Genomic DNA, 230686 nt, shown 5'->3' with positions numbered 1-230686 from the left:
TTTTTCACCTTTTACACTTTTTGTTTTTCTAACACTTACTTTATCCCAAAAAGCTGCAATTTTTCCTTCAGGATTTATAATAAAAGTGCTTCTTACTACACCCATAAACTCTTTACCCATAAATTTTTTCAGTTGCCAAACACCAAAATCTTGACATATTTTTTTCGTTTCATCAGATAATAAAGTTATTGTTAAGTCATATTTATCAATAAATTTTCTGTGTTTTTCTGTATCATCAGGACTTACTCCTATAACAACAGCATCTAAATCATCAAAAAATGAGTGTTTATCTGTAAAATCGCAAGCTTCAGTTGTACAACCAGGAGTTAAATCTTTTGGATAAAAGTATAAAACTATCCATTTTCCTGCTAAATCTCTTGAACAAATCTCTACATCATCTTGATTTGGAGCACAAAAACTTGGTGCATTATCTCCAATTTTTAACATAACTTTTTTCCTTTATTTTATTGCTATAAATGTTGCAAAATTTACCCATTTAAAAATAGTTTCACAATGGCTAAATCCAGCATCTTTTATCATTTTTTTATTTTCATCTTCAGTATAAGGTATTAGTACATTTTCTAAAGCTTCTCGTTTTTGTGATATTTCAAATTCACTATAACCTTGAGTTTTTTTAAACTCATAATATTCATCAATGCACTGTTTATTTAGGTTAGAATTTGTTGAAATAACTTTTTCACTAAAGATAAAAATACCTTTTTCATCTAATGAATCATATATTTTTTTTACTAATTTTTCTCTTTGTAATGGTCTGATAAATTGTAAAGTATAGTTTGAAAGAATAAGTTTTGCATCATTGTATGTTACATCATGTAAATCAGCATTTATTAACTCGATTTCAACCCCAAAAGCTTTAGCTTTGTTTGAAGCTCGTTTTAGCATTGCATCAGAGTTATCAATACCTATTAATTTTAAATTATGTTTACAATGTTTGCTTAATTCAATTAAAGTTGAAGCAGTAGAACATCCTAAATCATAAACTTTGTCATTTTCACTTAGAAAATTGCAAGCAAAATTTATTGATAATCTTTGCATCTCTTTATAAAAAGGAACTGATCTATTTAGCATATCATCAAATACGCTAGCTACTTCTTCATCAAATTCAAACTGTTTTGTAATTGATTTATTAAATACTTTATCTATCATACTTATATTTTATCTAAAAGAGTTAAAATTTTTATTTAATCAAAGAAAAATAGTTTTTTGAGACTTCAATATCATCAAGAATCTGTTTTTTTAGTTCTTCAAAACTATCAAATTTTTGATTGTCTCTAACTCTTTTTATAAATTTTATTTGAATATTATGATTATTTACTTCTATATTTTTATCTAAAATATGAGTCTCAACTGCATAATTTCCATCAGTTGTAGCTCTATGTCCTAAAAAACTAACAGAAGAGTATTCAATTTCATCAACAACAGTTTTTGATATATAAATTCCTTCTTTTGGAAGTAAAAATTCATCAATTGTTAGATTTATTGTTGGAACAAAGTTTGTAGTTCCTAAACCTTGACCTTTTTGTAAAAAGCCATAGATTTTGTACTCTTTTCCTAAAAGTTTGTTTGCAAGTTCTATATTTCCATCTTTTATAAATTCTCTAATAGTTCTTGAATGTACAGCGATATTATCAACTTTTATTTCAGGAATAATAATAACTTCTCCATCAAAAAGCTCTTCCAAATCTTGCGTTGAACAACTTCTATTTTTTCCAAAACAAAAGTCATAACCAACAACTATTTTTTCTAATTTTGGAAACTCTTCTTTGAGTAACTTTATAAATTCAATTCCTTCAAGTTTTTTTATATTATCAAGAACATAATAATAAATTGGATATTTGCTATATTCTTGTCTATAACTTTTTGGAGTTAAGTTTGCAAAACCTGATTCTATTGAAACAATGGCACCATTTTCACCTAAATTTTTAAAAAGTTCTTGATGTGCTATATGCATACCATCAAATCCACCAATTGCAATAGCTGTAATTGTATTTTTATTTACTAAAATAGAAGAACTCTTCAACATTTCCATCTTTTCCTTGTAGTTTACTAATATTTGAATATTTTAAAGTCCAATTTAAAATATTTGTTTTATTTAAAAAGTTGTCTCTTGCTTTTTGTATTGCATTATTATCTTTTACAATACCTTTTTTATCTCTTTTTACATTAGAACCTACTTCAAATTGTGGTTTAAAAAGGATAATTATATCTTTTGATGCAAGAGTATTTATAGCATCAATTATGTTTAATATAGAGATAAATGATACATCACAAGTAACTATATCAAAAATTTCATCACTTTCAAAATTTCTAATATCAGTATTTTCAAAAAAGTTTATTTTATCGTTATATTTTATTCGTTCGTGGAGTTGATTTGTTCCAACATCAACGCAAGTTACTTTTTTTATCTCATTTTCTAATAAAATTTGTGTAAATCCACCAGTGCTACTTCCTATATCTAAAGCATTTTTATCTTTTAAATCAAAGTTTTTTAACTCTTGTAAGAAAAATTTTAATTTATAAGCAGCTCTTGAAACATAAAAGTCATCTTCTAAGAGTTCAATTTTATGAAAATCCAAAACATTAAAAGATGGTTTTGTTATAATCTCACCATCACATTTAACTTTATTTGATTTTATAAGTTCAGTCGCTTTGTTTCGACTTTGTATATTAAAATTAGTAGTTAAGTACATATCTAGTCTCATAGGCGGAATTATATTTGAAATTTGTTCAAAAAGAGTTTAGTTACACCATTGAAGAGAAAAAATCAAAATTTATATCATATTTATTTCCTTATTCAAATTTTGATGAGGTTATGAAAAGATTAAGAGAAGAACATCCAAAAGCAGTTCATTTTGTATATGCTTATAGGTATTTAAATGAATTTGAGCAAATAGTGGAAAATAGTAGCGATGATGGAGAACCAAAAGGTACTAGTGGAAAACCAACTTTAGCTGTTTTAAGTGGTGCAGATATTGTAAATAGTGCAGTTGTTATTGTACGATATTTTGGTGGAACAAAATTAGGAACTGGTGGATTAGTTAGAGCATATTCAAATAGTGCCAATGAAGTCATAAAAATAAGTGAGTTTAAAGAGTATAAAAAATTAATAACAAAACTATTAGAAATTGATTATAATGAGCTTTCTCAATTAGAATACATATTAAATCAAGAGAATATAAAGATTGTTTCAAAAGATTTTGATATGAATGTAAAATTAGAAATTGAACTTACAAATGAAGAGTTTGAGAACTTAAAGCCTTTACTTTCGAGAAATATTAAGATAATATAAATAATTCAAGATAATATCTGGAGTTATTTATGAAAAAAATATTTATAGTTTTACTACTTTTTTTTTATGCTCTTAATCTATACTCAAATGATGAAATAAATATCAATTTTAAAGATATAAAAGTTGATGATTTAATAAAAATAACCTCAAAAATAACCAAAAGAAATATTCTAGTAACACAAATCATAAATGAAAAAGTTGATTATATTCCAACACAAAAAATTACAAAAGAGAATTTATTTGATATTTTAGAAACAATACTAAAAGAAAAAGGATATTTTTTAGTTGAAGAGAATGGTGTATTAAAAGTAAAAAAAGTAGAAATAATTAAAGAAGAAGAACAGTTTACAGAAGTTATAGGTTTAAAAAATGTTGATGGTGTAAATATTATAAAAATTTTAGATGATGTTGTAAATAAAAAATATATTAATAAAACAATAAAACCTTTTGTTTCTTTGGATTTAGAATCAAACTCTTTGGTAGTTATGGCATCAAAAGATGAATTAAAACAGATAAAAGACTTAATACAAGAACTTGATAAAGAGAAAGCTCAAGTTTATGTTCAGGCTAAAATTATAGAAGTAAATAATGAACTTGTTAATAAAATAGGAATTTCTTATGGAATTATAAATGCAAGTGCAAGAAGTGATGGAATAAATGCAATTTCTTCAAATTTAAATGGTGGCTCAAATGCTATAAAAGAAGCAGTTGATACTTTGGGAATAAGAATGAGTGATGTAAATATTAAATCAGGACTTGCTTTGGGCGCTAGTTTAAACTTACTTCAACAAAATGGTGCTTTAGATATAGTTTCTGAACCATCAATTTTGGCAATAGATAATAAAGAGAGTTCTATATATGTAGGAGAAAAAATTTCAGTTGAAATTTCTAGTACTTTAACTGACGGTGGATTACAAAGAACAAATTATGAAAGAGAAGATATCGGACTAACTCTTAAAGTGAAACCAAGAATTTCAAGTGATACAAAGTTGACTTTAGAAATTAATACTTTATTAGAAGGTATAAAATCAACTTCTGTTTCAGCTGGACAAAATCCTGATACATTAAAAAAAGAGATAAAAACAGCAGCTATTTTAAATAATGGTGAAAGTGTAATAATAGGAGGACTAATAGAAAATAAAAATGAAACTATAGAACAAAAAGTTCCAGTTTTAGGCGATATTCCACTTTTTGGAGAATTATTTAAAAATGATTCAAAAATGAATAAAAAAAATAATTTAGTCATAATTGTAACACCATATATGATTCCTAAATCAAAAGACATTACATATATAAGAGAACAATTAAGTGAACTAAAAAAACTTGAAGATAAATATTTGCAAGACTCTTTATCTATTATAAAAGATAATAGTAAAAAAGGCAAAGAAAATATTTTCGTTGAAAATAATGAAAATGATAATAAAAGTGAGCATGAGAAAAGAGTAAAGGAAATTTTAGGGTATTAAATAGAATTATTATTTATTCTAAAACCCTAAATAACTATCAAAAATCAATTATTTCTAAAATATAACTATTTCAAATAAATATAAATTATAAAAATTTATATTTATTCTTCTAAAAAAGCAAAAAATAATTCTGGCAAATTAATAGAAAAATAAGATAAGATAAGATACTAAATTATTTAAGGAATATCGATTATTACTGTATTGTTTCTATGTTTTTACCAATAATAAAAATGAAAAAAATATATTGGCTAATTAATAGAAAGATAAGATAAGATAAGATAATAACTTATTGAAATAATAAAAATAATTTTATTACTTTGTAGGCATTTTATATTATTTGAGGAAATAAAATGAATAAAATTTACGACTTACTAATTAAAAGTATAAAACATATTGAAACTGAATCTAACAAATATAAAAAAAAAGAAGAAGATATTTCCTCAAAAAGACTCTTAAAAGATATTCTATTTGATTTGCATGAAATAAGAAGAGCCATCGAAAATTCAAAAAAACACAAATAAAAAGGACGCCGAATGTTAAAGAATATGAATATGAGAAAAAAATTGTTTTTATTTCCTATACTATTTATCTTAATAGTAATAGGTTCTGGTTTAGTGTATAAACACTTTAGTAATATTGCTCATCAAAGAAACAATGCAGCTATTTCAACTGAAGAATTTATTCAGCAAAATTTAAAAGGAAGAATTTCTGTTTATCAATTTTTAAGAAATTTAACAGAAGAGAGCAGTCAAAAAGTTCAAAATGACTTTAAAAAATTGATGGAAGATGTTTTTGCTGCAAAATCAACTTTTTCTTTAAAAGAAAATAGAGATTTGTGTGATGATATTTTGAATTATTCAAAAGAGTATTTGAAAGAATTTGATGCTTTGGCAAAAGAGAATATTAGTAATTTTAAAAATGGAATTACTACTGAGTCAGAAGATATGAAAAACAGAATATCAAAAATGAGTAATATTGGTTTAGAAATAGAACACAAAATTCAAGAAATAAATAAAAATGCAATAATGCTAAGAGAAGATGCTTATAAATCATTGGATATTGATTTAGTGATTTTAGCAATTGTAGCAACTTCAATATTTATTTTAATCTCAATAGTTATTTCAAATAATATAGTAAATTCATTGGAGAATTTTAAAGATGGACTATTTAGCTTTTTTGCATACTTAAATAGAGAATCTTCAACTGTAGAGTTAATAAATTTAGACACAAAAGATGAATTTGGACAAATGTCAAAAATAGTAAATGAAAATATCATAAAAACACAAAAGGGAATAGAAGAAGATAGAAAACTAATAGATGAAACAATATCAGTTTTAGGAGAGTTTGAACAAGGTGACTTATGCCAAAGGTTAAACCTAAATGTATCTAATCCAGCATTAACTCAACTAAAAAATGTATTAAATAAGATGGCAGATAATTTAGAGAATAATATAGAAAATGTATTAAATATTTTAGAACAATATAGTAATTATAACTATCTAAATAAAATATCAACTAAAAATCTAAAAGAACATCTTTTAAAACTAGCAAGTGGTGTAAATAATTTAGGTGATTCAATAACACAAATGTTAGTAGAGAATAAAACAAATGGATTAACTTTGGATAAAAGCTCAAATATGCTTTTGGTAAATGTTGATAAATTAAACCTAAGTTCAAATGAAGCAGCAGCATCTTTAGAAGAAACGGCGGCAGCTTTAGAAGAGATAACAAGTAATATAAGAAATAATACAGAAAGTATTGCTCAAATGTCTAAATTATCATCTAATGTTACAACTTCTGCAAATCAAGGTGAAAAGTTAGCAAATGAAACAACAGTTGCTATGGATGAGATAAATAATCAAGTAAGATTAATAAATGAAGCAATAGGTGTTATTGATAATATAGCATTTCAAACAAATATCTTGAGTTTAAATGCAGCTGTTGAAGCTGCAACAGCTGGAGAAGCTGGAAAAGGATTTGCCGTTGTTGCACAAGAAGTGCGAAATCTAGCAAGTAGAAGTGCAGAAGCAGCAAGAGAGATAAAAACAATAGTAGAAAATGCAACAATTAAAGCAAATGAAGGTAAAGAGATAGCTTCTAATATGATAGAAGGATATAAACACCTAAATCAAAACATCTCTCAAACAATAAATTTAATTTCAGATATACAAAATGCTTCAAAAGAGCAGCTTTTAGGAATTGAGCAAATAAATGATGCGGTAAATCAGTTAGATCAACAAACACAACAAAATGCAATGGTAGCAAGTCAAACGCATGACATAGCAATAGTAACAGATGAAATATCAAAACTAATTGTAAGTGATGCAGATGAAAAAGAGTTTCTAGGAAAAGAGAAAGTAAAAGCTAAAGAAATAGAAAAAAAAGCTACAAAAAGTGTAAAGCAACCAGAAACAAAAACTGAAAAAACTGCTAAAAATGCACCTATTAAATCTAAAGAATCAGCTAATGATGATTGGGAAAGCTTTTAAGCTTTCCTTTTGATATAAAAAATAATTTTTTTCAATAAATAAATATCTTAATATCTTTAATCAAAATATAATATTAATTATCATAAATATTCGTATTAACAACTCTTTCATAAACTTTTTTGAGATAATTTTACTGATTTAAAATTCTAAAAAATAATTTAACTATATAATTATGATAATTTATATTATATTTATTTAGTACCTAAATATAGGAAAATATAAACCAAATAATTAAAATTATCTTTCGAATAGTTTTATTTAGTAATAAAAAATAATCTTAAAATAAAAACATATAAATTCAAATAATATAAAGAAATAAAAATCATTTTATGTACAAATAAAAAACATGTGGCTAATTAATAGAAAGATAAGATAAGATAAGATAATGAATTATTAAAGGAAAATAATTTTTTAGGAGTAAAAATGAAAGTATTACTACTCGAAATGATTGAAAAAGTAGAAAGTGAACTGGAGTTTAGTGTAAAAAATAACGAAGATTTACAAAAAAAAAGATTTCTAAAAGATATATTGTTTGGACTGCATGAACTTAGAAGGAGTATTGAAAGTCTAATAAAAAATATTTAATTATAAAAATCAAAAAAAAGGGGATAAAATGAAAAATTTAAACTTTGGAACAAAACTTTTACTTATTTTAGTTTCAATTACGGTACTTTCTTTAAGTATAATGTCTTATATCATATCATCAAATGCTTTTAGTGCTTTAGAAAAAGAGTCACAAAAGTACGTTAATGAAGTGTCAAAAAGTAGTACTTTAGAGTTAAGTAGTATATTAGATAAAGCATTTACAGTTACTAATGATATAGCAAATAAATATAAAATAGCTTTAGAATATGATGAAAAATTATCTGAAGAAGGAACTATAAACTATTTTAAATCCTTATTAAGTCAGAATTTTTTTATAAAAGGAGCATTTTTTACTTTTGAAAATGGTGAACTTTTGTATAAAAAATATGATGGAACAATCAATAAAGAATTTTATACTCAAAAAAATGGTTATTTTCAACCTTATGTATCAAGAAAAGATGAAAATACTTTTAACATCAATATATTAGATGAATGGAATGTAAATAATTCTTGGGTAAAAATAGCTCTTGACAAAAAAGACATAGCAATAACAAAACCTTATATATATGAAGATGTTTTGATGATTACAATTTCTAAACCTATCTTTTATAAAGAAAAAATAGTTGGAGTTGTTGGAATAGATATTTCTTTAGACTTTTTGATAAAACAGATGAAACAAATAAAAATATTTGAAACAGGATATGCTACATTAATTGATAGTTATGGAGTAATTATTAGTCATCCAGAGATTAAAAATATAAATAAAAACATAAAAGATGTAACAAGTAATGAAAGTATTTTAGACGCAATAGAAAAAGGTAAAAAAGGAGAAGTATTTTCATATTTTTCTAAAAATTTACGAACAAATAGTGATTCTTATAATTTTGTTTATCCTGTACAATTTGGTGATACAAAATATTATTGGAGTTTCGTGGTTTCAGCTCCCCAAGATGAATATCTAAAAGAAGCCTATTTTATTAGAAATTTCTCTTTTATTTCTGGATTATGTAGTTTATTAGTTATGATTGCTACGATACTATTTAATGTAAAAATATTAAATAAAAATTTATTAGTTATAAGAGATGGAATTTTATCTTTTTTCTCATATCTAAACCGAGAGTCTTCAAAAGCAGAATTAATAAACCTAGATTCAAAAGATGAATTTGGACAAATGGCAAAAGTGGTAAATGAGAATATAGTAAAAACACAAAAAGGAATAGAAGAAGATAGAAAACTAATAGATGAAACAATAGCAGTATTAGGAGAATTTGAACAAGGTGACCTTTGCCAAAGATTAAACCTAAGTGTTTCAAACCCAGCATTGATGCAGTTAAAAGAAGTTCTGAATAATATGGCTTCTAATTTAGAAAATAATATAGATAATGTTCTAAAAGTATTAGAACAATACTCAAATTATAATTATTTAAATAAAATAGACCAAAAAGGTTTAAAAGAACACCTTTTAAAACTAGCAAGTGGTGTAAATAACCTAGGTGATTCAATAACACAAATGTTAATCGATAATAAAACAAATGGATTGACTTTAGGTAAAAGTTCAAGTGAACTACTTCTAAATGTAGATAAATTAAACCTAAGCTCAAATGAAGCAGCAGCATCTTTAGAAGAAACAGCAGCAGCCTTAGAAGAGATAACTTCAAATGTAAGAAATAATACTCAAAATATAGCACAAATGGCAAAATTGTCAAGTGAAGTAACAAAATTGGCAAATGATGGAGAAAACTTTGCAAATCAAACAACAGTTGCAATGGATGAAATAAATAATCAAGTAAACTTAGTAAATGAAGCAATAAGTATAATAGATAATATAGCATTCCAAACAAATATCCTTTCTTTAAACGCAGCAGTTGAAGCAGCAACAGCAGGTGAAGCAGGAAAAGGATTTGCAGTTGTTGCACAAGAAGTGCGAAACCTAGCATCAAGAAGCGCAGAAGCTGCACAAGATATAAAAACAATAGTTGAAAACGCAACAATAAAAGCAAATCAAGGTAAAAGTATTGCAACAAATATGATAGGAGGATATAAAGAGTTAAATCATAGTATATCTCAAACAATAAACTTAATAAATGATATACAAAACGCAAGTAAAGAACAACTGTCAGGAATAGAACAAATAAATGATGCAGTAACACAATTAGATAGACAAACACAACAAAATGCAAGTATCGCAACACAAACACAAGATATAGCAATAGTAGCAGATGAGATAGCAAAATTAGTAGTAAGTGATGTTGATGCAAAAGAGTTTGTAGGGAAAGATAAAGTAAAAGGTAAAGATATTAATAAAAATAAAGAGTTGAATAATAATCAAAAAGAGAAATCGTTAGATTCACCATTTATAAATAAAAAGAGTTCAAAAAGATCAGAGCAATCTGATGAATGGGAGAACTTCTAGGAAGAAAGAAGAGATAACCTCTTTCTTCTTCTATCTTTTTAAATACAAATTATATTTTCAATAAATCTTCGATACAATCTTATAAAAAATGAAGGATAAGTTATAAAAAGATTTAGAAAAGTACATATAGAAATTACAAATATTTGTAACTTAAAATGTACATTTTGTCCTCCTAAAATATTGCCAAATAAAACTATGACTTTAGATAAGTTTGATAAACTAAATTTGCAATTAAAAGAGTTTACAACTGAACTTGCATATCACATAGTTGGAGATCCTTTAGTTTTATCAAATTTAGATGAATATTTAAATATTAGTTCAAAACATAATTTAAAAGTAAATATAACAACAACAGCAAATAACATAAATAAAAAGCATTATGAAACTTTGTTAAATCCAACAATTAAGCAGATAAATTTTTCGATTAATTCATACAATGCAAATTCTCATAAAAAATCTTTAGATGAATATTTAGAACCAATTATAGAGTTTGTAAAATTTGCTCAAAAGCAAAAGCATGAATATTTTATAAACTTTAGAATTTGGAATTTAGATGAAAAAAATAGTGCAAAAGAGTTTAATTTAAAAGTGTTTAATAAAATGAATGAAGCTTTTGATACAAATATTGATATTGAAGATGTTTATAAAAATAGACCTAAAAATATAAGAATAGATAGAAAAATATTTTTCAATTTTGATGAATATTTTAATTGGCCAAATTTAGAAAATAAAGAAGTTTCAAAAACTGGATTTTGTTATGGTTTGGATTCACATTTTGGGGTTTTATCAAATGGAGATGTTGTACCTTGTTGTTTGGATAAAGATGCAATCATAAATTTAGGAAATATTGAAGATAATAGTTTGAAAAATATTTTGACTTCAAAAAGAGTAAAAGATATACAAAATGGTTTTAAGAAAGATATTTTGGTAGAAGAATTATGTCAAAAATGCGAATATAGAACTAGATTTAATAAAGGTTAGAAGATGAATGAAGTAGAAGTTATTTTTAAGAGTATAAAAGATTTTTTTTCAAGCCCAATGTTAAAAATTGCAATTGTGCCTTTAATTGTAACAATGATTATTTTGTATGCACTTTTTTTTATGGCAGCTGATTTTGGTTTTAGTGCCTTAAAAGAGGTTGCAGTTGCTTCACAAAATGGACAAGAAGTTGTTATTGATGAAAATGCACCTTTTTATTTTGTTTGGTTAACTTATGCAATAGTATTTTTGTTCAAATATTCATTTGTATCTTGGATAGCTGGCTTTTTATTTTATACAGTTGGAACGATTTTGATTTTACAAATTTCAGTTATTTTAACTTTAATTGTAATTGGTTTTTTAACACCAATGATTTTGCAAAATTTACATCAAAAATATTATTCTCATTTACAACTTGATAGTTATGGAACATTGAGTTTATCGTTATGGGTTTTATTTAAAAATCTATTTATAATGTTTCTTTTGTTTATACTTTTAATTCCAGTTTATTTTGTTCCAGTTTTAAATGTTATAGCTTTTGCTTTACCACTTTACTATTTTTTTCATAAACTTTTGAATTTTGATGTAAGTTCTACAATTTTAAATAAAACTCAATATAAAATTATTTATGAAAAAGAGGCTAATAAGTTTAGATTAAGAACACTTTTTTTATATTTTATTTCTATGATTCCTTTTGCTACGCTATTTAGTGCAGTATTTTTTGTGATATATTTAGGACACTCTTATTTTATAGAACTTGAAAAAATGAATAAAAATTCAGTAAATAAAATAGAAGCATAAATAGTAAATTTGTTTATAAATAATGTAAGCTGTATATATTTTATACAGTATGTATGAAATCAATCCATTTTTTTTTTGTATAATATCGATACTGTAAAGGTTTGATAGGGAAAAGTTTAACATATTTTAAACTTTTTTATAGTATATTTTTCGGCTTTACTAGGGAATAGACGAGATTAAAATAAAGGAAAATGATGGGAAGCAATTTAGACTTACTAACTTCTTTTAAAGATAACTGTGGGTTTGGTTTAGTTGCTGATTTAAAAAGTAGACCAAGTCATAAAAATTTAGAAGATGCAATAACTTCACTTGAAAGAATGATGCACAGAGGTGCAGTTGCAGCTGATGGTAAAACAGGAGATGGTTCTGGATTATTATTATCTATGCCAGACTCTTTTATGAGAAAAATAGCAACACAAAAAGGTGTTGATTTACCAGAAATTTACGCTGTTGCAATGATATTTACTCAAGATTTTGAAGAAGATATAAACACATTTAAAGACTTCTGTGAAATAAATGATTTAAAACCAGTTTTAATAAGAGAAGTACCAGTTGATAAAGATGCTTTAGGACAACAAGCATTGGAAAGTTTACCTCAAATTGTTCAAGTATTTGTAGTTCCAAATACTTTAATGTCATCAAAAAGATTTGATGCAATGTTATATTTAACAAGAAAAGAGTGTGAACATAAATTAATTAATAAAAAAGATTTCTATATCCCTACATTTTCATCTAAGGTAATAGCCTACAAAGGGCTAATTATGCCTACACATATTAAACATTTTTATATAGATTTAAGAGATGAAGATTTTAAAATTTCTTTTGCATTATTTCATCAAAGATTTTCAACAAATACTTTACCTTTATGGAGATTAGCTCAACCATTTAGAGCAATAGCACACAATGGTGAGATAAATTCAGTTGAAGCAAATAGATTCAATGTTGAAGTGAAATCAGAACAATTAAAATCAGAAATTTTTTCAGAAAGTGAAATGAAAAGATTGCTTCCTATTTTACAAAATATAGGTTCAGATTCTACATCTTTAGATAATATGTTTGAATTTTTATTGGCAAATGGAGTAGATTTCTTCAAAGCAGCACGTTCTTTAATTCCTGCTCCTTGGCAAAATGCACCATATATGGATCCAAATTTGAGAGCTTTTTATGAATATACATCAACAACAATGGAAGCTTGGGATGGACCAGCAGCTGTAAGTTTAACTGATGGAAGACATATTGGCTGTTTAATTGACAGAAATGGTTTAAGACCTTCAAAATATATAATTACAAAAGATGATAAATTATACATTACTTCTGAGTATGGAACACTAGAAATAGAAGATGATAATGTTCTAGAAAGAGGAAGATTACAATCAGGACAAATGATTGCACTTGACCTTAAACATGGAAAAATTTTAAAAGAAAATGATATAAATGATTATTTAAAATCATCTCAACACTATTCAAAATGGTTAAATGATGATATGGATTATATTCAAGAGTATATTGAAGATACATTTTTAAATTTAAAAGATTATAAATTAGAAAATATAGAGAAAAAACAAAAATATTTTAATATTACTTATGAAGTGTTAGATCAAGTAATAGAACCTATGGCAAAAGATGGGAAAGAACCAGTTGGTTCAATGGGTGATGATACACCATTAGCATGTTTTTCTCAAGTAAATAGAAATTTTACAGACTTTTTTAGACAAAAGTTTGCTCAAGTTACAAATCCACCAATTGACCCTTATAGAGAAAAAGTGGTTATGTCACTTGAAACTGGATTTGGAAAAGTTCATAATGTTTTAGCAGAAAAACCAGAATTTGCAAGAAGATTAAAAGTTTCTAGTCCTATTTTAATGAAAGAAAAATATGATGTTTTATACTCTTTTGGAGATGAAAAATCACCAAGATATGATGAATATTATAAAAATAAAGTTTTTCATACAACATTTAAATCTGATCTGAAAAAATCTTTAGAAAAATTAGCTTCTAACATAATAAAAGCAGTTAAAGAAAATGATATTTCAGTTGTAATTTTAGATGATAGAACAATAAACGAAAATGAAAAAGTAATTCCTTGTGCAATGGCAGTTGGTTATGTAAACCAAAAATTATTAAAAGAGGAAATCAGACATCAAGTATCTATAGTTGCAGTAACAGCAGAAGTTTATGACCCGCATATGGCGGCTGTTTTAATAGCTTTTGGTTGTACAGCAATTTATCCATATATGATGTATGCTTCAACAGTTTCGTTTTTCCAAAAACAAAAACCAACAAAATATGAGATGCAAAAATATCTTAAAAATACTCAAAAATCAGTAAATGCAGGTTTACTAAAAATTATGTCAAAAATGGGTATTTGTACAGTAGCATCTTATAGAAATTCTGGACTTTTTGATATTGTTGGATTAAGTGATGAAATTATTAATGATTGTTTTACAGGTGCTCATAGTGAATTAGCTGGACTAACTTATGATGATATTGAACAAAGAATTGATAAATCTCATTTTAATGCATTTAAAGAAGAAAATTCAATATTCCCATTAGATTTAGGAGGATTTTATAAATACTCAAATGGTGGTGAATATCACGATTATGGACCAGCAACAACAAAAGCTATGCATAATAAAATAGCTACAAAAAAAGAAGATATTACTGATTTTGAAGGATTAAGAGAATTAGTAAAAAATAGAGATAAAAAATTTATTAGAGATTTTTTAGAATTTAATTCAGATAGAAAACCAATAGATATTAGTGAAGTTGAATCAAAAGAAGACATTTTCAAAAGATTTGCAACTGCTGCTATGAGTTTAGGTTCTATTTCTCCTGAAGCTCACGAAGCTATGGCAACTGCTATGAATACAATTGGTGGTATGAGTAACTCTGGTGAAGGTGGAGAAGATGCTGCAAGATTTGGAACAATTAAAAATTCTAAAATCAAACAAGTTGCTTCAGGAAGATTTGGTGTAACACCTGCATATTTAAGAAGTGCAGAAGAGTTACAAATCAAAGTTGCTCAAGGTGCAAAACCAGGTGAAGGTGGACAGTTACCAGGACATAAAGTAACAGGACTTATTGCAACACTTAGACATACAGTTCCAGGTGTTACATTGATTTCTCCTCCACCACACCATGATATTTATTCTATTGAAGATTTAGCGCAATTAATTTTTGACTTAAAACAGATAAATCCATTAGCAAAAATTACAGTTAAACTTGTTTCTTCTATTGGAGTTGGAACAATAGCTGCTGGTGTTGCAAAAGCTTATGCAGATAAAATTATTATCTCTGGTGGAGATGGAGGAACAGGAGCTGCTCCTTTAACTTCAATCAAACATGCAGGAAATCCTTGGGAAATGGGACTTAGTGAAGCTCATAATGCTTTGAAAGCAAACCATTTAAGAGAGTTTGTTCATGTTCAAACAGATGGTGGATTAAAAACTGGACTTGATGTTGTAAAAGCTGCGATGTTAGGAGCTGAATCTTATGCATTTGGAACAGCTTCTTTAACTTTACTTGGATGTAAAATTTTAAGAATTTGCCATACAAATAAGTGTTCAGTTGGAGTTGCAACTCAAGATGAAAATTTAAGAGATTTCTTTACTGGAACAGTTGAAAGATTGATTTCTTACTTTACATTTATTGCTGAAGATGTAAGAGCAATTCTTGCAAGTTTAGGATATAAATCAATTGAAGAAGTAGTTGGAAGAAGTGATTTATTAAAAGTAATTGATGATGAATTTGCACAAAAATTTGACTTCCAAAATATTTTAAGAAGAATTGATGGAATTGATACTTGTCAAAAAGATACAAATGCACCATTTGATAATAATAAATTCGAAAAAGAGTTATTAAAAAAAGTTCATAGAACTATTGAAAATCCAAGTTCTCCTGTAAAAGTTAGCTCAGAAATTTCTAACTTAAACAGATCTTTTGGAGCTTTAATATCTGGTGAAATTGCAAGATATTATGGAGATAAAGGACTTCCTGAAAACTCTATTACTCTTAATTTAAAAGGAGTTGCTGGACAATCATTTGGAGCATTTTTATCAAAAGGTATGAATTTATATCTTGATGGTGTAGCAAATGATTATGTTGGAAAAGGTATGAATGGTGGAAAAATCATAATAAACCCTGCTCAACAAGGTCCAAATTTTGCAGGTGCTGGAAATACTTGTTTATATGGTGCAACTGGTGGAAAACTTTATGTAAAAGCAGCAGTTGGTGAAAGATTTGCTGTTAGAAATTCAGGAGCTATTGCAGTTGTTGAAGGAACAGGAGATAATCCTTGTGAATATATGACTGGTGGAATAGCTGTAATTTTAGGAAATACTGGTATTAACTTTGGTGCAGGTATGACTGGTGGTTTAGCATTTGTTTATGACCCAGAAAAACATTTTATAGATAATATGAATCAAGAGTTAATTGAATCAGTAAGAATTGATACAGATGATACAGAAAGAGAAAGATTATATTTAAAAAGATTATTGTTAGATTATTTACATGAAACACAAAGTGAAATAGCTGAACGTATCTTACAAAACTTTAGAGCAGAAATTAGAAACTTCTGGATGGTAAAACCAAAAAATATGACAGTATTACCACTTGATCCAGATAAGGGAGATTAATAAAAATGTTAAATTTTACAAAATTTGAAAGAGTGAATCCTGAAAAAAGAGATGTACTTCAAAGATTAAAAGATTATAAAGAAGTTTATCAAGTATTTACAAAACATAGAGCAATAGAGCAAGCAGATAGATGTATGCAATGTGGAGATCCATATTGTCATACAGGATGTCCTTTAGGAAATTATATTCCAGCTTGGTTAAAACAAACAGCAACAAAAAATCCAGAACTTGCTTTTGCTTTATCAAATCAAACATCTCCTTTCCCTGAGATTTTAGGAAGAATTTGTCCCCAAGATGTATTATGCGAGGGAGCATGTTCTTTAAATACTGGACATGGTGCTATTTCTATTGGAGCAATTGAAACTTATATTAGTGAAAATGCTTTTGAAAAAGGTATAAAACCTGAGTTTAAAGCAGAAAAAAATGGTAAAAAAGTTGCAATTATTGGTTCTGGACCTTCTGGAATTTCAGCAGCAACTTTTTTATTAAGAAAAGGTTTTGAAGTTGAAATGTTCGAAAGAGCAAATAGAGCTGGAGGACTACTTATGTATGGAATCCCAGGATTTAAACTAAATAAAGAAACAGTAACAAGAAGAATAAATTGGTTAATAGAAGCTGGAATGAAACTTCATTTAAACTGTGAAATTGGAAAAGATAAAAAAGTTTCAGATTTAGAAGAAGAGTTTGATGCAATTTATTTAGGAATTGGGGCAACTTCTAGTAATAAAGTTAATATTGAAGGTGAAAGTGCTTCAAATGTACATTTCGCAATAGATTTTTTAACAGGTATTCAAAAAAGAAATCTTGGTGATAAAAATGTTGAATGCATAAATGTTGAAGACAAAAGAGTTGTTGTAATTGGTGGTGGAGATACTGCTATGGATTGTGTTAGAACTTCTGTTAGAGAAGGTGCTCAAACTGTAAAATGTCTTTACAGAAGAGATGAAGTAAATATGCCAGGAAGTAAAAAAGAAGTTGTAAATGCAAAAGAAGAGGGTGTTGAATTTGTATTTAATGTAAGCCCAAAATCTATAAAAGTAAAAGATAACAGTGCTTTTGCAGTTGAATTACTTGAAACTTCTATGAGTGAACCTGATGGTAGTGGAAGACAAAAAGTAGTTGTAAATCAAGGAAGTGAGTATTTAGAAGAAGCTGATGTTGTAATCTTAGCATTAGGTTTTTCTCCAGAAGTTCCAACTTTCTTAAAAGAACTAAATGTTGAAACAAACTCTTGGGGTGCTGTTGTTGTAAATAGTGAATTTAAAACTTCAAATAAAAAAGTTTATGCTGGCGGAGATTGCCAAAGAGGCGCTCATTTAGCAGTAACTGCAGCGGCTGATGGAAGAGAAGCTGCAAAAGCTATAATAAAAGATTTATTGTAAAAATGGAAATTACAGCCAATTATAAAAAGTCTTTTATAAAGGCTGTAATTTTAGCAAACAAAGAAATTTGTACATACATAGATGAAAAAATAACTTTAAATGACTATGAATATACAAATATTAATGGTTTTGGTGGAGACAACTCTTTAAAAATTGATTTAATCTTTGAAGAAATTTTTATAAAACATCTTTTAGAATTTGGAAATATATACTCAGAAGAGTGTGGTTTTATAGATAATAGCAAAAAAACTACGATAATAATTGATCCCCTTGATGGAAGCAATAATTTCTACTCACAAATACCTTATTATGGAACATCTGTTGCCTTAAAAATTGATGAAAAAATCGTTGCTGGATTTGTGACAAATTTAATTACAAAAACTATTATATATAAAGCTTTCGAAGATGATGTTAAATATTATTCTTTGATAAATATGAAAGAGTTTACACCACTAAAAACAAATAAGAGCAAAATAGCAATTTTTGAAAGAGCTTATAAATATCCAAAAATTTGTGAAAAACTATATCAAAATAATATTAAGTTTAGAACTTTAGGTGCAGTCGCTTTATCTTTGAGTAATACAAGAGATTACGAATTTGTATTATTTGCAGGAAATATCAGAGAATTTGATGTTGAAGCAGCTTTATATATTTGCTCAAATCTATATATTTATAGAACAAAAGATTACTTGTTTATAACAAAATATAAAGAAAAATATGATTTATTTAAAGAAATAATTAATCATTTTTAGGTTATAACTCCAACAATATATATTAAAAATAGGAAGAAATTGTATGTCTTTAATGATTACTGATGAATGTATTGCATGTGATGCATGTAGAGAAGAGTGCCCAAATTATGCTATTGAAGAGGGTGACCCAATTTATATGATTGATCCTGATCGCTGTACAGAGTGTGTGGGACATTATGAAGAACCACAATGTGTTGAAGTTTGTCCTGTTGACTGTATTATTATTGATCCAGATAATGAAGAGACTATGGAAGAATTAAAATTCAAATATGAACAATTAATAGAAGAAGAAAATTAATGTCTAAAGTAACAACAATCATTGACATTGGCTCAAATTCAATGAGGATGGTTGTCTTACAAAAGAGTAGTAGATTTGCATTTAGTTTAATAAATGAAACTAAAAGTAGGGTTAAGATTTCTGAAGGTTGTTATGAAAATGATGGCAATCTTCAGGAAATTCCTATGCAAAGAGCCTATGAATCTTTAAAATCTTTTTTAAATATATCTAATGCTTTAAAATCAAGAAAAATTATTTGTGTTGCAACATCAGCTTTAAGAGATGCTCCAAATTCAAAAGCTTTTATAAATAAAGTTAGGAATGATTTGGGATTAAATATAAAAGTAATAGATGGTGAAAAAGAAGCGTACTTTGGTGGAGTTGCTGCTTCTAATTTATTACATGATGATACTTTTGTAACAGTTGATATTGGTGGTGGTTCAACAGAATTTTGTTTTGTAAAAAATGGAAAGATAGAAAAATCAATATCATTAAATATTGGAACTGTTAGAATAAAAGAGTTATATTTTAATAAAAACAATATTGAAGGTGCAAAAAAATATATTTTAGATAATTTAGAAAAGATTTTTAAATTAGATGTTGAAATTCCTAAAAAAGTTGTTGGTATTGGTGGAAGTATTAGAGCTTTATCAAAACTTATTATGGCTAAAAATCAATATCCATTAGATATCCTACATGGATATACTTATGAAGTAAAAAATGAAATTGCTTTATTAAATAGAATTTCAAAAGCAAAAAATTGTGAAGATTTAAAATCATTTGGAATAAAAAAAGATAGATTTGATACAATAAAAGAAGGTTCATTTATTTTTAAAACGATTTTAGAAGAGTTAAAAACTCAAACGGTTGTAACTTCAGGAGTAGGTGTTAGAGAAGGTGTTTATCTAACAGATTTACTTAGAAATTCTAATCATAAATTTCCACATAATTTTAATGTAAGTGTAAAAAGTCTTCTTGATAGGTTTCAAATCGATGAAAAACAAAGTGCATACTTTGGAAATAATGCTAAAAAAATATTTGATAGTTTAAAACCTTTTCATAAGTTAGATAATAAATATAAAGAACTTTTGGTAGTTGCTTCTAAATTGAACTCTATTGGGTCAGTTTTAAATTTTTATAAATCAAATGATAATGCTTTTGATTTTATTTTAAATGGTTTAAATTATGATTTTTTACATACTTCAAGAGTAATTGTTGCTTATACAATCAAATTTTCAAAAAAATCTTTACCTTCGCAAGAAGATATTTTAAAACACAAAGATCTTCTACCTTCACTTGAAGTAGTACAGTGGATGTCTTTTATGATTTCTTTGAATATTGCAATAAATCAAGATTTTTCAAGACCTAAAGTAGAATATGTTTTAGAAAACAAAACTTTAAAAATAAATTTACCAAATAAATCATTTTTAATTGAATCAAATATTGATAAAATAGAAACACCGCAAGATTTAATTTTAGAGATTTTATGATGAAACGAATAGCTATAATTAAGCTATCGGCAATGGGTGATATAATCCATGCCATGGTAGCTTTACAATATATAAAAAGAAAATATCCAAATTTACAAATTGATTGGTTTGTTGAAACTGCTTTTGCTGGAGTTTTAGAAAATAATCCAGATATAAATCAAATTATTAAATTAGATTTAAAAAGTATAAAAAAAGATAAAAAAGAGATAATAAATCAAATAAAACTTATAAAAAAATATGAAAAAAACTCTTATGATTTAGTAATTGATGCACAAGGGCTTATAAAATCTGCAATAGTTTCATTTTTTTTAGGAAAGAATAGAGTAGGATTTAGTAAAAATTCAACTAGAGAAAAATTAGCTTCATTTTTTTATACAAAAAGAGTTGATATTGCTTATGATAAGAATGCAATAGAAAGAAATGTAAAAGTTCTAAGTCAAGCTTTGAATTTTGAGATTACAAAAGATGATATTCTAAATAAGAAACCATTTTTATTTTATAAAAATGAAAATGAAGTTATATATGAGTATTTAAGTAAAGATAAAAAAAATGTACTATTTGTAATAGGTGCAAGCTGGCCAAGTAAAATGTACTCTAAAGAAAAGTTTGCTAAAATAATTAATAATTTAGATGAAAATTGTTTGATTACTTGGGGAAATGAAGCTGAAAAAGATATAGCTAATTTTGTAGCAAATATTTCTAAAGCAAAAGTTTTACCAAAGTTAGATTTAAATAGTTTAAAAGCAATTATGAGTAAAGTTGATTTAGTAATAGGAAATGACACTGGACCCACGCATATGGCTTGGGCTTTAAATATTCCTTCAATTACTCTTTTTGGAAATACTCCAGGATACAGAAATACTTATATAACAAATACAAATAAAATAATTGAATCAAAAAGTATTGTTAATCCTTTTAAACTTGATAGAAACGATTTCTCAATCAAAGAAATAGATGAAAATGAAATTATAAATACGGCAAAAGGGCTTTTATATGTATAGAAAAATAAAAGATTATTTTAGACTTTTTTTATATAAAACTTTTATATTTTTATTTCTTATAACTCCTAGATTTTTAATGAAAAAATTTTTAGAGCTTTTGGCATTTTTAGCATATAAATTTAATAAAAAACATAAAAGCATTGCAAAAGCAAATCTTGATTTAGTTTATAAAAATACAATTAGCGAAGAAAGAAAAGAAGAAATAATTTATAATTCTTATAAGTCTTTGGTTTTTAATATGTATGAATTTATTGAAAACCAAAAACTTACAAAAGATGAAATACTAGGAAAAGCAAATATAATAAATGGTGAAATTATAGAAAAAGCTCTAAAAGAGAATAGAAAAATTATTTATATCTCTGCTCATTATGGAGGTTGGGAATTAACTGTTCCATATATTGCTCTGAAATTTGGGAAAGTTGCTATTGTAAATAGAAAAATGGATAATCCTCATATTCAAAAGCTTTATGAAGAAGCTAGAACTAAAAATAATGTTACCATGCTTGAGAAACAAAGTGCTGCAAAAGGAATGATAAAAGCTTTCAAAGAAAATAAAACAGTTTGTGTTGTAATAGACCAATACTTAAGAAGTGGAGTAGATATAAATTTTCTTGATCAAAAGACAAGAGCTACAGATTCTACTTCAAGATTAGCTTTGAAATTTGATGCAATCATTATTCCTATTTTTACTCTTTGTAATGGTTTTCGAAGTTGGACTATTGAAGTTAAAGAACCAATTGACGTTAAAACAATTGAATTTAAGAGTGATAATGAAATTGAGGAATTAACTCAAATACAAAATGATGTTTTAACTAAACAAATATTCGAAAAGCCAGATTTTTGGTTATGGCAACATAAAAGATTTAAAAAATATCATAATGAGATGTATAAAAAGGAAAAGAATTGAATTTAGAAGAGTTTATAAAAAAAGAAGCACTTCTAAATAAAAGTGATATTTTTAGTTTTGATTTTGAAGGTAAGAAGTACTGGATAAAAAAAGCAAGAGCTACAAAAACAAACAAAATTCAAAAATTCTTTTATAAAATATTTTCTTTTGAGTTATTAATTCCCTCTTTAGAAAAAACTCCAAAAGATGCTTTAGCATTTGAAACTACAAAAATAGAAAAATTTAAAAAGTTAGGAATAAATGTTCCAAATATCATTTATAAGAGTGAAGATTTTTTTGTTTTAGAAGATTGTGGACGAAGTGTGAATAGATATTTTAAAAACAGAAATTTAAAAGAAGATGAATTTTTTATTTTTGTAGATAAATTATTAGTAGAATTAGCAAAAATTCATAATTCTGAAGAGTTTCATGGAGGAGCGCAAATACGAAATTTTATATACAAAGATGAAAAAGTTTTTGCTATAGATTTTGAAGAGAGTTTTGAGCCAAATACCACTTTAGAAACTTTACAATTTAGAGATTTTTTACTTTTTCTTCTTTCTTTTACAAAATTAAAAAAATTAAGTTTTGAAGTAAATTATAATTATATAATTGATAAATATATTGAACTTACAAATAATAAAAATATAATATACAAATTAAAGAATATTGGAAAAAGATTAAAATTTTTTATATATCTTTCTCAGAATTCTTTTCTAAAAAAGTTTTTAGGTAGTGATGTTATAAACTTTTTTAAACTTCTTAAAATTTTAAATTCTTTGGAAAAATAAAATGAATAATAAACCAAAATATCATATATTTAAAAATACTAAATATGCAGTTGAAGGCCTATTTCATGCTTTAAGAACTGAAAGTTCATTTAGATTGGAACTTTTATGCGCAATATTTATTGTTGCTGGAATTTTTTATATTGATACAAGTATAACAAATAAATTAATATTATTAGTTACAGGAATTTTAGTCTTAATTATTGAATTAGTAAATTCAGCAATTGAAAATGTAGTTGATCTTGTTACAAAAGAGATTCATCCGCTTGCAAAAAATGCAAAAGATATAGGTTCTACAGCCGTTATGTTTTCTATTCTCTTACATTGTAGCTGTTGGATAGTAATTATTTTATTTTAAAAGAAGGGTTTATATGAATTTAATATCTTTATCTCAGACATTAAATCTATTGAAAAAATTATTTTTTATTCATGTTATATTTTTGTGTTTTATGTCAATTTTTAGATTGGTTTTTTTCTTATATTATTCAGAATTAGATAGTTTTAATCCTTTTTTCTTTGATATTATCAAAGCATTCTTTTTAGGATTTAGAGTTGATTTAACTGTTATTGGATTTATTCAAGTTATTCCAACTTTAGCCTTAATTCCTCTTTATTATTTAAAAAAAGAGACTTTTTTCAAGTTCTTTAATAGTTTTCTAATCTATTATATTTTTATTTGTTATTCGATTGTAACAATTTTGCTTTGTGCTGATTTTGGATTTTATTCTTATTTTAAAGACCATATAAATGTTTTATTTTTTGGTTTATTTGAAGATGATACAGTTGCATTATTGCAGACTTTTTGGGAAAATTATAATGTATTTTCTATTTTGGGAATATTTTTTATATATTTAATAATATTGTTTTTTCTAATTAAAAATATTTTTTCAAAAAAAAGCAAAGAAATTTCATCTTTTTTTGGTTTAAAAAATCCTTGGCTGATTTTTTTGATACTTGTTATATTTAATTTTTTAATCATAAGAGGAACTTTAGGAATGTATCCTTTAGGAAAAATGATTCCTAATGTTTCAACAAATGAATATATAAATAAAATAAGTCAAAACGGAGTTAGAGCATTTATAACTGCGTATGGAATTAGAAAGGATTATAAAGCTAAAAAAGTTGATTATATAAAAGAAACTGGTTTTGAAAATAAAATAGAAGAAGCTTTTGAAATTCATAAAAAGAATCAAAATATTGATAAAACAAATCTTTTAAATAATATTACATATAACACTAAAAAAGTTGATAATGAAGATTACAATGTTGTTGTTATTATGGTAGAAAGCTTTGGAATGCCGATATTAAAATATCAAAATGAAGAGTTTAATATTTTAGGGGAACTTAAAAAACATTTTGATGAAGATATCTTATTTACAAATATTATAAGTGAAGGTGATGGTACAATTTCTAGTTTAGAATCATTATTATTAAATATTCCATATAGACCAAATAGTTTTCCATTTTCTCAGTCAGAGTATGCACAAACTAATTTCACTTTTTCACCTGCTTTTTTATATAAAGATAGTGGATATGAAACAACATTTATTTATGGTGGAGATTTAACATGGAGAGATTTAGGAAATTTTGTTAAATTTCAAGGATATAAAAATGTTGAAGGAAAACAAGATATATTTAATTCTTTAGAAATTACAAAATCAAAAGATGAATATTTCCATCCTTGGGGAATTTTTGATGAATATTTATATAAACATATTTTAGAAAAACTTGAAAATAGTAAACAAAAAGAGTTTATAGTAGCTCTTAGCACAAATAATCATCCCCCTTATAATGTACCAAATGATTATATTTCAAAAAGTTTGATCTATAGTGAAAATTTAAAAAATCATATTACTGGTGATTTTAATTTAGCTCAACAACGTTTTAAATCTTATGCATATGCTTTGGATAGTCTAGGGAAATTTTTAGATGAGTTTAAACAAAGTAGATTTAAAGATAATACGATTATTGTGATTACAGCAGACAATAATACAGTTGAAGGGATTATGAAATATGATGATAATCCAACTTTTACTTCAAAAAACATTCCAATATATTTTTACTTACCAAAAAAATTAAAAGATAAAATGAAAACTGTAGATACAACTGTTGCTGGTAGTCAAAAAGATATTTTTCCTACTTTATATAATTTAACTTTAGACAGTAAAAACTACATATCAATAGGTAGCAATTTATTTGATATAATGCTACCACATTATGGATTTAATGGTTCAATGATTGTAAATAATAATTCAAATGCTAAAAAGTTAGATAAATTAAATCAAAAAACAGATGATGAAATGTTAAATTATTATAAAGCAACTTTAGCTATAACACAATATTTAATAGACAATTCAAGTAGAAAGGATAAATAGTGAAAGGGATAATATTAGCAGGAGGAAGTGGAACAAGATTATATCCAGTAACAAGAAGTATAAGTAAACAATTACTTCCAATATATGATAAACCAATGATTTATTATCCTCTTTCTGTTCTAATGTTAGCTGGAATTAAAGAAATTCTTATTATCTCAACACCTGAAGATTTACCAAGATTTGAAGAACTCTTAGGAAATGGGAGTGATTGGGGAATACAATTAGAATATAAGATTCAACCAAGTCCTGATGGTTTAGCACAAGCCTTTATTTTAGGAGAAGAGTTTATTGGAAATGATAGTGTTTGTTTAATACTTGGTGATAATATTTTTTTTGGACATGGTTTTTCAGATACTTTAAAAGAAGCTTCTAAATTAGAAAATGGAGCATTGATTTTTGGTTATGGAGTGAAAGATCCTCAAAGATTTGGTGTAGTTGAATTTGATAAAAATTATAATGCTATAAGTATAGAAGAAAAACCAGCTAATCCAAAATCAAACTTTGCAGTAACAGGACTGTATTTTTATGATAATGATGTAGTAAGAATAGCTAAGAATGTAAAGCCAAGCCAACGAGGTGAACTTGAAATAACTTCGGTAAATCAAGAATATCTTAAAAAAGGGAAACTTAAAGTTGAACTTCTTGGTCGAGGTTTTGCATGGTTAGATACTGGTACTCATGATAGTTTAATTGATGCTGGGCAATTTGTACAAACAATAGAACATAGACAAGGATATAAAATTGCTTGTTTAGAAGAAATAGCTTATAGAAATGGTTGGATAACAAAAGAAAAAATTTTAGAAATTGCAAAACCATTATCTAAAAATGGTTATGGAGAATATTTATATAGTCTTGTAGGAGAGATAAATAGTGTTCAATAACTCAAAAATAATATTAGTAACAGGATGTGCAGGATTTATTGGTTCAAATTTTGTTCCATATTTTTTAGAAAAATATCCTAACTATAATCTTGTAAATTTAGACCTTTTAACTTATGCAGGAAATTTAGAAAATCTAAAAGAGTGTGAAAATAATCCAAGATATAAATTTATAAAAGGTGATATCTGTAATAGAGAATTAGTTGAATTTATTTTTAGTGAATATGATATAAAAGGTGTAATTCATTTTGCAGCAGAATCTCATGTGGATAACTCTATTAAAAATCCGGGAGTATTTGTACAAACAAATGTAAATGGAACATACACTTTGGTTGATGTAGCAAAAAAATATTGGATGGAAAAACCATTTACTTATAAAGAAGAATATAAAGATTGTAGATTTCATCATATTTCAACAGATGAAGTATATGGAACGCTTAGTCTTGACCCAAATGATTTGTTTACTGAAAAAACTTCTTATGCTCCAAATTCTCCATATAGCGCTAGTAAAGCATCATCAGATATGATAGTTCGAGCATATGTAGAAACATTTGGACTAAATGCAGTTATCACAAACTGTTCAAATAACTATGGACCAAAACAACATGATGAAAAACTAATTCCTACAATTATCAGAAATGCTCTTTTAGGAAATCCAATACCAATATATGGAGATGGTAAAAATATAAGAGATTGGTTATATGTATTAGATCATTGTAAAGGAATAGACCTTGTTTATCATAAAGGTAAAAAAGGTGAGACATATAATATTGGTGGAAGAAATGAAAGAACAAATCTGCAAATAGTAAATAGAATTTGTACTATTTTAGACCAAGAAGTTCCAAAAGAGAGTTCATATAAAGAGTTAATCACATTTGTAGAAGATAGAGCAGGGCATGATAGAAGATATGCAATAGATGCAACAAAGCTTGAAAATGAACTTGGATGGAAAGCAGATGAGAACTTTGATACAGGAATAGTGAAAACTATTAATTGGTACTTAAATAAATATGGAAAATAAAATGATAAATGTAACAAAAACATACTTACCAAACAAAGAAAAATATAAAAAGTATATTGATGAAATATATGAAAATTGTTGGCTTACAAATAATGGACCACTAGTACAAAAGCTTGAAAAAAGATTAGCAGAATATTTAGGTGTGAAAAATATAGTTCTAGTTTCAAATGGAACAGTAGCTCTTGATATTGCGTATAAAGCATTAAATTTAAAAGGTGAGGTTATTACTACTCCATTTTCATTTGTAGCAACTACAAGTTCTCTTATGACAGGTGGTTTAACACCTGTATTTGCAGACATAGATGAAAAATCTCTAAATGTAAATCCTGAAAATATTGAAAAACTTATAAATAAAAATACATCAGCTATATTACCTGTTCATGTTTTTGGTAATGCATGTGAAGTAGAAGAAATAGAAAAAATAGCAAATAAAAATAATCTAAAGGTAATTTATGATGCTGCACATGCTTTTGACGTAAATTATAAAAATAAATCAGTTTTAAACTATGGAGATATTTCAACTATTAGTTTTCATGCAACTAAACTTTTTCATACTATTGAAGGTGGTGCTATCATTATAAATGATGATAATCTTTTAGAGAAAGTAAGATGTTTGATAAATTTTGGAATTAAAACTCCTACAGAAATACCATACCTTGGAACGAATGCCAAAATGAATGAATTTGAAGCAGCTATGGGACTTTGTGTTCTTGATGATATAAAAGATATTAAAGAAAAAAGAAAATTTTTAATAGAAAATTATAGAAAAGAGTTAAAAAATCTAGTCCAATTTCAAAAACAAAATGAAAATGCAACAGAAAATTTTAGCTATTTTCCAGTAGTTTTTAAAAGTGAAGAAGAACTTTTAAAAGTTCAAAAAGCTTTAAATAATAAACAAATTTTTCCAAGAAGATATTTTTATCCATCTCTTGATACTCTTGATTACATTGAAATAAAACATAAGTGTGAAATATCTCAGAATATAAGTAAGAAAATACTTTGTTTACCTATATATGCTGAATTAACTGAAGATGAACAAAATATTATATTAGATACAATCAAAAATAGTTTATAAAAAGAAGAAATATGAATCTTATTAATAAAATTTGTTATATTTCAAAAGAGGATCAAAGTAAAATTACTCTTTTGATGAATCATCTTTTGGTAGTATATGCTTTTTTAATTCCTATCAGTAATAAGGCAAAAACATCGGTATTCTTTTGTATACTTTTACTATTTTTATATAGAAGAAACTTTATAGATTATTTTAAAATTGCATTTAAAAATGAGCTTTTAAAGTATTTTATATTACTGTATTTAGTTTTTCTATTTGGAATGTTTTATACAATTGATATGGATAGTGCATATGCTTTTATGAATAAAGCAAAATTTTTAATATATCCTTTAATATTTTTATCTTTTTTAGATATGAGATTTTCTTTTAGAATTTTAAATGCTTTTATATTTGGAGTTTTATTTTCTGAGGTAGTTTCTTATTTTATACATTTCCAAATTATTCCACCCGAACTTTTCATTGGAGAATATAAAGTTTATCAAACTGTTTATACAGATCCAGCTCCATTTTTAAATCATATAAAGCACAATATCGCTTTGGCAATAGTAATATCTGTTTTAATATATAGATTATTAGTTAATGATATAAAAAATATTTATCTAAAAATATTGTCTTTTATTTTTATAACAACTGCTTTTATAAACATGAGTTTAATTGGTGGAAGAACTGGTTATATTGTACTATTTCTTTTAATATTTTTAGTAGTTTTTTTGGTTTATAGGCAAAAAATAAAAAAAGTATTTTTTATTTCTTTATCAATTATACTAATTATGTTTATGTATATGTATAACTTTTCTGAACAATTTGATAAAAGAGTAGAAGATGCAAAGAACGACATAAAAAGTATGATTAATGAAAAAAATTATGATAGTTCTATTGGACTTAGAATTATTGCTTCTTATTATACAATTGAAGTAATAAAAGATAATTATTTAGTTGGTGTTGGAACTGGTGATGTTATGCAAGAGATTGAAAAATTATCAAAAGATAAAGAATCTTATATTGTAGAAAGAGTCAAAAGTCCACACAATGTTTATCTACAAGTCTTAGCTCAAGTTGGAATAATAGGTTTTTTTATAATGATGTTAATGTTTTATAAAATATTAACTTATAAAACTTTGGATAAAAAAAGAGACGATATAATTAAGATACTAACTATTGCTACTTTAATATTCATGATACCTGGAAACTTTTTTGAATTTTTTGAATTAGCAATGTTTGTTACAATTATAAGTGCTATGATAAGTAATTATAAATTTGATGTATTTGTTAAAGAAGTAGATTATAAATCTATATTAAAATATATTTTAGTTATTATAATTTTCTTAATAATAGGAATTACAAAATGAAATCATTAAAAATTGTGTATATTACTCGTTCTATAATACCTTCAAAAACAGCAAATAGTGTAAATGTAATTAGAATGTGTTCTGCTTTTGCTTCTTTGGGATATCAAGTGACGCTCCTTGCACCTATTACAAAAAAGCTTGAAGAAAAAGGTGTTGAAGACATTTTTAAATTTTATGGTGTTGAAAATAATTTTGAAATAAAAAAATTATTTTCACCAAATATAAGATTTTTGAAAAGAAAAATATATTCGTATAGATGTCTTAATCAAGTAAAAAAAATAGATCCTGATTTAGTGTATGGAAGAGGTGTTATGTCAGCTTTTTATTTAACTCAAAAAGCTGGATATAAGACGTTATTTGAAAGACATAGTAATTATGGTGAAGATAAAAAAACAGAAGAAAAAATATTTAAAAAATTTATTTTAGAAAATAAAAATAAAGGTAAATTAGTTACTATTGCTCAAAAATTAAAAGAATTATATTGTAGAGAATATAATATTGAAGAAAGTGCAGTGCATGTTGCACCTAGTGCTACTCTTGTAAATAAAGATTTTGATACTATACCAGTTAATTGTGAACAATTTAAGGATAGTTTTAATATTGGATATATAGGTAAAGTTGCTAAAAATAGGGGATTGGAAATAATTATAAAATTGGCAGAAAACTTTCCTAAAATTATTTTTCACATTATTGGAGGAGATGAAAAAGAGATAAAATATTGGAAAAATGAATCTAAAAATTTAGAAAATATAATTTTTCATGGTTTTATAAATCCTAAAGATACTTATAAATATAGAAATTTATGCGATATTTTATTAGCCCCATATATGAATGCAGATAAAAATTTTGAATATATGTCTCCAATAAAAATTTTTGAATATATGGCTTCTAAAACACCAATGATTTGTTCTGATTCAAAAATTATAAGAGAAAGTTTAAATGAAAAATATACAATGTTAGTTGATAATGAAGATATAAATGCTTGGATAAAAGCAGTTGAAAAACTTTATAGTGATAAAGAATTTAGAGAGAATATGGCTAAAAATGCTTATGAATATTGTGTACAAAATTTCACTTATGAAGCTAGATGTAAAAAAATATTGGATTTTATAGAAAAATGATTGAATTAAGAGAGGAATTGTTATTAGGTGATGGAGGAGAGAGACTTGTTTTTATACATCCAAATGATAGTAAAAAAGTTATAAAAGTTCTTCAACCCCAGATAAAAAAACATAATTTTCAAAATGAATTAGAATTTAAATATTATAATTTTTTGACAAAAAAGAATGTTGATTTTTCGCATATAACGAAATGTTTCGGTTATGTGGATACAAATTTTGGTAAAGGTTTGGTATTTGAAAGAGTTGTTGATTTTGATGGAGAAGATTCAAAATTTTTAAGAAATTGTTTACAAGAAAATATTTTTACTAAAGATCAAGAAAAAAGATTGTTAGATGATTTAAAAAAGTATTTAGAAGATAATGAAATTTTATTCATTGATTGTAGCTCTCATAATGTTTTTTGTAAAAAAGTAAGTGCTGATAAATATACTTTGATAATTTATGATGGATTAGGTGCTAGAAGAGATAATATAAAGCTTACTTTATATATGAAAAGTAGATTTTATACAAGATATAAGATAAAAAAGCAGTGGAAACTTTTCATGAAAAATTGTGAAAAAGCAAAGCATTTAGGATTAAAAAAATAGTAAAAGATATTAATTTTTTAAATATCTTTTTCTAAATCTTCTAATTAAATAGTTTGGGTTTAGTTTTTTTGCAAGTTTAGACTTTGAGTTTTTATATTTATTTAGATAGTTCTCTTCATTTTCAATAAAAAATATTTCTATTTTATTTAAATATTTTGTTTTATATGATTCATAATCATCTATATATTTATTTATAAAGTCATTTTTTTCAAATATAAGTTCATAATAAGACAATAATCTATTAAAAATTAAGCTTTTTAAAAATCTTCTAATTCCTTTGTCTTTTTCTAAATCATAAAACTTTGTGTAAGTTTCTAATATTTTTTTTGTACTTATTATATATTTCTCTGTTTTTTCACCAGTCATAACAGAATTTGGTCTTATTCTATATACATAAGCAAAATTATCTACAAAAGATACTTTTTTTGCATCATAAAATAGAGGTAATAAAGCTTCCGCATCGTCTGAAATAACTCCTGAGGTGTATGCAAAATTTATCTCTTTTAAGTAACTTCTTTTTAATATTTTATCCCAAGGAGTATTAGTAATATTACCTTTTTGTGCTGTTGAAAGATACTCTTTACCAGTATAAATTTTGTTATTTTCTCTTTTTATAGAAAACTTATTTAACGAATTATTTTTTAAAATTAAATGGTTAAAGTTTAAAATATCTAAAGATTCTTTTTTTGCAACACTATATAATTCACTTAAGCAGTTTTCATTTGCTAGATAATCATCATTATCTACAAAATATATATATTCACCTTTTGCTATTTGTAAACCATTATTTCTTGCCATTGCTGAACCAGCATTTTTTTGATCAATGATTAGCATATTTGGAAATTTTGTTTTATAAAGATTTAAAATTTCCAAAGAGTTATCACTACTACCATCATTTACACAAATTAATTCTATATTTTCAATGATAGTTTGTTTTAAAATACTTTGTAAACATTCATCAAGATATTCTTCTGCATTGTAAACAGGAACAATTATACTTATAAAAACTTCTTTATTTGACATATTTTAATTCTCTCTTTTTTATTTATATTAATAAATTTAAATATTCAATTTTTTCTCTTTGTGGAGCAAAAATATTTAAAGCTTTTTGATGATTATCTTTTGCTTTAGCTTTTTCTTCCTCAAAGTTATTTACAACGTTTAATAAAATTTCTTGCAAATTTTTAATATTATTTTCTTTTGTTAAGTGAATATGAAATCCTAAATCTTTAAATTCACTTGAAGATGTGTCATCATAAATAATTGGAATAAGTCCAAATCCCAAGCTTTCAATTATTGCATTACTCATTCCTTCTCCTAGACTTGGAAAAATGAAAATATCGCTTTTTTGTAAATACTCTTTTACATTTGAAGTGTAACCTACGAATTCGACATTATTTTTTAAAGAAGAGTTTTTTAAATAGTTTTTCATAGTTTCAAGATAGTCTTTATCTTGAATATCTCCTAAAAACTTTATTGTAAAATTAATGTTATTATTTTTTAGAATTTCACAAGCTTTTATAGCTTCAAATTGTCCTTTACCTTTATGTACTCGTCCAACATGAACCAAATCTACATGGTTATTTAAAGGTTTAAAATCTATATTTTCTTCTAGTTTTAAAGATGAATAAATTCTTTTAACACTTGCTTTTTGGGGAATTGGTAAAATTTCAATTATATTTTTTTTCATATATTCACAATTTCCTACAAAGTAATTTACATTGCTATAAAATAGTTTATGAAAAATATCTTTTTTTGAAGTTGTTTTTTTTGAACCTTGTCTGATTATAAAATTAATATCTAATCCTAAAGTTGCAAAATATAAAGATTTTATCTCAGAAGCACCTAAAAAAATTATATTTTTTATATTACTGTTTTTTAAAATTTCTCGTACAGTGAAAATAAGTTTAAAACTAAAATTAGATGAAAAATTTACTATATGCAGATTTATATCATAGTTTTCAAAATGTTCTTTTCTATTTGCTATATAACTATTATCTCTAGCGATAAATTCTACTTCAACATCTTGGCTTAAAAGTCTTGCAAGTTTTACTGATGCAAGTTCCATTCCTCCATTTACTCTTGATAGACAAATAATAGCTGTTTTTTGTTTCATAATCACCTCTAAAATAGGGATTGTATCTTAATTAAATTAAATTTTCTATATAATATAAGTTATATTAATAGAATAAAGGTTGTCTTTGAAAATTACAGCAAATATTATTACACTAAATGAAGAAAAGAATATAGAAGAAGTTATAAAATCTGTTAAAAGTGTATGTGATGAAGTTTTAGTTGTGGATTCTTTAAGTAGTGATAGAACTTGTGAAATTGCAGAAAGTTTGGGTGCAAAAGTTATAAAACAGACATATTTAGGAGATGGACCACAAAAGGCATTTGGTGCTCCATATGCAAAAAATGATTGGGTTTTGAGTATTGATGCAGATGAAAGACTTGATTTAAATGCAATAGAAGAGATAAAAAAATTGAATCTAGAAAATAGTTCTTATGATGCTTATTCTTTTGCTAGAAAGACATTTGTTGGAAAGAATTATATTAAACTTTGGTATCCAGATAGAGTAACAAGACTTTACAATCGTAAAAAATGTGGATTCTCAACTGCAAAAGGGCATGCAAAAGTTGAAACAAAAAATGTGTGTGATTTAGAAGCTGATATGTTGCATTATTCATATGATGATTATATCCATATGATAAGAACAACTGAAAAATTTATAAAAAGAGGTGCAATTTTAGCACACGAAGAAGGTAAAAAAGCAACAGTTTTTGATCCAATTATTCATGGTTTGGGAGCTTTATTTAAAGCTTTAATATTAAAAGGCGGAGCATTTCATGGAATTAATGGATGGAATGTAGCAGTAATTTCAGCATATAGTTCATATATGAAGTATGCTATTATGTTGGATATGCAAAGAAATGCAAAATAAAAATATTTTAGAAGTTTGTTTATCCCCTGATTTAGGTGGATTAGAACTTTATATGTGTAATTGCTCAAAAGAATTAGCAAAAGATTTTAATGTAACTTGTGTAATTTCAAATAATTCAAAATTAGAATCTTTTTTAGAAGATTTAAAAGTTATAAAAATAGAAAGAAAAAGTAGTTTTTCTTTAATCTCTTCAATAAAAATAGCAAAAATTATTGACAAAAATAAAATTGACACAATACATATTCATTGGACAAAAGATATTCCAATAATAATTTTTGCAAAATTATTATCAAAAAGAAAACCAAAAATTATTCAAACTAGACATATGACAATGACAAGATTTAAAAATGATTTTTATCATAAGTTTTTGTATAAAAACGTAGATACAATTATTTGTGTGACAAAAGCTTTACAAAATCAAATAGAAAAATTTATTCCTCAAAATATTAGACCAAAAGTAAAAACTTTATATTTAGGGGCAAAAAATCCTAAAGTTTTTACAAAAGAAGAGTTAAATATTTATAAAGAAGAGAAATTAAATTCAAAAAATTCTTTTATTATAGGTTTTGTTGGAAGAATTAATGAATTTAAAGGTCAATATCTTTTGATTGAAGCTATGAAAAAATTAAAGATTAAAGAATTAGACGTAAAAGCTTATTTTGTTGGACATCCTATGAATGAAGAATATTTGAACTCTTTAAAAGAAAAAGTAAAAAATTATAATCTTGAAAATGAAATACATTTTTTAGGTTTTTCAAAAGAACCAGACAAGTTTATGCAAGCCTGTGATGTGATTGTAGCAGCTTCCAAGAATGAAACATTTGGTTTAGTTGTTATTGAAGCTATGAAAAATCAAACAGCTATTATTGCTTCAAACAGCGGAGGATTTTTAGAAATTATTGATGATAGAATTAATGGATTATTGTTTGAAAACGAAAATATAGAAGATTTAGCATTAAAAATTGAAGAACTTTATAATGATAAAGATTTAAAAGATAATTTAGTTTTAGAAGCAAAGAAAAAAGTTGATTTAGAATTTGATAGTGAAATACAATTTAAAAAATTAAAAGAATTTATGAAAGGAAATTAAAGATAATGCTCTTTAATAGTTATGAATTTATATTTATATTTTTGCCAGTAATTTTTGTGGTTTACTTTTATTTGAATAGTAAACGATTAATATTAGGAGCAAAGATATGGTTAGTAGTAGGGAGTTTGTTTTTCTATAGTTACTGGAATGTAATATATCTTCCTCTAATTTTACTTTCAATATTTGTAAATTATGGTGTAGGATTAAGTTTAGTAAATCATGAGAAGATAAGAATTTCTTCAAAAACAATACTGAGTTTTGGAATAGTGTTTAATCTAGGATTATTAGGATATTTTAAATATACAGATTTTTTTCTAGATAACTTTAATGGAATATTTGGAACAAATATACCATTGCCACATATAATATTGCCTCTAGGGATTAGCTTCTTTACCTTTACACAAATAGCATTCTTAGTAGATGCATATAAACAAGAAGCAAAAGAGTATAGCTTAATAAATTATATGCTGTTTGTAACATATTTTCCACACTTACTAGCAGGACCAATTTTGCATCATAAAGAGATGATGCCACAATTTGCGAGTAAATATAATTGGGTAAAGAATTATAGAAATATAGCATTAGGACTGTTTATTTTTTCAATAGGATTGTTTAAAAAAGTAGTAATAGCAGATACCTTTGCAGTATGGGCAAATGCAGGATTTGATACAGCAACAACTTTAAATCTAATAGAAGCATGGGCAACATCTTTGTCTTATACTTTCCAATTGTACTTTGATTTTTCAGGATATACAGATATGGCAATAGGTATAAGTTTGATGTTTAATATAAAATTACCTATTAACTTTAACTCTCCATATAAAGCATTGTCAATTCAAGACTTCTGGAGAAGATGGCATATGACACTCTCAAGATTTTTAAGAGATTATTTGTATATACCACTAGGAGGGAATAGAAAAGGTAATATTAGAACTTATGTAAATCTAATAACAACATTTCTATTAGGTGGATTATGGCATGGAGCAGGATGGACATTTATAATCTGGGGATTGCTACATGGAATAGCATTAGCAATACATAGGCTTTGGCAAAGCTTAGGATTTAGAATGAATAAAATCTTAGCATGGTTTATAACATTTAACTTTATAAATATAACATGGATATTTTTTAGAGCAAAAGATTTTGAAAGTGCAATGAAAGTATTTGGTTGTATGTTTTCTTTTGATAATGTTGTTTTACCAAGCATATTTTTTAAGAAGTTAGCATTTTTAGAAAATTATGGAATTAAGTTTGATGAAGTAACTCGCTCAATAAGTGGAGGAAGTGATCTTTTAAATCTTACTTTAGCTAGTATGATTATTGTTTTTTTCTTTAAAAATTCTATGCAATTAAAAGATAAATTTAAATCAAATATTTTTATATTAGTTTTTACGGTTTTTTTATTTGTTTATTCTATGTTTTCTTTGAACAAATTTAGTGAATTTTTATATTTTAATTTTTAAGGGTAATAATGAACAATAAATTATTTATAAAATTATTTTTTTGTCTTTCATTAATTAGTTCAATTGTATTATTTTATTTGTCTTTCTTAGGGTATTCAAATGATAGGTTAGCAAAATATAGTGAAGAGCGAGTAGAACAGTCTAAAAATGAAAAAAGTGAAATTGTATTTGTTGGAGATAGTTCTTTAAAGTATGGTTTGGATGAAAAATATTTTTCAACATTATTAAATAATAAAAGTGTTTCAAACTTAGCTTTAACTGCTGGTGCACACAATATTTCTGCAACATTTAATATGATTAGAAATATTATTAAAAATAACGACAAAATTAAATACATTGTAATAATGCAGAATCCATCTATTTGGCAATATCCTTTTTCTGATGGTGGATATTGTTCAACATTAGATAATTTATCAAATGAGGAAGTAACAGCATATAAATTTTTAGATAATATTAGTTGTTTTAAGTATAAATATATGAATCTCAAATCAATAAAAAAAGCTTTTAAAAAAGAGAAAAAAAGTAGAGATGAAGAAGAAACTTATAAAAATGGTTTACTTAATATTAATGAAGAATTAAATAACAATAAATATATCGATTATGAATTAATAAATTCTTCAAAAAATAAAGAATTTAAAATGCTAGATGATTATTTACAAGATAAAAATGTAAAAGTTTTTTATATTCAAGGTACATTGCATTATGATTTATATCAAAAATATTCAAATGTTATTGATGAACAGCATAAGATATTAAGAGAATTTAAAAATATAACTTTTATAGAAAAATACTTATATCCTATAAATGAAAATATGGGAAATGCTGAAAACCATGTTCATAGTTCTTATAAATTAGAATCTACAAAGTTCTTTTATGAAATATTAAAAGATTATTTAAAATAGGAGATAAAATGATAATATTAAAAGATGAAGATTTTGTTGGAAAAGGAAATGAAAGAGCTTGTTATATTCATCCTGAAGATAAAAATAAAGCAATAAAAATTACATATGAAAATAATAATAGAAAAGAGAGCAAACAAACTAAGTTAGAAGTAAATTATTATAAAGAATTAGAAAAAAGAAGAATGATAAATTTTAAACATCTTCCAAAATATTTTGGTGAAGTTAAAACAGACAAAGGAGCTGGATTTGTTGTTGAACTTATAAGAGATTTTGATGGTGAAGTTTCTAAAACATTTGAATATTATTTAAAAAAGGATGGTGTTTTAAAATATAAAAAAGAGTTAGAAGAATATAAGCAATATTTTTTAGATAATTGTATAATTTTTAATTATGGAATGATGCCTAAAAATATACTTCTTAGAAAAAATAGTGAAACAGATTTTGATTTAGTATTAATTGATGGATTAGGTGATGTTAGTTATTTTACTCTTCCAAATAAAATACCATATTTTGCAAGAAAAAGAATAAATAGAAGATGGGATAAATTTATTAAAAAATATTTATAAAAGTAGCAAAGAATTTGCTACTTTATAAAATCAAAATCTTTTGTTAGATCGTTTTTTTCATCAAAAGAGATTCTTAGAATTCCATCAAATCCAGAAATATCGGCCCCACAAACATAATAATCTTCTTTAGTATTAAAGTAATCATAGTGTTTTTGATATCCTAAAAGATAACTTACTAAATCTCCAACTTGATAATGTGAAATATATGGAAAATCTTGAAAATTGTTATTTAAATCTTTTGGATTATTTATTCCATAGACAAAAAAAGGAATCTGCCAAACAGAATCAAAATCAAGTCTTCCATGTCCATTTCTATTTTTTTCTATACTTGTACTATGATCAGAAGTAAATATAAAATATGTTGGACGATCTGTTTTTTCACTTATTTTTTTGATAATATTTTCTATAACATGATCAGTGTATCGAACTGAATTTAGATAGTCAATAAGAGTTTGACTTAAAGTTTTATCTTCAATATTTTCTTTATTGTATATTTCAAATTCTTTAGGATATGTATCATAAAATGGACTATGAGAGGCTCTTTGATGAAGTGCTATGAAACTTGGTTTTGAAAAATCAATATCATCTATCTTTGTAATTAAATATTCATCAAGTGCAGGTGTGCTTGCCTCTTTAGTTAAATTTGTACCATCAAAATAATCGTCAATAAAATTAGTACAAAGATAGCTTTTTAGCTGAGCTAACTGATTTCGTGCTTGTGCTGAGTAAAAATATGTTTGGAAACCATTTTCTTTTGCCATTTTAAATAAACAAGTATTTTGTGAAATTGCTTGAGGAACACCATCTGGTTGTTTTATCATATTAAAAAAATTAGGAATTCCAACATCTGTTACAACTCCTGATGATATAGCACTTTTGTAAATAAAATTTTTATCATTTTTCAAAGTATCCAAGTAAGGAGTTGATTTTATATGATAACCATATAAAGACATAAAATTTCTATTTGCACTCTCTCCCATAATTACAATAATATTGATGTTAGGATTTTTTAAAATAAGATTTGGAGTTGAGACAATTGGTTGTTCTAATCCACTATAATGTGATATAAACTTTTTGGGTAAAATAATCGCAAAAAGATGACTAATAGATAAATATGAATTTTTAATTGGATAATATTCGACTGAAGGACGATGACCTTTTCTAGTATTGTCTTTTACATATAAGCTAATAGGATTTATAAAAATTGCAATAATTAAAAAATAAGATAAATAAGGAACTTTTAATCTTTTATTTTCACTTATTTTTAATAAATAATAAATACAAACTAATAATATAAAAAACATGATTGTTGGAATAATAATTATGCTCGTAACAGATTTAAATGTATCAAATACTTCTTTAAATTTTGTAAAGAACAACATATATTCTAAAGGAAAAATCCAAGTTCCAAAATATGAAAAGTGTAAAAGTTGAAACCATGCAAATATTGCTAAAATAATATATATTACAAATATAGCTCTACTTTTTATGATAGAGATTATAGCTAAGTTTAAAATTAGTTGTTCAATAAAAGATTTAATATCTAAATTAAAAACTAAAATGTTATTATAAATTCTAAAGATTTGTTCAAAACATATAAAAAGTATTGTTATTATAAAAGATAACAAAAGGTTATAAGCAAATTTAGAAAAATTATTTTTCATTTATATTATCCTCCAATTAAAATAAAAGTAGAAATTATATAAATATATTTGTAATATTCGCTTAAACAGTATTGATTAAATTTAAAAATATGTAATTTTTGCTAAAATATCCCCTTTATTACAAGGGGAATAAATTGAATATAAAATATCAATTAAATAAAAATTATGAAAATATTAAAGATTTTTTGTTAAATATTAAAAATTTTTTTAAACAAAATTCAAATACTATTCACAAAGCTAGAAATGAATTAAAAGTTATAGAATATAAAAATATTCAAACAGTTGTTAAAGCTTTTAAAATTCCAAATATTATAAATCAAGTTGTTTATGCATATTTTAGAGATTCAAAAGCAAAGAAATCTTATGAAAATGCTGTAAAACTTATTAATTTAAATATAAACACTCCAACTCCGATAGGTTATATAGAGTTTTATCAAAACTTTTTATTTAAAGAAAGTTTTTTTATTAGTGAAAAATTGGATTATTTATTTACTATTCGTGAGCCATTAAGAAATACGATGTTAAATGATAGAGAATTAATTATAAAAAGATTTGTTGCATTTACTTATAATTTACATAAAAATAGTGTTTATCACAAAGATTATTCAGCTGGTAATATATTAGTTTTTAAAAATAAAAATGATGAATATGATTTTAGTGTGGTTGATATAAATAGAATGGAATTTAAAAATATTGATTTAGAAACTGGTTTAGATAATTTTGCAAAATTATGGTTAGATGAAGATAGTTTAAAATTAATTGCAACTGAGTATGCAAGATTATCACAAAATGATGAAAAAATAGCTATTGATATTTTGAAAAAATGTGATAAAAAACTAAAAGATTTTGTAGAATTTAAAAGAAAAATTAGAGGTAAAAAATAGTGAATTTGCTAATAACAAGACACGATAAAATAGGTGATTTTGTCGTAACTTTACCTCTTTTTAAAGCTATTAAAGAGCAATATCCTAATACAAAATTGACAGCACTTGTATCAAAAGTAAATTTTGATTTTGCAAAAAATATCGATTTTATAGATGATGTTATTTTATTTGATAAAAATAATTTATCAAAAACATTAAAAGAGATAAAAGAAAAAAAATTTGATGCCAGTATTAGTGCGTATATTGATATAACACTAGGAAAACTTCTTTTTAAAAGTGGTATAAAAAAAAGAGTAGCGCCAGCTACTAAAATAGCACAACTTTTTTTTAATAAAAGAGTAAAACAAAGAAGAAGTCAAGTTGCAAAAACAGAGTGGAGATATAATCTTGATTTGGCAAAAAAAATATATCCAGATATAAAACTTGATTTTACTAAACCACTTTTAGATATTAAAGTAGAAAGAGAAAAAAGGGTAATTTTTCATGTTGGATTTGGTGGAAGTAGTGATGGAAATCTAAGATTAGATGATTATATAAATTTAGCAAGAAGTATTAAAGATAGTAATTATGAAATAGTTTTTAGTTTTGGACCAGATGATGGTGTTTCTAAAGAATATATAAAAAATAAACTTGATTTTAAAGCAACAATTTTTGATTCAAAAGTTTCTTTGTATGAATTTACTAAATATTTGGCTTCAAGTTATCTATTTATTAGCACTTCAACGGGACCTATGCACCTTGCAGGAGCAACAAATACAAAAACTTTATCGTTTTTTGGAGATTCTTTATTTGCAAGTAGTAAAAGATGGGCAACTATAAGTAATGAAGAAAATCAAAACAATTTTATGATTAATTTTGATTATACAAAAGAAGATTATGAAAAAATAGAAAACAGATTAAAAGAGTTAATTAGTGAATAAAAATTTTTTTGTTTGGGATAATTACTCTGATCAACCTCAAGTTATTAAAGATAAAGCTTACAAGAAAGCTATGCGAAAAAAGCATTTAAAAGATTTTATAAAGCTTTTTATCAGTTCTTTTTTTATTCTACCTATGGCAATACTTTTTATGAAATTTTTTAAAGGAAAAGTTAAATTCTCAAATGACGATTTTTATGGCTTAGGAGTGAATCTTGATAAAGGCAATTGTCAAGTTGAATTAGTAGAAGAACTTCAAGTAAAAAACTTAATAATTAGATTGCCATTATGCGATATAAAAAATATTGATTCTTATGTTGATTTTGCCCAAAGTTTTAATAAAATATCAAAAAAGAATATTTTATTAAATATCATGCAAGATAGAGAAAATATAGAAAATCACAAACTTTTAAAAGAAAATTTGGAACTAATTTTTATAAAATTTGGCAGTTTTGTAAGCGAATTTCAAATAGCAACTACAATAAATCGTGCAAAATGGGGGTTTTTTAGCGTAAAAGAGTATGTAAATTTCTATAAAGTAGCTCAAAATTTAAAAGATGAAAAATTTCCAAATATAAAACTTTTAGGACCTAGTGTTATTGACTTTGAATACTACTATAATGTTAGAGCTATGTTTAATTTTGAAGATATAAAATATGATATAGTTAGCTCTTTACTTTATGTAGATAGACGAGGAAGTGCAAAAAACAAACAATATCTTTTTTTTGATTTTAAAAATAAAATTGACTTACTTTTTTCTTTAGTAAAATTAAGTCCAAAATGTAAAAATGAAATATATATAACTGAAGTTAACTGGCCTATAAAAAACAGAGTGCCTTATGCTCCTACAAGTGAAAAAGAGTGTGTTTCAAATGAAGAATATACAAAATATATGTTAGAGTATTTTGAAATAGCAAAAAAAAGTAAAAAAATAAAAAGAGTTTATTGGCATCAACTAATTGCTCCAGGATATGGATTGGTTGATAATAGAGGAGGAGAAATTATAAAATATCCTCAATTTTATGCTTTTAAAGAGATGATTAAAAAAAATGATTAAAGAAATATTTATAGAAATACCTTCTTGGTTGGGAGATGCTATTATGGCAACACCAGCAATAGAAAATTTGATAAAAACATATCCCGATGCTCAAATTACACTTTTGGGATCTTTTGTTTCAACTCAAGCTTTTCAAGGTTATCCGAATATAAAAAGAGTAATAGTTGATGATACAAAAAAAAGTGGAAATAGATATAAAAATCTTATTTCTTTAGCAAAAAGTATCGGAAGAGTTGATTTAGCAATTTCATTTAGAAGAAGTATCTCTTCTAAATTTATGATGTTTTTTATAAAAGCAAAGAAAAAGTTTAATTATAGACGTCTTACAAAAAAAGAGATACATTTATGTATTAGATATAATGATTTTGTAAATAAAGTTTTAAATTTGCAAAATGAAGTAGGGGATTTAAAACTTTATTTTAAACCTTTTAATTATGGTAAACCAACTTTAGGAATAAATCCAGGTGCCACTTATGGAAGTGCAAAAAGATGGTACCCAGAAGAGTTTGCAAAAATTGCAATTGAGATGTCAAAAAAATATGATATCGTAATTTTTGGAGGACCAGCAGAAACTAATATTGCAAAAGATATAGAAACTGAATTAGTTTCAAAAGGAATAACAAATTACCAAAATTTAGCTGGTAAAACTACAATTCCTGAACTTATTGAAAAAATTGCTGGACTTGATTTATTTGTTACAAATGATAGTGGTCCGATGCATATTGCAGCTGCTTATAAGGTGAAGACAATAGCAATTTTTGGTCCTACAAAATTTACTGAAACAAATCAATGGAATAATCCAAATGGAGAAATTGTGACAAAGAATTTGGATTGTGCACCTTGTATGAAAAGAGTTTGTCCATTAAAACATCATAACTGTATGAAAGATATTACAGCTGTTGATGTTTTAAATGTAATTGTAAAACTATAAAAATAAATTTTCTAAGTTTTATTTATAACTTTTATTTTTGTACATATCATCCAAAACATAAATTAAAGCTAAAGCTTCTTTTTCTAAAACTAAATCATTTTCTATTTCTATTAATTTTTTATCTTTATATAAATAAGTTTTTATTGGCATATTAGGTACTAAAATTGCAACTTTATCTTCTTTTCTATAAGCATAAATTTCATCAAAAATCATTAAATTGATATTTTTTTTATTATCTTTAAATATTGAGTTTCCAAGAATTGGATAAGATAAGTCAATACCTATTAAATCCAATGCTGTTGCTAAAACATCTGCTTGTGAAGTCAAATTAGTAAATATTTGATGAGGAATATCACTACTTACAATTACAGCTGGAATTTGGAACATATCAATTGGAACTATTTGATCTCCATATACTCTTACATTATGGTCAGCGATAACTACAAAAACAGTATCTTTGAAATAATCTTCTTTTTTTGCGAGTTCAAAGAACTTTCCTATAGCAAAATCAGCATATTTTATTGCATTCTCTACACTAGTTTTTGGAATATTTTTTTCAAATTCTATTTTTCCATCAGGAAGTTCAAAAGGCATATGATTTGAAGAACTAAACATAACACTTACAAATTTTTCATTATTTTCATAATAAGATTTGAATTTTTCATTTGCTTTTATGACTAAATCTTCATCACTAACACCCCAAGTACTAGTGAAAATTGGATTTGTAAAATCTTTTTGTTCAATTACTTCATCGAAACCATTTCCTAAATACCAACCTTTCATATTGTCAAACCTTGCTTCTCCACCATAAATAAAACTTGATTTATAACCATAAGGCTTTAATAAACTAGCAACAGTAAAATAATCTTCTTGAGACTTATTTCTTTTTATTACTTCAATTCCATTAATTGGCAAAGTCCCACTAGTAAGTGCGGCTAGACCTCTAACACTTCTTGTACCATTCGAGTATAAATTTGTAAATGATAGATAGTCTTGAGCTAAGTTATCTAAGTTTGGAGTGAAGTTTTGTTTACCTATAAATCCAGTAAATTGTGCACCCATGCTTTCTTGTATAAAAATTACGAGATTTTTTTGTTTTTTTGAAGCTAATTTTGATTTAACTTCTCTATAAAAAGGTTTTTTTTCATCTTTGTAATTAATACCAATAGCCAAAGAAGCAACTTTATATGCTTCTTTTATATCAATTTTCCCATATTTTGATATATTGTTTTCAGCTTTTTTATTTGAATAATAAGCATAACCAAGAGAATGCAAAGAGTTTTTTGTAATCTCATTTATAACTCTATTTTTACTATATAATGCATCGGAAATATTTACAGGTCTGTGCCCTAAAGATGAACGAATACCTAAAAACAAAACTAATAAAATTGGTGCAAGAATTAAAATTCTTGATATATAATTTTGTTTAAATACTTGTTCAAAATTTATAAATTTTGATTTAGAATATATTCTAATTGTTGCAATGATTAATATAAAAACAGCAATAAATTGAAATTTATAATCTTTAAAAAGTAAAGAAGTTACTTCTTGTGGATACTCCAAATATTCAATAAAAAGATAATTTGGTCTTAAATCATATTGTACAAAAAATGGAAAAGATGCACATTCAATAAATAATGCAATTAGTAAAAAAAACAGAATATAAATATTTAAAAATTTTGAGATGAAATTTGAAAATATTTTTGGAGTAATAGCTAAAAAAATTGTTGGAATAATAAGAATTATACAAATAACTATTGTATCCATCCTTAATCCATAAATAAATGTTAATAAAGATTCAGAAAATGATATATCATTAAATCTTTCAAAATATAACAGATAGAAAAAAAATCTTCCAATTAAAAAAAGAGCAACAAAAAGCAGATAAACTTTAAAAAGTTCTTTTATAAGTTTCATAAAACCTCAAATTTTTGGTTTAAAGAAGGAAGAAATAATCTACCTTCTTATTTAAAATTTAATTTTATTTTAATTTAGTTTATCAATAGTTAATGGCTTAATTCATTATCAATAATTTGACAAATTGTGTGTTCAAAAAGTATATGCATCTCTTGTATTCTTGGAGTATCATTTGAAGGAACAACTAAATTTATATCACAAAGTTCGTTCATTTTTCCTCCGTCACGTCCTGTTAAACCAATAGTTTTACAACCCAAATCCCTTGCTACTTTTAATGCATTTATTACATTAGTACTATTTCCTGAAGTAGAAATACCAATAAGTAAATCACCTTTAGAAGCTAAAGCTTCAACTTGTCTATCAAAAACTCTATCATATCCATAGTCATTTCCAATAGCTGTTAGTGCGCTTGTATCAGTTGTAAGAGCAATTCCTGGTAATCCTCGTCTTTCTGTTTTATATCTCCCTGTTAGTTCTGCTGCAAAGTGTTGTGCATCTGCTGCGCTTCCTCCATTACCACAAAGTAAGATTTTATTTCCATTTTTTAAAGTTTCAACTGCAATTTTTGAAGCTTTTTCTAAAGGCTCTTGCATAGTTTCTATAACTTTTGCTATTGTTTCTTGATGTGCTAAAAACTCTTTAATTATTGCACTTTTCATTTTCTTGTATCCTTTTTATCGTATTTGTTGTACTTTTTCCATCTACAAATTTTACTAATTTTAATTCATCTGCTATATCTTGACCAACAACATCCTTACCTTCATAATCTCCACCTTTTACTAAAACATGTGGTTTAATTAATTTAATTAACTCATAAGGAGTTTCTTCTTCAAAAATAACTACATAATCTACACTTTCAAGTGAAGCTAAAATATATGCTCTATCATCTTGATTATTTATAGGTCTTGATTCACCTTTTAGTTTTTTTACACTGCTATCAGCGTTTAAACCTAGTATCAAAACATCACCATAACTTCTTGCTTCTTCTAGGTATTTTACATGCCCTACATGAAGTATGTCAAAACAACCATTTGTGAAAACTATTTTTTTACCAAGATTATGAAGTTTTGCTGCTAATTTTTCAATCTCTTCAAAAGTTTTTATATGAGAGTTTGAATTTGATTTGTGTAAACTTGATTCGTATTCGTAAATTTCATCTAAAGTCGTTGTTGCACTTCCAAGTTTCCCTACAACAACACCAGCTGCTAAATTTGCAAAACTTACAGCTTCATTTATATTTAAATCATTTCCTAAAGCAAAAGCAATTGAAGCAATTACCGTATCACCAGCTCCTGTTACATCATAAACTTCTCTAGCAACAGTTGGTTTTATAGTAAGATTTTCATCAAAAATAGCAATTCCTTGTTCACTTAAAGTTATAAGAGATACTTCTAAATCACATTTTTCTTTTAAATCTTTTAAAGCATTTATTAAAGAATTTTCATCTTTTATATCTATATTTGTAGCTTCTTGAGCCTCTTTTTTATTTGGAGTAAGAGTATATGAACCTTTATATTTACTATAATCTTTTCCTTTTGGATCAACTAAAACTTTTACACTATTTTTATTTGCAATATTTATAATATCTTGTGTTAATTTTGTAGTTAATACACCTTTTCCATAATCAGAAAGTATAATTGAACTATATTTTTTAATATTTTTTTCAAGATTTGAGATGATTTTTTTATGACTTTCTTCATTTATATCATCAATACTTTCCATATCATATCTTAAAACTTGTTGCTGTGAAGCTATAAGTCGGCTTTTTTTAGATGTTTTTCTATTATTCTCAACTATTAAATTTGAAGTTGATATTTTGATTTTTTCTAATAAACTTTTTAGTTCATTTGCAACATTATCATCTCCAATTACACTTATTACATCAACAGTTGTACCAAGAGTAAAAAGATTATTTATAACATTTCCTGCTCCACCTAAAACAGAACTCTCTTTTTTTACATTTACAACTTGAACTGGCGCTTCAGGAGAAATCCTATCACAACTTCCCCATAAATAGTGATCTATCATCAAATCACCAATTACTAAAATATTTGGTTTTTTACTCAACATTTTCATCTATTTTACTTCTTCTTTAAATAGTTTTAAAATTTCAGGAATATATGCTTTTATTCCATCTTCTAAACTAAATTTTGGTTCATATCCTAAATACTTCGTTGTAGTTTCTATATTTGCTTGTGTGAAAAATTGGTAAGAACCAACATAAGGATTTGGAATATACTCTTTACCATTATTTATTTGTAACTCTTTTTGCAAGATATTTACTATATCTTCGAAACTTCTAGCATTTGCTGTTCCAACATTATAAACACCAGATTTTTTAGGAGTACAAGCTTTTATATTTGCTTGAATAATATCTTCAATATAGATAAAGTCTCTTAATATTTTGTCACTTCCTTCAAAAAGTTTTGGAGTAAGTCCTTTTAGTATTTGATGTCCAAATTGAACTACCATTGATGCAGTTTTATTTTTGAAAAACTCTCTTGGTCCATAAACATTAAAATATTTTAATCCAACTATTGAAATATCTAAATCTTTTTTTAAGTACTCATAAGTCACATTATCCATCATAACTTTACTAAAACCGTAAGCATTATTTGGCTGTTCATACCCAACTTCAAATCTATCACTATCTCCATAAGTTGCTGCACTACTTGCATAAATCATATTTGCTTTATGCTTTATTGCAATTTTTAATAAATCTTCATAAGCATTTACATTTGTTTTTATCATTAAATCTTGCTCTTGTACAGTTGTATCTGAAATAGCAGCTTGATGAAAAATATAGTCAAATTTATAATTTTTTTCTAAAGATTTTAAAACACTTTTATCGTTTATATCACCACTTATAACAATGCCTTTAAAACCTAAAAGATTTTTAAAGTGACCAAAACTTTTTAAATTTCCATTACTAAAAGTTTCACCACTTCTAAAACTATCTAAAACTACAATTTTTGATTTTGGGTAATTATTTTGAAAATAAAAAGCCAAACTAGAGCCTATAAAACCAGCTCCACCAGTAATTAGTATCGTTTTTTTATTAAAATTTATATCTGTATATTTCATGTTAGACCTTACTGTTTTATTATGTTTATTGTATCAAATAAAGTTTCAACTACATGTAAAACTTTATCATCTTTCTCTTTTGAAATTAATATTTTATTTGGAATATTTGCACTAATTGCAGTTTGAATATCACTCATTTTATCTCCAATTAGCCAAGATTTTTGTAAATCTATATCAAAATCGTTTAATGATTGTGTAATCATACCAATTTGTGGTTTTCTACAATTACAATTTTCTTCAGGAGCATGAGGACAAAAATAGACATTTAAAATATTAATGCCATTTTTTTTAAACTCATTTTTCATCCAATTTGTAAGTTTTATAAAATCCTCTTTCGTGTAGTAATTTCTTCCAATTCCAGATTGATTTGTAATCACGATAATTTCATATCCTAGATTTATAAAATATTTACAAGCTTCAAAAACTCCATTTATAAACTCAAATTTATCAATTTCATAAACATATCCAAAATCTTTATTTATAACTCCATCTCTGTCAAGATAAATTATTTTCTTTTTATTTGTTTGAATAAAAAATCCTTTTTCTATATATTATTTATTAAATATTATCATAAAGCAGTTTTAACTATAATAAGAGTTATTTTAAGTCAAGAAAGTATTTAGATGAAAACTACAATCTCATATAAAACAACAAATATTCTAATAGAAAAGCTAAAAAAACAAGAAAATATTGAAGTTATAAATAATAAAGGTTTTTTTAAAAAATTATTTAACAATAAAAAATATGCAGATGTATATTTTCATAGTGGTTCTTTAGATGAAAAATCAATCAAAAATATAAAAAATTCAAAAATCACAATAGTAAATTCATTTTCTATAAAAAATAAGATATTAGAAGAATTAAAAATTTCATCAGAAAAAATTGAAGTTATCTATCCTTCAATAAATATAAATATTGAAAATGAAGATAAAATAAAAATAGATTTTTATAAAAAATTCAATATTAATTTTGATACAAAACTTATATTTTTTACAGCAAAAAATTTTAAAACATCAGGAATTAAAGAGTTTTTAGATATTTGTTCAAATCTAAATTATTCAAATTTTAAAATAATAATTGCGGGTGATAAAAGACAAATAGGAAGTTTACAATTTTCACTTCCAAAATATAAAAAACTTGAAGAAAAAATTATACTTATTGATGATTATAAAAATTTTGATGAGTTGTTTTTAGTAAGTGATATATTTTTACTTCCAACTCATAATAAATCTTTTGCTACAAATATATTAAAAGCTATGTTTTGTAAATGTGTAGTTTTTTTAAGTATTAAAAATGATGCAAAAGAGGTGATTGATGTTTTTGCTTCAATGAGTAGTCCAACAGATGCAACTATTGCATTTAAGATTGATGCTATATTATTGGATGAAAAAGAGTTAGAAAATATTAAAGAACAAAATAACAAGCTAGCTAAAGAGTGTAGTATAGAAAATAATTTGAAAAGATTTAATGAAGAAATATCAAATATTTAAATTTAACTTAAGAAAATTAAGATAAAATACGCAAATATTTTTCACTATAAAAAAAAGGAAAACAAATGTCAAGAAAATGCGCAATTTCTGGAAAAGGACCAATGGTTGGTAACAACGTAAGTCATGCAAAGAACAGAACTAGAAGAAGATTTTTACCAAATATTAGAACAGTTAGAGTTACACTTGAAGATGGAACTACTACAAAACTAAGAATTTCTGCTAAAGAGTTAAGAACGCTTAAAAAACACTCATAAGAAGCACTAGATAAAGTGCTTTCATGAGTATCTTCACTAAATTTAAAAAAACGATTGGCTGGGAAATAAAAGCAGCTAAACCCTTATATGATTTAAATCCAATTATTTATTCAAAGCTAAAACCTTTACGATTTCCTTTAATAATTATTCAATTATTGATGATAATTGGAACACTAGCTTACGTTTATTTTGAGAATTATACAGTTATGCAAGCTATTTTTCAGACTGCATATACTCTTACAAATACTGGATTTGGTGCTTTAAATGAATCAAATTTTAAAAATGAAACAATAGTATTTACCACATTTTTAATGTATGCTGGTTTTGCAAGTACAATGTTTGCAGTCGGTATTGTAATAGATGTTTTTATGAATGGTAATTTAAGAGAGCTATTAAAGGAGAGAAAAATGCTTTACAAAATAGCAAGATTAAGAAGACACTTTGTGATTTGTTATCACAATGAATACACAGCACAATTAGCAAGACAATTTAGAGAAAATCATATTCCTTTTGTTGTAGTTGATCCAAGTGATAATATTGAAGACATTGCTAGAGAAAATGGTTACCCTTATTTTGTAAAAGAAGAACCATATAAAGAGACAGCATTTTTAAAAGCTCACTTAAGTTCTGCAAAAGGTGCCATATCTTTATCAAAAAATATTTCGGATAATATTACGCTTATTGCTTCTGTTAGATTATATGAAAAAGAGTTAGGAAGATTACCTTTTTTAATAATTTCAAATGCAGAAACATTAAATGAAAAAATAAGATTAAAAAAACTTGGTGCTGATAAAGTTGTTGCAACTCCATCACTTATGGCAAAAAGAGTAAGTGCAATGGCAATTCGTCCAGATATGGAAAACATTCTTGATGAATTTTTATATAAAATTGATACTCCAATAGCAATGGAAGAGGTTTTTGTTAAAGAGACATCTTGGGTTGTTGGAAGAGAACTTAAAGATTTACGTTTAAGAGACACATTAAAGGTTTCAGTAATTGGAATAACAGAAAATAATGGACGATTTATTCAAATGCCAAAAGCTGAAACAATGATAAATGCAAATAGCAAACTTTTACTAGTTGGCTCACAAAGTGGAATAGTAAGAGCAAAAAGAATTTTAACTTTAAATAAACAACCAGAGGATATATAAAATGTTTACTATTTTACCAATTAAAGGGTTTTTTGATCAAATTGATGGGTTTTATTGTGATGGAATTCATGCAGGTCTTAAACCAAATGGAAATAATGATTTAGGATTTATTTATACAAAAGAGACTTGTACTGTTGCAGCGGTTTTTACTGAAAATAAGTTTCAAGCAGCACCTTTAAAACATTTTTTACAATATGGTGAAAATTTCAAAACAAATTTTGTTTTAATAAACTCAAAAAATGCAAATGCGCTTACTGGAAGAAAAGGAATAGAATCAATCAATACTTTGTTTTCTCAACTTGATTTTGATTTGATTAATCCAGTTATGAGTAGTACTGGAGTTATTGGAAATCCATTACCAATTGAAAAATTAGTAACTGGTGCTAAAAAGTTTGATTTAACAGCTAAAAATGGTGAAAACTTATCAAAAGCAATTATGACAACAGATGCATATCCTAAAACTTGTATGTATGAAGTGAAACTTGAAGATGGAACTTCATTTAAAATTGGAGCTGTTGCAAAAGGTGCAGGAATGATAAATCCAAACTTAGCAACAATGTTATGTTTTATTTGTACAGATGCAGCCGCTCCTTATGAAGATATAAAAGAGGCTTTAAATATAAATAAAGAGACAACTTTTAATGCTATTTCAGTTGATGGTGATACTTCTACAAATGATACAGTTATGGTTTTAGCAAATGGAAAATCAAATGCTTATGATAAAGAGGCTTTCAAAGAAGTTTTAAGACTTGTTATGTATGATATGGCAATGTTAATGGTTGCAGATGGTGAAGGCGCTAAAAAAGTGGCTGCATTTGAAGTTATAAATGCAAAAGATGATAAACAAGCTGAAATTGCTGCTAAAGCTTTATCAAATTCGCTTTTAGTAAAAACTGCACTTTTTGGAGAAGATCCAAATTTTGGAAGAATTGCATCAACTATTGGAGCTTCAAAAATTGATTGTGATGAAGAAAAACTTGTAATTTCATATAATGATGTTATTGTTTTTAATAAAGGTGAAATTTGTTTTGATGCAGCAACAGAAGCAAAAGCTTTTGAAGTTTTAAAAAAAGACAAATACAAAATTATTTGTGATATTGGTTTAGGTGATGGTAAATTCACAGCTTATGGATGTGATTTAGGTTATAAATATGTAGAAATAAATGCTGACTATAGAAGTTAAGTTATAGTAAATAATACTTTTACAAAATTTTAAGAACATAGTTTGTATAATAAAGAATCAAAATTTAAATAATAGGACACAAAATGTTTCACGAGTATAGAGATATCATTGCTGAATTAAAACAAAAAGACTCTCACTTTAATAGAGTTTTTGAAAAACATAATGATTTAGATCATGAAATTGTAAATTTAGAAAATTCTCACGCTGATCAATTTGAAATTGAATCTAAGAAAAAAGAGAAGTTAAAACTAAAAGATGAAATTTACAACATGATTGTAAAACATAAAAGTGAAAACTAATTTGTAACTTTAATAATTTAAAAAGGGGATGAAAGTTTAGGCTTTTATCCCCTTTTTTTGTTTAGTTCTTTAATACAAGAATTACTAAAGTACAATTTAGATATAATCTATTAATTTTATATACTAAAGGCCTTTTTTATGGAAAACCTTTTCGAAAATCAAGATATTATAAATGTAAATATAGAAGATTCTGTTAAAGCTTCATATTTAGATTATTCTATGAGTGTTATTATTGGACGTGCATTACCAGATGCAAAAGATGGATTAAAGCCAGTTCATAGAAGAATTTTATATGCAATGCACGATTTAAGTATTACTTCAAAATCTGCCTATAAAAAATCTGCAAGAATTGTTGGAGATGTTATTGGTAAATATCACCCTCATGGAGATACTTCAGTTTATGATGCACTTGTAAGAATGGCACAAAGTTTCTCTTTAAGAGCTCCACTTGTTGATGGACAAGGAAACTTTGGTTCTATCGATGGTGATAATGCAGCGGCTATGAGATATACAGAAGCTAGAATGACAAGAATTGCTGAAGAAGTTCTAAGAGATTTAGATAAAGATACAGTAAACTTTGTTCCAAATTATGATGATACGATGAAAGAGCCTTCGGTTCTTCCTACAAGAGTTCCAACACTACTTTTAAATGGAAGTGAAGGAATTGCTGTTGGTATGGCTACAAAGATTCCACCACATAATCTTGGAGAGTTATTAGAAGCAATTTTATACTTAATTGATATTCCTGAAGCAACTGCTGATGAATTAATGCAATTTGTTCAAGGTCCAGATTTTCCAACTGGTGGAACTATTTTTGGTAGAAGAGGGATTATTGATGCTTATAATACAGGAAGAGGAAGAGTAAGAATTAGAGCAAAACATCATATTGAAACAAAAGCTAAAAAAGAGATTATTGTTATTGATGAATTGCCATATCAAGTAAATAAAGCAAGACTTATTGAACTTATTGCAAACTTAGCAAAAGATAAACAAATTGATGGAATTTCTGAAGTTAGAGATGAGTCTGATAGAGAAGGTATTAGAGTTGTAATTGAACTTAAAAAAGATGCTATGAGTGAGATTGTTTTAAATAATTTATATAAATCAACTCCAATGGAAACAACTTTTGGAATTATCTTACTTGCAGTTTACAATAAAGAGCCGAAAGTATTTAATTTACCTCAAATATTAAATATTTTCTTATCTCATAGAAAAACAGTAATTATCAGAAGAACAATATTTGATTTAGAAAAAGCAAAAGCAAGAGCACATATTTTAGAAGGTTTAAAAATTGCTGTTGATAATATCGATGAAGTTGTAAAAATTATTAGATCTAGCTCAAATGATGCAGAAGCTAAAGAGAGTTTAGAAAATAGATTTGATTTAAGTGCTATTCAATCACAAGCTATTTTAGATATGAGACTTGGAAGATTAACAGGACTTCAAAGAGATAAACTTGAAGCTGAATATCAAGAGCTTATGATATTAATTGCAGAACTAGAAGCAATTTTAAGAAGTGAAGAAAAATTAAATGAAATTATTAGAGAAGAATTAACAGAAATTAAAGAAAAATTCTCTAATGATAGAAAAACAGAAATTGAAGATTCTTATGATGAAATTGATATTGAAGATTTAATTCCAAATGAGCCAATGGTTGTTACAATCACTCATAATGGATATGTAAAAAGAGTTCCTATAAAAGCTTATGAAAAACAAAAAAGAGGTGGAAAAGGAAAAGTTGCAGTTACTACTCACGATGATGATTTTATTGAAAGATTCTTTGTAAGTAATACTCATGACACACTGATGTTTGTTACAAATATGGGACAATTATATTGGTTAAAAGTTTATAAAATTCCAGAAGGAAGTAGAATTGCAAAAGGAAAAGCAGTTGTAAACTTAATCAATTTAAGACCTGATGAAAAAATTATGGAAATAATTCCAACACCAGATTTTGACGAATCTAAATCTTTAGTATTCTTTACAAGAAATGGAATTATAAAAAGAACATCATTAAATGAATTCTCAAATATTAGAAGTAATGGTGTAAGAGCTATTGTTTTAGATGATGCAGATGAGATTGTAACAGCAAAAATTGCTGATGTAGAAACACAATACATTATGATATTTACAAGTCTTGGTCAATGTATTAGATTTGAACTTGAAAAAACAAGAGATCAAGGAAGAAGTACAAGAGGTGTAAGAGGTATTAAATTTAAAATTGATACAGACTTCGTTGTAGATGCTGATGTTATTAGTAGTGAAGATCAAGAAATATTAACAGTTTCAGAAAAAGGAATTGGAAAACGAACAACAGTTGAAGAGTATAGACTTACAAATAGAGCAGGTTCTGGTGTTATTTCTATGAAATTATCTACAAAAACAGGAAATGTTATTGGTGAAGTTTTAGTTGATGATACTCAAGATTTAATGTTACTAACATCAATTGGAAAAATGATTAGAGTTGACATGAATACAATTAGAAAAGCAGGAAGAAATACAAGTGGAGTAATAATTGTAAATGTTGATAGTAATGATAAAGTTGTATCTATTGCAAAATGTCCAAAAGAAGATGAAGAAATAGAACTTGATGAAAATGGAAATGTAATTAGATATAACGAAGATGGTGAAGTTATTGAAACAAATAGTTCAAATGAAGAAAAAAATTTAATAGATATATTAGATTCAAATGACAATTTAGAAAAAGGTGAGGAAGAGTAAAAATGAGAAAATTCAATGTAGCAGTAGTAGGAGCTACTGGAGCAGTTGGTGAAGAGTTATTTAGAGTTTTAGAAGAAGTAAATTTCCCTATTAACAAATTAATACCACTTGCAAGTGCAAGAAGTGCTGGTTCTAAAATTGAATATATGAATAAAGAAATTACTGTTTTAGAATTAACTGAGACAGTTTTTGAAGAAAATGATGTTGAAATTGCATTTTTTAGTGCAGGTGGTTCAGTTTCAGAAAAATTTGCAAAATTTGCAGTAGAAGCAGGGGCTGTAGTAATTGATAATACAAGTCATTTTAGAATGGATCCAAAAGTTCCATTAGTTGTGCCTGAAGTTAATCCAGAAGATATTAAATTATGGAAAGAAACTGGAATTATCGCAAATCCAAATTGTTCAACAATTCAAATGGTTCAAAGTTTAAAACCTTTAGATGAATTATATGGAATTAAAAGAGTTGATGTATCAACTTATCAAGCAGTTTCTGGTGCTGGAAAAACTGGTATGGAAGAGCTTGTAAAACAGATGCAAGACTTTTTTGCATTTAGATTAGATGAAACAGAAATAAAAGCATTTCCTTATCAAATTGCTTTAAATGTAATTCCACAAATTGATGTAGCAAAAGAGAATGGTTTTACTAAAGAAGAGATGAAAATGGTTTTAGAAACTCAAAAAATTATGCATAAAGAGATTCAAGTAGCTGCAACTTGTGTGAGAGTGCCAGTTTTAAGAAGCCATAGTGAATCGATAACTGTAACTTTTGAAGATAATATCGATGTTGATGTTGAAGAAGTAAGAAATGCGTTAATCAATTTTGAAAATGTTAAAGTAATTGATGATTTACCAAACAAAAAATATCCAATGCCAATAATTTCAACAGATACTGACTTTACATATGTTGGAAGAATTAGAAAAGATGTTTATGCACAAAATATAGTTCATTATTTTAATGTTGCTGATCAAGTAAGAGTTGGAGCTGCTACAAATGCAGTTAGAATCGGTCTTAAATGGATAGAGTTAGAAAGCGATATTTAATGCTTGAAAAGTTGTTTGAGAATGCTCTTTGGAATAGTAGATTTATAGTTATTCTTGCTGTAATCTTCGGTTTCTTAGGGGCTGTAATTTTATTTATTGTTGCAAGTATTGATATTATTGGTGTTGCAAAATTTATCATTACAACATTCATTGAAGGAAACCATCCTGAGCATTTTCATGAAGATGTTGTTGCTGGGATTATTGGAGCAGTTGATTTATATTTAATAGCGGTTGTTTTATTGATTTTTTCTTTTGGAATATATGAACTATTTATATCAAAAATAAATGCAGCATGTACACCTGAAGAATGCAATTCGATTTTAAATATTAGTTCACTAGATCAATTAAAAGATAAAATTGCAAAAGTAATTATCATGGTTTTAGTAGTAAACTATTTTCAAAGAGTTCTACATACAAGTTATCAAACACCATTAGAGTTATTATATTTTGCATTAGCAATTGTGGCATTAGCAGTTGGGCTTTACTTTACAGGTAAAGTTGGAAAACATTAAAAAAGGTAAAAAATGTCAAAAATTTTTGTAGATGCATGTTTTAGAAAAGAGACTCCTTATACTCCTGTTTGGATGATGAGACAAGCAGGTCGATACTTACCAGAATATATGGAAGTAAGAGCAAAAGCTGGAAATTTTTTAAATTTATGTCATAACCCAGAATTAGCAGCGGAAGTTACAATTCAGCCACTTGATATTGTTGGTGTTGATGCAGCTATTTTATTCAGTGATATTTTAGTCGTTCCAAATGAAATGGGAATGAAATTAGATTTTTTAAAAGGTGAAGGTCCAGTTTTTGATAAACCAATTAAAACTGAAGCTGATTTAGATGCTTTAATTGGTGGCGAAGAAGCTGCAAATAAATTAACTTATGTTTATGAAACAATTAAAATTTTAAAACAAAGATTACCACAAGATAAAGCTTTGATTGGATTTACAGGTGCTCCTTGGACACTTGCAACTTATATGATTGAAGGTCAAGGAACAAAAACATACAATCTTTGTAAAAAAATGATGTATTCAAATCCAGAATTTCTACATAAAATTCTTAGACGTGTAACTGATGTAGTTAAGTTTTATATGGAAAAACAAATTGAAGCTGGAGTTGATGTAGTTCAAATCTTTGATTCTTGGGCTGCTGCAATTGAACCTTCTAAATATGATGAGTTTTCGTGGAAATATATGGTAGAAATAGCTGAGTATTTAAAAGAAAAATATCCTCATATTCCAGTTATTATGTTTCCAAAAGGAATAGCTGCATTTATTGAAAGAGGTTTAGTTTATGGAAACTTTGATGTATTTGGAGTAGATTGGGGAACACCAATGGCTCTTGCAAAAGAAAAATTAGGTGAAAAATATGTTTTACAAGGGAATATGGAACCTTGTAGATTGTATTCAAAAGAAGCAACAACAATGTGTGTTGAAGGAATTCAAAATATTATGGGTGGAAATGGACACATCTTTAATTTAGGTCATGGGATTTTACCTGATGTGCCGGTTGAAAACGCTATTCACTTTGTAAAAGAGTGTCAACGAGTATCAAAAAAAGCATAAAACAAATTTGTTTTAGAAAATTATTATAAAAGAGAAGCTATTTAGCTTCTCTTTTTTTATTTAAAAGGATTTTTATTTTGTCATATTCAAATTCTATTATTTTTGGACCAATACCTTCAAGAAGATTTGGAATATCATTAGGTATTGATTTATCACCATCAAAAAAACAGTGTAATTTTGATTGTTTATATTGTGAATTAGAAGGTGCTAAAACTGTTTATAAAATGGATACATTTCCGAGTGTTGATGAAATTATAAAAGCAATCAAAGAAAGTTTTAAAAATCATCCAAAAATTGATGTAATTACAATCACATGCAATGGTGAACCAACTTTATATCCTAAATTAAGTGAATTAATTGATGAGATTAATAAAATAAAAGGTGAAACAAAAACTTTAATTTTATCAAATGGAAGTACTATTTATAAAAAAGAGATTTTTGAAGCTCTATTAAAAATAGATATTGTTAAATTATCTTTAGATTGTGTAAGTGAAAAGTGTTTTAAAAAACTTGATAGACAAAATAAGAGTGTAGAAATTGATAAAATCGTTTCTTCTATGATTGAATTCTCGCAAAAAACAAAAAAAGATTTTGTTTTGGAAGTTTTATTTATAAAAGATATAAATGATAAAGATGAAGAAATAGAGTTATTGTTTAATGCTGTAAAACAAATCAATCCTAAAAGAGTTGATATTGGAACTATTGATAGACCACCTGCATATAAAGTAAATCCTGTTAGTTATAAATTTTTAGAAAAAGTTGCAAATAAATTTGAAGAATTAAGTGTAAATATAGTTTTTAAAAATAGACCAAAACAAATTATCTCATATAATAAAGAAGAGATACTTTCTATGATAAATAGACGGCCTTTAACTATTGAAGATATAGAAAATATGTTTGATAACCAATCTAAAATTTTTTTAGAAGAACTGATAAGAAACGAAGAAATAGGCTTAGTTGATAATGCAGGAATTAAATTTTATAAAAAAATAGTAAAAATATAAAAAATCTCTTGACAAAAAGAGAAAAAGGTATTATAATTCCCGTCCAATTTAAGATGATAAGTTAAAAAAAGATTCCGGCATAGCTCAGCGGTAGAGTAGATGACTGTTAATCATTTGGTCCCTGGTTCGAACCCAGGTGCCGGAGCCACTTAAAATTTTAAATATGATCTTTAAAAGAAGAAGTTTAAGAAGAAGTAATCTTTGTAAACTAAATATGTTAATCAAACAAACAAAGAGAAAAAAAAACAAGAAGTAAAACTCTTGTCTATTCAAAAAAACATGAGTGATAATTTTGTAATTTAAGTAATTATAAAATATGTCAGTTTCAAAACTACATAAAGATTAAAGAGATTTAATCAAAAAATTTATGGAGAGTTTGATCCTGGCTCAGAGTGAACGCTGGCGGCGTGCTTAACACATGCAAGTCGAACGAGAACGGATTATAGCTTGCTATAATTGTCAGCTAAGTGGCGCACGGGTGAGTAATGTATAGGTAATATGCCTCTTACTAAGGGATAACAATTGGAAACGATTGCTAATACCTTATATTCCTTTTTATCAAAAGATAAAAAGGGAAAGATTTATTGGTAAGAGATTAGCCTGTATTGTATCAGTTAGTTGGTGGGGTAATGGCCTACCAAGACGATGACGCATAACTGGTTTGAGAGGATGATCAGTCACACTGGAACTGAGACACGGTCCAGACTCCTACGGGAGGCAGCAGTGGGGAATATTGCACAATGGACGAAAGTCTGATGCAGCAACGCCGCGTGGAGGATGACACATTTCGGTGCGTAAACTCCTTTTATATAAGAAGATAATGACGGTATTATATGAATAAGCACCGGCTAACTCCGTGCCAGCAGCCGCGGTAATACGGAGGGTGCAAGCGTTACTCGGAATCACTGGGCGTAAAGAGCGTGTAGGCGGATTGATAAGTTTGAAGTGAAATCCTATAGCTTAACTATAGAACTGCTTTGAAAACTGTTAATCTAGAATGTGGGAGAGGTAGATGGAATTTCTGGTGTAGGGGTAAAATCCGTAGAGATCAGAAGGAATACCGATTGCGAAGGCGATCTACTGGAACAATATTGACGCTGAGACGCGAAAGCGTGGGGAGCAAACAGGATTAGATACCCTGGTAGTCCACGCCCTAAACGATGTACACTAGTTGTTGTGAGGCTCGACCTTGCAGTAATGCAGTTAACACATTAAGTGTACCGCCTGGGGAGTACGGTCGCAAGATTAAAACTCAAAGGAATAGACGGGGACCCGCACAAGCGGTGGAGCATGTGGTTTAATTCGACGATACACGAAGAACCTTACCTGGACTTGACATAGTAAGAATGATTTAGAGATAGATTAGTGTCTGCTTGCAGAAACTTGCATACAGGTGCTGCACGGCTGTCGTCAGCTCGTGTCGTGAGATGTTGGGTTAAGTCCCGCAACGAGCGCAACCCTCGTCCTTAGTTGCTAACAGTTCGGCTGAGAACTCTAAGGAGACTGCCTACGCAAGTAGGAGGAAGGTGAGGATGACGTCAAGTCATCATGGCCCTTACGTCCAGGGCTACACACGTGCTACAATGGGGTATACAAAGAGCAGCAATACGGTGACGTGGAGCAAATCTCAAAAATGCCTCCCAGTTCGGATTGTAGTCTGCAACTCGACTACATGAAGTTGGAATCGCTAGTAATCGTAGATCAGCTATGCTACGGTGAATACGTTCCCGGGTCTTGTACTCACCGCCCGTCACACCATGGGAGTTGAACTCATTCGAAGCGGGGATGCTAAAGTAGCTACCTTCCACAGTGGATTCAGCGACTGGGGTGAAGTCGTAACAAGGTAACCGTAGGAGAACCTGCGGTTGGATCACCTCCTTTCAGAGAAATACTTTAAGATTTGTTTCTTAAAGTATGAAAAAAAAAGATTGATTACATATTTAGTTTATAAAGATTATTTAGAACTAATAAGAAATGAATAGGTGAAGGGGCCTATAGCTCAGCTGGCTAGAGCGCTCGACTGATAATCGTGAGGTCTCAGGTTCAAGTCCTGATAGGCCCACCATGAATAATCTTAGAATCGGGTCCTAAAAGAATGAATATTTTTTTGGGTGATTTTGGGGAATTAGCTCAGCTGGGAGAGCGCCTGCTTTGCACGCAGGAGGTCAGCGGTTCGATCCCGCTATTCTCCACCATCTTATTAATAGATAAACTATAGAAGAAGAATAAATTCTAATATAAGTTTTATATAGAGATATATAAGATTTATATTAGAACTTATAAAAAGTAAGTTTCTAATGATATTTAAAAACATAATGTTAAAGTCTTTAATTTTTTCGTAAAGATTAAATAATAGATATAAAGAAGAGATTTTTTATAAATATTAAATAATTAAAACAAAAAAAATTTCATATCTTAAAAATGTTTATTATGAAAATAATAGATATAACATAGATAGAACACAACTAAATTATTAGATATATTGAAAAATGTACTTAATAAGATAGTAGCCAAAGAATATTATCAAACTAAAAGTATTAATTTACTTTTAAAAGGCAAATAACTCTTTCGAGTTATTTATTAATAAGCTATTAAGGGCTAATGGTGGATGCCTAGACTGTAAGAGGCGATGAAAGACGTATTAGGCTGCGATAAGCCTCGGGGAGCTGCCAAAGAGCTTTGATCCGGGGATTTCTGAATGGGGCAACCCAATATAATGAGAATTATATTACCCTACGGGGAGCGAACCTAGTGAAGTGAAACATCTCAGTAGCTAGAGGAAGAGAAATCAAACGAGATTCCCAAAGTAGCGGCGAGCGAAATGGGATTAGGACAAACCCAATGCTTGCATTGGGGGTTGTAGGACCATGATATGAGACTAAAGAGGATAGATGAAATACTTGGAAAAGTGTAGCATAGAAGGTGAAACTCCTGTAATTAAAATTCTCAATAGCTCTAATGGTATCCTGAGTAGGTCGGAACACGTGATATTTTGACTGAAGCCGGGGGGACCACCCTCCAATCCTAAATACTACTTACAGATCGATAGTGAACAAGTACCGTGAGGGAAAGGTGAAAAGTACTCCAGCGAGGAGAGTGAAATAGAACCTGAAACCATTAGCTTACAATCATTCAGAGCCCTATGATTTATCAGGGTGATGGACTGCCTTTTGCATAATGAGCCTGCGAGTTGTGGTATCTGGCAAGGTTAAGTCAAGTACGAAGCCGTAGCGAAAGCGAGTCTTAATAGGGCGAATTAGTCAGATGCTGCAGACCCGAAACGAAGTGATCTATCCATGAGCAGGTTGAAGCTGGTGTAAGAGCCAGTGGAGGACCGAACCCGCAGGCGTTGAAAAGTCTTGGGATGACTTGTGGATAGGGGTGAAAGGCCAATCAAACTTCGTGATAGCTGGTTCTCTCCGAAATATATTTAGGTATAGCCTTGTGTTGTAGCATATGGGGGTAGAGCACTGAATGGGCTAGGGCTGCTTACCGCGGTACCAAACCCTATCAAACTATGAATACTATATGTGGAATCACAGGAGTCAGGCGGTGGGTGATAAAATCAATCGTCGAGAGGGGAACAACCCAGACTAACAGCTAAGGTCCCTAAGTTACATCTAAGTGGAAAACGATGTGGAGTTACTGTGACAACCAGGAGGTTGGCTTAGAAGCAGCCATCCTTTAAAGAAAGCGTAACAGCTCACTGGTCTAGTGATTCTGCGCGGAAAATATAACGGGGCTAAGATGTACACCGAAGCTTTAGATTCAATTTTTAATTGAGTGGTAGGAGAGCGTTCTATTCAGCGTAGAAGATGTACCGGTAAGGAGCGTTGGAGCGGATAGAAGTGAGCATGCAGGCATGAGTAGCGATAATTGAGGTGAGAATCCTCAACGCCGAAAACCCAAGGTTTCCTACGCGATGCTCGTCATCGTAGGGTTAGTCGGGACCTAAGTCGAGTCCGAAAGGGGTAGACGATGGCAAATTGATTAATATTTCAATACCAACATATAAGCGCGATGTGGGGACGCATAGAGTTAATCGAGGTCACTGATGGAATAGTGGCTCGAAGGACGTAGGCTGTTAAGTAGGCAAATCCGCTTAACATTAGGCCGAGATCTTACAGGCTCTTGACACTCTTCGGAGGAGATGGAGAATCGATGATACTGTCGTGCCAAGAAAAGCCACTAAGTTTATTATATGTTGCCCGTACCGTAAACCGACACAGGTGGGTGGGATGAGTATTCTAAGGCGCGTGGAAGAACCCTGGTTAAGGAACTCTGCAAACTAGCACCGTATCTTCGGTATAAGGTGTGCCTACTTTTGTATATGAACTTGCTTCAAAAAGCGAAAGAGGTTGCAACAAAGAGTCCCTCCCGACTGTTTACCAAAAACACAGCACTTTGCTAACACGTAAGTGGATGTATAAGGTGTGACGCCTGCCCGGTGCTCGAAGGTTAACTGATGATGTCAGCGCAAGCGAAGCATTTGATTGAAGCCCGAGTAAACGGCGGCCGTAACTATAACGGTCCTAAGGTAGCGAAATTCCTTGTCGGTTAAATACCGACCTGCATGAATGGCGTAACGAGATGGGAGCTGTCTCAACCAGGGATCCAGTGAAATTGTAGTGGAGGTGAAAATTCCTCCTACCCGCGGAAAGACGGAAAGACCCCGTGCACCTTTACTACAGCTTGACACTGTAGCTTGGATATTCATGTGCAGGATAGGTGGGAGGCTATGATGACTAGACGCCAGTAGAGTCGGAGCCATCCTTGAGATACCACCCTTGAATATTTGAGTTACTAACTGCGTACAATTATCTTGTATCAGGACAATGTCTGGTGGGTAGTTTGACTGGGGCGGTCGCCTCCTAAAAAGTAACGGAGGCTTACAAAGGTTAGTTCAAAGCGGATGGAAATCGCTTGTTGAGTATAATGGCATAAACTAGCTTGACTGTGAGACATACAAGTCGAACAGAGACGAAAGTCGGTCATAGTGATCCGGTGGTTCTGTGTGGAAGGGCCATCGCTCAAAGGATAAAAGGTACGCCGGGGATAACAGGCTGATCTCCCCCAAGAGCTCACATCGACGGGGAGGTTTGGCACCTCGATGTCGGCTCATCGCATCCTGGGGCTGTAGTCGGTCCCAAGGGTATGGCTGTTCGCCATTTAAAGCGGTACGCGAGCTGGGTTCAGAACGTCGTGAGACAGTTCGGTCCCTATCTTCCGTGGGCGTAGGAAAGTTGAAGAGATTTGTCCCTAGTACGAGAGGACCGGGATGAACGTACCACTGGTGTACCAATTGTTCTGCCAAGAGCATCGTTGGGTAGCTACGTACGGATGTGATAAGAGCTGAAAGCATCTAAGCTCGAAGCCAACTCTAAGATTAACTTTCCCTGAAGTTCCCAGCAAGACTAGCTGGTTGATAGGCTGGATGTGTAAGCGTTGTAAGACGTTTAGCTGACCAGTACTAATAGAACGTTTGGCTTATTTTATACATTTCTTTGGTTTACTATCTTATTAAGTATTTTTACTTAATATGTGTTTGAAATTTTTTAGACTTTAACATTATCTTTTATTCACACTTAATCTTCGAGTTAAGTAATAAGATCAATTACTTCTTTATTTGCTTTTATTACTTAACTTGCTGGTGGTACTAGAGAAGAGGAAATACCCAGCTCCATTCCGAACCTGGAAGTCAAGCTCTTCATCGCCGATAATACTGCAGGGTCCCCTTGTGGAAACGTAGGTCATCGCCAGCTCTTTAAGTTTTTTCTCAAAGCCTTTCCTAAGTTAGTACTTCCTTACTACCTTTGGTGAGGCTTTTTTTTAGCACTTCCTTCCTTTATTTACTCTCTTTGTATTTACAACCCCTTTATTTATTTTTCTTTATTTATAATTATTTTACTATAATACAAAGTTATACAAAAATGATAAAGGTTAAATATAAAATGATAAAAAAAATTGATATTAATAGCAATGAATTTAAAGAAGAGTTAGAAAAAACAAAAGAGTTTACAGATGGTGTTTTAAAGTTATATGAATTGGTTTATAATCCAGATAAAGAAGTAAATGAATCAATACAAATGGGGCTAACAAGAAATAGTTTAATTTATGGAAAGAGATATTGTCCCTGTTTTATGGTAATAGAAGAGACAGAAACTGAAAAAAATAGACTATGTCCTTGTATGCCAGCTTTAACAAAAGAAATACCTTTAAATGGTTCATGTCATTGTGGTATTTTTTGTACAAAAGAGAGAGCTAAAGAAATAGCAAAAGAGAATAATCTTGAAGAAGTTATAATTTCTAATTCAAAAATATTATCTAAAGAAGACTGTGAGCTATTACTTGGACAAGATGAAGTTAATTCTTTAGAATTGGAGGCTCTATTAGAAGCTAGAAAGTTAGGAATTATTGAATTTAATCTTGTTGATACTAGAGAATGGATGGAATGGGTTAGTGCAAGAATAGTTGGAACAGATTATTTAGTACCAACAACATCTTTTTATCATGCAATTAATAAATTGGAAGATAAAAAAGATATTCCTGTTGTTGTTTATTGTCATAGTGGAAGTAGAAGTGCTTATTGCCAACGAATAATGTTTAATTTAGGGTTTAAAAGTGTAACTAACTTGGATTATGGTATTTCATATTATACAGGAGAAAAGGAAAGTGGAGATAATTAATCTTCACTCTCTTTAAAATCATCAGAATATTTTTTTAATAGATTCATAATAGAAATAAATAAACTTACCATTGCTGGTCCAATAATCATTCCCCAAAAGCCAAAAGTTGAAAGTCCTGCTACTATTGAGAAAAATATTAGAAGTGCATTTACATTTGTAGGAGTTTTTATAATCTTCTTGTTTATGTAGTTGATAATCATAGGTTTTATAAAAGTATCTGCAATAATTGAAATTACAACAATAGAGTAAATAGCAATTATTAAAGCATTAGTAAAAGAGTTTATTGAAGCTTCATATATTGCAATTGGAAGCCACATTATTACTCCTCCAACTACTGGAATTAAAGATGCAAAACCATATAAAACTCCAAAAAGTAGTCCATCATAACCAAAAAATGTTAAGAAAAATCCAAATAAAAATCCTTCAAAAATAGCAGTAACTAAAGTTGAATAAAGAACAACTGTCATAACACTTGATGATTCATGAAATAATATTATTGAATCTTCTTTTTTTATAGGTAAAAGGTCTCTTATAAAAGTTGCAATTTGTGTAGTATAAAGAGTAAAAAAGAAGAAAAATACTAAAATAAGTATGATATCAAACATAAATTTTACAGAATTTTTTCCAAGGTTTGCACTTATTGACACTATATCTTGAACAGTTTTCCCAACATCAATTTTAGAAGTAATGTTATTTAAAAAGTCATTTAAAAATGTAAAATCCATCGATAAATTATGAACTAAAAGTTTTATTTCATCTAAATTCTTTACTAAAACTTGCTGATCAACTTGATTGAAAAAAGTTGCAAAAGATAAAATACAATATAAAATTGGAAGAAAAAACAGAGCAGCTAAAGCAATAGTCATAACAGATGTTGCTACTATTCTTTTTTTCAATTTATGTTCTAAATGTAATGTTAGTGAGCTTGTAGCAATTGTCAATAAAACTGATACAAAAATTGCTTTTAAAAATGGATTGAAAAGTTCAACCATAAAAAAAAGTAAAAGTATAGCTATTGAAACTAAAAAATATGAGGCTTTCAAAATAATTTTCCTTGTGTTAAATCATCTTCAAGTTTTAAACTTGTTGGATAAGATAGTCTAAACATTTCATAAGTTTTTACACTTGCAACTCTTCCACGTGCAGTTCTTTCTATATATCCATTTGCTAGTAAATATGGCTCAATAGCATCTTCTATTGTTCCTTCATCTTCACTTAAAGCTGCTGCAATAGTTGATAATCCCATAGGTTTTCCTCTATTTGAAATAAGTAGTTCAAGTAAGTTTATATCCATTTCATCAAAACCACTTTCATTTACTCCTAGTTCATCCAAAGCATATTTACATCTTTGTAGATGAATTGATTTTTCGTTTTCAACTTCAGAAAAATCTCTTACTCGTCTAAGTAATCTTAATGCAACCCTTGGTGTTCCTCTACTTCTTTTTGAAATTTCTAAAGAAGCATCATCTTCACAATTTTTTCCAAGTTTAAGAGAAGCTTTTTGAATAATCTTTGCTAATTCAATTTCTGTATAAAATTGCATTCTAAAGTGCATACCAAATCTTTCTCTTAAAGGATTTGATAACATACCAGCTCTTGTTGTTGCGCCAATTAAAGTAAATCTTGGTAAATCAATTTTTACTGTTTGTGCAGCTGGTCCTGAGCCAATAATAATGTCTAATCTATAATCTTCCATAGCAGGATAAAGTATCTCTTCAACAGCAGGTGAAAGTCTGTGAATCTCATCAATAAATAAAATATCACCTTCTTCAAGATTTGTTAAAATTGCTGCTAAATCTCCACTTTTCTCTATCATAGGACCAGCAGTTACTTTTATATTCGTATTCATTTCATTTGAAATTAAATAAGACAAAGTAGTTTTTCCCAATCCTGGAGGTCCATAAAATAAAATATGATCTAATGCTTCTTTTCTTTTTTTAGAAGCATCAATAAAAACTCTTAAATTTTTTTTGATTTTTTCTTGTCCTATATAATCATCCCAGTTTGAAGGTCTTAAACTTATTTCATTGTTATCTTCTTCAAAAGATACTGATTCAACTTCAACTAATCTTTGCATAAATTAATACTCTTCTTCTTTTGATGGAAATGATTTATCTTGAACATCATTTCTATATTGATTTACAGCTTCTTTTACAAGTTCTGCACCATCTAAATAGTGTCTTACGAACTTTGGCTTAAACTCTTCAAAGAAACCTAACATATCAGACCAAACTAAAACTTGACCATCAGTATCTACACCAGCCCCAATACCAATTATTGGTATATTTACAGCTTGTGTTATTTTTTTTGCAACATCACTTTTTACACCTTCAACAACTATACTAAAAGCACCAGCTTTTTCAACTGCAATAGCATCGCGAATTAGTTGTTCTTCGTCTTCTTTTGTTTTTCCTCTTACTTTGTAACCACCTTCACTTCTTACATATTGAGGCATAAGACCAATATGTCCCATAACAGCAACTGCATTTGATGTTAGATGTTTTATAATATCTGCTTTATCTTCTCCACCTTCAATTTTTACTGCATTTGCATTTGTTTGTCTATAAACTTCAACGCAATTTTTTAATGCTTCATCTTTATTTATATAAGTTCCAAAAGGCATATCTATTATGACAAAAGCATTTTTTGCTCCATTACAAACAGCATTTGTGTGATAAATCATTTGTTCTAATGTTGCTGAAAGAGTATCTGGACGACCTGCAAAACTCATATTTAAACTATCACCTACAAGTATCATATCTGCAATTTCTTCAAAAAGTTTTGCGAAAAGTGCATCATAAGCAGTTATTACTGTAAGTTTTTTGTTATTTTTAGAATTTTTTATTTTAGTAATATTCATTTTTTCAAAATTATTTTTTATTATGCTCATTTCAATTTTCCCTATATATAAAATTAGTAGTTTAAGAAGATTATATCTAAAACAAACTTTTTTAAATTAAATTTAAAAATTTTAAAATAAATAGAAGAATTTAAAGAAATTGTAAATAACTCTTCTGTTAGAATGAAACATATCAAATTAAATTAACTTAAAAGTATTTCTTATGAATAATGAATCAAATATTCAAAAACATTTAGCAGAACAAACAATAATGTTCGCAAGTATCACGAAATGGATATTCTTATCATCTTTAATTGGTGCACTGGTTGGTGTCGTTGTCTCACTATTTTTAAAACTTTTAACTTATTGTGAAAATTCTAGATCAGTACTTCCTTTTGACTACTATTATACTTTGCCTTTTGCTTTAGTTATAACAGTTTTTATTGTAAAAAAATTTGCTCCAAGCGCTCAAGGTCATGGCACAGAAAAAGTAATAGAAGCAATACATAAAAATTCAGGAAGAATAAACTTTAGCGTAGTTCCTGTAAAACTTTTTGCAACAGTACTTACTATTTTTTCAGGTGGTTCTGTTGGAAAAGAAGGTCCTAGTGCACAAATTGGAGCAAGTTTAGCTTCTTTTTTAGCTATGAAATTAAGATTTTCAAATAGAGATAGAAAAAAAATTGTAATTTGTGGAATAAGTGCTGGATTTGCGTCTGTTTTTGGAACTCCACTTGCTGGGGCAATTTTTGGAATAGAGATATTGACAGTTGGAGTTTTAATGTATGATATTTTGCTTCCATCTATTGTTTCTGGTTTTTCAGCATTTTTTGTTGCAAAATTATTAGGAATCAATTATACATATTTCAATATTGCTTTTTATACAAACTTTGATTTTAATTATATATTAATCTCTAAAGTAATTATTGGAGGAATATTTTTTGGTTTAGTTGCAGATTTTATAATTACAATGTTAAGTGTCACACATAAATACATAAGTGCAATAAAACTAAATTATTTGTTAAAAGCTTTTGTCGGAGGAATAATCTTAGTTTTATTAACAATTTTTGTTGGAGAACATTATTTAGGTATAGGATTTCAAACAATAAAAGATTCTTTATCTACAAATGGTGTCATAAATGAAAGTGTTCCTTGGTACACTTTTATCTTAAAAACAATTTTTACTTCATTAACTTTAGCTTTTGGTGGAAGTGGAGGAGTAATAACTCCAATTTTTTATGTTGGTGCAACAAGTGGAAATTTGTTTGGTTATTTAGTTGATGGATATATACCTTTATTTGCAGCACTTGGATTTGTAAGTGTTTTGGCAGGTGCAACAAGTGCACCAATTGCAGCTATGATTATGTCAGTTGAACTTTTTGGAATGAATGTAGGACATTATGCGGCTATTTCAATAATAATAGCATTTTTAATGACAGGACATAGAAGTGTATTTCCTTCACAAGTTTTATCAATGAAAAAATCAGAAGCAATTAATATAAAATTAGGTGATGAAATTGAAAATGCTGAGATGACATATACAACAAGATTTTTTGTAAATATTAGAAGAATTTTTAGTCTGATAATGATTAAAATAAAAAATATAAAAAAAAATAATTGATGGTTTAAAAGAAGATTTTAGATAAAATAGAAGAAAAATATAGGATTTAGATTTTGAAAAAATTAGTAGGTTATATTACGGCATCTCTTCCAAATAATAGTTTTACAGTTGATTTGGCCTTTGCTTTAAAAGAATCTGGAGTTGATATTTTAGAATTAGGAGTTCCATTTTCAGATCCCGTTGCTGATGGACCAGTTATTGAAAAAGCAAATTTAAAAGCTTTAAATAATGGTTTTAAATTAAAAGATTTATTTGAAATATCTTCAAAAATTGGACACGATATTGATACTTTATGGATGGGATATATGAATCCTTTCTTTCATTATGGTGTTGAAAACTTTTTAAAAAAAGCACAAGAACATGGAGTTAATGGAACAATAATTCCAGACTTACCATATGAAATGGCTCAAAGATTTGAGCCATTATTTGAAAAATATGAAAAAGCAAATATTACTTTTATTGCACCAACAGATAGTGAAGATAGAGTAAAACTTTTAGTAGAAAACTCAAAAAAATTTATTTATATGGTAGCATATACTGGAATTACAGGAAGTGGGCAAAAAGAAGATTTGTCTTTGCTTATAAATAATGTTAGAAAATATACAAACACACCTTTATATATTGGCTTTGGTGTTGATGAAAAAAGTTGTAAAGAAAAAGCTGTTGGTGTAGATGGTGTAATTGTTGGAAGTGCATTTGTTAAACATTTAATTGATGATAGTTTATCAAATAGTGAAAAAATTAAAAAAATTTCTCTTGTTGCAAAAGAGATAAAAGAAAAAATTAACGAATAAATATGCAAATTTTAAATCAAGATATTGAACTTTTTGAAGAAAATAGGGAGTGTTCCTATTTTGATGAAAAATTGTCAGATATTAGATATAAATATATTTATTCTTGCACAATAGATAAATATCAACCAATGTTAGAAAGAGGTTGGAGAAGATTTGGAAGAATGCATTTTGTACCAGAATGTAGAAGTTGTACAAAGTGTGTTTCTATGAGAATAGATGTGAATAATTATAAATTTTCTAAATCAGAAAAAAGAGTAATTTCAAAAAATAAAGATACAAAATTATATATTAGACCACCATCAGTTACAATGGAACACTTAAGTTTGTATGACAAATATCATAAATTTATGAATGATAAAAAAGATTGGCCATATTCTCCAATTGATGTTGATGATTATGTAAGGTCATATGTTGAATCAAGCGAAAATTTTGCAAAAGAATTTTTGTATATGAGAGATGATAAATTAATAGGTGTAGCTTTAGTAGATATTTTACCTGAAGCGATTTCTGCTATATATTGCTATTATGACCATGACTATTCAGAATTTTCAATAGGAAAGTTTTCTATTTTGGCTCAAATTAAAATAGCAAAGGAGTTAAATATTCCTTACATATATTTGGGTTATTGGATAAAAGATCATTTTTCAATGGGATATAAAGAAAAATATTCTCCATTTGAAATTTTGAAAAATAGACCTAGTTTAGAGGAAATACCTATTTGGGAAAAAGCAGAATTTTAAGTTTATAAATAATTTTTGGTAAATTTTATAATAATTTTATATAATATGAATTCTAAAAAATATGAGGAAAAAAAATGATTAAATTTTTAATACCATTTTTATTGTGTATGACTATAGTTTTTGCTGAATCTTCAGCAGATAATAATAAAAAAATAGAAGATACTATTCAAAAATCTTATAATCCAAATGTTGATTGTTTGATTTTAGAAGATGAAAATTCAATTATATGTAAATTTGAAGTAATAAAAGATTCTCAAAATGAACAAAAAATAGTTATAAATTGGGTTAATCCAAATGGCGAAATTTCAAGAACTAGAGAGATGTTAATTCCAGCAGGAGATAGCTCAGCTTATGATTTCAGATATTTAGATGGTAGAGAAAGTGGTAAGTGGGATTTTAAAATAATTTATGATGAAAAAGAGTATTCAACTTCATTTGAGTTGAAATAATATTTACAAAATAAGTATAGTTTAGTTTGTATTTTTTGGAAACTTTAGATATACTAGGATACATAAAATATTTAAAGGTGAGTTTATGCTAAACGAAAATAGTTATGAAGAAATAATAGATGAATTAAGAAAAATAGTTAAACAAAAAGGACTTAAATATACTGAGCAAAGAGAGATAGTTCTAAGTATATTATTACATGCAAAAGAGCACTTAACTGCTGAAGAGATTTATAATCAAATAAAAAAAGATTATCCAACATCAAACGTTGGAATTGCAACAGTTTATAGAGCTCTTAGTTTTCTTGAAGAAGTAGATTTAATAACTTCTATTACATTTGGAACAGAGGGTAAAAAATACGAAAGTAATTCAAAATCTCATCATGATCACTTAATTTGTACTCAATGTGCTAGAATCATAGAATTTATTGATGAAGAAATTGAAAAAAGACAAGAAAAAATTGCAAAAAATAATAAATTTAAAATTACAAGTCATACAATGCAACTATATGGAGTTTGTGAAAATTGTCAAAAGTAGTATATAAAAATATACTACCTTTTTTATAAAATTTCTGATTTTATATTATTAACCCAGCTTTCAATTCTTTCATCAGTTAAATCACTTTGATTATCTTCATCGATCACTAACCCAACAAATTTATCATCAATTTGAGCTTTTGAACCATCATGGTAATATCCTTCTGTTGACGTGAATCCAATGATTTTTGCATTAGTTGTTTTTATATGCTCATAAATAATTCCCATAGCACTTGCAAATTCATCACTATAACTTTCTTGATCACCTAATCCAAAAAGAGCTATTGTTTTATTTGATAAATCTAGTTTTGAAAAATCACTCCAAGCATCTTCCCAGTCGTCATTTAGTTCTCCATCTCCCCAAGTTGAAGAGCCAAGAATTATTTTGTCATAATCATTCATTTTTTCAATTTTTGTTCCTGATAAATCAAAAACTTCAATCTTTCCTAGTTTTGAAGATATTTTTTTAGCTATTTCTTCACAGTTCCCTGTGCTACTTCCAAAAAATATTGCTGTTGCCATTTTTATCCTTTATTAATTTTTTATTATTGATCTAAAAGAGTATGGTATTGCTTTTATTTGATACTCTTTGTTTTTTAATTCTTTTACATAAACAGGAATTTGTTTTGTAAATTGGTTGTTTTTAGGGTATGCTAAATATATTTGATAAAATTCACCCTTTTTTATTGATTTTATAGCATCTTCAAGCTCATTTTGTATGTTTGGTTTTTTAACTTCTATATCTTTCCAGGAAGTATAAATCTTAACTCCAACAAAATCTTTAGATTTTATACAAATTGAATCACCTAAATCAATAACTATTTTATCACCATGAAGTTTTTTTATTTTTTTTAAAACAAATTCATGAAATAAAAGATGCTTATCAATAAGTAATTGTAAACTATTTTCAATGAAACAAACTGAAATTAGTTTTGCAACAGGTAAAAGTTTATTATTTGAAATAAAAATTTCATTTTTATTATTTGAATATAAATAGTTGTTTATAATTTTTGTAGAATTAATACAGAACTTAAATTTTGTATTAACATTTTTTTTATTTTTTATAAAACTAATTGGAAGCATATTTTTTATTTTATAAGAAAATGCTTGCTCTAAAGACAGATTTGACAGCATTTTTTGTTCATATTTTGAGAAGTAACAATATGATTCTAAAATATTGTTACTCAAATTTAAAAATAGCTGTCTTAATCTATTTTTAGAGTTAAATTCATCAAAATCTTTAGGTAAATATTCTTTATCCTTTGAAAAACCGATGAAATTGTTTTCTAGCATTCTAATTCCTTACCACAGTAGTTTGCATAACATTGACTACAATCTTTTATTCCCATAATTTTTACATATTCATCATAAACGCAAGAGATAGATCTTTTTGCACAAATAAATGGAATATTTTTCTTTTTTGCTTCATTTTTATATTTTAGCATCGTATTATGATTCAAAAAAGATGTAAGCATTACAATGCAATCTGTATCTTGAGGAACTTTCTTCTTAGGAGCTGAAGATTTTTTTCTTGCGTCCCAATGATTTATAGTTTTTGCACCTAAGTTTGTAAGCATAGATGAAATTTGTGTTATTTGATCTCCACCAATAATTAAAACGCTCATTTTAAATCCTTTATTAACAAGTACAACCAGTTGGCTTTACTAAATCTTTTTTATTTTTCGCTTCTAAACCTTTACTCATTGCTTATCCTTATATATTGATAATCATTATTGAAGTTTAGGAAAAGTAAGCTTAAAGTAAGATTAATATCAAGAATAATTATCAAAAAATGAAATTTTTTTTGAATTTGTGTATTTGAAAGATAATTAACTAGGATTATTCCCAGTTAATTTAGAAAATTATACATCGATTTTTTTAAGTTCTCTAATAATTGCAGCTATATCTTGTGAGTATTCTTTTGCTTCTCTACTATTGTATTTGAATCCAGCATTGTAACTTCCCCAAACTTTTGTCCAGTCATTTTTATGAATTTTTTGCCAATATGTCAATTCAGCAATTGCATTTTTTGTAGCAAATTGGAAATCTGAAACAAGTTTTGAAGCAAGAACATCTCTATTCCAAGCAGTATCAGTGATATTATGTCTACTTATAACAGTTTTTATGTTTGCTTGGTATAAGCCAAAATCTTTTGTTTTTTCATTTACCATGAATTGACCAAGTTTTGATTCTTTTATAGCAATAGCCATTAAAGAATAACTAAGGTCATGTTCTTCACCTTTTTCTTTAATCTTTTTTAATGTTTCAAGTTGTTCTGATGTTAAATTTTGTATGTCGATAGCTGACGCAAATACATTAGAAATGAATAATAAAATAAATAAAATGGTCTTCAATTTCAATGTTTTACTCCTTTTAATTTTTTATATAATCAATAAGAGTATATTTTATAATTGTGTAATAATTGTAGATAAGTTTTTAAAGAGCCGTATTTAAGCCTATATCAATGTATTTTCTAGTTTTTATTAGTTCTTGTTTATCAAAAGTTGCTTTTATAATATTTTCTTGGTCATTTTTTATTATATTTCCAAATGGAGTGATAATTGCACTTCCTTTTGCCATATTATCATCTGCACTATTGCTTGCAATTACAAAACATTGATTTACTAAAGCTAAAGCTTTAGAAATAGATTCATAGTGATCTTTTCTTTTTATTCCCCACATTGCAGGATTTAAAATAATATCAGCACCTTTTACTTTTAACCAAAGTTCTGGGAATCTAAGTTCAAAGCATATTAAAGTTGCAATTTTTAAACCATTTATATTTATGATTTTAATATCTTCTAAATTTCCAGGTTTGAAATGAGTTAATTCATCACCTAATGGAAAAAGTTTAAATTTTGATTGAGTATGAATGATTTTTTGATTATGAAAGATATTTAGGGTATTGTAAAAGTTTTCATCTTCTTTTGTAATAAATGTTAATGCAATAATTTTATTTGTAGATAATTCTTTTATCTCTTCTATGGCTTTTATTGAAAAAGTAGAAGCTTCATCCATTCTATTATAAGAAAATCCGCTTAAGGCTAATTCTGGAGCTAAAATAATAGAATTTTCTTCACATGAGTTTATCAAATTTTTTAACTCTTCTAAATTCTTTTGAAAATCGTTTGTTGTTTTAACTTGTAAAGCTATTAAGTTCATTTATTACCTCATTTAAAATATTTTCAACAGCAACCTTGTAACTCATAGCTGTTGCATAGCTTGTAGCTTCATATTTTGTAACTATTACAGAATTTGTGTTTGAAGCACGAATCAAAGCAAAACCATACTCAAAATTTATTCTAAGACCATCTATTTTAACTATATCTTTGATTATTGGAAAACCTCTTTGAGTAGTTTTTAGTTTTTCATCTATTTTTTTTATGATTTCAAATTTATCTTTTTCATTTACATTTATTTCAATATTTGAACTTGTATAAACTTTTGGAAGTTTATCTAACTCTTCATCTAGATTTATTTGTTTATATAAAAGTTCTAATACTCTAAATGTTGCATAAATTGCATCATCATAACCATAATATCTATCATTAAAAAATATATGTCCTGAAACTTCAGCTGCTAAATCAGCATTTAACTCTTTAAGTTTTAGTCTTAAATTTGAATAACCAGTTTTATTCATGATTGTTTTTGTTTCATGATTTAACTCTTCGAAAACATTTTGAGAGTAAGAAACTTCACCAATAATAATTGGATTTTTCATAGTTTTTGAAAAAAGTAGGGCTAACATATCGCCTTTTATATTATATTTTTGAGTTAAAACTGCAATTCTATCTGCATCACCATCATAGGCAAAACCAAGATTATAATCATCTTTTAACAAAGCTTTTAAATCTTCAAGATTTTTTTCATTTGTTGGGTCTGGATGATGATTTGGAAACTCTCCATCAGGATTTAGATGTATTCCTTTATAATTTAGATTTAATTTATCTAAAATATCACATAAAACAGTATTTGCAACGCCATTTCCACAATCAACAATAAAAGGAGTTTTAAAATCTTTTAGGTGAGAAAATTGATTAACCATAAAATCTATATATAAATTTTTAGCATCAAGTTCAAAAAAATCAAAATTATCTGGAATTTGTATATTTGGATTTTTTGTTATTCTTTCATATAAAGCTAAAAGTTCATCACCAAAAAAAGGTTCGTTATTTATAGTGATTTTAAATCCATTATATTTTTTAGCATTATGGCTTCCTGTTATCATAATTGAAGCTGCTGGTTTTATTTTTTCATTGTTTATAAAAAATTCTTGAAAAGAAGCAAAATAGTTTACTCCAGTTGCAACTAGTCCAATATTTAGAACTTTGCAATTTGAAAGATTAATTCCTGAAATTAATCCATCAAAAAGCATTTGAGAGTGAGTTCTTACATCATAACCAACAACTATATATGGAGTTAAAGAAGTTTTTTCTTTTATATGAAGACCAAGATAATAACCAATTAGTTTGGCATTTTCATAGGTTAAATCATCATTTACTATTCCACGAATATCATATTGTCTAAAAATTGTTTTATTTATCATTTTGTTCTAACTTTAATAAAAACTCTTTTTTTTCAACTCCACCAGTATAACCACCAATTTCACCATTATTTGAAATGACTCTATGACAAGGAACAATTATGCTTAAGTTATTTTTACCATTTGCATTTGCAACAGCTCTAAATGCTTTTTCATTTTCAATCATTTTGGCTTCTTCTTTGTAACTAATAGTTTTTCCATAAGGTATTTTTAAAAGTGCTTCCCAAACTTTTATTTGAAAAGGTGTTCCTATTAGTTTTAATGGAATTGTAAAGTTTGTTCTTTTTTCAAAAAAGTATTCATTTATCTCTTTTTCTAAAAGTTTAAAAATGTTTTTATCTTCTATAACTTTATCCGCTTTTAAAATTTTTTTTAAGTTTTCAATTCTTTTTTCACAAAACTCTTTTTCAAAAGGAGTAAACATAATAAGTTCATCTTTAAAATAAGCAGCAAACATTTCGCTTAAAGGTGTAGAAAACTTTGTTGTAAAAATAATATTTTCATTTTTCATGGTCGAAATTCTAGCATAATCATATATAAGATATAATACAAAATGTTAAAAAATATAAATAAAAATATAAAAGTTTTATATGTTGAAGATGATGATATAGCAAGAGAAAATGGTATTGAATATTTAGAAAACTTTTTTGATACTATTTATGAAGCTTCAAATGCAATAACAGCATTACAACTTTATGAAAAATACAAACCACAAATTATTATAACAGATATTCAGATGCCAAAATTAAATGGTTTGGAGTTTGTAAAAAGAGTACGCCAAATTGATAAAAAATGCCAAATAATAGTTATTACTGCATTTTGCGATAAAGATTATTTACTTCAAGCAATAGAGTTACAACTTGTTAAATATTTAGTAAAACCAGTAAATGAAAAAGATTTTGAAGAAGCTTTACTTTTATGTATAAAATCATTGGAAGAGGATATTTCAAATATCGTAAAATTTGATGAAACTTCATATTTTGATACTTTTAATAAAACTTTAGTTATTGAAAATGAGCTTATAAAACTAAGAGCAAAAGAGATTTTATTTTTAGAACTGCTTATAAAAAATAAAAATAGATATGTTACATACGAGGAAATTGAGTCTTATGTTTGGTTTGATAGTGTGATGACAAAAGATGCTTTAAAAACTTTAGTTAAAAATGTTAAAACAAAACTTCAAAAAGATATGATAGAAAATCTTACAAATAGTGGGTATAAAATTGGAATTTGATATAAACCAGATTATATTTTATGGTATAACTTTTGGTATTTTAATAATGACAATAGCATATACCTTAATAAGATATATATATTCAAAAGAGATATTTTATATAAGTTATTGTTTTATGCAAATTTTTTCTTTGGTTTATATAGTTGCATATAGTAAGTTATATCAAATTAGTTATTTTGTTCAAGAATTTTCTTTAGTTTTAGCTTCTGTTTTTGCAGTAATTTTTGCAGTAAATTATTATGAAGGAAAATTTTTACCAAAAGTTTCAAACTATAAAGAGTTGATTTTAAATACATTTTTATTAAATGTTGTGATTCTAACAGCTTTTTATCACTATATTTTATTTGAATATTTACCTTATACTATCATTTATGCAATTTTATTTATTTCAATAATTTTTAATTTAAAACAAGGTTTTAAGCCAACGCTTATTTATGTAATAGGTTGGTCAATATTTTGTATAATTCTTTTTATCTTTGATTTTAAAAATAGATATATTGGCTTGGGATATTTTGATTTAGTTTTAGTTGTATTTACTCTTGAAGCGATGCTTTTTACAATCTCAATAGCATATAAATATAATGATTTGAAAAAACAAAATAAAGAGTTTGAAAAGATGATTTTGCAACAATCAAAGTTTGTAAAATCAGGTGAAATGATAGCAAATATAACTCACCAATTTAGGCAACCACTAAATAATATTTCATATATCTTGATAAATTTGAAAAAGAGATTTGAAAGTGAAAAATTAGACAAGATTTTTTTTGATAAAAAGGTAAATCAAGCAAATGAACAGGTGAGTTTTTTATCAAAAACAATAGATGATTTTAAAGAGTTTTATTTACAAGAGAAAGAAAAAGATGATTTTTTTGTAAAAGACTCAATCCAAAATGCTCTTACAATCTTAAATCCTGACCTACAAAAAGATAATATAAATTTGAATTTAAAATTTGAGACTTTCGAAGATATAAAAATCTTTGGAGTTAAAAATGAGTTGTCTCAAGTTATTTTATCTTTGGTTTCAAATTCAATAGATGCTTTAAAAAATAGACATAATCCAAAAATATCTATAAATGTAGTATCTTCAAGTGCTGAGGTTATAATAGAAATTTTAGATAATGCAGGTGGAATAAAAGCAAAAAATCTAAAAAAAATATTTGAACCATATTTCTCTACAAAAGAAGAAGGAACTGGAATAGGGCTTTATTTATCAAAAATTATAATTGAAGAGAGTTTTGGTGGAAAGTTACAAGTTCAAAATATAAAAGATGGAGCTAAATTCTCCATCTTTATTGAAAAGGCTATTTAGTTTAAGGTTTTGAAAAAATCAGTTTTTTTACAACTTTATAATTTTTTTCTTGAGAATAAACCTCTATGAAAATAGGTATATTTTTTGTTTTTATATTGTTTAAATCATTAACACTTTCTATAATTAATACTTTTTTAGCTCTTTTTCCAGCTTCAAGTGAAAACTTCTCAAATCTTTTTATTTTGAAGTTATCATCATTTAATTTTATGTCAAAAGTCAAAGTTTCATCTTGAGTATTATGAACACCTAATATATAGTTATTTACTATTTTTTTATCTTCAGTTACTTTATAAAGTTCAGTTGTTTTATTTATATTTACTAAGAAATTTTCTTTTTCAAGAGAAAAATAAAATGCTAAAAAAATACATAGAAATAGTGAAACAAAATATGTAGTATTTCTTTTTGTAAAAATAGATACTTTTTGTTTGTTTATAACTTTATTTGTACTTCCCCAGTTAATTAAGCTTGTTTTTCCTAATTTTCCCATAACAGTTGAACAAGCATCACTACATTCAAGACAATTTATACATTCAACTTGTAAACCTTTTCTTATATCAATATGTGTTGGACATATTTTTACACAAGCTTCACAAGTTGTACACTCTTCGTTATTTGACCACTCTTTTTCTTTGAATATAGATTTAATACTGCCTTGATAAACTTTTCCACCACGATTAAAATCGTAAGTTACTTGTTTTGTATTATCATCATATAAAACAGATTGAATTCTTGAATAAGGACAAACATAAACACAGAAATTTTCTTTCATAAAAACGATATCATAAACTAAAAATAGTGCAACACTTATAATAAATAATATCATAAAACTATGTTCAGCAGGCTCTTTTAGATAAAGAAAGAAATCTTCTGGTGGAACAAAATAAAGCATAAAGTTTGATGATATAACTAAAGTAATAATCAACCACAAAAATAAAGAAATATATTTTTTAAATTGATTTGATTTTTTTGAATAATCTATATCTTTTTGTTTATTTTTGATTCTTCTTAAGTCTAAAATTGTACTTTCGATTAAATCTCTATAAATTACTCTAAAAATAGTTTGAGGACATGCCCATCCACACCAAATTCTTCCTAATATTGAAGTCATTGCAAATATACCAATGAATAAAAACATTAGTAAAAATGGCATAACATAAAGTTCGCTTACATTAAAAACAATTCCTAGAAAGTGAAATTGCAACCTTTCAAATGATAGTAATAGAAGATGATTTTCATTTATTGTAATAAATGGTGAAATTAGTACAAAAATTGTAATCAAAGTATATACTAAATATCTTCTTTTTGAATAAGCCATAAAAACTCCTTTTATTTTTTTGTATTCTAAATAAAAAAAGTGTTCATTTGGTGGTATGAAAAAATATAAAAATTATATTGCTTATTTTGATTATTATTTGTATAATTTTGCAAGTTTATTTAAGGAAAAAAAGTGAGAAAAATTAACTTTGTTTTTTTATTTTTGTTGTTTGGTTTTGTTGAGCTATTTGCAGGAAATAGATACGATATGAAATCAGGAATTGTTGAATATGAAATAGTTGGAGATAATGGAAAAGCTAATGGTAGTATAAATGGTACTAGTAAATTAGTCTTTAAAGACTTTGGAGCAATCGAATTAGTAGATGAAAAAACTACTCAAATTATTGCAGGAGAACAAGAAACTGAAAGAACAGTTTCAAAAATAGTAAAAGATACTTTATATACAGCAGATTTTGATGATGAAATTATTTATTCTCAAAAGTTAGTATTAGATGAAGATAGTTCAATACAAAATATAAAAAATCGTGAGAGTTTTACTCAAATGGGTGCAAAATATTTAGGAACTGAAACTATTTTGGGATATAAATGTGATGTTTGGCAACTTGGTGAAGATAAAATCTGGGTTTACAATAGTGTTCCTCTAAAACAAATAAGTAAATCTTTAGGTGTTGTACAAATGCAAATAGCAAAAACTGCAACTTTTAATATTGATATAAAAGATGATAAATTTAAACTTCCAAATTTCCCAGTTAAAAAGATTGAAGCGATAATTGGTGGTGGAGAAGATGAAGCAGAATATGCAAATCCTGTAAAAAGATAATAGCTTGAGAAAAACTCAAGCTATTTATTAAACTAGTTTTTTATTTTCTTTTGTAAGAATGTAGGCAACTATTATAAACGAAACAGCACCTAAGAATGTATTAGAAAGAATAGTTGAAGCTACTGCGAAGAATAGAGCAACTAAACTTGCTTTTTTAGTATTTACAACTAATGCTATTATTGAAATAATCAGTGATACAAATCCAACATAACCAAAATATATAGAGTGTCCCATAAAGTCTTTTATTCCACAAGCTATTCCTTTTGAATCAATGTTGCAAGCATTTGCTAAAGCTTTATTTGAAACAAATCCTATTTTAAACAGATAAACAGCAATTGCAAAAACTAAAGTATAAACTACAATCTCTTTTAAATCTGTAATTTTAATCTCTTTTGTTGTACCTTTGTATAGGATAAACGCAAAAATTAAAGATAAAATAACCCAAATATTTGAGAAAATATTTAAAGAAGTTTCGTTATAGAAAACTATAATTGTATTTATAACTAAAATTAAAGATAAAAGTTTTTCAAATTTACCAAATTGAAGTTGATTGAATCTTGGAATATATAACCATAAAAATGAAATAGCTAAGATTATAAATCCATAGATTTCAAAGTTTTCATATCTTCCATTAAATGCTAAATTTGTAGTCATAATAAATGTAAAGAATGCAGATGCATAAAAGAACATTGAAGGAATTACATCACTTTGTTTTTTTCTTAAGATGTAAGCTAACATAAAATAATATACAAAGATTTGAGTTCCAAGAACTAAAATTGCCCAAATAAACTCAAAGAAGTTTCTAGTTATTACATGATATTGTTCAACTTGAAGCATAAATAAAATAGCAAAAATAGTATTTATAATAGTAAAAGTAGCTATTTTTGTCATTGAAAATACTTTTTTTCTTAACATTGCATAAGAGAAACCTAATACTAAAAATAGTGAACCAAATGCTAAATATGTATAATTTGGGAAGTTTGAAACATCACCTTTAAATACACTTTTATCACCTCTATCTTTATCAAATAATCCCCAGAATCCACCAACAGCTCCTTCATTTACTCTTTTCCAAGGTTGATCAACTGCTTCGATGATATTATAGTTCCAGTTTTTTTCATTTGCTAATTTTACAAAATCTCTTACAAACATAGCTTGGTTTATTTTGCTAGGCATAGCATCTTCTCTTGCTCTTCCTTCACTTGGCCAACCTGTTTCACCAATTAGAATATTTGAAGTTCCTAACTCTTTTTCAACTTCCATTCTTACATTTGCTAAGTGTTCTATTGAATCATGTATATTTTGAGGATCATCTTCCCAATAAGGTAAAATATGAATAGTTACAAAATCTGTAACTTCTTTGATTTTTGGATATTTAAGCCAATATTCCCAAACATCAGCATAAGTTACAGGAGTATCAGGAAGAGCAGTTTTTACTTCAACTATAAAATCGTGAAGTCTTTGCTCAGAAGAATCACCTCTTAATAAAACCTCGTTTCCTACAATTACTGCTTTTACAATGTCTTTGTATTCAGTTGCAAGTTGGATTAAAGTATCTACTTCTTTTCTTGCATCTTTATCACTTTTTCCTATCCATGCCCCCATTAACATTTGCATATTTAACTCTTTTGCAACTTTAGGAATAAGTTCTAATCCAACAGTAGAATAAGTTCTAATACAATTTGTATACTTAGAAAAAAGTTCTAAATCTTTTCTAATATTTTCTTCTTTTAGAACTAAACCTTTCTCAAAAGAGTATGGTGATTCATCTTTTGTAAATGGAGCATAAGAGACACATTGAAGTTTAGAAAAAGATTTTGAAGAGTCATCTTTTAATATAACTTTTGTACCTACATAATGCCAAAAAAACAGCACTGATAGTGCACTTAAAAATGTTAAAAAAACCTTGTTTCTCATTATTATCCTTTTCTTATTTGACCTTGTCCATAAATTTTGTATTTGAATGTCGTTAAATCTTCTATTCCCATAGGACCTCTTGAATGAAGTTTATTTGTAGAAATACCAACTTCAGCTCCAAGTCCAAACTCTCCACCATCTGTAAATCTTGTACTTGCATTTGCATAAACACAAGCAGCATCAACTTCACTTAAAAATTTATTTATTGTCGTGTAGTTTTCACTTAAGATTGATTCAGAGTGTCCAGAACCGTGTCTTTGAATATGTGTGATCGCTTCATCAACATTTGCTACAATTTTTATGTTTAAAACATTTGCTAAATATTCTGTATCAAAATCTTCTAATGTTGCAGGAATTGCGTTTATGTGTTGTAAAGTTTCAGGGCAACCTTTTAAGATTGTTCCATGAAGACTAAGAGTTTCAACTAAACCACTTAAGATTAATGCAGCAATATTTGTATGAATTAATAAAGTTTCTATTGAGTTACAAGCACTTGGTTTTTGGCATTTTGCATTTACAACAATGTCAAATATTTTTGTAATATTGGCATCTTGGTCTATAAAAATATGACAAATTCCTTTATCGTGTTTAATTACTGGAATTGATGAGTTTTCACTCACAAATCTAATAAGTGCTTCTCCACCTCTTGGAACAATTAAATCTACATATTTGTCTTGTTTTATTAGTTTTGCAACACCTTCTCTACTTGAATCAGGAAGTAATGAAATAGCATATTCAGGAAGATTGTTTTTTCTTAATACTTCTCTTAAAATTGTAGCTATTGCTTTGTTTGAGTTTTCAGCTTCTTTTCCACCTTTTAAAACACAAACATTTCCACTTTTAAAACAAAGTGCAGCAGTATCACTTGTAACATTTGGACGGCTTTCATAAATGATTCCAATTACTCCAATAGGAATAGAAACTTTTTGAATATTTAAACCATCTTTAGTAACCCAACCATTTAAAATTTTACCTAAAGGATCTTGTTGTGATGCAATTTGTCTAATTGCAATTGCCATATCTTGAATTCGTTTTTCTGTCAGAAGAAGTCTATCTTGTAAAGCATCATTTAAATTATTTAATTTTGCATCATTCATATCTTTTTGATTGTGAGAAAGAATGAAAGAAGAGTGTTCTATTAAAGCATCTGCCATTTCATTTAGAACTCTATTTTTCTGTGCAGAGCCTAAGTTTGCAATAATTCGACTGCTATTTTTAGCCTCTTGTAAAAACTCTTGCATAAGCTTTTCCTATTTTAAAATAAATTATTTTCGCGTAATATACTAAAATAAGGCTTTGTTACGGCTTTTATAATTTAATTTAAAATATGATTTATTGGACCATTACCATTACCTAAATTTGGTGCGTGTTTTATTGCTTCATAGATATATTTTTTTGCTATTTTTATAGAGTCCTCCAAAGTTTCACCTTTTGCAACAAGTGAAGCAATACTTGCACTAAAACTACAACCAGTTCCATGCGTATTTGATTCATCAGCTCTTTTAGATTCAAAGTTTATAATTGTTCCATCTTTTTTTAATAAAACATCTACTGTTTTATTTTTATCTTCAACCATATTTTTAAATAAAATATTTGTTGGTATATGTTTTATATTTTTTATATCATCAATTGAGTTTACATCAAAAAATAGTTTTGCTTCATATTTATTTGGAGTTATTACAAAAGCATATTTAAAAAGTGTTTTTAATGTTTCAATTGCTTCATCATCAATAAGTTTAGAACCAGCTCTTGAAATAGCAACAGGATCTAAAATAATAGGAATATATAAAGGTTTTATACAATCAAGAACTTTTAAAATAAGCTCTTTTGAACCTAACATCCCGATTTTTATAGCATTTACTTTAAAATCTTCTAAAACGCTAGATATTTGTTCTTGTACAAAACTAGGTTTTAAAACTTCTACATTTGTAACTCCAAGAGTATTTTGTACAGTTATTGCTGTTATTGCTGTTGTCATAAAAATTCCATGATAAAATCCACTTTTTATGTCAGCTTGAATACCAGCACCTCCACCACTATCGCTTCCTGCTATTGTTAAAACAACTTTCATTTTTTAAACCTTTATTTACAAATACCACTATCTTTTAGCATTTCTTGGATTTTTTTACATCGATTATTATCAATGTAGAGATTTAACCATGATTCTACCCAATAAGGAATATTTCTTCCATTATTCCCCCAAGAGTTTACGCTTTGATATTTTAAGCCCAAATATTGCGAAAAAGTGCGTTTATTAAAATTCGCTTTTTTTAGTAACAATTTAAAATTTTCTTTATCCATTTACATTCCAAAAATAAATATTCATAAGTATATCTTAAAAATATAAAAAATATATAAAAGTATATAAAATTAAGAAAAATATTAGTTGAATTTTTGTAAAATATTTATATATTAAAATAAGGATTTAAAATGAAAATAAAAGCAATTTTAAGTAGTGGAAGATTTAGAATTTTTAATGTTTTCAAATTTGAAGATTTAAAAGCTATAACAGCTCTTTATCCAAGATGGGAATATATGTCATAAATTTTTTTATGTTAGAATAAATAAAATTTAACTGGAAAAAATATGGGAATAAAAGATAAATTAAAAGAGAATTCAAATAAATTAATAAATATTGCGAGTGAAAATGCAACAAAAGCTTTTGATTATCCTAAAATAAAAAGCCAGCAGTTAAAAGATGCAATAAATTTGAAAATAAGAGAAAAAGCAATTCTTTCAACAAAAGCTAGATTAATAGAAAATCATAAAACTTTTGATGATTTTAGTGATGAAGATTTAGAAATAATTATTGCAGATGAAGAGAGAAAAATTATAGATGACTTGAAAACAAAATCTTTAGTTGTTGCTCTTGCAGCTCTTGGTTTAAACTTTTTTGTTTAGGTTTTTGTGATGTTTAAACAAGTAAAATCTGCTGTTTTTTGGTACTATTTGTATAAGTTTAGAAAAAGAGTTACTTTAATATTCTTGCTTTTAATTATCGCACTTTTTGCAAATGTGATTTATGCTGACATTGTAGAATACTTAAAATTAAAAGAAAAACTTGAATACCTAGAAATAGCTTTAATTTCAAAATGGTTAATCATAATATTTAATATTGGTATTTCTATATATCTTATTTTGACTTTGTTTAAAAAAGAGGAAAGTGGAAATGGAAAAAAAGAAAAAATAGTAGAAAAAGAAAATATCAAAAAAGAAAAATTCACTCAAAGAGAAAAAGAGTTTTTAAATAAAAAAAATATTCGTTCAAAGGCTGATATTTTATTGGATAAATAATTTGTATTTTAAAGCTATTTTTTGGTTATTATTACAAAAAAATTTTTAAAGGGAGAATTATGTATCTTAGAATTACAAATATTGTAGAAAGTAGCTTTTTCACAAAGTTTATAATTTATTTAATTGTATTAAATGGAATTACAATGGGACTTGAGACTTCAAAAACTTTTATGCAAAGTTTTGGAGTTTATACAACGCTATTTAATCAAATTGTTATTACTATTTTTACTATAGAGATTATTTTAAGAATTTATGTTCATAGAATCTCTTTTTTCAAAGACCCATGGAGTCTATTTGATTTTTTCGTTGTTGCTATCTCTTTAGTTCCTACAAGTTCAGGATTTGAAATATTAAGAGTTTTAAGAGTTCTTAGACTATTTAGGTTAGTTACTGCTGTTCCTCAAATGAGAAAAATAGTTTCAGCACTTATTAGTGTGATTCCAGGAATGTTATCTGTAATTGCTTTAATGACACTGTTTTTTTATATTTTTGCAATTATGGCAACACAACTTTTTGGAGAAAGATTTCCTGAATGGTTTGGAACATTAGGTGAATCTTTTTATACACTATTTCAAGTTATGACTTTAGAATCTTGGTCAATGGGTATTGTCAGACCTCTGATGGAAGTTTATCCTTATGCTTGGGTTTTCTTTATACCTTTTATATTTGTAGTAACTTTTGTAATGATAAATTTAGTGGTTGCTATTATAGTTGATGCAATGGCTATTTTAAATCAAAAAGAGGAACAACATATAATTGATGAAGTTCAATCTCATGAAGATAATATAAATAATGAGATAATAAAATTAAGAGAAGAGATTGTAGAACTTAAAGAATTAATAAAAACTAGTTTAAAAAACTAATCTTTATTTTTTCATTTAAGTTAGCTATTTAGATTTAAAAAATGTATAATCACAAAATTTTATAAAGTATTTTAAGAAGGAAATAGATGGATGCGACAAATTTAAAAAACTATTTTTTTTATTTTGCAAGTTTTGTAGTTATAATAGCAGGTATGAAAATGGCGAGTGAAATAGTTGTTATACTATTTTTGGCAATATTTATCTCTTCTATTTTTTCATCTGTTTTAAATCTATTACAAAGGAAACATTTTCCCAAAATAGTCTCTTATTTTCTTTTGTTACTTATAGTTATAATTCTTGGTTTTATGTTTGCTTATGTAATAAATATTTCTTTAAAAGATTTTTTAGCAAATCTTCCTAGTTACGAAGTTAAGTTAAAAAATTTAGTTTTAAATAGCATTCATTTTGCACAAAGTTATGGTTTAAATATTGATAAAGCAAAAATAATGGAAACACTAAATTTTAGCTCTTTCTTTGGCTTAACTACAAATATAATTGGGAGTATTAGTACCTTTTTATCAAAGTTTTTGCTTGTGATTATAGGTGTTGCATTTATTCTTGCTGAATCAAAATCTTTTCAAACAAAATTAAAAGTAATTTTTAGAAATAATGCAAAAAAACTACAACACTTCAATCTTTTTTCATTTAATATTCAAAAGTATTTTGTAGTTAAAACTTTCACAAGCTTTTTGACAGGGTTTATAGTAACAATTATGCTAGCTTTTTTCAATGTTGATTATCCTATTTTATGGGGTGTTATTGCAATGCTATTTAATTTTGTACCAGTTGTGGGGTCAATAATTGCTTCAATTCCTGCGATACTTTTAGCATTAATGAATCTTGATATTTTTTCTGCTATTTGGGTTATTATTTTATATATGGTTATAAATATTTCAATAAGTAATATTTTAGAACCAAAATTAATGGGAAGAGAACTAGGACTATCTCCTTTAATAATATTTTTCTCTTTAATATTTTGGGGTTATATTTTGGGAATTGTAGGAATGTTTCTAGCTGTTCCAATTACTATGACATTAAAAATAGCATTCGATTCAAATACAAGTACTCATTGGATTGGTATTTTAATGTCTGATTTATCAAGGAAAAAACTTAAAAAAACTGAAGATTAAAATTTGTTTACTTTCTAATACTTGTTTTTAAAAACAAAAAGACTATGACATGAATAAGTATGATTTTTATTTATAAGCATAAAGTCCATTGACTTAATAATGGTGCGGATGGCGGGACTTGAACCCGCACAAGCTTAGCTCACCACCACCTCAAGATGGCGTGTCTACCATTCCACCACATCCGCATTTCTGGAGAAATTAGGGTAGAATGTTACTATCAATTTACTTAAAAATATATCAAATATTTCATTATTAAGGTTATTCCTCTTTAAAGGTTTTTTCATGTACTGTTTCTAATATTTTTTTAGCTATTTTTGATGTATTTATTGCAATATCATGTGTTTGATTTGCAATTGAAGCATTATTTTGTGTTTGTCTATCTAATTTTGTGATTACATCATTAATTTGTTCTATACTTGTTTTTTGCTCTTTTGAAGAAATTGAAATATCGTGTATTACTTCTGTTGTTTTTGATATGTTCTCTTTTAATTTTACATATCCATTTATCATATCATCTGCAATTTTTTTACCATTATTTGTTTTTTCAGTTGCATTTTCAACTAAAGATTTAATCTCACGTGCTGCTTCGGCACTTCTACTTGCTAGATTTCTTACTTCAGCTGCAACAACAGCAAATCCACGTCCCGCTTCTCCAGCAGTTGCAGCTTCAACAGCTGCATTTAAAGATAAAATATTTGTTTGAAATGCTATTTGGTCAATAATTGTAATTGCCTCTGCAATTGATTGCGTTTGTTCATTTATTGAATCCATTGATTCAACTGTAATATTTGCAAGTTTTTGTCCCTCTTCAATTGAATTTGATAACTCTTTTGAATGATTTTCCATTATTGAGATTCTTTCTGTATTATTTATTACAGTACTTGTAATTTCTTCCAAAGCAGCAGCTGTTTCTTCTAAAGATACGGCAGTTTCATTTGAAGATTTATTTAAAATATCTACATTTTCTAATAAAATTTTTGAACTATCATCAAGAATAAAACCATTTGCTTTGTTTTGTTGAAGCATTTGGTTTATTATATTTGATAGATTATTTAAACCTTTTGCAACATTTCCAGTAGGATTTTTTATATCATCTACAAAGTTTAATTTTGAGTATTTTTCAAGAGATGATAAAATAACATTTATATCTTCATTTACATTCATATTTATTGTTTGAATCATTTCATTTAACATATTTTTTAATTCATTTAATGATTCATTTGTAGTTGTTTGTGTTAGTTGTAAATTAAGATTTCCCTCTTTTACTCTATTTACAATCATTTTAACTTCATTTATTAAAGCTTTATCTTTCTCAAGATTTTTGGCAATTATTTCCATTTGTTTGTCTATTTCTGCTGCCATATTACCAAACTCATCATTTGTATTTATATTTAGTTTAATAATATTTTTTTCTTCACCTTTTAAATATTTAAAGAAAAAGTTTAACCCCTCTTCAAAAGTTTTTAAAGGAGATAAAATTTTAACTAATGCATAAAATAAAATTCCAAGAATAATTATCAGTAAAAAAACATATAAAAATATCTCTTTGATTAGATTTTCATTGATTTTTTTAGAAATAGCATTTTTATCAAGTTGAATCACTAATTTCCAATTTGTAATAGGAATATTACTATATGCAATTAATTGGGGATTGTTATTAAGTAAAGCTTCACCAAAATGTAAACTATTATTTGATTTTACTTGTGCATAAATTTCATTTTGTTTTTCAAGCTCTTTTTCATCTTTATGAATTATAGTTTTTCCTTCAAAATCTGTTAAATATGCAAAACCATCTTCATTGAGATTTATATTTAAAACAGTATTTACAACAGTATCAAGAGCAATATCCGAACCAATTACTCCTATGATTTTTCCATCTTTTTTTATAGGTGCAGATACTGAGATAACTAGTTTTTTTGTAGTAAAATCAATGTAAGGTTCGCTAATTCCTGCTTTATTTGTTTCAACAGCTTTTTTATACCATGGTCTTTTTCTTGAATCATAATCATGTGTTTGAGGTGTTCTAAAAGTGGCATCATATTGTAAGAAATTTCCATTCTCTTCAATTCCAAGATATAATCCTGAAAACTTTCCTGATAAATTACCTAGTCTTAATTTATCAATAATCTCTTTGTTTTTTACATCCAAATTTAATGATGATACTTCTTGTGCAACAGCTTCAACAATATCAATTTTTGATTGTAAATAACTGTTGATTGATTTTGAAGTTTCTTTTGCTAAATCCAACTCTTTTTGTTTAATTAAATTATATTCCGAACTATAATTATTGTACGTATTATAAAATCCTAATATAAAAAATGAGACAGAAACACTAAAAAGCGTCAAAACAAGAAGTTTGTTTTTAATAGTTGTACTTTTCAATTTTTTTCCTTTTTACATTTATAAAAGAAATTTTACTTTTAAATGGTGTCAAAAAGGTAGCATAAATTTAGATAAAAAAAAAGGTCAAGAAGAAAACTTCTTGACCTTTGGAGTTTTATTAAATCTGTTGATTTAAAATTACCCTAAAAATGGATTTGCATATAATGCAATCATAGCTACAACAAGTGCATAAATAACTTGTGCTTCGATCATCGCTAAAGCAATGAACATTGTAGTCATTAATTTTCCACCTAAACCTGGGTTTCTAGCAGTACCAGCAATAGTTGCAGCAGCAGTATTACCCATACCAATAGCACCACCAAGTGCAGCAAGACCTAATCCAATTCCAGCAGCAACAACAGAGTATGCTTTTAAAGTTTCATTTACAACAGCTTCGTCAGCAGCGAAAGCGATACCAGCAATAGCTAGCATTAAAAGAACGATTTTTTTCATTCTATATTCCTTTATATAATTTAAACAAAGTCTGTTCGGCTTGCGTATCCCTACTAAATACTTTGATGGGCAATATTATAAAGAAGTAAAACTAAAAATAAGCTAAAATTTATAATCTAAGACTTTTTAAAAACTTTTTGTTATAATCAAAATTCTAAAGAAGGGTTTATTATGAAAAAAATAATTATAAGTACGACTTTTTTAATTACACTTATTGTTGTCTCTATCTATGGGATTTTGTTTACAAAAAAAGGAAATGGATTTATTTCCTCTTACTTAGAAAATAGAGTAAATGAAGAACAAAAAGATTTGAAATTCAAAATAAATAATTTTACTTTAACAACAAAAGATGTTGATTTTGAAGCAACACTCAATGAAAACTCTTACATAAATATCTCTGGTGCTTTATCGCTTTTCAAAAAAAATGTAGATTTAAAATATGATATAAAAATAGAAGATTTATCTATTTTCAAAAATTTAATTAGTGAAGATTTAAAAGGAACTTTTTTTACAAATGGAATTTTCAAAGGAAGTGAATCTGAATCAATAATTCAAGGTTTTTCAAATATTGCAAGTAGTCAAACAAAATATTATATGAACTTAGTTGATTTTAAACTAAAAGATATTTATTTAGATTTAAAAGATGCAAAGATTGATGAATTGTTAGCAATATTTAATAAACCATTATATGCAAATGGAAATTTAAATTTAAATGCAAATATTAAAAATATAGATAAAAATAGTTTAGATGGTTTATTGATTGCAAATATTTCTAAAGGATTAATAAATAATGATATTTTTAATAAAGAATTTAATCAAAAAATAAATACAAAAATTAGTTTCAATGGTGATATAAATGCTTCTTTATTAGGAAATATTATTGAAGTTAAATCTGATATGACAAGTTCTGTTGCTGATATATTTTTTGATAAAACTTTAATTGATATCGAAAAAAATACAATACAAAGTGATTACAAAATTGATGTAAAAAATTTGGCAAAATTAGAAGGGTTAATTGGTAAAAAATTGCAAGGTGAGTTTCTAACGACAGGAAATATTTTAAAGGATAATAAAAATATTTCAGTTGATGGAAATAGTGATATTTTTGATGGATTTTTCACATATAAATTTGAACTTAAAGATTATGAAATTCAAAACTTAAATTTGAATATAGAAAAAGCAAAATTAGAAAAAATATTTTTTATGTTAAATGAACCAATTTATGCTGTTGGAAATCTAGAATTACACAGTGATATAAAAAATTCTAATATAGAAAATCTTGATGGAAGTTCTAGTATAAAGATATCTGATGCAAAAATTATAAATGAGGTTGTAAATACTGTTTTTAAAAAGAATTTGAAAGATTTAATTACTTTTAAAAGTGAAATCAAAACTTCTTATGTACCAAACCAAGCTATTTCGCAAATAGATGTAAATTCAAATATTGCACAATTAAATATGAATAAAGCAATTTATGATTTTTCAAAGAATACTTTTAACAGTGATTATAATTTGAATGTATTTGAGTTGGAAGCTTTAGAAAGTTTTACAAAAGTAAAAATGCGTGGCGCAATTGATGTAGTTGGAACAATAGAAAATAGTGAAAACTTTTTTAAAATTAATGGAAATTCAAATATTGCAAGTGGACAAATGAATTTTAATCTAATAAATCATGATTTAGTTTTAAATTTAAATAATGCAAATTTAAAAGATATAACTTATATGATGTTTCAACCTGAAATTTTTGATTCAAAAACTAATTTGGACTTAAAATATAACTTGCTTGATGAAAAAGGTACTTTGAATGCAAATTTATTGGGTGGAAGATTTTTAGAAAATAACTTCTCAAATATTGTTAATCAATTGGCAAAATACGATTTAACAAAAGATGTTTATGAAACAGCAGTTTTAAGTAGTAAAATCGATAATAAGAAATTTATAACAGACTTGACAATGAAAAATAAAAATAATCAAATAGAAATTAAAGATTCTTTAGTAGATTTTGATAAAAATATTATAGATGCAAAAATCGATACAAAAATTAAAAATAATAGTTTTTTTGTGTTAGTAAAAGGTGATATGAATAAACCTACTATATCTTTAGATGCAAAAAATTTTTTGAAAAATAAGATTGATAAAAAGATAGAAGATAATAAAGATAAAATAGAAGAAAAGCTAAATAAAGTTTTGAAAGATAAAGATAGTGAAAAAACAAAAGAACTAATCAAAAACATAAAATCTCTTTTTTAGTTTAATATGATAATTATTATCGGTTTTAAGAGAAATTGAAGTTTTTTTGGCTTTAATTTTAAATGAAAATGATTGATATTATTAAAGGAAAAGTTTATGATTAAAAGTACAAAAAAAGTTTTATTATCTGTTTCTGTAGTAGCATCTCTTGCTCTTACTTCTTATGCGGCAACAAATAATAACGAAGTAAAAAAAGTTGAAGTTGCAAAACAAGCTTCAATTTTAGAAGCTTATGCAAATATTGCTTTAGATAATTATACAAATGCTTTAAAAGATGCAAAAAATTTGAAAGTTGCTATTGATAAATTTGCAAAAGCTCCAACACAAGAAAATTTTGATGCTGCAAAAAAAGCTTGGTTAGACTCAAGAGAATCTTATGGTTCAACTGAAATTTTTAGATTATCAAATGGACCAATTGATGCAGAAGAAGGATGGATAGCTGATGCTTATGGTGCATTAGAAGGACAAATTAATGCTTGGCCTTTAGATGAAAATATGATTGATTATACGGTAGATGCTGAAGGAAAATTAACTTCTGGAAATATTATTGATACTGTTGGAAAATTTAATCCAGGTGGTGAAGATTCAAAAGAAGTTGATGTAACAAAAATTACAGTTGATGCTTTAACAGATTTAAATGAAAATGGTGGAGAAGCAAATGTTTCAACTGGTTACCATGCAATAGAATTTTTATTATGGGGACAAGATCAAGATTATGCAAATTTTATGGATGATAATGTTACAAAAGGTCCAATGACAGCTGGTCAAAGACCATTAACTGATTTTACTACAGACAAAAATTCACAAAGAAGATTAGCTTATTTAAAAGCAAGTTCTGAAAAACTAGTTAAAGATTTAGAAACAGTTACAAGTGCTTGGAAAAAAGAAGTAAAAGGAAATCAAGGACTTTATCAAGCAGCACTTTTAGGTAAATTAAAAGGAAAAGATAAAGACAAAAATATTGACCAAAAAGAAGCTTTAAAACAAATCATTGCAGGAATGGGTGTATTTATCAAATCTGAGCTTGCAAATGAGAGAATTGCTGTTGCAGTTTTAACTCCAAGTGAAGAAGATGAACACTCTTGCTTCTCTGACAATACTCATAGAGATTTAGTTAAAAATTATGAAGGTTTCAAAAATGTTTTAACTGCAACTTATAATGGTAAAAAATATGGAAAATCTCTATTTGATGCTGTTGATAAAGAGACAAAAGAAAGAATAGAGAAATTAATGTCATCTATTGAAGAAAAAATAGAAAGTGTTGATAAAATTGCAAAAACAGAAGCTCATTTTGATTATCAAATTAGACCTGACCATGAACAATCTAAAGTTATTACAAAACTGAAAAATGAGTTAAGAAAACTTGGTGATGAAATGGTAAATGTTGCTTCAGCAAATGGAATTAGTTTAAGTACAGATGATGTTACAGATCCTGAAGAAACAAAAATTTAATAACTCATTTAAAAGAGTTATTTTTATAAAAAGCCTTGTAGCAATATTTGCTACAGGGCTTTTTGCAGTTAATAGTACTAGTAATTTTTTATCAACAAATAAAAATAGTTCTTTGCTTATAACTCCTAAAAAAGGGTTAAATAATGAGGAACATGATAAATTTATGTTGGGAAGAAGTTTTTTTTCTATTCCTTGGGTTGAAGCACCAAGTGTTACAACTGCAAGAGATGGATTAGGACCTCTTTTTAATGCAAATAGTTGTATTAGCTGTCATCCAAAAAATGGAAGAGGAACTTTATTTACAAAAAATAATTTGCCTTCTAGGGCTTTAATTGCAAGATTATCTATAAAATCTGATGATAGTTTGAAACATAAAGAGTTATTAAAATATCAAGGGTTTGTTCCAGAACCAGTTTATGGAAATCAATTAGCGATTAATGGTATATTTGGAGTTGATTTTGAAGGAAAAATTAAAATTGATTTTGAAGAAAAAGAAGTTGTTTTCCCTGATGGAGAAAAACAAATTTTACTTAAACCAAAGTATAGTTTGACTGATTTAAATTATGGTGATTTACATAAAGATATAAATATATCATATAGAATTGCACAAACTTTAAATGGGATGGGTTTAATCGCTTTAATTTCAGATGAAGATATTTTAGCAAATGAAGATGTAGATGATAAAGATGGTGATGGAATTTCAGGACGAGCTAACTGGGTTTATTCAAAAATAACTAAAAAAACAGAGTTAGGAAAATATACTTGGAAAGCAAGTGTCGCATTTTTAAAAGAGCAAATAGCAAATGCAGCTTCAAATGATATTGGATTGACAACTTCAGTTAATCCTAGTGAAAATTGTACAGATTTTCAAGAAGCATGTAAAAATGCTCCAAAAGCAAAAGATAGTATTGATTTACCAGATGAAAGGTTAGATGCAATTGCTTTTTATTTAAAAAATATAAAAAGTTATACTCCTAAAAATACAAAAGAGTATAATGAGGGTCTAGCACTTTTTGAAGCTATTTCATGTTCAAAATGTCATATCACAAGTTTTAATACAAAAGATGGGTTTAAAATTTCACCGTTTTCTGATTTTTTACTTCATGATATGGGTGAAGATTTATCTGATGGAAGAGTTGAATTTTTAGCTTCGCAAAATGAATGGAGAACAGCTCCTTTATGGGGATTAGCTTTACATAAAAAAATAAATAAAGAAGAGCCAAAACTTTTACATGATGGCAGAGCTAGAAGCTATCAAGAAGCAATTTTATGGCATGGTGGTGAAGCTCAAAATAGTAAAGAAAGCTATATGAACTTACCAAAAGAGAAAAGAGAAAAATTGATTAAATTTTTGGAGGAATTATGATAAAAAAATTTTTATTTTTGATGATTTTTAGTATTTCTTTATTTGCACAAGATAGTGCACTTTTTAATATTGTTAAAAATGTGTCTATTCCAGATGTACAAACAGCAATTAAAGATGCAAAAGCTTTAAAAGCAAATTATAGTGATGAGAATTTTACAAATTTTATAAGAGCTTGGAAAAAAGTTGAAGCTTTATATTTTGCAGGTGAGATAGATGATGATTATTTAGATACACCTAGATATATGGATGTTTTTAATAACTTAAAAGAGGATTTAAATTCTCAAATGCAAAGAGTGATTGATTCAAATGATGATCCTAAAAAAGCACTATTTAAAAATTCATTTAAAACTATAAATGCTTTAGAATATGTTTTATATAGTGATAAAACTATTACTGATAGAAAAAAAGCAATTGCCGGTGTTATTATTGATTCACTAGTTTCAAAATTAGAAGATATAAAAGGTGCTTATGAGGAGTTTTTAACTTCTAAACCAAAAGATGAAAAATTTGATACTGCAATAGTTATTAATACTTTAATAGCAAGTACTTATAGATTAAAAGAGTGGAGAATTGGAAATGCAAGTGGTTCTTCTTCTAAATTTAAAAATGATCCAAATAACAATCGAGCAGAATATTTTTTAAGCCAAAATTCATTTGCAGCAATTGATGCTATTTTAGATGCTCAAAAAGAGATTTTAGAAGATAAGAATTATTACAATTTTGCTTCTTTATCAAAAAAACTTAATGCACAAAAAGAGTTAAAAGTGGCTCTTGATAAGATAATTGAAACAAAAGAAAAATTATCAAAATTAAAAAAAGATGATTTTTCAAAAGCTCAAGATTTATTTGAAAGTGCAAGAGCTTTACATAATGCTTATTATTTATCTTTAATTGATAAATTAGGTTTAAAAGCAAATGTTTTAGATGCAGATGGAGATTGATTAAAAAATGAATGATTTTTTTGCACTTGAATATTTAGTTAATCCAAGTAAAAGATTGTTTTGGATTTATTTATTAAGTTCAATATTTTTAGCAATTGTATATTTTTATGTTACTAAAAAAAATAGTAGATTAATCACTTCATCAAAGTTGTGGTTACATCCAAGTGCAAAATTAGATTACTATTACTTTTTTTTATCATATTTTATAAATATACTTTTGTTGGTACCTTTTATTGTAAGTGCAAAAACTGTTGCACTATTTGTAAATAAAGAGTTATATTTTTATTTTGATTATTATGACAATAGCTTTTTTAGTTATAAACAAATAGTTTTAATGTACACAATTAGTATATTTGTTGTAAGTGACTTTACAAGATATTGGCTTCATAGATTTTTACATACAATACCATTTTTATGGGAATTTCATAAAATCCATCATAGTGCAAAAGTTTTAACACCAATTACTTTTTATAGAGTTCATCCTGTTGAAAACTTCCTTTTTGGACTTAGATATTCATTAAGTGTTGGTTTTGTAACAGGTGTTTTTATATATTTTTTTGGTGCAAAAGTTGATATTTATATGGTTTTTGGAGTAAATATTATTTTATTTGTCTTTTCCTTATTTGGATCTAATCTTAGACATTCTCATATTCCATTTTCTTATGGGGAATTTATAGAAAAGTGGCTACTTTCTCCAAAACAGCATCAAATTCATCATGATAAAAAGCATTTTAATAAAAATTTTGGTGGATATATAGCTATTTGGGATAGATTGTTTGGAAGTTTAACTTTATCAAAAGATGTCAAAGTTTTAAAATTTGGTTTAAGACGTGAACAGATGAAGGACTATTTATCTTTGAAATATTTGATAATTAGACCTTTTATAAATTTATTAAAAAGAAGGGGAATTTAATGAAAAATTTAAGACTATTTTTTATAGTTGGTTTAATGTTTTCTGCTTTAATGGCAGAAGATATGAAAAAAGAAGATTTAGGACGAATTTTATTTTTTGATGTAAATTTATCTAAAAATAGAACTCAAAGTTGTGCTACATGTCATAATCCTAATGCTGGATTTGTAGATGATAGAGATAATGGTGTGAAAAAAATGGCTTCACTTGGAGATGATGGAAAATCATTAGGTGATAGACAAGCTCCAACAGCATCTTATGCAAAATTTTCTCCAACATTTCATTTTGATGAAAAAGCTAAAAAATATGTTGGTGGACAGTTTTGGGATGGAAGAGAAGCAACTTTAGAAGGACAAGCAGGTGGACCACCACTTAATCCAATAGAAATGGGAATGAGTGATAAAAAAGCAGTTGTAGATAGACTAAAAGAGAATAGTTTATATGTTGATTCATTTAAAAAAATCTTTGGAGCTGATATTTTTAAAAATGATGATAAAGCTTATGAAGCTATGACTATTGCTATTGCTTCTTTTGAAAGAACTGATGAATTTTCACCATTTGATTCAAAATATGATAGATATTTAAAAGGTGAATATGATTTAACTCCACTTGAGGATTTAGGTAAATCTATATTTTTCTCAAATAACAATAACTCTTGTGCAAATTGTCACGTTTTAAAAGGTGAAGATAAAGAGGGTGAAACTTTCACAAATTACCAATATCATAATATTGGAACTCCTGCAAACAATGAATTAAGAGCAAAAAATGGTGTAAAAGCAATAGATGAAGGTCTTTTAGCAAATTCAAATGTGTCAGATGTTGCTCAAAAAGGAAAACATAAAGTTCCAACTTTAAGAAATGTTGCAGTTACAGCTCCATACATGCATAATGGAGTGTTTAAAGATTTAAAAACTGTTGTAGAGTTTTATGATAAATATAACAATAAAGACAGAAATATAGATCCAGAAATTAATAAACCTTGGGATGAACCAGAAGTTAAAGATAATATATCTTTACAAGAGTTAAAAGCGAATAAATTAACAGATAGAAAAGTAGAAGCGCTTGTAGCATTTATGAAACTTCTAACAGATAAAAAATATGAACATCTTTTAGAAGAACAAGAGAAAAAAGAGAAGTAAAACTCTCTTTTTTTAAGGTTCAACTTTTTTTGCTTTTAAAATAAGAAGAACTGAACCAATAATCGCAGCTATAACAGAACTTGCAAAAATTCCAAGTTTTACGGCTCCTACAATAGTTTGATCACTAAAAGCAAGGTGAGAAATAAAAATAGACATTGTGAATCCAATACCACCTAAAAATCCAACTGCAAATATATCATTCCAAGTTACATTTTCTGGTTTTACACTAATTTTCAGTTTTGTAGCTAAATATGTGAAACTAAAAATACCAATTGGTTTTCCTATTATTAATCCTAATGCAACACCTAAAACTATTAGTTGATGTTCAATAACATTTGAGAAATCAATTATTACTCCTGCATTTGCAAAAGCAAATAAAGGCATTATAATAAAAGCTGAAAAGTTATGTAAAGCATGTTCTAATTTTACTAAAGGGTTATCTACGCTTAAATTTTCAACTGATTCTTCTAAATCTGCTTTTTTATTTAAAGGAATTGCAAAAGCTAATAAAACACCAGCAATTGTAGAGTGAATACCTGTTTTATGAATAAATATCCATAAAAAAACTCCTAAAATTATATATGGAGTTAATTTTTGTACATTTTTATAGTTTAAAAACCAAATTATAGAATAAACAGCAAAAGCATATAAAAAATATTCAAAGTGAAGTTCATTTGTGTAAAAAATAGCAACAACTACAATTGCTCCTAAATCATCAACAACGGCAAGAGTTACTAAAAATAGTTTAATTGCAGGATTAACTTTATTTCCTAAAAGCATCAAAATACCTAAAGCAAAAGCAATATCTGTTGCCATTGGTACACCAAAACCTGTGATATGATCAGGATTTAAACTTATATAAAGTATTGCAGGAACTATCATTCCTCCAATAGCTGCAATTATAGGGAAAGACGCTTTTTTTACACTAGATAATTCTCCTATTAGCATCTCTCTTTTTATTTCAAGTCCAACAACAAGAAAAAATATTGCCATTAAAACATCATTTATCCAATGAAGTAAGCTCATAGAAGCATTTAATTGCCCGAAATTAATTCCAAGTTGTGTAGAAAATAGTTCAAAGTAATATGAACCAAAATCTGAATTTGCAATAGTTACAGCAAGTACAGTTACTACAAAAAGTATCAATCCACTTAAAGTCTCTTTTGATATAAAGTCTTTAATTAAAAATAGGCTATTTTTCATTTTTTTCCTTTTTTAAACACTCTTTACAAATACCTTTAATAATAATATTTTCGATTTTGTATTCTGGAAGTGTTAAGTTTAATTTTTCATGAATACACTCAATTTTTGAACAATTAGTGCATATAAAGTGAGAATGTTGGTTTTTTTTGATTTCAAAATATCTTTTTTTATCATTTGATTCAAATGAATTTATAAGATTTTCCTCTTCAAAGATAGCTACGTTTCTATAAAAAGTTGCTTTGTCCATAGATATAAAATCTTTTATATCTTCGTAAGATAAAGGTTTATTTGAGTCTATTAATACCTCTAAAATTGCTTTTCTTGCGTTTGTAAGTTTTATGTGAGTAAAGTCTGTTATATTCATAACAAAGATTGTATCAAAATTTTTTTTAAAATCATTTTACAACTAAGTTGCATTAAAGATTAAAAAGATTAAACTTTCAACTTAATTGCAACTAGGTTGCATAAAATAAAGAAAGGAAAAAAATGAAAAAATTTTTAGTTTTATTTTTGGTTTTTGCTTCATTTTTATATGCAAATAAACCACAATTAACAGTAAATATTTTGCCACAAAAATATTTTGTAGAAAAAATAGTAAAAGATAAATTTGATATAAATGTTATGGTAAAACCAGGAAGTTCTCCTCATAATTTTGAGCCAAAACCTTCTCAAATGAAATCTTTAGCTTCTTCAAAAGCTTATTTTTTAGTTGGTGATCCAAGTGAACAAGCATGGATAGGAAAATTTAAACAAAATGCAAAAGATACTTTATTTGTTGACACTACTGTTGGAATAGAAAGAATTCCTATGGTTGCACATAAACACCATGATGAAGAGGATGAAAATGAACATGAACACGAAGGTCATGCACATCACGAACATGAGCACGAGCATGAAAAACATGCTGAACATGATCATGACGAATCAGGTTTAGACCCACATACTTGGTTAGATCCAATTTCTGTAAAAGTTCAAGCAAAAAATATTTATGAAGCTATGTTAAAAATTGATCAAAAAAATAGTGATTTTTATAAAGCAAATTATGAAGAGTTTGTAAAAGAACTTGATAGTTTAGATACGGAGATAAAAAATATTTTAGCACCTTATAAAGATAAAGCTTTTATGGTATTTCATCCATCTTGGGGATACTTTGCTAAAAGATATGACTTAGAGCAAATATCTATTGAAATGGAAGGAAAAGAGCCAAAACCAAATGAGTTAGTAAAACTTGTTGAAGAGGCAAAAAAACATGATATAAAAATAGTGTTTGTTGCTCCTCAATTTTCGCAAAAAAGTGCAAAAACTATTTCTCAAAGTATTGGTGCAAATGTAGTTTCTATTGACCCTTTAAGTGGTGATTGGAAAAATGACCTTTTAAAAACAGCAAAAGAGATTGCAAATAGTTATAAATGATACGATTTTTTTTAACAATTATTCTTTTTAAGAGTATCCTTTTTGGATGCTCTTTATGTTCAGTTTATACTCCAAGAACACATGTTTCTACACATATAAAAACAGATAATCAAAATATTAAAACATTAAGCATAAATTGGACTTTTGCAAAACAATTTTCTGATGAATTATTACAAATATATGACTTAAATTTAGATGGAACTTTTGACAAAAAAGAGTTGAAATTTATTGAAGATGCTTTATTAAACTATTTAGAACCAAGGAATTTCCTAACAACTATATCTTATGATAATAAAACTGATGGACAAAGTATTCCTTTTGAAGTTCAAGATTATAAAATGAGTTTTAAAAATGGAATTTTGAATTTTGATTATAATATTACTTTAAACTACAAACTTTATGATAAAAATATTTTAAATATTAGAGTATTTGATAAAGAAGGCTATTTTTTTATAATCTTTCAAGATGAAAAACAAAAATTTGATACTCCTTATGAAGTTAAAAAAAGTACAAATATAAGTGAAGTAACTTATACTATAAATGCACCATCTTTAACAGTTCAACAGATACAAAATGAAGTTATTGTTCAAAAAATAGAAAAAGTTGAAGAGAAAGAGAAAATCTATGAAGAACCTAAAAAAGAGAACTTTTTAGATATTTTTACAAATAATATAAAAAAGTATTTAGTGGATATTGAAAATGGAGATAAAATTGCTTTAGTTTTTTTACTTATGGCATCTTTTATTTATGGAGTTGTTCACGCTCTTGGTCCTGGTCATGGAAAAGCTTTGGCATTTTCATATTTTTCTTCACAAAAAAGTTCTTATTTTGAAGCTTTTATTATCTCTTTATTTACCGCTTTTGTTCATATAATTGGGGCTTTAATTATAGTGCTTATTTCAGTTTTAATACTTCAAAGTGTCTTGAATAATTTTATAGAAAATAGTGTTACTTATATTACAGCTTTAAGTGCAGTTATTATTATGTTTTTAGCTTTATACATTTTATATAAAAAAGTAAAGAAAAAGTCTTGTTCTTGTGTCTCTTGTAGTGTAGAGTTAAAAAGTACAAAATTTGATATAAAACCACAAAATCAGAATTTTGTGAAATTGACTCAAAATAAACCTATTTTACTTCAAAAAAGAAGTAAAAAACAAGATTTGATTTTTGTTTTAACAGCCGGAATAGTTCCTTGTCCAGGAACAGTTTTACTTTTTGTTTATGCTTTTTTACTAAAAACTTATTTTGCAGTATTTTTAGCAAGTATTAGTATAAGTCTTGGAATGGCTGTTGTGATTTTCGCTTCATCATTTTTAGGAGTAAGTATTCATAAAATGTCTTCAAAATCTTCAAAAATTATAAATATTTTAGAGATACTTGCACCTATTTTTATGTTTATTTTGGCTTTATTATTACTTTTGAGTTCGAAGATTTTTTAAATCTCTTTTATCATATGATAAAAGTTGCTTCCTGAAACTTTTAGGATTTCATTATCTTGAAATCCTAATCTTTCATATAAAGCTTTTGCTTTTGGATTTTCAAAATCAACTAAAAGTGAAAGTTTTCCAAAATCTAACTCTTTTGCTTTTTGTTCGGCAAAACTAAACAGCTCTTTTGCTATTCCTCTTCCTTGAAAGCTAGGACTTACACTAACTGTATCTATATAAAATTCATCTTCAAAACACTCTTTTTCAAATGAATCTAAAAAAATATTTTTTCTTTTTAAATGTTCAATCATAGGAGAGTCTAGTTTTTCTACATCATTTGAATTGTATGCTAATAAAAGACCAACTATTTGGTTATTTGTTTCATAAGTATAAATATTGTTATAACTAAGCCTACAAACATCCATTTTTATATAATAATCCAAAGTTTCTAAAATTTTTTTATCTTCATTTTCACCAGTTAAAGTGTTTGCAATATCATGAATTGCATCATAAATAAGAGTTGAAATATTTGTAATACTATTTTTATTTGCTTGTTTTATCATAATTTTTCCAAAATGCATTTTTTGAGGATTTTACTAAACCTTAACTAACAGATAATTAATAGATTTATTTTAAAATGCTAGTGGTTATGTAAAATTTTGGAGAAAATTATTGAAAGCAATAAGAATTTTAGTTTTAGAAAGTAATGATAAATCCATTTCTCAAATTATAGAGATTTTAAAAAATAATGACTTTTTGGTAGATATTTGTAGTAATAATGATGAATTTTTAGAATCTATTTATTATAACTTATATGATTTATATTTATTGAATATAAATGAAGAGAAAGCAATTCCACGATTTCAATTAATAAAATTATTAAATGAGTGCCATGATATGACTATGAAAATGGTAATAGCCTCAATTTCAAGTATGATAAAACCATCTTTTATATCAGGTTGCGATGAGTGTGTTATAAGAAATGTAGATGAAGATGAAATAATTTTAAGGATAAAAGCACTTATTAGAAGACAGTTTAAAGTTCATTCTGATTTCATAACTTTAAAGAAAAATATAAAATATGGGATATTTAATAAAAAAATTTTAGTAGATAATGATGAGATTATTTTAGGAGAAAAACCTTTATTGATTTTAGATTATTTACTTAAATTTAGAGATATTTTTGTCTCTTCTGAAGATTTAGAAAAAGAGGTATATCCAGCTTGTAGCGATAGTAAAAATGGAGTAATTCGTTTTCATATTCATAAAATTAGACAGCTTTTAGGAAATGATATTATTTTATCAAACCGAGTAAGTGGCTACAAAATCAACATATAACTTATCAAATACTACAAACGAATAATTAACACTGCATATCTAAAATACCGTTTGCATTAAGCAAATAAATAAACAGGAGGATTGGGTATGTTCGATTACCCCATATTTGAAATGCCTTTTATAGGGCAAAGAATGTTGATGGCAATAAATGCAATTATCCATGTCTTTGTATCTCATGGAGGTGCAGTTGGAGGTTCAGTTGTTCTTGCTGCTTTAGCTTGGTGGGCAAATAAGAAAAACGATATGCAAGCTTATAATTTAATTTATAAAGTTGTTATGGTATTTTTTATTATTTCTACTTCAGTTGGTGCATTAACAGGTGTTGGTATGTGGATACATGCAAATATTTTAAGTCCAAATGCAATTGGTGGATTAATTAGAGTATTTTTTTGGAAATGGTTTATTGAGTGGATAGTATTTAACTTTGAAGTTGTTCTTCTTTTACTATTGTTTATGACTTGGAAGAAAAATCAACAAACGCCAGAGGGAAGAGCGAAAACTGTTAGATTTGGTGTTTATTATGCTATTTCTTCATGGTTAACAATGGTTATTATCACTGCAATTTTAGCATTTATGTTAACTCCAAATTTTGATGGACAACCTTGGGTAGATCCTGAAGTTTATCCTGGAAATGTAGATTATAATAATGCTTTATTTAATCCAACTTGGTGGCCTTCTTTAGCATTTAGAACATTTACATCTATTGCATTTGCAGCTGCACTTGCAATTATGTGGACTTGGATAATTGCAACTTTTTCAAAAAATGAAGAAGATAAAGAAGCAAAAGCTAGACTTATTAAGTTTTTAGCGGCAATTATGTTAATAACTGTTCCAATAAGTGCTATTTTTGGTTATTGGTATTATACAGAAATTCCTGCTGCTGCACTTTCTATGATTCCAACTGCTGTTATGACAAGAGCTTTTGAAGATAGATTTGATTTAATGTATCTAATGGCTATTGGCGTTGGTGGTTCAATTATTGTTACAACAATAATCGCTTATTTTTCACCAAAAAGAATGCCATATTTAGCAGCAAGTTTAATGGTTGCTGGATTTTTAGTTCTTTGGGGATATGAAGAAAGAGTAAGAGAGTTTATACGAAAACCTTTTTTAATTTATAACTATATGTATTCAAATGGTATTAGAACAACAGATGTTCCATATTTAAATAAAGTGGGAATTTTAAAACACGCTGTTTTCTTAGATGAAAGCAAAAAAGTTGTAAATGAAGATAAATCAAATATTTTAGAAGTTGGTAAATCAATTTATCAAATAGAGTGTCGTATCTGTCACACTGAAAATGGTATTAATGGATTAAAAGGTTTAACAACTGGTTGGTCACATGATGCTATTAGAAATAGATTAAATAATCTTCCAGGTGGTGGAACTCCATATATGCCTCCATTTGTAGGAACTGAAGCTGAAAAAGATGCGTTAGCAGCTTATGTTAAATCTTTAAACACTAAAGGAGTTATAAAATGAATTGGAAATTACCATTTGATATTCCATTAATTACACCAACTTTAGGTTTACCTTTAGAGTTTTTTAGTATTTTAGGAATTATAGTTTTTGTTGTACATATTTGTTTTATTTATATGTTAATTGGAGCTTCAACTGCTTCTGTTATTTATAATATTATGGGTGTATTTAAAAAAGATTCAAACTATGATAAGTTTGCTTATAGAATGACAAACTATACAACAGTTTCAGAAAATATGGGTGCTTTATGGGGAGTTGCTCCATTACTTGTAATCTCTGTACTTTTTACTGGATTTTTTTATACAGCAATTTTAAAAATTAGTCCGCATATTTTACATATAATTTATGGAAATATTATTGCGTTCTTATTATCTTATGCTTATAAATTTTCTTGGCATGCTTTACAAAATCATAAAGGTTTTCATATAGCAATTGGATTATCAGCTGTATTAGCATTTTTCACACTGCCATTTATATTTATGTCAATGTCAAATCTTTATATGCAACCAGAACTTTTTGCAAGTATAAATAATATTTGGGAAATTATGTTTACTCCAGTTACTGGATTTAGACTTTTAAACTTCTTTTTAACAGCATTTATGGCAACTGGTATTGTTATGATATTTATTGGAGCTAGATGGGTAAAAAGAGGTGATACTGAAATAGGGAAAATTTCAATCAGCCAAGGTAAAAAATGGTTTTTATTAGCAACTCCTTTAAATATAGTTGTAATGCCACTATTGCCTTTTGTATTTACTGCAAGAATTAGTGAAGCTTTAATGCATACAGGATTTATTTATTTACCTTTTATTGCTTCATTATTATTGATTGTTGCATTTTTATATGTATTAAGTAAATTTAAAGATGAGGTTGTAACTTCTCAATCAGCATTTAGAGTAGTAGCACTTGTATTGTTATCGATTTTTTTAATGGCAACAACAAGAGAAGGTGTTAGGGTTGTTTCTTTTGCTGAACCACTTGCTCTTCAAGCTCAAGCAACTGAAGATTTTATGAATGCTTCTTTAACTGAATACAAAAAATATAAAGAAGAAATGGCAAATAAACCAGCACTTGACTTAAATGATCCAGCTGTTTTAGCCGAATCTAAAGGGTGTTTTTCTTGTCATAATGTAGATGTTAAATTAGTAGGTCCTTCATTTAAAGAGGTATCAACTAAAAATAGTGAAGTAGCTGTTTTAGTAAAAAGTATGATGAATGGAAGTGAGAATAAATATGATGTTATTCCTATGCCACCTCAAGATGTAAGTGAAGATGAAGCTAAAAAATTAGCAACTTGGATTTTAGAATTAAAAGAGGCTAAATAATGAAAGTCTTTAGGCTTTTATTTTTAGTAATAGTTTTAAAAGGAGTGGCATTTGCTGCTCCTTTTTTAGAAGATATTCTAAAAAAAGATAAAATAAATATAGTTGCGTTTGTAACTTCTTGGTGTCCTGTTTGTCAAAAAACAAATGATTATTTAGAGTCTTTTTCAAAAAAGAATAGTGATGTTTTTGTTACTTTATTTTTTGTTGATGAAGAAGTGCCAAAAATATTATCTCAAACTTCAAATTTCAAAACAAATTCTATTTCTTTTGAAGATTCTAAAAAATTTGGTGTAGATAAAAGCGTTCCTTATATTTTAGTTTTTGATAAAGAGTTAAAAGTAATAAAAAAATATAACTCTTTTAATGAATTACTTTTGACAAAACTTGTTAAAAATTTACAACAAGGTTTATATGAAAATGGTACTTTACCACCAGAACAAAGGATAGATTTATGGCAAAAAAACAGGTTTTAGCACCAACTTTATTTATAACATTTTGTTTATATATTTTAACTCCTTGGCTTAGTTTTAATAATATTCATTTTTTGATGTTTAATTTTGAATTTCATAGATTTGAGTTTTTATTTATGGCTTTTGAGGCTTCAACTCATCAACTTATTTATATTGTTATCTCTTTATTTATTGGATTGTTAGTAGGATTGAATTTTACTATTTCTAGGTTTTTTTGTGGATATTTTTGTCCTTCTTCTATTGCTACATTTATAACTACATCTATAAAAAATCCTTTTATTCTTTTTTTTACAATTTTGTTATTTGCTTTTGTTTTAGCATTTTCAACTATTTCATATTTTACATCAGCTTCTAATTTAGTTTTAAATTTTACAAAATTTGATACAGCTTCAATTTTTGTAGGAATTTTAACAACTCTATTTACAAGTATCTTTTTAGTATTTCGTGGTTGGTATTGTTCTATTTTGTGTCCTTACTTTTTTGTAAGTGCGATTCTTCCTCAAAAAGATAAACAAACTTTTGAGTTTTTTGATAAAGAAAGTTGTATAGACTGTAATAAATGTGTAAAAGTTTGTCCTATTGATGAACTTGATATAAAAGCTGGTTTTGATATAAGATGTGTTCAATGTGGACTTTGTGAAGTTGCTTGTGAAAAAGTGATGTTAAAATTTAATAAATTATCTCTAATAAAGAAAAAATTTGAAGATAGAAATATTTTTAGAAGTTTTTCAAAAAATGGTTATATTTTTGGAATAATAGCTTTTTTATTGATGATATTTGTGATTTTTTATATTTTAGATAGCTCTTTTTTAGATAATTGCTATTTTACAAATAAAGAGTTGTATAAATAAAAAATGGTCTAGACTTTTTTAACTTGTAATTTACATTCAGAAAATTAGTAGGAGAAGACTGTTTGTAAAAGTTATTTAATCTAGATTAACCATTTGTGTAATTTTATATGTAAAGTGTTAATTTATTGTTTGAACAGTTTTATAATTTGACATTATGTTATAAATTGTTTATAGTTATAAAAACTATAAAGGATTTTATTTGATAGAACTGCTGTTTAATAAACTTATGCCAATTGTAATACTAATAATTATTGGTTACTATTGGAAGAAAAAAGAGTTACCTTTTGATAAAGATATGATTAGTTCTTTAATTATGAATCTAGGAACACCAGCTCTTTTAATAGCTTCAATAAATAATAAAGATTTAACTAGCGAAAATATAATAACAATTTTAATTTATGGAACGATAATTATTGCTATTTGTACTATTCTAACAATAGCTTATTTGAAATTTGAAAATAAACCAATAAGACCATTTTTACAAAGTTTTATTTTCCCAAATACTGGTGGTTTAGGAATTCCTATTGTTTATGTATTGTTGGGACAAACTGCATTTGTTTATGCAATTACTTTTTCAGTTTTAATAAATATTTATCATTTTACTATTGGGTTATGGCTTTCAAATAGTTCTTTAAATCTAAAAAAAGCTTTACAAACACCTGTTTTATATGCTTTAGTTCTTGCACTTGCTTTTAAAGGAACAAATACTCAAGTTCCTTTTATAATAGAAGATGTATGTAAAATGTTAGGAGGAATAGTAATTCCTTTATTACTTATAGCTTTTGGTTCATCGCTTGTTGGTATAAAAATAGGGCAGAATATAAAAGCAGTTAGAATGGGAGTAGTGCGAGTAATTTTAGGATTTTTAGTTGTTTATACTATTTTTTATTTTGGAAATTTTGAACCAGTTTTAATTTATACTTTATTAATTCAATACTCTATGCCAATTGCAACTACAAGTTATCTTTTTGCTTTAAGATTTAATGGACCTTCAGATGAAATTGCGGTTATGACAGCTTCAAGTACAATAGCAATTTTATTTTTACTTCCTGTAATAATCTATGTAATAGGATAAATTACATAGATTATAAAGTTTTAAATGTTAGTTTTCGGAAGGCTTATAGTTATTTCAAGTCCATTATCTACATTTGAAGCTTTTATTTCACCTTTAAAATGTCGATTTATAATAGTTTTACTTATATAAAGTCCTAATCCTGTACCATTCTTTTTCGTTTTTGTTGAAAAATATAAATCAAATATTTTTCCTAAAATTTCTTCTTTTACTCCACCTGCATTATCTTTTATTTTAATTATTAAAGTTTTTTCATGCTCTTCTAATATAACATCAACTGTTTTATTTGAAGAGTCATTTTCTTTAAATGCATCAACTGAATTATTAAAAATAGTTAATATAACTTGATTTAGTTCACTTTTATAACCATAATAATCAATAGGTTTATTTGAATTCAAATTAAATTTGATTTGATTTGATTTAAATATAGGTTCAATCAGATTATGAGTAGAAAGGATAGCTTCTTTTAAAGAAAAAACCTCTTTGTCTTTTTTTGGTTTAAAGAAGTTTTGAAAGTCATCTATTGTATTTGATAAATAATCTATTTGTTGTTTAAAATTTGTTTTTAGATTATCTAAAGTTTCAGTTGTTAAATTATCCTTTTTTTGTTTTATGATGATAGTATTTACTATTAGTGAAATATTATTTAAAGGTTGTCTCCATTGATGTGCAATCATATTCATCATTGAGCCCATTTCAGCAAGTTTTGCTTGTTGGAACATAATTGCTCTTTGTTCATGATTTTTTTGTAATTCCTCTTTTATTCGCTCTTCTAAATGTAAATTTAACTCAGCTAATTTTCTTTGAGTATTTTTTAATTCACTAATATCAATAATTGTACTAATTCTTTTGTTTGAACCTTTTATATTATGACCTTTTACTAAGCCATCAACTATTGAACCATCTTTTTTTAAAAAACTTAATTCATAAGGTTCTTGATCATTTTTTAATCTTTCTTTTAATATATGATAATCTTTTTGTGGAATAAAATCAAAATAGGTTTTATTTTCTATTTCTTTAAAATTTTGATAACCTAAAATCTCTAAAAATTGTTTATTTGCTTTTAGAAGTTTTCCATTTTCAAATAAACTAATTCCTTCAATTGCTGAATCAAGCCATTCATTTAACTCATCATTTTTTACTTTTAAAAAAATAACAAAAAATAAAATAACGATTAAGATAAACAAAAATATATAAAATATTTCCCAAATTAAATGTTCATTGATAACTTCAGTATATCTTGTAACTTTGTATTTTTCTTCAATTAATTTTATATCTTCTTGTGAAAAATCCTCTAAACCAAGATTTATAATCTCTTTTAACTCAGGTTTAGTTTTTTTAACAGCAAAAGCACCTTTTATTGGTTTTATATGATTTAAAAGACCTGATATTTTAAATTCACCATATCCAAACTTTTGAATCAACCTATCAACTGTTATATTATCTGTTATAAAACCATCTACTTGATCATTTTTTAGCATATAAATAATTTTATTTAAGTCATTTTCGACAGATACATTTGTTCCTAAAAAGTTAGAATCTAAATAGTTTTTAAATACACTATATCTTGTAACAAATTTTTTATTTTCAAGAATATTATTTTCAATAAAAGGTTTGTTTATTTTTGTAATAATTGCTAAATTTGATTTTAAATAAAAATTGCTTCTATCCATTGTTTTATAATAATCATAAGAATCTTCAGCGATTATAGTTACAATATCACATTTGTCATCTAAAACATTTTGAATATTCTCTTTGTAATTGTCATTTTTTATTGGTTTTAGAGTAAATTCAAATTTTTGTGCAATACTATTTAAGATTTCTCCTGATATTCCTATTAGTTGATTGTTTTTATCTATTCCATCTATTGGAAAAGCACTATCTTGAACACAAACTGTAAACTCATTATTTTCTTTTAGGTAATTATTTTTATAAAAATCAGTTAATGCTTCTTGTTCATTCCAAATAAAATCATCTAAATTTATATTTTTGAATTTTTGTGGATAAATTAATGATATAGTGTTTGCTATTTCTTTAATCTTTGATTTATCAAAGCTTCCAAAATCTTTTTTAGAATAACTACTAAAAGATTTTAAACTATTTGCTTCATAATTTAGGGCTTCTTTTGATTTTTTTTGAGAGTTATATTTTTTATAAATTAAATCAATACTAAACGGAATATTATTAAAAGCATAAATCCAACCCTCTTTTGTTGCTTCAATAAAATCTTTTATAATCTTAGGGTTTTGTTTAGCAAACTCAGATGAAGTATAAAGCATATCACCATAAAAATCAAATCCATAATCTTTTGGAATGAAAATATTATATTTAACATTTTCTTTTTCTAGAATATAGTATTCATTAGATAAATATCCAATAATTGCATCTGATTTTTTCTTTATAAAACTATCTGAATAAAAACTATGCTCTTTTGAGTTTACATGAATATTCTGACTTCTCAATATAGCATTTATTGAAATATTTGAAATGTCATTTGTTGAAAATTCTATATTTTTATTTTTTAAAGAAGTTAAAGTATCTAACTCTTTTTGACTGAATAAAGCAATAGGAGAAGATTTAAAAATAGAAAAAACTGCTACTACATCTGCTCCATTTAATTTTTGATAGATTAAAGAAGAGTCATCTATTCCAAAATTATTTTCATTATTTAATACTGTGTTTAGTGGATTGTTTTTTCCATCAAACTCTTTGAAACTTACATCTAAACCGTATTTTTCATATATTCCTAACTCTTTTGCTACATAAAATCCAGCAAATTGAAATTGATGTTTCCATTTTAACTGGACTGAAATAGGAGTTAGTTCATTCGAATATAAAAAAGAAATTAGTAATAATAACAGAGATATTTTTTTCAAGAAATTCCTTTATACTCTTTTTAATTTTCTATTCTATCTAAAAATTTATAGTTATTTTTTATTGATATAAACTATTTATATATTTTAACTTTATAAATTTAGAATCATTTTTTTGAATCTTTTTTTAAAGATTTCGCTTTTACATCATGTTTACCAACAAACTCTTTTGCATCTGCATCACTTACTATTAGTTTTGATATCTCATCTGTTATCAATGCTACATCATGTGTTTGACTTGCTATCATCGCATTTTGTTGTGTTTGTCTATCTAATTGTGTTACTGCATCATTTATTTGTTCAATTCCTAGTAATTGTTCTTTACTTGCGTTTTGTATATCACTTATCAAGCTTATTGTTTGAGAAATATTTTGATTTAACTCTTTATATCCTTCTATCATATTTGTTGCGATACTTTTACCTTGATTTGCTTTACTTGTTGCATTTTCAACTATTGTTTTTATTTCTCTTGCTGCTTCTGCGCTCCTAGATGCTAGATTTCTTACTTCTCCTGCAACAACTGCAAATCCTTTTCCTGCTTCTCCAGCAGTTGCTGCTTCTACAGCTGCATTTAAAGAAAGGATATTTGTTTGGAATGCTATATTATCGATTACACCTATTGCTTCATTAATCAAATTAACTTGATTATTTATTTCATCCATAGCAACTGTTGTTTCATTTGCCAATTTCTCACCTTGACTTGCTGAAGCTGTTACTTCTGTTGATAGTTTTGCCATTTGTGCTATATTTTGTGTATTATTTCTTACATTTGAAGTTACTTCTTCTAATGCTGCTGCTGTCTCTTCTAAAGATGCTGCTGCTTCATTCGAGCTTAGGTTTAATTTATCTACATTTGCTAATAATACATTTGAGCTTTTATCCAAAGTCAATCCATTTGTTTTATTCTCTACTAGCATTTGTGTTATTGAATCACCCAAAGTATTTACACCATTTGATAATTTTAGAAGATGTTCTTTTAAACCTTTTTGGTCTATTTTATTTAAGTAATTATAATTAGAGTATTGTTCTAATACTTTTAGTACACCAGCTATATTATTTTCTAAATTAGAAGCCATTTTATTTAGAACTTCTTTTAATTGAGTTAAAGCTGGATTATTAACACTAATATTTAATCTTTGAGATAAATCTCCTTGTTCAAATTCTCCTAATACTGATATTGCTTCATCTATTAGTTTTCTATCTTCTTCTATCCCTTTTTGTGTTCTTTCTATATTGTGGTTTACTACTTTTGCCATCTCTCCAAACTCATCTTTTGAATCCAGATTTATTAATTCTACTTTTGTTGATTCTCGATTTAGGTATGCAAAGAATTTTAACAATCCTTCTTTGAAGTTCATAAGAGAATTATTAATTTGTTTAGAAGTAAAATAAATAATAAAGATCATAATAATTGCAAAAATACAAAGTATTACATAGATTAACTTATTAAAAAAAGATATTTTCTCTTCTATTAATAAAGCTAATTTTTCTCCTAAAGAATTATTTGAATTACTAACTTTTTCTACAATTTGTCTAATTTCTAGTTGTAAACCATCATTATGAGTTAGACCTTTTTCCATTTCTGCGCTTACTAACTTAAGGAATTTATCTTTATAATTTTCTAAATCTTTTTTGTTTGAACTGTATTTAGAATCATTAATTAATGATTCTACTACTGATTTAAAATTATCTACATATTTTAAATTTCTTCTTAACATAAAATCTTTTTCTTGTTTTCTTAAATTATAAATAGTAGATAAAAGTTCATAATTTCCTGATTTTTCTGCAAAATTTTCTATATTATGTACACTTTTTCTCAGTTCACCATATAAGCCACTTTCTGGAGTTAAACCTATTTCATTTTGTTTTGCACTAAATTTATTGAAAGTATCTTTATATAAAGTGATTAAATTATTGTATTCTTGTAGTTGCGCAATATCCAAATTATAATTTTTTAGTAAAGAATCTAACTCTTCAATATAAACTTGATTTTCTGTAACTAATTTATTGAAACTATCAATATATTTTAAGTCTAATCTGATAAAAAAGTCTTTTTCATCTTTTCTTAACTCTAATAGATGTGAATCTAATTCTTTATGCAAGATTTCCATTTTATTATAATCATTTAGATTATTGCTAACTATATTCAATAATATTATAAAAAGTATAATTGAAGCAATCACCAAAGATAAAATTAAATTTAATTTAATTTTTACTCTCATTTAAATATCCTTATTTTAAGTTTTGATTTATACATTTAATTTGAATTCCAATATAAATAATGGAATTTATAAATATCTTAGTGAAATTATAATATTAAAATGTAAGCAAAGTAATAGCAAAATCTGAGGAATCCGAGTTTTAATCTTTATATTTGTTTTTTATTTCTATGAATTTATCTATATTATCAAAGAATAAATCTACAAGTTTTGGATCAAAATGTTTGCCTTTTTCATTTCTAAATAATTCAAATATTTTTTCATCTTCCCATGCTTCTTTATAACATCTATGGCTTCCTAGAGCATCAAATACATCTGCTACTGCTGTGATTCTTCCATAAATATGTATTTCTTCTTCTTTTAAACCTCTAGGATATCCACTTCCATCCCATTTTTCATGATGTTGCATTGCTACTATTGCTGCTGCTTTTAAAATCTCTCTTTTTGAGTTTTTTAGTATGTTATATCCTATAACACAATGCTTTTTCATCATTTTGTATTCATTTTCATCTAATTTCCCAGCTTTATTTAAAATAGAGTCAGGAACACCAACTTTTCCTATATCATGCATTGGACTTGCTGTAAATAAAGTATCAGATTCTTTTTCATCTAAACCATACAACAGTGCTAAAAGTTTTGAATATTCTGCAACTCTTTTTACATGATTTCCTGTTTCATTACTTCTACTTTCTGCTATTTCTCCCATTTTATAAATAATTTCTTTTTGGGTTTCTTCTATTTCTTTATGAAGTTCAATTACATCCGTAATATCTTTTCTAATACCCATATATTCTAAAACTTGACCATTCAAATTTACTATTGGAACTATTGTTGCTAAAAAGTGATAAGTTTTATTGTCTTTAAAAATATTACTTATTTGACCTTCCCAAATTTCTCCATTTGATATTGTTTGCCACATGTTTTCTATGTTTGAATTGATATTTGAATCTGAGATTTTCAAAGAATCATAATGAGTACCTATTAACTCTTCTTTTGTAAAACCACTTATTTTGTAAAATTGTTCATTTGCATAAGTAATGATTTTATTTGCATTTACTCTAAGAATAATATTACTTCTTTCAATTGCATTTCTATATAGTTTTGAAAGGTTCATTACTTCTTGAAAATTATTTTGTGAAATATCAAATTGATTTTTTAAATACTCTTTTGTTTTTTCAATTTCAGTTATATCAGTTCTTATTCCTATAAATTCTAAAATATTTCCATTCTCATCTAAAATAGGATTTATTATTGTTTGAACCCAATAAGGATTTCCATCTTTTTTTTTGTTTTTTACAATACCACTCCAAGATTGTTTTAAAATTTTAATTGTATGCCACATCTCTTTAAATATTAAAGAATCCATATCTTCATGTCTTACAATATTATGTGATTTTCCTAATAACTCATTTTGTGAATAACCTGAAATATTACAAAAGGCTTCATTTACATAAGTTATTATTCCTTTTTCATTTGTTTTTGAAACAATTGCACTTCTATCTACTGTATTTTTATATTGATTTAGTAAATGAGTTTTATAAACGATTTCATCTTCAACATCTTTATTATTCATCAAAATGTCAGTTTTTAATACCAATTCTTCAATCATAAAGGGTTTTTTTATAATTTCTTTTACACCTAATCTAAAAGAATCTCTAATAATAGTTGGTGAAATATTTCCTGTAATGATTACAACTTTGATATTTAATTGTTCTAAAATTAATTTTTTATTTTTTATCAAAAAATCATAACCATTTGATTTCTCAAGCTCTAAATCTAATAATATTAAGTCTATTTTATTTAAAGTTACTATCTTTAAGGCATCATTTTCATCTTTTGCTTCTAAGACTTTATAGTTTCTATTAGTTAATATATCTTTTAATTGTTCTCTAACAATAAAAGAATCTTCTACAATTAAAATAGTTTTTGTTCTATTTTTTTCTAATTGTTTTATTAAGTTTGGTATTTCTGAAATTTTATATAAAAAGTTTTTATCTTTATTTATAAAATCAATCACTCCTTTTTGATAAGAGGCTTCTCTTAACTGTGAATCTGTTTGTGAAGTTAAAACTATAATTTTTATAGAGCTAGATAGTTCTTTTATTATCTCATATCCATTTCCATCAGGAAGATTTATATCTAAAATTATATAATCAATATGATTTGAAGTTATTATTTTTCTTGCATTTTCTAGTGTAAGGCTCAAAAAAGTATTAAATCCATTTTTTTGAAAAATATTATCTATAATTTTAATCATTGATGTTGAATCTTCAATGATTAAGATATTATAACTATTCGCTATAAAATTGAATTTGTCAAAACAATCAGAATTATTCATTAATGAACCTTGATTTTTATTTTTTTCTTACTTTGAATTTTGTATTTTTAAGTTTTTCAACTAAACTTGAAGAGATTTTATACATATTAAGTACAATTTCTCTTTTGTCTTTATCTAATCCTATTTTTGCATTATCATATCTACTAATCAAATCAATATAATCTAAATCTTTTAAAAATGGATAGAAAAAAGTTGATTTTTCTTCTTCTATTATCCATTCACTCAAAAGTGCAATTACTATTAATTCTGGTATCCATGAACTTCCATTTGTGAGTAATCTTTCGATTGTTTTTACTAAAGAGTTATAATAAACAATCAAAGGTTCTTCCTTTTTTGCAAGAAGTTTTAAAGAAGGATGTCTTGAAGCAGTTTCCATTAAACTTCTTAAATAAGAAGAGTTTATTACTGTATCTTGTAATTTTTCTAATAGTTTTTTTAATTCATTGAAAACAAATTCGCTATCTTCTTTTGAACCTAATTCAAAATGAGAATTAGATTCTTCAATTTGTCTAAAATAATCTTCCAAAGTTGTTCTTATAAAAACAAGCAATGCTTCTGTTTTTATGTCTCTTAACAAAAGAGGTTTGATTCTATTTTTACAAGTTTTCATATGTTTAACCACCTAAAGCCTAAAAGCTTTCCCATTCATTGTCGTTAGTTTTAGATGATACTACTTTTGTATCTTTTTTTGTTGGTGTTACAGTTCTTTTCTCTACTTCATGTATTTGTTTATTATTAGTTCCAACATTTACATTTTTAGCTTTAACATCATGTTTACCAACAAACTCTTTTGAATCTGCATCACTTACTATTAGTTTTGATATCTCATCTGTTATCAATGCTACATCATGTGTTTGACTTGCTATCATTGCATTTTGTTGTGTTTGTCTATCTAATTGTGTTACTGCATCATTTATTTGTTCAATTCCAAGCAATTGTTCTTTACTTGCGTTTTGTATATCACTTATCAAGCTTATTGTTTGAGAAATATTTTGATTTAACTCTTTATATCCTTCTATCATATTTGTTGCGATACTTTTACCTTGATTTGCTTTACTTGTTGCATTTTCAACTATTGTTTTTATTTCTCTTGCTGCTTCAGCGCTCCTAGATGCTAGATTTCTTACTTCTCCTGCAACAACTGCAAATCCTTTTCCTGCTTCACCTGCTGTTGCTGCTTCAACAGCTGCGTTTAAAGAAAGGATATTTGTTTGGAATGCTATATTATCAATAACACCTATTGCTTCATTAATCAAATTAACTTGATTATTTATTTCATCCATAGCAACTGTTGTTTCATTTGCTAATTTCTCACCTTGACTTGCAGAAGCTGTTACTTCTGTTGATAGTTTTGCCATTTGTGCTATATTTTGTGTATTATTTCTTACATTTGAAGTTACTTCTTCTAATGCTGCTGCTGTCTCTTCTAAACTTGCTGCTGCTTCATTTGAGCTTAGGTTTAATTTATCTACATTTGCTAATAATACATTTGAGCTTTTATCCAATGTTAATCCATTTGTTTTATTCTCTACTAGCATTTGTGTCAATGTTTGTTGTAAAGTATTTAATCCATTTACTAAAGTTTCAAATACTCCACCTCTTTCATCATTTGCTTCCATTTTTAAAACTGGTATAAAATTATTTTTAGAATAACTAGTTAATACTTCATTTACATGTACAAATCTATTTTTTGTATTATCTATCATTTTATTTACATTATTTTTAAACTCTTCTAATGAAGCATTTGAAGTTGATTTCTCTATAAACTGTCCATACCATCCATTATTTACTCTACTCATTACTACTTTTGCATCTTCTATTAATGCTACATCTTCTTCTATTAATTTTTTAGTTTTTGCAATATTCTCATTTATAACTATTGCCATCTCTCCAAACTCATCTTTTGAGTTTATATCTAGTAAAGTTACATCATTTTTCTCTTTATTTAAGAATGAGAAGAAGTTAAGTAATTCTGTTTTTACTTTATCTAATTTTTTAATAATATCTGAGATAATTGAATATGATAAAAGAGTAAGAACTACAAATGAAATGACAATTGTTAAGATTATAGTTGTTTTACTTGAAGAGTAAATCTCTGCTGCAACATCAGTTTCATTTTTTGCAACATCTAGTTGAAGTTTTATTAATTCTGATACTTTTTCACTAATTGGATCAATATTTGGATAAAGTTCTTCTATTGTTATTTTTGTGATACTATCTATATCTTTATTTTTACATGATTGTTTTATTTTATTTGTTACTTCATCACCTTTTGCTACAAATGATTTTAAGCTATCAACTAAAACTTTCTCCTCTTTTGTTAACTCTGTTGATAAGTATTTTTCTAAATTTAATTTAATTTTAGTTTGAGCTTCATCAATATTTGAAACACATTTATCAAAATTAAAATTTCCATTTCTTGTTTGGTGTGTTGTATCAACTATATTAACTGCATATTCATCTGCAATAATTTTTAATTGTTCTAATGGAAGAACTCTATCATTATATACTCTTACTAATCCATTATTTACTTGTTTTAATTGAACTGTACCTAATATTCCTAATATTAATATTGCTAATAAGGCTATAAAAGAAAGTATTGATAACTTCGCTTTTGTTTTTAGATTTTGTAACATCTCTTATCTCCTAAATTGATTACGTAATTGTAATATTAGAATGTAAGCAAAGTAATAGTAAAATCTGAGGAATCAGAGGGAAATAAAAATGGAATACAAAATTTTATTAGTAGAAGATGACGATAATAGTGCTTTGTTAATCAGTAATTTTTTAGAAGAATTTGACTTTATAGTCGATATTGTGAACACAGTTACTGATGCTATTTCTAACATAAATTTTAATAAATACTCTATTATTTTATTAGATATAAACTTACCAGATTTTAATGGTTTTGAAGTATTAAAATTTGTAAATAAAAATAAAAAAAATATTCCTATTTTAGTTTTAAGTGCCTATTCAGATAAAAATACAAAACTTCAAGCTTTTAAATTGGGTGCAAATGATTATATGGTTAAACCAATTGATCCTGAAGAGTTAGAAGCTAGAATTTGGGTTCAACTAAAAAATAGTTCCAATTTTATATCAAATGCTACAAAGAAATCATCGTTTGAAATAAATGATAATGTAATTTCATTTAATGAAGAACCTTTAAAATTGACAAAAACAGAGTTTGAGATTTTGTCTTTTTTAATAAAACATAAAAATCAAATAGTAAAAAGAGAAAAATTATTAGATTTTTTATCTTCGATTATTCAAAGTGATAGAAGTTTAGACTATCACATTAAAAATATTAGAATAAAACTAGGAGATAATGGAGCAAATCCAAAATATCTTCTAACAGAGTATGGAGTAGGGTATAAGTTAGTTTTTTAGAAGATAAATAAATTAGATTTGATTTATCTTTTCAAACTCTTTTATTATCTCTTCTATTGGTTCTATTCCTACTGAAATTCTTAAAAGTTCTATTGGAAGATTTATCTGTTTTAAAAACTCTTTGCCATTTTCACTTGAGATTAAATCATAATGTGCAAGATAAGTATATGGCATCAAAAGTGTAAATTCAGTTCCCAAACTTGGACCTTTTGGAAAGTTTAAACTATCATAAACTTTTTGAAAATCTTTTTTAAATGTTATTGAGATTATTCCACATAAACTATTATCATCAATCATAAGTTTTTCGTAATTTTCTTTATAATTTGGACTTAAACAATAAAAAACTTTGTCTATAAATGGTGCATTTTCTAAATAAGAAGCTAATTGTTTTGTATTTTGACTTATTTTTTTCACTCTTTTTTCATAATTTTTTATTTGAAAAGCAATTCTTTGAATATCTTTTATATATGGTTCATCAGCATGTTTGAAAAACTCATAAGAGATATGTGAAATTTTTGAATTTTGATTTAAAATGACTGCTCCCATCAGAACATCAGCATTTCCACAGGCAAATTTTGTCAAAGATTCTACATAAATATCAGCATAAGGATTTAAATCCAAGTTATATGGAGTTGCAAAAGTAGAATCAATAACTAAAGGAATATTATAAGTATCACAAAGAGTTTTCAGTTTTTCTAAATCAACAGTTTGTACTAGTGGATTTGTAGGAATTTCAGTAACTATTGCAGATACACTCAATCCATCTTTTTTTAAAAACTCTTCAAGCAAATCTAATTTTGTAATATCATAGAAAATTTTACTCTCTTCAAAATAGTGATTTACTATATTCATAGTATCAAGATATAACCAACCTAGTTGTACCAAAATAGTTCTTCCATTTCTAGCTTGGATATTTTTGATTCCTTTTAAAACGCAATACATTGCATTCATTCCAGATGGATTTAAACAGATATTTTTTTCTGGTTGTTTATATGCTTTTGATAGACTTGAAACTAGAATTTCTTTCGCTTTTGATTCATTTTCTAGTTCTTCCTCGTGAAGTTTTGAAATAACTCCAATTTTATATAAATAATCTTGTGCCAATCTCGAAGATAAGTTATATCCAAGATGTTGAATAAACTTTAAAACTTTTTGATATTGTCTTCCTTTTAAAACTTTTATAACTCCAAAAGGTTCATCGAATTCAAATTTATTATGTATAAAATATCTGCAACTTACAGCTTTTACTGCTTTTTGTGAACTTAAAAGGATTATTTCATAGTTGTCACAAACTTCGTACTTTTCTTTTAAATAATTAGCCAAAAGTTTTAAATAAGGATGAATGATAAATCTAGGATATGCCGTTGTGATTTTTTCTAAAATTTCAGGCGTTTGTTCTTCATAATCAATCACATCTTGTAAGTTTGGCATACTAACCGAAACTGCGTGAATATTGTTTAAAGGTAAAGTTTGCCCACAAGGAATGGGATTAAAAATTGTTTTATTCATCTTATCTTACTGCTTGTTCTATATCTTTTATTAAATCTTGTACATTTTCTAAACCAATAGAAAATCTAACTGTACTATCACTTATTCCAATAGCTTTTAACTCTTCTTTTGAAAAACTTGCATGAGAAATTTTTGCAGGAATTTCAACTCTACTATCAGGACTTCCAAAAGAGCATTTTTCACCAAAAAGTTTTGTTTTTTCTATGAACTTTTCTGCTAATTCAACACTTTTAAAATCTACACAAAAAACTCCAGGAATAAATGCCATTTGTTTTTTTGCTAACTCATATTGTGGATGAGATGGAAGTGCAGGGTGCGTAACTTTTATTATATATTCTTGTTTTTCTAAAAATTTTGCAATTTCTATAGAGTTTTCTTGATGTTCTTTCATTCTAACTTTTAGTGTTGGAATACCAAGACTTATTAAAAATACATCAAATGGATTTTGACTTCTTCCTAAAGCATTTGCATAATAATGAATTTGTTGACTTAACTCTTTTGTTTTAGCAACTATTGCACCTGCAACTACGCTACCGTGACCACTTATATATTTTGTAGTAGAAAATAGTGAAAAATCAGCTCCAAGTTCAAGTGGTTTTTGGCTTATAAAAGTTGCAAGTGAATTATCAACAGCAAATAAAGAGTTATATTTATGTGATATTGTTGCTATTTTTTCTAAATCAATGATTTTTAATCCAGGATTTGTAGGACTTTCACATAAAACTAAGTCAATATTATGAGTTTTTAAAATATGTTCAACCATATCTTCATCACAAAAATTTGCAAAATGAACTTGAATATTATACTTTTCTTTAAAAACTTTAAGAAGTCTAAATGTTCCACCGTAACAATCAGCTTCGACTAAAACAGAAGCATTTGCTTTTAGAACAGTTTCAAATAGAAGTGAAACAGCTGCAATTCCTGTATGTGTACAAACGCAACCAGCGCCTTTTTCAACATAAGTAAAAAGATTTTCTAAAGTTTCTCTTGTAGGATTGTCACTTCTTGTATAATCATAGATTTTTTCACCTTTTTGCTTTTTTAAATCAAAAGTTCCCGTATTATATATAGGAAAATGTGATGCTCCATAAATATCCTCAAAAGGTGCAAATTTTGAAATATGGCTTAATGTTGTTTCTATTTGTTCACTCATAATAATCCTAATTTTTTTGGCAATTGTACCAAAATCCAATTAATGAAATGCCTAAAATCCTTAATTTCTTTCTATTTTAAAAAATGTTATAAATACAAGTATAATTTCATTTAAAAAGAGAGTTAAGCAATGATAAAATTTATGTTATTAACTATTCTTATAGTTTTTTTTCAAGGTTGTGCAACTTGGACTGGAATAAAACAAGATAGCAATAGAGCTTGGGAAGCTACAAAAGATACTTCAAGTGATGTTTATCATTCTGTAAAAAAATCAATTCACGAAGCAACAGAATGATAAAAAATATTTTTCTATTTTTTATTATTTTTTCTAGTTATTTATATGCAAATAATGAAAAAGATTCAGTTTTTGTAGTAAAAGAGTTTTTAATAAAAACTTCAAATTATCTAAAAGAACAGATAAATTTAAAAAAAATCTCTTTTGATGAAGAAAAATTCTTTGAAGATTTTTCAGTTATTGGAACAAAAGATATAACTAGATATACTCCAAAACTTTCTACTTTTAAAAAAGTGGATAATTTATTATCACCTATGGGAGCTTATGATAGTTTAATAATCGAAGTTGATTCTTCAAAAAATTTGATGAAAGTAAATGCAAAATATGATAAAAAAATTGAAAATCTAAAAACATATAAAGTTTCAACAGCAAAAAAAGATATTAAAAAACCTTTAGGTGTTGGACAGATAACTTCAATCACACTAAATCCTGTTTGGTATCCAACTGTTGATACAATAGAAAGTTTCAAAAAAAGAGGTATTGATTTACCAAAAATTGTAAAAGCAGGTGATAAACTAAACTATATGGGAAGTGCAAAAATAAATTTAACTCATAAAGTTGATGGAAAAGAGACTTTTAGAATACATGGAACAATCAATGAAAAAACAATCGGAAGTTATGAATCAAGCGGTTGTATAAGAATGAAAAATAGTGAAGTTGTCGAACTTGTAGGGTTATTAAATGAATTTATAGATTTTAAAAGTATGGATGATATAAAAGTCGTATTAAAATAAGTAAGGAATGATTATGAAAAAAATTGAATTAAATGCAGAAAATTTAGGTGGAAGATTTGCCCTTTTTTGTCCTTTTACAAATGAAAAATTGGATAATGATGATAGTTCATTTGAAATTTATGAAGGTGCAGGAAATTATCTATTTTCTATGTGTGAAGATTGTATGTTTTTTGATGCAGGAAACAATGCAGAAATCGAAAAATATTGGAAAAATGAAGCAATAAATACAATAGAAAAATTTGCAGAAAATCATAAAGAAGATAATATTTTGATAATTGAAGTTTTATATAAAAATGAAAAATATTTTTTTGGTTTCTTAGATGAAAATAATGCAAATTTAAGTGATATAGAAATAGAAAGAAGATTTATTAAAAAGTTGTAATTTCATTGGTGGAGATGTGCGGGATTTATTAGTTAAAATCTTATAAATATCTATTATATAGGCTTTATATGTTACTTTAAGGTTTGTTTTTTGATGCCTATTATACCTTATTTATACCCTATGAGAAATTTAATTCGGTTCTAAAAAGCGGGATTGAATTAATTATTATTAATTATTCATTTACCATTATTTTTTATAATTATTTTAGTCTAAATTTTGAAATATAAGTTTAGCTAGAAGTATAACAAAAAGACTCAATAATATACTTATACAATTATAGCTAGTATTTTGCCTCAGTATATTTTGAGATAAATGGAAAAAATTTTCTTAGGCATACTTATATATTAAGCAAAGAAGAAAATATTAATAATAAAGTATTTAGTAATAACTAAATAAATGGAACAATTAAATATTATGTTTAATTATAAATAAAAATAGCTAACTAAAAGTTAGTTTATACGATAGAAACTGAACTATGTAAATTTAATTTTATATAGTTCTAATGAAATGAAAAATGAGAATTTAAAGATTATATCAAGTAAATTCAGGAGTAAGCTATAAACTTTAAAATTTTTTATAAACAACAAATCTAGTTTAGACCCAAAACTATATCTTAAATTGTATTATGGAAAAATATCCTAATATGATTGAATTGATTCTTGAAATTCAAGTATCAATTAAAGGATTAGAAAAAAAGGTAGATTTACTTCTATCAAAAAAAGACAAAAGTACCTTGTCAGACGATTTTAATATTAAAGGTATCGAAGCGGCTGCAAAAGCGTTAAAAATATGTGAAAGTACTTTGTCTAAGAAAATAAAAATGGAGGGTAGTAAATTGAAAAAAGAACAACATTATCGAATTTCAGATTCTGGTTTTTATACATTCAGTAAAAGTGCCCTTAAATCCATTGAAGGGCTAATATAGAGATAGTTTATTATTTGAACTAGATAAAAAATAAATGAATAGGAAGCTTCATCATATTTGATAAAGTTTATTTATTTTTATATTGAAATGTGCACGATTTTAATATAAATTATAAGTTTAATTCCGATATAACATAAACAATTACAACAAAAGAAATACTTCATTTAAAAAGGTTAGAATTAGCTACTCTAGCTTTTTTATGCTAGCAAGTTTCTAACTTGCTATCTCTTTTTTCTCCTTAGTTTTCAAAGTTTCACTTCCGTATTTAGCCTTAATTTCATCTATTGATTTTGGAGTTGGATTTTTAGATTTCATTTCTCCAAAATACCACATTCTTTTTTTAGATGCCCATTTAAAACCAATCTCTTTAAGTTTTTCTTTGATTTCTCTTGTATCACCACTAACCCAAACCCAAGAACCAACAAGCTCAATAGTTATATTTTCAAAATGTAAAATTAAACTAATGATTTTTTCTAATTCAATATCAATTTTAATATCATTTGAAAAATAGATTTTATGTTCAATTAAATCAGTATAGATTGCATTTAATAATTTAAAACTTTCTTCATCACCACCAACATCAGGATGTAATTTTTTAGCTAATGTTTTATAAATCTTTTTAGCTTCATTGATTCCCTCTACACCTTTAAACTCATTCATAATTTGTTCTCTTGTCATTGTTTCTTTCCTTAAAAAAAATAGTTTTCATTTTTGAAGATTTGAGGGTTTGTCTTAATCTTCTTTTTTTAATTTTTAAGAAGATTAAAAAAACTTATCTCTTTTCTTTAATCAAAAATTTTTCACTTTCGTTAGTTGTCGGGCTTTTTATAGATTGTAAGGATTAGATTTTTACTTAGAATAAAATTCAAATTTGTAAGAATTTAATTTTAGTATCAGTAAATAATATAGTAGAGTGAAATGAGAGAAAAAGCACAACTAACAAAGTGTTTTTAGATTTTTAAATGAAAGGGAATAAATAAGTTTTTCTTCTGGTGTGTAGCAAAAAATTAAAATGTAAAGAAGAGTTATTGAAATGTTATTTTAAATAACATTCTTTATTTTGTTTTAGTTATAATCAAATCCTTAAAATAAACAGAAAAGATTGAATCCATGGAATATAAAGATAAGTTTGATATTGAAGAAATAATAGTAGAAGATAGAAAAACAGGTAAAGAAAAATCAGTAACTATTTATAAACCTAAATATGAAAAAGGCAAAATATTTGCACCACTTCAAAATAAATATCTTGAAGCAAAACCAGAAGAAAAAGTTAGACAAGAGTTTATTTGTAGGCTTATAAATGATTATGGATATACATTAGAGCAAATGGCTCAAGAAGTACAATTAACATCTTCAAATAGAGGAACGGGACGAGCAAGTGCAGATATAGTTGTATGGAGAACAAAAGAAGAGAAAGAACAAAATAAAACAGCTTTTTTAGTTGTTGAACTAAAAGCAGAAGCAATAACTCTAAAACCAGAAGATTTTTATCAAGGTTATAATTATGCAACTTGGAGCAGAGCAAAACTTTTTGTAATAAGTAATGGGAAAATAGTAAAAATTTATAAAACGATAGAAGAAGAACTTCCTTTAAGCTTACAACCTGTTGGTGAAATTCCTCAAGCAAAAGATATAGTTGATAATGAAAAGTTAGAAGACATATTATCTAAGACAAAAGAGTTTACAGGTGATGAGTTTGCAAAGTTACTTCACAAATGCCACAATATTATTAGAAATAATGACAAACTTTCTCCAGAAGCTTCATTTGATGAAATCAGTAAAATTTTATTTCTAAAAATTATGTATGAAAAAAGTCCAGATGATGACACATTAATTTTTTCTAAACAAAAAGTTAAAAAAGAAATGGAAGTTCATGAAAAAAGAGTTCAAAGAAAAGAGACTTCAAAAACTTATCTTGAAGAAAAATTTGATGGTGTAAAAAATGCTTTTAAAGATGATGGAATATTTGAAGAAAATGAAAAAATCAAAATAAAAGAAAATAGTTTTCTTGAAATCGTGCAAGAACTAGAAATTTATAATTTAACTGCTACAAGTGAAGATGTAAAAGGTATTGCTTTTGAAACTTTTTTAGGTAGAACATTTAGAGGAGAATTAGGACAGTTTTTTACTCCAAGAGTAATCGTGAATTTTATGGTTGATTTATTAAACCCTCAAGCAAATGAACTTATATGTGACCCTTGTGCAGGAAGTGGTGGATTTTTGATAAAAGCTTTTGAAAGTGTAAAAGAAACTATTGATAATAAATATATAGAAATAAAAAAGAAAAAATATAATGAACTATTTCCAAAAGATATTGAGCTAACAGAAAAGGAACAAGATAAAAAAACAAAACTTTATGATAGTTATTTAGCTGAAATAAACAAAGAACAAGAAAAAGAAATAGAACAACTATCAAAACGAGCTATTTTTGGAACAGATGCAAACCCTAGAATGGCAAGGGTATCTAAAATGAATATGATAATGCACGGAGATGGACATAATGGAATACATCATAATGATGGTCTATTAAATGTAAATGGAATTTTTCATAATAGATTTGATGTTATTTTGACTAATCCGCCATTTGGAACAACCCTTTCTCAAAATTCTCCTATTGTAGAAGAAGATAGTAAATACAGAAATGACCAATTAATAGAAACATATATTAAAAAATATGGTGAAGAACTTTATTATAAAGCTGGATTTACTGAAACTTTCAATTATGCAAATATTGAACATAGATTAAAAGCTAAAGAACTTTATCTTGAAAAAATGAATCAAGTTACACATAATTTCGGAAAACCAATAAGAGGACTTTTTGAAGTTGGTAAAAGTGCAGGACAAACAGAAGTTTTATTTATAGAAAGATGTTTAGATTTACTCAGAGATGGTGGAAGAATGGGAATTGTTCTTCCAGAAGGTGTATTAAATAGCTCAAATCTTCAAAATGCAAGAGAGTATTTTGAAAGTCGAGCAAAAATACTTCTTATAGTTTCTCTTCCTCAAGAGATATTTATAAGTTCAGGTGCAACAGTAAAAACAAGTTTGGTATTTTTGAAAAAATTTACAGCTGATGAAAAAGTACAATATGAGAGTATCAAAGAAAAAGCTATAAAAGAAATCACAGCTAAATATCAAAAAGAGTTAGATGATATAGAAGAAAAACTTTCACTTAAAGGGAAAGAAGCTCTAAACAAAGATGAAAAAAAAGAATTAAAACAAAGACAAACAGAGTTAAATAATCTAATCAATACAGAATTAAAAGAGCAAATTAAACAAAAATTTGATTATCAAATACCTATTGCCGATATTAAAAAAGCAGGTATAAACTCAACAGGTGGGAAAGATGAAAATCAGCTACCAGAACTTAAAAAAGCTTTTTCAGAATATAGAACTACTAACAATCTTTGGGAAGTTGTAAAATGATTGCATTACTTGATTTTGTAAAGTTTAATGAACTCTCAAATTGGAGTGTTGCTCATCTACTTCAAAATCATTTTAACTATAACAAAGATTTTGAACTTGTAAAAATTGGTACATTTTTAAAAAGAAATAAAACTCAAATTATTGTTGATGATAACACAACTTATAAAAGAGTAACTATCAAACTTTATAACAATGGAGTTTTTTTAAGAGACACAGAAATAGGCAAAAACATAGGTACGAAAAAACAGTTTTCTATAAAGGAAGGACAATTTTTACTTTCAAAAATTGATGCACGAAATGGAGCTTTTGGAATAGCTACAAATGAAGTAGACGGAGCTATTATAACTGCAGATTTTTTAGCTTTTGATATAGATACATCAAAAATAAATCCAGATTTTTTAGTACTTATAACAACAACTAAAAAGTTTATGCAATTTGCTCAAAGTGCAAGTAGTGGAACAACAGGAAGGCAAAGAATTGATGAATCGAAATTCTTAAATACAAAAATTCCTTTACCAAAACTTGATATTCAAAAACAAATTGTTGAAAATTATCAAAATAAAATAAATCTTGCAAGTGAACAAGGACAAAAAGCAGAAAATTTAGAAAAAAATATTGAAGAGTACTTATATACTGAGTTGGGAATTATTAAATTAGAAATTTTAACTAAAGATGAATCTTCTGTTTTAAAATTTGTAACTTTTAAAGATATGATAAATTGTTGGGGATATGAGAATAATAATCAAATCAAAATAGAAAGTACTAAGTATAAAGTTCTAAAGTTAATCAATATTTGTAATATAGGTAGTGGAGGAACTCCTAGCAGAAATTATCCTAATTATTATATTAATGGAACTATTCCATGGATAAAAACAGGAGAGGTAAGAGATGCGTTAATATTAAATACAGAAGAATCAATTACAGAAGAAGCTTTACAAAATAGTAATGCTAAAATATATCCTAAAGATAGTTTAATTGTTGCTATGTATGGTGCAACAGCAGGAAGAACTGCAAAATTAGGAATTGAAGCATCAACTAATCAAGCATGTGCAATTCTTCACAATTTTGATTTGAATAAAATAAATATTAACTTTATTTGGTTTTATTTAATGACACAATTAGAAAATTTTAAATTACTCACTTCTGGTAGTGCACAGCCAAATTTAAATGCTGATAAAATAAAGAATTATCAGATTCCTATTCCTCCTATAGAAATGCAAAATAAAATTGCTAATAATATTGAAATACTAAAAAACGAAATTAAAATATTAAATGAACAATCAGAAAAAAATAAAAAATTAGCTTTAGAAGAATTTGAAAGAGAGGTATTTAATGAAGCTTAAAAGACTATGGGTCAACGGATTTAAAAATCTTAAAGATTTTGAAATAAATTTTGAATCAAATGAGGGAATAACTCTTTTAATTGGGAATAACGGTAGTGGTAAAAGTAACATATTAGAGGCAATAAGTGCAATATTTGTTAGTTTAATTGAAAAGAAAAAGGTAGACTTTGAATACGAAATAGAATATATTTTGGATGTTAATGAAGTTGATAAAAATTTTTATATTGAGCTTAAAATAATTACTTTACAAAATGGCAATAGTGAGTATACATATAGTTTTAAGATTGACGATTTAGCAAAACAGAAAAATCAATTTTTAGGAAATTATAATTATTTACCTTCTCATATAATAACTTCTTATAGTGGTGAAGAGACTAGATTATGGGATTTGTATTATGAAAAATTTTATAAAGATTATATAAAAAAAGCTATTACACCAACAGACAGAGCAAATCACTTAAAAATGATTTATGTTAATAAATATCATTGGAAAATAGCCTTTTTATTACTTGCAGTTTATGATAGAGGAGATAATAGTTTCATTAAAAATATATTAAAAATTGATTCCGTTGAAAGTATTGGTTTTAAGTTTAATATTGCAAAATTCCCAAGTTTTAGAAATCAAGCTGGAGAACTCTTAAGATTAGCAAGAAGTTTAACTCCTAATAATTTACCAAATGTTAATTATACAAATTTAGATGACATAAAAACAATTTTTCAAAATTTTGGACATGAAAGAGATTTATTTTTATTGCTTGTAGGAGCCTTTTTACCAGCTAGAGATACTAATAAATTAATCCTTGATATCGATATAAAATTCAAAAAATTAAATGTATTACTTGATGTGAATTGTCTCAGTGAGGGTGAAAAAAAACTTATCTTAGTAAAAATGATTTTAGAATATTTGAGTTTTGAAAAAGCACTTGTATTATTAGATGAACCAGATTCGCATATACATATACAAAATAAAAAAGTTTTTAAAGAACTTGTATCTTCTTATGAAAACAGATTTAGTATTTTAACAACACATTCTCCAACACTTACACATTCATTTGATGATAAACATATTAGTATGTTAAATAATGGAAAAATTGAGGATAAACAAAAACAAGAAATATTTTCACATATTACTGATGGGATTTGGAATTATCAAGAACAATCAGTTTTTTTGTCTTCGACTAAGAATATTATTTTACTTGTTGAAGGGAAACATGACAAAATTCATATTGAAGAAGCCTTTAAAAGATTAAAAAGTAATTATCAAACTCTGAATTTTGAGATTTTTTCTACAGATGGAGCAACTAATCTTAAACAACTTGTTGTGGGTTTTGCTACAAGCGATTATGATTTTGAACATAAAAAAGTTATTGCAATATTTGATGATGATCAAGAAGGTAAGAAAGGCTTGTCTCGCGAAAATTTTGAACCAATTGCACAAAATAATTTAATTAATAAATTGAAGTCAAATAATAAATTTTATGGATTTTTATTACCTAAACAAAGTGGTTTTACTTCTGAATGTACTATTGAAAATATGTATACATCAGATAAATATCAAATGGCATTAAATCAAGTACTTGAACGAAGAATGCAGACACCGACTTTTTTTAATAATAAATCCATTGATAATATTTCAAAAGCTATAAAAGATGATGCAAAAAATCAATTAGCTAATAATTGTAAAGAATTTGTTCCTGAAGATTTTGAGCATTTTAAAGAATTATTTAATTTGATAAAAGAGATTGAAGATTTACCATTATGATAGTAACAACCAAACAAATAGTTAAAAAACTACCCACAAACTTAAAATTATTAAGTGTTCTTAATGAAGCAATAACAAATAGTATTCAAGCAAATGCAACAGAAATTGAAATTTATTTTTACACTTTACCTATTGACTTATTTGGAGATACAAGAAAAGTTAAAAATATATCAATAATTGATAATGGAGATGGATTCACAGATAAAAATATAGATTCATTTAACCATTATATGAGTGAATATAAACAAGCTTTAGGATGCAAAGGTATAGGAAGATTTACATATTTAACTATTTGTGAAAAAGTAGAATTTGAAAGCTATAACAACAATAAAAATATCAAATTCAATTTTAATTTAGATACAGAATTAATAAAACCAACAGTAATCGAAAATGAAGAATTTATTAAACAAACAAAATTAAAATATATAAATATTGAAAATAGAGAAGTATCATCAGATTTAAGTGTTGAAGCAAAAGAGATAATTAATCATTTTTTATCAATATTTAAATTTATGGTTGATGAAAATAAAAATGTTTTGATTAAATTGTATATTGATGATGTTTTAAAAGAAAGTATTGAAGCAAAAGAACATGGTTCGAATTTCATTGATGAAGAATTTACAATAAAAGTAAGAGATATAGAAGAAACTTTTAAAGTATCTTATAAACAAAAAGGTTCTTCAATAAAAGGTTTTTATTGTGCTGATAAAAGAAGTGTAAAACAAGATGGACTGGATGTAAATTTTAGAACATCAAAAGATAAAGGGTTGCTATTTTTTGTTACTTCAACTTTTTTTGATAGAACAGTAAATGATGAAAGAACAGATTTTAATATAAAAGATAATGATAAAAACTTATTTTCATTGGATTGGGATACTCTTAATAGAAAATTATTTTCAAAAATTAATAGCATTTGTAAAACATTAGGTATTGATATTGAAGAGATAAATAATAAGAATAAAAAAGAGAGTTTAAATTCAGCTCCATATTTAGCTCCATATATTCAAAAAAGTCAAAATATGGCAACTAGTGCAGAGATAATCAAAGAAGCAAAAGAGCTATTTAATGCAGATAAAGAGTATATAAGAAATCTAAGAAATAAAAGAAATCCTGATTATGAAGAAAGATTATATACAAGTAATCAGGCAGAATTAGCAGAATATATTTTTGATAGAGAAAAGATCATACTTGATATAAAAAGAGATTTAGAGGATGTTAGTAATAAAACAAATGAAACTATCATTCATAATAAAATTATGAAAACAAAAACATCCAATGAAAATTATGCTTCATATAAAGATAATAACCTTTGGTTATTTGATGAAAGATTTATGATATACAACTATGCTTATAGTGATAAAACAATTAATGAAATCTTAGATTTAAAAGATACTGACAAAAAGGTAAGACCAGATATTTGTATTTTTACAAAAAGTAAAAATGATACAAAAGAGATAATTTTAATAGAGTTAAAAGGTAGTGATGCAACAGGTGAAAAAAATGCTGGTGGACTCAATGAACTTAATAAATATACAAGAAAGATAAAAAACTATTTTGAAAAAAATGGAGAAGAAGTTTTAATTTGGTCATACTTAATAACAGCTTTAAATCCAGAAACAAAACAAGAAATAGAAGATTTCCCAAGTATGAAAAAAACATATACTACAAAAGGTCAAATGTATTATTTATATAATGAAAATTTAAATGCAATAACTCATATTTTGACTTTAGAAACAATGATTGAAGATGCGATGAGTAGAAATCAATTATTTTTGGATATTTTAAGAGGAAATTACAAAGAGGAAGCTTGATTCCCCCGTCAGGATGCCAAAGATTCACCACAATTCCATTGGCGACTTGTTCGCGTGGTGAGTCTGCGGAGTGAAGTAAATATAAAAGAAAGTTGACTAAATGTCAAGTTTTTTTAGATTTATGCAACGGAGTGGGTGCGTCTGGTGCCTAAAAATAGTGTCAGATTTTGCAAAAATCTAAACGTAAATTTTTAGTGTCTACCGACCCCAATAATTTCAATTATTCAGTTTAGATAGCTAGTTGCCTGAGGGGCAAGTCGTAGATAAACTTGATAATGTCTAAGTATGTTTAAAATAAAATGTTAACACTTTTGGTGTGTTAATTTTTTAGTTTAAATAAGCACGCAGGGAATTATTGGGGTCGGGAGTTTACTCCTGACGCACCCATAAGGTAAAAAAGGCGATGAATAGAGCTTTTATTTACCGCTATTATTATTTAAAAGTGTGTTTACTAGTTAAATACACCTTTTAAATAGGGTATTAAATAGGAGAATCAAACAATGACTGTTCTTGTGGAATTGGTTTGATTTGTCCTATTTCTGAAATGTTTTTTATAAGTTCATCAATACTTATAAAATACAATTTCTGCCATTTGGGCATAATAGATGCAAATGATTTTATTTTAGATGAACTATCTAAAATATAAATTATTGCATCTGGATTGTCTTTTGCTACATCTTGCATAAGCTTAGTATATCTAGGTGCAGATTTTTTACTAAGCTCTATTTCTATATTGATTTTATTTCCATTACTATTGGTAAAAATAAAATCAGGAATATGATTTAATTTATCTTGGTGTGTTGATACAGTTGTTCTTTCAACACTACCAATCAAAGATAAATGATAATCTGTTATTTGCTCTAAAATATTATGTTGAATAGTGGTTCTATTTAACTTAACATTTTTTGCTTTTATTTCAAATTCATCTTCAAGTAAGGCTTTTGTATCAGCTGTTAAAACTATTGCTCGTCTTGGTTTCATAAGGTTTGTATTCCAATATGAAATAAGGTTTTGTTTTGCTAAGGAATTGATTCTATTTCTTGCTACTTGCTCATTTGTAAAAAATGTTTTTGCTAATACTTCTATATATGTTTTACCATATTTATTTATAAATTTAAATATTTCTATATCTCTATTTGTAATCATATTTAAGCCTTTTAAAGAACAAGTTCTTTTTCATCTTGATTTTGTGTATCAAGTGAAATTTCTTGTTTTAATTCAACTTTAAATGCTTTTAAGAGGAAAAGTTTTTTAATAGCTACATCTTTACTGTTTAGGTTATCCCAATTAAATTTATTTTTTACTGGAATTGGTGAAGTTTGAAATATTTTTATCTCATTTAAATTTTCTTCAATTAAAACTGCAACTTTTGCTCTTGGTAATGCTCTAAGCCTTGTGATATTCATGTGAGCTTCTTGCTGTTGTCTAATTGTAGTTTCGTTGCTTTTTTTGCTCTTTTGAGTTACAAGCTCTAATCCTGATAAAAGCTCAATATATTTTAGAGTTTTATCATCACTAGATTTATAATAAATCTTTGTTTGACAATTATCTTTTATAGAGACTCTTAAATTCTCATCTTTCATTTGTGCTTCACTTTGATATGCTAATATAAAATTAACTCCAAATCCTGCAACGGTTGAAAGTCCTGCACTTAAAATCTGTGTTGGATAAAAACTAAGTTCATCTAAGATTGCTAAACAGTTCGTATCTTTTTTATATTTTTTAGAAAATTGAATAATATCAGTTATAACAAGCTTTAAAAATTTTAATGCTGTTTCATCCAACATATCAGATTTTATATATAAAACTTTTCCTTTTGTAAGAGAATCTAAAATATGATATTTATTATATATGCTTACATTTTCAAACTCAGAGATTGAAAACTGTAACGATTCTAGTATTGATAAATTAGAATAATTTATTTCAATAGTTGCAAATAAATCAGGATTAAAATATCTTTTTGATAGTGAAGCTAACTTATCAAAGTTTGGTTTATTTTTTTCTAACTCCTTTTGAAACTCATAGTTTGATATTAAATCAGAGATTATATATTTCAAAAATATAGATAAATTTTGCAAAGTTAAATCAAATTCTACTTCTAATAAAGTTTTAGAGTTAAAAAAAAGATGCATTACTTTTGCTAGTAATATTCTTTCACTCTTTTTATAATAACTAGCTCCCAATTCGGCATCATTTTCAATTAGATTTAACATTACAGTCATTTTTTTTGTAGCTTCTTCTACTGTGTCAAGTTCAGAAAAAACTGTATAGCAAAAGTCATTAGACCAGTTTACTATTTGCAAATCTTGAGTTCTATTTTGTCTTTGTAATTCTTCTAAAATCACTTGAGCTAAAAAATCATCCTCTTTGGGGTCAATAATAATTACACCTTTATTTTTTCGTAGAGCCTCAACAACTTTTACAGCTATAAAAATACCTTTTCCAGACCTAGTTGGTGCAACAATTTGAGTGTGAATTGATTCATCATTATAAAGTGGTTGTTGAGTTTGGTGGTCTAATCCTAAAAAGTATTTATCATCTTTTATATAGTCAAGTGGATTAAAAATATTTGGTTGATGAAATAATTCATCTTTTGCAGATGATATTGATGTTATTCCACGACCTAATGCACTAGATAGTGCACTTTGGTCTTGAGATAATAGAGTCTCTTTTTCTTGTTTTTTAAATAGCATATTATCTCCATTTCTCTATAACTTTTAAAAGAATTAAGATAAATATTGAGAATATATTTGTATATGCAAATAGTTCATTATCTGGAATAAATGGGTACCATTTTGATAATAGATTTGATAAAAATGGAATTTTTTCAACATCTATATATATTCCAATAGTGTAAAAACTCATTGTAAAACTTATCATTGTTAAAACAACTGTAATCATAAAAGTTGTTAAAACATTTAACTGTTTTCCAAATATTTTATTTTTTAGATATACCATATCTTCTTTTTCTATTTGATGGTCATTCAAAAAATATTTCATGAAAATATTTTGAGAAAGAGTGAGTTTTAAAACAAATACAGCAACTATTCCACCAACTGCAAAAGTTGTATAGAATGATGTTATAAAAGTGATTATTGCAATAATCACAGCATAGATAAAAAAGTTGTTATCCCAATATCGTTTAAAGTATCTTGTAATTTGTGCTTTATCTTTTGAAGATGGATTCCAATCGACTACTTGATTAATTTTTGCCTGATTGTATTCTGAAATCATATTATCAAGACCATCTTCTGCCTTTGACTTATAGCCTTGTTTTATTTTTTGATTTTGAAGTCTTTTTTGTTGACTTGCTTGGTTTTGATTGCCCCAGTTTTGGAATGGGTCAAAGTGATTTGAGTTATTATTGTTCATTATTTTTCCTCATATTTTAATACTTCTGAAATTATCCAGTCTTGATAATTTTCATCTTCTATATAAGATTTAACATTTGTTAAACCACCATTATTTAATATAAATGAGTTGATTTCTTTTGAAAATAAATCTTTGTAATCTTCATCTTTTGCTATTTGTAAAATAGCATTTGCAGATTTATCAGCTAGAAAATCTTTTAGCTTTTTTATCTCTTTTATAATCTCTTCTTTTTTACTCTTATCTACTCGTTCAACTTGTGTTGAACATTTGTTTAACTTATGTTCAATAGCTTTTATTTTTCTACTTTCTCCACTTTTTAGTCCTGCAATTCTTCGTTGTTCTTTTACTTTTTCAAGATTTTCCATTCTTCTATTGAAAGAGTGAGAAAAGAAAAAACTATCAATATCAATTTCAAAGAGTCCATATTCTTTCACAACTGTTTCAACTTTTGCTTGAGTAGTGTTATATTTTCTTGCTAATGCACTAAGTAGATAAAAAGGGTATCTATAATCTTTTTGCTCTCTTAATGTTTCCACAAGAATCCAAAAAATACCATAGCCCTCACATCCTAGCTGTTCAATCAAAATCATACATTTGAAATCATCTTTTGCATTACTATCATGTCTAAACCAGTAGGTATCTTTTTCTCTTAAATCTTTCATTTTTAGCTCAAAAAGTTTTAATCGTTTGTGCAAGAAAATCAGAAACATCAACAATTGCAAATACAACTTTGGCATTTTTTGCATTACCCAATTTTTTATAATTGGGTAATCCACTTCCTTTTGCAATATATAAATCAATTGTTGAGTTACTTACACCTAATTCATTAGCCATTTCACTTTTGCTAATTACTGCTCTTTTGTATTTCTTTTGAAGATATTCATAAATCTTTTCTCTTTGAATATCAAGGTTACTTTGCATTACTTAACTCCTTATTTTGTAAGTTAAAGTAAGTATAAAAAAGATTGAGGAATTACGCAAAAATAGTAAAGCGTAAATAGAGTGTTTCTCCCGTATGTAGCCGTAAATTTTTAAAATTTTTTTTAAAAATTTAGAATATTTAAATGTATTTGAATTTATAGAGAAGTAAAAATACTATATATTTTGAAAATCAAATGATGAAAAATTATAGTGTAACTTTATTACTCAAATTACATTTTTATAAATAGATTAATTAAACTTTATGCTTATAGTATATATAATTCTTTAATTGGATTGCAGATTGGCGATCGGCAATAGACCCCTGAGGATTCTCGGGGGTTTTTTGCTTTATGGAAATATTTTTAATCCAATGCCTTGATAAGTATTATTTGATTTATGAAATTTTTTTTCTAAAATGTCATAGGCTCTATTACTTTGATTTGGTTTTAATACTTTTATTCCAATTGGTCTAGCTACTAAATCAGCAAGTTGTAACCCCGCAGAATTTGTCATTTTATTTGCCATAATAATTTCAAAAGGGAAATATATTCCTTGATAATTATTACCATCGCAAATTCTTCTAAATTCTAATTCTAACTCTTCATCTTCTTTTTTACCTCTTTGTTCAACAATAATATGAGTTGTTTTTTCATGCTCATTTTTAGATGCTAAAAATTTATAAGCTCTTTCCATACAATATTTTAAAGCTATATCATAAGGATTATTTACATGGCTAACTAATTTATCTTTTCTAATAACAGTTGATATTAAAGTAAAATCCTCTTCTTCTATAATATTTGTCAGTTCATTTAAAAAATTTTCTTTTATATCTTTTGAGTTTAATTTTTTAAACCAGCCTTTATCTCTTCGGATTTCATTTTCATGTAAAATTACCATATCATGTCCAAAGTGTTTAAACTTAAATTCTTTTACTTTTGATACAGCACTTTCAGAATATTTTTTCTTTTCAAAAATGCAAAATGCTAAGACAAATAAGGGATAATCATTGTTTATTGAACTAAGAGAATGGTCTCCACTTTCATCAACATAAATTATATAATTACTGAAATTTCTCAATTTAAATCCTTAAATATTTTATTATTTATATAAACTAGTTACAAATATTTTACCACTATCAGGGGCTAACTTTGCATATCTCATTGTTTGTTCAATATCTTTGTGATTCATTAGTTCTTTGATAGTGAATATTGGTGTTCCATTTATTGCTAAATGGGATGCAAATGTATGTCTAAGAGAATGAATTACAAATCTATTTTTAGTATCTCTTGCATCTAAATCTTTATTAAATAATTTATCTAATATAGGTTTTAATCTTGTTTGAATTTGCCTTGAATTAGTTTTCTCAATATGATTTTCAAAAGATATCAAGTAGTAATTAGGTTTTAGATTTTGTAAAAAGTCTTCTAAAAAATCTGAAATATCTGGTTGTAAAAAACCTTTATATGTCTCATCAGTTTTCAAATTCTTTAAAGTGATAGTTGAGTTTGTAAGATTAATATCTTTTTTTTGAATATTTAATATAGTTTCTAATCTTCCACCCGTTGATAAGGATAATTTAACAAACAGCCACAAAGTTTTATTTGATTCTATTTGTTCTATTAATAAATTTATTTCTTCTGTTGTTAAAAATTTTTCTCTTGCATTGTCAGTTTTTAATTTTGAAATTCCAAAACATGGATTGGCAATTTTTAGATTATATTCTTTTATATAATGGTTATAAATGGCTTTAAATAATTCTATTATACCATTTACAGTTTGTGGAGATTTTGCTTCAGTAATTAAATTTCTTTTTTCTTGTATGTTTATTGGATATTTTAGTGTTCCATCAATTAGATTTTGTCTAAAATCTAAGATGTCTTTTTTTGTAATTGAATCAATATTTTTATTTCCAAAAAAAGGGTTTATATGATTCTCAAATTTTGATATTTGTTTTTCAGAAGTTTTTTTATCTTTGAAATAAAGATTAGCTATATTTTCTAAATTAATGAATTCTTTTTTTTTCTTTTTAGCAACAATGGAAATATCTTCTCCATGCTTCATTTTATTAATTTGTTCATTTCTAAGATTTACAGCATTTATTTCTCTTATACCCTCTGAATATTTTCCAACATTTACCCATTTCTTTTTAGGATTACCATTCTTATCTAAATCATTAATATCTTTATATGTAAAATAGAAAACTTTATCTCCATTTTCTAATTCATTATAATAGATACCTAATTTTTTTGTCTTATTCATTTCTACCCTTTTTCTACCCTGAGAATAAAAAACTATGAATAATCATACAAAAGTTAAGGAAATAAGAAACTTAAGGAAGAGGCTTTTGATGGGTATTTTAGGGAACTCTGAATAACTTTAAGGAAGTATAAAAAAGTATTGGTGGAGATGTGCGGGATCGAACCGCAGTCTTAAAACAGCTTATAAAAGCGTCTACATGCTTAGCAAAGTTGAAAAATTTCACTCTATGACAACTCAACTTCCAAAAGCAATCATAAAGCTAAGATTTAGAATTTCTTTTTGAAGTTCAATCAATCCCTCAAAAATAATCTATCTAGGGTGAACCAGCAATTATCTACATAGATAGAATCTGTAGTGCCAGCCTCCGAAGACTCAAGGCCAGAAAGGCCGAGTCAGTAAGTTGTTAAACTTACGCAGCTTTTGCGTAAGCTGGAGCGTAATTTGTATTGTTTGCGTCTAAAAAAAATGAACCGCGTAACGGCATGTTCAGGCCGACATGCAACTAATACTCACTGCTCTAATCGATACCAAGTCATCCCCAATTAAAATCGAATTTTACATAAATAATATTAAAACTATGTTAATCTTGTAATCAAATGGTTATCAAACAATAAATTGCTCTCGTATTCATCGATTCTTTTAATATAAACATAGTATAATCTTTACTATAAAAACAATTTGGAGTAAATAAAATGAGTAAAAAAGGTATTTTAATTATCGGTGCAGGCGGTGTTAGTAGAGTAGCCACTGTTAAATGTGCAATGAATATTGACACTTTTGAAAAAATAACATTAGCTTCTAGAACAGTTTCAAAATGTGAAGCAATTGCCGCTGATATTTTAAAAAATCAAGGTGTACAAATTGATGTAGCTAGTGTTAATGCTGATAGTGTTGATGAATTAGTGAAATTAATTGAAAAAGTAAATCCAAAATTAGTATTAAACGTAGCATTACCTTATCAAGATTTAACAATTATGGATGCTTGTACAAAATGTAAAGTTGATTATGTAGATACTGCAAATTATGAACATCCAGATGAAGCAAAATTTGAATACAAACTTCAGTGGGCAAGAGATAATCAATTTAAAGAAGCTGGAATCATGGGACTTTTAGGTTCTGGTTTTGACCCAGGTGTTACAGGAGTATTTTGTGCATATGCTCAACAAAATTTATTTGATGAGATTCACTATATAGATATTATGGATTGTAATGCAGGTGACCATGGTTATAAATTTGCAACAAACTTTAACCCAGAAATTAACTTAAGAGAAGTATCTGCAAATGGTAGATATTGGGAAAATGGTCAATGGATTGAAACAACTCCTTTAGAAATTAGAGTTGACCATGATTATCCAGAAGTTGGTGTTAAACCATCTTATTTACTATATCATGAAGAGTTAGAATCTTTATCAAAAAATATTAAAGGTTTAAAAAGAATTAGATTTTTTATGACTTTTGGAGATAGTTATATTCAACACATGAATTGTTTACAAAATGTTGGAATGTTAGGAATTGAGCCAGTTGAACACAAAGGTATGATGATTACTCCTATTGAATTTTTAACTACTCTTTTACCAGATCCTGCAAGCTTGGGACCAAGAACAGTTGGTAAAACAAATATTGGTTGTATCATTGAAGGTATTAAAGATGGAAAACCAAGAAAAGTTTATATTTATAATGTTTGTGACCACCAAGAGTGTTATAAAGAAACTGGAGCACAAGCTGTAAGTTATACAACTGGAGTTCCAGCAATGATTGGTTCTAAATTACTTTACAAAGGTATTTGGAAAAATACAGGAGTATTTAATATAGAAGAATTTGATGCAAAACCATTTATGGATGAGTTAATGACACAAGGCTTACCTTGGAAAATTTTAGAGTTAGATGCGAAATAAATTATGAATAAAAATTATGAAGTAGTTGATACTTTTGAAAAACTTCCAAGTCCAGCATATGTATGCGAAGAAGAGTTACTTGAAAAGAATTTAAAACTTTTAAAAAGAGTTCAAGATGAAGCTGATATTAGTATTCTTTTAGCTTTAAAAGGTTTTGCTATGCATTCAACTTTTGATTTATGTAAAAAATATCTTAAAGGTTGTTGTGCATCTGGACTTCATGAAGCTATTTTAGCAAAAGAGGAGTTTGGTAAAGAAGTTCACACTTATAGCCCAGCTTTTAAAGATGAAGAGATAGATGAAATAGTTGCTATTTCAAATCATCTTGTTTTTAACTCTTTTAGTCAACTAAAAAGATTTAAAGATAAAGCTTATGGAAAAGTATCATTAGGTATTAGATTAAATCCTGAATACTCATCAGTTGAAGTAGATTTATATAATCCTTGTGCACCATATTCAAGAATGGGAACTACAAAAGCAAATTTTGACGAATCTTTGCTTGAATTTTTAGATGGTTTTCATTTTCATGCACTTTGTGAACAAAATGTTGATGCACTTGAAGGTGCGTTAGAAGCTTTTGAAAAAAACTTTAGTCAATATTTTGATAGATTAAAATGGGTAAATTTTGGTGGTGGACATCACATAACAAGAGCTGATTATGATGTTGAAGGATTAATCAAACTTTTAAAAGATTTTAAATCAAGATATCCACATCTAAAAGTTTATATGGAACCAGGTGAGGCTATTGGTTGGCAGACGGGTTATTTAGTAGCAACTGTTTTAGATATTGTTTACAATGGTATGGATTTAGCAATTTTAGATACAAGTGCAGAAGCACATATGCCTGACACTTTAGCTATGCCATATCGAGCAATGATTAGAAATAGCGGACTTGCTAATGAAAAACCATATACATATAGATTTGGTGGAAATACTTGTTTATCAGGTGATATCATAGGAGATTACTCTTTTGATGAGCCATTAAAAGTTGGTGATAAAATTATTTTAGAAGATATGATTCACTATACAATGGTAAAAACTACAACATTCAATGGTATAAAATTACCATCAATAGTTATAAAAAATAAAGAAAATTCTTATAAAATAGTAAAAAACTTTGGATATAATGATTACAAAATGAGGTTATAGTAGAAAAAATTTGGGAGTTTTAGATGGAAAAAGAGAGAGTTGAAGATTTAGAGATTGAAATAGGTGAAACGAAAGAGTCTATAAAAGAAAATTACAAAGATAAAAAAGTAATTAGAAAAGAGTCAAAAGCTAAATTTAAAGAAAAACTTGACGATGAAGGAACAGAAAAGAAAGTTCAGATTTGGGTGAAAAAAGAGACTTTAGAATATGAAGAACAACTTACAAAACTTCAAATTGAGCTTTTAAAACTTCAAAACCATGTAAAAGCCCAAGGTTTAAAAATTTTGATGATTTTTGAAGGAAGAGATGCTGCTGGAAAAGGTGGAACTATAAAAAGAATAACTGAGCATTTAAATCCAAGAGGTGCAAGAATTGTTGCTTTAGAAAAACCAACAGAACAAGAAAGAACGCAATGGTATTTTCAACGATATACAAAACATTTACCAAGTGCAGGAGAAATTGTACTTTTTGATAGAAGTTGGTATAACCGAGCTGGAGTTGAGCCTGTTATGGGATTTTGTACTCACGAAGAACATCACGAATTTTTAAGAGAAGTTCCTGAATTTGAACAGATGTTAGTAAAATCGGGGATTATTTTATTTAAATTCTATTTTTCAGTTTCTAAAAAAGAACAACTAAGAAGATTTAAAAAAAGAGAAATTGATCCACTAAAACAATATAAACTATCACCTGTTGATAAAGAATCACAAAATTTATGGGAAAAATATACGATTGCAAAATTTTCTATGTTAATGGCATCAAATACTGAAATTGCTCCATGGATGGTAATAAGAAGCGATAATAAGAAAAAAGCAAGATTGAATTGTATAAGACATATTCTTTCTAATCTTGAGTATGAGAATAAATCAAAAGATAAAGATATTTTTAAAACTGATAAAGATATTTTAATTCATGGAAAAAATGAAATTACAAATATGGAACAAGATAATAAATTTTCAAAGAAAAAAGAGGATAATTAGATGAATTTAAATGAATTTGAAAGAACAGATTATAGTGGTTTGTATATTTCAAAGGAAGAACATCCAGAATTTGGTAAAAAATATATTGCACGATTTCAATATGATAAAAAAAGATATGTTAAAGTTCTTGGTTTCTCAAAAAAGGATAAATTAACTTTAAAAGTTGCTTCTTCTTTACTTGAAGATTTTAAAAATTCAGTTATAAAAAATGTTCAAGAAAAGTCAATTGTAAAAATAAAAGATGAAAATATCACTCCTAAAAAAGATCTTAAAGAAAATGAAACTATAAAAAAGTTACAAGAAGAAAATAAATATTTGAAATCAATTTTAGGTGATTATAAAAATTTAGATACTCATACTTTAAGTGAAGGTATTCAAAAAATTTATGATTTACAAGCTTTAAAACCATATCAAATCGAATTAATCAAACTTCAAGATTGGCTTGAAAAAGTGAATAAAAGAATGATTATTATCTTTGAAGGAAGAGATGCTTCTGGAAAAGGTGGAGCAATAAGAAGAATTACAAGATATATGAATAACAAACACTATCGTGTAGTTGCTCTTGGTAAACCAACAGAAACTCAAAAAAATCAATGGTTTTTGCAAAGATACATTACTCATTTTCCAACAGGTGGAGAAATAGTTTTATTTGATAGAAGTTGGTATAACCGTGCTATGGTTGAACCAATTTTTGGATTTTGTACTCCTGAAGAGCATGAAATTTTTATGGAAGATATTGTAAATTTTGAACAAGATTTAGTAAGACAAGGAATGATTTTAATAAAACTTTATTTTTCAGTTTCAAAAGAAGAACAAAAAAGAAGATTTGATAGAAGAATTCATGATCCATTAAGACATTGGAAATTTTCAGAAGTTGATATGCAAGCTCAAGATTTATGGGATGAATTTTCTGAAAAAAAATATGAAATGCTTAGACGAACTACTTCAAGAAGTGCACCTTGGCATATTGTAAGAAGTGACGATAAACATTTAGCAAGACTTGAAGCTATGAAAATTATTTTAAACTCTGTTGATTATGATGGAAGAAACTATTCTTTAAATTTTGAAGCGAATGAAGATATAAATATTTCTGTGCAAAGAGAACTTTTACAAATGAGAAAAACTAAAGATTACTAATTTTTTAAATATAGTAAATGTTTAAAATGGAACTTTTAAAAGTTCCATTTTTTTTTGCCAAAAAATTGCTTAGTTTTGTCTTTAGTTAAGCCTTAGCAAATTTTAGCTATCATATTGGCTAAAATTATTATAATCGGAGTAAATTTAATGGAATTTAACGCAAACAGAGTTGATGAAGCAAATGCAGTTATAACAGCTACGCTTACAAAAGACAGTATTGAAAATAATTTAGAAAAAGTAGCAAAACAAGCTGCTAAAACTATGAATGTTCAAGGATTTAGAAAAGGTAAGGTTCCTGTTGCAGTTGTTAAACAAAGATATGCTGATAAATTAAGAGAAGATGCTGAAGCTGATGGAATTAGAAAAATTTTAGCTGATGGTCTAAAACTATTAGATATTAAAAATTCAGACTTAATTGGTGAACCAAGTGTTACTAAATTTGATAAAAAAGACAACGGAGATATCGAAGTTGAATTATCAGTTGCTTGCAAACCAAATATTGATTTAGGAGATTATAAATCATTAGTTCCTGCAGTTAAAGCTATTGAAATTGATATTAAAAAAATTGATGACAGATTAACTGAAATTGCTCAATCATCTGCACCATTAGAAAAAATTGCTAGAAAAAGAGCTGTAAAAGATGGTGATTTTGCTGTGATTGATTTTGAAGGTTTTGTTGATGGTGTTGCATTTGACGGTGGAAAAGCTGAAAAATATCCATTACAAATTGGTTCAGGTTCATTCATCCCAGGATTTGAAGAGCAAGTTATTGGAATGAAATATGAAGAGCAAAAAGATATTACTGTTAAATTCCCAGAGAGCTATCAAGCAAAAGATTTAGCTGGAAAAGAAGCGGTATTTAAAGTAACTTTACATGAAATTCAAGAAAGAGCAAAACCTGAGTTAAATGATGAATTTGCACAAAAAATGTTACCAGGTCAAAAAGATGTAACAATTGACACTTTAAGAGATAGAGTAAAAGAACAAATGTTAGCTGAAGATAAAGCTAAATATTATAGAGATGAACTAAAACCTGTATTTTTAGAAACATTAGTTGAAAAAATTAACTTTGCATTACCAACATCAGTAATTGAGCAAGAAATTAATTATGCTTTAAATAACAAAATTAGAACAATGACTGAAGAAGAAATCAATGAATTAAAAGAGAATGCTAACAAAGTTGAAGATATCAGAAATGAATTAAAAGAAGATGCAGTAAATTCTGTAAAAGCTACATTTATTATTGATGCTTTAGCTAAAGCTGAAAATGTACAAGTAAGTGATCAAGAAGTTACTCAAGTATTATATTTTGAAGCAATGCAAATGGGACAAAATCCACAAGATGTTATAAAACAATATCAACAAGCTGGATATTTACCTGCAATTAAAATGTCTATGATTGAAGAGAAAGTTATCTCTAAATTATTAGATGAAAAATTAGGAAAATAATTATAGGATTTTTTATGAGTTATATACCATATGTAGTTGAAAAAACGGGTCGAGGTGAAAGAAGTTACGATATTTATTCAAGACTTCTTAAAGATAGAATTATTATGTTAAGTGGAGAGATAAATGATGCTGTTGCTTCAACAGTTGTGGCTCAGTTACTTTTCCTTGAAGCTGAAGATCCAGATAAAGATATCTATTTATATATCAACTCTCCAGGTGGTGTGGTTACTAGTGGTATGTCTATATTTGATACTATGAATTATATAAAACCAGATGTTTGTACTATTTGTATTGGACAAGCTGCATCTATGGGAGCATTTTTATTAAGTAGTGGGGCTAAAGGTAAAAGATACTCTTTACCAAATTCTAGAATTATGATTCACCAACCATTAGGTGGAGCTAGAGGACAAGCTACTGATATTCAAATTCAAGCAAAAGAGATTCAAAGATTAAAAGATACATTAAATGGTATTTTAGCTTCACAAACTGGTCAAGATTTTGCAACAATTGAAAAAGATACAGATAGAGATAACTTTATGAGTGCAGAAGAAGCTTGCTCTTATGGGTTGATTGATGAAGTTATAACAAAACATAAATAAGAAATATTATGGTTAGAGAAGTTATAACTTATCCAAATAAATTACTTCGATTAAAATCAAAAGATGTGGAAAAGTTCGATAATGAACTTCACACTCTTTTAGATGATATGTATGAAACTATGATAGCTCAAAATGGTGTTGGTTTAGCAGCTATTCAAGTAGCAGTTCCTTTAAATGTTTTAGTAATAAATCTTCCAAATGAAGAAGATATTCAAGATAAAAATGATTTAATAGAAGCTATAAATCCAGTTATTACACATAAAGATGGAACTCAAGTATTTACAGAAGGTTGTTTGAGTGTACCAGGGTTTAGTGAAGATGTTACACGAGCAGAACATATTATAGTTGAATATTTTAATAGATTTGGTGAAAAACAAACTATGGAAAGTGAAGGTTTTTTAGCTGTTGCTTGGCAACATGAAATGGAACATTTATCTGGACATTTATTTATTGAAAATCTATCTATCATAAAAAGAAAAAAATTTGAAAAAGAGTGGAAAAAGAGATTAAAAGATAAAAATTAATCTCTTAAAACCCTTTTCTTAAAATATTTATAATCGTAATTAGAATAAGACTATTTAATACAGTCCAAACAATCCAAAAAAATATCTTTTCAAACTTTGTAAAAAAAATACTTTTAAATAAAAAAGGTGAAGATTTTATAGCTAAGTAGAAAAATACTGCAATTCCAACTATCATAGTATATTTATTTAATTGAGCAAAAAGAATAGTAATAAAAGATATAAATGGTATAAAAACAGTTAAAGCGAAAAATTTACCATATTCTTTTCTTTTTGAAGTACCATTAAAATATCCAACAGTGTAACCACAGTTTGGGCAAATCGTTCCCAATCTTGATAAAATTTTATGATTACATTCTGGGCAATTCATAAGTGATGACATAAAATATTTCCTAAAATTTTTGAGTATTATATCTTTTAAAGATTAAAAATTGATAGAAATATTACAATCTATTTATTAAATAAAATATTTAAAAAGTTTTTAATTCTTGCTTTTTTATTTTAAATATAAAATAAATAAATATAATAAGAATCAGATTTATTATAAAAAATATTAGTAACTATTTATGAAAGAAGAATAAAATGAAAATTATAAAATCTGCTTCTATGGATACAATTGATGCTGTTAGTATCGATGTTGAGTCAACTTTTACAAGAGGACTTCCAAGCTTTACAATTGTAGGTATGATAAGTACAAGCATTAGTGAATCAAGGGATAGAGTTAAATCAGCATTATTGGTAAATGATTTTAAATTTCCACCACTAAAAATTACTATAAATTTATCACCAACTGAGTTAAATAAAAAAGGTTCACATTTTGATTTAGCTATTGCTTTGCAAATAGCTTTTTATGATGATAAAAAAGTAAACTTTGATGATTTTTATTTCTTTGGAGAGTTATCTCTTGATGGAAAGATAAAAGATACAAATCTTATTTTTCCAATGGTACTATCTTTAGCAAAACAAAAACTAATTAATAAAGTTGTAGTTTGTGAAAATAGTGCAAAAAAACTTGCCAATATTCCAAATATTGATATATATGTTGTAAAAGATTTAAATGGTGCAATAGAATTTCTAAAATCAAATTTAAAAGATGAATATTTATGTAAAAAAGAGTTTCCTTTATATAAAACTTTAGAAATAAATGGTGAAAAGTATTTTTATGACACAAAGTATGTAGAAGATTTTAGTGATGTTTTAGGACAAGATATGGCTAAATATGCAGCTATGATTTGTGCAGCTGGAAACCATAATTTTATCATGGAAGGAAGCCCTGGTTGTGGGAAGTCTATGATATCAAAAAGATTACAATATATTTTATCTCCTATGAGTCTTGAAGAGATTTTAGAAAAAGCAAAGCTTCAAGCACTTGATTTTAAAGATATAGATTTTTCACCAATAAGAGCTTTTAGAAATCCGCATCATACGGCAACAAAATCATCAATATTGGGTGGAACAAACTCAAAAATGGGAGAAGTTGCACTTAGTAACAATGGCGTTTTATTTTTCGATGAGTTGCCACATTTTCCAAATAATATTTTAGAAGCACTTAGAGAACCACTTGAAGATAATAAAATATTAATCTCAAGAGTAAATAGTAAAGTGCTTTATGAAACAAAATTTATTTTTGTTGCAGCTTTAAATCCTTGCCCTTGTGGTAACCTTCTTTCTAGTGTAAAAGAGTGCAGATGTAGTGAAGTAGAGATACAAAGATATAAAAATCGTCTTAGTGAACCATTTTTAGATAGAATTGACTTGTATTTAGTAATGAATGATAGTTTTAATGATAATAAAAATATTGTAAGTTCGACTGAACTTCATCAAAATGTAATAAAAGCTTTTATCAAACAAAAAAGTAGGGGACAAAAAGAGTTAAATGGAAAACTAAGTGATGAAGATATAAAAAAATATTGTCTTTTAGATGATGATAGTAGTGAAGTTTTAGAAAAAGCAAGGCTAAATTATAGTTTGTCATTTAGAAGTATAAATAAAGTTTTAAAAGTAGCACGAACTATTGCTGATTTAAATGATAATGAGATTATCACTAAAAGTGATTTATTAAAGAGTTTGAATTTTAGAAGAAGGTAAAAAATAATGATAGAAAATCAAAAAATAGATTATGATAAAAATCCAATTGAAATTAAGGATTATAATACTTTATTCGAATTTTTAATTACAATTTCTATGATACCAATAGCAATATATGCTTATATACATAATTTAAATACTCCAGGTGGAATGAGCGAATCTTCACTTAACAGGCATATTTTTATTATTATTCCATTCTTAATGATGCCATATATAAGAGCCTATTTAAGAGCAAGAAATAAAAGAAAAATAATTTTAATGAATGATAGTATTAAATTTATGCACGAAAATAATATTATAGAAGAGATTAAAATTTCTGAAATAACTGATATAAAAAGAACATATAGTGATCTTTATCATAAAACACAAGTTATAGGGGAAATTAGTTATATAGCATTTATTTTTGTATTTATATTTTTATTTATTTTAGATATGTTATATATTTTGTTATTTATATATCCAATTTTACATATTTGTTTAATAATAATTAAATATTTTTTTCATAAGATAAAAGATAAAAATTATAAATTTAAATTATTTGATGCAATTATTATATATAGTAAAGATAGATTTATAAATATTTTACCTATTACAAATAAAGAGTATGAAGAAGTTAGAAACTATTTTTTAGATAAAGATTTGGGAAATATTAAAGATAAAAAGATATTTATGGAAATTGGACATTTATATGAAAAAATAGATTTAGATAAACATTGATAAATAGAGCAAGAAGATAAAGCCTTATAAAAATTATGTTACTATTACGGTTATTTATTATATAAAAGGCAAATAATGACAAAATGCGGATATGTTTCAGTTGTAGGACGACCAAATGCAGGTAAAAGTTCTCTTCTAAATTGGCTTGTTGGTGAAAAAATAGCGATGGTTTCACACAAGGCAAATGCTACAAGAAAAAGATCAAATATCATAGTTATGCATGAAGATGACCAAGTTATCTTTATAGACACACCAGGAATTCATGAAACAGAAAAACTTTTAAATCAGTATATGTTAGATGAAGCATTAAAAGCTATGGGTGATTGTGATTTGATTTTATATCTTGCACCAGTTACTGATAAAATAAGTTATTATGAAGACTTTTTAGAAAAAAATAAAAAAAATGTAAAACATATCTTACTTCTTACAAAAATAGATTTTGTAAGTGCAGATGAACTTATGTTGAAGTTAAAAGAGTATGAAAAATACAATGATAAATATGAGGCTATTATTCCTGTATCTATTAAAAAAGCTACAAAAAAAGCTGATATTTTAGGTGAAGTTGTAAAATATTTACCAGAACATCCATATTTATATGACCCAGAGATTATGACAACTGAGCATTTAAGAGATATTTTCAAAGAGTTTATAAGGGAATCAATTTTTGAAAATATTAGTGATGAAATTCCTTATGAAGCAGATGTTATTGTAAATAAAGTAGAAGAAAAACCAAATGTAGATGTTATAAAAGCTACGATAATTGTACAAAAAGATACTCAAAAAGGTATGATTATAGGAAAAGGTGCAACTGCAATCAAGCGAATTGGAAGAGATGCTAGAATGAAAATAGAGAAACTTACTGGTAAAAAATGCTTTTTAGAACTTTTTGTTTCAATCAAAAAAGGTTGGACAAAAGATAAAGAGGGATTAAAAGCTCTAGGATATGACGTAAGCTTATAATAAAACTTCAAAATTAAGCCGCATTTTTATATACTTTGATAATAATTATTAAAGTTAAAAATGAGGCTTTAAATGAAGAATATTCTCCCACAAGAAAAATTAACTTTACTTGAGATTGAAGTCTCTGAGAAAATTGATAACAAAAACCTAAAAAACTTTATTTTTACAAATTTTAAACTAAAAAATATAACTACAAATAAAAATGATAAAATCTTTATAATTTATATAAAAGAACTAAAAAAATATCAAATTTTTATCTTAAATGAAAAGTATGATTTTTTTGAATTTCAAGTTTTTGAGCAATTTTATGAAAATAAAGAAGAGTTTGGAAAAGTTGATTTATATTTAAATGAAGATTTTTTTTGTTTATATAAAAATTCTAAAATCTACTATTATCAAAAGCTAAATCAAATTATACAAAAAGATGAACTTATCGAGTTTTTAAATAAAAAATTTCAAATAAATATAGATAATTTTAAACAAATTGATAAAAATGAAATTGAAAAACTAAAAAATAGTTATTTAGAAAAAAATATAAAACAAAATTTATCTTTTTTAAATTTGAATCAAGATTATGGTTTTGTCTTTTTTGTTTTATATCTATTTGTCGTATTGATTTTTTCATTTTTTATCTTTTCAAATGAAGAAAAGATTGAACAAATAGAAAATAAAGAAGAGATAAATATTGATATTTTAAAACATAAATATGAATTTCAAAGTTTTCAAGAAAAACTTGATTTGATTTTTCAAGATATAAATATAAATAGTTTAGATTTACAATCTTTGGAGTTTAAACAAAATAGATTGAAGCTTATTTTAACTTCAAGCAAAAAAGAGGATTTATATCAATTTTTAGAAAAAAACAATAAAAATATAACTTTTTCATCTATAAATCTTTTGGAAAATTCAAATCTTTATGAGGCTGTTATTGATGCTAAAATCTTTGAATGATAAATTTATAAATAGCCAAACAAAAACAAAAATCGAGCTTTATTTACTTCCTTTATTACTATTGTTACTTATTTCTTTTTATACTTTTGAAGAGAAACAAGAAGAGATGATTTCTACAAAAAATAGTTTTGATGAAATTTCAAATAAAAAATTTGAAGGTTCATATCTTGAAGTTTTAAGTACTTTAGAAAACTTAGCAAATAAAAATCATATAACAATTTTAACAAATGAAAAAGATAAAGAATCAATTTTTTTAAAAGGAAAATCAAAAATAATTGTTTTAGAAAACTTTTTAAAACAAATAGAAAATTTAAATAATTTTTCTAAAGTGCAAAGTCTGGTTTTATATAAAAAAGATGAAAATGGTTACTATTTTTTTGATTTAAAAATTAGTTTTGAGAAGTTCTATTTTAAGCAATTGAAAAATGAAAATGAACTGGAGTTAAAAATTGAAGATGATGCTTTTGTGGGGGAGTAATAGAAAAGTAAGTAATATTAAAAAGGCTTTTTTTGCCTTCTACTACTATTTATAGGGCTTTATAGTCCTTTTTTTATGGCGGTTGTAAAAATGTAAGTAAGGTGGAATCTTCCCTATATCTTCTTATCTTCCTTTTAATAGAAAAAATCGAAGAAAAATCAACAATATAAATATAAAGATAGAGCCTAAACTATCGGCTACAAGAGCAATAATTTTTTAGAGAAACTTTTGGTATTGAAATGAATAAAGTTTTATAATATGAGCGGTTGTAAAAGTATAGTAAGTAAACCTAGCAAGTAAACTAAGTAAACTTTGAGCAAGTAAACCTAATTTTTTGAGATTTTAAAAGTGCTAATAAAATGTTAATAAAGAATACTAACATTTTAAAAGCAAATATTTTTTAACTATTCGTAAGATATATCATAAATATTTTTTGTTTTATCATCTACTTTTGCTGATATTGATTGTTTTACAATTGCACCAAAAGAGTTTGTCCCTCTATATATACATCTAATAAACATATATGGTTTTTCTGAATTTGATACAAAATTAGATATTGTATCTACATGCTCAAAAGAAGCAGGATTTTTCATCTCAGATTTTATAAATTCTACAAAAGGTGAATAGCTACCATCTAATTTATTAAAATATATCATAAAAGAAGCTATATCAATATAGTTGATATTATTATAGTCTTCTCTTTTTGTATCATTATAGCACCATTCTGAAATCTTTCCTAATAGTAAATCTGGATCCTTATTCCATAAGTGATCACTGATACAAGTATAGAATTTATTGTAATATTCTGAATTTACTTCTTTAGCTTTTGCATAAGAATTAGAATATTCTTTTAATTCATCCAATGATAATCTAGTAGCTTCTCGTAAAGTTTTATTTTCAAGTGGTTCACTTGGTGAGAATATTTTCCAGCCAATTATTACAAGGAAAAGAACTATCAATATTTTTACAAATAGTCCACCACTTTGTTTTATATTTGCTTCATCTATCTCAAAGGTTGCAAATGATTTTGTAACTCCATTATCTGTATAATCAACAAAAGTATAACCTTTCTTTGTATATTTTTCTTTTGCTCTTTCTAACTCTTCTAATCTTTGTTTTTGTGTGAAACCTACAATATCTATATTTTTTTTCATGTTTACTCCATACTTGTTATAGTTTATTAAAGTGTCCTATAACTCTACCTATTATAGTACATGCTTTGAAGTCATCCCCTTCTAATGTAATATCTTCATCTTGTGGATTGTCTGATACTAATATATAAATAGGTTTTATTGGGTGTATTTTTATTCTTTTTACTAGTACCCCATTTGGAGTATTGATAACATATATATCTTTATCTCTTATCTTAAATTCTTCATTTTCAAATGGATTTACAAACAACATCTCTCCTGTTTGTATAGTAGGATACATACTATTTCCTATTGCATGGATAATATGAAGATGTTTAAAAACAGTTATTCCTAATTGAACTTTTAGAAAATCTTTATCAAAAGCCATAACCATAGGAGCTTTATCAAAGTTTATTGCACCTGCTCCAGCTGCTGCATAAGTGTCTTTAAAATAAGAAATATTTACTAAATTTGAGTTAGTTTCATTTTGTAACTTACTATCTTTATTTAAAAGCATATCTCCTTTACCAGTTAATAACCACCAACCACTAATAGAATATTTTTGTTCTATCATTTCTGCAAAATCAGGATTTAATTTGTGTGTTTCAGTCTCTATATTTTTAATTTTATCCCATTTTAAAGAAAATTGTTCTGCAAATTCGCTTTGTGTTAATCCTACGTAATCACGGGCTTTTTTAAGTCTTTTTCCTGCTGTCATATTACCTCATTAGAATATTTATATGCTATTTAGAACAAAAATACTTGACAAATAGAATAATTTTGTGCTAAAGTTTCAACATATTAACCAGTTCGTTAATAAACATTATAACAAAAAGAGATAAAAAATACTTTTTTTGAGTTCTTTAAAAACTTAAGCCACACTCAGAACTGATTGGCTGAACTGTTAAAAGCTATCTTATATATTTGGTTAAGAGTAAATATAAAGATTGAGGTGCAAGTGTAGATACCAAGAAAAGAAAAGTCTACAACATAATAGAAATATTTATTATTAAGTCTTAGTAGAAATGAGCACTCAACTAAGGCTTAACCGTGAATATTGACTTAAGATAAATATTTGAAGTGAGTATTTATTACTTAGAAAGAGAGGTTAATTTGATTAATAAAAGTTTAAAGGATATGACTCTCAAGGAGAGGTTTGATAGTAGAGGATTTGCAGTTAAGAAATATGCAACTGCTTATGGTGTCAGCCATACTATTTTAAGTATGGTTTTAAGTGGAGATAGAAATGGAAGAAATAATATAAATGGTGATACAAGAAAGATAATGGCACAACTTAAAAAAGATAAGGTTTGGATAGGAAAGCTTCCTTGGGAGGTATAAAATGGAATTTATAGCTAAAGATTTAATGGAAAAATTAAATCTAACAAAAATGGCAATTTCTAAAGCTCTAAAAGATATTCCTTATGAACTAAAATCTATTGATGGAAGTTTTAAGCCTGTAAAACACTATAAATATGATGATTTACCACTTCGCTATAAAGAAAAGTTAAAAGAGCTTGGAGTTGTAAAAGAGGAAGAAAGAGAAGATGTAAAGGTTTCTAACATTTCAAAAGCAAATTTTACAAAAAAATATCTTTTGGCACATCCTTTAAAACAAAAACAAGCTATTGCAAAATGTAAATTGGTTGAATTTTATAGAAAAAAATCAATGACATTAAATCAAAAAGAGTGGTTAGAACAAACTTTGAAAAATGATATTAGCTTTGATATTTTAGGAAGTGTTAGTTTAAAACAACTCAATGATTGGATTAGGAAATATAAAGAGGCTGAGGATAAACAGATAAATATAGTTGAAGCCTTTATTGATAGTAGAGGAGCCGAAAAAGGAGTAAAAGCTTTAGATAAAACTCAACAAGATACTGCAATTCGATATTTTTTAAGGGCAAGTCGACCAAGAATAAGTGAAATATATAGAAATATGTGTCATACCTTTGGTGATTTGATGCCTAGTTATGATGCTTTGAATAACTTTTATAAAGAGTGGAAAAGAAAAAATCCCTTACTTGAGGAGTTTGCAAGAAATCCTGATAGTGCAAAAAATAAATATTTAGCAGCTTATGGAAAAGCCGATGCAAAAGCAAGTTATAAAAATCAGTTTTGGGAACTTGATAGTACACCAGCTGATGTAATTTGTGCTGATGGAAAAAGATATACAGTTTTAGCTGCTATTGATGTATTTAGTAGAAGAGTTGTATTTCATGTAGCTTCCACTTCTAGTTCTTATAGTATTTCACAACTACTTAGAAAAGCTATTTTAAAACTTGGTATTCCTGAAAATGTAGTAGTTGATAATGGTAAAGATTATACTTCAAATCATTTTGAATCTATATGTACCAATTTAAAAATCAATATGAATATTGTTCCACCATTTAGTGGTGATTGTAAACCTCATGTTGAGAGAGTTTTTGGAACTATGGCTAGAGAGTTATTTGAACAAATACCAGGATATATAGGTCATAGTGTTGCTGAAAAGCAAGAGTTACAAGCTAGAAAATCTTTTGAACATAAGATAATAGCTCAAGAAAAATGGAGAAAAGAACATTCATTAAAAACAGATGAAGAAAAAAAGGCTTTTAGAGATGCTTGGAAAATAAGCAAAGAAAATATAGGACTTGATTTAACTGTACTTTTAAATCCTGAAGAGTTACAAAGTTGGATTGATAACTGGGTTGATAAACTTTATGAACAAAGAGAACATAAAGGAATAAATACTAAGCCAATTACAAAATGGAATAGTGATCCAACGGCTGTGCAATCAATACCTGATATACGAATGCTTGATTTACTTCTTGGTGAAAGTGTAATTAGAAAAGTTGGTAAAAAAGGTATTTCTTATGATGGATGTAACTATGTTCATCTTAATTTAGTTGAGTTTACAGGGCATCAAGTTTATATCATGTCAGGACATGATATGGGATATATCTTAGTTTATGATGAAAATATGAATTTTATCTGTATAGCTGAAGATGTAGAACATATGGGTAAAGATAGATATGCAGCAAGAGGAGCTAAGAAAAAATCTAAACAACTATTAAGACAGATGGATAAGATAATTAAAGAAGCTCAAGCTATCAAAGATATAACTATCCTTGATAGGATTGAAGCAGTAGGGCAGGTAATAGATACAAATACGATAACTGTTGCAAAGCATACTGAGACAATAGATAGACTCTTAAAAGACTCTATAAAAATAGAACAAATAGATAAAAAAGAGCTAGAAAAATCAAACAGATACGATTTTAAAAATAAAGATGAAGAGGGAAAACCTACAAAAATACTTCCAAGTGGAAGACCAGTTTTTGAAAGTTACTTTGACAGATTTGTTTGGGACTTAAAAAATAATATGGTTGATAATACAACTAAAAAATTAGCAGAAAAATATCCAAGTATTTGGGAAATGGCAGAAAAAGAAGCAAAGGTTGGATAGGGAAGTGCTTTTGCACTTCCTGTTCGAGTCTTTCGCACAGACTTAAATTAAATCAAACAGGAGATTACAAAATGCAAGAAAAATTCTTACATACGCAAAATTATATCAAATTGGAAGAGGCTTTTCAAGGATTGAAAGAACTTCCTATATCTGCTCCAAAAATGGGCTTAGGTTATGGTAATTATGGACTTGGTAAAACAATAAGTTTAGAAAAAATTACTGCAAAAGAAGATGCACTTCTTTTTAGAGCAGTTCAAACTTGGACTAAAACTTCTGTATTAAGAGAGATATGTACAGAGCTTAATTTAGATACTCAAGGACAAGCATCTTATCTTTATAAAAGAGTTATAGAATCGCTTATAAGTGAGCCTAGAATTCTTATAGTTGATGAAGTAGATGCAATACTAAAAAGTACAAAGAATGAAGTTTTAGAGCTATTTAGAGATATACATGATGAAACAGGGATAATCGTCTTTTTTATAGGTATGGAAGAGTCAAATGCTAAATTTAAAAAGCATAGACACTATTACTCAAGAATAGTTGCTTTAGTTGAATTTAAACCTATCATAAAAGAGGATATTAAAAAGTTTTGTGAACTAAGTGATGTAAAAATAGAAGATGATTTAATTGACTTTTTCTATGCAAAATATCCAAATCTTAGAAATATTAGAGTTTTACTCATAAGGCTTGAAAAATATTGTGAACTAAATAATTATGAAAGTGTAGATTTAAAAATATTTAGAGAAAGTGGGGTGGAACATGGAAAATAAAATATTTTATGCAAAGAAAACCAAAAAAAATCAAATGATGTGGAATTATATTCGAAGAAACAAAATTTTTAGAGCAGCAGAGATTCTTATTGTATGTGATATTGGAGTGAGCTATTTATCTAAATATTTAAGATTTCTTGAAAAGTCAGGTTATATAAAATGCATAAGTAAAAAGAGAAATATTTTATTAGATAGGGAGTATAGGTTTATCAATAATACTGGTCAAAAAGCACCATTAGTAAGTAATAACTCTTTATTTGATTATAACATCAATAAGAGTTTTGATTTTAGTCCAGATAAACCAAGAAAGATTGAAATTCCCGAAACTTTAATGAAAGTATTGAGTTCAATAAATCAAGAAGAAATTACTATATCTGATATAGAAAAACAAGCAAATATTACAAGTATTGCATTAGAAAAGTGGTGGTCTAGATTAAAAAAAATGGGTGTAATTTGTGGATTAATTGAAGTTAATGAAAAGCATCCCACTCGTTTTTATAATAGAAAATATAAAAAAGAAGGAAGTAAATTTTTATATAAATATAATATTTCAAGAGCAAAAGAAATAAAACAAGCTTTAGAAAATGGAGCTTATAACTATTTTAATACAGATTTGAAGACATTATGGATACAGCAAGAATCCACGAACTCTTAAAACAAGAGATAAAAGATAAATCCATAGGCAAAGTGGCTCGTGAACTTGGATTATCAAAAGCAACAGTTAGTTTAGTTGCTAGAAAAAAATACCCAAATCCCCAAAAAATATATAAAAAAATCAAAGAAAAATATTGTGTTACACAAATTATAGGTGTTCAAACAACAACTAATGATTTAGTACAACTTTTAAAGGAGATAGAAGAGTGATAGAAATAATTTTAAGCCTTTGTGGTGGCTTTGTGAGTGGTTATATGGTTTGCTCTATATTTAGAGATAAAAAAGATAAGAAAATACCTTTTAAGGATGGAATATGAATGTGGTACCTATTGTTAAAAAATTTTCAATTGAAAATGATAAATATAGATTTTTGGTTGGAAAAGGTGGAGTTGGAGTACAACTTAGTCAAGATGAAGCTATGTATGTAGCTAGAAGTTTAGCTTTACATTTAGGGCTTTGTATAATTGAAAAAGGAGTAAATATACCATTTACTGCTCTAAATGCAAATGAAAATAGTACAAGAGAAAATCCTCTTGGTGGTGATGATAAAGAAGAACATTCATAGAGCTATCTTTAAAAAAAGATAGCTTTATTGAGTGCTCGAAAATTAAATAAAAAAGGAGATTTATGCCAACAATAAATGAAAAAGGAATGTGGCGAAATAAAGAAGGTGATTTTATTCACCCTGATATGATAACACCTGATAAGCAGCTTGAAGATGAAACGGTTGAAAGTATTGTAAAAGGTGCTTTAGTCTTACAAAAGCAAATGATAGAGTTTAAAGCAAAAGCTTTTGAAGAGTGTTATGGTTTTGTGGATTTACTTCGACAAAAGTATAACATGGAGAGAATCACTTCAAAAAGTGGAACTGTTACATTAAAAAACTTTGATGGTACAAAAATAGTTGAGATACAAGTTTCTAAACTTATCTCTTTTGACCAAAAACTTAGTCTTGCAAAAGAAAAGATTGATGAGTATTTGACTTTAAAAACAAATGGAGCTGATGCTGAAATTCAAACATTAATTACAAGAGTATTTGATGTGAAAAATGGAAAAGTTGATGCAAAACAAATCTTAAGTTTAAAATCATATCCAATTGAACATGAACTATGGAAAGAAGCTATGAGTATGATAGATGATGCAACAGAGATTGCAGGAACTAAATCATATATTAGATTTAAACATAGAAAAAATGGTGAAGTTGATGGAAGTTTAGAGCATATAGTATTAGATTTAGCAGGTCTTGAAATGCCAATAAAAGAGCTAGAAAATGGCAAAGATTGATGAATCTATGAAGATATTATCATGGTTAGAACATAACAATGATAATACAAGGGTTTTACACAAAAATAAAGGTGAGTTAGGGCTTACCTTTTTTGGAATTTATCAATCAGCTCATCCAACTTTGAGTATTTGGAATACGATAAATCAAGTTCTTAAAAGTGAATCTGATACTAAAAAAGCTGGATCAATTTTAATGAAAGATAGTGAACTTTTAAAGCAAGTCAATATCTTTTATAAAAAAGAGTTTTGGGACAAAATGCGACTAGATGAAATAAGTAGTCAGCATATAGCAAATGAGATATTTATTTTTGGAGTAAATGTAAACTGGAAAATAGCTATCAAAGAAGCTCAAAAGCTAATAGGTGTTACAGCAGATGGAATAATAGGAACTCAAACACTAAAGGCTTTAAATAATTATGATGAAAAAGTATTTGACAAGAAGTTTGATGATGTAGAAATTGCTTACTATGAGCAAATAGTTAAGAATAAACCTCACTTAGCTCATAACTTAAAAGGATGGATAAGTAGAGCTTTATATGTTGTAAATGAAATATCACAAGATGTGAGGATTGCTTGATGAGTTATGGCAAATATTGTTGGGAAGATACACAAGAAAGAGAGGAAATACGAATAAATAAAGAGATAAATAATACTTTCGTATTTCCTAATACTTATAGGAAGTTAAAAGATGCTTCAAGTACCAAAGTTCGAGAAAGCAATATTCCTATTGATTTTAAAGCTTTTGGTTATGAGTCGGATGGTAGAGAATGATACCTCAATTTGACGAGAATAAAAGTTATGAAGAAAAAGAGCAAGAAGCCCTACAAGAACTGAAAGATAATGGTTTTACAGTTGTAAAAGATTACTCGTCAAGATTAGGGGAATAAAAGTAGTTTCATAGAGCACTCTTTGAGTGTTCTATTGAGATTATTAGTAGGAGTGAAATATGGGTGAGATTATGAAAGATGAAGATTTTTTAAAAACAGTTACAAAAGAGGAACTTTTGGAAAGCTGGGGAAAAGAGCAAGAAAGAAGAAAAAAAGCAGATGATAGAGTTCGACATCTTGAGAGCATAGTAAAAGATTTACAAAAAGAGAGTGATAAGTTTAGAAAATGGTATTACAAGGAGAAAAAGAAAAATGAACATACTAACAGTTAATACAGGCAATGAAAAGCTAGATGAAGCTTATAAAAGGATGCAAATACATATTTGTACCTATGATAAAGTTGATGAGTTTATAAACTATTTTAACTCTATTACAAAAAATGTAAAAGAAGATGAACTTTTAAAATGGCTTTTAAAAGTCTTATTTTGGGAGTTTAAATATGGAAGAGTTGATAAAAAACACGATTTTGATTTACTGCTTGAGAAAGTAGAACCTAAAGATAAAGTAGTACTTGAAAAATGGTTAAAAGAAAAATTAGAAAAGGTTAAAAATGTTTAGTTTTGAAGAAATGGCTCTTACAGTAAATGATTTGGATAATCAAAAAACTATTTATTATATAGATAATTTTTTAGTAAGTGAAGCTATAACTATGATTTATGGAGCACCTTCTCAGGGTAAGACATGGTTTATGTTAGCTGTTAGTAAACTTTTAGCAAAAAAAGTTAAAAAAATTTATTATATAGATTTCGATAATCCTAAAAGACAACTAAAAGAGAGAGGTGTTGATTGGCTTATTTCAAACTATTCTAATATTAAATATTTTAGTAAAGGTGGTTTGAATGTAACTGCTGATGGTTTTTTATGTGAAATTAAAAAAAATGCTTTTGGGCAAAACTATAAGGATTGTATTTTTATTATTGATAGTACAAGAGATTTTGTTGATAACATTCACAATGATACTCAAGCAAAAGCTTTTATGCAAAATATGAAAGATATAAGAGATTCAGGAGGAACTGTACTATTAATACATCATGCGACGAAAAATGGAAAAGTTATAGATGGAAGTAGTGAATTTGCAAAAAGTGCTGATAATGTATATGAATTTAAACAAAAAGCTAGAATAGGGAATGAACTACAATGGAGTTTAAGAGTAGAAAATGATAGAGATGCTATATCTGATTGTGGTTTTGCAGTTGATACTACTACTTTAGATTTAAAAGATATAGATCCAGTTTTCTCAAATATGAGTGAATATGAAGAAAGTTTTGTAAATAAAGCAATTGAAGTATTAAAGAAAAATCCTGATGGATTAAATAAAAAAGAGTTATTAGAAACTCTTGGTTTTGAAAAAGATGACAAAACTGCAAACGATACAATCAATAAGTTTAATGCGAAATTTTGGGAATGTAAGCAAGAAAAAAAAGGGAAACCTTACAACATCACTTTAATTGCTTGAAACTGCTACAACCGCTACAACCGCCTAAATATAAGCCCTATAAATGGCAGTTGTAACGGTGGTATCAGTTGTAAAGAAAAAATAAAGAAAGGATATAATAATGACACAATCACAATATACTTATAAAAAAGCCTTATTCAAAAAATACAAATAGTTAAACATAATGTTTTTATAGATGATGAGCAAAGAAAAGAGTTTATGCTTTCAAGGTTTGGAGTTGATAGCACTACAAAGTTAATAAAACTACTTCTAGATTTTTGTAATAGAAATGTAAGTGATATTCCTATGTTAAATAGAATATAAGAATAAAAGATATTATAACTGATAAACAAATTGAAAAGATAAGAGTTGTTTGGAAAGAAAAAGCTAGAGATAAAAGGGAAGAGGCTTTAATGAAATTTACTTGTAAAATAGCAAAATATAAAGCCTCTAGAATAGACGATTTTAAACTAAGAGAAGCTTAAAAGATTATTGTTTCTCATTAAAGTATTCTTTTATTTGATTTGTATAATAATCTATAGAAGAAATGTTTTCTTTTGTCTTCTTCTTTGTTTCTTCTGAAATATTAAAGTTTTCTAATATTTCATTTGATTTTATTTTTAATTCATCAAATTTTTTTAATATTAAATCATATTTTTCAAGAAAGAATAAATATGTGCAATATTTTATAAAATCTTTAAAATAATTATCTGAATTAATATTTAATTTAGTTGTTTCTAAATATTTATTTATTGTTTTTTTTATTTCAACATTTTCATTATCTTTAAAAGCTTTGTCATTATAAATATTTTTATTTATAATAAATAAAAAGTTTTTATTTTCTTTTTCAAAAATTAAAAATTCAAAAAATTTAAAATTTTCAATATATTTTTTCAACATTACTGAACCTATAGAACTTATACAATGGTAAAATAAAAGTTTTAATTCATCTTGTGAGAATTGTACTCTAAATATATCTGAATACTTTTTCTTTTCTTCATCATTAAAATTAGAATCTGATATAAACTTAAAAATTTGATTGATATTCTCAAAATATTTATTTAGAACACGTTGTTTTTCAATATAATATAAATCATAAAATTCATTAAATTTCATAAAATATAATTTTTGTTCTTTTGATATAAAATCAATATCTTTACAAATTTCATTGAAAGCTTCTTCTTTATAAAAAAGAGCACTTTTATTTGAGTTGAATTCTAGTTTTCCTTTATATAATGAAAAAAAATTATATCTTTCAAAACTAAAATTATCAACTATTTTATTATGTAAGTTGATTAGATTAAAAAAAGTGGTTTCAAAGTTTTGAATTTTTAAAGATTTTGATTGTTCTATTAATGCTTTAGATGATTTAGCTAATTCCTCTGTTGAATTTTTTAATTCTTTACTTTGTAGCTTAATAGTGATTAATAGTAAGCAAAAACTCAAAAAAGCTAAAATAGGGTTAAGAGTTCCACCAAAAAAATCACCCATTTGTCCTAGCTCTTCAACTTCTCCAGATAACCAGCTTAAGCTATGTTTTGAAAAATAGAAATAACCAAAAATAAAAATAATTAGCATTGCAATAAAAGCAATGAATATAATTCCCCACCATTCTTTAAAAGAATTATTAATTTTTTCTTTAAAACTTTTATTTTTTTTCATAGTATTTATTCCCTAAAATAAAATTATACGCTTTATATTAATAGTGATAAAAGCGCGATAAAGCTTTGCTTCAATTTGCTTATAAAATAGCAAAATACAAAGCTTTAAGACTAGATGATTTCACAGTCAATGAAGCACAAAAGATTATTGTGGCTCTTGAGAGGATGGATTAGATTTATTAATTTCATCTTCTATTTCCTTAATGATTACTTCAATATTTCCATCATGTATAACTGTTGAAATATTTTGTATATTTTCTTTTGCTAAAATATAATCATTACTTTCATAATATTTTCTTATAAGTATATATTTATCACAATATTGTCCATTCTTAATACCTTCGAAGCATTCTTTATTTTCATATAATATATTTTGTGCAAAATTATTAAACTTATTTTTTTCATCTCCAAAAGCATAATCAGAATAAAGATAATTAGATATGATAAATTTAAAAATATGTTCTTCTTTTTCTATTATTAAATGTTCAAAGAAATTAAATTCTTCAATATAGTTTTTAAATTCTTCAGAACCAATTTTTCCTGCACAGTGATAAAAAAGTAGTTTTAATTCATTTGAAGAAAATTGTGCTCTAAATAAATTAGAATATTTTTTTTTATCTGATATAGTCTCATCTGTTGAAATAAATTTAAGTATTTGGAATATATTTACAAAATAATGACCAATATAAGGTTGAATAGTATCATGAATTAAATTATATAAATTAAAAAATATTCTAGGAGGGTAAATATTAGTACTTGAAATTCTTTCTATTCCTTTTACAATTTCTTTTATTGCAATTTTTCCTGATATGTCATTGTTAGAAGGTTTCTCCTCGAATTTAATACTATTGAATTCATTTTTTGCATTAACTCTACGATATTTAAAAGATGGATTGTCTTTTATCACAATATTTTTAAGAATTTCATTATGTAAACTTAACATATTGAAAAAAGTAGTTTCAAAGTTTTGAATTTTTATAGACTCTATTTGTTTTTCTTGAGCATTAGCTGACCTATGTAATTCTTCTCTTGTAAGTTTTAATTCTTCTTGAGAATTTTTTAAAGCCTTATTTTGTATCTTTACTGTCATTAAAAGAAGAATAAAACTAAATAAAGCAAATAAAGGGTTTAATGCACCACCTATAAAGTCACCTACTTGACCAAGTTTTTCAATTTTATCAATTTGATGGTTTTCTTTGACTATAGTTGACCAAGAATTTTCATCATTTGCAAAAAATATATAGCTGAACTGATTCATATATAACATTAATATTCCAAAAGCAAATAGCATTACAATAAGCATAATAGGTATTGAAAGCCATTCGTCAGAGCTTGTGGTTTTTTTATAAATATTTATTCCAAATTTTTTTAAAATAATATAAATACTTTTGCTTTGATTTGTATTATCTAAATTTTCCTTTTTCTCCCCCAAACTATCCCCCTAAATTAAAATCACACATTCTACTTCAATAACAATAAAAATTATATATATTACAGTTTGTAATGCTATTGCAAAATGTAATATATTTGGTTATAATGAGCCTTATTACAACTTATTAGTATAAAAATTTAGGAGAGGATATGGCAGCAGTTACAAATTATGATTTATTTGAAGAATTATTTAACTTTATTAAAAATCCTGATGTTGAAATAACTGATGTTATCAAAGAGCATGGTGGTTCAAGCTTATATATCCCATCTTATAAAACAACATTTAGAAATGATGAGATTTGTGAAGAGTATAAAAGAAGATTAGGTGAAAAAAGACTATCTAAAAAACTTGCAAAACAGTATGGACTCAGTGAAGCTCAAATACTTCTTATCACAAAACCTCTTCGTGAACCATCTTTATTTTAAACCACTTTCTATAAACTCAACTGTTATTTCTTCTATTCTATCCTTTACATCACTATACAACTCGCCATTAATTGTTATAGGCATAAAACTTCTTTGGGGTATTTTAGTTTTTTTATTTCTTCCAGCATTACTAGCCCCAAATTGATGAACCATTGGATAGAAGTAGTCATCTTCATTTACAGTAGTTATTCCAACCATTGCACTATCACTATCAGATTCATTTATTAATCCTCTTTGCATATCACCATCTTTATATAGTATTTTTGAAGTAGATTTATATTTTTTTGTTAATTCAGATAGTGGAGTCCACTTATGTCCATTTGGAGATTCTTCATTTTCAAAGCTATCAATAGAAATATTATAAAGATAGTTTGATATTTCACTCATAAGTGGAGCTGTATCTGTTATATTATTTTCAATTTCTTCAAGTTTTCTTTTAACAGCTTCTATGTTTTCTATTTTTAGTATTACTTGCATTTTTTATACTCCTGTGGTACAATTCGGTATTAAAAGGATGAGTTAAGATAATATGGCAATGTAAGCTCTGCCCTGCGAAAACTTAACCCTAAACTTACTTTAATCCTTTTGATAAATTAACTTCTCAACTCTTTTATTTTCAACAGTTCCAGAACTATCTATGTAATAAGCACTTAAACCTACAGTTTTATCTTTTAAATATTCGACCAATACCATCAAAGCTTTTTTTGCTCCAGCTTCAGTTTTATAATACTTCATAAACTTTTTTACAACTCTACTATCTTCATCTATATATTTATCGTTTGTATCTCTTAATTTTTCAAACTCAAGATATATCTCATCAGGGTCTTTTAGAGTATTGGCAAGTTCAGCTATAAAAAGGTTTCTGCTTTTTTTAAATAGTTTAACAATCTCTTTGTTCTTAAAGAAATCATCATTTACAAATATTGGGTCATTTGTTTTGTCTATAAAATAAGAGTTTTCTTTTGCTCCTAGAGTTTTATAAAACCTATTTTTTAGTTCAGCTTCACTTATATTTTCTAAAGCTTTATTTTTTGCACTTAAAATATTTGGTAGATTATTTAAAGAATCATCTAAATTTATCTTTTTTAATCCTGTAAGGTTCGTATTTTTGCCTACATTATAAGCCCAATCTTTTGAAGCTATACTTTCTACTTTACCTTCAATAGGAGATAATCCTCTTTTTTTTAAATCACTTTGGCTATGAGCTGTAACTGAACACTTACAATTCCAATCGTTAGGAGGATAATTCTCTATCCAAAACTCATGGTCCCTATGAAATACTGAACCATGAAGTTTTCTATGAGAGGCTCTTGTATTTTCTAATAATACACTTCTATACATCCAATAAGTTGATAGTGGTAGTTTCATCATCTGTTCATATCTATGCTTTTGATAAGCTACTCTCATGTTAGTATCGTATATAGTTTTTAATCTTCTTGAACCTATTGTTATCTTTTTTGTTTCACCTGTTTTAGGGTCTGTTATTTCCTTTGTTCCCCACCAACCTTTTTTTTCTAAAGTTGGCATAATCTCTTTTTTCCAAGCTTCAAAGTTTTTCCCACTTTTGATGGCATCTACTAGTGAACTATGAATATCATTTAGTAAATCCATTCTAGTAACTTTTGCAACTGTAAAAGCTTTATTGTGAGCTTCTTTTAAAAGTTCATCGTGATTATAAGTAAGCGTGAGTTGTTTATCTTTTAGACTATCTACTATATTTTGTGGAGTCTTTTGAAAATCTAGTTTAACCATTTGGATTTTCATCCTCTATTGAAGCAACTCCTAAAAGCGAAGCATTTGCTAGATATTTATATAAACTATCTTCTAACTCTTTTGTATCAAAAGTAGGGTAAGCTTTAAAAAGTTGTTCTAGCGTCTCTTCATGGCTTTCACTTTTATTTATAATTTCTAAAATTTGCTTTTGAAATGTAAGTGCTAAATGTGAGAAATCTATATTATTTAAGTTTCTTTCTAACTCATCTTGAGGAAGATTATTTAAAATAATTGGATTTGTTCTTGAAATGTTACTATTGGCTATTAAGCTATTATTCTTTTGTTCTATTTCAGTAACTTTGATATTATAAGTTGCTTCTATATACTCTTTTGTAGGCTTATATCCCATATCGTATATTATTTTATCTCTATCTGCTAACTCTTTGTTTGGGTCGTCTTTATCTTTTAGTTTACCTTTTATAACAGTTGTTGTTTTATTAAATTCTTGAAAAATCCAAATAAGCTCTCTTATTATTTGATTTACTATGTTTTCATCAGCTTGAGCTAAATCTTCCCTTACTTCATTATGAACATTAGCAGCAGCCAAAGAGCCACTTTGTACATTTGCAGTTAAGTTTCCTCCTAAGATTACCTCTCTTATTTGGTTGTCTATATATTCAACTAACTCTTTGAAGTTTCCACCATCTTTTGCAGTTTCTATTTTTATCTCATCTTCTGTGTCTATTACTGCTCCATCACCACCAAGCATATTGTATATCTCTTCAGCCAAAGCATTTTTATCACCTTCAGTTTTACCAATTACCCAAGGAGTTCCAAATCTTTCAAGTAGTTCCATCCAAAATTGCAAAGAAGCATTTTTAAACTCAACTAACCAAAACAAAGTTTGAATTAAAGGTTGACCATAAGGCTTATTTGGTTTTGCTTTGTATGTTGCAGCAATAACTTTATGAAATTCTATATCTTCACTAAATCCTAAATTATTAAATTTTATTTTTCCATTATCTAAAATAAAATTTTTGTAGTTTCTCTCAACTAGAGTTGGAATAAAAAAGCCATTTTCAAATTCCCAATTTATCTCATATACTCCAAAACCATAGTAAGGTATATCTAAAATAGAATCTATTACATTAAAGCTAAAGGCATCTTCTAAAATCTCTTTGAAGTTACTATTTTCGCACTCTATTAGTATCTCTTTTTTTAAAGTACTTGCTTTTCTATTTCCAATTGCTGCAATTACTGTACTATCTCTCATAATCTTATCTATGGTTTCATCATCTAACCAAGAGTTATGTACAGGCAAATCAAAAAGAGGTTTTAATATATCTTTGTATCTTGTAAGATCTCTTACTTTTACTGTTTGTTGTTTATTATTTACAAATAGTTTTTTTATGCTTTTAAACATCTATCTTTCTCTCCTGTTTGGTCTTTTGTGTCTATTACTATTTCTAGTATTTGTTCTTTTTCCACCACCTTGAGAATCTTTTTTTATTCTTCTTAATCTGCTCATTGCATAGATTTGTTGAAGTGGATCGTGTAAGTCATCATTTTCAGCTTCTGGGAAATCATCCATTTGTGCAAACAGTTCAGGATGATCTCCTACAAATATGATATCTTCATCATCAAGTGGGAACTCTAACTCTCCCATTCTGTCTTCTTTGTTTTGAGTATGATGAGTAAACTTCATAATAGGTACTCTCACACCTTCTCTAAAACAAGCATCTTTTATCCAATCTCTAAGCATATAAAAACCGCCGTTTTTATCACCGCCTAGCATATCAATTCTCATTTTTTTTAAATCTTTGATTACTTCATCAACTACTGCTTTACCTTTGATACGACTTTGTTTTGAATAAAATATATAAAGCTTTTGAGTAGTAAAACTTATACCTCCAGCAACTCTTCCACAAAAGTCCCCTTGATTACTATCACCTTTTGCATCAACCACATAATAAATATAATCAAGCTTTGGCATTTGAGTATGGCTTATTTTTGGAAATTTACTAGAGTCAAACTTTTGGTTTTCACTATTTGGATTATTTTGTTGCTCTTTTTGAAAGGCTTTGTTATTAGCTGCTCTTTTTTGCATAAGATACTCTAAACTTACAGCATCCCAAAGTAAAACAGCTCCTTCATCCATTAGCTCTTTATTCTCTAAATAGAAGTTATGAGCTTCTTGTACACCCTCATATTTAAAGATTTTAGAGTACTCATCCCAAAGTTCTATATTTTTTGGATATTGAACTAAAGCACGAAACTTTACAGGATGCCAAAAAGCTAGTTTTAGTTTTCTAGCTAAAACACTATCTCTATGTAAAATAGTTCCTATATATAAAATATCCATAGAACCATCAACACTTCCTAAGTTATCAATTGCTTCATCAAGCCAATCTTCTAGTTTATCTCTTTGAGTTCTACTTCTTACATTTGTATCATTTTCTAAATCATCTATGATGGCAAGGTCTGGTCTGAAAGTGCCGTGTTTAACTCCCCTTACTCTTTTCCCACTACCATAAGCTTTTACTTTGATATTGTTATTGGTAACTATCTCTCCAATTTTCCAAACTTTACCAATTCCACAAGCATTAGAAAAATCTTGTTTAAGTCTTTCATTTTCTTCTAACTCAGCTTTTATTGCTTCAACTAAAGTCTCAGCTAGTTCAATAGCATCTGAAAAAAGTGTTATAAAATGTTTGTAATTATTTACAATACACCAAATAGGAAAAGCAATAGACACATCTGTACTTTTTCCAAACCCTCTTGGAGCTGCTATTGCAAATTTTAATCCCATAGGTTTTAAATCATCTATGATTTTGTAATAAATAGTTTCAAGTTCATCTTGAAGTTTTGATTTACCTTCTAAACTGTAGTAGTGTGGAAAGTAAGTCCTTCTAAAATAGTGAAAATCACTTTTTTGTTTTTCAATTCTCTCTTTTGTTTTTGTAGGATCAAGTAAAGTTGTAACTTTGATTTGCTCTTTTAGTTCACTTGCAAAATCACTGACCCAAGTTTTATACTCTTTTCTTGTAAGCTTTAAAGCTCCTAATTTTGAAATACCATTATCACGAGCTGTTAAATAGGTATCATCTAAAAAACGTAATAATTCAGATTTTTCAAATAGAGACATTTGCTAATTCCTCTTGAATTTCATAAACAGTTTCTATAACTTTTTCCATACATTCAACACTAATCTCTCTTTTTAAAGAAGTTAATATTTTTTCAATAGTTACTTTGATAATTCCTAATTTATAAGCTTCAGGGTCTTCTTGTCTTGCAATTTTTCCCATTTTAGAGAAACTATCTCCAAGACTAACTATCATTTGAGCCTTATTTTCAACATTCATTTTTTCATTTTCTCTAATTTCTTTTAGAGTTTGGTACATGTAAGTTATAAACATAGAATACATATTCTCTTTTGTTTCTTGAGTCTCTTTGATATGTTTTGAAGCTCTTAATGTAAGCCAATCGAAACCTTCAGCTTTATCTTTACTTTGATAATTTTGTACAGTTTTATCACTTATTTCTAAAGTTTCAGCAATTTCTATATAGCTTTTATTTGCATCAACAAATAAACTTCTTGCTAATATTCTATTTCTATCTGCATTACTCAATTTTGTCATTATCTAAACCCTTGAAAACAAACTCTTTTTTTATTGTGATGTATAAAAGCAAAGTTTTTAGGAGTCTCTTTTGCCTTTTCTTTTTCTTCTATATTTGTAAGAAGTCTTCCTGTACTCATTTTATATAAATATGTTTCATTCTCTTTTTTTAACTCTTTGTCAGTTTCACTAACTAAACCATTTTTTCTTCTTAATTCATAGATTGTAAAATCAACAATAATCTTTTTTAAAAGTGGAGTAGGGTTAGCTGGTAAAATAATAAAAGATTCACAAAAAGAGATTGAATCATTTAATGCATCATTTATAACTTCTTGATTTATTTCTCCAGTTGCATTTAAATCTGAAAGTTGAAGTAATTCATCTTCACTTATCTCTTTTAATAAATCTTCGTTTGTAATCATTTTAAAAATCCTTTCTAAGGCGTTTAAAACCCGTTTAAAAATCAAAATCTTTTTTTATTCGATACATTTATCGTTTTTAATAAAAAAGCCCATATTTCTAAAATATGAGCTTTTAAACTTTTTTAGATAAATTTACCTTTTGGAGTTGCAGCAGGTCTTGAGTTATAAACTAAAGGTCTACATTCACTTCTTACTTCCCATCCTCTACCTTTTGCTAATTCTTCGACTGCACCAAAATATAAAGCTGGTTTCATATTTGCAGCTTTTGTATCATTTGCTCTTGAATATCTTAATTTAAAAATATTTCCATCTTCAGGTAAGAATACACAAGAATCATTAGGGATGAATTGTTTATCTTCTCCATCACTATTTTTGTAAGTAGCAACATATTCTTCAAAAATAAGTCCATAAACTTCTAAAGAAGATACCCCATCTTTATCTATCCACTTTGCTTGGTTTTGTTTAAATAATTCTTCTTCTAAACATTTTTGATTCAGTTTATCCATAAAAGTAGGACCAGCTAAAGATGAGATTTTAACTTTTTGAAGACCCAGAATATTTTTAATATGTCTTATTGCCTCAGTTATAGATTCTCTTAAAGGTTTGTTTGCTTTAAATTCGATTACCACACCATTATAGTTTAGTTCAAATAGAACCTTTCCTTTTCCATCCATTACTTTATTAAATAATGCACCAGCAGTTTGATACTCTATTGAAGTATCAAAAGACTCTTTATGTTCTCTTTGAATATCACCAATCTCTTCTGCTAAAGATAAAGTTTTATCTTCTCCTTGAAAAGACTCAATTTGATTTAACTTTTCAGGTGTGATAGGATTTGCTAAAGCATATCTTGCTGTTTTTGTTTCAAATTCAACAATATCACCTCTATCATGAACTAAGTGTTCAGCTTCTGGAGTAATAGATTCTAAGATAACTCCAGCACCAGTTTTAATTTTAACTGTAAAAGTTGCACCAATTTGACCTTTTCTATCTTTTACATATCTATCAAATAAAATAGTTTGAATAGGTTTTAAGTGAGTTAATTTCTCACTAACGGCTCTAGAAGTCCATTTGTTTTTTAATAATTCATCTACTGTTTTAAACATTGTTTCCCTTTATTTTAAAATTATTTTGTTTTTGAATAAAGCTTTTTTCATAGAACTATCATAATGTTCTAAATGTTTTTCTCTAACTTCACCAGTAACTAAAACTGCAATATTTCCACTTTCAGTTATATTTTCTAAAAGAATTCCATTTGCATCAAATTTTTCTAATTCTTTCCAATTTGGTTCATCTTCTTTTGGTTCAGTTTGGTTATCATTTGTTAGTGAAATCCAAGAACTACCATTATGAAATACTTCATCATCTTCTTTATAAACACCTGCAGTAAAAATGGGTTTATCTTGAATATTCCAAGTGGTACCACCATCTTTTGTTGTTACAACTGTTCCTAAAGTAAAACCTTCTTTTTCAATATCAATCTTTCCAGATATAACTTGAACTTTTTTGATTATCACTTCATCTATTAGAGGAGGTCTTTTTGTAATTTCCATCGTATTTTCTCCTTATGCATTTAATTCAGCATCAGATAGCTTGTTTTGATTGTTTTGGTTGTTATTACTATTTGCATACATATTGTTGTTTGGAACTGTAATAGCAGTCATACTTGATAAAAGTTTTTTAAGCTCTTCTGGATTTGCTTTTCCTAAAGCAATAAGTGTTTCTCTTTGTGTAGCACTTACTTTGTTTAAAGCTATTGCATTATCAACTTCAGATTCAACACCTTTTTCTTTCTCTTTTTCTAAATCTTCATTTTGTTCTTTTAATTTGTTTTCTAACTCTTTAACTTTAGCTTCCAAATCATCCATTTTTTTTTGTTCTTCTGGTGTCATCATCGACTTCTCCTTTTTTTGATTTTGTTTGTTATTTGCTTTGATTTCTCCAAGCTCTTCCATAAAAGGTCGATTTGTTAAAGCAGCACTATGTAAAGTCCAACCAATATTTTGTGCAGTTACTTGCTCTATTGTATTTGGTAAAAATACTGGACTTATGTATTTATATTTTTTAGTTTTTATAAGTTCTAAACCACTTTCTAGCCACTCAACTTTTGCCCATAATTCATCTTCTTTAAAAAATAGTTCTTTTATCCATCCATAAGCTTCTCCTGTTCCTTCATAGATTGTTTTGTGGTCTAGGTCTATTACCACATCAACTTTTGCGTTATCAAAATTTGTTTTTATTTGCTCTAAATCATCTTTTGATAAAGAAAAAGCTCCATTGTGATGTCCTTGCCACTCTCCAATAACAGCTATCCTGATTTCATTATTTTGATTAATAGGAAGATTACAAACTATGTATTTACTCAAAATCTTCTCCTTCTAATAAATTTGTTTCTATATTGAACTCTATGTCCTTTTTAAATATCACAAGGTAGGCATTTTGTGCTTTTGCATCTAGTATTTTTTTTGAAGATTTTAATTTGATTGGTTCAGATTCTAAGATAGGTTTTAGATGTAAAGTTTTATTTACTTCTTTTATTAAAGAGTAAATATCATATCTTTTCTCATCTCTTGTTTTTTCATTCTTACTAAAACTAGCAGCTACAAGATATAAAGAAAAAGAGAGTTTTTGTTGATAACTGTTTATAGGGTTTTCACCTAAAAAATCTACATATATAGCAGGCATTTTTTTTGGATCTATTTTTATATCATTTAATGAACTAAACTCTCCAAAATATGTGTCTACATTATCTGTAACACTTTTAAGTGTTTTTTTTAATTCTTCTTCATACTCTTGCAAATTTCTACCTTTGTCATATTTTAAAATGGAATCTTAGGTAATAAGCTTCATAAAATAAACTCTTATTTTTTAGAAAAATGCTTGTCAAAAGTAGCTTTAAAAAAATTCTTGCTTTATAGTAAGTATTTAAAGTGTGTAAAGTTCGGTTAATTTTTTATAGCAAGGATAAAAGTATATGAACTTTATAAAAGAGTTTGACTTAAAAGCTATCTTATTTATTGTTTTAGGTTTGATTGTAGTTTTTATTTATTTTTCTAAAAATAGTCAAATCACATCTTTAAAAGATGAAAAGACTTCTTTACAAGAAGATTTGATTAAAGAAAAAACAAACTTAAAAACTTGTGAAGACAAGATGCAAAAACAAAATAGCCAAATAGAAAAAATGAGAGTTGAAGTTACTTATAAAGAGCCTGAAACAATAGAAAAAATAAACAACATTTATCTAAAAGACAAAACTTGTGAATCTGAGCTAAAAGCTTATAAGGAGTTGTTTAATGACTAAATTAGTTTTAATATCTTGCTTTTTTGTTTTAGCTTTTAGTGGTTGTGCTACAAAAACTCAAACAGAGTATATCTATAAAGATGTCTATGTTCCTGTTAAATGTAATGCAGTAATACCCACTAAACCTAAGAGTGATGGAAGCTTTGAAGCTGATAAACAAAAGATGATCTATTTTTTAAAAGTTGAAAGCTTATTAAAAGAGTGTGTAGGTGCAAAATGAATCTAGTAAAAAATAAAAATTTTCAAAAAGAAGTTTTGTGTATAGGAATATTTGTTGTTTTGACAATAGCACTATTTGAAATTTTAAAGGTAGCAATATGAATATAAATGATTTTATTTTTTGGATTTATATGGCTGTGATTAGTTTTTTTGCTGGTGTTTTAGGAATGTTACATAGAGAAGAACACAAATCAAAAGATAATATAAAAGGTAAATTCTTTTTGCTTTTTTTTGGTGGAATTAGTGGTATTTTAGTTGGATATATAGCAGGTGAAGCTTGTTTTTATTGGACTCAAAGTGCAAGATTTAGTTTAGCATTTAGTGCTTTTACGGCTTGGATTGGAGCAGCTGTATTACTTGCTTCTCAAAAAAGACTTTTAGAATTTATTCAGAACTATAAAAAGGATGAAGAATGATTAGTCTATCTGAGTTAAAAAGAAGATTAGAAAATATCATTCAAATTGGAACTATAAGTGCTACAAAAAATCAAGAAGGCAAAGCACTTGCAAGAGTAGTTGTTCATGATGTAGGTGAAGATAAAAGAGTAACAGATTTCTTACCAGTTTTGAGTTTAGCAAACTCTTTTTTTAGAGTATTTGTTCCTATAAGAGTAGGAGAGCAAGTTTTAGTAATAAGTCCTTTTGGAGATACAAACAAAGGATTTATTTTTAGATCTATATTTAATAAAGGTTGTAAAGAACCATCTGGAGCAAATGAAAATAAAACAATTATTGAATTTGAAGATGGAGCAATTATCTCTTATGATACAAAAAGTTCTACTTTAGAGGTTTTAAATCCAAACATTATAAATGTAAAAGTGGGTGAAAGTGTAAATGTTGAAGTAGGGCAAACAATAGTTGTAAATGTAGGACAAAGTGCAAAAATAGTTGCACCAACAGTAGATATAGAATCTACTACTACAACTATTAAAAGCACATCAATCAATCTTATTGGAAATACATTAATACAAGGTGGTATTACAACAAAAGGATTAAGTGGAGGAGCAGGAACTTTTAGTATAGATGGGACGTTAGATATTACTCAAAAATTGTCTACAGGTGGAGATGCTTCTATTGGTGGAAAAATTACTGATAGTAAAGGTGATTTAACAAATCACTCAAATCATGGATATGGTAGAGACTAATGGCTAAAAAAATATCAAAAGAAAAAAGCTTTAAAAGGATGATTGAAACACCTCTAGGTTCTAGAGTTCATCTTCCTTTTTTTGGTTCAAAAATTCATGAGCTTATAGATAAAGAGATGAACCAAAAGTGGGTTTTACTATTTCAAAAATATATTTATGAGTGTTTTTTTGATGAAAATTGGGAGCCTTGGGATGATAGATCAATTCCTGAAGGAATAGATGTAACAAATTTTGATGAAGTAAATTCTAGCTTAAGTTGTGAAGTTTCTTTTCAAGATGGAACGACTTTAATATATAGGTATGTGAGGACAAAATGATAGATATAAATTCTTTACCAACACCTACTGTTCTACAAGTTCTTAATTATTTAAAAATTAAGCAAGAAAATATTGATACTTTAAAAGAGAAATATCCTGATTGGGAACATATTGAATCAGATGATTTTATGCCAAATATTGAAGCAAATGCATACAGAGAGTTACTTCTACGACAAGAGTTTAATCAATTAGCTTTAGCATTTTTTTTAGCAACTGCAACAAAAGCAGATTTAGACCATTGGGGAGTGGCTTTTGATTGTACAAGATTAGAAGGAAGTAAGCCTTGGGCAAATTATACTTTTACTTTAAGTGAAGCAAAAACTACAGATATTACTATAAATAAAGGTTTGGCTTTAGCAGATGATGAAAGTAAATTTGAGGCTAGATTGATTGAAGATATTATTATAAAAAAAGGACAAACTGAAGCTATTGGAAAAGTAGAACTTCAAGTTTATACACAAAGTAGCGATGTTCAAACAAATAATATTATTACAACTCTTCCTTACATTTTAAGTGCAAAAGCAAACTCTGAATTTAAAGCTGGTTCAAATGTAGAAAGTGATGATGACTTTAGATTTAGAATACTTTTAAGTATGAGTGATAAATCAACAGCAGGTTCAAAAGATACTTATAAATCTTATGCCTATAAATCTGATGAGAGAATAGAAGATATAAAAGTGGTGAATGGCTTAAAAGATTTTTCTACTTATATACCTTTGTTTTTAGGAAAAAATGAAGTAGGGATTTTAGAAGCTATTAAAACTTTAATAGCTGAATTTTGTACTGTAAATGTCTATTATTATTCGCAAAATGCAGATGAACTTATGAAACAAAGAATAGAAGCGAGTTTGAATAGTGAGAGTGTAAGACCACTTACAGATTATGTAAAAGTTGTAGAAGCAACTCCAAAATTGTTTAAAGTAGAAGCAGTTTTAAACTGCGAGAAAAATCAAGAATATGGACTTATTCAAACTCAAGCTTTAGAAAATCTACAAGAGAACTTAAAAAAATTAAGAAAGATTGGAGAGAAAATAACACTATCTGAAATAAATGATTTTTTAAGAGTTGGTGGAGTTAAAGAGGTAGTTATCTCAAATCCAACACAAAATATAGAAGTATTATCACATGAAATAGGAGTATGTAATGAGTTCGACATCACTATTGCCTATTAATGAAGATGAAAAATTAAAAGTTATTGATTTAGCTTATGAACAAAGAGTTGCAAAACTAAAAGAAGAGTTACAAGTGATATCTACTTTAGCTCATCCAAAATTAGCTGACGAAAAGTATTTGCCATATCTAGCACATAGCCATCAAGTTGCTTTTTGGAGTAATGAACTTACTTTAGATGAGAAAAGAGCAATTATCCATTATAGTATTTTATTACATAGAAAAAAAGGAACTTTATTTGCTTTAAAAGAGGTTTTAAAAAAGTTAAATATTGATGTTAAGTTTTATGAGTGGTTTGAATATGTTGGGCTACCTTATCACTTTAAAATTGATGTTGATTTTTTAAATAGACCTGTTGAGGATAAAGATTTAAAAATTATTGAAGAGTTTGTTGAAATCTATAAAAATACAAAAAGCATCTTGGAACTTATAAGAATAAGATTAAAAACAAACCTACAACACAGATACGCAAGTGCAACTATCCAAGGTGAAAATATAAAAGTCTATCCATATCAACCAAGAAGTTTAAGTGTATCTTTGATGAATAGATTTGCAAGTGTAATAAAACAAAGAGAAAAAGTAATCATATTTTTAGATGGAGCGACAGTATGACAGATACACAATATTATAGTTTACTAACAAGTAGTGGACATCAAGCTAATATAAAAGCAAAAGCTTTAGGACTACCAATAGTAATATCAAAAGTAGCTTTTGGAAGTGGAAATATAACTCCTACAGAAAGTGCAACAGCTTTAGTAAAAGAAGAAATAAGAGTAAATATTAACTCTATTATTCAAAATGAAACAGATAAAAATATCTTAGAAATTGAAGCAGTTATTCCTAGTGATGTTGGAGGATTTTTAGTAAATGAAGCAGCTTTATATTTAGAAGATGGAACTTTATATGCAGTTGCAAATCTTCCTGCTAGTTATAAACCATCTTTAGATCAAGGTGCAGGAAAAGAGTTTGCTTTTACAATTTTTCTAGCAAGTGTTGGAGTAGAAAATGTAACTTTAAAAATAGATGATAGTATCGTATTTGCTACACGAAAATATGTACAAAATGAACTAAAAAAGTATGCTTTAAAAAATGGAGATAAAACACAAATCTTTAAAGTAAAAGACGCAGTAGAAGATGATGAAGCTGTAAATAAAAAGCAACTAAATGTGATAGCACAAAATGTAAGTAATGCTATTTCGAATATTCAGTTTTTACCTATTGGTACAGTTTTTGGAGGATATGAAGATGATAATCCAAATTTCATAGTAGCTTTTGGTGGGACTTTTAAAAAAGCTGATTATCCAAAACTTTGGACTTATGCTTCAACTCATCCAAATAGATTAAAAACTCTTGCTCAATGGGATGCTGAAGCTATAGCAAATAGTGGGATATGTGATTATTACTGTGAAGTAGATAGTTTAAATTTTAGAGTTCCAAATTTGGATGGTTCAACAATTAAGTTTAGTAGTCGTGCTGTAGGAAGTTTTGAAGGTGATGCTATTAGAAATATTAAAGGTGTTGTTTCTGGTTTATTAGGTGCGGCAACTTCTGGAACAAGTGGAGCATTTTTACCTGAGTCACTAGGGGTTAATTATACTGGAAATGGGAATGCATATACATATTCTAAAGCACATTTTAACTCTTCTAATGTTGTACCAACAGCACCAAGAAATAGAGTTGAAAATACAGCTCAGAAACCATTAATTGTAGCTAAATAAGGAGTTTAAAATATGAATAAAATTTATAAATATGATATTGAAACAAAAGAGTTTAGAGAAGAACTAGAGATAAATGAAAACTATGGTTCAAATTTACCTTTTACAACTTCTATAAAACCAAAATCTACAAAAGCTGGTTTTACGCAATGCTTTAATGAAACATCTTCAAAGTGGGAATATGTAGAAGATAATAGAGAAAAAACTGCTTATTCTAAAACTACAAAAGAAGAGTTAAAAGTTGATTATTTAGGAAAAATAAAAGATGAACATACTCTTTTAGAGCCTAAGCAATTTGATAAATGGGATGAAGCCTCTAAAAGTTGGATAGAAGATGAAATTCTTAAAAATGAATATTTAACTCTGCAAAAAAAAGCCAAAAAAGTGGAGCAGTTAAATACTTTAGTAGTTACAACTTCTCAAGGAAATATTTTTGATGGAAATGAAACAGCAAGATTGAATATGGTTAGTGCAATCCAATCAGCAGAACTTTTAGGACAGATTTCTAACAATTGGAAATTAGCCGATAATACAGTTAAAGAGATATCTTTAAATGAACTAAAAGAAGCTTTAGCTTTATCAATACAAAAAGTAGGAGAGATAGTAACAAATGCAGGATAAATTAATAGAAAAATTTGAAAATGATGTAAAAAAAAGAAGTAGATTTATGAGATTCTTACTTGTACTAGACCAGTTAGGAAATGTACTATTTTGGAATGGTAGCCAAGATGAAACTATAAGCTCTCATATTCATAGACGAATAGAGTCTGGTCGTGCAACTTGGTTTGATAAAAAGCTTTGTTGCTTACTTAAAAAAATCGAAGATAATCACTGTGCTAAAAGCATAGGTGAGTAAAAAATAAATTTAAAAAAGGAGATAAATATGAGTACAAGTCGTGGAATAGTAGCAAAATATAAAGCTAATAATCCCTACATAATCAAAGTTAGTTCAACCTTGCCTTTGGCAATGGTACTAACAGCTGAATGTGAAGAGGGAATATATTGTTTTGATAGTCCTGAAGATGCACTAGAAAGTGAGTTTTTCAAAGATGTTGAAACTGGAAATTTAAAAAAATATTTAGAGCTTGGAGTAAATGAATTTCCTGTAATAGTGCCTATTATAGTATCTGTTGTTAATATTAAACTTGATGAAGATAATAATGAAGATAAAGATTTGATGAAAAGTTCTATTATAGATGCAGTTAATGCTTTGCGAAAAGCTTCAAGCACTATAAACAAAGCAAGTAAAAAAGGTGAACCAGTTACATATAAGCCAGATATTATTGTAGTTCCTGATTATCATGTAGGTGATTTAGATGTTTGTAACTCTATAAATGTTGTTTGTGAGTATCTTAGTGCTAGAACTTTTTTTGATTGTGATGCAGAACTAAACTCAGAAGCTTTAGCTTTTAGAGCAAACTTTACTTCAGATAGGATTACTTTAGCTAAGTGTGGTTTAGGGAAATGGAACACAACTTCAAATCAAACAGATTTTTATTGTGCAAGTGCTGTTTTAGCATTTTTAAGAGTTTATATAGATGGACAAAGCACAGTTGGTTATGCAAAATCTATCTCAAATAGAATTTTGCCTTTTTCAAGTGTTAAATACCCAGTTGAATTTATGGAAGGTAAAAAAGATGAAACAGATGCTTTGACAGAAAAGCAAATTATGAGCTTTATCCATAAAGATGGTATTCGTTCTTGGGAGTATGCAACTTGTGTTGATACTATTTGGAAAGATGCAAGAAGAGTAAGAATCTATGATTTAGCAGCAAAAGCGACAATCACTAATTTGTTTGATGTAACAGATAAAGATACAGATGAATTGTTAGCTGCAAAAAGAGCCTTAGAAAACTTTATGGCTGATTTAGTAGGACAAGGTGTAATGGTAGATGGCTTCAAAGTTTATCTAAATATGAAGCTTACAACACAAACAGCAATAGATGAAGGAAGATTTTATTTAGAAGTTGATTGTGATGATATGCCAAGTCCTAGATTGATTGAAGTTACATATAACAAAGTATCTCAAAGTGCAGAGAAAATTTATAAACTATTTGAGGAGGCATAAGATGAGTAGAAGTGTAATAGTAGAAGTAAATTGTTTTATAGAAGGGTATGGGAATCTTGGAAGAACTGTATCTTTCAAGGCTCCAGAGTTAAATCAAAAAACAATTTCAGGAACAACTGGAGTTGGAGATAGAAACTATGCAACAGGGCAGTTTGAGTCACTAGATAGTGAGTTTTCTTGTGCAGCTTTGCCTGAAGCTGTTTACAATGCCTTGTCAAAACTTGATGAAGCTGAACTTATATTTAAAAAAGCGATTAGAACTGGAACAAAAGTAGAAAATTACACTTGGATTTGTACAGGTGCTATTAGTGTGAGTCATGGAGATAGTAAACCAGGAGAGATGTTAGATGTAAAAGTATCTCAAAAAGGGTGTAAAAAATATGTACATGAAGTAAACAATCAAACAAAAGTAAGAATTGACCATGATAACCTTATTTGTGAGGTTAATGGTAAAGATTTAATGGCTGATGTTAGAAGAATTTTAAGAGGATAAAAAGGAGATAAATATGAATAGTAAAAACAAAAAAACAGTTGCCTATCTTGGTGATCAAAAATTAGAGTTATCTACACCTTTAAAGATTGGAGGGAAAGATATAACAGAAATTGTAATAAAAGAACCAAAAGTAAAAGATTTAAAAGCCGTTAGTCACATAAAAGATGATTTAGAACAAACAATTACATTAATAGCAAATAAGAGTGGTTTTACTATTGATGAAGTAGAAGATTTTCCAACACATATTTATATGAAGTTGCAGGAGTTAGTTAAGCCTTTTTTGTCTTAGGTTTAACCAAAGAATATATCTTACAAGGTGCTGGTCTTATAGGATATATCTATCACTTTAGTTTTAAAGAGATTAAGCAAATGACGGTTAGCGAGTTTATGTTTTTTATAGAAGATAGTAAAAATTATATTCCAAAGGTTGATAAATGAAAATAGGTTTAGGTATAGAAATAGGAGCTTCTTTTAAAGGCATTGGTGCTTTTAAAGATACTACTAAATCTATTGATGAACTAAATCCTAAATTATCAACTTTAGGAAAAATAAAACTAGGAATAACTGACTATTTCAAAAGAGCTTCAGAGCAAATAAAACTCACAACAAATGATTTAGAAAAGTTCAATTCTATTCAGTCTAAGATGGAAAGTACTAACTTAAAATTAGACTCTTTAAAAAATTATAGAAATGATTTTAAAAGTTCTATTATGGATAAAGTTGCTCTTGGTACAACAGTTGCAGTCCCTATGAAACTAGCAATAGATTTTGAAAGCTCAATGGCTGATGTAAACAAAGTAGTTAATTTTGATTCATCTGATGAAGCAAAAGCTTTTGAACAATCTATTTTAAAGATGACTAGATCTATTCCTATAAATGCAACTGGCTTAGCTGAGATAGTTGCAGCTGGTGGACAGTTAGGTATCACAAAAGATCAGTTGCTTGACTTTACTGAAATTACTGCAAAAATGAGTACAGCTTTTGATATGAATACAAAAGAAGCTGGTGAGTCTAGCGCGACACTTATGAATATCTTTGGTTTGAGTTTAGATGGTATTTCAAGTTTAGGAGATGCCTTAAATCATTTATCAGATAATAGTGCTTCAAAAGCTAATGATTTAGTAAATGTTTTAGCAAGAGTAGGTGGAACTTCTAAAGTATTTGGAATAAGTGCAGAACAAACAGCAAGTTTAGCAAGTGCATTTTTGGCTATGGGAAAACCTGCTGAAGTTGCAGGAACTGCTATAAATGCTATTTTACAAAAACTTGGAACTGCAGATAAACAAGGTAAAAAGTTTCAAGATGCACTAGATCAAATAGGTCTTAGTAGTGAAGAGTTAAAAGAGAATATTTCAAATAATGCACAAGGTGCAATAGTTGATTTCCTAACAAGAATAAAAGATGTAGCTGATGATGAAAAGCTAGGACTTTTAAGTGATATGTTCGGACAAGAGTATGCTGATGATGTAGCACTTTTAACAGTAGGATTACATAACTATACAGATGCAATAGGACACTTAGCTGATAAGACTAAGTATGCAGGAAGTATGACAAGAGAGTTTGAGATTAGAAGTAAAACAACAGCTAATAATATGACGCTTTTTAAAAGTGGTATTGCTGAGATTGGTATAAACATTGGAAGTGTTTTATTACCAGCTTTAAACTCTATTCTTAACCCACTAAGAAGTGTGACTAATAGTTTAGCAGATGCCACTACTAAATATCCAGTTCTTACTAAAGTTGTATTTGGTGCAACATTTGGAGTTATAGGTTTGGGTATTGCATTTTCTACTTTAGGTTTTATGGGAAGTTTTGCATTAAGTGGATTGTTGATTGCTAGAAAAGGTTTATTACTATTAACAGCTGCTTTAAATTTTGCGAAAATAGGAGTTCGTGCTTTTATTGGTTCGACTGGAATAGGGCTTTTACTTGTAGGTGCTGGACTTGTATATGAGTATTGGGAACCAATTAGTACAGTTATGAGTGCTCTTTGGGACAATCCAATGAAAGCATTAAATGATTTTTGGGCTAGTTTAAAAGAAAAGTTTGCTTGGGCTAAACCTATGTTAATGGAACTAGGCAATATCTTTGGAATGGTAAGTGATGATGAACTTAAGGGTTTTAAAAAAGATGAGGCACAAAAAGAGTTAACAGAGGCTCAAAAAAGTTCTTTACCAACTATCCCAAAAGTAAATGAAACAACAGGTGCAAAAACTATAAACAACACGCCAACTTATAATATAACAGTTAATAATCCATCAGATGGATTTGATATAGAAAAAGAGATGAAAAAAGTAGAACAAAAGAAGAAAAATAAACAGTATGAGGATATAGACTGATGATTTTAGGTATGTTAGGTGATTTTGATTTTAAGATGAATAAATCAGAGTTTAGTCAACTTTCTAAACAAATAGATTTTGGGTGGACTAGCTCAGATAGAATAGCAAATTATTCATATCATCAAGCAGCAACTAAACCAAAAACTAGTTTTACATTATCTGGAACTCTGATTATGAAATCTATTTATACTTTTGATAAGTTAGAAAAGATTGGAGAGATTCAAGAGCCAGTTCTTTTAAGTCTTACTAATACACAACCTGTCTTGGTTGTTATAAAAAGTCTTAAAAAAGATATGAGTAGGTTCATAAAAACTGGTGAATATATAGAGCAAGGCTTTAATTTAGAACTTGAAAGGTGGTACAAATGAATCTAACTATCACTCAAGAAAATAAAAGACTAGATGAAATAGTTTATAACTACTATGGCTCACTAGAACATTTTCAAAAAGTTTTAGAATTAAACAATATTACTAAAGTATTTTTAGATTTAGGCGATGTTATAGAACTTCCAGATATTGAAGAACTAGAAGAAAAAAAAGATGAATTTAGTGAAGTAGGAGGGCTTTGGTAATGAACCCAAGATTTAAAGTAGTTGTAAACGGAAAAGATATAACAGATACTATAAATCAAAATGCTTCAAAAATAAGCTTTCATGATGAAGATGGAACAAGTAGTGATGATATAAAACTAAGTGTTGAAGGAAATTTTAGAAGACCAAAGTTTGGTGATGAGATAAAACTTTGGATAGGTAATGAAACTTCTATGATGTATTGTGGGACATTTGCAGTTCAAAATTCTAAAATTAATATGAGTAATGGAAGTAGAATAGAAATAAGTGCAACTGCAGTTGACTTTTCAAGTGGAGCAAAAGTAAAAAGAAATAAAAGCTTTGAAAACTTAAGTATAAAACAAGTAGTTACTCAAATAGCTAAAAAACTAGAGTTAAAAGTAGAGTGTGATTATGATGATTTATATGTGATACATATCGAACAATCAAATGAGTCTGATTTACATTTTTTAAAAAGATTAGCAAGTGAATACAACGCTTTATTTGCTATTAAAAACAATACTCTAATCTTTAAACAAAAAGTAAAAGGTGATAAAAAATCTAGTGGACTTCCTAGATATAGTTTAAATGTAAAAGAGATAAGCTCTTATGATATAGAAAATACAAATAAAGAAAAATATAACTCTTGTGTAGCCTCATGGCACGATACAAAAGAGAATACTCAAAAGAGTGTAACTGTTGGTGATGGTGAACCAGTTAAACATATAAAAGGTTCATATCAAAATGAAGCAGATGCAAAATCAAAAGCTCAAGCTGCTCTTCAAAAAGCTTCTAGTCAAACTAAAATTGGAAATATAAGTTGTGCTGGATTTGTATGTTATGCAGGTGGAGTTTTGAGTTTATCTGGAACTGTAGAAGATGATGGAGAGTATCATATAAAAAGTGTAAATCATGATATAGATACAAGCTCTGGTTGGAGAGTATCAATAGAAATAGAAAACTAAAAAATTACTTTATAAACACAGCCACCACCCCTGATAGCTGCATAAAAATTTTACAAAAAAAACAACATTACTTTAAAAAAAGTGATGTTTTTTCACAAAGGATAATTATGCAAAGAACAAAACTAAAAGCCCCATTTGGTTGGGTAGGTGGCAAAACTCAATTAGCTAGAGATATTATTGATCTTATTCCTCAAGAACATAAAACTTATATTGAAGTTTTTGGAGGAGCAGGAAGTGTACTTTATCAAAAAGAACCAAGTAAACTTGAAGTGTTTAATGATATAAATAGTGAACTTATAAATCTTCACAGAGCTATTAGAAATAATCCACAAAGCTTGAGTATTTATTTGAATGATTTACTTATCTCAAGAGAGATATTTAATGATATTAAATCAAAACATTTAAGAGGTAGAAATAATATAGAAAAAGCAGCTTTCTACTTTTATCAATTAACTCAAAGCTTTGGCTCTAAAGGTGATAACTTTGCTATGGCTGCAAAGTCAGGACGAAAACCTAAAAATATATATAGAAATTTTAAGACTATTTCAGAGAGGCTTAAATATGTAACAATAGAGAATATGAGCTTTAATAAACTTATTTCTTTGTATGATAAAGATGACGCCTTTTTCTATGTAGATCCACCTTATGTAAGTACTGAAAGCTACTATAAAAATACAGGTGGATTTGGACTTAAAGAACATGAAGAGTTAGCACAACTGTTGTCAAATATAAAAGGTAAATTTTTATTGAGTTATAACGATAGTGTAATAGTTCGAGAGTTATACAAAGGCTTTAATATTAAAAGTACAAAAGAGATAAGATACACTCTTGGAGCAAATATGCATGGTAAGAAAAAGAGTGTGAGTGAGGTGTTTATAACTAATTATTAAAAAATAAATGTAATGTTTTAAGCAATATCAAAGAAGTATTATTTATAACGATGATATAATTTACTATATTTCAAAGGAGTCAAAATGAATTTTACAAACATACCAGCTTTAGAATCTAAAATGGATAGACAAAATGTGTTAGTTGCTTTTTTTACTATTCAATATGGAGAGTGTAATATTGAATGTGTGTATTCAAAGATAATGAGAAAATTTTTATTTGCTATAGTTGATAGGAATATTGGTTTCACATGTTCTTTAAATGGTATATATGCAAATACTTATATTAATCATAGAGAAGCATTAACTGCATTAACACAATGTAGAAATCATGGACGTTGGGATCCTACTCATTTTTATGAAGTATTAAATAATAATCTTCCTAATGTTAATATATCAGAAGTAACAACTACTGAGTATAGAGCTGTTTCTGATTTGGCTGTTTCAAATTTTGAAGATAGAATCTATTTTAATCATTGGAGAAAACGCAAAATATCTGATCGGCAAACTGATAAAACGATTGAGTTATTGGGATATGAAGTTTTGAAATTTTGTCAAAATACAGGTATAACACCAGTATATTTTCCTTATCCAACTGATAGAACAATAGCAATTATGAAAGATTTTAAACTAGACTATAAAAATCATAATGCAATTGATTAACTTGTAAACTAACTAAGAATTTCTTAGTTAGTTTAAATAAGTAGCCAAGAAACTTTCAATATCTCTTATCATATTTTCAACATTTTCATGAGTAAATTCACTATCTTTACCATGAGCAGCACTATTTCTAATATCTGCTAATGCAGTAATGCTTTTTTGTTGGAACTTATTATAAACACCAGCTTTTGTTAAATCATCATTCATTTTTGTAAGTTTCCCCTGTGGTATTTTTTCTTTATCACATAAGCTTCTAAGAGCCGTTTCTAAAACTACTCCAGCAATTACAGCAGCAGCTAACTTATATTTATTAGATAGTAATTCTTTAGCTTGTTCAAGCTCTGTATCGAAAACATCTGCTTCTACTAAAGATTTAAGCGACACTAAAAAACCATTTTCATAATCATCTTTTAAAGCATTTAATAGAGCAAATTGTTTTATAAAGTAAGGATATGTTTGATCTGGTATATATTTTACAGATTCAATTTCAGAGAACTTTTTCAAATATGTAGAATTCTTTCCTGCAGTAAGTTCTATTATATTTTGTACTTTTAATTTCCATTCAGTATGTTTAAAGATATCTACATACTTAGCCATACAAAATCCAGCATCTTCTTCATATAAAGTATTTTTAACTATATCACCTTCTTTTATAAGTTCTTCAATTCTTTTTAAGAATTTCATTTGCTATCCTTGTATTTAAATTAATTTATTTTTGCTTTTGAAATGTAGGTATAATTTTTTATGCAAAACTATAACGAAATATTAGAAAAATTAAAAGATATACTTTCTAAAGAACTAGATAATAAAAAAGTATTTGATAAAGATATAGCTCAATCTTTAAATATAAATTACGATGTTTTTAGAAAAAATAAACAATATAATAGAGTTCCATATCTTGAGATAATGCAATTTCTAGCTAAAAGAAATATATCTATTAATTGGTTCTTCTTTAATCAACTTCCTGAAAGCCTTATTGAAAATACATCTAATTACATTATATTAAAATACCAAAAGAATATTATTGGTTCAGCCGGAGGTGGAGCCATAAATTATGAGATAAATCCAGAACCTCTTGTAATAGATAAGCAACTTTTAGATTATATAAATAGTAGCTATAAATATACTGAAGTATTAGAAGTATTTGGAGAGAGCATGGAACCTGATATCAAAGATGGAAGCTTAATTTTTATAGATAAAAGCAAAAAAGATATAGATGATAAAAATATATTTTTAATCAATACAAAAGATGGATTGTATGTTAAATCTATTAATGTAAATAATGATAAAGTAATTTTAAAATCCAACAACCACACTTTTAATGATATTTATCTAGATATTGATGAAGTAGATGTTATTGGTAAGGTTTGTGGATTATTAATCAGTATTTAAAAGGAAATATAATGAATAAAGGTAATAATGAAGAGATTATTGCAAGGTATACTACTCCGGACAAAGTAGTATCTGAATTTATTAAATGTAGACCTATAGAAAAAGAGTACAATAGTTATTTAGCTAGTTTCAAAGAAAATACATCAAATTATTCAAGATTAAGGAAGTTATATATTCTTTCAGATGCAATATATGAACAATATCATGATATAGCAGTTTGTCAAAAAGGTTGTGCTCATTGCTGTAAAATACCTGTGGATATTAGTGAACTAGAAGCTAAATATATAGAGAATAATACTAAGTTTAAGATAGTAATGAATAAAAATATAGATACAAATGAATATTGTAATTTATTAGATTTAGAGAATGGAACATGTAAAGTATATGAACATAGACCTATGGTATGTAGAACATACTTAACATTTGATAATCCAAGTTATTGTGCCAGTGAAACAAAACATATTCATACTAGACTTATTGATCATAAAGATCTTATTAAATTGTATGAAAAACTACTCGATAAATATAGTCAAGGAAAAAAAATAGTAATTGGTGATATTAGAAATTATTTCTCAAATGTATGATTTAAAATATTTAAATATAAAAAAATTATTGATTTATAAGAATATAAAACAGAAGAACTAATCCTAATATGTAAAGTAAAAGTGGCACTTAATAAGATTTAATTTTGCTAGTGAAATGTAAGTAAAAAAGCCTAAAAAGTACTGTTTTCTTTAGATGCATACATTTCATAAGCAAAATATTAACATTTCTAATGCGTTTTAACATGAAGAGTTTTTAAATGAATTAACTTTATTTTCAATATATTTAAGAGCAAGTGATGTTCATATTGAAATGTATAAAAACTTAGTTTTATTTAAATTTAGAGTTGATGGTAGATTAAAGATATTTTTTACTTTTGAAAAAGAGTTTTTTAAGTCTATTTCTTCATATATTAAACTAATTTCAAATTTAGATATGACACAAATAAGACTTCCACAAGATGGACGCTATTCTTTAAATATCGAAGATAAAAAGTATGATTTTAGAGTTTCAACGATGCCAACACTTGAAGCTGAATCAATAGTTTTACGAATTTTAGATAATAAAAATATAGATAAAAATCTTTTAACTTTAGGTTTAACCCAAAGTTTGTTGCATAAATTAAAACAAAGTTTAAAATTAACTCAAGGTTTGATTTTAATAAGTGGTCCAACAGGAAGTGGAAAAACTACAACTTTATACTCAATTTTAAAAGAGTTAAATTGTGAAGATAAGAAGATAATTACTGTTGAAGACCCAGTCGAATACAAAATAGAAAGTATAAATCAAGTTCCAATAAATCCAAAAATTGGGCTTAGTTTTGAAGTTGTATTAAAAAATATATTAAGGCAAGACCCAGATATAATATTTATAGGAGAAATAAGAGATAGATTTTCGCTTGATATTGCTTTACAAGCTTCATTAACTGGTCATTTAGTATTGGCAAGTATTCATAGTAATAGTGCAGTTGAAACTATAACTAGACTTATTGATTTACAAGCAGATCCATTTTTGATTTCAACTACTTTAAAACTCATAATGGCTCAAAGGTTAGTTTTAAATTATTGTAAATTTTGTGACTCAAATGGTTGTGAAAAATGTAATTATACAAAATATTATGATAGGTCAAGTATTGCAGAAATTTTAAAAGTTGATGAGAAGATTTCATCTTTGATATTCAAAAAAGCTGATATAAATGAATTTAAAGAGTATTTAAAAGCTATAAATTATCAAACTTTATTGGATGATGGAAAGTTAAAAGTAAATCAAAATTTAACTTCAATTGAAGAAATTTATAAGGTGGTTACTTACTAAAATGAAAAAATATAAAATAAAATATCAAAAAGATGAAAAAGTTGAAGAGATGATTTTAAAAACTTCAGATTTGGCAAATGAGAATTTGCCTCAAAATATTTTAGAGATAAAAGAAGAAAAAGAGAGTTTTAAAATAGATTTTAAAAGGAAAATCAGAATTGATAATAAAAAAATAAATCTGCTTTTTTATGAACTAAATTTGATGCTTCAATCAAATATAAATTTTTCTGATGCTCTTGATATTTTGATAAAAAATAGAAAAGATAAAGATATTGTAAAATTGTTGCAAATAATAAAAGAGTCATTTTCAAGTGGAAAATCAATCGATGAAAATTTAAAAGAGTTTAATATAAACCATTTAGTTATAAGCTTTTTAAGAAACTGCCAAAATAGTGGAAATATCACTTTAAATATAAATGCTTTGAGTAAACTTTTAATAGAAAATTCTGAGTTAAAAAAGAGTTTTTATAAAGCTATTTCTTATCCAATTTTTTTGTTTATTACATTTTTTTTATCAATTGTTACAATATTTACTTTCGTTATTCCGAAATTTAAAACTATATTTTTTCAAGTAAAAGATGAGTTACCACTTGCTACAAAAATTTTATTAGTATTTGAAAACCTTTTTGTAAATTACTCTTTTTATTTCTTTTGTTTTTTTAGTTTTATTATAATTTTCATAATTTATTTTTATAAACAAAATGCTAAATTTGAATATTTTATTGATAAATTTATGATTAGAAAGATTGTTTTATTTAAAGACATTTATTTAAATATGCAACTTTATAAGTTTTTTTTACTTATTGATATAATGTTAAAATCAAACTACGAATTTCATAAAGCTTTTATTTCTTCTAAACTTTTATTAAAAAACAAATATCTATTAGATAAAATATATATTATTGACAATTTATTGCAAAATGGAAAAAGTATTAATAACTCTTTTTCAAAAACGAAACTTTTTGATGATATAGTTTTAAATCTGATAAATACTGGGGAGATTTCAAACTCTTTAGTTATTACAATAGATGAAATAAAAAAGATTTATAAAAATAGATTTGATGACAAAATGAGTTTTTTAATATCGCTGATACAACCAATTTTTTTAGTTACTATTATGGGATTGATTTTATGGATAGTATTAGCAATATTTATGCCAATTTGGAATATGGGAAATATGATAAACATTTAATAAAAAGGAGCAACTTTGATTAATTGTTATGTAAAAAAAGGAAATAGATTAACTGTTGTTGAAGGTGTAGAATTTATTGATAATAACGAAGATAAAAGTAGTGTTATTTGGATTGATATGCTTCTTCCTACAATAGATGAAATAAGAGCTGTTGAAAATCTATTTGATATGAAATTTCCAACAAAACAAGAGAGTGAAGAAATTGAGCTGAGTTCTCGATATTGGGAAGAAGATAATAGAATAGAGATAAACAGTTATTTCTTAATAAACGAAACAAAAGAAGCATTTAATGAAACAGTATCTTTTATTTTACAAGGTGAATTATTAATCTCTGTTAGATATAAAAAATTACAAAGTTTTAATACCTTTACAAAAAAATTATTGACAAGTCCAAGAGAATTTAAAAATGGTTACTCGATTTTTTGTCAAATTATAGATATTAGAATTGATGCCGATGCAGATATTATTGAAAATTTGAGTAAAGAGATTACAAAAATAAGAAAACATGTTTTTACAGATTATTCAAATGATGACGAAGATATATTAGAAAAAATCTCTACTTTTGAAGATTTGAATATGAAGATTAGAGAAAACTTAACAGATAAACAAAGAATTTTAAACTCTTTACTAAAATCTCAAAAATTTTTAGATGACAAGAGTGAATTGCCAATTATGTTAAAAGATATTAGGTCTTTGATTGATCACACAAACTTTAATTTTGAAAGATTAGATTATTTACAAAATATTTTTATAGGATTATTGAGTATTGAACAAAATAAAGTTATAAAAATTTTTACAATAGTAAATGTTATTTTCTTACCACCAACATTGATTGCAAGTATTTATGGTATGAACTTTGATTTTATGCCAGAACTTCATTTTGAATATGGATATTTATATTCAATAGCATTTATGATTTTAGCAGCCGTTAGCCCACTTATCATTTTTAAGAAAAAAGGCTGGATATGATTTTGAAAGGAAAAAAAATTTAATGAATAAAGAGATAGATTTTGAAAATGCAATAAAAAATATTTTAACTTATATAGGAGAAGATATAAATAGAGAAGGTTTACTTGATACTCCAAAAAGAGTTAGAAAAGCTTTTGAATTTATGTGTAGTGGTTATAATCAAGACCCAAAAGAGATTATTCAAAAAGCTCTATTTACATCAACAAATGATGAAATGGTTGTTGTAAAAGATATAGAGTTTTACTCTTTTTGTGAGCATCATATGTTACCTATTATTGGAAAAGCTCATGTTGCTTATATTCCAAATGGAAAAGTTGTTGGACTTTCTAAAATTCCAAGAGTTGTTGATGTTTTTGCAAGAAGACTTCAAATACAAGAACAGATGACAGAGCAAATTTGTGAAGCTTTAAATGAGCATTTAAGACCAAAAGGTGTTGCTGTTATGATAGATGCAAGACATATGTGTATGGAAATGCGTGGTGTTGAAAAAATCTGCTCAACTACAGTTACTTCATCTTTAAGAGGACTTTTTAAATCTGATAAAAAAACAAAAGATGAGTTTTTATCAATTGTAGCTTCATCTTTTCACAAATAGACTAAATAGAAGATAAATTACTTCTTCTATTAGGTTATTCTTTAAAATATATTTACATCACTTCTATCTGTTACTCTATCAAGTCTTGTTGGAGTAGTTTTATTTTCACTATTCATTTCTTTATCGAATATATTTATAATATTTTTTGAATTTGCTATAAATGTAGTTTTATCTTTACCTTCTAAACCTTCAATTTTTGGTTTTTTAAGTACAGTCATAGGGTCAATTGCAGTTCCATTTTTATACATACCAAAATGTAAATGTGGACCAGAGCTAAGTCCAGTTGAGCCAACATATCCTATATGTTCACCTTTTTTTATACTCATTCCTTGTCTTACACCTCTTGCAAAGTTACTTTGATGTGCATAAAGAGTTTTATAACCATTTCCATGATTTATTATAATAGTTTTTCCATAACCAGTTTTTAATCCTACAAATTCAACTTTTCCATCCGAAGATGCATATATATTTCTTCCTGTAGGTGCTGCAAAATCAGTTCCTAAATGTGCTCTATATCTATTTAAAACTGGATGCCAACGTTTATTTGTAAAAGGACTAGAAATTCTTGTAAATGTTAGAGGAGTTTGAAATAAAAAAGTTTGAGTAAAACCAACACCATTTTCATCGTAATATTTGTCATCTTTTTCATTTTTAAATCTATAAAAAGATTTTCCATTTATTTGAACCATAGCAGCTTTTATATTCGGCATACCAAGTTGTTTTCCTAAATATGATCTTTGAGTATATTGTAAAGCAACAAAATCACCTTTTTTCATCTTTCTAAAATCAACATCTTTATTATTAAATAAAGAGTTTAAAATTGCGGCAAGTGTTACGTCTCCTGTTGCATTTAAGATGTCTTGAGATACAGATTCATTTATTTGAATTGCTATTGTTTCTGAATATTCATTGTAGTTTATTGGAAGGGTTTGAAATCTGTATTTGTTGTTGTGATCTTTATATATGTGGATTTGAATATCTTCTGAGATTGGTATTAAAACTTGATTTAGGGCGCCATTGTCATCGGTATATAAATAAAACCTATTATTGGTTTGAATTTCAGAACATAACTCTTGATCCTCTCCATCTAAGTCATAATATAACTTTAGAGGAACAGAGTGTTTTTCTAAAAAGGTTAGAAAAGTTTCGCCTTTTGGCCATAAAAGTTCTTCAACTTGTGCTGAATATAAAAAATTAAAAAATAATATTGTTGCCAGGATGATTTTTTTCATATTTTTGTCACTTTTTTAATCGAATAATTTAGGGATAATATTGTACAATCATTTAACTTAAAAAATTGAAATGGAGCGTAAATTGGTTAAACTTGTAGTTTTAGTTTTCCTTTCTTTGAATCTTTTTGCTAAAGATTTAGTAGATGTGTATAGAAAAGATGGAATCATTGCAGTAGAAAAAGAGTTAGAAAAAGGCTTAAGAGATATTGACTTTTGGAAAAAATATCTTGATAATAAAAATACAGATTATGGTTTTTATGAAACTAAAGAATATGTAATTATTGCAGAAAAAGAGAATAAAAAAATGACTCTATTTGCTAAAAATGGTGATGATTATAAACAAATCTCAAAAGATAGTATGATTGTTGGAGAAAAAGCAGGAGACAAATTTTTAGAAGGGGACAAAAAAACTCCTGAAGGTGCATTTGAATTAGTTCAAAAAAGAACAGGACTTGACCAATTTTACGGACCATTTGCTTTAGTTACAGAATATCCTAATACTTTTGATAAAAGTTTGGATAAGAAAGGACATGGAATATGGATTCATGGTATGCCTTTTAATGGAGATAGAGAAAAATTTACTCAAGGTTGTTTGGCTTTAGATAATGAGAAATTAGAGACTTTAGCAAAAAATATTGATTATAAAAAAACAGTTTTAATAACAAGTGGTGATGAGTTTAAAAAAGCTAGTAAAAATGATATTGCTTTGATATTAAGTTCTATTTATAAATGGAAAGATGCTTGGAAATATTCAAATATAGAAGAGTATTTATCTTACTACTCAAAAGATTTTAAAAGAGCTGATCAGTCAGATTTTAAAAAGTTTGAAACGCAAAAAAGACAAATTTTTGCAAAAAATGAGACTAAAACAATAAACTTATTTAATATGGATATCTCACCTTATCCAAATTCATCAAAGAAAAAAATATATAAAGCTGTTATGGACGAAGAATATGTAAGTCCTAGCGTAAAATTTGTTGGAAAAAAAGAACTATATTTTGAAATAGATAACAATAAAGTAAAAATTCTATCAGAAGATTAACAAAAAATTTAATACTTTTTAGATATAATCGCCTTAATTTATACAAGATATTTTAAGGCGAAAAATGCAAAAAAAAGAGATGAATATTCAAGAGATAGCACTTGCACACTCATTGACTCTTGAAGAATTTGAAAATATAAAAGAGATTTTAGGAAGAGAACCAAATTATGTAGAAATTGGAATCTTCTCTGCTATGTGGTCTGAGCATTGCTCATATAAATCAAGTAAAAAATATTTAAGTGGTTTTCCTACAAAAGCTCCTTGGGTTATTCAAGGTCCAGGTGAAAATGCTGGTGTTATAGATATCGGTGATGGATATGCTGCTGTATTTAAAATGGAATCACACAATCATCCAAGTTTTATTGAACCTTATCAAGGCGCTGCAACTGGAGTTGGAGGAATTTTAAGAGATGTATTTACAATGGGAGCACGTCCAATTGCAAATATGAACTCTATTAGATTTGCTTCAATTGAAGGAGATAGTGAAACTGCACAAAAACATAGATACTTACTAAAAGGCGTAGTTGCTGGAATTGGTGGTTATGGTAACTGTATGGGAGTTCCAACTATTGGTGGAGAAACAACTTTTGAAGAGTGTTATGCTGGAAATAATCTTGTAAATGCCTTTACTTTAGGACTTGCAAAAGCTGATGAAATTTTTTACGGAAAAGCTGAAGGTATTGGAAATCCTGTAATGTATGTTGGTTCTAAAACTGGACGTGATGGTCTTGGTGGAGCAGTTATGAGTAGTGCTGCTTTTGATGAAGATTCTGAATCAAAAAGACCAACAGTTCAAGTTGGAGATCCATTTACTGAAAAATTATTACTTGAAGCTTGTTTAGAACTATTTAAAGCTGATTTAATTGTTGGTATTCAAGATATGGGAGCAGCTGGTCTTACTTCATCTTCATTTGAAATGGCAGGAAGAAGTGGTTCAGGAATGATTATGCACTTAGATAAAGTTCCTGCAAGAGAAGAAGGAATGACTCCTTATGACTTTATGTTAAGTGAATCTCAAGAAAGAATGCTTATTTGTGCTAAAAAAGGTTGTGAGCAAGCAATTATTGATATTTTCCAAAAATGGGAACTTGATGTTGCGGTTATCGGAGAAGTAACTGCTACTGGAAATATGGAATTATTTTGGCATGGAGAAAAAGTTGCTGAAGTTCCAGTTCAACCAGTAAGTGAACAAGCACCAATTTTAGATAGACCAGTAAAAAAACCAGCTTATTTAGATGGAATTGAAAATATATCTTTAGATAAAGAACTTTCAAATCAAGTTGTTTTTGATGAACTGTTTTCAGATATGGAAGTTGTTGATAAATCTTGGGTTTATTCTCAATATGACTCAATGGTTCAAACAAATACAATAAAAGGACCAGGTTCTTTAGATGGTTCTAGTATTAGAATCAAAGAGACTGGAAAAGCATTATCAATGAGTGCTGATTGTAATACAAGATTTTGTTATATTAACCCAGAATTAGGTGCTGCTGCAGCTGTTATGGAATCAGGAAGAAATGTTGCAATGACAGGAGCTGTTCCAAAAGCAATTACAGATTGTTTAAATTTTGGAAATCCTACAAATCCAGAAGTTATGTGGCAATTTAAAGAGTGTTGTGAAGGGATTAAAAAAGCTTGTAAAGATTTAAATACTCCTGTAATTGGCGGAAATGTATCTTTATACAATGAAACAAATGGAGTTGGAGTTTTCCCAACACCTTCTATTGCAATGGTTGGAGTAAATGATGACGCAAACAAAGTACTTCCATCAAAACTTCAAGAAAATGGAAATATTTTATATCTTTTAGGTGAAACAAAATCAGAATTTGGTGGTTCTTTATATCTAAAAAAATTATATGGAAAAGTTGCTGGAGTTCATCCTGAAGTGAGTTTTGAAAAAGAGTTAGCTTTATGGAATACAGTAATCGAAGCAAATAAATTAGGATTATTAAAAGCTGCAAAAGATGTAAATGTTGGTGGAATTGCAATAGCATTAGCTAAAATGGCAGTTGTTGGTAATAAAGGTATCGAAGTAAATATCTCTTTAAATGATTCAAAAGATATTTTTAGTGAATCTTTAAGTAGAGCAATCGTTGAAGTTAATCCTTCAAATTGTGAAGCATTTGAAAAAATTGCAAAATCTTTTGGTTTAGAGTGCACTAAAATAGGTGTTGTAAAAGGTAACAAAATATCTATCAATGACATTTATAAAGATTTAGATAAAGTAAGTGATGTTTACTTTAATAGATTTAAACAAGTAATTGAACAAGTTTCATAAAATATATTAAGGAATTTTCCTTAATATATAAATTTCACTCTCCTAAATTCTTCTTCAAACTTAAAATAGTTTTTATTCATTCATAACTCATAAAATATAAAATAATTAATTCTTAAAATTTTTCCATTTTTTCAATGAAGCAATACATAAATGCTTTTTTTGTATAATAAAAAAAATTTATAAAATTTGGGGAAAGAAATTGAGAGCATTAATTAGCGTAAGTGATAAAAGTGGTGTTGTAAATTTTGCAAAAGAACTTGTAAAATTAGGTTATGAAATTATTTCAACAGGTGGAACTTATAAGACTCTAAAAGATGAAGGAATAGCTGTAATAGAGGCAAATGAAGTTACAAAGTTTCCAGAGTGTTTTGAAGGTAGAGTAAAAACTTTAAATCCTTATATTCATGGTGGTATTTTACATAGACGAGATAAGCAATCTCATTTAGACCAAGCAAAAGAACTTGGAGTTGAAGGTATAGATTTAGTTTGTGTAAATCTATATCCATTTAAAGCAACTATTGAAAAAACAGATAATTTTGAAGAGATTATTGAAAATATAGATATTGGTGGACCAGCAATGGTAAGAAGTGCCGCTAAAAACTTTGATTCAGTTATTATTGTAACAGATGTTGCTGATTATGATTTAGTGTTAAATAATCTTAAAAATAATACAAATACTGTTGAGTTTAGAAGAGATATGATGATAAAAGCTTATGAACATACAGCTTCTTATGATTCTATGATTGCAAATTATATGAACAAAAGATTTAATGGTGGATTTGGTGCTAAACAATTTATCGTTGGGTCTAAAGTTTTTGATACAAGATATGGTGAAAATCCTCATCAAAAAGGTGCTTTATATGAATTTGATTCACAATTCTCTAATAAATTTAAAATAATAAAAGGAGAACCAAGTTTCAATAATATGGGTGATATTAGTGGAGCTTCTAAAATAGCTGCTGCATTTGGTGAAGAAAAAGCTATTTGTATAGTAAAACATGGAAATCCTTGTGGATTTGCTATTAAAGATACACTATTAGAATCTTATGTTGAAGCACTTAAATGTGATCCAATTTCAGCTTTTGGTGGAGTTGTTGCAGTAAATGGAATAGTTGATAAATCTTTAGCAGAAAAAATGAATGAAATTTTCTTAGAAGTTATATTTGCAGCAGGTTTTACTCCTGAAGCAATCAAAGTATTTGAAAATAAAAAAAGAATAAAACTGTTTGAGCAAGGAACACAATTTTTAGAACTTGCGAATGATAAAATAGATTTTAAAAGAGTTGATGGTGGATTTGTTTATCAAGATGCTGATAAAGTTCAAGAAGATGAAGTTATAAACTCTCAACTTATGTCAAAAAGACCTGCGACTGAACAAGAAGTAAAAGATATGGAAATTGCTTATAAAATCGCTAGTTTAACAAAATCAAATTGTGTTGTTTATGTTAAAGATTCTGCAATGGTTGCTGTTGGTATGGGTATGACTTCAAGAGTTGATGCTGCTAAAGCTGCTTTAAGAAAAGCTAGTGATTTGGGAATTGATGTAAAAGGTGCTGTATTAGCAAGTGAAGCATTCTTCCCATTTAGAGATAGTATAGATGAAGCACAAAAAGCTGGGGTAAAATGTGTAATTGAGCCAGGTGGAAGTATCAGAGATGATGAAGTAATTGAAGCTGCAAACCAATATGGAATGGCTTTATATTTCTCAGGAATTAGACACTTTTTACATTAATATCTTTATATGGCAAAAATTAAAAAATTTTGCCATATATTTACAAAAAACTTTACTCTTTTTACGATTTTTTTGATAAACTATTTAATTATTATTTTAAGAAAAAAGATGGTTTATGAAAAAAATAACGTTATTTATTATCCTATTGATTTTTATTACTTCATTTTCTCATGCAAAAGAATTAAAAAAAATTAAATTACAACTATCTTGGTTTAATCAGTTTCAATTTGCTGGTTACTATATGGCAAAAGAAAAAGGCTTTTATGAAGAAGCTGGATTTGATGTAGAAATACTTCCTTTTAATTTTGGTATAGATATTCCCAAAGAGGTAAGTGATGGAAAAATTGATTTTGCTATTGGAAGAGAAACTTTAATTTTAGAAAAAGCAAGAGGTAGAAATGTTGTTGCCTTATATGCACTTTTTCAAGCTACACCACTTATTTTAATTTCAACAAAAGATTCAAAAATAGATTCAATAAAAGATTTTGAAAATAAAAGAATCATGACCACTTTAGATGATTCAAGTGAAGTTTCTTTAAGAGCTATGATAATTTCAAATAATGTAAATCTTAGCACTTTAACTTTTCAAGACCATACCCATAATATAAACGATTTAATAGATAAAAAAACAGACGTTATTTCAGCTTATACGTCTAAATCACCATATTTTTTAGAAAAAGAAGGTATAGAATATAATGTTTTTGCACCAAAAGATTATGGTTTTGATATGTATAGTGATTTTTTATATACAAATGAGAATTTAGTAAATAATGATTTAGATACTGTATTGCTATTTAAAGCTGCTTCTTTAAAGGGTTGGGAATATGCTTATTCAAATATTGAAGAGAGTGCAGAACTAATACAAAAAAAATATAATACTCAAAATTTATCAAAAAATGAACTTGTTTTTGAAGGAAGAGAATTAAGAAAATTGTCTTATTTTAACACAGTAAATTTAGGAGAAATAAAAGAAGATAAATTACAAAGAATAAGTGATATATACAATTTAATGGGTTTATTAAAAGGTCCTGTTGATTTAAAAAAGTTCATTTTTAATTTAAATTATATAAGAAGTTTGACTCTTACTCAAGAGGAAAAAGATTACTTAGAAAAAAAAGATTCCATAACAATGTGTGTTGTTCCTAATTATATGCCATATAGCGATATAAAAGGTGATAAGTTTGTTGGTTTTATAGCTGATTATATGACTGTAATAGAAAATAGAATAAAAAAACCAATTACTTTAGTTCCAACTTCAACTTGGACACAATCTTTAGATTTTGCTATAAACAAAAAATGTGACATTCTAACTGGAGCTTCTTGGTCAGAAAATAGAGAGAAATATTTTAAATTTACAAAACCTTATTTAAATGTTCCTGTTGTTCTTTTAACACGAAGCAATGTTCCTTTGATAAATAATTTAGATTTAATAGGTAAGAAAAAGATTGCAGTTGTTGAAAATTATGTAATATATGAAGAGTTAAAGAAAAAATATAAAAACATAGAATTTGTTACCGTAAAAGATTCAGATGAAGGTATAAGTAAAGTTTTAAATGGTGAAATTTTTGGATTTATAGATACCTTATCTACAAATTGGTACAAAATTCAAACAGAATATTTAGAAAAAATTTCGATTAATACAAAATTAGATTTGAATATGGATTTTTGTATAGCTGTAAATAATGAAGAAAAAATTTTATACGATATTTTTCAAAAAGCTGTTGTGAGTATGGATGATATTGTAAAAAATGAAATATTAAACAAATGGATATTCACTGAATATGAAAAAGGGTTTAATTATTATGTTTTTGTTCAAGTATTTATTGGAATATTATTAGTTTTTATTGCCATTTTATATAGACAAAAGTTATTAAAAAAAGTAAATACCTCTTTAAAAAATCTTGTTGATGAAAAAACAAAAGAGTTAAAAGATATAAATAACGAATTAGAAGACAGAATAAAAAAAGAGATTGAAGAGAATTTAAAAAAAGATAGACTCCTTTCTCAACAACAAAAAATGGTTTCTATGGGACAAATGATAGAAAATATTGCCCATCAATGGAGACAGCCTTTATCTTTGATTACAACAAGCGCAAGTGGAATAAAAATCAAAAAAGAGTTAGATGTTTTGGATGATAAATATTTATATGATACTTTAGATTTTATATTAAATACATCTGCGTATTTATCAGATACGATAGATGATTTTAGATACTTTTTTAAACCACAAAAAGATAAAGAGATTTTTTATTTAAAAAATTGTTGTAAAAGAACAATTGATTTAATAAAACCTAATTTCGTAGAAAATAATATAACTATTATTGAAAATATAGAAGATTTAAAAATAAATGGTTATGAATCAGAGTTAATTCAAGTTCTAATAAATATTTTAAATAATGCAAAAGATGCGCTTTTATTAACTAAGGATGATAGATTTATTTTCATTGATGTTATAAAAGATGATAAAAAAGCACTTATTAAAATCAAAGACAATGCAGGTGGAATAGATGCAAATATTATTGCAAAAGTATTTGAACCATATTTTACAACTAAACATAAACATTTTGGAACAGGAATAGGTCTTTATATGTGTCAAGAAATTATAAGTAAACATATGGATGGTGAAATTGATATTTCAAACGTAAAATTTGATTATAAAGATAAACAATATGATGGAACTTTAGTAGAAATCACTTTAAATATTGAAGAGTGATTTTGATATAATCATTTATATTTTAAAGTATTATATTAGGAATTTTTTTGAATTGGTTAGATATAGATAAAAATCATACTTGGCATCCTTATAATTCACTTCCTTCTAAAACAAAAATTCTTCCAGTTAAAAGTACAAATAAAACTTGTATTTTTTTAGAAGATGGTACTCAACTAATTGATGGAATGAGTTCTTGGTGGAGTGCAATTCATGGATATAATAATCCTGTTTTAAATGAAGCATTAAAAAAACAAGTTGATATTATGCCTCACATTATGTTTGGTGGATTAGCTCATGAGCAAGCTGCTATTTTAACTAAAAAATTGGTTGAATTAACTGGTTTAAATTCTGTTTTTTTATGTGATAGTGGCTCTGTATCAGTTGAAGTTGCGCTTAAAACGGCAATTTTATATCAAAAAGCAAAGGGTTTAAATAAATATAAAATTTTAGCTTTAGAACACTCTTATCATGGTGATACTTTAGGAGCTATGAGCGTTTGTGACCCGCAAAATTCAATGCATTCTATTTATGGTTCATATTTAAGTCAAAATATTTTTGTAAAAGCACCAGCTTTAGGCTTTGATAGTGATTTTTCTTTAGCAATTGAAGATTTAGAAAAAACTTTAGAAAAGCATCATAATGAAATTGCTGCTTTTATTCTTGAACCTGTTGTTCAAGGTGCTGGCGGAATGAGAATATATAATCCAAAATATCTTGAAGTTGCAAAAAAACTTTGTGAAAAATATGATATTTTATTTATTTTTGATGAAATTGCTACAGGATTTGGTCATACTGGACGTATGTTTGCATACGAATGGACAAATATAAAACCTGATATTATAACTCTTGGAAAAGGTTTAACAGGTGGTTATATGACTATGGCGGCAATGATTACTTCAAAAGATATTAGTGATACTATCTCAAACAGTGAAATTGGTGTTTTAATGCATGGTCCAACATTTATGGCAAATCCTTTGGCATGTAGTGTTGCAAATGCAAGTATCGATTTACTTTTGATTTCTTCTTGGAATGAAAGAGTTAAAAAGATTGAAGAGATTTTTTCTAAAGAGTTAGAGCAATTAAAAAATCACTCTTTAGTAAAAGATGTAAGAAATATTGGGGCAATTGGAGTAATTGAATTAAAAGAAGAGGGGTATTCTCAGCAAATACAAGATTATTGTGTAGAAAATGGAGTATGGATAAGACCATTTGGAAAACTTGTATATTCGATAGTTGCTTATATAATAGAAGAAAAAGATTTAGTAAAAATAGCTAAAACAATGGTTGAAGCTATAAACTCTATAAAGAAAAAATAGATGAAAAAAAGTAATTTAAAAAAACTGATTTCAAATTTACCAAAATATCCAAATGTTTTAGGAAGAAATAGATTTTTTAATAGTGCAGTTTTAATTCCAATTATAAAAATAGATGGTGTTTATCATTTACTTTTTCAAAAAAGGGCAGCTCATATAAGGCAAGGTGGAGATATATGTTTTCCTGGTGGGGGTTTTGAGTCAAAATTTGATAAAAATTTTCAAGATACAGCATTAAGAGAGACTTTTGAAGAGTTGGGAATTGAAAAAAAAGATATAAAAATTTTAGGACAACTTGATACTTATGTTACTCCAATTGGTGCAATAATTGAATCTTTTGTTGCAAAAGTTAAGAAAAAAGCCTATAAAAATATGAAAATTGACTATAACGAAGTTGAAAAAACGATAGTTATTCCAATCTCTTTTTTTAAGAAAAATGAACCAAAAGAGTACACTTTATCAAATAAAATTTTACCTTATGAAATAGATGAATATGGAAATAAAGAAGTTCTTTTCCCTGTTGAAGAGTTAGGAATACCAGAAGCATACAAAGAACCTTGGGGAAATAAAAAACATAAAATTTGGGTTTATGAATACGAGGGTGAAGTAATTTGGGGAATTACTTCTGTTTTAATAAAAGAGTTTATAGAAAAGTATTAAATAGTTAATACTGCAAAACTTTCATCTTTTAAAGCTTTTGTTAAAAACTCTCCTGTGTGAGTGATTTCGATATTTAATTTTTTTAAAGTTGAAGTCGCTTCATAATCTTCAACACAGACTACACAAGCACTCATTTTAACACCCGTTTCTTCTATTTTTTTTAGTTGTTTTCTTACTTTTTTACTTTTTTTTACAAGTTTTATAGATGGTCCCCAAAGCATTAAATGTGCTGTTTTCCAATACTCTCTTTCTAAAATTACACTTCCATATAAAAGTGGAAATTTATTTGCAACTTCAATATCCCCATTTGTCCAAACTATAAGTAGATTTTCTTTCATTTAAAAAGCCTTTGGTTATAATTTTTTAAGATTATATAATAAAATTTTCAAGAGAGTATAAAATGAATAAAATATTACTAAATGATAAAGAGATGATACCATCAAAAGTTGTATGTATTGGACGAAACTATGTTGATCATATAAAAGAATTAAACAATGAAATACCAGAAAATATGGTTTTTTTCATAAAACCAAATTCATCAATTTCACAAAAACTAATCTTTCCACAAAATCAAATTTCTTGCCATTATGAAGCTGAAATCTCTTTTTTAATCAAAGAAGATAAAATAGTTGCAGTTGGTTTTGGTCTTGATTTAACTTTAAGAGAAATTCAAAGTAAATTAAAAGAAAAAGGTCTTCCTTGGGAAAGAGCAAAGGCTTTTGATAATTCAGCAGTTTTTTCTAAATTTGTAGCGTTTAAACAAGATATTTCTAAACTTGAAATAGAACTTTTTATAAATGATGAATTAAAACAAAAAGGTGATTATTCATTGATGATAAATAAACCAGACGAAATTATAAAAGAAGCTAAAACATTTTTGAGTTTTGAAGATGGAGATATTTTGATGAGTGGAACGCCAAAAGGAGTAGGTGAGTTTAAAAAAGGTGATATTTTTGTAGGTAAAATTTCATATGATAAAAAAGTGATTATTGAAGAAAAATTTGAAGTTTTATAAAAGGATTTTAGATGAAATACAATGAATTAACGCAAAATGAAAAGTATGTAATAGAACAAAAAGGAACAGAATATCCTTTTAGTGGAATTTATAATGATTTTTATGAAAAAGGAACTTATATTTGTAAAAAATGTAATGCTCCTTTGTACAAAAGTGATGATAAATTTAAATCAGGTTGTGGTTGGCCAAGTTTTGATGATGAAATAGAAGGTGCAATCAAAAAAGTTGTAGATAGAGATGGAAGAAGAATAGAAATTTTATGTGCAAAATGTGGTGCTCATTTGGGACATGTTTTTGAAGGTGAAGGTTTTACACAAAAAAATACAAGACATTGTGTAAACTCAATATCTTTAAATTTTATAAAGGAATAAAATTGAATTTAGAAAATATTAAAAAAGCATATTTCGCCGCTGGTTGTTTTTGGGGAGTAGAGTATTATTTTCAAAAAGTAGCGGGTGTAAAAAGTGTAATTTCAGGATATATGGGTGGATTTATAGAAAATCCAACTTATGAAATAGTTTGCAGTGGGTTTAGTGGTCATTTAGAAACTATTGAAGTTGAATTTGATGAGACAATTGTAAGTTTTGAAAAATTAGCAAAACTATTTTTTGAAATACATGACTTTACACAAACAAACGGGCAAGGTCCAGATATAGGAAGTCAATATTTATCAGCTATATTTTATAGTGACATTGAACAAAAAACTATAAGTGAGAATTTGATAAAAGAGCTTGAAAATAAGGGTTTTAAAGTTGCTACAACTTTATATGAAAAAGGTATTTTTTATAAAGCAGAAGAGTATCATCAAAATTACTATGAAAGACATCAAAAGATGCCTTATTGTCATAGTTATAGAAAAATATTTTAGTTTTGAGTTCCTAAAATATAGTAAATTGGTTTATTAGGCAATCTTTCTAAATTTACATTATATTTACTTGCCCAATGTGAAACTGTGTCATGAAATTCTTCTAAAATTTCTTTAGATTCACTCTCTTCGCACTTTACTTTCAAATAATTTGTAGTATTTGACAATGCAACATAAGCATTCATTTTTTTAAGATGATCATTTAAAGACAAAATGTGTTTTGCGAATTTGTCAAAGCCTTGTGTAACTTCTATCATTTTTTGAGCTTGTTTTAAAGAAGCTTCATTTTGTGAATAACCTAGTTGTGACAATATAACTTCAGCAGATACTTCTAATTGCATTTCAATCCTTTATTATATATTTAATATATACTATCAAAAAGTTTTTTAATTACAATTAAAACTAAAATGTAATTCTTCTTATGTATAATATAAGAAAAGAAACAAAAAAAGGGAACGTGATGTCATTTGATAAGTATTATGATAAAGATAGAATAAATAATGCAACTATGAATTTAGATAGTTTTATAGATAAATTAAAAGATGAAAATGGAAGTTTTATTAGCGAGTTGCATTCAAAATTTTTATACAGAACACAAGAAGAAGTTTTACGACCATATCAAGTAGAGTTGATAAAACTTCAAAATCATCTTGAAAAAAAGAATGAAAAAATGATTATTCTAATGGAAGGAAGAGATGCTTCAGGAAAAGGTGGAGCAATAAGAAGAATAACTAGATATATGAATGAAAAACATTACCGTGTGGTTGCCCTTGGAAAGCCATCAGATGTTCAAAAAACTCAATGGTACTATCAAAGATATGTTGAACAATTTCCAAAAGGTGGAGAGATAGTAATATTTGATAGAAGTTGGTATAACCGTGCAATGGTTGAACCAGTTTTTGGATTTTGTACACAAAAAGAGTATGAAGTGTTTATGAAAAGTGTTCCTGGATTTGAAGAAGATTTGATAGACCACGGAATACATTTTTTGAAAATTTATTTATCAGTTACAAAAGATGAACAAGCAAAAAGATTTGCAGAACGTGAAGAAAATCCCCTAAAACAATGGAAACTAAGTGAAATTGATTTACAAATGCAAAGTCGTTGGGATGAATTTACTCAAAAAAAATACGATATGTTAAAATATACAAATACAGAAAAATCTCCTTGGATAATTATAAGAAGCGATAGTAAATTTTTAGCAAGATTAAATTCAATAAAAGTTATTTTGAATTCTGTTGATTATGAAGGTAAAGATGAAAGACTTGATTTTAGTGTAGATAAAGATATTGTTACTACTGCTGAAAAAGAGTTAGAAATTATGGATATGAAAAGAAAAGAGAGTGAATCATAAGGAGTTTAGATGTCTGTATTACTTCAAATGGCAATGTTTCCTACGGATAAAAGTGAAAGTAAAAGTAAAGAAGTTTCTGAAGTTATAAAAATAATCAAAGATAGTGGCATGAATTATCAACTCACTTCAATGGCAACTATTATTGAAACTTCTACTATGAAAGAAGCTTTAGCTTTGGTAGAAAAATGTTATTTAAGATTAGAAGAATTAGGGTGTAGCAGAGTTTATGCAACACTAAATTTTGATATTAGAATAGGGCATGAAAATAGGCTAAAAACAAAAATAGAATCTGTTGAAAAACATATTGGAGAAGTTTCAAAATAGTCTAAAATAGACTTTTTTGAACTCCTATTTCATTTTCTCCTAAAGCTTTTAATTTAAAAGTGTGTCTATGAATATCACTTCTTCCAAACTCTTTTATAGCTTCAATATGTGCTTTTGTTCCATAACCTTTGTGTTTGTGAAAATCATATTTTGGATAAAGTGGTGAAATTTCATCCATAAATCTATCTCGGCTAACTTTTGCTAAAATTGAAGCTGCACTAACTTGCGCATATTTTGCATCTGCTTTTATCTCTTTTTGTAAAATTTGTATTCCAAAATTTGTATTTCCATCCATCAAAAATGAGTTTGAAAACTCTTTTAAATTTTCTATAATTTCTAAAATAGAGCTTTTTAAACAAAAACTTATACCTTTTTCATCTATTAATTTTGCATCACTAAAAACAATATGGTATTTTGATTTTTCTTTTATTTCATCAAATAGTTTTTCTCTTTTTTTTTCACTTAAAACTTTAGAATCATTCAATCCTACAATATCTTCTAAAAGAATAACTCCAGCAACAACTAATGGACCAGCAAGTGGACCACGACCTGCTTCATCAATACCGCATAAATTTTTCATAAAAGCCTTTAAATATTTTTTAAAAAGTATTATAATAAAAAATATATTTTTACTAAGACTTGACAAAGAATGACTAAAGTTATATAATTTCTTAGCAGTTAAATACAAGGAGTGCTAAATGAATAACAATATTTTTGAAAAGATGACAAACCAACTAGCTGAAACAATAGATTCTAGCGTTGCTTTAGCTTTGCATAATAAAAATCAAGAAGTAGAAGTGATACATTTACTTTGGGCTTTATTGACAAACACAAATTCAGTATTAAATCAGTTATTAAATAAAATGAATGTTAATAAAGCAGCAATTGAACTTGAAGCAAAATCAAACGCTAGCAAACTTCCAAGTGTGAGTAGTGTTACAAAAGAGAATATAAAATTATCAAGAAATTTACTTTCAAGCTTACAAAAAGCAGAAGGTCAAATGACAAGTAATGGAGATAAATTTATAGCTATTGATACTTGGCTTGTTTCAAACTTTGATAATCAAACAGTAAAAGATGTTTTAGGAAAATATATGGATTTAAAAGAAGCAAAAAAAGAGCTTGAAGCGATGCGTGCAGGTAAAACTATTGATAGCAATAGTGGTGATGACAACTTAGAAGCTTTAAGTAAATATGGAATAGATTTAAATAAAAAAGCAATTGATGGTGAACTTGACCCAGTTATTGGAAGAGATGAACAAATCACTAGGATGATGCAAATACTAATAAGAAAAACAAAAAATAATCCAATATTATTAGGAGAACCAGGAACTGGTAAAACAGCTATTGCAGAAGGTTTAGCACAAAGAATAGTAAATAAAGATGTTCCTACTTCACTTTTAAATAAAAGAGTTATAAGTCTTGATATGAGTGCTTTAATTGCAGGTGCAAAATATCGAGGAGAGTTTGAAGATAGGCTAAAATCTGTTATTGATGAGGTTAAAAAAGCTGGAAATATAATTTTATTTATTGATGAAATTCATACAATCATTGGTGCAGGTGCAAGTGAAGGAAGTATGGATGCAGCAAACATCTTAAAACCTAGCCTTGCTCGTGGTGAACTTCATACAATTGGTGCAACAACTTTAAAAGAGTATAGAAAATATTTTGAAAAAGATGCTGCAATGCAAAGAAGATTTCAACCAGTTAAAGTTGATGAACCAACAGTAAATGAAGCTTTACAAATTTTAAGAGGTATTAAAGAGCGACTTGAAACACATCATAATGTAACTATAAACGATAGTGCATTAGTTGCAGCAGCAAAACTATCAAATAGATATATAACTGATAGATTTTTACCTGATAAAGCAATAGATTTAATAGATGAAGCAGCAGCAGAACTTAAAATGCAAATTGAGAGTGAACCAACAGCTTTATCACATATAAAAAGAGAGATTCAAACTCTAAATGTTGAAAAAGAAGCTCTTAAAATGGAAAAAAATAAAAAGAATGAAGAGCGACTTATTCAAATAGAAAAAGAGTTAGCAAACAAAAATGAAGAGAAACAAAATTTAGAAGCTAGATTTGAAAATGAAAAACAAACTTTCAATTTAGCGAGTGAATTAAAAGCAAAAATTGAAGAGTTAAAAACAAAAGCAAATATTGCAAAACGTGAATCAAAATTTGAAGAAGCTGCAAAGATAGAGTATGGAGAAATCCCAGCACTTGAAGCAAAAATAAAAGAAAATGCTCAAAAATGGGAGCAAATGCAAAAAGAGGGAACACTTTTAAGAAATAGTGTTGATGAAGAATCAATAGCAAGTATAGTTTCAAGATGGACGGGAATTCCAGTTAATAAAATGATGGATAGTGAAAAACAAAAAGTTTTAAAAGTTGAAGAGGTTTTAAAACAAGATGTTATTGGTCAAGATGAAGCTATAAAAGCAATAAGTAGAGCAATAAAAAGAAATAAAGCAGGATTAAGTGAAACTTCACGACCAATAGGAAGTTTTTTATTCCTTGGACCAACAGGAGTTGGAAAAACAGAGAGTGCAAAAACTTTAGCTAAGTTCTTATTTGATGATCCAAAATCACTTATTAGATTCGATATGAGTGAATATATGGAAAAACACGCTGTTTCTAGGCTTGTTGGAGCAGCTCCTGGTTATGTTGGATATGAAGAAGGTGGTCAATTAACTGAAGCAGTAAGAAGAAAACCTTATAGTGTTATTTTATTTGATGAGGTAGAAAAAGCGCATCCAGATGTATTTAATATACTTTTACAAGTGTTAGACGATGGAAGATTAACTGATAATAAAGGTGTTACAGTTGATTTTAAAAATACAATTATTATTTTAACTTCAAATATAGGAAGTGCAAGAATAATTGAAATCAGTGATAAAGAAGAGAGACGAAAAGCTGTTTTAGATGAGTTAAAATCTCATTTTAGACCAGAATTTTTAAATAGACTTGATGATATTGTTATTTTTGAACAATTAAATTTAAGTGCAATTACAAATATTGTAAATATTTTATTTAATAATATTAAGAAAAAAGTAGAAGAAAAAGATATAAAAATTTCTTTAACACAAAATGCAAAAGAGTATATTGCAAAAATTGGATTTGACCCAGTTTATGGAGCAAGACCATTAAAACGAGCTATTTATGAGATTGTTGAAGATAAACTTGCTGATTTAATTTTGGAAGATAAAATAGGAGAAGGAAGTAGCGTAGAATTTGATGTTCAAAATGATGAAGTAATTACAAAGATTTCTTAAATATATAAAGAGATTTTAAGTAAATCTTAAATATAATCCTCAACTTATTTAGTGAATATAGAGGAAAGACTAAGATGAAAAGAACATATCAACCACATAATACTCCTAGAAAAAGAACTCACGGGTTCAGAGTAAGAATGGCTACTAAAAATGGTAGAAGAGTAATCAATGCAAGAAGAGCTAAAGGTAGAAAAAGATTAGCTGTTTAAGTAAAGATCATAGGATAAATAATCCTAAAGAGTTTAATAAACTATATAAAAGCGGCAAAAGTTGGCATACTACCAGCTTTGTCGCTTTTTTTAGTTCTAATACTATACTTAAAGCTGCATTTGTTACTTCAAAAAAAGTTGGAAATGCAGTAAATAGAAATAAAGCTAGACGAAGAATGAGGGCTTTATTCGCTTCTTATGAAAATCAACTATTAGTTGGTAACTATATATTTGTTGCAAAAATTGCTATTCATGATAGAAATTTTTTGGAGCTAAAAAAAGATTTTGATTTTGCTTTAAAGAGATTAGAAGTCCTAAAATGAAGTGGCTTTTTAAATATTTAATAAGATTTTATCAAAAATATTTAACAATTTTATCTTTTGGTTCGTGTAGATATTATCCAACTTGTTCTCAATATGCATTATGGCAATTAGATAATAATACTTTTTTTAAGGCGATTTATTTTACAATATTGCGCATATTAAAGTGTAATCAACTTTTTGATGGTGGATTTGATTATCCTATAATCAAATTAAAAAAAAATCAAAATATCAACTATAATAAAATCAAAATAGTATATTGGTATGTGCCATTAAAAAATGGAAAGTATTTAGTAGTAAAAAATCGGGAGTGGAAAAAGAATAATGAATAACTTAAATCAGAACAATGGTATGCAAAAACGAATGATAATTATGACAATAGTCGTTTTTGTATTTTTTATAGCTTATGAGTTTTTAGTTTTAAAGCCTCAACAAGAAGCAAAAATGGCTCAAGCTAAAATTGAACAAGAGCAAAAACAAAATTCAGCACCTGAAGTTAGTACATCTCAAGTAGTAGCTGAAAATTCTGTAAATACACCAAATGTTGATGCTATATCTTCAAAAAATGTATCAAATTCTCAAATCGTTTCTGTTATTAAAACGGCAAAAAATATTATCGAGATAGATAATTTAGGGAGAGTTGCTCAAGTAACTTTAACAGAAGAAAAATATAAAGATGAAAATGGTGCTCAAATAAAATTATTTGAAGCAAATCAGTTAAAACCTTTAGAAGTGAGATTTGCTGATATTAATATAAATGAAGAGGCTTTTAAAGTAAATGTAGTTCCAAGTTCTTCAAATATTGATGCAACACAAAATAAACAAGAGTTAGTTTTAACTCAAACTTTAACAAATACGGTTTTAACAAAAAAGTTTACAATTTATCCTGATGGACATTATGACTTAACTGTAAGTTCAACAAATGATAAACCATTTTTTGTTTCAAATGGATTTAGACCAAATGTATTAGTAGATATGTATGCAGTTCATGGATTTATTACTAAATTAAATGATAATAGTTTAACAACAATTGAAGATGGTAGTTCAAAGAAAAATGAAACTTTTGTAGGTTCAAAATTTGTATCTAATTTTGATAGATATTATGCAACAGTTATTTATAATTTTGAAAAATCATTACAAGTTACAGTAATGCCTGATAGTTCTAACAATCCACAATCATTTATTCATTCTTCTGGAGATATTTCATTCTCAGGATACATGGGACCAAAAAATCATAGAGTTTTAGAAAGCTTAAATCCTGAACTAATTGATGTTATAGATTATGGTTGGTTTACATTTATAGCTAAACCAATGTTTGTTCTTTTACAGTTTTTACAAAGTTATATTGGAAACTGGGGTTGGACAATTGTTGCTCTTACAATTTTAGTAAAAGTAGTTTTATATCCTTTATCGTATAAAGGTATGGTATCTATGCAAAAGCTAAAAGATTTAGCTCCAAAAATGAAAGAGATACAATTAAAATATAAAGATGATAAACAAAAACAATCTATGCATATGATGGAACTTTATAAAAAACATGGTGCAAATCCAATGGGTGGATGTTTACCATTAATTTTACAAATTCCAATTTTCTTTGCAATATATAGAGTTTTAATCAATGCTATTGAGTTAAAAGGTGCTGAGTGGATTTTCTGGATTCATGATTTAGCTGCGATGGATCCATTCTTTGTTTTACCAATTTTAATGGGTGCTACAATGTATATTCAACAAAGAATTACACCTACAACAGTTCAAGATGAGTTACAAAAGAAAATATTCCAACTTTTACCAATTGTTTTCACATTCTTCTTCTTATGGTTCCCAGCAGGTTTAACACTTTATTGGTTTGTAAATAACTTATTTACAATAGGGCAACAATATGTTATAAATAAAACATTTGAAAGAAAAAGAGCTGAGCATAAGTAAGGGAACAAAAAGGGAAACTCATGAAAAAATTTGAAGCAGATAGTTTAGAAAAAGTTTACGAACTAGCACGTGCAGAATTTAGCTGCTCTGTTACTGAATTAGAAATAGAGATTATTCAACAACCAACTAAAGGCTTTTTAGGTTTTGGGAAAAAGAGTGCAATTATTTGTGCTTATTGTAAAAATAGCTCTAAATCAGATATTCAAGAGTCTAAAAATTATAAAAATAAAGATGTTAAAATAGAAGAATTTTCTCAAAGAATTGAAAATGCAGCTAAAATTGAAGAAGAAAATTGTTCAAAAATTGATGAAAAAAAAGATAATTTATCTAAAGTTCCAAAAGTAGAAGGAAAAGAAAAAATATTTGATAACTTTTACAATGAAGAAGATTCAAATGTTGAGATTTCAAAACTTGTAATTAAAAAATCAAAAGATGAAATTTTAAATGAAGTAAAAGATGGAATACATCTTTTATTTGGTTCTACTTGTTACAAAATTGGACAAGTGAATGTATCTTTTTATGATAATGAAACTTTGTATATAGAGTTTTTAGGGGAAGATTCTGCTTTACTAATAGGTAAAGAAGGATATAGATATAAAGCACTATCATATATTTTATTTAACTGGATAAATGAAAAATATGGTTTAATGTTAAGACTTGAAGTTGCAGAATTTTTAAAAAATCAAGAAGAAGCAATACATGCTTATTTGGAACCAATAATTGAACAAATAAGAGAAAAAGGCAACTTTAAAACTAAACCACTTGATGGAATTTTAGTTCATATTGCTTTAAAAAGATTAAGAGAAGAATTCCCTGATAAATATGTTGCAGTAAAAACAAATATCAGAGGTGAGAAATATGTACTTGTAAATGAGTACAGAGCAAGAGAAATTTAATCTTGTTTGAAAATGATACTATTGTTGCTATTGCAACAGCAAATGGAATTGGCTCAATTTCAATAGTTAGAGTTTCAGGAGCAAAAGCTCTTGAAATAGCTACAAAAATCTCAAAAAAAAATAACTTCAAAGCAAGACTTGCAACTTTATCAACAATTTATGATTCAAAAAATGAGATTATTGATGAAGCTTTAGTAATATATTTTAAATCACCATTTTCTTTTACAGGTGAAGATGTAGTTGAGTTTCAATGTCATGGTGGAGTCGCAATTTCAAATATGATAGTTGATGAAGTTTTAAATGCTGGTGCAAGACTAGCAAATCCTGGAGAATTTTCAAAACGAGCTTTTTTTAATAATAAAATAGATTTAACAAAAGCAGAAGCTATATCAAAAATTATTGAAGCAAGAAGTGCTGATGCTGTTAAATTACTAGCACGTCAATTAAAAGGTGAATTAACAAATTTTGTAGATGAAATAAGAGAAGATTTACTTTTTATGTTAGCTTATACTGAAGTTTCTATTGATTACGCAGAAGAGGATTTACCAACTGATATTTATGAGCAAATAGAAAATAAAATGCAAAAAATATCTCTAAAATTATCAAATACTTTGGAAGCTAGTCGGAGACGAGAAGGAATGATAGAAGGTTTTAAAGTCGCAATTATTGGAAAACCAAATGTTGGTAAGTCTTCACTTTTAAATAAACTTTTAAATTTTGATAGAGCAATTATAAGTGATATTGCAGGAACAACTAGAGATACTATTGAAGAGAGTGTTCGTATAGGAACACATATTATAAAAATAGTTGATACAGCAGGTATCCGAGATGCTAGTGATGTAATAGAAAAAATTGGAATAGAAAAATCAATTCAAGCTATAAATGAAGCTGATATCGTAATAGCTTTATTTGATAATAGTAAAATTTGCGATGATGAAGATAAAAAAATATTAGATTTGATAAAAGAGAATTCAGATAAAAAAGTAATAGTAGTTTTAAATAAGTCAGATTTACAAAATCAATTTGATAAAAATGTACTTGATTCTTTTATAGAACTTTCAACAAAAGAAGATATAAATCCACTTATTAAAGAACTTGAGCTAATCTTAGATTCTAATACTTTTGGTGATGATATAACTTTGGTTTCAAAAAGACAAGTTTTAGCTGTAGAAAATACTTTATATAACATAGGTTTAGCAAAAGAACCACTTAAAAGTGGTGAATTAGAGTTTTTTGCACACTTTATAACACAAGCTTTAGAAGATATATCATCAATTACAAGACCTTATGACAATGACGAAATGTTAGATGTTATGTTTGGTGAATTTTGTTTAGGTAAATAAAATGAAAAAAATTATAGTTTTAAGTTTTTTATTATTTGGTTTTTCAAATGTTTTAGCTGATCAATGGGATGGTTTTTTTAAAGAGACAGGTTTTCCAAGAAAAGTAATAGATGATGGAAGTGTTGTAAAAGGTAAAATTTATCAAGCAAAAGTAACTTATCAGATAAAAAATAATGATGGTATAAAAGGTAACTTTGAAAATAGTGATAGTGCAAAAGTAACAGTTACAAATACAAAGGGTGCCGTTTTATCAACAAATAAATTTATGACAGCAACAGAACTTAGAACTTGGGCAAGAGCAAACTTTACAGAGATTTTTTCATATATTATTGGTGATGCAAAATTGGATAAAAAAACTCTGATGGAACTTACAAATCTAGCTTCAGTAGTACTTTTAGATAAAAACTTAGATTAAACTATGTTTTTATCTTTATAAAGGCTTTTCATAACTTATTAGTTTTGCGTTATTTTTTGAAATATCAATCCAACTATTACAATCAAATTCTATTTCCATAATCGCACCTTCTTCAAATTTTTCTTTAAATCCTACAAGAGTAACACCTAAAGCTGTTAAAGATGGATTATGTCCAACTAATAACATAGAATCAACCGTATCATAAGTGTAAGTGATAGTTTCAAGTAATTCATTTAAAAATGCCATATATAAGACTTCATTTAACATAACAGTTTTATTGTAATTTAACTCTTGTGCAAAAATCTCAGCAGTTTGTCTTGTTCTTATTGCTGGACTTGCAACTATTAAATCTATATTTGGATTCTTTTTAGCAAAATTTTGAGCCATAATTTTTGCTTTTTCTTTTCCATCTTCACTTAATTCTATGTCATAATCGTAATTGTTTGATTTTTCATCATCTTTTGTTGTGTGTCGTACAAGATAAAGTTTTTTCATAATAACTCTCAAAAAATAATTTTGTAATGGCTGGATTTTAGCTATTTTTGTATAAATAAAGTATAAAATGCGACTATAAAGCCTTAAAGGAGATATATGAAAGTTTTAAAAAGCTTTATAAAGATTACTATTTATATTTTAATATCTATTTTTTCTTTTATAATAATTTATTTATCAAGTGAATATTTTTTATCAAGATCGAGTGTTGCTGAAGTTTCTTCATTGGATAAAAAATATGAAATCTTTATAAAATCAAATGGTGTTCATACCGATATAGTTTTACCTATAAAAAGTGATATTATAAATTGGTCTGAACTTTTTCCTTTTGAAAATACTTTGAGTAAATCAACAGATTTTTCTTATGTTGGAATAGGTTGGGGAGATAAAGGTTTTTATTTAGATACTCCAACTTGGAGTGAACTAAAAGTTTCAACAGCACTTATTGCAGGAACTGGACTTGGAAATGCAGCTTTGCATATAACTTATTATAAAGATATTTTAGAAGATGACTTAACTTATTCTATGAAAATAGATGAAAATCAATATAAATCTATTATTTTATCAGTAAAAAAGAGTTTACAATGGTTAAATGAAAAACCAATTTATATAAATACGACTGCTCAATATGGACAAAATGATGCTTTTTATGAAGCAATTGGGAGTTATAGTATATTTCACACTTGTAATACTTGGACAAATAATGTTTTAAAAAATGCAAATTTGCTTTCAAGTAAATGGGTTGCTTTTGATGATGGGATATTATATCAATACAAAAATAGATAAAATTTTCATTAATAAATATTTGTTAAAATTAGAAAAAATTTTAGGAGAGGATTATGGAACAAACTAAAACTATATTTTTACTTACATTTTTAACTGTTATATTTGTATTTTTTGGTTACTCTTTTGGAGGAACAAATGGTATGTTAATAGCATTTTTAATTGCCTGTGGAATGAACTTTTATGCTTATTATTACTCAGACCAGCAAGTTTTAAAACACTATAATGCTATACCTTTAGATGATACTAAACATCCAGTTTATAGAATAACTCAAAAATTAACTCAAAAAGCAAATCTTCCTATGCCAAAAGTTTATTTGATACCTGATCATACACCAAATGCTTTTGCAACAGGAAGAAATCATGAATATGCAGCTGTTGCAGTTACGATAGGACTTTATGAAATGTTAAATGAAGAAGAACTTGAAGGAGTGATAGCTCATGAGTTATCTCATATAAAACATTATGATATTTTAATAGGAACTATTGCGGCAGTTTTTGCAGGTGCTATTGCTATGATTGCGAATATGATGCAATTTAGTGGAATGATCGGAAATAATAGACAAAATTCAAATCCGATTGTTATGATAATTATGGCTATATTACTTCCTATTGCTGCTTCAATTATTCAAATGACAGTTAGTAGAAGTAGGGAATATATGGCAGATGAAGGAGCAGCAAGGCTTACAGGAAATCCAGCTGGTTTACAAAGTGCTTTAGGTAAACTTGAAAATTATGCTAGAAGTGGACACCAAATAAATAATGCAACAGAACAAACTGCTCATATGTTTATAATAAATCCATTTTCTGGATTAAAATCAACATTAGGAGCACTTTTTAGAACGCATCCAACAACTGCTGATAGAATTGCACGTCTTGAAGAGTTAAAAAGCGAATTAAGAAAATAGGCATAAAAAAAGCAACCCTTGACCAAAGAGTTGCTTTATGCTGAAATTATAATCAAAAATTTTTAAACTAAAGCTTAATCTACTAAAAGTTCTGGTCGATATTCAAAATGCATAGTATCAAAGTGGTACCATCTTCCACCCCAAATAAATCCATATTTTTCAAAAATCTCAACTATTTCTAATGGTATTTTATTTTTATATTCTATTTTTCCATCTTTTTCATCCCATTGCCAATAGTTTGAAAAGTCCAAATTTATATCAATTGCAATACCAAAACTATGAACACTAAGTCTATTTGTACGACTAATTTTTCGATAGTTATAAACTCCACTTGGATTTAAAACAAATTTTTTTAAATCTAATGGTAGATTTTCTAATTCATTTGAAACAGCTTCAAGTTTTTTATTAACATCATTTATTTTTGTAACAGCTAAAGTCTTATTTTGACTTTTTGGTAACCATTTTATTTTTACTAGATTTTTTTCAACATCTTTTTGAGTTTTTCCATACATTTTTTGAAAAAATGGTTCAAATCTTGCTCTTCCTGCATCTTCATTAAAGTTTGGAATATAGCTTTTATTTTCTTTTACTTTTATGTATTTTGTTGCTAATTGTTCTTTTAAAGAGGCATTATTTAGTCTATCTTCGTAAGATTTATACTCTTTTTTTTCATCAAAAATCATTTTAGTGTCATCATTCCAAATGATTTGATTATTTGAATACTCTTTTAAAAAATTAGGATATGCTTTGATTAGTTTTTGTGCTAGATTTTCATCTGCAAATAGATTTATTGATAAGAAAATGAGAAAAAAAAGTCTATTTTTCATAGACTTTTTTGATATTCTCAATTTTTGAAGATAGATTTAGTAATACCATATCAGCAAGAACCAATGCCATCATAGATTCAGCAACAACACTTCCTCGTACTGCTACACAAGGGTCATGTCTTCCTTTTAGATTACAATTAACTTCATTGTTATAAATATCTATAGTTTCTTGTTCAATAAAAATAGATGGAGTTGCTTTAAAATAAACTTTTACATTTATCTCATCGCCATTTGATATTCCACCAAGTATTCCACCAGTATGATTTGTTTTAAATCCAGCTTTTCTTATTTGGTCATTATTTTCATAGCCTTTTACTTTTGAAGCTAATATTCCATCGCCAATTTCAACAGCTTTTACTGCATTTATACTCATCATTGCATTTGCTATTTGAGAATCTAGTTTAAAATATAATGGTTCACCTAATCCAATAGGGCAATTTTTTACATTTACAAGAGCAACTCCACCAACACTATTGTGAGAGTTTCTAGCTTCTAAAATAGCGTTTTTTTGCTCTTCTTCTACGCTTTTATCTAAAGCATAAATTTCAGAATCTTTTACATTTTCAAAATCAAAGTTTGAAGCTTGTATTCCATTTATTTCACAAATACCGCTTCTAATATCGATATTTAGTTCTTTTAAAAGTAGTTTAGCTATTGCACCAGCAGCAACTCTTGCAGCAGTTTCTCTAGCACTACTTCTTCCACCACCTCTATAATCTCTTATTCCATATTTATTAAAATATGTAAAATCAGCATGACCAGGACGAAATAAATCTTTTATATTTGAATAATCACCAGATTTTTGATTTTCATTAAAAATTATCATTGAAATAGAAGTTCCAGTAGTCATTCCTTCAAAAACTCCACTTAAAATTTCTACAACATCACCTTCTTTTCTTTGAGTTGCAAATTTATTTTGCCCAGGTTTTCTTCTATCCATTTCACTTTGGATGAACTTTTCATCGATTTTTATACCTGCAGGAACTCCATCAACTATACAACCAAGAGCTTTTCCGTGAGATTCTCCAAAAGTAGTAAATCTAAATCTATGTCCAAAAGTATTCAAAATTTACTCCTCTTTTAATTTGTCAATAGCAATTTTTGCCGCTGCTTGTTGAGCTAGTTTTTTACTTTTTCCACTAGCTTTTCCATAATTTTTCCCATCAATCCAAATAGAAACTTCAAACTCTTTTTTATGGTCAGGTCCATAAGAACCTTCTATTTTATACTCAGGAATTGAAGCAAATCTAGCTTGAGTTATCTCTTGAAGAGCTGTTTTATAATCACTAAATAAAACATCGAGATTTATTTTGTCATAAGACTCTTCTAAAATTCTAAGGATAATTGGTTTTAAAGTATTAAGCCCTGATTCAAGATAAATAGCACCCATAATAGCTTCAAAGGCATCAGATAATATAGAAGCTTTAGTTCTTCCTTTATTTCTCTCTTCTGCTGTTGAAATAAAGATATATTCACCTAGTTTTATCTCATTTGCAAGTCTTGTGAAACCTGTTTCATTTACTAAACTTGCTCGTATTTTTGACAATTCACCTTCATTTGATTTCGGAAATTTTAAATATAAATATTCTCCAACAATCAAATTTAAAACAGCATCACCTAAAAATTCTAATCTTTCATTATTATAGGGTTTTTTAAAGCTTTTGTGAGTAAGTGCTTCGATTATCAGATTTTTATTTTTAAACTGATAATCCAAGCACTTCTCTAACTTAGAGTAGTCGCTCATATATAGTTCCTTTTATTAAATTTTGCGAAAGTATAACACATCTTTTATTATTGTAAAGATTGATTTGGTTCATAAAAAGATTTAGTTAAATTATGTTTTACATTAAAAGTCAAAATACTATGGCATTGTGGACATCTCGTATCAAAAAAAGGATGAGAGTGTTTACATGAAGTACAAATAAACTCAAAATCTAAAGAAGCATTTACTTTATGTTCATGTTTATTTATAAGTATTAGGATATCTAAATCAAAATCATTACTATGGTCTAAACTATTTATATATCCTTTTGCGTTGTATAACTCTTCTAAAAAAGAGTTTTTTTCTATTTTGTCAAAGTTTATATCATCATAATTTAAATACCACATAATATCAATAAATTTTGAACAATCAAATTCATTTATATGTTCCCAAAAAAATGGTTTATTAAAGTGGATTAAAAAAGTTGCAAATATTCTTTCTATTATTTTATTCTCTTTAAAGATTTCATATAAAATTTCAGTTCTTTTTTCATAAGATAAAATCGGGTCATTTAACACTATTAAAGTATCTAAATAAATTTTATCAATTTTCATATCTGTATTTAGTTCTTCCAAACATAGTGCAACTTCTTTTGCTTTTTGATAATCTTTTAGTTTTTCATATACTAAAAGTAAATATTTTAAAGCAGTTTTATTGTGAGCAGAGAATTTTAAAATTTTTAAAAAAACATCTTTTGATCTTTGTAAAAAACCACCTTTAAAATAAGTAGTTCCTAAAAGTTCAAGTAATTCTTCTTTTTTTACTCTTTCATTTATATGTTCAAGTAATGCTAAATATACAGAAATAGCTTTATTGTAATCACCTTTATATAAAAAAGATGATGCTAATAGCAAAATTGAATCAAAAGGAAGATTGTAAGTTTTATATAAATGTACGTAGTCTTCTTCTTTTAGTTTACCAAGTTCAAATCTAAGTGATAATTTTCGATAATCTTTTCTTGCATTTCTCTCTTTATAAATACTAAAAGAGTAGGTAAAAAATGATATTAAAAAGATTAGTGCTACAACTATTATTATTCCAAAAAGTGGGTCTCTATATTCTAAAACTAAATTATCCAAATAAAAACCTTTATTAAATGTTATTAACTATTATCCTAACATAAAAGTTCATATAAAAAAATAAAAGTGTATAATTCCGCCATGATAAAAAAAGAGTCAATAGAAAATTTAAAAAACCACCTTGATGTTGTTGATGTAATTTCACAATTTATAGAGATAAAAAAGGCCGGTGCAAATTTTAAGGCTTGTTGTCCTTTCCATGGAGAAAATACTCCTTCTTTTGTAATCAGTCCAGCAAAACAAATTTATCATTGTTTTGGATGTGGTGTTGGAGGTGATTCTATAAAATTTGTTATGGAATATGAAAAATTATCATATCCAGAAACAATAGAAAAATTAGCTTCAATGTATAATTTTACTTTGGACTATGATAGCTCAACAGAAAAAAAACAAGATATAAAAATACTAGAAGATGTAAATAAGTTTTATCAAAAACTTTATATAAATAATGAACAAGTTAAAAACTATATAAAAGATAGAGGAATTTCTGATTTTAGTGTTCAAAAGTTTGAAGTAGGTTATGCTCCAGCTTCTATTGATACAATAAACTTTTTAAAATCAAACCATTTTAATTTAAGTGAAGCAATAGACTTAGGAGTTATTGATACAGGAGCAAATGGACTTTATTCTCGATTTATAGAAAGAATTACTTTTCCAATCTATTCAATAAATGGAAAACTTGTAGGTTTTGGTGGACGAACTATAAGTGGACATAATGCAAAATATGTAAACTCTCCACAAACAAAACTTTTTAATAAATCAAAGCTTTTATATGGTTATAACTTAGCAAAAGAAAAAATTTATAAAACAAAACAAATCATTATTTGTGAAGGATATTTAGATGTAATTATGCTTCATCAAGCTGGATTTGATATTGCAGTTGCAACACTTGGAACAGCTCTTACAGCTGAACATTTACCACTTTTAAGAAGAGGTGAACCAAAAGTAATTTTGGCTTATGATGGTGATAAAGCTGGACTAGCTGCTGCTTTTAAAGCTTCAGTGATGCTAAGTCAAAGTCAGTTTGAAGGTGGAGTTGTAATATTTAGTGACAATCAAGACCCAGCAGATATGGTAAAAGCTGGAAAAATTGAAGAACTGAATAAAATCTTTTTAAATCCTCAAAGTTTTATACCATATGCAATAGACTATATAATTTTAAAATATGAAATAAACGATCCAATACAAAAACAAAAAGCACTTACAGAAGCAAATGATTATTTAAAATCTTTAAGTTTATTAAACCAAGACGAATACAAAAGATATATAGCTCAAAAACTAAATATTAGAGAAAATCTAGTTAAAATTAGTTCTGATAAACAAAGAACAAATCAAGTTAGCTTGTCAAAAATAGATATTGCTGAACTTTGTATAATAAAATCGATTTTAGAAAAACCTGAAAGATTAGATTCTGTTTTAGATATAGTAGATATTTCTATGTTTGAATATCATAAAACTGAATTTGAACTTCTTTTAAATGATATAAAAGATAGTTCTTTAAATGCTATTGTTTTAAATGAAAAGCTCGAAAATTACGATGATGAAAGACTAAATCAAGAGCTTTTAGTTCTTTTACATAAGTTTTATACTAACAAATTAATGGCTATTTCTTATGATAAAGAACTAGATTTTAAGCAAAAAGCAAATATGATTAGAAAAATTAAAGATAATATATATCAGCTAAAACAAGGTAAACTTGTAAGCTATAATTTATAAAATAATTTTAGAAATGGGTGTTAGACTTAAAGAAAGTTTAATTTAATTTAAGGTAATATTCCCGTTCGAAAAAATAGAAATTGTATGAAAAGTATCAACTTTATCCATATAGAATTGAATTAGAGGAAGACAGATGTACGCAATTATCAAATGTGGTGGAAAACAGTATAAAGTTTCAGAAGGTGATATCCTAGATATAGACTATACTGGTAAAGCTGCAAAAGAAACTTTAGAAATCACTGATGTTTTAGCTATAAACAATGGTGAATTAAAAACTGGTGCTGCTGTTGCAAATGCAAAAGTAGAAGCAGTTGTTGTTTTAGATGGTACGGGTGTAAATAGAGCGAAAAAAGTTATCATTTACAAAAAAAGAAGAAGAAAAGATTCTAAATTAAAAAGAGGTTTCAGAAGAAGCTTCACAAAAGTTAGAATTACAAAAATTGCTGCATAAGCATAAAAGTTAAGGAGAAGAATTATGGCTCACAAAAAAGGTCAAGGTAGTACACAGAATAATAGAGATTCAGCTGGTAGAAGACTTGGGGTTAAAAAATATGGTGGTGAAGTTGTAAGAGCTGGAAATATCATTATTAGACAAAGAGGTACAAGAGTACACTTAGGTCAAAATGTTGGTATGGGAAAAGATCATACAATCTACTCTTTAATTGATGGTGTTGTAAAGTTTGAACAAAAAGATAAGAATAGAAAAAAAGTTTCAGTTTACGCTGCTTCTTAATTCTAAAATTATCTAGTTTTTTTAAAGGGTGTATGCTTTAGCATTCACCCTTTTTTTATTTAAAATTACATAAATAGTTAAAAGTTAAATAGAATTTTAGTTTTTAATTATTTATTTTAGGAAATTAATATGTTTATAGATAGTGCTAAATTTACTGTTATATCTGGAAAAGGTGGACAAGGTTGTGCATCATTTAGAAGAGAAAAGTTTGTTGTTCAAGGAGGTCCTGATGGTGGCGATGGTGGAAAAGGTGGAAATGTCTATTTTTTAGTAGACAATAACACTGATACATTATCAAGCTATAAAGGACGAAAACTTTTCAAAGCAGAAAATGGTAAACAAGGAATGGGTGGGAATATGACTGGAAAATCTGGTGATTCCTTAGTTTTAGTAGTACCTCCTGGTACTCAAGTAATAGATGATGAAACAAATGAAGTTTTATTTGATTTACTTGAAAATGGAGAGAAAATTTTATTCTTAGAAGGTGGAAAAGGTGGACTTGGAAATGTTCACTTTAAAAATTCTAGAAATCAAAGACCAACATATTTTCAACCAGGACTTCCAGGTTCTACAAAAAATATAAGATTAGAGTTAAAATTAATCGCAGATGTTGGGCTTGTAGGTTATCCAAATGTTGGTAAATCTACTTTGATATCTGTAACATCAAATGCAACTCCTGAAATTGCAAATTATGAATTTACAACACTTACTCCAAAGTTAGGAGTTGTTGAAGTTGGAAATTATAACTCTTTTGTTATGGCTGATATTCCAGGAATTATTGATGGTGCAAGTGATGGGAAAGGTCTTGGTTTAGAGTTTTTAAAACATATTGAAAGAACAAAAACTTTACTTTTTGTAATCGATGTTGCAAATTATAGAACAATGATAGATCAGTATCAGGTTTTAAAAGAAGAAGTTGCCAAATTTTCAAATGAATTATCAAAAAGAAATTATGCAATAGCTTTAAGTAAAATTGATGGATATTATGGTGAAAATTTAGAAGAAGATATAAAAAACTTTATTAAAGAGTTAGATTTAGAAGAAAGCAACTCAAATGAATTCAAATTTGAAACTGAATATCCATATTTTGTTCAAGATACAATCTATTCTAGATTTGATAAAAGTAAACCTTATTTTGTTTTACCTATTTCATCTTTGACTAAATATAATATTAAACAACTTGAATTCGCACTTTATGAGTTGCTAGGACAAGATAAATGAAAAGATTGGTTATAAAAGTTGGAACAGCAGTTTTAACAGAAGATAATAAAAAACTTGCATTAGATAGAATTCAAAATCTTGTAAAATTGATTGCAAAATTAAAAAATGAAAAAAATCTAGAAGTTATTTTAGTATCTTCTGGTGCTGTTGGTGCTGGATATACTGTGTTACAACTTGATAAAAAGATTCTTGCAAATAAACAAGCTCTTGCAGCAATTGGTCAACCAAAATTGATGAAGACATATCAAGAAATGTTTGAAGAATATGGTATAACAGCTGCACAAATGCTTTTTATAGCAGATGATTTTGATTCAAGAAAAAGATCTAAAAATGCAAAAAATGTTATGGAAAACTTACTTAAAAATAAGATATTACCTATTATAAATGAAAATGATGTTATTGCAACTGAAGAACTTATTGGTGACAATGACCAACTTGCAGCTTATATAACGCACTATTTTAAAGCAGATATGTTAGCAATTTTAACTGATATTGATGGATATTATGACAAAAACCCAAGAGAGTTTAGTGATGCGAAACTTCAAAAAATTGTAAATGAAATTTCTCAAGAAGAGTTAGAAAAAGTTCCTAGTGCAAATTCGAAATTTGCAACAGGTGGAATAGTAACAAAACTAAAAGCTGCTGATTTTTTGATGCAAAAAAATATTCCTATGTATTTAAGTAGTGGATTTGACTTGACTAATGCTTATGATTTTTTAGTTGAAAATAATCATAATAGTGGAACAATTTTTAAAAAATAAGGATAAATTTTGGGAAAAAAAGTTCTATTTATGGGAACACCTTCTTATGCAACTGAGATTTTTAAAAAGTTATTAAGTAGTAATTATGAAGTTATTGGATTATTTACTCAACCTGATAAACCAGTTGGAAGAAAACAAGTTTTAACCCCTCCTGATATAAAACAATTTTGTATTGATAATAGTATAAATATTCCTATTTTTCAGCCTGAGAAATTAAGAGATAATTTAGCTGCTTATCTAGTTATCAAAGAGTTAAAACCTGATTTTATAATTGTTGCAGCTTATGGGCAAATATTACCAAAAGAGATTTTAAAACTTGCTCCTTGCATAAACTTACATGCTTCTCTTTTACCTAAATATAGAGGAGCAAGTCCTATTCAAGAATCACTTTTAAATGATGATAATTTTACTGGTGTTACTTCTATGTTTATGGAAGAAGGGCTTGATAGTGGAGATATTTTAGCTTTACAATATCTAAAAATAACTCCTACGATGGAAGTTTCTGAAGCTTTTTCTAAATTATCTTTAATTGCAGCAGAACTTACAATAACAACTTTAGATAATTTTGATAGATTAAATCCAATAAAACAAAATGAAAGCAAAGTAAGCTTTTGTAAAAAAATAAAAAAAGAGAATGGTTTGGTTGATTTTAGTGATGCCAAAAATCTTTTTTTGAAATATAAAGCTTACTCTTTTTGGCCAGGAATTTTTTTAGAATCAGAACTGAAATTAAAAGATGTTGAATTACTGGAAGAGACTTCACAAAATGAAGCTGGAAAAATTTTAGATATTTGTAAGGATTATATAATTGTTGGTTGTAAAAAGGGCAGTTTAAAAATAAAAACTTTACAAGCTCCATCTAAAAAAGCTATAAATTCGGTTGATTTTGTAAGAGGACAAAGAGTAGAAATTGGCGATATTTTAGCGTAAAAAATTACGCTAAATATGTAGTAAACATAGTAATTGTAATAAGGCTTAATAAAACTCCCAAAACAAGTGAATTTATAGCAATCTTTTCATCTAATCCACCTTTTATTGCTAAAACTGTTGCCATAGTCATTGGTGGCATCGCAACTTCTATGATGGTAACTTTTACCCAAGTTTGATCAATTCCATAAAAATATTTGAATCCAATTAAAATAATTATTGGGAATACAATCATTTTTAAAATCATTGCAACAGAAACTATATGTAATCGTGCAAAAATATTTTTCAATTCTAATTTCATACCAATTGCAATCATAGCAAGGGGAACTAAAGTTGAACCAAGAGTTTTTGATGTTAGCATTAAAAAGTTTGGTATTTCAAAATTCTTTAATATCAAAGTAACAAAAAACATAATTGCTGGTGGAAATAAAAAAATTGATTTAGAAATCAGTTTTAGGTTATTCTTTTTACCATTTCCCCATGTAATTATAAACATTCCAATTGATATTAAAAGTAAAAAAGAACCAAAAATATCATATATCAAACCATAAACTATATAGTCTTGACCATAAAATGCATCTATGTAAGAAAAACCTATAAAAGAAGTATTTCCAAATGTTGCCATAATCATAAATGTAGCAAAATAAGTTCTATTTAATCTCATCAATTTACCAATTAAATAAGCAAGAAAAAGATTAACTAAAATGAAACACATAAACATTAAGACTAATCCAACTATTCTTTGGTCAAGAATTAGAGGATAAATTTTAGAAAAAACAATAGCTGGAAGTGAAAAATATATAACAAAATCAATAAGTTGTTTAGAATTATCCTGATAAATAACTTTAAATAAATATCCTAAAACTAAATAAATAGCTATTGGTAAAACTGGGTCTAACACTTCTTAACCTTTTT

The 230686-nt window shown here is 26.8% G+C and carries 228 protein-coding genes, 4 tRNA genes, 3 rRNA genes, 1 other RNA gene and 2 pseudogenes (1 of these 238 running past the window's edge); 162 read left to right on the top strand and 76 right to left on the bottom strand.

What is annotated here, in order from left to right; translation table 11 throughout:
- The 4 genes in view from bcp to tlyA are tightly spaced (at most 31 nt apart) and all read right to left on the bottom strand, a layout consistent with a single transcriptional unit that may run on beyond the window.
- A protein-coding gene (gene bcp / locus CKV87_RS09195; protein WP_004511217.1) for a thioredoxin-dependent thiol peroxidase crosses the window boundary here: on the bottom strand, window positions 1–447 show its 5' portion. It extends 60 nt beyond the left edge of the window; 447 of the gene's 507 nt are visible here — the first part of the coding sequence; it begins with the start codon at window positions 445–447; its stop codon lies beyond the left edge, outside the window.
- A gap of 12 nt (window positions 448–459) precedes the next feature.
- Window positions 460–1167, bottom strand: coding sequence for a carboxy-S-adenosyl-L-methionine synthase CmoA (cmoA, locus tag CKV87_RS09190; protein WP_004511216.1), 708 nt, complete (start codon window positions 1165–1167; stop codon window positions 460–462).
- Between the two features lie 31 nt (window positions 1168–1198).
- Complete coding sequence (locus tag CKV87_RS09185) at window positions 1199–2044, bottom strand: bifunctional riboflavin kinase/FAD synthetase (RefSeq protein ID WP_012147791.1); 846 nt, start codon at window positions 2042–2044, stop codon at window positions 1199–1201.
- On the bottom strand, window positions 2013–2723 hold the full coding sequence (gene tlyA / locus CKV87_RS09180; RefSeq protein ID WP_004511214.1) for a 23S rRNA (cytidine-2'-O)-methyltransferase TlyA: 711 nt from the start codon (window positions 2721–2723) through the stop codon (window positions 2013–2015). Before tlyA ends, CKV87_RS09185 begins: the two co-directional genes overlap by 32 nt.
- A 14-nt stretch (window positions 2724–2737) precedes the next feature.
- Here tlyA and CKV87_RS09175 point away from each other — a divergent pair, with 14 nt between their 5' ends.
- The 24 genes from CKV87_RS09175 to CKV87_RS09070 all read left to right on the top strand — a co-directional run bounded on the left by CKV87_RS09175 (window position 2738) and on the right by CKV87_RS09070 (window position 31658).
- A complete protein-coding gene (locus CKV87_RS09175; RefSeq protein ID WP_012147789.1) occupies window positions 2738–3310 on the top strand; it encodes a YigZ family protein in 573 nt (190 codons plus the stop codon).
- Between the two features lie 29 nt (window positions 3311–3339).
- A complete protein-coding gene (locus CKV87_RS09170) occupies window positions 3340–4776 on the top strand; it encodes a type II secretion system protein GspD (protein WP_012147788.1) in 1437 nt (478 codons plus the stop codon).
- 350 nt (window positions 4777–5126) lie between these two features.
- Window positions 5127–5297 carry a hypothetical protein gene (locus tag CKV87_RS11735; protein ID WP_012147787.1) on the top strand — a complete coding sequence of 57 codons (171 nt, stop codon included), beginning with the start codon at window positions 5127–5129 and terminating at the stop codon, window positions 5295–5297.
- Between the two features lie 12 nt (window positions 5298–5309).
- Window positions 5310–7265 (top strand): methyl-accepting chemotaxis protein, encoded by a 1956-nt coding sequence (locus CKV87_RS09165; RefSeq protein ID WP_012147786.1) that lies wholly within the window; start codon window positions 5310–5312, stop codon window positions 7263–7265.
- A gap of 423 nt (window positions 7266–7688) precedes the next feature.
- The gene (locus CKV87_RS11730; protein ID WP_155400741.1) at window positions 7689–7850 is read left to right on the top strand and encodes a hypothetical protein; all 162 of its coding nucleotides are present in this window, start codon (window positions 7689–7691) and stop codon (window positions 7848–7850) included.
- Window positions 7851–7878: 28 nt separating this feature from the next.
- Window positions 7879–10263, top strand: coding sequence for a methyl-accepting chemotaxis protein (locus CKV87_RS09160; protein ID WP_012147785.1), 2385 nt, complete (start codon window positions 7879–7881; stop codon window positions 10261–10263).
- A gap of 180 nt (window positions 10264–10443) precedes the next feature.
- Complete coding sequence (locus CKV87_RS09155; protein WP_049751269.1) at window positions 10444–11244, top strand: SPASM domain-containing protein; 801 nt, start codon at window positions 10444–10446, stop codon at window positions 11242–11244.
- Window positions 11245–11247: 3 nt separating this feature from the next.
- Entirely contained in the window at window positions 11248–12042 is a 795-nt protein-coding gene (locus CKV87_RS09150) for an EI24 domain-containing protein (protein WP_012147783.1), read from the top strand.
- Between the two features lie 194 nt (window positions 12043–12236).
- The gene (gltB, locus tag CKV87_RS09145; protein ID WP_012147782.1) at window positions 12237–16676 is read left to right on the top strand and encodes a glutamate synthase large subunit; all 4440 of its coding nucleotides are present in this window, start codon (window positions 12237–12239) and stop codon (window positions 16674–16676) included.
- Window positions 16677–16681: 5 nt separating this feature from the next.
- A complete protein-coding gene (locus CKV87_RS09140; protein ID WP_012147781.1) occupies window positions 16682–18058 on the top strand; it encodes a glutamate synthase subunit beta in 1377 nt (458 codons plus the stop codon).
- 2 nt (window positions 18059–18060) lie between these two features.
- Window positions 18061–18810, top strand: coding sequence for an inositol monophosphatase family protein (locus tag CKV87_RS09135; protein ID WP_012147780.1), 750 nt, complete (start codon window positions 18061–18063; stop codon window positions 18808–18810).
- A 43-nt stretch (window positions 18811–18853) separates the two neighbouring features.
- On the top strand, window positions 18854–19108 hold the full coding sequence (locus CKV87_RS09130; RefSeq protein ID WP_004511204.1) for a YfhL family 4Fe-4S dicluster ferredoxin: 255 nt from the start codon (window positions 18854–18856) through the stop codon (window positions 19106–19108).
- Window positions 19108–20577: a Ppx/GppA phosphatase family protein gene (locus tag CKV87_RS09125; RefSeq protein ID WP_012147779.1), complete on the top strand. Its 1470-nt coding sequence runs from the start codon at window positions 19108–19110 to the stop codon at window positions 20575–20577. Before CKV87_RS09130 ends, CKV87_RS09125 begins: the two co-directional genes overlap by 1 nt.
- On the top strand, window positions 20574–21578 hold the full coding sequence (waaC, locus tag CKV87_RS09120) for a lipopolysaccharide heptosyltransferase I (protein ID WP_012147778.1): 1005 nt from the start codon (window positions 20574–20576) through the stop codon (window positions 21576–21578). Before CKV87_RS09125 ends, waaC begins: the two co-directional genes overlap by 4 nt.
- Window positions 21571–22485: a lipid A biosynthesis lauroyl acyltransferase gene (locus CKV87_RS09115; RefSeq protein ID WP_012147777.1), complete on the top strand. Its 915-nt coding sequence runs from the start codon at window positions 21571–21573 to the stop codon at window positions 22483–22485. Before waaC ends, CKV87_RS09115 begins: the two co-directional genes overlap by 8 nt.
- The gene (locus CKV87_RS09110) at window positions 22482–23255 is read left to right on the top strand and encodes a BUD32 family EKC/KEOPS complex subunit (RefSeq protein ID WP_012147776.1); all 774 of its coding nucleotides are present in this window, start codon (window positions 22482–22484) and stop codon (window positions 23253–23255) included. The genes CKV87_RS09115 and CKV87_RS09110 overlap by 4 nt, the downstream gene beginning before the upstream one ends.
- A gap of 1 nt (window position 23256) precedes the next feature.
- Complete coding sequence (locus CKV87_RS09105; protein ID WP_012147775.1) at window positions 23257–23610, top strand: diacylglycerol kinase; 354 nt, start codon at window positions 23257–23259, stop codon at window positions 23608–23610.
- 13 nt (window positions 23611–23623) lie between these two features.
- Window positions 23624–25627, top strand: coding sequence for an LTA synthase family protein (locus tag CKV87_RS09100; RefSeq protein WP_012147774.1), 2004 nt, complete (start codon window positions 23624–23626; stop codon window positions 25625–25627).
- Window positions 25627–26508 (top strand): glucose-1-phosphate thymidylyltransferase RfbA, encoded by an 882-nt coding sequence (gene rfbA / locus CKV87_RS09095; protein WP_012147773.1) that lies wholly within the window; start codon window positions 25627–25629, stop codon window positions 26506–26508. The genes CKV87_RS09100 and rfbA overlap by 1 nt, the downstream gene beginning before the upstream one ends.
- Window positions 26498–27526, top strand: coding sequence for a dTDP-glucose 4,6-dehydratase (gene rfbB / locus CKV87_RS09090; RefSeq protein WP_012147772.1), 1029 nt, complete (start codon window positions 26498–26500; stop codon window positions 27524–27526). Before rfbA ends, rfbB begins: the two co-directional genes overlap by 11 nt.
- A gap of 1 nt (window position 27527) precedes the next feature.
- Window positions 27528–28601 (top strand): DegT/DnrJ/EryC1/StrS family aminotransferase, encoded by a 1074-nt coding sequence (locus tag CKV87_RS09085; RefSeq protein ID WP_012147771.1) that lies wholly within the window; start codon window positions 27528–27530, stop codon window positions 28599–28601.
- Between the two features lie 11 nt (window positions 28602–28612).
- Window positions 28613–29950, top strand: coding sequence for an O-antigen ligase family protein (locus CKV87_RS09080; RefSeq protein ID WP_012147770.1), 1338 nt, complete (start codon window positions 28613–28615; stop codon window positions 29948–29950).
- Window positions 29947–31071, top strand: a complete 1125-nt coding sequence (locus CKV87_RS09075; protein ID WP_012147769.1) for a glycosyltransferase — start codon at window positions 29947–29949, stop codon at window positions 31069–31071. The genes CKV87_RS09080 and CKV87_RS09075 overlap by 4 nt, the downstream gene beginning before the upstream one ends.
- Window positions 31068–31658: a PhoP regulatory network YrbL family protein gene (locus CKV87_RS09070; protein ID WP_012147768.1), complete on the top strand. Its 591-nt coding sequence runs from the start codon at window positions 31068–31070 to the stop codon at window positions 31656–31658. Before CKV87_RS09075 ends, CKV87_RS09070 begins: the two co-directional genes overlap by 4 nt.
- A gap of 9 nt (window positions 31659–31667) precedes the next feature.
- Here CKV87_RS09070 and CKV87_RS09065 read toward each other — a convergent pair whose 3' ends face one another.
- Both CKV87_RS09065 and CKV87_RS09060 read right to left on the bottom strand, forming a co-directional pair.
- On the bottom strand, window positions 31668–32681 hold the full coding sequence (locus CKV87_RS09065; RefSeq protein ID WP_012147767.1) for a glycosyltransferase: 1014 nt from the start codon (window positions 32679–32681) through the stop codon (window positions 31668–31670).
- Window positions 32682–32703: 22 nt separating this feature from the next.
- Window positions 32704–33774, bottom strand: coding sequence for a glycosyltransferase (locus CKV87_RS09060; protein ID WP_012147766.1), 1071 nt, complete (start codon window positions 33772–33774; stop codon window positions 32704–32706).
- An 85-nt stretch (window positions 33775–33859) separates the two neighbouring features.
- Here CKV87_RS09060 and CKV87_RS09055 point away from each other — a divergent pair, with 85 nt between their 5' ends.
- Genes CKV87_RS09055 through CKV87_RS09035 form a run of 5 tightly spaced genes read left to right on the top strand, consistent with a single transcriptional unit; the run spans window position 33860 to window position 38624 of the window.
- Window positions 33860–34603, top strand: a complete 744-nt coding sequence (locus tag CKV87_RS09055; RefSeq protein ID WP_041644994.1) for a glycosyltransferase family 2 protein — start codon at window positions 33860–33862, stop codon at window positions 34601–34603.
- Window positions 34593–35693, top strand: a complete 1101-nt coding sequence (locus tag CKV87_RS09050; protein ID WP_041644988.1) for a glycosyltransferase family 4 protein — start codon at window positions 34593–34595, stop codon at window positions 35691–35693. The genes CKV87_RS09055 and CKV87_RS09050 overlap by 11 nt, the downstream gene beginning before the upstream one ends.
- Window positions 35694–35698: 5 nt before the next feature.
- Window positions 35699–37156, top strand: coding sequence for an MBOAT family O-acyltransferase (locus CKV87_RS09045; RefSeq protein WP_012147763.1), 1458 nt, complete (start codon window positions 35699–35701; stop codon window positions 37154–37156).
- Between the two features lie 8 nt (window positions 37157–37164).
- Entirely contained in the window at window positions 37165–38058 is an 894-nt protein-coding gene (locus tag CKV87_RS09040; RefSeq protein ID WP_012147762.1) for a hypothetical protein, read from the top strand.
- An 8-nt stretch (window positions 38059–38066) separates the two neighbouring features.
- Window positions 38067–38624, top strand: coding sequence for a PhoP regulatory network YrbL family protein (locus CKV87_RS09035; RefSeq protein WP_012147761.1), 558 nt, complete (start codon window positions 38067–38069; stop codon window positions 38622–38624).
- A gap of 17 nt (window positions 38625–38641) precedes the next feature.
- On the opposite strand, the gene CKV87_RS09030 is transcribed toward CKV87_RS09035, so the two are convergent.
- On the bottom strand, window positions 38642–40288 hold the full coding sequence (locus tag CKV87_RS09030; protein WP_012147760.1) for a phosphoethanolamine transferase: 1647 nt from the start codon (window positions 40286–40288) through the stop codon (window positions 38642–38644).
- Window positions 40289–40422: 134 nt separating this feature from the next.
- Between CKV87_RS09030 and CKV87_RS09025 the strand changes: the two genes are divergently transcribed.
- The 4 genes from CKV87_RS09025 to CKV87_RS09010 are packed head-to-tail and all read left to right on the top strand — an operon-like array spanning window position 40423 to window position 44077.
- A complete protein-coding gene (locus CKV87_RS09025; RefSeq protein ID WP_012147759.1) occupies window positions 40423–41172 on the top strand; it encodes a lipopolysaccharide kinase InaA family protein in 750 nt (249 codons plus the stop codon).
- On the top strand, window positions 41172–42092 hold the full coding sequence (locus CKV87_RS09020; protein ID WP_012147758.1) for a glycosyltransferase family 9 protein: 921 nt from the start codon (window positions 41172–41174) through the stop codon (window positions 42090–42092). The genes CKV87_RS09025 and CKV87_RS09020 overlap by 1 nt, the downstream gene beginning before the upstream one ends.
- Window positions 42085–43146 (top strand): hypothetical protein, encoded by a 1062-nt coding sequence (locus CKV87_RS09015; protein WP_012147757.1) that lies wholly within the window; start codon window positions 42085–42087, stop codon window positions 43144–43146. The genes CKV87_RS09020 and CKV87_RS09015 overlap by 8 nt, the downstream gene beginning before the upstream one ends.
- Window positions 43139–44077, top strand: coding sequence for a glycosyltransferase family 9 protein (locus CKV87_RS09010; protein WP_012147756.1), 939 nt, complete (start codon window positions 43139–43141; stop codon window positions 44075–44077). Before CKV87_RS09015 ends, CKV87_RS09010 begins: the two co-directional genes overlap by 8 nt.
- 18 nt (window positions 44078–44095) lie before the next feature.
- Here the strand turns inward: CKV87_RS09010 and CKV87_RS09005 are convergent, their stop codons facing one another.
- The 5 genes from CKV87_RS09005 to gmhB form a co-directional block, all read right to left on the bottom strand.
- Window positions 44096–45994, bottom strand: a complete 1899-nt coding sequence (locus tag CKV87_RS09005) for an LTA synthase family protein (protein ID WP_012147755.1) — start codon at window positions 45992–45994, stop codon at window positions 44096–44098.
- An 89-nt stretch (window positions 45995–46083) separates the two neighbouring features.
- Window positions 46084–46653 carry a D-sedoheptulose 7-phosphate isomerase gene (gmhA, locus tag CKV87_RS09000; protein ID WP_012147754.1) on the bottom strand — a complete coding sequence of 190 codons (570 nt, stop codon included), beginning with the start codon at window positions 46651–46653 and terminating at the stop codon, window positions 46084–46086.
- Complete coding sequence (gene rfaE1, locus CKV87_RS08995; RefSeq protein WP_012147753.1) at window positions 46634–48070, bottom strand: D-glycero-beta-D-manno-heptose-7-phosphate kinase; 1437 nt, start codon at window positions 48068–48070, stop codon at window positions 46634–46636. Before rfaE1 ends, gmhA begins: the two co-directional genes overlap by 20 nt.
- Window positions 48071–49078, bottom strand: a complete 1008-nt coding sequence (gene rfaD, locus CKV87_RS08990) for an ADP-glyceromanno-heptose 6-epimerase (RefSeq protein WP_012147752.1) — start codon at window positions 49076–49078, stop codon at window positions 48071–48073.
- Between the two features lie 8 nt (window positions 49079–49086).
- A complete protein-coding gene (gmhB, locus tag CKV87_RS08985; protein ID WP_080504841.1) occupies window positions 49087–49584 on the bottom strand; it encodes a D-glycero-beta-D-manno-heptose 1,7-bisphosphate 7-phosphatase in 498 nt (165 codons plus the stop codon).
- Between the two features lie 117 nt (window positions 49585–49701).
- Between gmhB and CKV87_RS08980 the strand changes: the two genes are divergently transcribed.
- The 17 genes from CKV87_RS08980 to CKV87_RS08900 all read left to right on the top strand — a co-directional run bounded on the left by CKV87_RS08980 (window position 49702) and on the right by CKV87_RS08900 (window position 66471).
- Window positions 49702–50568: a glycosyltransferase gene (locus CKV87_RS08980; protein WP_012147750.1), complete on the top strand. Its 867-nt coding sequence runs from the start codon at window positions 49702–49704 to the stop codon at window positions 50566–50568.
- A gap of 65 nt (window positions 50569–50633) precedes the next feature.
- A complete protein-coding gene (rpmB, locus tag CKV87_RS08975; RefSeq protein WP_004511166.1) occupies window positions 50634–50822 on the top strand; it encodes a 50S ribosomal protein L28 in 189 nt (62 codons plus the stop codon).
- A 23-nt stretch (window positions 50823–50845) separates the two neighbouring features.
- Window positions 50846–51973, top strand: a complete 1128-nt coding sequence (locus CKV87_RS08970; protein ID WP_012147749.1) for a potassium channel family protein — start codon at window positions 50846–50848, stop codon at window positions 51971–51973.
- Between the two features lies 1 nt (window position 51974).
- Window positions 51975–53156 (top strand): bifunctional glutamate N-acetyltransferase/amino-acid acetyltransferase ArgJ, encoded by a 1182-nt coding sequence (gene argJ / locus CKV87_RS08965; RefSeq protein ID WP_012147748.1) that lies wholly within the window; start codon window positions 51975–51977, stop codon window positions 53154–53156.
- 83 nt (window positions 53157–53239) lie between these two features.
- Window positions 53240–53455, top strand: a complete 216-nt coding sequence (locus CKV87_RS08960; RefSeq protein WP_004511163.1) for a YdcH family protein — start codon at window positions 53240–53242, stop codon at window positions 53453–53455.
- 138 nt (window positions 53456–53593) lie between these two features.
- Window positions 53594–56176 carry a DNA gyrase subunit A gene (gene gyrA, locus CKV87_RS08955; protein WP_012147747.1) on the top strand — a complete coding sequence of 861 codons (2583 nt, stop codon included), beginning with the start codon at window positions 53594–53596 and terminating at the stop codon, window positions 56174–56176.
- Between the two features lie 2 nt (window positions 56177–56178).
- Window positions 56179–57216 (top strand): aspartate-semialdehyde dehydrogenase, encoded by a 1038-nt coding sequence (locus CKV87_RS08950; protein WP_004511161.1) that lies wholly within the window; start codon window positions 56179–56181, stop codon window positions 57214–57216.
- Entirely contained in the window at window positions 57216–57728 is a 513-nt protein-coding gene (locus tag CKV87_RS08945) for a YqhA family protein (RefSeq protein ID WP_012147746.1), read from the top strand. Before CKV87_RS08950 ends, CKV87_RS08945 begins: the two co-directional genes overlap by 1 nt.
- A gap of 12 nt (window positions 57729–57740) precedes the next feature.
- Window positions 57741–58781: a uroporphyrinogen decarboxylase gene (hemE, locus tag CKV87_RS08940; protein ID WP_012147745.1), complete on the top strand. Its 1041-nt coding sequence runs from the start codon at window positions 57741–57743 to the stop codon at window positions 58779–58781.
- A 77-nt stretch (window positions 58782–58858) separates the two neighbouring features.
- The gene (locus CKV87_RS08935) at window positions 58859–59785 is read left to right on the top strand and encodes a radical SAM protein (protein ID WP_012147744.1); all 927 of its coding nucleotides are present in this window, start codon (window positions 58859–58861) and stop codon (window positions 59783–59785) included.
- Window positions 59786–59858: 73 nt separating this feature from the next.
- Window positions 59859–59933 (top strand) — tRNA-Asn (locus CKV87_RS08930).
- 216 nt (window positions 59934–60149) lie between these two features.
- Window positions 60150–61666 (top strand): 16S ribosomal RNA (locus CKV87_RS08925).
- Between the two features lie 107 nt (window positions 61667–61773).
- Window positions 61774–61850: transfer RNA gene (locus tag CKV87_RS08920), tRNA-Ile, on the top strand.
- Between the two features lie 54 nt (window positions 61851–61904).
- A tRNA-Ala gene (locus CKV87_RS08915) sits at window positions 61905–61980 on the top strand.
- A gap of 386 nt (window positions 61981–62366) precedes the next feature.
- Window positions 62367–65280: ribosomal RNA gene (locus CKV87_RS08910) — 23S ribosomal RNA — on the top strand.
- Between the two features lie 151 nt (window positions 65281–65431).
- Window positions 65432–65547, top strand: a 5S ribosomal RNA gene (gene rrf / locus CKV87_RS08905).
- Together the 16S, 23S and 5S rRNA genes with 3 tRNA genes alongside form the textbook arrangement of a ribosomal RNA operon.
- 189 nt (window positions 65548–65736) lie before the next feature.
- On the top strand, window positions 65737–66471 hold the full coding sequence (locus CKV87_RS08900) for a ferredoxin-thioredoxin reductase catalytic domain-containing protein (RefSeq protein ID WP_012147743.1): 735 nt from the start codon (window positions 65737–65739) through the stop codon (window positions 66469–66471).
- On the opposite strand, the gene CKV87_RS08895 is transcribed toward CKV87_RS08900, so the two are convergent.
- Genes CKV87_RS08895 through panB form a run of 3 tightly spaced genes read right to left on the bottom strand, consistent with a single transcriptional unit; the run spans window position 66468 to window position 69361 of the window.
- Window positions 66468–67514, bottom strand: a complete 1047-nt coding sequence (locus tag CKV87_RS08895) for an AI-2E family transporter (protein ID WP_012147742.1) — start codon at window positions 67512–67514, stop codon at window positions 66468–66470. The genes CKV87_RS08900 and CKV87_RS08895 overlap by 4 nt on opposite strands.
- On the bottom strand, window positions 67511–68548 hold the full coding sequence (ruvB, locus tag CKV87_RS08890; protein ID WP_012147741.1) for a Holliday junction branch migration DNA helicase RuvB: 1038 nt from the start codon (window positions 68546–68548) through the stop codon (window positions 67511–67513). Before ruvB ends, CKV87_RS08895 begins: the two co-directional genes overlap by 4 nt.
- 3 nt (window positions 68549–68551) lie before the next feature.
- Entirely contained in the window at window positions 68552–69361 is an 810-nt protein-coding gene (panB, locus tag CKV87_RS08885; RefSeq protein ID WP_012147740.1) for a 3-methyl-2-oxobutanoate hydroxymethyltransferase, read from the bottom strand.
- Between the two features lie 172 nt (window positions 69362–69533).
- On the opposite strand from panB, the gene CKV87_RS08880 reads away from it, so the two are divergent.
- The 5 genes from CKV87_RS08880 (at window position 69534) to CKV87_RS08860 (ending at window position 73449) form a co-directional block, all read left to right on the top strand.
- On the top strand, window positions 69534–70931 hold the full coding sequence (locus tag CKV87_RS08880) for a chloride channel protein (protein WP_012147739.1): 1398 nt from the start codon (window positions 69534–69536) through the stop codon (window positions 70929–70931).
- Between the two features lie 53 nt (window positions 70932–70984).
- Window positions 70985–71725 (top strand): tryptophan synthase subunit alpha, encoded by a 741-nt coding sequence (trpA, locus tag CKV87_RS08875; protein ID WP_012147738.1) that lies wholly within the window; start codon window positions 70985–70987, stop codon window positions 71723–71725.
- A 2-nt stretch (window positions 71726–71727) separates the two neighbouring features.
- Window positions 71728–72465, top strand: coding sequence for an arginyltransferase (locus tag CKV87_RS08870; protein ID WP_012147737.1), 738 nt, complete (start codon window positions 71728–71730; stop codon window positions 72463–72465).
- 74 nt (window positions 72466–72539) lie between these two features.
- Window positions 72540–72914, top strand: a complete 375-nt coding sequence (locus CKV87_RS08865; protein WP_012147736.1) for a hypothetical protein — start codon at window positions 72540–72542, stop codon at window positions 72912–72914.
- 85 nt (window positions 72915–72999) lie between these two features.
- On the top strand, window positions 73000–73449 hold the full coding sequence (locus tag CKV87_RS08860; protein ID WP_004509956.1) for a Fur family transcriptional regulator: 450 nt from the start codon (window positions 73000–73002) through the stop codon (window positions 73447–73449).
- A gap of 23 nt (window positions 73450–73472) precedes the next feature.
- On the opposite strand, the gene CKV87_RS08855 is transcribed toward CKV87_RS08860, so the two are convergent.
- From CKV87_RS08855 to CKV87_RS08825, 7 genes are all read right to left on the bottom strand, one after another.
- Window positions 73473–73970 (bottom strand): flavodoxin, encoded by a 498-nt coding sequence (locus CKV87_RS08855; protein ID WP_012147735.1) that lies wholly within the window; start codon window positions 73968–73970, stop codon window positions 73473–73475.
- Between the two features lie 12 nt (window positions 73971–73982).
- On the bottom strand, window positions 73983–74741 hold the full coding sequence (locus CKV87_RS08850; RefSeq protein WP_012147734.1) for a hypothetical protein: 759 nt from the start codon (window positions 74739–74741) through the stop codon (window positions 73983–73985).
- On the bottom strand, window positions 74735–75073 hold the full coding sequence (locus CKV87_RS08845) for a DUF2325 domain-containing protein (protein ID WP_004509953.1): 339 nt from the start codon (window positions 75071–75073) through the stop codon (window positions 74735–74737). Before CKV87_RS08845 ends, CKV87_RS08850 begins: the two co-directional genes overlap by 7 nt.
- 237 nt (window positions 75074–75310) lie before the next feature.
- Entirely contained in the window at window positions 75311–75808 is a 498-nt protein-coding gene (locus CKV87_RS08840; protein WP_012147733.1) for a transglycosylase SLT domain-containing protein, read from the bottom strand.
- A 76-nt stretch (window positions 75809–75884) separates the two neighbouring features.
- A complete protein-coding gene (locus CKV87_RS08835) occupies window positions 75885–76610 on the bottom strand; it encodes a carbon-nitrogen hydrolase family protein (protein WP_012147732.1) in 726 nt (241 codons plus the stop codon).
- Complete coding sequence (locus CKV87_RS08830) at window positions 76585–77994, bottom strand: phosphomannomutase/phosphoglucomutase (protein ID WP_012147731.1); 1410 nt, start codon at window positions 77992–77994, stop codon at window positions 76585–76587. Before CKV87_RS08830 ends, CKV87_RS08835 begins: the two co-directional genes overlap by 26 nt.
- Window positions 77984–78502 (bottom strand): methylated-DNA--[protein]-cysteine S-methyltransferase, encoded by a 519-nt coding sequence (locus tag CKV87_RS08825; RefSeq protein ID WP_012147730.1) that lies wholly within the window; start codon window positions 78500–78502, stop codon window positions 77984–77986. Before CKV87_RS08825 ends, CKV87_RS08830 begins: the two co-directional genes overlap by 11 nt.
- 42 nt (window positions 78503–78544) lie before the next feature.
- Here CKV87_RS08825 and CKV87_RS08820 point away from each other — a divergent pair, with 42 nt between their 5' ends.
- Window positions 78545–79225 (top strand): response regulator transcription factor, encoded by a 681-nt coding sequence (locus CKV87_RS08820; protein WP_012147729.1) that lies wholly within the window; start codon window positions 78545–78547, stop codon window positions 79223–79225.
- Window positions 79215–80534, top strand: a complete 1320-nt coding sequence (locus tag CKV87_RS08815) for a sensor histidine kinase (RefSeq protein ID WP_012147728.1) — start codon at window positions 79215–79217, stop codon at window positions 80532–80534. Before CKV87_RS08820 ends, CKV87_RS08815 begins: the two co-directional genes overlap by 11 nt.
- Window position 80535: 1 nt before the next feature.
- On the opposite strand, the gene ccoG is transcribed toward CKV87_RS08815, so the two are convergent.
- Window positions 80536–81849: a cytochrome c oxidase accessory protein CcoG gene (gene ccoG / locus CKV87_RS08810; RefSeq protein ID WP_012147727.1), complete on the bottom strand. Its 1314-nt coding sequence runs from the start codon at window positions 81847–81849 to the stop codon at window positions 80536–80538.
- Window positions 81850–81981: 132 nt separating this feature from the next.
- Here ccoG and CKV87_RS08805 point away from each other — a divergent pair, with 132 nt between their 5' ends.
- A complete protein-coding gene (locus CKV87_RS08805; protein WP_012147726.1) occupies window positions 81982–82629 on the top strand; it encodes a hypothetical protein in 648 nt (215 codons plus the stop codon).
- Window positions 82630–82656: 27 nt separating this feature from the next.
- On the opposite strand, the gene CKV87_RS08800 is transcribed toward CKV87_RS08805, so the two are convergent.
- The 4 genes from CKV87_RS08800 to CKV87_RS08785 form a co-directional block, all read right to left on the bottom strand.
- Window positions 82657–84546, bottom strand: a complete 1890-nt coding sequence (locus CKV87_RS08800; RefSeq protein WP_012147725.1) for a glycoside hydrolase family 17 protein — start codon at window positions 84544–84546, stop codon at window positions 82657–82659.
- A 2-nt stretch (window positions 84547–84548) separates the two neighbouring features.
- Window positions 84549–85787, bottom strand: a complete 1239-nt coding sequence (locus CKV87_RS08795) for a glutamate-5-semialdehyde dehydrogenase (protein ID WP_012147724.1) — start codon at window positions 85785–85787, stop codon at window positions 84549–84551.
- Between the two features lie 74 nt (window positions 85788–85861).
- The gene (gene thiD, locus CKV87_RS08790) at window positions 85862–86617 is read right to left on the bottom strand and encodes a bifunctional hydroxymethylpyrimidine kinase/phosphomethylpyrimidine kinase (protein WP_012147723.1); all 756 of its coding nucleotides are present in this window, start codon (window positions 86615–86617) and stop codon (window positions 85862–85864) included.
- Between the two features lie 11 nt (window positions 86618–86628).
- Window positions 86629–86847, bottom strand: coding sequence for a hypothetical protein (locus CKV87_RS08785; RefSeq protein ID WP_012147722.1), 219 nt, complete (start codon window positions 86845–86847; stop codon window positions 86629–86631).
- Between the two features lie 285 nt (window positions 86848–87132).
- Between CKV87_RS08785 and CKV87_RS08780 the strand changes: the two genes are divergently transcribed.
- The 4 genes from CKV87_RS08780 (at window position 87133) to CKV87_RS08765 (ending at window position 89833) form a co-directional block, all read left to right on the top strand.
- On the top strand, window positions 87133–87447 hold the full coding sequence (locus tag CKV87_RS08780; protein ID WP_004509940.1) for a hypothetical protein: 315 nt from the start codon (window positions 87133–87135) through the stop codon (window positions 87445–87447).
- A 9-nt stretch (window positions 87448–87456) separates the two neighbouring features.
- On the top strand, window positions 87457–87840 hold the full coding sequence (locus CKV87_RS08775; protein WP_012147721.1) for a hypothetical protein: 384 nt from the start codon (window positions 87457–87459) through the stop codon (window positions 87838–87840).
- A 59-nt stretch (window positions 87841–87899) separates the two neighbouring features.
- Entirely contained in the window at window positions 87900–88703 is an 804-nt protein-coding gene (locus tag CKV87_RS08770) for an ion transporter (protein ID WP_012147720.1), read from the top strand.
- Window positions 88704–88789: 86 nt separating this feature from the next.
- Window positions 88790–89833 carry an AI-2E family transporter gene (locus CKV87_RS08765; RefSeq protein ID WP_012147719.1) on the top strand — a complete coding sequence of 348 codons (1044 nt, stop codon included), beginning with the start codon at window positions 88790–88792 and terminating at the stop codon, window positions 89831–89833.
- Window positions 89834–89933: 100 nt separating this feature from the next.
- Here the strand turns inward: CKV87_RS08765 and CKV87_RS08760 are convergent.
- The 3 genes from CKV87_RS08760 to CKV87_RS08750 form a co-directional block, all read right to left on the bottom strand.
- A tRNA-Leu gene (locus CKV87_RS08760) sits at window positions 89934–90018 on the bottom strand.
- A 73-nt stretch (window positions 90019–90091) separates the two neighbouring features.
- On the bottom strand, window positions 90092–92215 hold the full coding sequence (locus CKV87_RS08755; protein WP_012147718.1) for a methyl-accepting chemotaxis protein: 2124 nt from the start codon (window positions 92213–92215) through the stop codon (window positions 90092–90094).
- Window positions 92216–92353: 138 nt separating this feature from the next.
- Window positions 92354–92668, bottom strand: coding sequence for a F0F1 ATP synthase subunit C (locus CKV87_RS08750; protein WP_004509928.1), 315 nt, complete (start codon window positions 92666–92668; stop codon window positions 92354–92356).
- Between the two features lie 171 nt (window positions 92669–92839).
- Between CKV87_RS08750 and CKV87_RS08745 the strand changes: the two genes are divergently transcribed.
- The 6 genes from CKV87_RS08745 (at window position 92840) to CKV87_RS08720 (ending at window position 100726) form a co-directional block, all read left to right on the top strand.
- Complete coding sequence (locus CKV87_RS08745; RefSeq protein WP_012147717.1) at window positions 92840–94918, top strand: hypothetical protein; 2079 nt, start codon at window positions 92840–92842, stop codon at window positions 94916–94918.
- Window positions 94919–95014: 96 nt separating this feature from the next.
- Complete coding sequence (locus tag CKV87_RS08740) at window positions 95015–96370, top strand: imelysin family protein (protein WP_012147716.1); 1356 nt, start codon at window positions 95015–95017, stop codon at window positions 96368–96370.
- On the top strand, window positions 96339–97736 hold the full coding sequence (locus tag CKV87_RS08735; RefSeq protein WP_228126916.1) for a di-heme oxidoreductase family protein: 1398 nt from the start codon (window positions 96339–96341) through the stop codon (window positions 97734–97736). Before CKV87_RS08740 ends, CKV87_RS08735 begins: the two co-directional genes overlap by 32 nt.
- The gene (locus CKV87_RS08730) at window positions 97733–98677 is read left to right on the top strand and encodes an imelysin family protein (protein WP_012147714.1); all 945 of its coding nucleotides are present in this window, start codon (window positions 97733–97735) and stop codon (window positions 98675–98677) included. The genes CKV87_RS08735 and CKV87_RS08730 overlap by 4 nt, the downstream gene beginning before the upstream one ends.
- Window positions 98678–98684: 7 nt before the next feature.
- Window positions 98685–99590, top strand: coding sequence for a sterol desaturase family protein (locus CKV87_RS08725; RefSeq protein WP_012147713.1), 906 nt, complete (start codon window positions 98685–98687; stop codon window positions 99588–99590).
- Window positions 99590–100726 (top strand): cytochrome-c peroxidase, encoded by a 1137-nt coding sequence (locus CKV87_RS08720; RefSeq protein WP_012147712.1) that lies wholly within the window; start codon window positions 99590–99592, stop codon window positions 100724–100726. Before CKV87_RS08725 ends, CKV87_RS08720 begins: the two co-directional genes overlap by 1 nt.
- A gap of 12 nt (window positions 100727–100738) precedes the next feature.
- On the opposite strand, the gene nhaA is transcribed toward CKV87_RS08720, so the two are convergent.
- Together nhaA and CKV87_RS08710 are read right to left on the bottom strand one after the other, a co-directional pair.
- On the bottom strand, window positions 100739–101929 hold the full coding sequence (gene nhaA / locus CKV87_RS08715; RefSeq protein ID WP_012147711.1) for a Na+/H+ antiporter NhaA: 1191 nt from the start codon (window positions 101927–101929) through the stop codon (window positions 100739–100741).
- On the bottom strand, window positions 101919–102293 hold the full coding sequence (locus CKV87_RS08710) for a Fur family transcriptional regulator (RefSeq protein ID WP_004509919.1): 375 nt from the start codon (window positions 102291–102293) through the stop codon (window positions 101919–101921). Before CKV87_RS08710 ends, nhaA begins: the two co-directional genes overlap by 11 nt.
- A 122-nt stretch (window positions 102294–102415) precedes the next feature.
- Here CKV87_RS08710 and CKV87_RS08705 point away from each other — a divergent pair, with 122 nt between their 5' ends.
- The gene (locus tag CKV87_RS08705) at window positions 102416–103342 is read left to right on the top strand and encodes a metal ABC transporter solute-binding protein, Zn/Mn family (RefSeq protein WP_012147710.1); all 927 of its coding nucleotides are present in this window, start codon (window positions 102416–102418) and stop codon (window positions 103340–103342) included.
- Entirely contained in the window at window positions 103339–104781 is a 1443-nt protein-coding gene (locus tag CKV87_RS08700) for a HoxN/HupN/NixA family nickel/cobalt transporter (protein WP_012147709.1), read from the top strand. The genes CKV87_RS08705 and CKV87_RS08700 overlap by 4 nt, the downstream gene beginning before the upstream one ends.
- Here CKV87_RS08700 and CKV87_RS08695 read toward each other — a convergent pair.
- On the bottom strand, window positions 104778–105332 hold the full coding sequence (locus CKV87_RS08695; RefSeq protein WP_012147708.1) for a GNAT family N-acetyltransferase: 555 nt from the start codon (window positions 105330–105332) through the stop codon (window positions 104778–104780). The two genes, CKV87_RS08700 and CKV87_RS08695, sit on opposite strands and share 4 nt — an antisense overlap.
- A 109-nt stretch (window positions 105333–105441) precedes the next feature.
- Here CKV87_RS08695 and CKV87_RS08690 point away from each other — a divergent pair, with 109 nt between their 5' ends.
- The 6 genes from CKV87_RS08690 (at window position 105442) to CKV87_RS08665 (ending at window position 111307) form a co-directional block, all read left to right on the top strand.
- A complete protein-coding gene (locus CKV87_RS08690) occupies window positions 105442–106107 on the top strand; it encodes a winged helix-turn-helix domain-containing protein (RefSeq protein ID WP_012147707.1) in 666 nt (221 codons plus the stop codon).
- 87 nt (window positions 106108–106194) lie between these two features.
- Window positions 106195–107589 (top strand): c-type cytochrome, encoded by a 1395-nt coding sequence (locus tag CKV87_RS08685; protein WP_041644983.1) that lies wholly within the window; start codon window positions 106195–106197, stop codon window positions 107587–107589.
- Entirely contained in the window at window positions 107586–108911 is a 1326-nt protein-coding gene (locus CKV87_RS08680) for a c-type cytochrome (RefSeq protein WP_012147705.1), read from the top strand. The genes CKV87_RS08685 and CKV87_RS08680 overlap by 4 nt, the downstream gene beginning before the upstream one ends.
- Window positions 108911–109384, top strand: a complete 474-nt coding sequence (locus CKV87_RS08675) for a TlpA family protein disulfide reductase (RefSeq protein WP_012147704.1) — start codon at window positions 108911–108913, stop codon at window positions 109382–109384. Before CKV87_RS08680 ends, CKV87_RS08675 begins: the two co-directional genes overlap by 1 nt.
- The gene (locus tag CKV87_RS08670) at window positions 109363–110232 is read left to right on the top strand and encodes a 4Fe-4S binding protein (RefSeq protein ID WP_012147703.1); all 870 of its coding nucleotides are present in this window, start codon (window positions 109363–109365) and stop codon (window positions 110230–110232) included. The genes CKV87_RS08675 and CKV87_RS08670 overlap by 22 nt, the downstream gene beginning before the upstream one ends.
- 199 nt (window positions 110233–110431) lie before the next feature.
- Window positions 110432–111307, top strand: coding sequence for an AEC family transporter (locus CKV87_RS08665; RefSeq protein WP_012147702.1), 876 nt, complete (start codon window positions 110432–110434; stop codon window positions 111305–111307).
- Between the two features lie 20 nt (window positions 111308–111327).
- Here the strand turns inward: CKV87_RS08665 and CKV87_RS08660 are convergent, their stop codons facing one another.
- From CKV87_RS08660 to CKV87_RS11840, 6 genes and pseudogenes are all read right to left on the bottom strand, one after another.
- The gene (locus CKV87_RS08660) at window positions 111328–114180 is read right to left on the bottom strand and encodes an ABC transporter substrate-binding protein (RefSeq protein ID WP_012147701.1); all 2853 of its coding nucleotides are present in this window, start codon (window positions 114178–114180) and stop codon (window positions 111328–111330) included.
- A 104-nt stretch (window positions 114181–114284) separates the two neighbouring features.
- On the bottom strand, window positions 114285–116399 hold the full coding sequence (locus tag CKV87_RS08655; RefSeq protein ID WP_012147700.1) for a methyl-accepting chemotaxis protein: 2115 nt from the start codon (window positions 116397–116399) through the stop codon (window positions 114285–114287).
- Between the two features lie 139 nt (window positions 116400–116538).
- Window positions 116539–118734 carry a response regulator gene (locus CKV87_RS08650; protein ID WP_012147699.1) on the bottom strand — a complete coding sequence of 732 codons (2196 nt, stop codon included), beginning with the start codon at window positions 118732–118734 and terminating at the stop codon, window positions 116539–116541.
- A 16-nt stretch (window positions 118735–118750) separates the two neighbouring features.
- Window positions 118751–119344: a hypothetical protein gene (locus CKV87_RS08645; RefSeq protein ID WP_012147698.1), complete on the bottom strand. Its 594-nt coding sequence runs from the start codon at window positions 119342–119344 to the stop codon at window positions 118751–118753.
- A 19-nt stretch (window positions 119345–119363) separates the two neighbouring features.
- Window positions 119364–120275 (bottom strand): annotated as a pseudogene (locus tag CKV87_RS11845) (methyl-accepting chemotaxis protein); the annotation flags it as partial.
- A 567-nt stretch (window positions 120276–120842) separates the two neighbouring features.
- Window positions 120843–121370, bottom strand: a pseudogene (locus tag CKV87_RS11840) (MCP four helix bundle domain-containing protein); the annotation flags it as partial.
- 88 nt (window positions 121371–121458) lie between these two features.
- Between CKV87_RS11840 and CKV87_RS08635 the strand changes: the two are divergent.
- Window positions 121459–122124: a response regulator transcription factor gene (locus tag CKV87_RS08635; protein ID WP_012147697.1), complete on the top strand. Its 666-nt coding sequence runs from the start codon at window positions 121459–121461 to the stop codon at window positions 122122–122124.
- A gap of 12 nt (window positions 122125–122136) precedes the next feature.
- On the opposite strand, the gene CKV87_RS08630 is transcribed toward CKV87_RS08635, so the two are convergent.
- Together CKV87_RS08630 and CKV87_RS08625 are read right to left on the bottom strand one after the other, a co-directional pair.
- Window positions 122137–123633, bottom strand: coding sequence for a PLP-dependent transferase (locus CKV87_RS08630; RefSeq protein ID WP_012147696.1), 1497 nt, complete (start codon window positions 123631–123633; stop codon window positions 122137–122139).
- Between the two features lies 1 nt (window position 123634).
- Window positions 123635–124786: a trans-sulfuration enzyme family protein gene (locus CKV87_RS08625; RefSeq protein WP_012147695.1), complete on the bottom strand. Its 1152-nt coding sequence runs from the start codon at window positions 124784–124786 to the stop codon at window positions 123635–123637.
- Window positions 124787–124915: 129 nt separating this feature from the next.
- Here CKV87_RS08625 and CKV87_RS11725 point away from each other — a divergent pair, with 129 nt between their 5' ends.
- The 4 genes from CKV87_RS11725 to CKV87_RS08610 all read left to right on the top strand — a co-directional run bounded on the left by CKV87_RS11725 (window position 124916) and on the right by CKV87_RS08610 (window position 127121).
- Window positions 124916–125080 (top strand): hypothetical protein, encoded by a 165-nt coding sequence (locus CKV87_RS11725; protein ID WP_004509904.1) that lies wholly within the window; start codon window positions 124916–124918, stop codon window positions 125078–125080.
- The gene (locus CKV87_RS08620) at window positions 125077–125814 is read left to right on the top strand and encodes a L,D-transpeptidase (protein WP_012147694.1); all 738 of its coding nucleotides are present in this window, start codon (window positions 125077–125079) and stop codon (window positions 125812–125814) included. Before CKV87_RS11725 ends, CKV87_RS08620 begins: the two co-directional genes overlap by 4 nt.
- A 13-nt stretch (window positions 125815–125827) precedes the next feature.
- Window positions 125828–126196, top strand: coding sequence for a hypothetical protein (locus CKV87_RS08615; protein ID WP_012147693.1), 369 nt, complete (start codon window positions 125828–125830; stop codon window positions 126194–126196).
- Between the two features lie 643 nt (window positions 126197–126839).
- Window positions 126840–127121: a hypothetical protein gene (locus tag CKV87_RS08610; RefSeq protein ID WP_041644980.1), complete on the top strand. Its 282-nt coding sequence runs from the start codon at window positions 126840–126842 to the stop codon at window positions 127119–127121.
- A gap of 213 nt (window positions 127122–127334) precedes the next feature.
- On the opposite strand, the gene CKV87_RS08605 is transcribed toward CKV87_RS08610, so the two are convergent.
- On the bottom strand, window positions 127335–127799 hold the full coding sequence (locus CKV87_RS08605; RefSeq protein ID WP_012147691.1) for a hypothetical protein: 465 nt from the start codon (window positions 127797–127799) through the stop codon (window positions 127335–127337).
- Between the two features lie 432 nt (window positions 127800–128231).
- Here CKV87_RS08605 and CKV87_RS08600 point away from each other — a divergent pair, with 432 nt between their 5' ends.
- The 4 genes from CKV87_RS08600 to CKV87_RS08585 are packed head-to-tail and all read left to right on the top strand — an operon-like array spanning window position 128232 to window position 135463.
- A complete protein-coding gene (locus CKV87_RS08600) occupies window positions 128232–130547 on the top strand; it encodes an N-6 DNA methylase (RefSeq protein ID WP_012147690.1) in 2316 nt (771 codons plus the stop codon).
- On the top strand, window positions 130544–131890 hold the full coding sequence (locus tag CKV87_RS08595; RefSeq protein ID WP_012147689.1) for a restriction endonuclease subunit S: 1347 nt from the start codon (window positions 130544–130546) through the stop codon (window positions 131888–131890). Before CKV87_RS08600 ends, CKV87_RS08595 begins: the two co-directional genes overlap by 4 nt.
- Window positions 131880–133652: an ATP-dependent nuclease gene (locus CKV87_RS08590; protein WP_012147688.1), complete on the top strand. Its 1773-nt coding sequence runs from the start codon at window positions 131880–131882 to the stop codon at window positions 133650–133652. Before CKV87_RS08595 ends, CKV87_RS08590 begins: the two co-directional genes overlap by 11 nt.
- Window positions 133649–135463 carry an ATP-binding protein gene (locus tag CKV87_RS08585; protein ID WP_012147687.1) on the top strand — a complete coding sequence of 605 codons (1815 nt, stop codon included), beginning with the start codon at window positions 133649–133651 and terminating at the stop codon, window positions 135461–135463. Before CKV87_RS08590 ends, CKV87_RS08585 begins: the two co-directional genes overlap by 4 nt.
- A 480-nt stretch (window positions 135464–135943) precedes the next feature.
- Here CKV87_RS08585 and CKV87_RS08580 read toward each other — a convergent pair whose 3' ends face one another.
- From CKV87_RS08580 to ssrA, 8 genes are all read right to left on the bottom strand, one after another.
- Window positions 135944–136609, bottom strand: coding sequence for a hypothetical protein (locus CKV87_RS08580; protein ID WP_012147686.1), 666 nt, complete (start codon window positions 136607–136609; stop codon window positions 135944–135946).
- Between the two features lie 11 nt (window positions 136610–136620).
- The gene (locus CKV87_RS08575) at window positions 136621–138156 is read right to left on the bottom strand and encodes a type IV secretory system conjugative DNA transfer family protein (protein ID WP_012147685.1); all 1536 of its coding nucleotides are present in this window, start codon (window positions 138154–138156) and stop codon (window positions 136621–136623) included.
- A gap of 1 nt (window position 138157) precedes the next feature.
- A complete protein-coding gene (locus CKV87_RS08570; protein WP_012147684.1) occupies window positions 138158–138835 on the bottom strand; it encodes a hypothetical protein in 678 nt (225 codons plus the stop codon).
- Window positions 138835–139497: a DUF4373 domain-containing protein gene (locus CKV87_RS08565; protein ID WP_080504840.1), complete on the bottom strand. Its 663-nt coding sequence runs from the start codon at window positions 139495–139497 to the stop codon at window positions 138835–138837. The genes CKV87_RS08570 and CKV87_RS08565 overlap by 1 nt, the downstream gene beginning before the upstream one ends.
- A 7-nt stretch (window positions 139498–139504) precedes the next feature.
- Complete coding sequence (locus CKV87_RS08560; RefSeq protein WP_012147682.1) at window positions 139505–139756, bottom strand: helix-turn-helix transcriptional regulator; 252 nt, start codon at window positions 139754–139756, stop codon at window positions 139505–139507.
- A 348-nt stretch (window positions 139757–140104) separates the two neighbouring features.
- Window positions 140105–140833 carry a DUF3800 domain-containing protein gene (locus tag CKV87_RS08555; protein ID WP_012147681.1) on the bottom strand — a complete coding sequence of 243 codons (729 nt, stop codon included), beginning with the start codon at window positions 140831–140833 and terminating at the stop codon, window positions 140105–140107.
- A 21-nt stretch (window positions 140834–140854) separates the two neighbouring features.
- Window positions 140855–142015 carry a tyrosine-type recombinase/integrase gene (locus CKV87_RS08550; RefSeq protein WP_012147680.1) on the bottom strand — a complete coding sequence of 387 codons (1161 nt, stop codon included), beginning with the start codon at window positions 142013–142015 and terminating at the stop codon, window positions 140855–140857.
- A gap of 139 nt (window positions 142016–142154) precedes the next feature.
- Window positions 142155–142555: a transfer-messenger RNA gene (gene ssrA / locus CKV87_RS08545) on the bottom strand.
- A 152-nt stretch (window positions 142556–142707) separates the two neighbouring features.
- Here ssrA and CKV87_RS08540 point away from each other — a divergent pair.
- From CKV87_RS08540 to def, 7 genes are all read left to right on the top strand, one after another.
- The gene (locus CKV87_RS08540; RefSeq protein WP_012147679.1) at window positions 142708–143910 is read left to right on the top strand and encodes a saccharopine dehydrogenase family protein; all 1203 of its coding nucleotides are present in this window, start codon (window positions 142708–142710) and stop codon (window positions 143908–143910) included.
- Between the two features lie 3 nt (window positions 143911–143913).
- Complete coding sequence (gene nspC / locus CKV87_RS08535) at window positions 143914–145059, top strand: carboxynorspermidine decarboxylase (RefSeq protein WP_012147678.1); 1146 nt, start codon at window positions 143914–143916, stop codon at window positions 145057–145059.
- A 23-nt stretch (window positions 145060–145082) separates the two neighbouring features.
- Window positions 145083–146039 carry a polyphosphate kinase 2 gene (gene ppk2 / locus CKV87_RS08530; RefSeq protein ID WP_012147677.1) on the top strand — a complete coding sequence of 319 codons (957 nt, stop codon included), beginning with the start codon at window positions 145083–145085 and terminating at the stop codon, window positions 146037–146039.
- Window positions 146040–147176 (top strand): polyphosphate kinase 2, encoded by a 1137-nt coding sequence (ppk2, locus tag CKV87_RS08525; RefSeq protein WP_012147676.1) that lies wholly within the window; start codon window positions 146040–146042, stop codon window positions 147174–147176.
- 147 nt (window positions 147177–147323) lie between these two features.
- Complete coding sequence (gene tig / locus CKV87_RS08520; RefSeq protein ID WP_004509889.1) at window positions 147324–148625, top strand: trigger factor; 1302 nt, start codon at window positions 147324–147326, stop codon at window positions 148623–148625.
- 14 nt (window positions 148626–148639) lie between these two features.
- A complete protein-coding gene (gene clpP, locus CKV87_RS08515) occupies window positions 148640–149224 on the top strand; it encodes an ATP-dependent Clp endopeptidase proteolytic subunit ClpP (RefSeq protein ID WP_004509888.1) in 585 nt (194 codons plus the stop codon).
- An 8-nt stretch (window positions 149225–149232) separates the two neighbouring features.
- Window positions 149233–149748, top strand: a complete 516-nt coding sequence (gene def, locus CKV87_RS08510; RefSeq protein WP_012147675.1) for a peptide deformylase — start codon at window positions 149233–149235, stop codon at window positions 149746–149748.
- A gap of 4 nt (window positions 149749–149752) precedes the next feature.
- Here the strand turns inward: def and CKV87_RS08505 are convergent, their stop codons facing one another.
- Window positions 149753–150127 (bottom strand): hypothetical protein, encoded by a 375-nt coding sequence (locus CKV87_RS08505; protein ID WP_004509886.1) that lies wholly within the window; start codon window positions 150125–150127, stop codon window positions 149753–149755.
- A gap of 200 nt (window positions 150128–150327) precedes the next feature.
- Here CKV87_RS08505 and CKV87_RS08500 point away from each other — a divergent pair, with 200 nt between their 5' ends.
- The 5 genes from CKV87_RS08500 to CKV87_RS08480 all read left to right on the top strand — a co-directional run bounded on the left by CKV87_RS08500 (window position 150328) and on the right by CKV87_RS08480 (window position 154939).
- Window positions 150328–151833: a YifB family Mg chelatase-like AAA ATPase gene (locus tag CKV87_RS08500; protein ID WP_012147674.1), complete on the top strand. Its 1506-nt coding sequence runs from the start codon at window positions 150328–150330 to the stop codon at window positions 151831–151833.
- Window positions 151834–151839: 6 nt separating this feature from the next.
- The gene (locus tag CKV87_RS08495; RefSeq protein ID WP_012147673.1) at window positions 151840–152550 is read left to right on the top strand and encodes a hypothetical protein; all 711 of its coding nucleotides are present in this window, start codon (window positions 151840–151842) and stop codon (window positions 152548–152550) included.
- 75 nt (window positions 152551–152625) lie between these two features.
- Window positions 152626–153510 (top strand): GTPase Era, encoded by an 885-nt coding sequence (gene era, locus CKV87_RS08490; RefSeq protein WP_012147672.1) that lies wholly within the window; start codon window positions 152626–152628, stop codon window positions 153508–153510.
- Between the two features lie 72 nt (window positions 153511–153582).
- On the top strand, window positions 153583–154461 hold the full coding sequence (locus CKV87_RS08485) for a hypothetical protein (RefSeq protein ID WP_012147671.1): 879 nt from the start codon (window positions 153583–153585) through the stop codon (window positions 154459–154461).
- Window positions 154442–154939 carry a hypothetical protein gene (locus tag CKV87_RS08480; RefSeq protein ID WP_012147670.1) on the top strand — a complete coding sequence of 166 codons (498 nt, stop codon included), beginning with the start codon at window positions 154442–154444 and terminating at the stop codon, window positions 154937–154939. Before CKV87_RS08485 ends, CKV87_RS08480 begins: the two co-directional genes overlap by 20 nt.
- A gap of 404 nt (window positions 154940–155343) precedes the next feature.
- Here the strand turns inward: CKV87_RS08480 and CKV87_RS08475 are convergent, their stop codons facing one another.
- Complete coding sequence (locus CKV87_RS08475; protein WP_012147669.1) at window positions 155344–156093, bottom strand: hypothetical protein; 750 nt, start codon at window positions 156091–156093, stop codon at window positions 155344–155346.
- A gap of 16 nt (window positions 156094–156109) precedes the next feature.
- Entirely contained in the window at window positions 156110–156787 is a 678-nt protein-coding gene (locus CKV87_RS08470) for a S24 family peptidase (protein ID WP_012147668.1), read from the bottom strand.
- 395 nt (window positions 156788–157182) lie between these two features.
- On the opposite strand from CKV87_RS08470, the gene CKV87_RS08465 reads away from it, so the two are divergent.
- From CKV87_RS08465 to CKV87_RS08410, 12 genes are all read left to right on the top strand, one after another.
- Window positions 157183–157410, top strand: coding sequence for a hypothetical protein (locus tag CKV87_RS08465; protein WP_012147667.1), 228 nt, complete (start codon window positions 157183–157185; stop codon window positions 157408–157410).
- A gap of 1 nt (window position 157411) precedes the next feature.
- A complete protein-coding gene (locus CKV87_RS08460) occupies window positions 157412–159517 on the top strand; it encodes a DDE-type integrase/transposase/recombinase (RefSeq protein WP_012147666.1) in 2106 nt (701 codons plus the stop codon).
- A 71-nt stretch (window positions 159518–159588) separates the two neighbouring features.
- Entirely contained in the window at window positions 159589–160287 is a 699-nt protein-coding gene (locus tag CKV87_RS08455; RefSeq protein ID WP_004509495.1) for an AAA family ATPase, read from the top strand.
- Entirely contained in the window at window positions 160277–160942 is a 666-nt protein-coding gene (locus tag CKV87_RS08450) for a hypothetical protein (protein WP_012147665.1), read from the top strand. Before CKV87_RS08455 ends, CKV87_RS08450 begins: the two co-directional genes overlap by 11 nt.
- Window positions 160912–161151, top strand: coding sequence for a hypothetical protein (locus tag CKV87_RS08445; protein WP_012147664.1), 240 nt, complete (start codon window positions 160912–160914; stop codon window positions 161149–161151). Before CKV87_RS08450 ends, CKV87_RS08445 begins: the two co-directional genes overlap by 31 nt.
- Window positions 161152–161254: 103 nt before the next feature.
- Window positions 161255–161506 carry a hypothetical protein gene (locus CKV87_RS08440; RefSeq protein ID WP_012147663.1) on the top strand — a complete coding sequence of 84 codons (252 nt, stop codon included), beginning with the start codon at window positions 161255–161257 and terminating at the stop codon, window positions 161504–161506.
- Window positions 161507–161568: 62 nt separating this feature from the next.
- Window positions 161569–162225: a DUF3164 family protein gene (locus tag CKV87_RS08435; protein ID WP_012147662.1), complete on the top strand. Its 657-nt coding sequence runs from the start codon at window positions 161569–161571 to the stop codon at window positions 162223–162225.
- On the top strand, window positions 162212–162802 hold the full coding sequence (locus tag CKV87_RS08430; RefSeq protein WP_012147661.1) for a putative peptidoglycan-binding domain-containing protein: 591 nt from the start codon (window positions 162212–162214) through the stop codon (window positions 162800–162802). The genes CKV87_RS08435 and CKV87_RS08430 overlap by 14 nt, the downstream gene beginning before the upstream one ends.
- Window positions 162802–162996, top strand: a complete 195-nt coding sequence (locus tag CKV87_RS08425) for a hypothetical protein (RefSeq protein ID WP_041644977.1) — start codon at window positions 162802–162804, stop codon at window positions 162994–162996. Before CKV87_RS08430 ends, CKV87_RS08425 begins: the two co-directional genes overlap by 1 nt.
- A 175-nt stretch (window positions 162997–163171) precedes the next feature.
- Window positions 163172–163384, top strand: coding sequence for a hypothetical protein (locus CKV87_RS08420; protein ID WP_012147660.1), 213 nt, complete (start codon window positions 163172–163174; stop codon window positions 163382–163384).
- Window positions 163365–163670 carry a hypothetical protein gene (locus CKV87_RS08415; protein ID WP_012147659.1) on the top strand — a complete coding sequence of 102 codons (306 nt, stop codon included), beginning with the start codon at window positions 163365–163367 and terminating at the stop codon, window positions 163668–163670. Before CKV87_RS08420 ends, CKV87_RS08415 begins: the two co-directional genes overlap by 20 nt.
- Window positions 163663–164568, top strand: a complete 906-nt coding sequence (locus CKV87_RS08410; protein WP_012147658.1) for an AAA family ATPase — start codon at window positions 163663–163665, stop codon at window positions 164566–164568. Before CKV87_RS08415 ends, CKV87_RS08410 begins: the two co-directional genes overlap by 8 nt.
- Window positions 164569–165036: 468 nt before the next feature.
- On the opposite strand, the gene CKV87_RS08405 is transcribed toward CKV87_RS08410, so the two are convergent.
- A complete protein-coding gene (locus CKV87_RS08405; protein ID WP_012147657.1) occupies window positions 165037–166209 on the bottom strand; it encodes a putative phage abortive infection protein in 1173 nt (390 codons plus the stop codon).
- Window positions 166210–166353: 144 nt separating this feature from the next.
- Window positions 166354–167640, bottom strand: a complete 1287-nt coding sequence (locus CKV87_RS08400) for a putative phage abortive infection protein (protein ID WP_012147656.1) — start codon at window positions 167638–167640, stop codon at window positions 166354–166356.
- 149 nt (window positions 167641–167789) lie between these two features.
- On the opposite strand from CKV87_RS08400, the gene CKV87_RS08395 reads away from it, so the two are divergent.
- Window positions 167790–168065: a hypothetical protein gene (locus CKV87_RS08395; protein WP_012147655.1), complete on the top strand. Its 276-nt coding sequence runs from the start codon at window positions 167790–167792 to the stop codon at window positions 168063–168065.
- Here CKV87_RS08395 and CKV87_RS08390 read toward each other — a convergent pair.
- From CKV87_RS08390 to CKV87_RS08345, 10 genes are all read right to left on the bottom strand, one after another.
- Window positions 168057–168542, bottom strand: a complete 486-nt coding sequence (locus tag CKV87_RS08390; protein WP_012147654.1) for a phage virion morphogenesis protein — start codon at window positions 168540–168542, stop codon at window positions 168057–168059. The genes CKV87_RS08395 and CKV87_RS08390 overlap by 9 nt on opposite strands.
- 99 nt (window positions 168543–168641) lie before the next feature.
- On the bottom strand, window positions 168642–169817 hold the full coding sequence (locus CKV87_RS08385) for a phage minor head protein (RefSeq protein ID WP_012147653.1): 1176 nt from the start codon (window positions 169815–169817) through the stop codon (window positions 168642–168644).
- Window positions 169810–171201: a phage portal protein family protein gene (locus CKV87_RS08380; RefSeq protein WP_012147652.1), complete on the bottom strand. Its 1392-nt coding sequence runs from the start codon at window positions 171199–171201 to the stop codon at window positions 169810–169812. Before CKV87_RS08380 ends, CKV87_RS08385 begins: the two co-directional genes overlap by 8 nt.
- Window positions 171202–172923, bottom strand: a complete 1722-nt coding sequence (locus CKV87_RS08375; protein WP_012147651.1) for a hypothetical protein — start codon at window positions 172921–172923, stop codon at window positions 171202–171204. It abuts the gene before it with no gap.
- Window positions 172910–173416: a DUF1804 family protein gene (locus CKV87_RS08370; protein WP_012147650.1), complete on the bottom strand. Its 507-nt coding sequence runs from the start codon at window positions 173414–173416 to the stop codon at window positions 172910–172912. The genes CKV87_RS08375 and CKV87_RS08370 overlap by 14 nt, the downstream gene beginning before the upstream one ends.
- Window positions 173416–173817 carry a phage protein Gp36 family protein gene (locus CKV87_RS08365; RefSeq protein WP_012147649.1) on the bottom strand — a complete coding sequence of 134 codons (402 nt, stop codon included), beginning with the start codon at window positions 173815–173817 and terminating at the stop codon, window positions 173416–173418. The genes CKV87_RS08370 and CKV87_RS08365 overlap by 1 nt, the downstream gene beginning before the upstream one ends.
- A gap of 122 nt (window positions 173818–173939) precedes the next feature.
- Window positions 173940–174923, bottom strand: coding sequence for a major capsid protein (locus tag CKV87_RS08360; protein WP_012147648.1), 984 nt, complete (start codon window positions 174921–174923; stop codon window positions 173940–173942).
- A 9-nt stretch (window positions 174924–174932) separates the two neighbouring features.
- Entirely contained in the window at window positions 174933–175370 is a 438-nt protein-coding gene (locus tag CKV87_RS08355; RefSeq protein WP_012147647.1) for a hypothetical protein, read from the bottom strand.
- 12 nt (window positions 175371–175382) lie between these two features.
- On the bottom strand, window positions 175383–176183 hold the full coding sequence (locus CKV87_RS08350; protein WP_012147646.1) for a phage protease: 801 nt from the start codon (window positions 176181–176183) through the stop codon (window positions 175383–175385).
- A complete protein-coding gene (locus tag CKV87_RS08345) occupies window positions 176176–176616 on the bottom strand; it encodes a phage protein Gp37 (RefSeq protein WP_012147645.1) in 441 nt (146 codons plus the stop codon). Before CKV87_RS08345 ends, CKV87_RS08350 begins: the two co-directional genes overlap by 8 nt.
- A 175-nt stretch (window positions 176617–176791) precedes the next feature.
- On the opposite strand from CKV87_RS08345, the gene CKV87_RS08340 reads away from it, so the two are divergent.
- From CKV87_RS08340 to CKV87_RS08250, 19 genes are all read left to right on the top strand, one after another.
- The gene (locus tag CKV87_RS08340) at window positions 176792–177118 is read left to right on the top strand and encodes a hypothetical protein (RefSeq protein WP_012147644.1); all 327 of its coding nucleotides are present in this window, start codon (window positions 176792–176794) and stop codon (window positions 177116–177118) included.
- Window positions 177111–177338, top strand: a complete 228-nt coding sequence (locus CKV87_RS08335) for a hypothetical protein (RefSeq protein ID WP_012147643.1) — start codon at window positions 177111–177113, stop codon at window positions 177336–177338. The genes CKV87_RS08340 and CKV87_RS08335 overlap by 8 nt, the downstream gene beginning before the upstream one ends.
- 97 nt (window positions 177339–177435) lie before the next feature.
- Window positions 177436–177753, top strand: coding sequence for a phage holin family protein (locus tag CKV87_RS08330; protein ID WP_012147642.1), 318 nt, complete (start codon window positions 177436–177438; stop codon window positions 177751–177753).
- A complete protein-coding gene (locus tag CKV87_RS08325) occupies window positions 177750–178481 on the top strand; it encodes a phage baseplate assembly protein V (protein WP_012147641.1) in 732 nt (243 codons plus the stop codon). The genes CKV87_RS08330 and CKV87_RS08325 overlap by 4 nt, the downstream gene beginning before the upstream one ends.
- A complete protein-coding gene (locus CKV87_RS08320; protein WP_012147640.1) occupies window positions 178481–178798 on the top strand; it encodes a baseplate assembly protein in 318 nt (105 codons plus the stop codon). Before CKV87_RS08325 ends, CKV87_RS08320 begins: the two co-directional genes overlap by 1 nt.
- Window positions 178795–179970: a baseplate J/gp47 family protein gene (locus CKV87_RS08315; protein WP_012147639.1), complete on the top strand. Its 1176-nt coding sequence runs from the start codon at window positions 178795–178797 to the stop codon at window positions 179968–179970. The genes CKV87_RS08320 and CKV87_RS08315 overlap by 4 nt, the downstream gene beginning before the upstream one ends.
- On the top strand, window positions 179942–180580 hold the full coding sequence (locus CKV87_RS08310; RefSeq protein ID WP_012147638.1) for a phage tail protein I: 639 nt from the start codon (window positions 179942–179944) through the stop codon (window positions 180578–180580). Before CKV87_RS08315 ends, CKV87_RS08310 begins: the two co-directional genes overlap by 29 nt.
- Window positions 180577–181686 (top strand): phage tail protein, encoded by a 1110-nt coding sequence (locus CKV87_RS08305; RefSeq protein WP_012147637.1) that lies wholly within the window; start codon window positions 180577–180579, stop codon window positions 181684–181686. Before CKV87_RS08310 ends, CKV87_RS08305 begins: the two co-directional genes overlap by 4 nt.
- Before the next feature lie 12 nt (window positions 181687–181698).
- On the top strand, window positions 181699–182304 hold the full coding sequence (locus CKV87_RS08300; protein WP_012147636.1) for a tail fiber assembly protein: 606 nt from the start codon (window positions 181699–181701) through the stop codon (window positions 182302–182304).
- Window positions 182294–182539, top strand: a complete 246-nt coding sequence (locus CKV87_RS08295; RefSeq protein WP_012147635.1) for a hypothetical protein — start codon at window positions 182294–182296, stop codon at window positions 182537–182539. Before CKV87_RS08300 ends, CKV87_RS08295 begins: the two co-directional genes overlap by 11 nt.
- A gap of 27 nt (window positions 182540–182566) precedes the next feature.
- On the top strand, window positions 182567–183751 hold the full coding sequence (locus CKV87_RS08290) for a phage tail sheath protein (protein WP_012147634.1): 1185 nt from the start codon (window positions 182567–182569) through the stop codon (window positions 183749–183751).
- A gap of 1 nt (window position 183752) precedes the next feature.
- Window positions 183753–184244, top strand: a complete 492-nt coding sequence (locus tag CKV87_RS08285; RefSeq protein ID WP_012147633.1) for a phage major tail tube protein — start codon at window positions 183753–183755, stop codon at window positions 184242–184244.
- 13 nt (window positions 184245–184257) lie between these two features.
- Window positions 184258–184533, top strand: a complete 276-nt coding sequence (locus CKV87_RS08280; protein WP_012147632.1) for a phage tail assembly protein — start codon at window positions 184258–184260, stop codon at window positions 184531–184533.
- 145 nt (window positions 184534–184678) lie between these two features.
- Entirely contained in the window at window positions 184679–186583 is a 1905-nt protein-coding gene (locus CKV87_RS08275; RefSeq protein ID WP_012147631.1) for a phage tail tape measure protein, read from the top strand.
- Window positions 186583–186951 (top strand): phage tail protein, encoded by a 369-nt coding sequence (locus CKV87_RS08270; RefSeq protein ID WP_012147630.1) that lies wholly within the window; start codon window positions 186583–186585, stop codon window positions 186949–186951. Before CKV87_RS08275 ends, CKV87_RS08270 begins: the two co-directional genes overlap by 1 nt.
- Window positions 186948–187154 (top strand): tail protein X, encoded by a 207-nt coding sequence (locus CKV87_RS08265; RefSeq protein ID WP_012147629.1) that lies wholly within the window; start codon window positions 186948–186950, stop codon window positions 187152–187154. The genes CKV87_RS08270 and CKV87_RS08265 overlap by 4 nt, the downstream gene beginning before the upstream one ends.
- Window positions 187154–188095, top strand: coding sequence for a phage late control D family protein (locus CKV87_RS08260; RefSeq protein ID WP_041644975.1), 942 nt, complete (start codon window positions 187154–187156; stop codon window positions 188093–188095). The genes CKV87_RS08265 and CKV87_RS08260 overlap by 1 nt, the downstream gene beginning before the upstream one ends.
- Before the next feature lie 107 nt (window positions 188096–188202).
- Window positions 188203–188985 carry a DNA adenine methylase gene (locus CKV87_RS08255; protein ID WP_012147627.1) on the top strand — a complete coding sequence of 261 codons (783 nt, stop codon included), beginning with the start codon at window positions 188203–188205 and terminating at the stop codon, window positions 188983–188985.
- Between the two features lie 84 nt (window positions 188986–189069).
- Window positions 189070–189645, top strand: coding sequence for a hypothetical protein (locus CKV87_RS08250; RefSeq protein ID WP_012147626.1), 576 nt, complete (start codon window positions 189070–189072; stop codon window positions 189643–189645).
- 27 nt (window positions 189646–189672) lie between these two features.
- On the opposite strand, the gene CKV87_RS08245 is transcribed toward CKV87_RS08250, so the two are convergent.
- Complete coding sequence (locus tag CKV87_RS08245) at window positions 189673–190326, bottom strand: HEPN domain-containing protein (RefSeq protein WP_012147625.1); 654 nt, start codon at window positions 190324–190326, stop codon at window positions 189673–189675.
- 60 nt (window positions 190327–190386) lie between these two features.
- On the opposite strand from CKV87_RS08245, the gene CKV87_RS08240 reads away from it, so the two are divergent.
- The 6 genes from CKV87_RS08240 (at window position 190387) to folE (ending at window position 195647) form a co-directional block, all read left to right on the top strand.
- Window positions 190387–191034 (top strand): S24 family peptidase, encoded by a 648-nt coding sequence (locus tag CKV87_RS08240; protein WP_012147624.1) that lies wholly within the window; start codon window positions 190387–190389, stop codon window positions 191032–191034.
- 11 nt (window positions 191035–191045) lie between these two features.
- Window positions 191046–191618, top strand: a complete 573-nt coding sequence (locus tag CKV87_RS08235; protein WP_012147623.1) for a YkgJ family cysteine cluster protein — start codon at window positions 191046–191048, stop codon at window positions 191616–191618.
- 238 nt (window positions 191619–191856) lie between these two features.
- Complete coding sequence (locus CKV87_RS08230; RefSeq protein WP_228126935.1) at window positions 191857–192891, top strand: GspE/PulE family protein; 1035 nt, start codon at window positions 191857–191859, stop codon at window positions 192889–192891.
- A gap of 1 nt (window position 192892) precedes the next feature.
- Complete coding sequence (locus tag CKV87_RS08225) at window positions 192893–194083, top strand: type II secretion system F family protein (protein WP_012147621.1); 1191 nt, start codon at window positions 192893–192895, stop codon at window positions 194081–194083.
- A gap of 15 nt (window positions 194084–194098) precedes the next feature.
- A complete protein-coding gene (gene corA / locus CKV87_RS08220) occupies window positions 194099–195052 on the top strand; it encodes a magnesium/cobalt transporter CorA (RefSeq protein ID WP_004509875.1) in 954 nt (317 codons plus the stop codon).
- A gap of 22 nt (window positions 195053–195074) precedes the next feature.
- Window positions 195075–195647 carry a GTP cyclohydrolase I FolE gene (gene folE, locus CKV87_RS08215; protein WP_004509874.1) on the top strand — a complete coding sequence of 191 codons (573 nt, stop codon included), beginning with the start codon at window positions 195075–195077 and terminating at the stop codon, window positions 195645–195647.
- A 41-nt stretch (window positions 195648–195688) separates the two neighbouring features.
- On the opposite strand, the gene CKV87_RS08210 is transcribed toward folE, so the two are convergent.
- A complete protein-coding gene (locus CKV87_RS08210) occupies window positions 195689–196879 on the bottom strand; it encodes a peptidoglycan DD-metalloendopeptidase family protein (protein ID WP_012147620.1) in 1191 nt (396 codons plus the stop codon).
- 82 nt (window positions 196880–196961) lie between these two features.
- Between CKV87_RS08210 and CKV87_RS08205 the strand changes: the two genes are divergently transcribed.
- The 6 genes from CKV87_RS08205 to CKV87_RS08180 all read left to right on the top strand — a co-directional run bounded on the left by CKV87_RS08205 (window position 196962) and on the right by CKV87_RS08180 (window position 206617).
- Entirely contained in the window at window positions 196962–197921 is a 960-nt protein-coding gene (locus tag CKV87_RS08205) for a L,D-transpeptidase family protein (protein WP_228126915.1), read from the top strand.
- A 64-nt stretch (window positions 197922–197985) separates the two neighbouring features.
- The gene (purL, locus tag CKV87_RS08200; protein WP_004509871.1) at window positions 197986–200199 is read left to right on the top strand and encodes a phosphoribosylformylglycinamidine synthase subunit PurL; all 2214 of its coding nucleotides are present in this window, start codon (window positions 197986–197988) and stop codon (window positions 200197–200199) included.
- A 199-nt stretch (window positions 200200–200398) separates the two neighbouring features.
- Entirely contained in the window at window positions 200399–201931 is a 1533-nt protein-coding gene (purH, locus tag CKV87_RS08195) for a bifunctional phosphoribosylaminoimidazolecarboxamide formyltransferase/IMP cyclohydrolase (RefSeq protein ID WP_012147618.1), read from the top strand.
- A 115-nt stretch (window positions 201932–202046) separates the two neighbouring features.
- Window positions 202047–204644, top strand: a complete 2598-nt coding sequence (locus CKV87_RS08190; RefSeq protein WP_012147617.1) for an ABC transporter substrate-binding protein — start codon at window positions 202047–202049, stop codon at window positions 204642–204644.
- A 47-nt stretch (window positions 204645–204691) separates the two neighbouring features.
- Complete coding sequence (gene bioA, locus CKV87_RS08185) at window positions 204692–205960, top strand: adenosylmethionine--8-amino-7-oxononanoate transaminase (protein WP_012147616.1); 1269 nt, start codon at window positions 204692–204694, stop codon at window positions 205958–205960.
- Window positions 205961–206617 (top strand): NUDIX hydrolase, encoded by a 657-nt coding sequence (locus CKV87_RS08180; RefSeq protein WP_012147615.1) that lies wholly within the window; start codon window positions 205961–205963, stop codon window positions 206615–206617.
- Here the strand turns inward: CKV87_RS08180 and CKV87_RS08175 are convergent.
- A complete protein-coding gene (locus tag CKV87_RS08175) occupies window positions 206614–206955 on the bottom strand; it encodes a hypothetical protein (RefSeq protein WP_012147614.1) in 342 nt (113 codons plus the stop codon). The genes CKV87_RS08180 and CKV87_RS08175 overlap by 4 nt on opposite strands.
- 62 nt (window positions 206956–207017) lie before the next feature.
- On the opposite strand from CKV87_RS08175, the gene CKV87_RS08170 reads away from it, so the two are divergent.
- The 3 genes from CKV87_RS08170 to msrA are packed head-to-tail and all read left to right on the top strand — an operon-like array spanning window position 207018 to window position 208500.
- Window positions 207018–207632: a fumarylacetoacetate hydrolase family protein gene (locus CKV87_RS08170; protein WP_012147613.1), complete on the top strand. Its 615-nt coding sequence runs from the start codon at window positions 207018–207020 to the stop codon at window positions 207630–207632.
- An 11-nt stretch (window positions 207633–207643) separates the two neighbouring features.
- Window positions 207644–208003 carry a methionine-R-sulfoxide reductase gene (locus CKV87_RS08165; protein WP_012147612.1) on the top strand — a complete coding sequence of 120 codons (360 nt, stop codon included), beginning with the start codon at window positions 207644–207646 and terminating at the stop codon, window positions 208001–208003.
- 2 nt (window positions 208004–208005) lie between these two features.
- Window positions 208006–208500, top strand: a complete 495-nt coding sequence (msrA, locus tag CKV87_RS08160; RefSeq protein WP_012147611.1) for a peptide-methionine (S)-S-oxide reductase MsrA — start codon at window positions 208006–208008, stop codon at window positions 208498–208500.
- On the opposite strand, the gene CKV87_RS08155 is transcribed toward msrA, so the two are convergent.
- Complete coding sequence (locus CKV87_RS08155) at window positions 208497–208838, bottom strand: hypothetical protein (protein ID WP_012147610.1); 342 nt, start codon at window positions 208836–208838, stop codon at window positions 208497–208499. The two genes, msrA and CKV87_RS08155, sit on opposite strands and share 4 nt — an antisense overlap.
- 119 nt (window positions 208839–208957) lie before the next feature.
- Between CKV87_RS08155 and ppk2 (CKV87_RS08150) the strand changes: the two genes are divergently transcribed.
- Together ppk2 (CKV87_RS08150) and CKV87_RS08145 are read left to right on the top strand one after the other, a co-directional pair.
- The gene (gene ppk2, locus CKV87_RS08150) at window positions 208958–209851 is read left to right on the top strand and encodes a polyphosphate kinase 2 (RefSeq protein WP_012147609.1); all 894 of its coding nucleotides are present in this window, start codon (window positions 208958–208960) and stop codon (window positions 209849–209851) included.
- A gap of 9 nt (window positions 209852–209860) precedes the next feature.
- Window positions 209861–210175: an MTH1187 family thiamine-binding protein gene (locus tag CKV87_RS08145; protein ID WP_012147608.1), complete on the top strand. Its 315-nt coding sequence runs from the start codon at window positions 209861–209863 to the stop codon at window positions 210173–210175.
- 1 nt (window position 210176) lies between these two features.
- Here the strand turns inward: CKV87_RS08145 and CKV87_RS08140 are convergent, their stop codons facing one another.
- Window positions 210177–210755 (bottom strand): ribonuclease HII, encoded by a 579-nt coding sequence (locus CKV87_RS08140; RefSeq protein WP_012147607.1) that lies wholly within the window; start codon window positions 210753–210755, stop codon window positions 210177–210179.
- Window positions 210756–210873: 118 nt separating this feature from the next.
- Between CKV87_RS08140 and CKV87_RS08135 the strand changes: the two genes are divergently transcribed.
- From CKV87_RS08135 to CKV87_RS08100, 8 genes are all read left to right on the top strand, one after another.
- On the top strand, window positions 210874–213453 hold the full coding sequence (locus tag CKV87_RS08135; RefSeq protein WP_012147606.1) for an ATP-dependent Clp protease ATP-binding subunit: 2580 nt from the start codon (window positions 210874–210876) through the stop codon (window positions 213451–213453).
- 74 nt (window positions 213454–213527) lie between these two features.
- Window positions 213528–213662, top strand: coding sequence for a 50S ribosomal protein L34 (rpmH, locus tag CKV87_RS08130; RefSeq protein ID WP_004509857.1), 135 nt, complete (start codon window positions 213528–213530; stop codon window positions 213660–213662).
- The gene (rnpA, locus tag CKV87_RS08125; RefSeq protein WP_041644972.1) at window positions 213650–213985 is read left to right on the top strand and encodes a ribonuclease P protein component; all 336 of its coding nucleotides are present in this window, start codon (window positions 213650–213652) and stop codon (window positions 213983–213985) included. Before rpmH ends, rnpA begins: the two co-directional genes overlap by 13 nt.
- Window positions 213982–214314: a membrane protein insertion efficiency factor YidD gene (gene yidD / locus CKV87_RS08120; RefSeq protein WP_004509855.1), complete on the top strand. Its 333-nt coding sequence runs from the start codon at window positions 213982–213984 to the stop codon at window positions 214312–214314. The genes rnpA and yidD overlap by 4 nt, the downstream gene beginning before the upstream one ends.
- Window positions 214307–215908, top strand: a complete 1602-nt coding sequence (yidC, locus tag CKV87_RS08115; RefSeq protein WP_012147605.1) for a membrane protein insertase YidC — start codon at window positions 214307–214309, stop codon at window positions 215906–215908. The genes yidD and yidC overlap by 8 nt, the downstream gene beginning before the upstream one ends.
- 20 nt (window positions 215909–215928) lie before the next feature.
- Window positions 215929–216804 (top strand): Jag N-terminal domain-containing protein, encoded by an 876-nt coding sequence (locus CKV87_RS08110; protein ID WP_012147604.1) that lies wholly within the window; start codon window positions 215929–215931, stop codon window positions 216802–216804.
- Window positions 216805–216806: 2 nt separating this feature from the next.
- Window positions 216807–218147, top strand: coding sequence for a tRNA uridine-5-carboxymethylaminomethyl(34) synthesis GTPase MnmE (gene mnmE, locus CKV87_RS08105; protein WP_012147603.1), 1341 nt, complete (start codon window positions 216807–216809; stop codon window positions 218145–218147).
- 1 nt (window position 218148) lies between these two features.
- Window positions 218149–218562, top strand: a complete 414-nt coding sequence (locus CKV87_RS08100) for a hypothetical protein (RefSeq protein WP_012147602.1) — start codon at window positions 218149–218151, stop codon at window positions 218560–218562.
- 15 nt (window positions 218563–218577) lie between these two features.
- On the opposite strand, the gene CKV87_RS08095 is transcribed toward CKV87_RS08100, so the two are convergent.
- On the bottom strand, window positions 218578–219057 hold the full coding sequence (locus CKV87_RS08095; protein WP_004509849.1) for a SixA phosphatase family protein: 480 nt from the start codon (window positions 219055–219057) through the stop codon (window positions 218578–218580).
- Between the two features lie 96 nt (window positions 219058–219153).
- On the opposite strand from CKV87_RS08095, the gene CKV87_RS08090 reads away from it, so the two are divergent.
- Window positions 219154–219840, top strand: coding sequence for a TIGR02117 family protein (locus tag CKV87_RS08090; protein WP_012147601.1), 687 nt, complete (start codon window positions 219154–219156; stop codon window positions 219838–219840).
- Window positions 219841–219893: 53 nt separating this feature from the next.
- Entirely contained in the window at window positions 219894–220745 is an 852-nt protein-coding gene (gene htpX / locus CKV87_RS08085; protein ID WP_012147600.1) for a zinc metalloprotease HtpX, read from the top strand.
- Window positions 220746–220819: 74 nt separating this feature from the next.
- On the opposite strand, the gene CKV87_RS08080 is transcribed toward htpX, so the two are convergent.
- Genes CKV87_RS08080 through CKV87_RS08065 form a run of 4 tightly spaced genes read right to left on the bottom strand, consistent with a single transcriptional unit; the run spans window position 220820 to window position 224413 of the window.
- Window positions 220820–221572, bottom strand: coding sequence for a M15 family metallopeptidase (locus CKV87_RS08080; protein ID WP_012147599.1), 753 nt, complete (start codon window positions 221570–221572; stop codon window positions 220820–220822).
- Complete coding sequence (aroC, locus tag CKV87_RS08075; RefSeq protein ID WP_012147598.1) at window positions 221562–222638, bottom strand: chorismate synthase; 1077 nt, start codon at window positions 222636–222638, stop codon at window positions 221562–221564. Before aroC ends, CKV87_RS08080 begins: the two co-directional genes overlap by 11 nt.
- 3 nt (window positions 222639–222641) lie before the next feature.
- Window positions 222642–223316 carry a ribonuclease III gene (rnc, locus tag CKV87_RS08070; RefSeq protein ID WP_004509844.1) on the bottom strand — a complete coding sequence of 225 codons (675 nt, stop codon included), beginning with the start codon at window positions 223314–223316 and terminating at the stop codon, window positions 222642–222644.
- Between the two features lie 47 nt (window positions 223317–223363).
- Window positions 223364–224413, bottom strand: coding sequence for a tetratricopeptide repeat protein (locus tag CKV87_RS08065; RefSeq protein WP_004509843.1), 1050 nt, complete (start codon window positions 224411–224413; stop codon window positions 223364–223366).
- 81 nt (window positions 224414–224494) lie between these two features.
- On the opposite strand from CKV87_RS08065, the gene dnaG reads away from it, so the two are divergent.
- The 6 genes from dnaG to fmt all read left to right on the top strand — a co-directional run bounded on the left by dnaG (window position 224495) and on the right by fmt (window position 229774).
- Entirely contained in the window at window positions 224495–226129 is a 1635-nt protein-coding gene (gene dnaG, locus CKV87_RS08060; protein ID WP_012147597.1) for a DNA primase, read from the top strand.
- A 133-nt stretch (window positions 226130–226262) separates the two neighbouring features.
- Complete coding sequence (gene rplU, locus CKV87_RS08055; protein ID WP_004509841.1) at window positions 226263–226580, top strand: 50S ribosomal protein L21; 318 nt, start codon at window positions 226263–226265, stop codon at window positions 226578–226580.
- Window positions 226581–226604: 24 nt separating this feature from the next.
- Entirely contained in the window at window positions 226605–226862 is a 258-nt protein-coding gene (rpmA, locus tag CKV87_RS08050; protein ID WP_004509840.1) for a 50S ribosomal protein L27, read from the top strand.
- Between the two features lie 129 nt (window positions 226863–226991).
- Window positions 226992–228083, top strand: coding sequence for a GTPase ObgE (obgE, locus tag CKV87_RS08045; RefSeq protein ID WP_012147596.1), 1092 nt, complete (start codon window positions 226992–226994; stop codon window positions 228081–228083).
- Window positions 228080–228844 carry a glutamate 5-kinase gene (gene proB / locus CKV87_RS08040; protein WP_012147595.1) on the top strand — a complete coding sequence of 255 codons (765 nt, stop codon included), beginning with the start codon at window positions 228080–228082 and terminating at the stop codon, window positions 228842–228844. The genes obgE and proB overlap by 4 nt, the downstream gene beginning before the upstream one ends.
- 30 nt (window positions 228845–228874) lie before the next feature.
- Window positions 228875–229774 carry a methionyl-tRNA formyltransferase gene (gene fmt, locus CKV87_RS08035; protein ID WP_041645089.1) on the top strand — a complete coding sequence of 300 codons (900 nt, stop codon included), beginning with the start codon at window positions 228875–228877 and terminating at the stop codon, window positions 229772–229774.
- Window positions 229775–229778: 4 nt separating this feature from the next.
- Here fmt and CKV87_RS08030 read toward each other — a convergent pair whose 3' ends face one another.
- Entirely contained in the window at window positions 229779–230672 is an 894-nt protein-coding gene (locus CKV87_RS08030; RefSeq protein ID WP_012147593.1) for an AEC family transporter, read from the bottom strand.
- Window positions 230673–230686 lie beyond the last annotated feature (14 nt).

Source organism: Aliarcobacter butzleri, assembly GCF_900187115.1.
In the GTDB taxonomy this organism is placed as follows: domain Bacteria; phylum Campylobacterota; class Campylobacteria; order Campylobacterales; family Arcobacteraceae; genus Aliarcobacter; species Aliarcobacter butzleri.
The sequence above is the reverse complement of the archived record's forward strand: the minus strand, read 5'-3'. Positions and strand labels throughout refer to the sequence as shown.

Bases quoted from the DNA above. Each gene is read 5' to 3' on its own strand.
- CKV87_RS08500 (WP_012147674.1), top strand. From the start codon at position 150,328: ATGAAAATTATAAAATCTGCTTCTATGGATACAATTGATGCTGTTAGT.
- CKV87_RS08550 (WP_012147680.1), bottom strand. From the start codon at position 142,015: ATGAATAAGACAAAAAAATTAGGTATCTATTATAATGAATTAGAAAAT.
- CKV87_RS09115 (WP_012147777.1), top strand. From the start codon at position 21,571: ATGTATAGAAAAATAAAAGATTATTTTAGACTTTTTTTATATAAAACT.
- CKV87_RS08795 (WP_012147724.1), bottom strand. From the start codon at position 85,787: ATGCAAGAGTTTTTACAAGAGGCTAAAAATAGCAGTCGAATTATTGCA.
- CKV87_RS08570 (WP_012147684.1), bottom strand. From the start codon at position 138,835: ATGAACAATAATAACTCAAATCACTTTGACCCATTCCAAAACTGGGGC.
- yidD (WP_004509855.1), top strand. From the start codon at position 213,982: ATGAAGTGGCTTTTTAAATATTTAATAAGATTTTATCAAAAATATTTA.
- CKV87_RS08190 (WP_012147617.1), top strand. From the start codon at position 202,047: ATGAAAAAAATAACGTTATTTATTATCCTATTGATTTTTATTACTTCA.
- CKV87_RS08700 (WP_012147709.1), top strand. From the start codon at position 103,339: ATGATACGATTTTTTTTAACAATTATTCTTTTTAAGAGTATCCTTTTT.
- CKV87_RS08450 (WP_012147665.1), top strand. From the start codon at position 160,277: ATGGAAAATAAAATATTTTATGCAAAGAAAACCAAAAAAAATCAAATG.
- CKV87_RS08420 (WP_012147660.1), top strand. From the start codon at position 163,172: ATGGGTGAGATTATGAAAGATGAAGATTTTTTAAAAACAGTTACAAAA.
- CKV87_RS08360 (WP_012147648.1), bottom strand. From the start codon at position 174,923: ATGTTTAAAACAGTAGATGAATTATTAAAAAACAAATGGACTTCTAGA.
- CKV87_RS08165 (WP_012147612.1), top strand. From the start codon at position 207,644: ATGAAATACAATGAATTAACGCAAAATGAAAAGTATGTAATAGAACAA.
- CKV87_RS09135 (WP_012147780.1), top strand. From the start codon at position 18,061: ATGGAAATTACAGCCAATTATAAAAAGTCTTTTATAAAGGCTGTAATT.
- nspC (WP_012147678.1), top strand. From the start codon at position 143,914: ATGAATAAAAATTATGAAGTAGTTGATACTTTTGAAAAACTTCCAAGT.
- CKV87_RS08410 (WP_012147658.1), top strand. From the start codon at position 163,663: ATGTTTAGTTTTGAAGAAATGGCTCTTACAGTAAATGATTTGGATAAT.
- CKV87_RS08290 (WP_012147634.1), top strand. From the start codon at position 182,567: ATGAGTACAAGTCGTGGAATAGTAGCAAAATATAAAGCTAATAATCCC.
- CKV87_RS08685 (WP_041644983.1), top strand. From the start codon at position 106,195: ATGTTCGATTACCCCATATTTGAAATGCCTTTTATAGGGCAAAGAATG.
- CKV87_RS08610 (WP_041644980.1), top strand. From the start codon at position 126,840: ATGATTGAATTGATTCTTGAAATTCAAGTATCAATTAAAGGATTAGAA.
- CKV87_RS08785 (WP_012147722.1), bottom strand. From the start codon at position 86,847: ATGGATAAAGAAAATTTTAAATTGTTACTAAAAAAAGCGAATTTTAAT.
- CKV87_RS08695 (WP_012147708.1), bottom strand. From the start codon at position 105,332: ATGATAAAACAAGCAAATAAAAATAGTATTACAAATATTTCAACTCTT.
- CKV87_RS08175 (WP_012147614.1), bottom strand. From the start codon at position 206,955: ATGAAAGAAAATCTACTTATAGTTTGGACAAATGGGGATATTGAAGTT.
- CKV87_RS09140 (WP_012147781.1), top strand. From the start codon at position 16,682: ATGTTAAATTTTACAAAATTTGAAAGAGTGAATCCTGAAAAAAGAGAT.
- CKV87_RS08880 (WP_012147739.1), top strand. From the start codon at position 69,534: ATGAATAATGAATCAAATATTCAAAAACATTTAGCAGAACAAACAATA.
- CKV87_RS08825 (WP_012147730.1), bottom strand. From the start codon at position 78,502: ATGAAAAATGAAAATATTATTTTTACAACAAAGTTTTCTACACCTTTA.
- CKV87_RS08140 (WP_012147607.1), bottom strand. From the start codon at position 210,755: ATGAAAAATTTATGCGGTATTGATGAAGCAGGTCGTGGTCCACTTGCT.
- CKV87_RS09070 (WP_012147768.1), top strand. From the start codon at position 31,068: ATGATTGAATTAAGAGAGGAATTGTTATTAGGTGATGGAGGAGAGAGA.
- CKV87_RS08585 (WP_012147687.1), top strand. From the start codon at position 133,649: ATGATAGTAACAACCAAACAAATAGTTAAAAAACTACCCACAAACTTA.
- thiD (WP_012147723.1), bottom strand. From the start codon at position 86,617: ATGAAAGTTGTTTTAACAATAGCAGGAAGCGATAGTGGTGGAGGTGCT.
- CKV87_RS08850 (WP_012147734.1), bottom strand. From the start codon at position 74,741: ATGCTAGAAAACAATTTCATCGGTTTTTCAAAGGATAAAGAATATTTA.
- CKV87_RS08860 (WP_004509956.1), top strand. From the start codon at position 73,000: ATGCTAAACGAAAATAGTTATGAAGAAATAATAGATGAATTAAGAAAA.
- cmoA (WP_004511216.1), bottom strand. From the start codon at position 1,167: ATGATAGATAAAGTATTTAATAAATCAATTACAAAACAGTTTGAATTT.
- CKV87_RS08830 (WP_012147731.1), bottom strand. From the start codon at position 77,994: ATGATAAATAAAACAATTTTTAGACAATATGATATTCGTGGAATAGTA.
- CKV87_RS08650 (WP_012147699.1), bottom strand. From the start codon at position 118,734: ATGAATAATTCTGATTGTTTTGACAAATTCAATTTTATAGCGAATAGT.
- CKV87_RS08135 (WP_012147606.1), top strand. From the start codon at position 210,874: ATGAATAACAATATTTTTGAAAAGATGACAAACCAACTAGCTGAAACA.
- CKV87_RS08255 (WP_012147627.1), top strand. From the start codon at position 188,203: ATGCAAAGAACAAAACTAAAAGCCCCATTTGGTTGGGTAGGTGGCAAA.
- CKV87_RS08725 (WP_012147713.1), top strand. From the start codon at position 98,685: ATGAATGATTTTTTTGCACTTGAATATTTAGTTAATCCAAGTAAAAGA.
- CKV87_RS08245 (WP_012147625.1), bottom strand. From the start codon at position 190,326: ATGAAATTCTTAAAAAGAATTGAAGAACTTATAAAAGAAGGTGATATA.
- CKV87_RS08575 (WP_012147685.1), bottom strand. From the start codon at position 138,156: ATGCTATTTAAAAAACAAGAAAAAGAGACTCTATTATCTCAAGACCAA.
- CKV87_RS08320 (WP_012147640.1), top strand. From the start codon at position 178,481: ATGGCTAAAAAAATATCAAAAGAAAAAAGCTTTAAAAGGATGATTGAA.
- CKV87_RS08865 (WP_012147736.1), top strand. From the start codon at position 72,540: ATGATTAAATTTTTAATACCATTTTTATTGTGTATGACTATAGTTTTT.
- CKV87_RS08315 (WP_012147639.1), top strand. From the start codon at position 178,795: ATGATAGATATAAATTCTTTACCAACACCTACTGTTCTACAAGTTCTT.
- htpX (WP_012147600.1), top strand. From the start codon at position 219,894: ATGGAACAAACTAAAACTATATTTTTACTTACATTTTTAACTGTTATA.
- ccoG (WP_012147727.1), bottom strand. From the start codon at position 81,849: ATGGCTTATTCAAAAAGAAGATATTTAGTATATACTTTGATTACAATT.
- gyrA (WP_012147747.1), top strand. From the start codon at position 53,594: ATGGAAAACCTTTTCGAAAATCAAGATATTATAAATGTAAATATAGAA.
- CKV87_RS08370 (WP_012147650.1), bottom strand. From the start codon at position 173,416: ATGACAAAATTGAGTAATGCAGATAGAAATAGAATATTAGCAAGAAGT.
- CKV87_RS09100 (WP_012147774.1), top strand. From the start codon at position 23,624: ATGAATTTAATATCTTTATCTCAGACATTAAATCTATTGAAAAAATTA.
- CKV87_RS08430 (WP_012147661.1), top strand. From the start codon at position 162,212: ATGGCAAAGATTGATGAATCTATGAAGATATTATCATGGTTAGAACAT.
- argJ (WP_012147748.1), top strand. From the start codon at position 51,975: ATGTTTACTATTTTACCAATTAAAGGGTTTTTTGATCAAATTGATGGG.
- CKV87_RS08835 (WP_012147732.1), bottom strand. From the start codon at position 76,610: ATGAACTTAATAGCTTTACAAGTTAAAACAACAAACGATTTTCAAAAG.
- CKV87_RS08645 (WP_012147698.1), bottom strand. From the start codon at position 119,344: ATGAAAACTTGTAAAAATAGAATCAAACCTCTTTTGTTAAGAGACATA.
- CKV87_RS09005 (WP_012147755.1), bottom strand. From the start codon at position 45,994: ATGAAACTTATAAAAGAACTTTTTAAAGTTTATCTGCTTTTTGTTGCT.
- CKV87_RS08505 (WP_004509886.1), bottom strand. From the start codon at position 150,127: ATGTCATCACTTATGAATTGCCCAGAATGTAATCATAAAATTTTATCA.
- CKV87_RS08590 (WP_012147688.1), top strand. From the start codon at position 131,880: ATGAAGCTTAAAAGACTATGGGTCAACGGATTTAAAAATCTTAAAGAT.
- ruvB (WP_012147741.1), bottom strand. From the start codon at position 68,548: ATGCAAAGATTAGTTGAAGTTGAATCAGTATCTTTTGAAGAAGATAAC.
- CKV87_RS08095 (WP_004509849.1), bottom strand. From the start codon at position 219,057: ATGAAAAAACTTTATCTTGTACGACACACAACAAAAGATGATGAAAAA.
- CKV87_RS08275 (WP_012147631.1), top strand. From the start codon at position 184,679: ATGAAAATAGGTTTAGGTATAGAAATAGGAGCTTCTTTTAAAGGCATT.
- rpmA (WP_004509840.1), top strand. From the start codon at position 226,605: ATGGCTCACAAAAAAGGTCAAGGTAGTACACAGAATAATAGAGATTCA.
- gltB (WP_012147782.1), top strand. From the start codon at position 12,237: ATGGGAAGCAATTTAGACTTACTAACTTCTTTTAAAGATAACTGTGGG.
- CKV87_RS08235 (WP_012147623.1), top strand. From the start codon at position 191,046: ATGAATAAAGGTAATAATGAAGAGATTATTGCAAGGTATACTACTCCG.
- CKV87_RS08425 (WP_041644977.1), top strand. From the start codon at position 162,802: ATGAGTTATGGCAAATATTGTTGGGAAGATACACAAGAAAGAGAGGAA.
- CKV87_RS08580 (WP_012147686.1), bottom strand. From the start codon at position 136,609: ATGATTACAAATAGAGATATAGAAATATTTAAATTTATAAATAAATAT.
- CKV87_RS08445 (WP_012147664.1), top strand. From the start codon at position 160,912: ATGGATACAGCAAGAATCCACGAACTCTTAAAACAAGAGATAAAAGAT.
- CKV87_RS08340 (WP_012147644.1), top strand. From the start codon at position 176,792: ATGAACTTTATAAAAGAGTTTGACTTAAAAGCTATCTTATTTATTGTT.
- CKV87_RS08145 (WP_012147608.1), top strand. From the start codon at position 209,861: ATGTCTGTATTACTTCAAATGGCAATGTTTCCTACGGATAAAAGTGAA.
- CKV87_RS08480 (WP_012147670.1), top strand. From the start codon at position 154,442: ATGCTAAAATCTTTGAATGATAAATTTATAAATAGCCAAACAAAAACA.
- CKV87_RS08670 (WP_012147703.1), top strand. From the start codon at position 109,363: ATGGCAAAAAAACAGGTTTTAGCACCAACTTTATTTATAACATTTTGT.
- CKV87_RS08595 (WP_012147689.1), top strand. From the start codon at position 130,544: ATGATTGCATTACTTGATTTTGTAAAGTTTAATGAACTCTCAAATTGG.
- CKV87_RS08845 (WP_004509953.1), bottom strand. From the start codon at position 75,073: ATGAGCGTTTTAATTATTGGTGGAGATCAAATAACACAAATTTCATCT.
- ppk2 (WP_012147676.1), top strand. From the start codon at position 146,040: ATGAATTTAAATGAATTTGAAAGAACAGATTATAGTGGTTTGTATATT.
- CKV87_RS08405 (WP_012147657.1), bottom strand. From the start codon at position 166,209: ATGAAAAAAAATAAAAGTTTTAAAGAAAAAATTAATAATTCTTTTAAA.
- CKV87_RS08750 (WP_004509928.1), bottom strand. From the start codon at position 92,668: ATGAAAAAAATCGTTCTTTTAATGCTAGCTATTGCTGGTATCGCTTTC.
- CKV87_RS09085 (WP_012147771.1), top strand. From the start codon at position 27,528: ATGATAAATGTAACAAAAACATACTTACCAAACAAAGAAAAATATAAA.
- CKV87_RS08265 (WP_012147629.1), top strand. From the start codon at position 186,948: ATGAATCTAACTATCACTCAAGAAAATAAAAGACTAGATGAAATAGTT.
- rplU (WP_004509841.1), top strand. From the start codon at position 226,263: ATGTACGCAATTATCAAATGTGGTGGAAAACAGTATAAAGTTTCAGAA.
- CKV87_RS09040 (WP_012147762.1), top strand. From the start codon at position 37,165: ATGAACAATAAATTATTTATAAAATTATTTTTTTGTCTTTCATTAATT.
- CKV87_RS08395 (WP_012147655.1), top strand. From the start codon at position 167,790: ATGGCAGCAGTTACAAATTATGATTTATTTGAAGAATTATTTAACTTT.
- rfaD (WP_012147752.1), bottom strand. From the start codon at position 49,078: ATGAAATATACAGATATAAATTTTAATAAAAAAACGATACTAATTACT.
- CKV87_RS08635 (WP_012147697.1), top strand. From the start codon at position 121,459: ATGGAATACAAAATTTTATTAGTAGAAGATGACGATAATAGTGCTTTG.
- CKV87_RS08625 (WP_012147695.1), bottom strand. From the start codon at position 124,786: ATGAGTGAACAAATAGAAACAACATTAAGCCATATTTCAAAATTTGCA.
- CKV87_RS08435 (WP_012147662.1), top strand. From the start codon at position 161,569: ATGCCAACAATAAATGAAAAAGGAATGTGGCGAAATAAAGAAGGTGAT.
- CKV87_RS08600 (WP_012147690.1), top strand. From the start codon at position 128,232: ATGGAATATAAAGATAAGTTTGATATTGAAGAAATAATAGTAGAAGAT.
- CKV87_RS08775 (WP_012147721.1), top strand. From the start codon at position 87,457: ATGTTTAAACAAGTAAAATCTGCTGTTTTTTGGTACTATTTGTATAAG.
- CKV87_RS08300 (WP_012147636.1), top strand. From the start codon at position 181,699: ATGAATAAAATTTATAAATATGATATTGAAACAAAAGAGTTTAGAGAA.
- waaC (WP_012147778.1), top strand. From the start codon at position 20,574: ATGATGAAACGAATAGCTATAATTAAGCTATCGGCAATGGGTGATATA.
- CKV87_RS09130 (WP_004511204.1), top strand. From the start codon at position 18,854: ATGTCTTTAATGATTACTGATGAATGTATTGCATGTGATGCATGTAGA.
- CKV87_RS08090 (WP_012147601.1), top strand. From the start codon at position 219,154: ATGAAAGTTTTAAAAAGCTTTATAAAGATTACTATTTATATTTTAATA.
- CKV87_RS08280 (WP_012147632.1), top strand. From the start codon at position 184,258: ATGAATAGTAAAAACAAAAAAACAGTTGCCTATCTTGGTGATCAAAAA.
- clpP (WP_004509888.1), top strand. From the start codon at position 148,640: ATGAGTTATATACCATATGTAGTTGAAAAAACGGGTCGAGGTGAAAGA.
- CKV87_RS08285 (WP_012147633.1), top strand. From the start codon at position 183,753: ATGAGTAGAAGTGTAATAGTAGAAGTAAATTGTTTTATAGAAGGGTAT.
- CKV87_RS09160 (WP_012147785.1), top strand. From the start codon at position 7,879: ATGAAAAATTTAAACTTTGGAACAAAACTTTTACTTATTTTAGTTTCA.
- panB (WP_012147740.1), bottom strand. From the start codon at position 69,361: ATGAGCATAATAAAAAATAATTTTGAAAAAATGAATATTACTAAAATA.
- CKV87_RS08380 (WP_012147652.1), bottom strand. From the start codon at position 171,201: ATGTTTAAAAGCATAAAAAAACTATTTGTAAATAATAAACAACAAACA.
- era (WP_012147672.1), top strand. From the start codon at position 152,626: ATGACAAAATGCGGATATGTTTCAGTTGTAGGACGACCAAATGCAGGT.
- CKV87_RS09150 (WP_012147783.1), top strand. From the start codon at position 11,248: ATGAATGAAGTAGAAGTTATTTTTAAGAGTATAAAAGATTTTTTTTCA.
- CKV87_RS08100 (WP_012147602.1), top strand. From the start codon at position 218,149: ATGAAAAAAATTATAGTTTTAAGTTTTTTATTATTTGGTTTTTCAAAT.
- CKV87_RS08870 (WP_012147737.1), top strand. From the start codon at position 71,728: ATGCAAATTTTAAATCAAGATATTGAACTTTTTGAAGAAAATAGGGAG.
- CKV87_RS08080 (WP_012147599.1), bottom strand. From the start codon at position 221,572: ATGAAAAATAGACTTTTTTTTCTCATTTTCTTATCAATAAATCTATTT.
- CKV87_RS11735 (WP_012147787.1), top strand. From the start codon at position 5,127: ATGAATAAAATTTACGACTTACTAATTAAAAGTATAAAACATATTGAA.
- CKV87_RS08745 (WP_012147717.1), top strand. From the start codon at position 92,840: ATGAAAAAAATAATTATAAGTACGACTTTTTTAATTACACTTATTGTT.
- obgE (WP_012147596.1), top strand. From the start codon at position 226,992: ATGTTTATAGATAGTGCTAAATTTACTGTTATATCTGGAAAAGGTGGA.
- CKV87_RS08385 (WP_012147653.1), bottom strand. From the start codon at position 169,817: ATGGTTAAACTAGATTTTCAAAAGACTCCACAAAATATAGTAGATAGT.
- CKV87_RS08800 (WP_012147725.1), bottom strand. From the start codon at position 84,546: ATGAGAAACAAGGTTTTTTTAACATTTTTAAGTGCACTATCAGTGCTG.
- CKV87_RS08950 (WP_004511161.1), top strand. From the start codon at position 56,179: ATGAGAAAATTCAATGTAGCAGTAGTAGGAGCTACTGGAGCAGTTGGT.
- CKV87_RS08240 (WP_012147624.1), top strand. From the start codon at position 190,387: ATGCAAAACTATAACGAAATATTAGAAAAATTAAAAGATATACTTTCT.
- CKV87_RS08470 (WP_012147668.1), bottom strand. From the start codon at position 156,787: ATGACAGCAGGAAAAAGACTTAAAAAAGCCCGTGATTACGTAGGATTA.
- CKV87_RS09105 (WP_012147775.1), top strand. From the start codon at position 23,257: ATGAATAATAAACCAAAATATCATATATTTAAAAATACTAAATATGCA.
- CKV87_RS08560 (WP_012147682.1), bottom strand. From the start codon at position 139,756: ATGCAAAGTAACCTTGATATTCAAAGAGAAAAGATTTATGAATATCTT.
- CKV87_RS08980 (WP_012147750.1), top strand. From the start codon at position 49,702: ATGAAAACTACAATCTCATATAAAACAACAAATATTCTAATAGAAAAG.
- CKV87_RS08735 (WP_228126916.1), top strand. From the start codon at position 96,339: ATGTTACAGATCCTGAAGAAACAAAAATTTAATAACTCATTTAAAAGA.
- CKV87_RS09030 (WP_012147760.1), bottom strand. From the start codon at position 40,288: ATGAAAAATAATTTTTCTAAATTTGCTTATAACCTTTTGTTATCTTTT.
- CKV87_RS09050 (WP_041644988.1), top strand. From the start codon at position 34,593: ATGCAAAATAAAAATATTTTAGAAGTTTGTTTATCCCCTGATTTAGGT.
- yidC (WP_012147605.1), top strand. From the start codon at position 214,307: ATGAATAACTTAAATCAGAACAATGGTATGCAAAAACGAATGATAATT.
- CKV87_RS08705 (WP_012147710.1), top strand. From the start codon at position 102,416: ATGAAAAAATTTTTAGTTTTATTTTTGGTTTTTGCTTCATTTTTATAT.
- rpmH (WP_004509857.1), top strand. From the start codon at position 213,528: ATGAAAAGAACATATCAACCACATAATACTCCTAGAAAAAGAACTCAC.
- CKV87_RS08605 (WP_012147691.1), bottom strand. From the start codon at position 127,799: ATGACAAGAGAACAAATTATGAATGAGTTTAAAGGTGTAGAGGGAATC.
- CKV87_RS09010 (WP_012147756.1), top strand. From the start codon at position 43,139: ATGATTAAAGAAATATTTATAGAAATACCTTCTTGGTTGGGAGATGCT.
- CKV87_RS08900 (WP_012147743.1), top strand. From the start codon at position 65,737: ATGATAAAAAAAATTGATATTAATAGCAATGAATTTAAAGAAGAGTTA.
- CKV87_RS08680 (WP_012147705.1), top strand. From the start codon at position 107,586: ATGAATTGGAAATTACCATTTGATATTCCATTAATTACACCAACTTTA.
- def (WP_012147675.1), top strand. From the start codon at position 149,233: ATGGTTAGAGAAGTTATAACTTATCCAAATAAATTACTTCGATTAAAA.
- CKV87_RS08970 (WP_012147749.1), top strand. From the start codon at position 50,846: ATGAGTATCTTCACTAAATTTAAAAAAACGATTGGCTGGGAAATAAAA.
- CKV87_RS08440 (WP_012147663.1), top strand. From the start codon at position 161,255: ATGAATGTGGTACCTATTGTTAAAAAATTTTCAATTGAAAATGATAAA.
- CKV87_RS08180 (WP_012147615.1), top strand. From the start codon at position 205,961: ATGAAAAAAAGTAATTTAAAAAAACTGATTTCAAATTTACCAAAATAT.
- CKV87_RS08620 (WP_012147694.1), top strand. From the start codon at position 125,077: ATGATAAAAAATATTTTTCTATTTTTTATTATTTTTTCTAGTTATTTA.
- CKV87_RS08765 (WP_012147719.1), top strand. From the start codon at position 88,790: ATGGATGCGACAAATTTAAAAAACTATTTTTTTTATTTTGCAAGTTTT.
- CKV87_RS09185 (WP_012147791.1), bottom strand. From the start codon at position 2,044: ATGTTGAAGAGTTCTTCTATTTTAGTAAATAAAAATACAATTACAGCT.
- CKV87_RS08495 (WP_012147673.1), top strand. From the start codon at position 151,840: ATGATAGAAAATCAAAAAATAGATTATGATAAAAATCCAATTGAAATT.
- CKV87_RS08485 (WP_012147671.1), top strand. From the start codon at position 153,583: ATGAAGAATATTCTCCCACAAGAAAAATTAACTTTACTTGAGATTGAA.
- CKV87_RS08415 (WP_012147659.1), top strand. From the start codon at position 163,365: ATGAACATACTAACAGTTAATACAGGCAATGAAAAGCTAGATGAAGCT.
- CKV87_RS09125 (WP_012147779.1), top strand. From the start codon at position 19,108: ATGTCTAAAGTAACAACAATCATTGACATTGGCTCAAATTCAATGAGG.
- fmt (WP_041645089.1), top strand. From the start codon at position 228,875: ATGGGAACACCTTCTTATGCAACTGAGATTTTTAAAAAGTTATTAAGT.
- gmhA (WP_012147754.1), bottom strand. From the start codon at position 46,653: ATGAAAAGTGCAATAATTAAAGAGTTTTTAGCACATCAAGAAACAATA.
- CKV87_RS08720 (WP_012147712.1), top strand. From the start codon at position 99,590: ATGAAAAATTTAAGACTATTTTTTATAGTTGGTTTAATGTTTTCTGCT.
- CKV87_RS08615 (WP_012147693.1), top strand. From the start codon at position 125,828: ATGAAAAAAATTGAATTAAATGCAGAAAATTTAGGTGGAAGATTTGCC.
- CKV87_RS08270 (WP_012147630.1), top strand. From the start codon at position 186,583: ATGATTTTAGGTATGTTAGGTGATTTTGATTTTAAGATGAATAAATCA.
- proB (WP_012147595.1), top strand. From the start codon at position 228,080: ATGAAAAGATTGGTTATAAAAGTTGGAACAGCAGTTTTAACAGAAGAT.
- CKV87_RS08710 (WP_004509919.1), bottom strand. From the start codon at position 102,293: ATGAATATAACAGACTTTACTCACATAAAACTTACAAACGCAAGAAAA.
- CKV87_RS08730 (WP_012147714.1), top strand. From the start codon at position 97,733: ATGATAAAAAAATTTTTATTTTTGATGATTTTTAGTATTTCTTTATTT.
- CKV87_RS08310 (WP_012147638.1), top strand. From the start codon at position 179,942: ATGAGTTCGACATCACTATTGCCTATTAATGAAGATGAAAAATTAAAA.
- CKV87_RS08335 (WP_012147643.1), top strand. From the start codon at position 177,111: ATGACTAAATTAGTTTTAATATCTTGCTTTTTTGTTTTAGCTTTTAGT.
- ppk2 (WP_012147609.1), top strand. From the start codon at position 208,958: ATGTCATTTGATAAGTATTATGATAAAGATAGAATAAATAATGCAACT.
- rpmB (WP_004511166.1), top strand. From the start codon at position 50,634: ATGTCAAGAAAATGCGCAATTTCTGGAAAAGGACCAATGGTTGGTAAC.
- dnaG (WP_012147597.1), top strand. From the start codon at position 224,495: ATGATAAAAAAAGAGTCAATAGAAAATTTAAAAAACCACCTTGATGTT.
- CKV87_RS08770 (WP_012147720.1), top strand. From the start codon at position 87,900: ATGTATCTTAGAATTACAAATATTGTAGAAAGTAGCTTTTTCACAAAG.
- CKV87_RS11725 (WP_004509904.1), top strand. From the start codon at position 124,916: ATGATAAAATTTATGTTATTAACTATTCTTATAGTTTTTTTTCAAGGT.
- tig (WP_004509889.1), top strand. From the start codon at position 147,324: ATGGAATTTAACGCAAACAGAGTTGATGAAGCAAATGCAGTTATAACA.
- CKV87_RS08250 (WP_012147626.1), top strand. From the start codon at position 189,070: ATGAATTTTACAAACATACCAGCTTTAGAATCTAAAATGGATAGACAA.
- CKV87_RS08110 (WP_012147604.1), top strand. From the start codon at position 215,929: ATGAAAAAATTTGAAGCAGATAGTTTAGAAAAAGTTTACGAACTAGCA.
- CKV87_RS09080 (WP_012147770.1), top strand. From the start codon at position 28,613: ATGAATCTTATTAATAAAATTTGTTATATTTCAAAAGAGGATCAAAGT.
- CKV87_RS09170 (WP_012147788.1), top strand. From the start codon at position 3,340: ATGAAAAAAATATTTATAGTTTTACTACTTTTTTTTTATGCTCTTAAT.
- CKV87_RS08170 (WP_012147613.1), top strand. From the start codon at position 207,018: ATGAATAAAATATTACTAAATGATAAAGAGATGATACCATCAAAAGTT.
- tlyA (WP_004511214.1), bottom strand. From the start codon at position 2,723: ATGAGACTAGATATGTACTTAACTACTAATTTTAATATACAAAGTCGA.
- CKV87_RS09065 (WP_012147767.1), bottom strand. From the start codon at position 32,681: ATGTCAAATAAAGAAGTTTTTATAAGTATAATTGTTCCTGTTTACAAT.
- CKV87_RS08455 (WP_004509495.1), top strand. From the start codon at position 159,589: ATGCAAGAAAAATTCTTACATACGCAAAATTATATCAAATTGGAAGAG.
- CKV87_RS08780 (WP_004509940.1), top strand. From the start codon at position 87,133: ATGGGAATAAAAGATAAATTAAAAGAGAATTCAAATAAATTAATAAAT.
- CKV87_RS08675 (WP_012147704.1), top strand. From the start codon at position 108,911: ATGAAAGTCTTTAGGCTTTTATTTTTAGTAATAGTTTTAAAAGGAGTG.
- CKV87_RS08210 (WP_012147620.1), bottom strand. From the start codon at position 196,879: ATGAAAAAAATCATCCTGGCAACAATATTATTTTTTAATTTTTTATAT.
- CKV87_RS08295 (WP_012147635.1), top strand. From the start codon at position 182,294: ATGCAGGATAAATTAATAGAAAAATTTGAAAATGATGTAAAAAAAAGA.
- CKV87_RS08855 (WP_012147735.1), bottom strand. From the start codon at position 73,970: ATGGCAACAGCAATATTTTTTGGAAGTAGCACAGGGAACTGTGAAGAA.
- hemE (WP_012147745.1), top strand. From the start codon at position 57,741: ATGTCAAAAATTTTTGTAGATGCATGTTTTAGAAAAGAGACTCCTTAT.
- rfaE1 (WP_012147753.1), bottom strand. From the start codon at position 48,070: ATGAAAATGTTGAGTAAAAAACCAAATATTTTAGTAATTGGTGATTTG.
- CKV87_RS09075 (WP_012147769.1), top strand. From the start codon at position 29,947: ATGAAATCATTAAAAATTGTGTATATTACTCGTTCTATAATACCTTCA.
- rnc (WP_004509844.1), bottom strand. From the start codon at position 223,316: ATGAGCGACTACTCTAAGTTAGAGAAGTGCTTGGATTATCAGTTTAAA.
- CKV87_RS08945 (WP_012147746.1), top strand. From the start codon at position 57,216: ATGCTTGAAAAGTTGTTTGAGAATGCTCTTTGGAATAGTAGATTTATA.
- CKV87_RS08820 (WP_012147729.1), top strand. From the start codon at position 78,545: ATGTTAAAAAATATAAATAAAAATATAAAAGTTTTATATGTTGAAGAT.
- CKV87_RS08325 (WP_012147641.1), top strand. From the start codon at position 177,750: ATGATTAGTCTATCTGAGTTAAAAAGAAGATTAGAAAATATCATTCAA.
- folE (WP_004509874.1), top strand. From the start codon at position 195,075: ATGAATAAAGAGATAGATTTTGAAAATGCAATAAAAAATATTTTAACT.
- CKV87_RS08365 (WP_012147649.1), bottom strand. From the start codon at position 173,817: ATGATTACAAACGAAGATTTATTAAAAGAGATAAGTGAAGATGAATTA.
- purL (WP_004509871.1), top strand. From the start codon at position 197,986: ATGCAAAAAAAAGAGATGAATATTCAAGAGATAGCACTTGCACACTCA.
- CKV87_RS11730 (WP_155400741.1), top strand. From the start codon at position 7,689: ATGAAAGTATTACTACTCGAAATGATTGAAAAAGTAGAAAGTGAACTG.
- CKV87_RS08330 (WP_012147642.1), top strand. From the start codon at position 177,436: ATGAATATAAATGATTTTATTTTTTGGATTTATATGGCTGTGATTAGT.
- CKV87_RS08630 (WP_012147696.1), bottom strand. From the start codon at position 123,633: ATGAATAAAACAATTTTTAATCCCATTCCTTGTGGGCAAACTTTACCT.
- CKV87_RS09060 (WP_012147766.1), bottom strand. From the start codon at position 33,774: ATGAAACAAAAAACAGCTATTATTTGTCTATCAAGAGTAAATGGAGGA.
- CKV87_RS08375 (WP_012147651.1), bottom strand. From the start codon at position 172,923: ATGTCTCTATTTGAAAAATCTGAATTATTACGTTTTTTAGATGATACC.
- nhaA (WP_012147711.1), bottom strand. From the start codon at position 101,929: ATGAAAAATAGCCTATTTTTAATTAAAGACTTTATATCAAAAGAGACT.
- CKV87_RS09035 (WP_012147761.1), top strand. From the start codon at position 38,067: ATGATAATATTAAAAGATGAAGATTTTGTTGGAAAAGGAAATGAAAGA.
- CKV87_RS08390 (WP_012147654.1), bottom strand. From the start codon at position 168,542: ATGCAAGTAATACTAAAAATAGAAAACATAGAAGCTGTTAAAAGAAAA.
- CKV87_RS08355 (WP_012147647.1), bottom strand. From the start codon at position 175,370: ATGGAAATTACAAAAAGACCTCCTCTAATAGATGAAGTGATAATCAAA.
- CKV87_RS08540 (WP_012147679.1), top strand. From the start codon at position 142,708: ATGAGTAAAAAAGGTATTTTAATTATCGGTGCAGGCGGTGTTAGTAGA.
- CKV87_RS08655 (WP_012147700.1), bottom strand. From the start codon at position 116,399: ATGAGAGTAAAAATTAAATTAAATTTAATTTTATCTTTGGTGATTGCT.
- ppk2 (WP_012147677.1), top strand. From the start codon at position 145,083: ATGGAAAAAGAGAGAGTTGAAGATTTAGAGATTGAAATAGGTGAAACG.
- CKV87_RS08475 (WP_012147669.1), bottom strand. From the start codon at position 156,093: ATGAAAAAAAATATAGATATTGTAGGTTTCACACAAAAACAAAGATTA.
- CKV87_RS08260 (WP_041644975.1), top strand. From the start codon at position 187,154: ATGAACCCAAGATTTAAAGTAGTTGTAAACGGAAAAGATATAACAGAT.
- CKV87_RS08960 (WP_004511163.1), top strand. From the start codon at position 53,240: ATGTTTCACGAGTATAGAGATATCATTGCTGAATTAAAACAAAAAGAC.
- CKV87_RS08460 (WP_012147666.1), top strand. From the start codon at position 157,412: ATGGAATTTATAGCTAAAGATTTAATGGAAAAATTAAATCTAACAAAA.
- CKV87_RS08565 (WP_080504840.1), bottom strand. From the start codon at position 139,497: ATGAAAGATTTAAGAGAAAAAGATACCTACTGGTTTAGACATGATAGT.
- CKV87_RS08305 (WP_012147637.1), top strand. From the start codon at position 180,577: ATGACAGATACACAATATTATAGTTTACTAACAAGTAGTGGACATCAA.
- CKV87_RS08155 (WP_012147610.1), bottom strand. From the start codon at position 208,838: ATGCAATTAGAAGTATCTGCTGAAGTTATATTGTCACAACTAGGTTAT.
- CKV87_RS08740 (WP_012147716.1), top strand. From the start codon at position 95,015: ATGATTAAAAGTACAAAAAAAGTTTTATTATCTGTTTCTGTAGTAGCA.
- CKV87_RS09045 (WP_012147763.1), top strand. From the start codon at position 35,699: ATGCTCTTTAATAGTTATGAATTTATATTTATATTTTTGCCAGTAATT.
- CKV87_RS09165 (WP_012147786.1), top strand. From the start codon at position 5,310: ATGTTAAAGAATATGAATATGAGAAAAAAATTGTTTTTATTTCCTATA.
- CKV87_RS08225 (WP_012147621.1), top strand. From the start codon at position 192,893: ATGAAAAAATATAAAATAAAATATCAAAAAGATGAAAAAGTTGAAGAG.